Source organism: Echinicola vietnamensis DSM 17526 (assembly GCF_000325705.1).
GTDB classification, from domain to species: domain Bacteria; phylum Bacteroidota; class Bacteroidia; order Cytophagales; family Cyclobacteriaceae; genus Echinicola; species Echinicola vietnamensis.
Genome location: NC_019904.1, coordinates 471,527 through 702,212, shown reverse-complemented (window position 1 = coordinate 702,212; position 230,686 = coordinate 471,527). Strand labels below are relative to the sequence as shown.

Sequence of the window (230,686 nt, the reverse complement as noted above, 5' to 3'; positions counted from 1 at the left end):
TCTTTATGAAGCCCCGAAGTATTACTTGGCCCTCAGCAGCCGGCACATCAATGAGCCGACATTTGATTTTGGAGAAAATTCCTTCGATAACCAACTGGTCAACCACAGTTATTTGATGGTGGGGTATAAGATAAGGACTTTTGCACAAGTGACATTTGACCCAAGTATCTTGTTAAAAAGTGCGGGGTTCAATAATTTTTCCTATGATGTGAGCGTTATAGCGACATATGATGATCGTTTGAGTGGAGGGGTGGCCTACAGAGGGGAAGAGTCTTTATCTGTTTTGATGGGGTATAAATTGTTAAGAGATAAATCCCTAAGAATAGGGTATGCATTTGATTTGGTAATGGGTGGAAACGAAGCGAAAGCTCCGACCTCTCATGAGTTTATGTTAACGTATAATTTACCAGCCGTAACGAAAAAAATAGAAAGTATCATACAACGAACGCCAAGATTTCGGTTTTAAATAACCGTTAATTTTGTCCGATTTTTTGCAATGTTTTGGTATTTTCTCTTAAATTTCGATCTTGGTAAATACACGTTAATCGAAGAATTAAAGAATTGTCAACAAAATTGTCTTATATGTACAAGAAAATGAACTCACGATTTTTGACAGGGGTCGTGATGCTACTTTCCATGGCACTTTTGCAGGGTTGTGGCCTATTTGGTAGCAAGGGTTCTGCTAGCGAAAAGGCCAACAGGTCTGGAGAGGTTACCGGTGTACCTGATCGGTCAGGGTGGCAACAGACCCTTCCCCATGAAATGGTCCCTGTAAAGGCAGGGACATTCTGGATGGGCCAGGCAGATGAAGATATTGCTGTCAGTAAATCCTCCCTGAACAAACAGGTTACGATATCTGAATTTTATATGGACAAGTATGAAGTGTCCAATAACAAATACCGTCAATTTTTGGAGGCCGTCAGAATGGGAGAGTTGGCCCTGTCTACTCCTACCACGCTGAAAGACCCACCGCAATTTAATATTGATGAATTGGTACCGGATACTACTGTATGGTCACAGAGCTTTACCCATCACTATGGTGACCCTTTGATGGAGTACTATTTTGAGCACCCGGCTTTTGACGATTATCCTGTAGTGGGGATCAGCTGGGAGCAGGCCAAAAAATTCTGTGAGTGGAAGACTTATCATATGAATGCCAATGATAAATCTGAATATGACATGCCAAGGTTCCGGTTGCCATCTGAAGCAGAGTGGGAATATGCCGCTAAAGGAGGTAAGGAAATCGCCAAATATCCTTGGGGTGGACCATACTTAAAAAACAGAAGAGGTTGCTTAATGGCAAACTTCAAGCCCGGTAGGGGGAATTACATCGATGATGGTTTTGCGTATACCGCGCCGGTGGATGCTTATGCACCAAATAACTTCGGCATTTATAACATGGCAGGAAATGTGTCCGAGTGGGTGGAAGATGCTTATAACCCAGCAGGAAGTGCCCTGACCTGGGATTTGGATCCAAAATACGAGGATGAAAATGAATCAAGAAAAGTCGTTCGTGGAGGTTCTTGGAAGGATATCGCACACTATTTAGAGACCAGCACCCGTACTTACGAATACCAAGATGTCAAGACAGCCCATATTGGCTTCAGGACGGTAATGACCTTTATCGGTCGTTCAGGATCCATGGATGTCCGGGCCACCAGAAGACGCTAATCAAATAAACACATACACACACACTTAACACATTAATTTAACAAACCATACTTTTACTACCTATGGCTAAACACAAAGAAACTTCTTTTGCCCACAAATTTTATGGATCAATTATGCCAAAAATTTATGGGATCGGTGCCGCTGTCGTGATCTTGGGAGCGATGTTCAAGATTCTGGATTGGGAGGGTGCTTCTCTAATGATCGGCGTGGGATTATCCACGGAAGCTGCAATTTTCTTTCTATCTGCTTTCGAACCAAAAACCGAAGAAGTGGACTGGAGCAGGGTTTATCCTGAACTGGCAGATGAGTCGGCCCCAATAGCACCGCGCAAAGCAAGGGCTGCCGTTCAAACCTCCGGTGACCAGACCGCCCAAAAACTGGATAAAATGTTGGAAGATGCCAATATCGGCCCTGACCTTATCGATAACCTTGGAAAAGGCCTTAAAAACCTCGCAGATTCCACCCAAAAGATGGGAACCGTGGCAGATGCTGCTTTGGCTACCAATGAATATGCGGAGAATGTGAAAGTAGCCTCCAAAACATTGGTCGACATCAACCAGTCTTATAGCAAAACAGCTGCTGCCCTTTCAGAAATGTCCAATGCCTCCCAAGAAGCAAAGGATTACAGGGATCAGGTAGTATCTGTGACACAAAATTTATCCGCACTGAATGCAGTGTACGAGATGGAATTGCAAGATGCAAACAGTCATGTTAAAGTGCTCAATAAATTTTATTCTAACGTTACCGCAGCCATGGAGGGATTGAATGAAGCAGGCAAGGAAACTGAAACATTCAAGGCTGAACTGGCTAAGCTAAACAAAAACGTTAGCTCACTCAACAACATTTATGGTGGTATGCTTACCGCCATGAAAGGGTAATTAAATTTATTGTAGGACTAATAATTTAACTGGATATATATGGCCGGTGGAAAAGAGACGCCAAGGCAGAAGATGATCGGGATGATGTATCTCGTTCTGACCGCTCTTTTGGCGCTACAAGTAAGTAATCAGATATTGCAGAAGTTCATTCTTCTGAATGATGGTTTGGAAAGAACTTCCAAGAACTATATTGAAAAGAACGCGTCGATTGTCAGTAATATCGAAGGAACGGTAGAGCAGCAAGGCAACAATGAAAAGGACCTGCCCAAGGTAGAAGCTGCCAAGCAGATCAGGGAAAAGACTTCTGAAATCTTTTCTTATCTGGAGGGGCTTAAGCAGGAACTGATCACGCAGTCCAATGCAAAGAACGATGAAGGCCAGTATAAAAACAGTGCCTTGAAAAACACGGATATAGCAGGGAATATCTTCAATAATAACAAGAAAGGGTACGAGATGCAGGAGCGTCTTAACCGGTACCCAGAGGAGATTGGAGCATTATTGAGTGGAGTAGGAATTCCTTTGGAATTTGAAAAAATCGCTAAGGATGCCAACGAAATTGACATGTTTAAAAATGATCCTGATGTAAGGTACAAGGATTTTGTGAACCTGAATTTCGTTAAATCCCCTATTGGAGCGGTTTTGGCCATTATCAGCCAGTACCAAAATGAAGTCCTCAACATCGAGTCAGAATCGCTGGGGGCACTAACCCGTTCTTTGGGATCGTTTTATTATAAAGCGGATATCTTCGAGCCCATGGTCTCTGCCAATTCCAATATCGTGGCAGCCGGTACCAAGTTTGAAGGAAACCTATTTATTGCTTCCGCCTCCTCTTCGGCTCAGCCTAAGATGAGTGTAAACGGAAAAGAGATTCCGGTGGAAAATGGATTTGGTAAAATCAGCTTCCCTGTTGGTCCGGCAGATAGCTATGATGATAGAGGCTTGGCAAAGCGCACCTTGGAAGGTGAAGTAGTGGTGAACATTGATGGCAAGGATAGTCTTTTGAATGTGAACTATGAATACTTCGTGGCCAATCCGACCATCGAGGTGACAGCCGAAGCTATCCAGCAGCTATATGCACAGTGTGCTAACGAACTGAGCATTAAAGTTCCTGCATTGGGCAACAGTTACGCCCCGGAATTCGCGGTGACCAATGGTCAGGCGATCAAGGGCAGTAATCCCGGTGATGTGACCATTATCCCGGCCAATTCAGGAAAAGTCAATATTGGCGTAAGCAGTGGTGGCGCAAAAATCGGCACGGTTACGTATGATATCCGTCCAGTACCGGCACCGACCATTGCGGCATATAATGGAGATAAGGAGATCGATATGAGCGTTCCCTTTCCTGCTCCTGGGCCTTCTCAGCTTAAAATAAAAGCGGTACCGGAACCTACCTTTGGCAGGACCATGCCGAAGGACGCGAGGTTTCAGGTGTCTGGAGGTGTAGTAAAACTTCTGAGAAATGAAGTGCCTCGGGAACAGGTCAACATTAATGGTGAAGATGTAGCGATCAGGCAATTACTTGCCGCTGCCAGAAGCGGTGACAATTTGGTAATTCAAGTGACCGAAGTAACGCGTACAAACTTCCAAGGTCAAAAGATTAAAAGTAATGTGAACCATATTGAACGGATTGCTATCAAGTAATCGGAGTGTGGTTGACGGTATTTTCTTTGAGAAGAAAAACATATGGTTATGAAACGAATTGAAATGAAATACATAGCTCCATTCCTGATGGTGATATTGATGGCTGTCAGCCCTCGGGTTTTTGGCCAAACAGGATCTACAAGTGTGGATCCCTCGGTCACGGGAGATAGACAGTTTGAAGTGGATACCGTTTTTTCTGCCCATCCCATTCGGGAGGATGATAAAATGTATCAGATCGGGGTATGGAGAAGGGTAGACCTTCGTGAAAAGTACAACCACCCGCTGTACGGTACTGGAGATACCAAACGAAATGGCATCATGTACAGTATCTACAAGGCGGTGACAGAGGAAAACGCTTTTGAGTTGTTTGCCGATGAGGAATTTACCGAGCCACTGTCTATTGCAGATTTCCAGAACAACTTCTGGATGTCCGCTAATGGGGACAGTATTTTCGTGAAAAACCTGTATTACTTGGACTTTAAGGAAGACTTCTTGTTTGATAAGCACCATTCGCAGGTGAAATTTGATGTGAAGTACATTCATCTGGTGATGCCTTCTCAGACCAATGCCAATGCAGGCGAGAAGAGCATTGCATACATTCGTTTCAAGGACTTTTACGAATATTTTAAAAATCATCCAGAAGCAAAATGGATCAATTTCCAAAATACTTCTAAGGATTTGTCCTACAGTCAGGCGTTTGACCTAAGGCTGTTTAAGTCCGTGGTCAGGAAGTATTCCAATGCAGACGATGCCTTGATTGCAGACATGGTCAATCCAGAGAATCCCAATCCCGAACTGCAAGCGTATTTGGATGGGCTGAAGTTTGAGTATGATTTGCTGGAATTTGAAAATAGCCTTTGGGAATGGTAAAAGAACCTCAGCGGTTAGCCTAATCGAATGCAGTAAAAAAAAGAAAGCAGGTAATTAACGTTACCTGCTTTCTTGCTTTATAAAGTTGATGATCCGACTTGCTTTATCCTTGCCAATGATCTGAGCAAGGTCTTCTTCTGAAGCTTCCCGGATTTTTTTCAAGGATTTATAATGTTTTAGGAGTTTGTTAGAGGTAGAAGGACCGATTCCTTCGATGGTATCCAAGGCCGTTTTAAAGGAATCCTTACTTCTGATGTCCCTGTGAAAGGTAATGGCAAAACGGTGGGCTTCATCCCGAACCCGCTGAATCAGGCGAAGGGATTCCGATTTTTTATCGATGTGCAGCGGAAAAGAATCTCCAGGGAAATAGATTTCCTCCAGCTTTTTGGCAATGCCAATGATGGGAACCTGACCATAAATATCAAGGCTTTTTAGCGCTTCCACAGCAGCGGAGAGTTGTCCTTTTCCCCCATCAATGACAATCAGCTTGGGGAGTGGTTTGTTTTCCTTAAGGAGCCGTTTGTACCTTCTCCCTACGATCTCCGTCATGCTGGCAAAGTCATCAGGGCCTTCTACTGTTTTGACGTGGAAGTGACGGTATTCCTTTTTGGCTGGTTTCCCATCCATAAAGCAAACCATGCTGGCCACAGGGTAAGCTCCTTGGATATTGGAGTTGTCAAAACACTCGATATGGTCGGGAGCCTCTTTGAGGGATAGGTCCTTTTGGAGCTGAAGAATTACCCGGTTTTTCTTTTCTTTAGCTTTCCCGCTGAGCAATGCTTTTTCCTTTTTATAGTACATGGCATTTTTCAGCGCGAGCTCTACCAGCTTTCGTTTATCGCCGATTTTAGGCACTGTGAGGTGAAGTCCTTCGATGGGATCATCAAGGTCAATATTGCTGAGAATCTCCTTTGCATCACTTTGGAATTGGTCCTTTAGACGGAAGATCGCGGTCAGCAACAGCTCTTGCTCGGTTTCATCCAGCTTTTTCTTTAGCTCTACTGTTTTGGTAATGTTGATCGCTCCATTTTTGATGTTCAGGTAATTGACGAAGGCAAATTTGTCAGCAGAGACAATGGCAAATACGTCCAGATCGGTGACATGAGGATTGGTCACCAGTGACTTGGCCTGGTATTTCTCAAGGAGATCCAGTTTGTCCTTGAACCGTTGTGCCTTTTCAAAAGCAAGGTCTTCAGCAGCTTCTTGCATCTTGCTTTTGAAATAAGCCTTCGGGATGCCGAGATTGCCCTTCAGGATATGCTTTGCCTGATCGATGTCTTTTAGGTAGTCCGGTTCTCCTTGCAGCCCCTCACAGGGACCCAAGCAATTGCCAATGTGATATTCCAAACAAACTTTATATTTCTGCTCCGCAATTTTATAAGGATTGAGGTCCAATTTACAGGTCCTGATCGTAAACAAACTTCTGATCAGTTCCAGTATATTGTTCATGGCTTTTACACTGGCGAAGGGTCCAAAGTAGGTGCCACGGGAAGGAATGAGTTTCCGGGTGGGATATAATTGAGGGAAATGCTCTTTGGTAAGGAGTAAATAGGGATAGGTTTTGTCGTCTTTTAGCAGGATGTTATAGCGCGGTTGGTTTTTTTTGATCAAGTTGTTTTCTAACAGCAGCGCATCAAACTCTGAATTGACAATGGTAAATTCGATTCGCCTGATTTCCTTGACCATCCTACGGGTTTTTAGGTTGAGCCCGGTGCTTTTTACAAAATAGCTGGCCACCCTCTTTTTGAGGCTCTTGGCTTTACCTACATAAATGAGTTTATCTTCCTCATTGTAATATTTGTAGACCCCCGGAACATCAGGGAGTTTTTGGTATTCTTCAGGGCTGTATGAAGGACTTTGCATAAAACAAATATAAAAAAAACAGCTCCCTTGGCGAGCTGTTTTTATAACTTTCAAACGTTGCTTAGGACTGTAGCCCTTTAGAAATCGTTGCTACGTTGATCATAATCAAAGTCCGTATATTCATCGGTCTGGATTTGGTATTCTTCGCAGTCCAATTCCACACTCAGCGGTTGTTCAGGTTTTTCAAAAGTCCCTTTCGTAATACCCAAGGTAGGATCTTCATATACTTTGGTCATGTATTTCACCCAGATCGGCCGAGCAGTTCGTGCACCTTGGCCACTGATCCAGCTTCTGAAGTGGATAGCCCTGTCATCACCGCCTACCCAAACACCGGAAACCAAATCTTTACTGAGTCCAATATACCATCCATCAGAGGCGTTTTGCGTGGTGCCGGTTTTGCCACCAAGTTCATTGCCTTCGCGAAGGTGCATCGGCACGCCTTGGCTGGTCCCGCCCCGTTCTTCGAAACCACCTTGAAGCATGTGCAGCATCAGGTATGCGTCCTCTTCGTTCATGGCGGGGGTTTTTCGAGCAGGGAACTGATGAAGGACATTGCCATTTTTATCTTCTATGCGGTCGATATAATAAGGCTTGATATGTTCTCCTTTGTTGGCAAAGGTACTCATGGCTCCTACCATTTCCAGGATCGATACATCACTCGTCCCTAAGGCCAAAGCAGGCACAGGATCCAAGTCACTGGTGATGCCAAGTCTATGGGCTGTTTCAACGACCACTTCTGGGCTGATCTGTTTCATCATATAGGCCGTGATGGAATTGATGGATTGGGCCATGGCCTGTCGGATCGTCATTTTCTCGTAAGTGAATTTGCCGTCTGCATTATTGGGGCTCCAAGCAGGCTGTCCTGGGATGTTTACTTCCACAGGTTGGTCCACGACGGTGTAGCAAGGGCTATAGCCATTTTCAATAGCTGCAGCGTACACGAAAGGCTTAAAGGTTGAGCCGGGTTGACGCTTACCTTCACGGACATGGTCATACTTGAAGTATTTGTGGTTTAGCCCACCTACCCATGCCTTGATGTGCCCACTATGGGGATCCATGGAGACAAAGCCTGCTTGCAGAAAGGTTTTATAATAGCGAAGGGAGTCCATGGAGCTCATGACCGTGTCGATTTCCCCTTTTTCCCAGGAAAACACTTTCATATTTTTCTTTTCATTCAGTTTGATTTTAACCGAATCGGAATCTGCGCCATATTTATTGACCAATACACGGTAGGCCTCGGTCCTTTTGATCATGGTCTCCAAGAAGTTAGGGATGACTCGGTTGTCGCTGTCCACCCAAGGTTCCCTGCCCCGTAGCTCAGAGACAAATTTAGCTTGTAGTTCCCTCATGTGCTCATCAACAGATTCCTCCGCATATTTCTGCAGTCGGCTGTCAATGGTGGTGTAGATCCGCAGCCCGTCGCCATATAGGTCATAGGGCTTTCCATCTGCTTTTAGGTTTTCCTTGGTCCATTTGAGCAAGTCTGACTTCACAATTTCCCTAAAATAGGTGGCCAGTCCCCTGTTATGGCTCTCCACATTATAATCCAACTCGATAGGCAATTGGGAAATGCTATCGTATTGCGCCTGATTAAGGTAATCGTATTTGCGCATTTGGTTGAGTACGGTATTTCTTCTTCTGGTGGAGTTTTCGGGATTATAGACAGGGCTGTAATAGGTAGGGGCTTTGAAGAGTCCTACCAACACTGCGGACTCCTGAATATTAAGGTCCTTGGGGTCTTTGTTGAAGAAGGTCTTGGCAGCTGTTTTTATGCCGAAAGCATTACTGCCAAACTCTGATGTATTCAGGTACATGGTAAGGATTTCATCCTTAGTATAAGCTTTTTCGAGCTGGGTGGCCACGATCCACTCTTTGGTTTTGATGATGAGCATCCGCAGGCCTGGGACGCTGCTTAACGTGCCTTGAGAGGCTTCTCCCCTGGTTTTAAAGAGGTTTTTGGCGGTTTGCTGGCTGAGTGTACTGCCACCCCCTGCGCTCCTTTGTCCCATCAGTATGGTTTTGAAAAGCACCCTCGCCAAACCTTTTGGATCGATCCCGGAATGGTCTTCAAAGCGAATGTCTTCAGTGGCGACCAATGCATTGATCAGGTTTTTGGAGAGTTCGTTGTAGGAAACAGGAGACCTGTTCTCCCGGTAATATTTCCCCAATAGCACGCCATCGGCAGAATAGAGCTCAGATGCCAATTCATTGTCAGGGTTCTCTAAGGTCTTAAAGTCCGGCAGGTCCCCATAGAGACCTAAAAAGTCCACACTTACGGACCATACAAAGATAGCGAAGCCAAAAAGACCTGCGAAAAGGGCGATCCAAAGAACCTTGATGATCTTGCCTGCTATGGATCGGGATGTTGTGGTGTTTTTTTTATTACTCATGTTCGTATCAATAGGAGGACTTAAAGAAGGCCTCGTATTCAGCAATGTCTTTTCTTTTGTTTAGCTGTTGGAAGTTTTGGATTGAAATTACAAAACTACGCTTTTTTAATTCCTCAGGTAATCCTTGGTACTTAAATTCTGTTAAGAACTTCCTTCTGTAGTCCATGGCTTTTTCGGCATTGGAAAATGGGCTGACCAGCAATATCGATTGATTACGGGTAAAGGAAAGATTCCCTGTCCTTAGTCTTGAATCTTGGAAATTCTTATCGTGAAAGTTCTCTAATTCTGCACTTAAATTTTTGGTTTCGGTGATCACTTCTGGATCTATGGCCAAAATAAATATATGGGTTTGCGCTTTGTTTAACTTATATATTTGTTTTTCAACATCCAAACTATCCGAGGCAACGGCTTCCTTCGTTTTGGTTACACTTAAGGAATCACTGACGGCAGTGGTGTCGGAAGTGGTCATCTGCATTTCGGCTTTCTCCCCAGTCAATGCTTCTAGCATATTTCTTGCCATTTTTGTGAGTTCTGGGTTTTCCGAATTTTCAATATACTCTTCAAGTCGCTCCTGATAGCGCTCAGCAGCTGCCAGTTTTCCTGTCAACATGATGTCCAAGAGCATTAACTTGTCGCTTACAGAGGTTAATGGATAGTTGTCCAGCGTGGTTTGGGTGAGGCTTTTGGCCGTGTTGTAGTCTCCTGACTGGAATGCATGATAGGCCTTTTTATAGTTTGCCTCAGCCGTTTTATTGGCAGCAGTGCCTGAATTTTCACTGAGGGGATTGTTCACTGATTTTGTAAACGGAGAATCAGGGAATTCATTGTTCAGCCTGCTGACATAGTACGCGGTGCTTCCGCCCGTTTCTTTCTCGATTAAGTACAAAGTGTAATAGGCCTCGGATTTTTTCTCAGAATCAGGATGGAATTGGAGCAGGTCGGTAAGGTACTCCCTGGCCAAGTCCGGTTTATCAAGATCGAAAAACAGCACTTTGCCTAATTCAAGTCTGGCTCCTTCCATCTGGTCGTTTAGCTGCGCCAGCTTTTCCTGGTCTTTGGGGATATTGGCCAGTAGGGCTTCTTTATTCGGAAGAATACCTCGAATGCTGTCTTCTTGGCTGATTTGCTTTGTTGCGGTGGTGTCCGTTGTGGTGGGGACGGAGGAGACGGTGTTCCCAAAACTACTGGATTTACGGCGCCAATTGTCTTCCAAGGCTCGATTGCCCCAGTTCCTGAAAAATTCTATTTCCCCTTTTTGCACCGCCGTAGGGTTGTCAAAATAAAAGGTAGAAGCAGCAGTGTTGCCGCCAAAGGCCAAGAGGTTATCAAAAATTCCCGAGTTCTTTTGCTCGGTTTTGGCTTGGGCTTCGGCGATTAAGCGTTCCTCTTCGGCACGAATGTAGTTTTCGGCAACCTCTTCCTGCGCTTCTGGAGACATTTGGCTAAGCCTCAACAAACTGTCATTTTCCGTTAATAATTCATAATTGGCAGTGTACCTGTCCAATATTTCTTTTTTGGAAGACAAGGCCGAATAGCTGGCATCTGTCGGTTTGAAGTGCTGGAGCGCGCTATCCAGATAGTATTTGGAGGCCCGATAATCTTCCCTTTCATCAAAGAATATTTCTGCCAGTTTTTGGTAAATATAGCCTTTTTGTTTTTCGAGTTTCCCAGGCTCTTGGGCTGCCCGATGAAGGAGGTCGATCGCATCTTCCGTCTCGTGTTGTTTGAGTTCAAAAAGAGCTCTTTCATAAAGGACAACGTCCCTCAGGTCTGTGTTTTTACGGTCCTTATACAGGTCGTCGTAGTAGTCCCGCACCTTTTTAAGGTCTTTGCTTTTTTCGAGTTCTGCCACCTGCTGGGCGTATAACTGGCTGAAAAAGGCGAGTTCATAAGGAGGGTTGCCTTCTGAAGCATCGTTATAAAAATCATAGGCCAGTGCATCGAAGCCTGCCCGCTGGTAGAGCTGTCCCAGTATAAAATTGAGCCGGGATTTTTCGTGGTTGTCAGTGGTCAGTTCAATGCACTTTTCCAAGGCAGCAATCACCCCATCTTTTTCATGTCGTGCCTCATAATAGTATGCGAGCGTTTTGTAAAGTGTTTGTTTGTTTTCCTTTGAAATATCCGTTTCCTTGGAGAGAAAATCAATGACATAGGATGCATCGTCAAACTTTCGCTGCTCTACAAAGATCCTCAGCAATTGGATCAAGGCTTGATGGCGGACTTCATCGTCTTTGCTGTTTACATTGAGGTATTTGTAGGTGTTAATGGCGTCATCGGTGTTGGCCTCATAGTAGTCGATCAGCCCCAAGAGGAAGTAGCTGTCATCTACCCATTGGCTGATGCGGTGCCAGTCAATGGCCTTTCCGGCCAGCTCCCTGGCCTCGTTCAGTTTTTCTGCATTGGCATCCACGGCGGCACTATCGATGGGGAAGTACACCGGTAACACTTGGGTATAATCCTCTTGATAGGCGTCCTTAAAGCTTGCTTCCGCCTCCCCTATTTTCTCTTTTGCCAGGAAATAGGCGTTGAACCGGGCGGTGACATTATGGTAAAGCCGATTGGTAAAAGTGTTTCTTTCCGAAGAACACCCCAGCAAAAGGAAGAATAGAAAAATCAGAAAATTTGAGGTCTTTCTCACATCACACTGCTTAAATCGTTTTCGAGTTCCCAAATTAGTGTTTTTGAATCAATAATGTAAACGCTTACGTTTAATCTTGTAATTTTGTAATATTGGGCGATCAGGTAAACTTGACATATTTTGGGATTACAACAACGGATAAAAAACTGGATAGAAAATAAATACCTTTTCGTCATTAGGAGAGAGGAAGATTTCTCTGTCATCACTTCCTTAAGTATTAACAAAATCAAAGTGGGCCTTATTTTAGTGTTTACTTTGTTGGTTTTTTTCATGATTTCACTCATATTATCTCGGACGCTGCTGGCCAGTTGGTTTGACCCTGCTTATCAGGAATCCGAAAACATGAAGAAAATATATTCCCTGTCCCAGACCGTGGACAGTTTGTTGGTGGAAGTAGAAGCAAAAGATCGTTACTTGCATAATATTCAGCAGATAATTTCGGGAGAGGCTGCAACAGATTCTTCCAAGCAAGTCAATCCTGTGGCAGGAGGTGATGATCCAGTACGCATTCCGACGAGTGAAGACTTATACAAAAAGGGCGCCGCTACGCAAGAGATCATCGATGAATTTGAGGCGATGCCACCAGATGAAGGCAGTTTTCAGCAGCTTAACAGCAGTTCGTTTACGGAGACCTTTTTCTTCTCGCCCATAAAAGGTGTGGTATCGGCAAGGTTTGATTTGTCCAAGGACCATTTGGGGGTGGATTTGGTGTCAGCTGAAAACGAACCGGTGAAATCTGTCGCCGATGGATCAGTGATCTTGGCCAGTTGGACCTTGGAGACAGGGTATGTCATAGCAGTGCAGCACTCCAACGAGCTGATTTCTATTTACAAGCATAATTCTGTATTATTGAAATCCGTTGGAGAACCGGTGACTGGTGGCGAAGTCATATCGGTGGTAGGGAATACTGGTGAACAAACCACTGGTCAGCATCTTCACCTCGAATTATGGTATAAAGGGAATCCTCTGGACCCACAAGAATTTATAACCTTCGATTAGGAATTATGTTTAACAAGGGAGAAGAAAAAAAATCAGTAGCGGAGATGGTAAACTCCAGTAATGTCATTGCAAAAGAAACTTCTATCAAGGGTGATATCATCACGCAGGGAAATATCCGGATAGAAGGCAAAGTAGACGGAACCTTAAGTTCCAAGACGAAAATCGTTATCGGTGAGTCAGCAAAGTTGATCGGCAATATTGACACCAAAGAAGCCGAGATCGCTGGTAATGTAGAAGGAGAGGTGAGGTGTTCAGATATTCTTTTTCTCAAAAAGACCGCTGTCATTAACGGCAATATTTTCACCAAAAAGCTGGTGATCGAAAATGGTGCTGTTTTCAATGGAGCATGCAGCATGACCGATCATGCGGCAAAGCAGACTAAAAGTGAATCGAATACGGTCTCTCTAAAAAATGAAAAATCCAAATCCGAAAAAGAAGTCGCCGCAGGGTGAATATCCTGAATATGTAAAATACATAGGCCTGGCTTTTCAGATGTGTGCCATTATCGGGCTGGGAACTTGGCTGGGGTGGATCATCCAGGAAAGCAGCCAGATGAAATTCCCGGTATGGCTGCTTTTATGTTGCTTTGTGTCCATCGGTATTGCCTTTTATAGCTTGTTTGTGTCGATGAAGAAGTAGTTTTTCCCAAAACTTGCCTTCGAAAGTAACATAACAGGGCGTAGTGATCCTTTGGACAAAGATGTTTGTGCTGATTAAATGAGAATTTATACGTAATTTTGCAGCTCATTTTCATCAGAGACTTCATGAAATTTATCAAATCACATATTGGGTCATTGCTTTTGCTTACGGTTTTTGTGGTATTGTTGACGTTAATGGTACAATTCCTCAAGCCTGATTGGGTTCATTCCAGGATATGGCAGATCATCATTTTTTACTTTGGTGTAATGTTGGTAAGCGGACAGCTTATTCAATTTTTATTAAAACAATCGAAAGAAAATTCCGTTGCAATACTTATGGGCGCAACAATCATAAGGTTTTTGGCAAGCCTTATTTTTATTGCTATTTGTTTATTCACTCAAATAGACAATAAGATTTTGTTTTTTGCGGATTTTTTTATCATCTATTTGTTGTACTTGTTGTTTGATATATACAGCTTAATAGCTAACTTGCGCCCTCATTCTAAGTAGGTCTATAATAATTGAGTTGATGCTTCGTAAGATTCTGTGCTTAAGCACCTTGATGTCAGTGTTTTTACTGACGCTCTCGACTACAGCTTTTGCTTCATCTGATGCGGAAGGTGAAAGTGAAAACAAGACGGGATTCATCATGCACCACATAAAGGATTCGCATGAATGGCATTTCGCTACTTTTGGGCATACCCATGTGACCCTTCCGCTGCCGGTAATTATCTATTCCGGTGATAGAGGGTTGGAGTTTTATATGTCCAGCGATTTTCAAGATCACGAGACGCACGCTTTTGGTGTGGAGCACAACGGTTATTACATTAACGAGCACGATAAGCTTCACGCAGTAGATGAGTCCAGGTCATTTGTGGATCTTTCCATCACGAAGAACGTGGCGATGCTGATCCTTGTTTTATTGGTGATCTTTTGGGCAATACTTTCTACGGCCAAAAACTACAAACGAAATCCCCATGGAGCGCCTAAAGGTATCGCATCCATCATCGAGCCGCTGGTGTTGTTTGTGCGGGATGAGGTGGCCAAGCCAAACATTGGCCCGAAATACAGAAAATTTACACCTTATTTATTGACCATATTTTTCTTCATCTTGGTAGGTAACCTGATGGGGCTGGTTCCTGGTGCTGCTAACCTTACCGGTAATATTGCAGTGACGATGACGCTGGCCGTATTTACATGGTTTGCCACCAACCTTAACGGAAACAAAGACTACTGGAAGCACGTGGTGGCTACGCCAGGTGTGCCGCTTCCGTTACTTATTGTTATTGTGCCGGTAGAAATTATCGGTTTGTTTACTAAGCCATTTGCTTTGATGGTGCGACTATTTGTCGCCATTACGGCCGGTCACATTGTAATCCTCAGCTTTATCGGTTTGATTTTCGTATTTGAATCGTATGCTGTAGGGGTAGCCAGTACGGTAATGGTAGTGTTTATCAACTTGATTGAATTGTTGGTGGCTGCCATTCAAGCGTATGTATTTACGTTGTTCTCTGCGATGTACATTGGACAGGCAGTAGCAGAGCACGATCATCACTAGAATTTCTTTGTTCAATTTATAAATTATAACACGTATGTTAACTTCATTATTGTTGTCTGCTGGCCTAGCACTTTTGGGTGCAGGTATCGGTGCTGGTATTGTAGCGATAGGCGCAGGACTTGGTATCGGTAGAATCGGTGGTCAGGCTATGGAAGGTATCGCAAGACAACCTGAAGCAGCTGGTAAAATCCAAACTGCTATGTTGATCATTGCTGCCCTTATTGAAGTGGTATCTCTGTTTGCAGTGGTAGTATGTCTACTTATTGCGCTTAACGAGAACATCACTTTCTAAGAAGTACAAAGAATGGGGGCGGGCGCTAGGCTCGTCCCTACTTTATCATTTGAACAAAACAGTTTAAAATATTATATAGATGGATCTTATAATTCCTGGTTCTGGACTAATCATTTGGCAAATTATCGGTTTTGGGATTTTATTGATTATCCTGGGCAAATTTGCTTGGAAACCCATTCTTTCTGCACTTGACGAGCGTGAAACCGCTATCGAAGGTGCCCTAAAGGCTGCTGAGAATGCAAGAAACGAAATGGCTAACCTCAAGGCAGAAAATGAAAAGCTGCTTCAAGAGGCACGACTTGAGCGTGATCAGATTCTGAAATCAGCCAATGAGACATCAGCAAAGATGATCGAAGAGGCTAAAGCGGAAGCGTCCAAAGCGGGTGCCAAAATGATTGAAGATGCCAAAGCGGTAATTGAAACAGAGAAAAAGGCAGCATTGTCAGAGGTGAAAAACCAAGTGGGAATGCTTGCACTGGAAGTAACAGAGAAATTGTTGCGCAAGAACCTAGAGGGTGACGAAGCGCAGAAAGAATTGGTAGAGGAGTTTGTTAAGGATCTTAAGTTAAATTAATCGTAGCAAATGTCAGTTAAAAGAGTCGCTTCGAGGTATGCCAAGTCTTTAATGGAATTGGCAGATGAAAGAGGTATACTGAAGGAAGTACAGCAGGACATGCAGTCGTTGCTCGAGGTAGCAGGTTCCAATAGGGATTTTGCCTTGATGCTCAGAAGCCCTATTGTAAAGCCTGATGTGAAAGCCAAAGTGATCAAAAAGATATTTTCCGGAACAGCTCAGGAGCTGACCTTGTCTTTCTATGATATCATTTCACGCAAGCATCGGGAAGATATCATTGCTGATATTGCTAAAGCATTTCTAGAGCTTTATAACCAACGCCAAGGCATCCAAGTGGCCCAGGTGACCACTACGTTCCCGATGACTGAGGACCTCAGAAAGGTGTTTGCAGATGTCGTAAAGGATGTTTCTGGAAAACCTAAGGTGGAGTTGGTAGAAAAGGTAGATCAAAACATCATCGGTGGATTCGTCTTGAAAGTGAACGACCGCCAGCTGGACGAGTCGATGAACAGCAAGTTGAAGGCATTGAGATTACAGTTCTCGGATAATCATTACGAGAAACAGATTTAATTAAATACAGGAAAAACTATATAACTATATTCAAGAATGGCAGAAGTAAGACCTGATGAAGTTTCGGCGATCTTGAGAGAGCAGCTCTCAGGCGCTAAGACGGAAGCTGAACTGGAAGAAGTAGGCACCGTCCTACAAGTTGGTGATGGTGTGGCCCGTATCTACGGACTATCCCAAGCTCAATCTGGTGAATTGCTAGAGTTCGAAAACGGACTTAAAGCAATGGTACTTAACCTAGAAGAAGACAATGTAGGTGCGGTACTTTTCGGTGACTCCAAAGAAGTAAAAGAAGGAGACACCGTTAAAAGAACCAAGCAAATTGCGTCTATCAAAGCAGGTGAAGGTATGTTGGGCCGGGTAGTAGATACTCTTGGTCAACCAATTGACGGAAAAGGCCCTATCGAAGGAGACCTTTACGATATGCCATTGGAGCGTAAAGCACCAGGTGTAATCTATCGTCAGCCAGTAAATGAGCCACTTCAGACAGGTATCAAATCTATCGATGCGATGATTCCGATCGGTAGAGGACAGCGGGAATTGATCATTGGTGACCGTCAGACAGGTAAAACTGCCGTGGCCATCGATACCATTCTTAACCAAAAAGAATTTTATGATAAGGGAGAGCCGGTATTCTGTATCTACGTAGCGATTGGCCAGAAGGCCTCTACCGTGGCAGGTGTGGTAGCCGCTTTGGAAAAAGGTGGTGCTCTTCCGTATACCGTGGTGGTGTCTGCTGCCGCTTCAGAACCTGCTCCAATGCAGTTCTTTGCACCATTTACCGGTGCTGCCATTGGTGAGTTTTTCCGTGACACCGGTCGTCCTGCCTTGGTGGTTTATGATGACCTTTCCAAGCAGGCCGTAGCTTACCGTGAAGTATCCCTATTGTTGAGAAGACCTCCAGGACGTGAGGCATACCCAGGGGATGTATTCTATCTTCACTCAAGATTGTTGGAAAGAGCCGCTAAGATCAACTCTTCTGACACCATTGCCAAGGAAATGAATGATCTTCCTGAATCCCTTAAGCCCTTGGTGAAAGGCGGTGGATCCTTGACAGCACTTCCGATTATCGAAACCCAAGCAGGTGACGTATCTGCCTATATTCCTACAAATGTGATCTCCATTACGGATGGTCAGATTTTCTTGGAAACCAACCTCTTTAACTCGGGTATTCGTCCGGCGATTAACGTGGGTATTTCCGTATCAAGGGTAGGAGGTAGTGCCCAGATCAAATCCATGAAAAAGGTTTCCGGTACCTTGAAGCTTGATCAAGCACAGTTCCGTGAACTAGAAGCTTTTGCCAAGTTTGGTTCTGACCTTGATGCGACGACAAAGCGGACCATCGAGAGGGGTAGAAGAAACCAAGAAATCCTTAAGCAAGCACAATATTCTCCTGTAAAGGTAGAATTGCAAGCGGCGATTATCTATGCTTCTACCAAAGGGTTGATGGACAGCGTGCCCGTAGAAAGAGCAAGGGAATTTGAGAAAGAATTCTATACATTGCTTACCTCCCAATACCAAGAGGCCATCACTGCCTTGGCCAAGGGAGATTTGGATACAGCTGGTAAATTACTTGAAAAAGCAGCTAAAGAACTTACACCTAAGTACGCAAAATAATTAATTGCTCCGCCTCCTAATGGCGGAGCCCTTATTCTCTATTTGAAAATATGGCTAACTTAAAGGAAGTAAAAGAAAGGATCAATTCCGTAGTTTCTACACAGCAAATTACCAAGGCCATGAAAATGGTGGCTGCTGCGAAACTTAGGAGAGCTCAGGATAAGATCATCCAAATGCGTCCTTATTCTCAGAAATTAACTGCCATTCTTAACAACGTTTCTGCAGGAATTGAAGGAGGCAGCGATTTGGTATATGCTGAAAAGAGAGAGGTCAATAGCGTATTGATCGTTCCCGTTACTTCAGATAAGGGACTTTGTGGTGCCTTCAATACCAATATCATCAAGGCAGCATCTGCGGCCATCAGTACGGAGTATGCTGGAAAAGACATCACCGTACTTCCTTTGGGCAAAAAGGCATACGATATTTTCAAAAAGAGGGAAGTGAAATTGGTAGACGATTACTATCAAGTGTTTACCGATCTTTCTTTTGACAAAGTAAGAGAGGTGGCAGAATATGCCATGGACGAATTTGAAAAAGGCACTTATGATAAAGTCATTTTGGTGTACAATGAATTCAAAAACGTCGCTACCCAGGTGGTTAGGAACGAGCAGTTCTTGCCGATGGAGCAGGAAGAAACCGAAGCACCTTCTTCTGCTACTAATGTGGATTATATCATGGAGCCTTCCCGAGAGTACATCATGCAGGAATTGGTGCCTACTTCCCTGAAAATCCAGTTTTATAAAGCTGTATTGGAAAGTAACGCGTCTGAGCACGGTGCACGAATGACGGCCATGGATAAAGCCACTGAAAATGCAGGGGAATTGCTGAAGGATCTACGTTTGATGTACAATAGAACTCGTCAAGCTGCCATTACTAATGAAATTCTTGAAATTGTGGCCGGTGCAGAAGCACTTGGAGGCGAATAAGAAGTGATAAAAAGTAAAGCATAAAAAAACTCTTCGCTGAAAAGTGAAGAGTTTTTTATGTCTAAATATTAAGGAAATCGATGCGTTATACGTTTACATGACGTTCGGCATGATAGGAAGACCTTACCAAAGGTCCTGACTCGACATACTTAAGGCCTCTTTTTAATCCTTCTTCACGGTAATGGTCAAAAAGGTCAGGATGGATGAATTCAGCCACCTCGATGTGCATTTTTGTTGGTTGGAGGTATTGTCCAAGCGTCAGGATATCACAGCCATGCTCGACCAGGTCATCCATGGCCTTGTAGACTTGCTCTTTGGTTTCACCAAGACCCAGCATGATGCCTGTTTTGGTTCTTTTACCATATTCTTTTGTAAGCTTGATCTGCTCCAGTGATCGCCAGTATTTGGCTTGGGGGCGAACCCTTCTGTAAAGGCTTTCGACGGTTTCCATATTATGGGAAACCACTTCCTGACCGCCATCAATCATACGGTACAGCGCGTCCCAATTGGATTTTACGTCTGGAATAAGCGTTTCAATGGTCGTTTCTGGTGATAGCTTTTTGGTCTCGATGACCGTTTGGTACCAAATTTCTGCACCCCTATCTTTGAGCTCATCACGGTTGACAGAAGTAAGTACGGCGTGTTTTACCCCCATTAACTTAATGGCCTCTGCTACTCTTCGAGGCTCATCGGTATCGTATTCTGGAGGTCTTCCGGTGGCTACGGCACAGAATGAGCAGGAACGTGTACATACATTGCCTAGGATCATGAAAGTTGCTGTGCCGGCACCCCAGCATTCGCCCATGTTGGGACAGTTGCCGCTTTCACAAATGGTGTGGAGTTTATGTTCGTCGACTAATTTCCTGACTTTGGCATATTCTTTTCCAACGGGGAGCTTTACTCTTAACCAGTCGGGCTTTTTCCGCTTTTTGGATTCTTCGGATATTACGGGTAGTTCTATCATCTCACTATCTTAACTTATCGCAAAATTAAGGTTTTGTTACAGCAAAACCAATTAATGGTTTATTTCCTGAAGCCGTAGAACAGGGTAAAGTAAACCGACTGAAATAGTTGCCGGTTATCTGTTGTAGGCATCAAGGGAATCTCTTTAGTAAAACCTTCCAATTCATATCCTAGTTCCAATCCTGTAACATTAGATTTGAATACCCCAAATTCAAAGGACAAGGCCGCTTTTACATTTGCTCCAATGGCCAGCTGAGAATCTCCCAATCCTTCAAATAGGTGGCCAGGACCTAATATATAGGCGAGTGATTGGTGAACTTCCGGGTCATATTGCACCCGGGTGCTTTCTGAATTGGAAGTTGCATATTCAATATAATAAGGAGCTATGATGCCTAAAGAAGGACCTATGGCTGAAAGTACGGAAACTTGCACGCCTTTCTGGGGTGCTTTTTTGAAAAGAATGAGCTCTCGTCCATATTGCGGTCTGATGCTATAAAGGTAATTTGATTTACCATAAATAAAGCTATTGCCCAGGATGGTGCTATAGCGTGCTTCTTTTGGGTTTTTGACATTGGCCATTTCCAGGGAAAAGAACTGAAAAGTGTTTTCGGTGATCCGAGAGCCTATTTTTAGGTATAATCCTCCGATCAGTCCCCCGTTTGTGTTTTTGTTTACACCGAAGAGGACTTCTTTGTCGTATTCATAATCTCCGGCTTCTCTGCCCTGTGCCATTAAAAAGTGCGGAGCAGTCAGTAACAGTAGGAGGATGAGATATTTTGTTCCTTTTGTCATATGTTCTAAGGAATTATACGCTAATTTTGTTTTATATGTTAGATAACTTCAAATAAAAATAAAGGTTTATGCCTACTATTAAAAGCACCTACCTCGAAAATCTAAGAACCAGCTCCCAGCATTTGCAATCAGGCAAGGAGATCATTACCGATGCCCCGGTGGATAACAAGGGTAAAGGAGAAGCTTTTTCTCCTACTGACTTGGTAGCATCAGCATTGGGAAGCTGCATGGTGACCATTATGGGGATCGTAGCGCACCGTGAGGGGCACGAGCTTACAGGCCTGAACTGGGAAGTGACCAAGGTAATGGACAGTAATCCTAGAAAAATCAAGGAGATCATCATTGATTTTAACTGGGAACATCCATTGGAGGATCCGAAACTACTTCAAAAGTTGAAAAATGCTGCCAGGACCTGCCCTGTGGCCTTGAGCCTTTCCGATGAGGTGGTGCAGTCCGTAACGTTTAATTTTTAGTCAATCCTTTGGGATAAATAGGAACGTCCAATTTGAGGTGAGGAGGATAGGGAATTGCCTATGCTCCATCTTATTGGACGGGCCATTGCCCTCATTTATTCAGGTTTGACGAATAATGCACTTCTTTTAGGGAAGAAAATTAATTTTTTTTAAAGGCATGTGTAGCATTTTTTACCTAGCTGTCGTCTTGTAAATGAACATAGCACATAAAACCCAGTCGATTGGACCAATACCTCATTCAAGAAGCCAAAGATGGTAAGCCCAAAGCCCTGGAAATGCTCTATAAGCATTTTTACGGGTATGCTATGAGCGTTTCGCTGAGGTACTCCAATAGTCGCGAGGAGGCATGTGAAATCGTGAACGATAGCTTTATGAAGGCGTTTGACCGGATACATCAATATTCGGAAAACAGCTCTTTCAAAGCATGGTTCAGAAGGATCGTGATCAATACATCCATTGATTATTACCGGAAACATGTAAAGCACTATGCGGTAATGGAAATTGAAAAGGCATCTGCAAAAACGTATGATGCTTCCATTATCGATGAACTATCCAAAGCCGATATCCTGGATGCCCTGCGGGATTTGCCCGAGGTGATGCGTATCATCTTTAATATGTACGAAATTGAGGGATATAATCACAATGAGATTGGAGAGTCTTTGGATATTCCTGCCAGTACGAGCAGGACATATTTGGCCCGGGCCAAGCAACGATTAAGAGAAAAAATAACAGAGTTAAACCGAATAAAAGATGAAGGAGCAGTTCGATAAGCGGCTTGTGGAGAAGATCAAGAACTCCTTCGATCACCATGAAGAGGACTTTGATCAAGTAGAATGGGAGAAGTTTTCCCATGTCTATTTTAACAAACCAGCAAAGCGCAAAAAGTTGGTTTTGTGGCCATTCTTTTTGTCTGCTGTTGCTGCATCTTTGACCTTGCTGTTTGTGTTTTATCCCTATGAAAAGGAGATTGAGAAAGGGGTGACAGACCTAAAAGGAAGCATCGCAGAGAAAAGCAAAAAGCTGGATGAAATCCTGAAATCAGTCGAGGATTCTACCAATGAGCAAGGTAAGCTCAAGGAACCAACGATTGCTTCTGTACCCCAAACATCAGTGGACAGTCTTAAAGTGGAAACAACGGCCAAGTCAACTGTTCAGCGGGAAACTTCCGAACCGATTGCTATGCTAGGAGGAAGGGATTTCAAACCAGGAGATCCACACCTTCCACTTCCAGCCGGTTTTGCTAGCGGAGGAGGGGCGACAGAGGCTGTGTCTTCCCAAAAGAAGGCATTTAATTCACTCGCCAATACCGACCAAGCTGATCAGTCCAGTACCCCTTCTATGGATGAACAAGTAGCACAGCAGTTGGTAGATGAATGGAAGGAAGGCGATAATAGCGGGGAAGAACCGAAAAACACCCATACGATTATCCAGAACGATAAAGGTCTTGAAAGCCTTTTTAGGCTGGGGATTCAGGCGGGGCCTCAGGCGGCTTCAAATGCCATTTCAGGCATGCAGCTAGGAGCTGGCGTGGTTTCAGAATTTTCCATCAGTGACCGGATCAAGTTGGATGTAGGGGTAAACTATGCTCACCAGCAATTGGAGCCGGAGACGTTGAATAAACTCCCAGAATCCATGCAAATGCGTGCGGTGAGCAGTGCCCCTTCCAGTGATTATTCAAATGCCGTCACGAACGATTATTTAGGCTCAGATTATAGCATGAGTTATTATGGCCTGGATATTCCTATTAACCTTAAGTATAAGGTGATGGACAATGAAAGAGCCAATGTGTTTCTGATCACTGGGTTGTCAAGTATGGTGTATTTTGACCAGAAAGGAGTGGAAACCTTTTCTGTGGCATCCAAGTTTACCGAGGATTTTACAGGAGCATTGCAATTTAGTGAATCCATTCAGGAATACTCGCAGGAATATACCCCCGGTAGCGAGCAGTCAAATGTGGACCTTGGGAAAATGTTAAACCTGTCTTTTGGTTATGAATATAATCTTAACAATGGTACGTTCCTTTCCATAGAACCCTATTATAAACTCCCGCTTGGAAACATGACTTTTACCAATCAACAGTTTTCCATTGGAGGAGTGAATTTGAGGATGAATTTTCAGTTCAAAAAATAAAATTAAACTAACCAACACATGAAGAGAGTTTTCACAACCGCCATAGCGGTTTCTTTAGGAGTCTTGATGACTTCTTGCCTGCAGGACAAGGAATCAGCATATGAAAAGCAAGTCAAAAAGGAGGACCAAGAATTAGCCAATTACATTAGCCAAAATGGTATCGATGCGGAGAAGACCACTGCAGGATATTATTATGACTTGATTGAGGATGTCGAAGATGGGCAGAAGTTCAATGACGAGGACATCATCGGGATCTATTATGAGATGGAAACCCTTGAAGGGGCTTTTGTCGGTTCACATACGGAAGAGGATGGGGCACCGATCATGTTTAAGTATGATGTGGGAGGACAAACGCTGGCTCCTATTGCCATGAATTTGGCCGTGTCCATGGCTGAGGTTGGAGAGACGATGGAGCTTTATGTGCCTTCGTATTTGGCTTATTCGGATTACAATTATGGGCAATTGATCCCGAAATATTCCCATATGAAGATCAGGGTGCACTTTGAGAAAATATTTGCGCCCCAAGAAGTGGCTGTCCTGGAGGATGAGATGATTCAGCAATACCTGACGCAGGAGAATTTGGAGGGTTTTGAGAACGTGGAAGATGGCGTGTATGTGCGTGTGACAGATCCTGGAGACGAAACCTCCGATGCCAGTAAAAATGGCAATACCCTGAGGTTTTCGTTTGAGATGTTTGCCTTGGGTGAAGACGAGGCTTTTTCAAAGGTTACTGATAATACCGTCACCACAAAGCTTGGAGACGATGATAACTACGACTTCCTAAACATTGGGTTCAAGGACCTGCACGAAGAAGCAAAGGTCGAAATCATTTCACCGTCGGCAGCAGCATTTGGAAATACTGCCCAGGTGCTTCCTGATGCCATCAGAGAGGATTATTATGAAAAAGGTTACCTGAGTGTTATTGTAAGGCCATTTACACCGATATTGTTTAAGGCTGAGATAGAGAGCATTGATTAAAAGACTGTTTTAGCCGATATGACATTGGAGCCTCCTGCTGGATAAAGCAGGAGGCTTTTTTGTGGATGTGCAGTGAGCAAAGATTTAACCATTGGAATTTGTTTTGTAGGGAGCAATGTGGAAATTTGAATGTAGAATATAAACCCTAAGAAGATGAGTTATCTGTTTGAGACTTTCCAAGGATGGAAGGAGTACTGTGAAGCAAAAAATGTCCCGCTCTATGCCCCTGTGATGGAGTACGAAAAGGATCAGCGAGGCAAGTCAGAGGAACAAATATGGGAAGGCTTGCGAAGTGCCTATAAGGTAATGAAGGATGCGGTGGAAACAGGCCTTAAAGAAGAAATGGTTTCCCGGTCCGGTATGATCAACAATGGCGCCAAGAAGGTCTATCATCATCCCCTTTCTGTGCTGTCCCCTGAGTTCCAGCGACTGATTTCCAGGGCGCTCGCAGCCAAGGAGGTGAACAGTTGTATGGGACGGGTGGTAGCTGCTCCCACAGCAGGTGCATCAGGAATATTGCCTGGCACATTGTATACGTTACAGGAGATTCATGGATTATCGGACGATAAGGTCCTGGAGGGGCTTTTGATTGGGGCTGGCGTGGCGTTGATCATTGAGCAAAACGCAAGCTTGGCAGGAGCAGTAGGAGGCTGTCAAGCGGAAACTGGGTCTGCTGCGGCGATGGCCTCAGGAGCGATGGTGTACTGCCTGGGTGGAAATACGGATCAGGTCTTCAATGCCGTAGCCATTACCATCCAATGTATGTTAGGCTTGGTCTGTGATCCTGTAGCGGGGCTGGTGGAGATACCTTGCGTGGTAAGGAATGCCAGTGCTGCGGCCATAGCGAACAGTTCTGCCCAAATTGCCCTTGCCGATGTTAGCGGAGTCATCCCCGTGGATGAATGCGTAGAAGCAATGGGAGAGATAGGGGCCAGCATGGAAAATAAGTACAAAGAGACTGCTTTGGGCGGACTGGCGGCGACACTCACAGGAAAAGGAATTGCCAAGAAGGTCCTCATTCAGGATATTGAAATCCTTCCTGATGAAGAATCAACCGATTAGTTGTTTCAAAAAGGGGATTTTCATGAGCTGATTAATGGACATCCCCAAAATAAAGGACCAGCAGATAGCGGATAAGAGCATGTAGGAAAAGATCTTTCTTCTCCTTACCCCAAAAGACGTCAATAGAATGGTGCCTCCAATGGGTGTCAGCACCAACGGGGTGATGGCAGCCACGCCTGCTGCTCCAAATTTTTGCCACACTTGGATGATTTTTCGTGTTTTGGGGGTGAATTTCTTTCTGTTTTTACGGATTTTAATAGTCCAATTGGTCTTGATCCATTCTCCTAGAAAAGTAAACACTACCACACTGGTCATCATGCCCGATACCGTGACCAATATGATTTCGAAAATGCTATAATTAGCGGCATTGCCCAGTAAAGGGCCTCCGATAAATTTGAAAAGGCAAACGGCATAGATGGCCAGAAATTGGAGAATATATTCAAGCATTTGGCTCACAGGAGGAATATTAAGTATAATCCGTAAACGACAAGTAGGATACCGCCTTCTAAACGGCTGATTTTATAGCCCGACCGCATAATGGGAAACAGTAATACGGTAAAACCAATCATCCACAGAAAGTCAGTCGATAGAAACAGGTCACTTACTTCAATCGGCTTTATAATAGCAGTAACACCAATTATGGAAAGAATGTTCTGCATGTTGCTGCCTAAAATATTGCCTAAGGCGATATCGGTTTCTTTTTTTCGAGCAGCGATCACCGAGGTGGCCAGTTCGGGCAAGCTGGTGCCAATGGCAATGATGGTAACGCCAATGATGCGCTCGCTGATACCGAACTCCTGAGCCAATGTGACCGCATTATTGACCAGCATTTCCGCTCCAAAATACAGCCCCAAAATGCCCACAAGTATATAGCCTATGGATTTCAAAAGGGGCTCGTTTTTGGCTTTTTCCGCTTCAGTTGTAGAAAATTCCTCGGGAACGTGATCAGATTTTTTGAAATAGTACCAGTTGATGATGATCAGTAAGGCAAAAAGCATGATCCCGTCCCAAATGGAAATCCAATTGTTCAGGGCCAGCAGGTAGAACAAAACAGTGGCAAATAAGGTGAAGGAATAATCAAATTTAAGAATTTGAAAATTGAGCCTTATGGGGTAGATCAATGCAGAAATCCCCAACACCAAGGATATATTGGAAATGTTAGATCCTACGACGTTTCCTATGGCAATATCACTGGTGCCTTTCAAGGCGGCAGTGACGCTGACCAGTAATTCGGGAGCAGAAGTGCCGAAAGCTACTATGGTCATCCCGATCATTCCGGGACTCATGCCGAGTTTGGCGGCGATCGCCGAAGCACCATCCACCAAAGCTTTTCCGCCAGCTAACAGGATAAGAAAGCCAATGACAATTAATACGTAAATCAAGATTTGCTAAAGTTTTGGTCCAAAAGATAGATCGCCCGCGTCTCCAAGTCCAGGGACGATGTAAGCCTTTTCGTTAAGTTTTTCATCCACGGCACCTAGCCATAATTGATAAGGGAAGCCGAGGTGGGTCTTAAGGTATTCCAATCCTTCCGGAGCAGCAATGGCCGCCAAAATGTGGATGTTTTTTGGAGTCCCATTTTTTAAAAGTTGTTGGACACTGGTGACCAATGATTTTCCCGTGGCCAACATGGGATCTACCAAGATGATTTCCTTTCCTTCGATCGCTGGAGCTGCCAAGTAGCTGAAGTCGATTTCCACTTCACTTCCAGGTATTTCTTCTTTTCTAAAGGCTCCTATAAAACCACTATCTGCTTGGTCGAAATAGTTTAGGACACCGTTGTAAAATGGAATGGCAGCCCTGAGGATGGCGATGATCACAGGGGAGGATTTAAGCCTATTCGAAGGGGTGTTAGCTAAGGGAGTGGTGATCGTGTGGGGGCTATACTCCAATGATTTGGAGAGTTCGTACGCTAAAATCTCACCTAGTCTTTCCATATTTCTACGGAATTTTAGGCGGTCACTTTGTTGGGAGATATCCCTAAGGCCTTCCAGGTAATGGTTGGCAATGGAGTTTTGGTTGGTGAGTACAAACATATGCCTCAAAAATAAACAAAAAAAAACCGACCTGAAAAGGCCGGTTTTAAATATTGCTTTAAGCTTTGATTATTGAACTTCGAAAGAAGCTCTTCTTGCAAGCTGACGAGCGTCTGCAGATTGCTTGTCTACACTGGTGTCTTCACCGTATCCTTTGTAGGAGATTCTGGAAGCATCAATGCCAGCAGCTACTAACAGATCGTAAACCGCTTTAGCTCTTTTCTCAGATAATTTCATGTTGTAATCATCAGGACCGATTTCATCAGCATAACCTTTGATGGCTACATTTACACCTGGGTTTCTCTTCAGGAAGTTAGCTACATAGTTAACAGAAGAAGAAGAATAACCTAGTGGCTTAGCGCTGTCGAATGCATAGTAAACGTTTACATAGCCTTCGTTGATCGCTTTCTTGAAGAAATCAGTTTCGTCAACCTCTTCTACAGGACATCCGTTGTTAGATGCTGGACCTGGAACGAAAGCACAGTCGTCAGAGTGATCAGGGATACCGTCACCGTCAGAGTCTAATGTTCTACCGTGAGAATCAACTCTTGCACCGGCAGGAGTGTTAGGCTCTTTGTCAAGGTAATCAGGTACACCATCACCGTCAGAGTCTTTCAACATGTCCTTGATTTCACCGATTTGGCTTTCAAGCTCGTCTTTTGTAGCATACTGAGATTGTCTTACATACCAGTCAGCGTGAACGTCATGTCCACCTAGGTAGAAAGAAAGCCCCAAGGTACCAGTCCAGGATACAGCGTTAGCGCCATAGTAACCAGGATCAGTAGGAAGAACTGAGGTGTGTCCATCAAAAGCAACGTTTTGACGACCTGCCACTAACATGCTGATGTCACCATTAAGGGAAACTCTGTTGCCAAGTCTAACTTGAGGAGTGAAACCAAAGATGAAGTTATAAGTGTCATCTTTAAAATCAGCCCATTCGTTTTCTTGAGGAGTTACTCTACCGAAGCCAGCACCAAAGTGGGTCAATAAACCTACTGTCTTGGTCCAAGTTTCAAAGTTGAAAACTCTACCTAGGTTGGCAACACCTTGAAGGTTAACTCTGTAATAGTTTGTTTCGAAAGATGGCGTTTCATCTGCATTTTGGTATTTACCAAAACCATAATCCACTTTCGCACCGAACTTCTCGTTAAACATGTATCTGACACCTACGTCAGCATGTCCGAGATTCAAGGAGGGAGAATAATAACCAGGTGACATTGGAGCCATTGGCTTATTGAACCCACCATTAACATCGATTGACCACTTATTGAAGTCATTTTGGGCATTAGCTCCAACTGCTAACGCACCAGCCATTAATGTTGATAGTAATAATTTTTTCATGATTTAAAAAAAATTTTTTTTCAAAATTAAGTGTTTAATTAATTTAAATCCAAACTTAGTAACTAATAACTGTAATGCAAATGTAAATTTTTTATTCAATAACTATAAATTTTTCACTATTTGTTTTAGGAGAAATTATCCCAAATTTGCAGAAAATAATCATTCATAAACTATGCCAAACCTGAATTTTCTGTTTGAAATCCTCGAAAAAAGAGCTGTTTCTGGAGATGAACAAGCTTTTTCTACTTTTATAGTGGATTATGTGCTTAAACGTAGAAGTGAGTGGAAGGTTTTACCTGAAGTATATTTCGGAGGAGATTTCCATGATAATATTATTTTAAAATTCGGGAATCCGCGTACGGTCGTCTTTGCGCACATGGATACGATAGGGTTTACCAGTCGGTATGAAAACCAGCTGGTGCCTGTAGGAGGTCCAGATGTGGAGGATGGTGATGCGTTGGTGGGAGAAGATGCCATGGGGCCAATAGCCTGTAAGGTAAAAGTCCAGGACGGAATGCTGACACACGACTTTCCAAGGGGGATAATGCCAGGAACCAATTTGTCCTATGAACAAAACATCACGGTGGAGGATGGCTTTATCCAGGCGGCATATTTAGATAACCGTTTAGGGGTTTATAATGCACTGCGTTTATGTGAGGACTTGGAAGATGGTGTGGTGGTGTTTTCTACATACGAAGAACACGGTGGAGGAAGCGTTCCCTTTTTAATGAAGTATGTGTATGAAAAATGGGGAGTGAAGCAGGCATTGATATCCGATATTACTTGGGTGACAGAAGGTGTTCGGCACCATGAAGGAGTGGCCATTTCGCTCAGAGACAAGTTTATTCCCAGAAAAGTGTTTACCGACAAAATAGTCCGTCTGGCAGAAGAGAGTGGGATCCCGTACCAATTGGAAGTAGAAGGAGCAGGGGGGAGTGATGGTCGAGAGGTGCAGATGAGTCCCTATTTGGTAGATTGGTGTTTTATTGGCGCAGCAGAGGATAATGTCCATACACCATACGAAAAGGTGTCGCTTAAGGACCTGGAAGCCATGATTCAGTTATACAAGTACCTGATGACTCGCTTATAGTTAAGTCTTTGGCTTTCAAATTAGGAAGCACAAATGAAAATTATCTATATTTGTATCGCCCTGGAGTCGGGGCTTTTTTATTGTAATATGTTAAAGGTAAAAGACAAGGAGTTTGAGCTGTACCTGTCAGAGGAGCAGTTAGGTGTGCGGGTAAAGGCACTGGGAAAGGCATTGTCTAAGGATTACGATGGAAAGTGCCCGCTTGTTTTGGGGATTTTGAACGGAGCGTTCATGTTCTTGTCGGACTTGATGAAGGAGGTTTCCGTTCCGCTGGAAGTTTCATTTATAAAGATTGCTTCCTACGAAGCCATGCAGTCTACGGGAAGTATTCAGGAACTGGTTGGACTCAAGGAAGAGGTGAAGGAGCGACATATTATAATTGTAGAAGATATTGTCGACACCGGAAGGAGCATGGGGCATCTGATCGATAAGCTACGGGAGAAGTCACCGGCCAGTATCGCGGTCGCCAGTTTATTGCTGAAGCCGGAAGCCTTACTGACCGAAGTGGAGGTGGATTATGTGGGGTTTGAAATTCCGAATAAATTTGTGGTCGGCTATGGATTGGATTACGATGGCCATGGCCGTAACCTGAGAGAGATATATCAACTAAAATGAAGGGGATACCCTACAACACTGTATTAACCAAACTATAAATCATGCTAAACATCGTGTTATTTGGCCCTCCGGGTGCCGGTAAGGGGACGCAAAGTGAAAAGCTCATTGCAAAATATGAATTAGAGCACATTTCCACGGGAGATTTGTTCAGGAAGCACCTAGGAGAAGGAACAGATTTGGGTAAGCTGGCCAGAAAGTATATGGATGAGGGCCGGTTAGTCCCCGATGAGGTGGTGATAGGCATGGTGGATGATAAGATCAAAACTACCAAAGGCGCCAAGGGTTTTATTTTGGATGGCTTTCCGCGTACGGTGGCACAGGCTGAGGCGCTTGACAAGCTGTTAGAAGAGAAAGATATGCGTATTTCTGGGATGATTGCCCTGGAAGTGCCTGAAGAAGAGTTGAAAGAACGGATCCGGCACAGAGGGAAGACTTCTGGAAGGGTGGATGACCAGGATGAAGAAAAGATCAACACACGAATAAAAGTGTATAAAGAAGAAACGTTACCAGTGGCTTCCTATTATGAGAAGCAAGGGAAGCTTTCTACCGTTCACGGTGTCGGGGGAATCGATGAAATCTTCGGAAAGATCAGTGCTGTAATTGATCAGTATTAAAACCGAAAATAATCGTACCTTTGTGAAAATTTAACAATGGCTAAGAATTTTTCTTAGCCTCTTTTATTTCAGCGGATTAAGCAATACTACAGTGGCAGATTCGAATTTTATAGATTACGTGAAGTTTTGCTCCAGGTCAGGAGCGGGAGGAGCTGGCTCTGCCCACTTCCGAAGGGAAAAGCACGTCCCCAAAGGCGGTCCTGATGGAGGCGATGGGGGGAGAGGCGGTCATATTATCCTCAGGGGAAATGCCCAGCTTTGGACCTTGCTGCACCTAAAATACAGGAAGCACATCATTGCCCAGAACGGTAAAGGTGGCGAAGGGGGGCGTAGGAGTGGAAAGGACGGTGAAGATGTGGTGTTGGAAGTTCCACTGGGGACGGTGGCCAAGGATGCCGAAACCCAGGAGGTGCGATTCGAGATTACAGCCGATGGAGAAGAAGTGATCTTGACCAAAGGAGGTAGAGGCGGTCTGGGAAATGATCATTTTAAGTCTTCCACCAATCAGGCTCCCCACTATGCCCAGCCCGGGGAGGAAGGCATCGAAGAATGGATCATTCTGGAGCTGAAGTTATTGGCAGATGTGGGGCTGGTAGGTTTTCCCAATGCCGGTAAATCTACGTTACTGTCCAGTATTTCTGCTGCAAAGCCGGAGATTGGTGATTATCCCTTTACGACCTTGGTGCCTAACCTCGGAGTGGTGAGTTACCGTGATGACAGGTCATTTGTGATGGCCGATATCCCCGGAATTATTGAGGGGGCTTCTGATGGTAGAGGGCTTGGGCTGAGGTTTCTCCGTCATATTGAGCGGAACTCCATTTTATTGTTTTTGGTTCCTGCAGATGCCGATAGCATTAAAGAACAATATGCCATCCTCCTTCATGAGCTGCAGGAATACAATCCGGAATTATTGGATAAGCGAAGGATCTTGGCGGTCTCCAAGGCAGATATGCTGGATGAGGAGTTAATGGAGGAAATGAAGGACGACCTTCCGGATGGCGTGCCCAGCCTCTTTATTTCTTCCGTAAGCCAATATAACTTGGACAAGTTGAAGGATATGGTTTACGCTGCGATTGTCGAATAATGTCAGTTTGTCATGATGAGGAAAGTGGCAAACTAATTGATATTCGTTCAGGAGTATGAGTGAAATCTATATCATATGTTAGAGCAAGATAGTTATTCAAAAGGAGATATGAATAAGGAAAAATTAGCCGCAGAAGAGCAAGTAGAAGCGCAAAACCAAGAAGTAAAAAACGAAGAAGGTGCTGCGAACAATGAAGAAAAGACTACTGAGCAAGCGACAGAAGAGGAGCCTGCTGAAGAATTGTCAGTTGAAGAGCAACTAAAAGCGGAGAGTCAAGAGCTGAAAGAGAAATATTTAAGGCTTTATTCAGAATTTGAAAATTACAGGAGAAGGACTTCCAAGGAGCGGTTGGAATTGATCAAAACTGCTTCTGAGGATGTGTTAAAGGACTTGATTCCTGTGGTGGATGATTTTGAGCGAGCAATAAAAGCTGAGGAAAAAGATGCTGGTGGCGATCAAACATTGGAAGGAAGCTTATTGATTTATAATAAGTTACTGAAAGTGTTAGAGGCTAAAGGGTTGACCGCGATGGAAGATCTCATCGGAAAACCTTTTGATGCCGATAATCAAGAAGCCATTACCCAGATTCCTGCCCCCTCAGAAGATATGAAGGGTAAAGTAATAGATGTGGTGGAAAAAGGCTACAAGCTTGGCGACAAAGTAGTGAGGTTTGCCAAGGTAGTCATTGGATCTTAAGATATTATGGCAAAGAGAGACTATTATGAAGTATTAGGGCTTTCCAAAGGAGCCGGTGCAGATGAAATCAAAAAGGCCTATCGTAAGATGGCCTTGAAGTATCATCCTGATAAAAATCCCGGAGACCAGGAAGCTGAAGAGAAATTCAAAGAAGCAGCTGAAGCGTATGAAGTGCTCAGTAACCCTGAGAAGAAGCAGCGCTATGACCAATTTGGCCATCAAGGCGTAAGCGGTAACGGCGGCTTTGGCGGCGGTGGAGGTATGAACATGGATGATATCTTCTCGCAGTTCGGAGACATCTTCGGCGGTGGCGGCGGTTTCGAGTCCTTCTTTGGTGGAGGACGCGGTGGAGGCCGTCGTATGCGAAAAGGTACCAATCTCCGCGTCAAGCTGAAAGTCAATCTGAAAGAAGTCGCCAATGGCGTAGAGAAAAAGATCAAGGTCAAGCGTCATATGGTAGCGGATGGTGTGTCTTTTAAAACCTGTTCGACATGCCAAGGTTCTGGCCAAGTAAAAAAGGTCGTCAATACCATGCTCGGCCAGATGGTGTCGGCAAGTGCCTGTCCTAACTGTGGCGGTACTGGCCAAATCATCGACAAGAAACCAGATCATGCGGATGCAAGAGGACTGATCCTTAAAGAGGAAGTCATTCCAATAAACATCCCTGCAGGGGTGGCTGATGGAATGCAGCTGAGCTTGTCCGGTAAGGGAAATGAAATTCCCGGTGGCGTAGCAGGTGATTTACTTATCGTGATCGAAGAAATTGAACATGATATTCTTCAGCGCGATGGAAATAACGTGGTGTATGACCTTTATGTGAATTTCGTGGATGCCGCATTGGGAGCGCACATAGAAGTGCCTACCATCGAAAGCAAGGTGAAAATCAAGCTGGAGCCCGGTACCCAAAGCGGTAAGATCCTCCGCCTGAAAGGCAAAGGAATCAAAGACCTCAACGGTTTTGGGCGTGGAGACGAACTTATTCATGTAAATGTGTGGACGCCGCAGCAACTGACCAAAGAAGAGAAAGAAAAGCTGGAGTCGTTAAGGGAGTCTGAGAACTTTATTCCCGCTCCTGGGAAATCGGAGAAGACATTTTTCGATAAAATGAAAGAGTTCTTTTAGTCCCAGCACATGTAATCATATTTAAAGCCGGGAAAAAATCCGGCTTTTTTTATGCTTAAGCCAACCTTTTTGCCACCACGCCGTAGGTTATTCGTATGTTGAATAGATTGTGCTTAATCATCTTCTTTACATCGATCATCCAAGGTGTAGCGATGGCCCAAATTGTCAAAGAATTTGTGGTAGAGGAGGAAACAGGGTTTGATGCCGTGCAGCTTAATTTCTCCTCCTACAAGGGCGTTTCTGATGTCAACAAAATGTACATCAATGACCCCGTTGTCATCCATTCCCACCTGTCGAAGGTCAATATTCTGCCCGATTTTGCTTATTCCATAAATAATCGGATGCTGACAGTTGATCTTAACCATTCCGATGTGGAGCAGGAGAGTTTTGGCAGAAGCCTCTCTTCAAAGCTTTTTGCGACCAGTGAAGGGGATTTTGATCATACCTGGGAAGTAGGTTTGAGTGATAAATATGCTTATTTTTTAGATTTACATTACGGTATTGGCCTGGCCAATGTAGACCTGAGCAACTTAAAGATCAGGCGGTGTAAAATCACCACTGCTACAGCAGATGTATCCCTGAAATATGCGAAAAATGCGAAGAATTTGGCTGAAATGGATACCATGCAAGTTCGGGTGAATATGGGGACCGTGGATGGCGTGAACATGACCAATGCAAACGCCAGAAATATGATCTTTGAAGTGAATTATGGGAAGGTCAACCTGAATTTCGAAGAACACGTGGAAAATAAAAAACCTTGTCAAATCACGACCACCGTCGGAGCGGGAGCGGTATATATTTTGCTTCCTGCGCCCCAATATCCCTATTTGGTGAAAATTAATTCTACGGCGATGTGCCGAAAAAAACTCCCTAATTACCTTACTGAGCTTAGCGATAAGGTTTATGCCAGCAAGGGATACGATAAGGATGCAAAGAACCTGATGACTTTTGAAATTGATGTATCTGTCGGCTCCTTGATCTTAAAGTAACTGATTGCCTTGGTGATTAAGGATTAGCCCTTATTTTTGTTGTTTATATGATTCTTGGGGTTTAAATCACACACGATTGGATATTCTTAAAATTGACGGGTTAAATAAACGGTATGGCGAGCAGGCAGCCCTTACGGATGTGGATTTGGTCGTGCCCAAAGGAGGCGTTTTTGGGCTTTTGGGGCCTAATGGAGCCGGGAAAACCACCTTAATTCGGATCATTAACCAAATCATTGATGGAGATAGTGGTTCAGTTTTCTTAAAAGGTGAGCCCTTGAGCCCCAAGCATATCAAAAACATTGGCTACCTGCCAGAAGAGCGTGGGCTTTATAAAAGAATGAAGGTGGGAGACCAGCTCATCTATTTTGCCCGGCTAAAAGGGCTTAACGGGCATGATGCGCGGACCAAAGTAGCGGGCTGGCTGAAGAAACTTGATATTCAGGCCTGGTCAGAAAAAAAGATAGAAGACCTTTCGAAAGGCATGGCACAAAAAGTGCAATTCATCGCTACGGTGATCCATGATCCCGAGATCTTGATTTTGGATGAACCATTCTCAGGATTTGACCCTGTCAATGCAGAAGTTATTAAGAATGAAATGCTCGAATTAAAGGAAAAGGGCACTACGGTGATGCTGAGTACACACCGCATGGAGTCCGTAGACCTTCTTTGCGATCATATTGCCATGATCAATAAATCCCGAAAGGTGCTGGACGGGCCCCTTGCCCAGATCAAAGACCAATCCCGGTCAAATATTTATAAGGTAAAGCTTCAAGGAACCGATATTGCCTTGCCAGCCAAGTGTCATCATCCTAAAGAGGAATATGGTGTGACGTCCTTTGAGGTGACGCTGGAAAACGGCACCCCCAATGACTTGTTAAGGGAAGTGATGGGGCTAGGTGAAGTCGTCAGTTTCGAAGAGCGGATTCCCACCATTGAAGAAATTTTTATTCAAAAAGTAAAAGAGCATGCACAATGAGTAAAGTTTTTTTAGTGATCAAACGGGAATATTTGGCCAGGGTCAGAAAGAAATCATTCCTACTGGCTACCCTGATCACGCCGTTGATATTTCCGGCGATATTAGGGGTGTTTTTATGGATTTCATTTAGCAGTGAGGGAGGGGATGCCTTAAAAATCATAGAAGTAGTGGATGAGAGCGACCGCTTTTTCATTGAAAGCAATGGAGAGTATGCCTTCTCGTATTCATCACTTCCACAGGAAGAAGCAAAGAAACTGGTCCAAGATGGAGACCGTTTTGGGTTCCTATATATTCCAAAGGTGGATGTAGATGCTCCTGAGGGGATTCGCTTTTATTCCAAAAAGACCCCAAGTGTCGGATTGGTGGGGGACTTGGAAGAGCGGTTGAGTAATCGTATAGGAGAGATCAGGCTTTATGAGCTCGGGATTGATCCCAAGGTCATCCGAAATATCAAAACACCGGTTTCCATCAGTTCGATCACCTTGGAAGAAGGAGGGGATGAAAAGGTGGCCAATGCTGGGGTGAATTATGGGCTCGGTTTTTTTCTGGGGATTTTGATCTACACCTTCATCTTTGTGTATGGTACCCAGATCATGCAGGGTGTCATTGAAGAAAAGTCCAGTAGGATCATCGAGATTCTCGTTTCTTCGATCAAACCGTTTCAGTTGATGCTGGGAAAAATCATCGGTATCGGAGCGGTGGGACTGACCCAGTTTCTGATATGGATTGTGCTGATTTCAACAGTCTCTTCGGTGGTGATGGGGTATTTTGGCATGCAGATGCCCCAGCAGCAAGCGCTTGAAATGGCCAATCCGGAAGCCGCCCAAACGATGATGCAGTCCAGTGAAATGGCACAGGTGTTTCAAGTGATCCAAGGGATCGACTTTGTGGAGCTAGTGCTGACATTCTTGTTTTACTTTTTGGGTGGATATTTGCTGTATGGTGCTTTCTTCGCAGCCATTGGCGCTGCAGTGGATTCTCCGGGGGATGCACAGCAGTTTATGTTTCCGGTGACCATTCCCTTGATTGCAAGTTATTTTGGGCTGTTTATCTTTGTGCTTGATGACCCGGAAAGCAATGTGAGTTTTTGGTTGTCTGTGATTCCTTTTACTTCACCGATTTCCATGGTGGGCCGGGCTAGCTTTGGCATTCCACTTTTTGATTTAGCGGTGTCGATGATCCTGCTTATTCTTGGTTTTTTGTTTACCACTTGGGTAGCTGCCAAGATATATCGAATCGGTATTTTGGTCCATGGCACCAAGGTGAATTACAAGATGCTCTGGAAGTGGATCAAGCAAAACAATTAAAGTATTGATAGGAAAAGAAATCAAAAAAAAGGCTGCCGATCATTCGGCAGCCTTTTTTGTTACCTAAGGTATGCAGAGAGCATCCAAACCACTTTTTCTTTTGAAGTGATATAATCACTCATGAGGGTGACTGTTCCTTCATCTCCTTGAGCACTGGCGATTTCCAGTGTTTCCCGTTCCAGCGTAAGCAAGGTGTTCAGGTTGTCGCGGACATTTTCCACCATGCTTTTGGGATCGGTTACTTTTTTGGCCTCTTTGATGGCTGCTTCCTCGATGTATTCTGCAAAGGAGCTCAATGGCCTTTCGCCCAGTGTAAGGATTCTTTCGGCCGTTTCATCAATGGCCTCGTTGGCGGCGTTGTACAATTCCTCAAACTTTGCGTGCAGTTCAAAGAAATTCGGGCCAGAGACATTCCAGTGAAAATTCCTGAGGTTTTGGTAATAGATTTCATAGTTTGCCAGCAGTTTGTTGAGTTTGGCTGATAAAACTTTGCTATCTTTTACTTTTAATCCGATTTCGTTAGTTGCCATTGTATAGATGTTTTGTTTATTTAAATATTTATTCGAATTTACGGGAATCATCGATAGCAGTCAAAGTGATAATTACTATTCGCCATAGATAATATCTATACAGCTTGGGCAGTTATAAGTATGAGGGACTACCACTAATCGGAACAGTGACATAAATTAATGAGGAATAAATTTCAAGATCTGGCTACGCTGGACTTATATCAAAATAGGGGCAAGGTAAAATGGATCATCTTTATCGCTTCTTTGATCATTAGTATTGGCTCTATCTACTATACCAATACCTTGGTCAGTGAGCTTAAGGAGCGGGAAAAAAAGCAGATTACACTCTATGCCAATGCCATGGAGTATGTGGCCAATAATTCTGACAACCTTACTTTTATCCATCAAGGCATCATCCAGGAAAACCATAATATTCCCGTAATCGTAGCCGATGCTTTTGGGAAGCCATCAGGGGAGTACAGGAACATTACGTTTAAGAAAAATGCCACGGAAGCCGATATAGAGGAAAAGCTTCGGTCGGAGGTGCTGCGGATGAAGATGGACTATGAGCCTATTCAGATTCTGGACAATCAGTACCTGTATTACACCAATTCGGAATTGCTGACGCGGCTAAAGTACTACCCTTATGTGCAGCTTTCAGTGATTTTGGTCTTTGGCGTATTGGCCTTTGCGGTGTTTAACCAGTCCAAGATTGCCGAGCAAAACCGTGTCTGGGCAGGACTTACCAAGGAAACCGCCCACCAGTTAGGAACCCCCATTGCCTCGTTGATGGCATGGATCGATTATTTGAAAAATTCTCCTGTTTGGGACGAAAACAAAGAAGTCATCGTGGAACTGGATAAAGATGTGTCCAAGCTGCGGATGGTTACCGAGCGGTTTAGCAATATTGGCAGTGCTCCCGTGATCAAGCAGGAAAATGTCTATTCTGTCATTGAAGAGGCAGTGAATTACCTAAGGCCCAGGATATCCAGCAAAGTGAGCATCGACCTGAGCAGCCATGCCGAGGATGTGGATGCGATGATGAACAGGTCGCTTTTCGAATGGGTAGTGGAAAATATATGCAAAAATGCTGTGGATGCGATGAAGGGGCAAGGGCAGATAGCCATTAATATCGTAAAGGAAAGTGAGCAGTTTGTCCATGTGGACATAGCAGACACGGGTAAAGGCATTGACAAAAGTATGTTTAAGCGCGTGTTTAACCCCGGTTTTACCACCAGGCAACGTGGTTGGGGATTGGGATTGACGCTCGCCAAGCGGATCATCGAAGGATATCATAAGGGAAGGATTTTTGTTCATCAATCCGAGCTCGGAAAGGGCACGACTTTTCGGATAGTCCTGAGAGGGGCCAATGAAAGCTCTTCAGAGTTTAAAGTGGACCGTGATCCTTTTCTTGACTGACGTGCTGGGCATGGCGTCTCCAAAGGGTCATAAGCGGAGTGTTCGCTAAATTATCATCTTTCGATATAATCAACTACCTTTGCATCTTGCAATTAAAGGAGCAAGAAGAAAGATGAGTTTGACCAAGGAGATTCAGAGAAGAAAAACATTTGGAATCATTTCCCACCCTGATGCAGGGAAGACTACTTTGACCGAAAAGCTGCTGCTTTTTGGTGGTGCCATCAAGACTGCCGGGGCGGTAAAGTCCAATAAAATCGACACCCATGCCAAATCCGACTGGATGGAAATTGAGAAGCAACGGGGGATATCCGTGGCGACCTCGGTGATGGGGTTTGAATACAAAGGTAATAAGATCAATTTGCTGGATACCCCGGGGCACCAGGACTTTGCGGAAGATACTTACCGAACCTTGACTGCCGTGGACAGTGTGATCATGGTGATTGACTGTGTCAAGGGGGTGGAGATCCAAACAGAAAAGTTGATGGAAGTCTGCCGTATGCGGAATACTCCGGTGATCTGTTTTATAAACAAGCTTGACCGTGAAGGGCGCGACCCGTATGACCTTCTCGATGAAGTGGAGGACAAGCTCAATATTAAAGTTCGACCACTTTCTTGGCCGATCTCCATGGGGAAAACGTTTAAAGGCGTTTATAATCTTTACAATAAATCACTGAATCTTTTTCGTCCTTCCCAGCGGAAACTTGCCGACGATATCATGGCGATCGAAGACCTGTCAGATTCCAAGTTGGAAGACCTTGTTGGGGATAATAATGCCAATCAGCTGCGGGAAGATGTGGAATTGATCGAAGGTGTGTATCCCGAGTTTGATAAGGGTGCTTATCTGCGAGGGGAGATTGCCCCCGTGTTCTTTGGGTCGGCGGTCAATAACTTTGGTGTACAGGAAATGCTGGACACCTTTATTGATATCGCTCCTTCCCCCAAAAGCAGGCATGCAGAAGAGCGTGAGGTGAGCCCGGAGGAGGATAAGTTTAGCGGATTTGTGTTCAAGATCCACGCAAATATGGATCCCAATCACCGTAACAGGATTGCTTTCTTGAGAATCTGTTCCGGGAAGTTTGAACGGAACAAGCCCTATAAGAGTATGCGGGCTCCCAAGCCTTTGCGTTTTTCCAATGTGACCTCGTTTATGGCGCAGGATAAGGAAATCATCGAGGAGGCTTTCCCGGGTGATATCGTGGGCCTCTATGATACGGGTAACCTGAAGATCGGTGATTCCCTTTCTGATGGAGAAAGCCTGACCTTTAGGGGAATTCCCAGTTTTTCGCCGGAGATTTTCAGGGAGGTGATCAATAAGGATGCGATGAAGACCAAGCAGCTGGAGAAAGGCTTGAAGCAATTAATGGAAGAAGGGGTTGCCCAGCTGTTTACCTTTGACATGGGATCCCGAAAGGTCATTGGGACGGTTGGTCAGCTGCAGTTTGAAGTGATCCAGTTCCGCTTAAAAAATGAATACAATGCTACTGTGGAGTTTGCTCCAATGAACCTGTATAAGGCGTGTTGGATCAGCAGCAATGACAAGAAGCAGCTGGATGAGTTTGTCCGGTCTAAAAACCGTCACATTGCCTATGATAAAGAAGGTAAGTTGGTGTTTATGGCGGAGTCCAGGGCTTGGCTACAAATGGTGCAGGACAATTATCCTGACATTGAGTTCCATTTTACTTCTGAATTTTAAGTAAGTAGATTTGCAGCAGGGAATGCTGATCCAAATAGACTGGAAAAAGATTGTCCAGAATCTCAAATCTCAAATCAAACACCCCAAACTATGGCAAAGCAACCGTTCACAGTAGTATATGAAGATAATCACCTTTTGGTGGTGAATAAACATGCCGGTGTCCTCGTGCAGGGAGATCACACGGGAGATAAGACGCTTACGGACTACTGCAAAGCGTATATTGCCGAAAAGTACGATAAGCCTGGAGCAGTTTTTTTGCATCCTGTCCACCGAATAGACCGACCAGTCAGCGGGTTGGTGGTTTTTGCCCGTACCTCAAAGGCACTGGAGCGAATGATGGTGCTTTTTAAAAAGCGGGAGGTTCATAAGGTGTATTGGGCCATCGTGAAAAAGCGTCCGAAAGAAGAAATCGGTAAGCTGACCCATTACCTTAAAAAGGATGAGAGCCGCAATGTGACCACTGCTTATGATAAAGAAGTGGAGGGTTCTAAACGGGCCGAGTTGGATTACAAGCGCCTTGGCAAGTTGAATGACCATTGGCTGGTCGAAGTACGCCCCAAAACCGGTCGTCCGCACCAGATCAGGGTGCAGCTGGCGGCGATGGGCTGCCCTATCCGTGGCGACCTACGGTACGGCTTCTCCAAACCCAATCCAGATGCAAGCATTAATTTACATGCCTTTCACCTGATTTTTGTCCATCCTGTCAAGAAGGAAAAGCTTTACTTAAGGGCTGCTCTGCCGGAAGAGGCATTCTGGGAGCAATACTTGGATTTTGAAAAAGTAAAAGCGCAGGATCAGCACCTTGGAAATACATTTAGTGGGTAAACTTCTCAGCAAAGCTTGAATTCATCCAGTCCATAAATTAAATACATTCTTTTAAGGAAACTGCCTTCAGAAAAATTGTGGATCCCTGGTATTGTGTATGATGAAAACTCGAAAGCCAGCCCCGGAGGGACGGCACATTCTTAGGTTTTGATTTCTATTTGGCCACGGATGAACGCTGATAAACACCGATAGGGTGCTTAAGGCATTGCAAATCCGTGTTCATCTCTTTTATCGTGGGGGTACCATGACTTAAAAATATACGATGCACAGGGCTGTGGCTATTAAGAGGGCTTCTCAGCAAAGCTTGCATTCATCTAGTCCATAAATAAAATGCGTTCTTTTGAGGAAACTGCCCTCAGGAATATTGCGGATCCCTGGTATTGCGTGTGATGTAAATTCAAAAGCCAGCCCCTGAGGGGCGACATATTCTTAGCCATGGGTGAAGCCCATGGTAAATTAGCCCATCCAACGTTGTAGTTTGATCCGTTTTCTAATCGATCTAAAAAAATCGTATACCAACAAAAAAGGCTACCGTTACGGTAGCCTTTTGATTTCTGACAAACTATTTACCCTGTTAGTTTCGCTCCCAGGGTTTTTGATTTTTAGCTTTTGGTCCTTTTGGTCTGGAGATCGGTTGGAGTTCAGTGTTAAGCTCCACTTTTTCCAAATCTCTTTCCCATAACTTTTGGTTTTTTGCTTTAGGGCCTTTGGCTAGTTCACCATTGATGTCCACTACTAAAGTGCCCTTTCTAGCTTGATCTTTCCAGGGTTTGTAGTTTTTTGCTTTTGGCCCTTTCAGTTCTTTTCTTTCTTTTTCCTGCCCTAAAGCCTCTATTGATTCGAATCCAAAGAAACCGGCAGCTACCATAACAGCTAATTTAACCATCGTCGTATAATTTATTGTTGTTGTTTAATTTCTTATACTGTACTAATCGAATTTTAAAGAAAAAGGTTACGGTTAAATCAGTTTTTTATGCAAGTATTTTTTTAAAACCTAAAATTATGTGTTGTAATTATGTTTAATTGTTTATTTATGTTGTGTTTTTTACAGCCTTCCCGTCTTAAAAAAGTGAATTTTAGTGGCTTTGAGGTTTTTTATAGAACCTTAAAAGTGTGTTTTGGCATAGAAACAGAAAAACCACGGCTTTTTACAAAGCGCGTGGTTTTTTTTAGAAAAATTTCAGTTTGTCAGAAAAAAATTAGAAAGAGAATACGGCTGCTAGTAAGAATGAAGACAAGCTTTTAGAACCTGCAAGTTCATTGTTTACAAAGTAGTCTTCTTCTGACATGGAGTCCAGTCTTACTTCTGGAATAAGGGTAAAGTTTTCTACGATTTTATAGTTGCCTGAAAGGGTTACGGCAAAAACGCTGCCGTCTCCATCGGTGTCAACACCGACTACACCGTCCAGGCCATTGTTGAATACATTAAAATATTCACCACGTAGTCCTAGGGAGAATCTATCAGAAGTGGAGGCTTGTACATAGCCGGCAACACCATAGAATCCAGAACCATCACCGTCATCGTCCACGATATCGGTACCGTTAAAGCTTTCTCCGGCGGCAGTAGTGTTATATGTGGCGTTAAGGCCAAGATAAACCATTTCGGAAACGTCATAGCCCGTGGTCAAGTCAATTTGGAACGTGCTTCCTCCTGATGCTTGGCCCATGGTAAGTGGGTAATCTTCATCCAGTTTTCCGTCTTGGTCGCCATAGAGCAAGTTTAACCAAGTACCGCCATTGTCATTTTCATAACCCAACTGAAGGCCTCCAGTGTAAGTGCCTGCCCAGTTGAATTCTGTATAGTCCGTAGGGTTCATTACGGCAGCCATCAGTGACCAGTTATCGCTCAGGGCGATATCTGCTTTCAATCCAGTGTGGGAGAAAGGACCGTAGGAGAACATGTATGAAGTGGAATAGTTGAAGTTAGCTGCAGGTGAAATGACTTCATATCCAAGGAAGGTGTTGAAGTTACCGAAAGTAAAGGTAACGGCATCACTGACATTCCAATACATATACAATTGGTTTACGATATTGGAACTTCCCATGGAATTGAAGACTGCGTCTGTACCCCTAGGTCCGAAAACCAAATCGGCCACAAAACCTATTTTTTCGCCTTCATAAGCAGTGATGACATTGGCCATGCCCAATGCAAACCCAGGTCTATTGGCAAATGAAGTAGCCGGAGCAACAAAGGAGCCGTCAGGTAAAGCTTTGTTTGGGGCGTTGAAATTGGCCCTGTAATAAGCATCTACTGATCCGGAGATGCTGACTTTTGATAGGTCTTGTGCCATTACTGAGGTCAATGAACCTAGGCATAGCAATACAATTAGTAGTTGAAGTTTTTTCATTTTACTTGAAATTAAATTATCTGTTATTTGTTAGGATTGCGGATAAGATACCCTGCCCAAGCAGTTGATTGGCGGAAATGAATGGGCAGGGTAAATGGTTGTATAGTGGTTGGTTGTTTTTTTATTATTCGTCGTACACGATCGTGTAGCCTCTGATACCGTGTTCGTGGGAATCCAGTCCGGTTTTTTCGTGTTCTTCAGATACTCGGATACCAACGGTTACTTTCAGTACATAGAAGATGACAAAGGCACAGATGAAGGCGGTGATGCCGCAAATGATTACGCCGGTGAGCTGTGTCAAGAAGCTGTGGTCAGGGTTGGTGGAGAAGATGCCTACGGCAAGTGTTCCCCAGATACCACAAGTGAGGTGGACAGAAACGGCACCGACCACATCGTCAAGTCGCATTTTGTCAAGGATTACGGCTGACATGACGACGAGTATGCCGGCGATGAATCCTACTATCAAGGCAGGACCTGGGTTGATGACGTCAGCACCAGCTGTAATGCCTACCAGTCCGGCAAGGATACCGTTTAGGACCATGCCCAAATCAAGACGCTTAAATACAAAGTATCCGGCTAGGAATCCACCCAAGCCTCCGGCACACGCCGCCAGAGAAGTGGTTACCAGTACAAAGGAAACCAAAGCAGGGTCGGCAGAAAGTACGGATCCACCGTTAAAGCCAAACCAGCCTAACCAAAGCAAGAAGACACCGATTACGGCCAATGGTACACTGGCGCCAGGCTTGTCTACGGTTTTGCCGTTTACATATTTACCAATACGCGGTCCTACTAGGATAACACCTGCAAGGGCTCCCCAGCCGCCTACAGAGTGCACGAGCGTAGATCCTGCAAAATCGTAGAATCCCCAGCTGTCGAGCATGCCTCCGCCCCATTTCCAGCTACCGATGATAGGATATACGATTCCTACATAGATGACCGTAAAAAGCAGGTAGGCCCATAGTTTTACCCTTTCGGCAATGGCTCCTGATACGATTGTAGCTGCGGTGGCAGCAAACATGGCCTGGAACAGGAAGTCTGTCCAATAAGTATAGCCGCCGTCAGCATATCCGGCAGTAACATCTGCATTTTCAGGTGCAAACCAGAACATGCTCCAGCCGGCACCGTCAAAGCCGAACCATCCCGGAACGTCAAATCCAGGGTACATCAAGAAAAATCCGCAAATCGCGTAACTAACGATCCCGATAATGGGCGTTACTGTATTCTTGAAAAGAATGTTTACCGTGTTTTTGGCTTGTCCAAAACCGGCTTCCACACCTGCAAATCCCAGGTGCATGATAAATACGAGTGCTGTGGATAACATCATCCACACGTTGTTAGTAGTGAGTAAGTTTTGGGTGATGTCAGCTGATAAATCAGCGCCTTGTGCGAGCGCATCGGTACTTACTTGAGCTAGGTCATTAAAACTCCATTTCATACAGTTGAATGTTTAAGTAGACTTATTTTTCGAAATTTTTTATGGGTTAGTGATTATTTGATGGTCTAAAGGTAAATATTTTTTAGGTAAAAAAACAAACCAATAATTAACAAAATATCATGAAAAGTAAGTTTGTGGGGTCTTTTTGTAACCTAAAATACTTAAAAACTTGCAAAAAATGAAAATGAGGGTGTTTTTTATATTTAAATATTAAAATCAAAATATTATCCTATTCATCGTTTATGTTTGATTTATATTTTATGTTTTTCGTGTATAAAGTGTTTTTAAATTTTAAAAAATGAGGATTCAGCAATATTGGTGCGGTGTTTTTATTAAAATATGGAGGTTTCGTGGTTTACCGGAATATGTTTTGGTTTATAGTTTTGTGAGTGGCTGGTTAAAAAATTAACTGTTATTTGTGAAAAGTATGCTTAATATCTGTGGTGTGGGTAAAAAAAGAGGCTGTCTCACTTTTACCTGAGACAGCCTCTTTATATGAGGGGAAGAATGTGTTTAACCCTGCAGCTTGGCAAATTCCTTGGCGAAATAGCTCAGGATAATGTTTGCACCGGCCCTTTTGATGCTCAGTAGGGACTCGAGCATGGCCCTTTCTCCATCAAGCCAGCCTTTTTGGTGGGCGGCTTTGATCATGGAGTATTCGCCACTTACATTATAAGCAGCGATCGGCAGGTTGGTGTTTTCCTTTAGGAGTCTGATTACATCAAGGTAAGCCAGGGCCGGTTTGACCATCAGAAAGTCAGCGCCCTCTGCTTCGTCCAGTTCTGCTTCTATTAAGGCTTCATGGAGGTTTGCAGGATCCATTTGGTAAGTTTTCTTGTCTCCAGCTTTTGGTGCTGAGTCCAAGGCGTCTCGGAAGGGGTTGTAAAAGGCACTGGCGTATTTGGCGGTATAGGACATGATGGAGACTTCTGTATGGCCGACATTGTCCAATGCTTCACGGAGAAAGCCTACGCGACCGTCCATCATGTCGGAAGGTCCCAGGATATCGGCGCCTGCATTTGCTTGTGCGATGGCCATTTTGGCAAGGACCTCCAGGGTTTCGTCGTTTAGGATGTTGCCGTCTTTTACGATGCCGTCATGGCCATCGGAGCTATAGGGGTCCATGGCTACGTCGGTCATGATGCAGGCCTCGGGAAACGTGGTCTTTACTTTGTTGATGGCTTTGAGGTAAAAAGTGTCCGGGTTGTGGCTTTCTGTGGCCATCTTGTCCTTTTTGCTTTCCGGATATGCCGGGAATAGGTCAAAGGCTTTTATGCCAAGTGTTAGGCATTCTTCTACTTCTTTAAGCAAGAGATCGGTAGAATGGCGATAAATACCAGGCATGGAGGCGACTTCTTCCTTTTGGTTGGTTCCCTCGATGACGAAGAGTGGGAAGATGAAATCCTTCGTGGAGAGGCGGGTTTCTTCTATCATTCCTCGTATGACGGCGGACTTCCGGTTTCTGCGGGGTCTTATGTTCATGGGTATATGTTTTTCTTGTTGCTCGGTTGCAAAGTTAATAAAATCCTTGAGGCTCTTTCGGGGTCATGCCATTATATAATGGTGCTGCTAAGGCAGTGACTGACTGGATGGTGGGAGCCAGCAAATACTGGGTGGTCCTATGAAAGCAGTGTGTGATAGCGGTAGAAGATGGGCGCTTTTATTTGTGCAGGTTTATCAAAGTGTATGAAGCGGCTAAATTGTTCATGGAGGTGCTCTGATGGTGTTGGCTTTGCCAAAAAGGGGGGCAAAAAAAGCCCGGAAGATTAACCGGGCTTTAGGTTTGTTACTTTTTAAAGTTTTGAATGGTCTTTTCGATAATGTCGCAGCAGTCGTGCAGCTGTTCTTCGGTAATGACCAGGGGTGGAGCAAAACGGATAATATTGCCATGGGTAGGTTTGGCCAGTAGGCCATTTTCTTTCAGGGCCAGGCAGAGCCTCCAAGCAGTGTCGCTGTCCTCGGTGTCGTTGATGACAATGGCATTCAGCAGTCCCTTGCCGCGCACGAGTTCCACCAAGTCGGACTTGTCCACCAGTTGTTGTATGCGCTCCCGGAAGAGCTTGCCGAGTTTATCGGCATTTTCGGCCAGCTTTTCATCCTTGACCACGTTCAGGGCGGTCATGGCGACCTTGGCACCAAGTGGATTGCCTCCGAAAGTGGAGCCGTGCTGGCCGGGTTGGATAACTTCCATGATATGGTCGTCCGCCAAGACTGCCGAGACGGGATAGAATCCACCGGAGATGGCTTTTCCAAGAATGAGCATGTCTGGCTTCACCCCTTCGTGATCACAGGCGAGTAATTTGCCGGTTCGGGCGATCCCTGTTTGGATTTCGTCTGCCATGAAAAGTACTCCGTGATCTTTACAGACAGCAGCTACTTCCTTAAGGTAGCCTTCTTTGGGGACATATACGCCCGCTTCCCCTTGAATAGGCTCGACCAGATATCCGATGATGTTTTTGGACTGGCTTAGTACATCCTTAAGGGCATCGATGTCGTCGTGGGGAATGGTGACAAACCCTGGCGTGTACGGGCCAAAGTTCTTGCGTGCAGTCTCGTCATTAGAGAAAGAGATGACAGTAGTGGTCCTCCCGTGAAAATTGTTTTTGGCCACGATGATGGTGCCTTCGTTTTCAGGGATTCCCTTTTTTTCATAGCCCCATTTCCGGGCAATTTTGATCGCTGTTTCGACACCTTCTGCCCCGGTGTTCATGGGCAAGACCTTGTCATAGCCAAAATATTCGGTGAGGAATTTCTCGAATGGGCCGAGGACATCGTTATGAAAAGCCCTTGAGGTAAGGGTAAGGGTTCCGGCTTGGTCGATAAGGGTCTGAAGGATCCGCGGATGGCAGTGGCCTTGGTTTACGGCAGAATAAGATGAAAGAAAATCATAATATTTTTCACCTTCCACATCCCACATAAAAACGCCTTCTCCCCTGGACAGGACGACAGGCAGTGGATGATAGTTATGGGCACCATGCTTGTTTTCCAACTCAATGGCTTGTTGACTTGAGGTTATTGGTTGCATCATGAGCTTAGTCTTTTAAATTTTCGTATATTTGGGTTTCATATCTTATAACAAAGATAAAAAAAACACCAGCTTTACCATAAATGCAGCAAATATGTTGCCCGGTAAGCCTGTTTTGAAGAAAAGTTTGTGAGTCGGCATGGTCAGGTGGATGAATCCCAATAGTTTAGCCAATTATTTTTGGTTGCTCTTTTGGTAATTCCCAAAAACTTCCGATATTTGCAAACTCAATTAGAAAAACGTCTTAAAAATTACGATCATATATCATGGCAAAAGTTTGTGACATCACCGGTAAAAGACCTCGAGTAGGTAATAATGTATCGCACGCGAACAACAAGACCAAGCGTAAGTTTTATCCAAACCTGCACAAGAAGAGTTTCTATGTGCCAGAGGAAGATGCTTGGATCACGTTGAAGGTTTCTTCAAAAGCGTTGAGAACAATCAACAAAAAGGGCATCAGTGCTGTTTTGAAAGAGGCTCAAGCAGAAGGACACATTATCATTAAGTAATCATTTCCGAATCCAATAAATAAATAGAGCGATGGCTAAGAAAGGTAACAGAGTTCAAGTGATTTTGGAATGTACAGAGCACAAGAGCAGTGGTGTTCCAGGCACTTCAAGATATATCACGACTAAAAACCGTAAAAATACTACGGAGCGATTGGAGCTTAAAAAGTACAATCCAATCCTTAAGAAAGTAACGGTTCATAAAGAAATTAAATAATTTTAAGGAGCAGACGGTTTGCCACGGCAGGCTGTCATAAAACCTAAAAGATATGGCTAAGAAAGTAGTAGCAACCCTGAAAAAAGAAGGTGGTGTAACTTACGCTAAGGTGATCAAAGCGGTGAAATCCGAAAAGACCGGTGCGTACACTTTCAGAGAAGAAATGGTACCTACCACTGAGGTGAAGGATACCCTTGCAAAATAATTGCCTTGCTTAAATCGTAATGCAAAAAGGATAAATCCCTCTCGATTGGTTTCGGGAGGGATTTTATGATTATATTCGGGTCAAAGATGTGAATGACTATGGGAATTTTTGGATTTTTTTCTAAAGACAAAAAAGAAAGCCTCGACAAAGGGCTTGAAAAAACCAGCGAAAACCTCTTCTCCAAGCTTGGTAAGGCTGTCATTGGCAAGTCCAAGGTGGATGATGAAGTATTGGACGAGCTGGAGGAAATTTTGATTACTTCTGACGTGGGGGTGGACACGACGATCAAAGTGATCCAGCGCATCGAGGAGCGCGTGGCCCGAGATAAATATGTCAATACGACAGAATTGGATAAAATCCTTCGTCAGGAGATCGTCGGGCTCTTGGAAGAGAGCAACGAAGTGGACCTGTCCAATTTTGAGCTGCCCAAGGACAAAAAGCCCTATGTCATCATGGTGGTCGGCGTCAATGGCGTGGGCAAGACCACCACCATTGGTAAACTGGCCCATCAGTTTAAAAATGCCGGCAAATCGGTGGTCCTTGGAGCGGCGGATACTTTTCGAGCTGCTGCAGTGGATCAGCTGATCCTGTGGGGAGAGCGTGTGGACGTACCGGTGGTGTCCCATGGCATGAATGCAGACCCAGCATCTGTGGCCTTTGATACCGTAAAAAAAGGCGTGGACATGGGAGCCGATGTGGTGATCGTGGATACTGCTGGCCGACTGCATACCAAGGTCAACCTGATGAATGAGCTGAGCAAGATCAAGCGGGTGATGCAGAAGTTTATCGACGATGCACCGCATGAGATTTTGCTGGTTTTGGACGGCTCGACTGGCCAAAATGCCTTTATCCAAGCCAAAGAATTTACCAAAGCTACCGAAATCAATGCCTTGGCCATTACCAAACTGGACGGAACAGCAAAAGGTGGTGTGGTCATTGGAATTTCTGATCAGTTTAAGATTCCGGTGAAGTATATTGGCGTCGGCGAAAAAGTAACGGACCTGCAGATTTTTAACAGGACGGAGTTCGTAGATTCGCTGTTTAAGAAGAAGTTGTAGCCTGCAAATCCTTTAACAGGAGAGGCCGGATTTACTGTTTTTACCAGTTCATGAAGGGGTGAGTTTGGTTAGCGTGCTTTATCGTTTATTTGTATTATTACTTCAGATAACTGTTCTTGGCGCAGATACGTTATAGGGGCTTTGATTTTTGCCCTTCTTTTTGTATCATTTGAAAGTTTTTTTAATAATATTATTTGAGATGATAAAAACCAAGTTGCTTATTTTTATAGTACCTGTTTTGTGTTCTTTTTTTGGATGTTCAGGTGGGGATAAGGAAAATAAAGAGATTTCGGACAATCAGGCCTTTCACTTGGAAATTGTCGATTCTATTAGGGTTGACTATTTGGGAGATTTGGAAATCACTGATATTCATCAGGAAACCGGAGAGATTATTGGTTTTAACTTTAAAACCAATGATTTGGTGATTTTTGATCAGACGGGGAAAATCATCGAACAGTTTTCAAGAGGAGGGGATCGCCCCAACCCAATCAATTCGATGGTTTCATTAGGGTTTTATCAAGGAGATAAGCTTTTGGTGGCTAATAATAATGGCAAGCTTGCTGTTTTTAAAAAAAATGGTGAGCATATAGAAGACATTCCACTTCCTTTTCAAATTCAGTACTTTAATTGGTCGCAACGGAAAAAGATTTACAGCCTTTCGGATAGTTTGTTACTGGGACAGCTGGCAAAAATTAAAAATATTGAGGGATATGAAGAATATTACCTCAATTTTATTGATTTAAAAACGGGTAATTTGACTCCTGTGCTATCCATTCCTGATATCAGTAAGTACAGTAGTGGCGATCATTATGGCCCGCTCTACCCCTATATTACCAAATTTGATAATTTTTTATATATGACACTCTCCAACGAACCGTCTCTACACATCTATGAATTGGAAGGTTCGGATTTAAATTACCTTGAAACCGTAGCCTTTGGGAATGCTGATTTTGTAGAGGTGATTCCATCGACAGATCCCGATAGCTTTGACTTTGATAGAAACTATGGTCATATGGATGCTGGTGATGTACAGGGTTTTTTTGATGTTGGGAATTGGTTGGTAGCTTATTACAGGAATGGCATTAATGCGGTTAACTACTCAGCAGATATTTCAGAAGACCCGATATTAAATAGAAAGAAGAACCCTTGTTTTTTGGCTGTTTTTGATCAGAATCATAAATTACTACGTCGGGGAGTAGAGGTTCCCTTGAATGTTGCATCCATTCAAGGGACGATGCCAGACGGGAAGCTATTGGCAAAGAAAAACAAGATGCTGTTTGATAAAGAGGAGGATTTTGAAATATACTACTTGATGGAGCTAGTGCCTAATTGATTATTGACTAATAAACAATCTATATGAAATGCAGAAATGTTTTTTCTTTTGCAATACTAATTTGCTTTTCATCCTGTAGAAAGAAAACAGTTCAAGAGGCTACTGAAACGGGAGGGGAGAAGGCTTTCCTCTTGGGAATAGAGGATTCCGTATGTAAAGACTTTTGGTTTTTTAAGCCGATACTATTTTGTGATCATGAAGAATATACCTATCACGTTAGTAATGCTTCTCATGGGAGTTGGTTTAGGGTGCTCGCCAAAGGAGAATGAAAAGCAAAAATCGAGTAAGCAATCATTTCATTTAGAGGTGGTGGATTCTGTTTTGGTAGAGGATATTATTGCAAGACAGTTGATTTTTCAAACAGCCTCAGAGGAATTTCTTTTTTTTAGAGATGGTGTTCATCCAAGGGTCTTGGCCTTTACCCAAGACGGTGTGCCGGTGCATGACTGGACCAAAGAGGGGGATGATCCTGGAGCATTTATAATCACAACCGATAATTTGATTTGTACCCAAGAAGGAAATGTGGTGACCCATGATAGCATGAATGGGATCAGGGTTTTTCAGCCAAATGGTGATTTGGTTTTTTCAAAGCGATCCGAAGCGGGGATGCCCAGTAGTTTTCATAAATTGTTTAATATCTATCGGGACAATCAGGTCATTGAGAAAGAGGGCGTCGAGTATCTGCTGCATCACCGTGATGTTATGGAGGCTGGTGAGGGGTGGAACCATACCTTTTTTGCGCAACGAAAGAATCTCCTTGTCACGAACTTGGAAAATGGGGAGACCAAAAATATACTGCCTTTTCCTAAGGGGAGTAAGTTTCTCAATGGCAAGGCGTTCGCTTTTGAAGATTTTAGGCCTGTTTTCTATTTTGATGAGGATGCTGAAATACTGTATTTGGCTTTTCAGAATGAAGATATCCTGTACATGTATGATTTTTCCAGTGACCAGCCTGCTTTGGTACGTTCCCTTCCGTTAAATATTCCAGGCTTTGGAGGGAATAAAGGGAGGGCGTTTGAGGAAATTGATTTTGGGGAATTGGTGGTCGATAACTATCCCGCCAGAATCTTGAGCATGGAAATGGTTGATGACAAAATTCTGATCAGCTATACCAGGGCAGCAACCTCCGAGGAGTTGAGAGACCTACAAGGTGTAATGGTTAAGGAAACCCGACGCCATAAAATGAACGAATTGTGGAAAAAATTAAGTTCGGAGGTGATGGTTTTGAGAGATGAAGAAGTAGTCACTTACCAAATGGAAATGCCGGATATGGCCTTCAATAGCTTCAGGGTAATAGGAGAAGATATCTGGTTTATGAAGCCGTTGAGGGAAGAGGTGGAGCAGGAGGATTTTTTGGTATACAAAGCCAGGCTCGTGGAAAAGTGATTGGTGGTTTTTACTTAAATTAACATGTTAGGTTGGTAGAAATGGATTTGTTAGCGTAAGTTGGAATAAATAAACTTCCGCTATTTATGATAAGGTTACTTTTTGGCTTGCTGGTTGTGATGTTTTTAACTGGCTGTAATAACCCTTCCGAGAAGAAGCATTTCCAAAAAAGCTATTCCCTGGACATAGTGGATTCTGTCCGTGTAGATTATTTAGGAAATTTCTATCTGTCCGATTATTCGTCTGAGCGAGATGAATACCTAGCCAAAGGACATGGAGATAGAGAGTTTCTGTTTCTTGATGCTGAAGGGAATATTGTGGATAGCGTTCGCCTCAAAAAAGACGGGCCTGATGCCATTGCTGGGGTCCAGGTTGCTGGGTTCGTAGATGGGCATTTGAGCATCCTTGAAGGGGTGAAGGGGTTGCTGGTTTTGGGGGATGAAGGGAAATTGGACAAACGGCACGAAATTTCAGGTAATTATTATTACCTGAACGGATACAAGGGGAGACCATTTTTCAAGTTGCAAGAGGAGCTGGCCTATTATAGACCGGAAAGAGGTGATTTACCTGGGGAAGGCCTTGGGGAGATCATGAAGTCAGTTTATGAAAAGCCTATTCTTGAAGTGCTCAATCCCAGAACTGGTGATTTTCGGAGTACAATGGCTTTTCCATCGACCAGTAAATTTAAAGACGGAGAATACCATGGTTGGCCGTTCCCTACGGTAATAAAGCAAGGTGATGTTTGGTTATTGTATTTTGCCAGGGAATACCAATTTTACATTTACCGTGAAAAAGAAGGGGATTTGAAACTCCAGCAGACGGTGAAGATGAAAGTTCCTGATGCCATTAGTGCTGAAGGTGTGCCTTTTGACAAGGCTGATCAGTTTGAAAAGTCAATCGGTTTATCAGGAGTGGAGGGCTGAGTGAGGTGCTCTTTTATGGAGATAAAATCTTGGCAGTTTATTCGAAAGGAATGGGGGAAGAAGAAAAGTCACGGTATGATTTTGAAACCCTTGAAGGACGAATGGAAGCTTATAGGGCCACTGAACGGTTTGTTCAGGTGTTTGATTTGAAAGGCAATGTGCTGGCAGATATTCAATGTCCTAAGGGGATGCTTTTAGGGGATGTTGTTAATGGTAATGGTCAATGGGTGATGACAAAAGATCAAGCGTTTTTTGGGCAAGAACAGGATTGGCAAACCATCTATATGTTGGAACTGGTGAGTAAGTAAGGAGAAAGTCAAGGTTGTGTTAGTGGATCAAGCCATATTTCAGGGCATAGCATCCCTAAAAGGAGGGTTTTTCAACTACGGACTGGATGCATTCATGAGTACGGATTTGCCACTTTTTAAGCATCCTATCGGTACTTATCAGCGTTCAGAAAATTTCATGCCGATAAAACGATGGACTTCCTCCACAAGGGCAAACGCCTTTAAAAAAATATTCCAATTTGCATTTATATCTGCCGTTCCTACGGAACTTACCCTTTTGTGTGTTATCATTTTTGGTGCAGGTGGTCACCTGCACCTTCTATATGACCCTCCGCCAAGGGCGGATTAGGTAGGATGCTCAGTTACTAGCGCATATTCAGGGTTTAACCTCAACCAAGCCAACCACTATACCTGAGCAGATAGCTGCGACGGCTTGTACGATCCAAATCAGCAACTCATTCTTTCAGCCTACTCCGCCATTCGGCACCATAGGCTACTGCGGTTTCCAATGTACAAATCGGGGCAAAGTGCCAGCGGCACGATAAATTTTGTAACCTGCGGATTCATCCGCAGGAACTTAAGCGCTCCTCAACCTCCCGAAGGAGTGCCAGCGGCACGGATGATAGCTCCTCTACACGAAATTAGCATTAAATGCGTTTGCCACACTTGAAAACCATCAGGGGAATCGCTTTTAGTCCCTTGAAGTTCTTTAATTCAGGCTGAGATCTCTTTACTAACAGTTTAAAAGTGTTTATTCTGGGGGAACTGCCAATTTTCATTATGGAGTAAAATGCCCCCAACTTTTCGGCTTGATCCATTATTATCCAGAGGGGCTATTCTGGATCAAGCCATATTTCTGGGCATAGCTTCCCTAAAAGGAGGGCTTTTCAACTATGGACTGGATGCATCCAAGGAAATAAGGGATGAGTACGGATTTGCCACTTTTTAAGCATCCTATCGGTGCTTATCAGCCTTCACCTGTGGCCAAATAGCAACCAAAGGTGGCGAAGAATAGGTACAGCAAATAAAAAGACGCCAACTTTCATCAGCGTCTTTTTAAAAAGTAAAGCAAGGAGTTGAAAAAGTTATCGTTTGCTGTACGAGTATCAAAAGTAGTTATTTATTTACCTGCTCATAAGGATGTGTCATTATGAATAGTTTAAATCAAATCTTTACTTTTAATATTTAATTAATATAAAAAAGGAGCTGGCTTGTAGGGGAATTGCTAGTCATATTTATCGATAATATTGGATCGAAATGACCGCCTAGAAGCCAGCTCCAATTTGTTATGAGCAAAAGCTACTACGGATTAGTTATATCCTGGATTTTGCTTGAGCATCGGCTCTCCATCCTTTACGCTCAGGTCAATTTGACGCTGAGGGATAGGGTAGTAATTGTTTTTGGGAGCGCTGAAACTTCCATCTTTTACATCCTGGGTAATGCTTCCTTGGTAATCAAAATAAGCATTTAGCTCTTGCTCCGCGATTTCCCACCTTACCAGGTCAAAGAAGCGGTGACCTTCCATGGCCAGTTCCAGTTTCCGTTCGAAATAGATGGCCTTCAGGGCGTCTTCCTGGCTGCCAAACTGGGCTGCAGTGTACAGTTCGATGGTGTAATTGGCAGCAGGAGTATTGGTGAAGCCATCCATCGGAGCACTTTCATCTATGTACGTTTTGAGGTAGCCGTCAGGGTTCATCGCGCGTTCCCGGATTTGGTTTACCAGGTTCATGGCTTCCATCAAATTTCCAAGGTGGGCCTCTGTCTCGGCACACATCAAGATAATGTCCGCAAAGCGGATGATGTGAACATTAATGGCCGTGCCTGGAGCCCATGAGCTTTGGTCTGCATACAGGTTTTGGGTGGCTTGCCAGTAAATGGTTTTCTTGGGGGCATAGGGGCCGCCGTACGTTTGGTCCCTGACCCAGCTTTGTCCAGGGTGATGTCCCCAGTCATGGTAAGGTACCCCTCTTCTTCCGACAGTCCAGTCTAGCCTGGGATCCAATGATCCGGTATACGGGTCGAATGCCTGTGCGGAGGTGATGCCCATGTCTGATTTGACAGGATTTTGGTTGTAGTTTTCCAGATAAGGCAGTCCTGTGGCAGGATCTGTCTTAAATGAATTCACCAAATCTTGGGTAGGTTGGTAAAAGCCGCAACACCTGAAAGGGCTGTTGTACGGGAAATTGAGCATGTTGCCTGAGTTGGAGTTGGAAATGGTTCCGGTCCCTGAATTGGCTACCATCTGGATGTCAAATACCGTTTCCGCATTATTCTCCTTGGCAGCATCAAAGTTGTCGGAGAAATTATCCAATAATGCATATTTGGTCCCCGCTGGATTCACCCCTGAGGCAATGACCTCCTTGAAGATGGTATTGGCTTCTTGGTATTTTTTCTGGTACAAGTAAGTCTTTCCAAGGTAAGCTGCCGCGGCCCATTTGTTTGCGCGCGCAAACTCGGGCTGTGTAGGAGGCAGGTTTTCGTAGGCAAACTGAAAGTCTGCTTCGATCATTGGCCAGATGTCCTGGTCGTTGGGTTGGTTGGGGTCTTCGGTGGTTTCATCGATCCAAGGGACCATGTTGAACATTTTCTTCAGTTCAAAATAGAAATGGCCGCGAAGAAACCGGGCCTGCCCAGCAATGTCCTGCCGTTCACTGTCGGTGAGTTCAGGTACATTGGGAAGGAGCTTAAGAACATTGTTTGTCCTTTTTATGCCCTCGAAAGTGGCTTTCCATTTGGTGTTGAAGAACCCATTGGAAGGGCTGGAATAGAAGTTGACAATCGGGTCAATGGCGGGCTGGTCACCGGCAAAACTTCCCTTGGAAGCTTCGCCTCCAGCTACGGTTCCATAGATCCAGTTTTCAGGGGCAGCTTCCCAGCCATTTCCCCCGCCCAGCGCATCCGTACCGCCTTCACCCTGTCCGTCGAGGGCGGCGTAAGCACCGATCAGCAGTTTGTTTACCCCGTCTCGGGTGGCCAAGACGTCATCGCCCAATGCTCCCAAGGCCGGTTGGTCCAGGAATTCATCCGAGCATGATGGCAGCGTACCGATGAGTAGCATGCCCAGTATAAAATATTTGATAGTTGCGTATTTCATAACTGATAAAGTTTCAAGTTTTAGAACGTTAAGTTAAGGCCAAAGATAAATTGACGTTGATTGGGGTACTGTCCCTCGTCAATTCCAAAACTAGTGGTGCCACCGGAAATCTCAGGATCCAGTCCGGAGTAATTGGTGATCGTAAACAGGTTGGCTGCCTGTGCATAAAGCCGTAGCCCTCCGATATGGTAACGGTCTAGGAATGATTGGTTAAAGGTGTATCCAATTTGGGTTTGCCTGGCCCGGAGGTAGCTGCCGTTTTCCACGAAATAGGAATTGGGTACGCCAGCGGTACTGAATGAGCCTGTCGTTTCTTGGATAGGTGCCGTTGCGTTCATGTTTTCAGGTGTCCAAGAGTCGTAAAGGGCAGTGTGGCTTTTGGCTCCTTGGAAAGAACTGTAAAAATCCGTCCACCACTTGACGTTGTTCCAGATGTCATTCCCGCTGACACCATAAAGGAACATGCTGAAATCCCAATTGCGATACTCCAAACCAAGGTTTATCCCGTAAGTGAATTTCGGGTTTGGATTGCCCAGTGGAGTTCTGTCGTCCGGTGTGATGACGCCATCACCATTGGTGTCCTGATACTTAAACCTCCCTAAGCCAATGCCGTCTTGATAAACGGCTTCAGCATCACCAGTGGCTTCTGCTGCGGAGGCATTTGCATCGCTGATTTCTTGTTCCGAATTCCAGAATCCGACTACTTGATACCCGAAAAATTCACTCACCGGGTGTCCCACTTGGTTTCGGATGATGTTGCTTCCGTTAAACCTTCTTCCTTCTTGGTCAAAATAAGGAACACCGTCTGCAATTTTCACGATTTCATTGCTGTAGGTAGTAAATGAAAGGGTAGTCGTAAACGTCAGGTCTGGAGCCAAGATAAAGTACGTGCTGGCGTCCATGTCAAACCCTTTGTTGGTCATCTTGGCGATGTTGATGTAAGGAGGTTCAGCAGCACCTTGGGTGCCGATTACTTCTGGGTTGTAGAGCAAATCGTCCACTGTTTTATTATAGTAATCCAAGGTCAGTTGCACTTTGCCCTGCCAGAAGCTGGCGTCTATCCCGATGTTGGAGTTAATGTTTCGTTCCCACTTGGCATCAGGATTCCCGATTCGTTGTTCTTGAAAACCTTCTTGTATCGTCGAGTTGCTACCATCGATAGGATAGTAGGAGGCATTTCGATTGCCTTCATAGGTAGAGTAGGCGTTGCCAGGAGCCACATTTAGCTGATTTCCCATTTGACCATATCCACCGCGTAGTTTGAGATCATCGATCCACCCATTTTCTGGCATAAAGGACTCTTCCGATATTCTCCATCCAGCACTGACGGCTGGAAAGACACCATATTGTTCGTTTAGGAAACGGGAAGACCCGTCCCTTCTGACGGTGGCGCTGAGGATGTATTTATCGTTATAGGTGTAATCCACTCGGCCAAATAGGGAAAATAGGGCGTCTTTATACACAGAACTGGAATGTTGTTGGGTGCCGGAACCATTGGTGAGGGTCACATAATCCGGATCGAAGGAAAAATAACCCTGCGTAAATGCCTCCATGTTGCGGCCATTGTTTCGGTAGGCTTCAGTGCCCAGTAGGACTGTCAAGTCATGCTGCTCGTTGAATTCCCTTTTGTAGGTAAGGGTGTTGGTCCAGGTATAATTAAAGTTGAAATTTGACCCTTCCGTATATTGATTGACATTGAGGTTTTCGGAGTTTTCGTATTCCGGAAATTGGAAGCGGTTGTAGGTATTGCTGTAATACTGGCCACCAAAGCTGGTCCTGGCTGTAAAGTGCTCCAAGAAGTCCACTTCGGCAAATACATTTCCAAAAAGCCTTGAGGCCACACCCCGATTGTTTTTGGTTCTTTCCTGGATGGCTACCGGGTTTTTAGCGTTTCCTAAACCTGATCCGAAGGATCCGGCAAAATTCCCCATGATGTCATAGACAGGGATGATGGGCTGCTGCCTAAAGGCCATGCCGATAGCACTCCCCTCGGTAAGGTTGTCGATAGTGGGGTTTTCGGAAATGGAATAGGTCAGGTTTTCACCAATACGAATATTATCGGTCACATTATAAGAAGTGTTTGACCGAATGGTGTACCGTTTCAGGTAAGTATTGTTGAGCGTTCCTTGCTGATCAAAATAGCTCATGGAGAAGAAATAGTTGGCCCTATCACTTCCGCCGTTCACAGAGAGGTTGTGGCTTTGAATGCGTGCAGGAGAGAAGATTTCTTGAAACCAGTTGGTGCCGGTTTTGTTGGCTTCCACTATTCGGTAGAAATTATCCAGTGCTTGGGGATCCGTGTAATAAGGATTGACATTATACAAGGATTCATCGACCGTTTGTGCACCTACCGGTGCAATATAATTTGGCAGTACCGGATCAGGGCCACTGCCATACTGATCGTCATTGATGGTTCCGCCTGGATTGGTGTTTCTCAGTGCCATGAATTTGAGATCGGCCATTTCCTGTGACGAAAGAATGTCCCATGGATTGCCTCCTTGTACTTGCTGGGAGCCGATGTACATGTTGTAATTGACCTTGACGTCTCCCCTTCCTTTTTTGGTGGTCACGATAATGACTCCATTGGCAGCTCTGGACCCATAAATAGAGGCGGCGCCTGCATCTTTGAGGACTTGCATGGTCTCTACATCATTGGGATTGATGTCGTTGATGTTTGGCGTGGGGACACCATCGACGATAAAAAGCGGCGTATTGTTCCCGAAGGTGTTTACACCCCTGATTTTGATTTCAGGAGCTTGTCCAGGCTGGCCTGAGCCGGTGATGGTTACCCCGGAGACCCTTCCTTGGAGCTGACTGGTAAGCTGAGGGCTGGGCTGTTGGGTCATCTCCTCCATTTTCACAACGGAAACAGCACCGGTAAGGTCCTGCTTTTTTTGCGTTCCATAGCCCACTACGACCACTTCTTCCAATCCTTTGATGTCTGTTTTCATGGAGACGTCTATGGTGGATTGACCACTGACAGGGACTTCTTGTGTGGAGTAGCCAATAAAGGAAAAAACCAAGGTAGCGCCTTCGCTTACTTCAATGGAATAATTGCCATCAAGGTCGGTGATGGTGCCTTTTGTGGTGCCTTTTTGGGAAATACTTGCGCCGGGGATGGATTCCCCGTTGTCGGCATCGGTGACTTTTCCAGTCACTTGTATTGACTGCCCGAAAGCGAATGAAAGGGGAATTAATGTGCTTGCCATAAGGCATAGCAGTGCCACCCCCAATTTAAAATTGGATAATAATTTAGCCATAGGTTTAATGTTAATTATGAATAAATGTTGTGCGGATAATAAGATGAAGCGGGTAGGTTATCCCGAATCGATGTAATTTTCCATAAAAGTTATTTTAACATAGGGTTTTGATTGATCTGACTATTCGTACAAAATGAAAACGTTTGCATTTTAGGAGCGCGCGTTTACCAGCTTGACCTATCAAGCAGCGTTCAATGACTTTTAAAATTTACGTTCTAGTGGATTATGGCTTTTGGAGAAGGCTTAAGCCCTTATTGGCTCCTGTGGTTAAAAAAAGAGGAGACCGTAGGGCGCAAATTTAAAAATACTGAGCCCGGGTATTTGTTCATTAGGGGTTGGCGTTGGCATAGGTTTAGTTTTTTAGGGTTAATATTGTATCATGATTTGTTAAATTATGGAAATATTTTCGTAATGCGAAATTTTACACAAAGGTATTTGCGCATGTTTATTTTTTGCTAAAAGTCTTAAAAGGAAAATTATCCTGAAAGATGGTCGATAATCTGTTCGAATGATAGTGCAACAGAAATAAAAATGCCGTATTTTAGGTTGGTAATTCGATTAAGCAATCAATTCAATAATTTATATAACCCATGGAAAAACCTAAAAAATCCATCGATCAACACTCGAGAAGAAATTTCATTAAGAACGCTGCCTTGGCTTCTTCAGCCCTTATCGTGCCCCGTCACGTGTTAGGAGGTGTGGGCTTTACTGCACCCAGTGACCAGCTGAACATCGCTGCCATTGGTGCTGGAGGAAAAGGAGCCAGCGATATCAAGAATGCGTCTGTCAATGGCCGTGAAAGGGTCGTGGCACTTTGTGATGTAGACTTTTCCGGTTCGGCTTCCCAGTCGGTAAAGAATTTCCCCAATGCCAAGTTGTATGCTGACTTCAGGGAAATGTTGGAAAAGGAAAAGGACATCGATGCCGTCACGATTTCCACACCAGACCACGTACATGGTCCTGCGGCGGCCTTTGCAATGGAGCGGGGCAAGCACGTATATGTCCAAAAGCCCATGACCCACAATATTCGTGAGGCCAGGTTGCTTACCCAAATGGCCCGCGAACAAAAAGTCGTTACCCAAATGGGAAACCAAGGCGGCTCTAACCCGCTATTGAACTTGGTGCAACAATGGATTGACTCCGACAAGCTGGGCAAAATTTCCAAAGTGGAAATCTGGACCAACCGTCCTGTTTGGCCTCAGGGAAATGCTTTTCCTCAGCCAGATCCAAGTAAGAAACCTGATGATCTCGCTTGGGACCTATGGCTCGGACCATCTCCTAAAATACCTTACACGCCAAACTTACATCCCTTCAACTGGCGAGGTTGGTGGGATTACGGTACGGGTGCATTAGGAGATGTAGGATGTCACTTGGTGGACATACCTTACCGTACCTTGGGACTGCATTACCCTAAATCTGCTGAATGTAGCGTAGGAGCGGTGTATACCAAAATGTGGACACCGGATTATCACCCTGAAGGATGTCCTGCTTCCTCTTTTATTTCGTTGAAGTTTGATGCTACAGAGAAGAGTAAATCTCCTATTGAAATGACTTGGAGTGATGGTGGTATTCGTCCTGCACACCCTGATATTATCCCTGCAGACCATGATATCGGAGGAACAGACAGTGCCAATGGCGTTTTGATCATTGGTGAAAAGGGAATCATTTCTACCAATATCAACGATAGTAGTCCGCTAATGCCAAAACTATACCTCAACGACGGCACCACTGAGTTTGGTCCCCAGACGGAGGATTTTCCAGAGCCTGAATATGGCCATCAGCGCAAGTGGGTGGATGCCTGTAAAGCAGGATTCGGAAGCAAAGAGCATAATGAGCTGACATCTTCGTTTGACTATGCTGGCCCGATGACTGAAACGGTCCTAATGGGTAACCTGGCCATTCGAAGCTATATGCTCAGAAGGGAAAATAGTAATGGAGGAATGGAGTATTTTGGCAGAAAGAAACTGCTTTGGGATGGTGACAACATGCAAATCACCAATCTTGAAGAAGCCAACCAGTACGTAGGCCGAACCTATCGAGACGGCTGGAAAGTGTAAGGAAAGTATAGCATGTCCGGGGTCAGGTGAAAACGCCTTTGCCATCCATGACGCAGTCAATTGGCCAAGCGATATCCCTGATGCCGGACATTTTTTTATTTCCATTTCCTGTTTTTATTTCATTCTTTTTGCTGTGAGCTTACCAAGTAGCCTTACTGAAAAATATCCTACCGGCCTTTATATCTGCCCTTTGCTTTTATTTTTGTACTTTTGCAGCAAAGAAGAAATGATTTGAAGGCGAGAACATTAAAAAAAGACAAGGTAAACATTGTCACCATGGGGTGCTCCAAAAATTTGGTGGATTCGGAGGTGATGTTGACCCAGCTGAAAGGGAATGGGATAGAGGTGTCTCATGAATCCTTGCAGCAAGATAATAATGTCATTATCATCAATACCTGCGGGTTTATCGATAATGCCAAGCAGGAGTCCATAGATACGATTTTGCAGTATGTGGATGCCAAGGAGAAGGGCTTGGTGGAGAAGGTGTATGTGACAGGCTGCCTTTCTCAGCGGTACAAGGATGATTTGGAAAAGGAAATTCCGCAGGTGGATGCCTTTTTTGGCACGCGTGACCTGCCGGCGTTATTAAAGAAGTTTAAGGCAGATTATAAGCATGAGCTGGTCGGGGAGCGGTTGTTGACCCATCCTTCCCACTATGCATACATGAAAATCTCAGAAGGCTGTGATCGGCCATGTTCCTTTTGTGCCATTCCATTAATGCGCGGTGGTCATGTTTCTAAGCCCATAGAGGAGTTGGTGAAAGAGGCGGAGCACAAAGCTGCCAATGGCACCAAAGAGCTGTTGTTGATAGCCCAAGATTCCACGTATTATGGATTGGACCTGTATAAAAAGCGGCGGCTGGCAGACCTGATGAAAGCCCTGGCCGATGTGAACGGCATCGATTGGGTGCGGCTTCATTATGCTTACCCTACAGGCTTTCCAATGGATGTGATCGATGTGATGGCGGAGCATCCAAATATCTGTAATTACCTTGATATTCCGCTACAGCATGGCTCTTCCGATGTGCTCAAGGTCATGCGTCGTGGTACCAGCCGTGAGAAGCAAGAAGAACTTATTCATCGCATTCGGGAAAAGATCCCTGGTATTGGCATTAGGACTACATTGATTGCAGGCCATCCAGGGGAGGGAGAGAAGGAATTCCAAGAGATGGTGGATTTTGTGGAGCGGATGAAGTTTGAGCGCCTAGGGGTGTTTACCTATTCGCATGAGGAGGATACACATGCATTTACCATGAACGACGATGTGCCTGACGAGGAGAAACAAGCCCGTGCCAATCACCTGATGGAGGTTCAAGAGCAAATTTCATTTGACCTTAACCAAGAAAAGGTGGGACAGACGTTTAAGGTGCTGGTGGACAAAAAAGAGAATGGTTACTTTGTGGGAAGAACGGAATTTGACTCTGTAGAAGTGGACAATGAAGTGCTGATCGATGCATCAAAGCACTATTGCCGGGTAGGAGACTTTGTCCAAGTGAAGGTCAACGATGCGACAGAGTTTGACCTTTACGGTGATGTGGTAGACTGATTGTTTATTGAAAAATCGTTAATAAGAGACCGGTATTTTTGCCGGTCTTTTGTTTTTTAAGAATAAATATGCGTGTTTTTTGAGGAAAATCCTTATATTGAACGTAGTGTGTAAATGGTTTTTCCGAAATCGGAAGATATTGAAGACCCAAAATCGCCTCGTTTGATTACTTAGTGAGGAAAATAGTTTATCCTAAAAGATAGAGAAATGAGACAGCTGATTGCTTATCATTTGGCGACTATTTTACCCATGATGATTATCATGCAGCTATTTATGTTTGATTATATTGGATGGTATAATTTTACGGGTATGTTCATGCTCTACTTTTTCGTTTACCGCCCTATTATGGACTACAAAAGGTTGAAATCAAAAGGTTTGGTAGACCGCAAAGCATTTTTAAAATCCTGGGGATTTGTCCGCTTTAAGTTTGTCGATGAATTAATGTTCAAGAAATAGCGAAGCAAGCTATACTTTTTGGGAATAAATATTGACCTTTTACGGGGAATGATAATTCATGCCGTAAAGATGATCGGCTTTTACCATGTCCCTAATGCGAAAGGGCGCGATATAAGGTTCTGGCATCTTTTCTATTCCCCGAAAAACTCCCTATTTTTAGCCTTTCAAAATAACAAAGTAGCAGATGAATGTACTGGAAGTAACCAGTTCCGCTGATGCGCGGGAATTTTTGGACATGGCAGTTCGCTTGTACCAAAATGAAGAGCACTGGATCAGGCCGATAGATGAGGATATCGAGGGACTTTTTGATCCAAAGACGAACAAGTTATTTCGAAAAGGGGCCAAAGCCAAGCGCTGGCTGCTCTTGGACGATGCGGGCAAAACCATCGGGAGGATTGCTGCTTTTACCAACCCCAAATGGAAAGACAAACAACCTACTGGTGGGGTGGGTTTTTTTGAATGCATCGATAACCAAGCGGCTGCCTTCAAGCTTTTTGATACTGCCAAGGCTTGGCTCGAAGAACAAGGGATGGAGGCCATGGACGGCCCCGTAAACTTTGGTGAGCGCGATAAGTGGTGGGGGCTACTCGTGGATGGTTTTACACCACCAAACTATAACATGACTTGGAATTTTCCTTACTACCAGGCCTTCTTCGAGCAATATGGCTTCCAAGTTTATTTCAAGCAATACACCTATATGAGGCCCGTAAAAGGGGTGGATTTTGATCCTAAATTCCATAAGAGAGCTGCGATCACCATCGATGATCCGGATTATGAATTCCGTTATTTGAAAGGGAAAGAGCTGTACCAGAAATTTCCTGAATACTTCGTAGAAGTTTACAATAAGGCCTGGGCTCGTCACATGGGCAAAACCATGGCGCTTAAGGAAGCTCAGCTCATGCTGAAAAAACTGAAGCCCGTGGTGGATGAAAAGTTGATCTATTTTGGGTTTTATAAAGGCAAACCCATCAGCTTTTTTATCTCAATTCCAGAGTTGAACCAGATCTTTAAATATGTCGGAGGGAAAATGAACTGGTTAGGGAAGATAAAATTCCTCTACCATAAGTTATTCAATCCTCCCAATAAAATGCTGGGGTTGGTATTTGGCGTGGTGCCAGAGCAGCAAGGCAAGGGCGTGGAGAGCGCTATGGTGAAGAAATTTAACGATATGTCCTCCCAGAAGGCTTTTCCTTATGAGACTATTGAGATGAACTGGATAGGTGATTTTAGCCCGAAAATGATGCGGGTTTGTGAGCAGTTGTATGCAAAAATCTATAAAACCCATCATACCTATCGCTATCTCTTCGATCGGGAAAAGCCATTTGAGAGACATAAAATATTTGAATAAATCAGTCGAAAGTATTGATAACAAAAGCATGAAAAAGAAATATGATGTAGTGGGCATGGGAAATGCCCTTGTGGATATTGAGTTTAAAGTATCGGATCAGTTTTTAGCTGAAAACAACGTTGAGAAAGGCTTGATGACCTTGGTCGACGAAGCCCGCCAAGATGAACTCATGGCCGTGATCAACACCGCAGAAGCCAAAAAGCAATGTGGCGGATCTGCGGCCAATTCGGTGATCGCTGTGAGTCAGTTTGGAGGGAGTGCCTATTACAATTGCAAAGTAGCCAATGACTTGTTAGGGAAGTTTTTTGTAGAAGATCTCAAGGCATCTGGAGTGGCGCACAATCTGCAGGCAGATCAGTTGGAAGACGGTATTACGGGGAAGTGTTTGGTCATGGTGACCGAAGATGCTGAGCGTACCATGAATACTTTTCTTGGCATCACCGAGCGTTTTTCCAGCAAAGATCTTTATGAGGATGTTATCAATGATGCAGAGTACCTCTATATAGAAGGTTATCTGGTTACTTCTCCAAACGGCAAGGCTGCAATGATGCATGCCAAGAAACATGCCGAGGAGCAGGGGACCAATGTGGCCTTGACCTTTTCTGACCCGGCTATGGTAAAGTATTTTAAGGAAGGATTTGAAGAAGTTATCGGCGCAGGGGTAGACCTGTTGTTTGCCAATGAAGAAGAGGCGAGGTTGTTTACAGGGGAAGAGGATCTGAAGAAAGCCCGGGAGGCGTTGAAAAAAGTGGCCAAGCGATTTGTCATCACCATGGGGAAAAATGGTGCCATGATTTATGATGGCGATACCTTTATTGATATTGAGCCATATGAAACAGAGGCCATCGATACCAATGGTGCCGGGGATATGTTTGCAGGGGCTTTTCTTTTCGGAATTACCAATGGCCATTCGTATGCTTCCAGTGGAAAACTGGCCAGCCTGGCTTCTTCAAAAGTGGTGAGCCAGTTTGGGCCAAGGTTGGAATGGCATGAAGCCAAAAAAGTGTTAGAGCACTTGCGTCCGGAGTTGGGGTGAATATGCGTCACCTAAAGGCCACGATATTTCTCCTTCGGAGCGGTCAATATACCCGTGTACGGGGATTTAACGTAGAGCTGAAATTGCAGGATTAAGCTTGTTCATATTAGCAGAAATATTAGAGGAGGTCCGCTTGGGGTCTCCTCTAATATTTTACGCCAAGTTCAAATGCCAGCTTGATCAGTTCACTGGTTTTATTGCATTTTAATTTTTTGAAGATGTTTTGTTTGTGTTTTTTGACGGTTTCTTCAGAGATAAATAGCCTGGCCCCTATTTCATGTGGGGCGAGTCCTTCGGCTAGTTTCAGGAAGATTTCCATTTCACGCTTCGTCAGTGTTTCCAATAGCCTCATGGGGGCATCTTTACCGGGAGAAAGTTTGCTTTCAGGGATTAGTAAAGATAGGGCGTAATGTGGTCTGCTGGTGTTTGTCCGAGTGATGGTTTTGGTGGTGCCCTTCATGATTTGCCAGTTTCCTTCAGCATCTTTGAGCTTATAGGTAAGGTCTAAGTATTCTTCACTGTCCTCGTTGAAAAAGGTCAGGGAACGAAAGAGTGTGGGGTAATAGGAAGGGTGGATTGTTTTGAGGTAATAGATATAATCCATACCTGAAAGGAAGTTGTTCGTAAAGCCATAAAACTCCTTGCAGGCATTGTTGATATGGACTGGTCGGTAATTGCCAATGTCGTGCAGCGTAATCAGTGATGACTGTTGGTTGACGAATTCATCAAAACGCTCAAGGTCCAGCTGGTGGTCAGAAAGAATTTTTGCCGTGAGCAGTTCAGAAACTAGGGTGTCCAACTTTTGATGCAGCATTGTTTTTACAGAGGAGGTATAGCTTACCTAAATAAAGCATTATCTCCTAAAAATGCAAAAGCAGCCTTTGGCCAATAATGGTCAAAAGCTGTTTTAACATAAACGGCTATACATGTGGCATGGTAGGTTTTCGGTTCCTATTAGGCGTTCTGTTTCAAAATATGATGAATTTACATGAAAGAATGATTTCTGCTAAGCCATCTTCCAGGTATAATTCTAGTGCTAGCAGTAGATTAAACCGTTTGATCTTCATCCATACGTTTTTTCGTAGGAAACTTTTGGTAACCAAATAGCGCATCCTGATTTCATTTTTGAAGACCAAGAATGGACTTATGTTTTTGCTAACGCTTTCATTTGAAGCATCAGGAAGCTGCTCCAGAAGCAAACTGGCGATTTCCAAGTATGTTTTTCTGTTGAAGTTCTTACTTCCATTATCGCTGAATATTGTAGTGTTGGTTAGTTTTCTGAGATCTACCAACTGGGTATTTTCGTTGTTTTCAATAAAATCATCCACCATTTGATTCATGATTTCGTACCGCTGTTCATGGCCAGGTGGAGGGGTTGGAGCATTGATCAGAATCAATTTTTTATATGCAGGAATTAAAGTTCTTATAGTGCATAGGTTTTGGTAGAATTCCTCTGGGGAGATTAACCCGATATGGGTGAAGTTGATCGAAAAATTCACCAATGCTTTTGTCCCGAGATGAGCGGCGCCTCTTTCCTTAAAATAATGAACGAGGGATGGGTGGTTAGCCGCTTCGGTGAGTACTCCTTCCCTTTTTCCCAATGCCAGTTTTATGTCGGAATCCTTGTGCCGATAGAGGTGTTGATGGTAATCTGTTTCCAGTGCCATAACGATATATTCAGCATTGGTTTCCAGGGCAGAAGTATCATAGTAGTGTTTATCAAAAAATGGAATATCCTTAACGGCTAAGATGCGTTTTTTTTGTGCTGTAGTTAACCGAATGGCATCTATTAAAGTGTTTGTATGCGTTGGGTAAGACGGGATGTTTTCAGTGACATAATTCGTCTCCTGCATAATGTCAAAACCCGAGTTTTGGAGGTAGAATAAGGTTTGTTTGTAATCGCATGGCCCTCTAAATAACAATGGCAACTCTTTTTTTGCAGGAGTCTGAGCCGCCGACGGCATGCTTGGGTCTGACACATTGCGTTCATCGATCCAGTCGGGGGTTGATCGGTCCAGTTCTTCGGCGACGTCTGGCACCACTTTTAAGTCTGGAAATCCCAGTTTGGCGTAAATGAATTGGGGTATTCCGAGGTTTAAGATGCGGCAAGAAAAAACGAAATGGTCAAGGCTGTTTTTGATACTGTCCAAGCTGTAAAAGCCAATGATGCCATAGTCTCCAAAGTTATCCTTGACTTTCACCAAGGCGGACTTGTGCATAGGGCTGTTGATTAAGGCCTGTACTTCATCAAGGTCAAGGCGGATTTTGGTAAAGTTAAGCTGATTTGTTCTCTGGAGCAGTTCGTGTATCCTGTCTTTGTGGGATTCTAGCTTATGTATCAGTTCAATTTCGATCCCGGAAGATTTTAAGAAATCCAGATTGTCGTTAAAGCTCTTTTTGGCATCATGTTTTTTTTCCAGGATCTTGTATTGTTTTAGCCGGGAAAGATTGCTGTCAACTTTGCCTGCAAGGGCTTCATTGGCGAGCATCTGTGGGATAAAGTCCGGAAAATGAGCCTTTATTTTGGGATTGTAAAACCTGGCTTCTTCCAAGTTGGAGTGATTGTCATCCAGAAAAAGGACGTTTGGGCTTCTTAGCTGACAATTTTCAATGATATTCCTGATCAAAATGCCTTTTGGACTCCAGTCGATCGCAGGGAAGACGAAGTAGTCCCAAATACCGAGTTCTTGAAGCTTTTCTTTTGCAGTTTCAAAATTATTCTTAGAGACAATGCTGTTAATGATGCCTCTTTCTGACAATTGTTTAACGAGTTCAATGTTTTCTGGGATGGGAATGACACCTTCCTCACTCAGCGTTCCGTGCCAAAATGTTTCATCCAGATCCCAGATGACAAGCTTGATGCTTTCCACCCGTGGAAGTAGTGTTTCCATAGTAAGAGAGAGTAATAGTTTCTTTAATCTTTTCCGGTAATTAATTGCCGCATTAGCAGGTTTTAATCTAGGTAAAACTTACCATAGCTAGACAAGTGAACCTTTTGGGTTTTCATTACCACAAATAATATCGTTTATATCTATAAAAAAGCAAAATAAATACATAAAAATGTTTTAAACATTAATTTTCATGCGTTTTGTAAAAATGAATACTTTGTTGATAAACGGTTAGTGAAGAGTGTCTTCCTTTAAATGAACTGAATGGATTTGGGTATTTTATTAGTGATTCAATAAAATGTATTTTTTGGCCTGATAGATGATAGTGGTGAGGTTTTGAGAAGTTTATGCAGGATTTTAGCGGTGGGGCTTTTTTTGTTGGGTGATAAGACTTTTATAAATAAATCCAGAAATAGGTTCTTTCTGATAGGGTATAAAGTAAAAAACCATCCGCCTTTAGCGGATGGTTTTAACACATACATAAACCAACTAAACACTATACTAATTGTCAAGTTTGATTTCGAAGTATGATTTTTGGCCGTTTGGATAGAAGCCTAAAATCATTACTTCTTCACCTTTATTTCGTTGGAGCTTGTTTTTGAGGTCGTCTGCTCCGCTTACACGGTCTCTTCCCACATGGGTGATCACAAAACCTTCCCTGGCACCTGCCTCTTCCCATTTGTCGTTATCTATCTCATTTATGACAGCTCCGCCCTCGATTTCGAGGTGTTCTTGGAGGGAAACCTCCAAGTCCTTAAAGGTTACGGATTCAAATTCAGTTGCTTTCAGCTCTGCTTTTTTGACTACTTTGGTAGTGCCGGAAATGTTTTTCAAGGTGGCGGTAGTTTCTTGTGCTTTACCGTCTCGAAGGTACTTCAGCGCTACACGGTCTCCAGGTCGTTTTCGTGCTACCATTTCTTGTAACTTGGACACATTGGTGGTTTCGACACCGTCTACTTCGATGATGATATCACCTTTTTGTAGCCCGGCTTCTTCCGCTCCTGAATCTTCATTTACTTGGTCCACATATACACCTTGGTTTGCCTTGGTGTCTAGGTCAAGATATTGTTTGGCTACACTGACGTCTTGGATCTGGATGCCCAGCAGTCCTCGCTGAACGGTGCCGTATTTCAAAAGATCATCCATGACCTTTTTGACAATGGCGCTCGGTACTGCGAAAGCATAACCGCTAAAAGCACCGGTTTGGCTGGCGATGGCCGTATTGATCCCGACAAGTTCTCCCGCCAGGTTAACAAGTGCTCCACCTGAGTTTCCTCTGTTTACCACGGCGTCGGTCTGTAGGAATGATTCGATCTGCAGGTTATTGTTTTCGTTCCTCAGGATGCCGATGTTTCGTGCTTTAGCGCTGATGATACCGGCAGTGACAGTGGAGGTAAGGTCAAATGGATTTCCTACTGCCAATACCCATTCCCCTACTTTTGTTTTGTCTGAATCACCGAATGGTACGAACGGGAGGTCTGAAGCGTCGATCTTTAACAGTGCCAGATCGGTAGTAGGGTCTGTTCCGATTACTTTAGCATCGTAATTGGTGTTGTCATAAAGGGTGATTTGTATTTCCTTGGCATCGTCTATCACGTGATTGTTGGTGACGATGTAGCCATCATCGGATATGATCACTCCAGAGCCTGAGCTCATGCCTTCCCTAGGGGGTTGTTGGCCGCCATCAGGATATCTAAACTCAAAAAACTCTTCCAGTGGATTTCCGCTTCTTCCACGTCGCTGCATGGTGACTTTACTTTTGATGTGGACCACTGCAGGCAATACCTGGTCGGCAGAAGCGACAAAGTTAATGCCATCAGGTACATTGAACTTGTCGTCTTTTAGCCAGTTTACAAAACTGGTATTTTGCTTTTGTTCGAAAGTAGTTACTTTTTCTGATGGAGATAAAAGACCTACTCCTGCCACTGCGATCAATCCTCCTATGATGGAAGCCAGGATGATGCTGAGAAAGAATTGCTTTCTATTCATGTTTTTCTCCTTTTTAGTTTGGTTACTGTAACAAATACACGATTAAGCATAGGGTTTGTTCCCAAATATCGCGTAAAGATCATTATAAAATACCTTATTTAACACCTTTTAACAAAGGAAATTGCAATTTTAGCGAATGGCTGATGGGAGGGGAAAGCCTCTCTTATATTAAACTCAAAAAAAATAAGTGGGTTTCCCCACTTATCAATTATTTTACTTCAATGGATGATTTTAGCACCTTTTTCTCACTCTTAGGTAGCGTTACCTTCAAAATGCCATCTTCATATTTCGCTTCGATTTTGTCTGGAGAGACATCCTCTGGAAGGAAGAATGATCGGCTGAAGGATCCGTATTGCGTTTGGATGGTGTGATAGTTTTTGCCCTCTTGGGTTTCTTTGCTTTTTCGTTCACCAGAGATGGTCAATTTACCATCTACCAAGTCAATGTTGAAATCTTCTTTTTTAACGCCTGGGACAGAAAGTTCTACTTCATAACCCTTGTCATCTTCAGAAATGTCCACCGAAGGGATGAATTTCTGCGTATTGGTGTTGATGGAGTCGTTAAAGAACTTGTCCAATAGACCGCCAAAGGTAGAAGGATAATTTGGCTCTAAGTGATTATATCTTACAAGTTTCATAGTAGTATGATTTTTTAGTTTTTGAATTGTTTTATTTGATTCTGTTCATACTACAGTGAATTTTGTACCAATCGGATTTTTAACCATTTTACCTGACTTTTTGGCTGTTATTTTGTTTTTTCGCTGTGTTTTACTGTCAAAATGGCTTTGTTTGATGGAAAAATGGTCAGATAATGGGTTGGGTAAAGCCACAAAAAAAGAGTTTGCCCGATAGAGGGGCAATCTCTTTTGTGTCAATGGATGTAGAAGAAGGCTTATGGATGTTAGTTGCTTTCGATTACCTGGCCTTTTTCTCTGTAGAGGTCGACTTCTCCGTCCAGCAGTACGGCAATCACCGTAATGTCTTTGTCGTAAACACTTTCAGGAATATCGATGTATTTTAGGCCTGGAACAGCGCTCCAGTATTGCTTGCCCACTTCCCTGTGCTCGAGTTTGGTTCCGTTGCCTACTACCCAAATTCGGTTGATCTTGTTTTTTAGTCCCTTGATGACCAGAGATTCGTTTACCTTGTAATCCAGGTAGATATAAAGGGTTTTTCGGTCTTTGGACAAGGTGGTGGGAGCGTAAACGTGGCCCTCTGGAATTCCTGCTTGGGTGTCATAGATGGCTGCGGCGTGTTTGTCAGTCCATCTTCCGAAGGCTTCTAGGATATTGACCGCTTCACTCGGGATGGTTCCGTCAGGCTTGGGGCCGATGTCCAGCAGCAGATTGCCGCCCATGTGGAGGCAGTCGACAAATATCCTTAAAAGCTCATTAGGGCTTTTGTAATTGTGGTCGTTGTGCTGGAAGCCCCAGCTGTTGTTCATGGTGAGGCAGAGTTCCCAGTAGTTGCTGCTAGGGCGGGTGACTGGGACGCCTTGTTCAGGAGTGGCGTAATCACCGAGATCTCCTCCGATGCGGGAGTTGACGATGACGTTCGGGTTCCATTCGAGCAATTGGTCTTTAAGTTCTTGGCTTCTCCATTCTTCGGCTTTGTGTTCCCAATCACCATCAAACCAGTAAAGGTCGGGGTTAAAATTCAAGGAAAGCTCTTCCAATTGCTGGAAGTTAAAATCAACAAACTTTTGGAACCGCTCAGAATCATTTTTGTAGCGGTATTTCGTGCGGGTTTTTCGGTCATAATCTGGATGAGACCAATCCAAGACCGAATAATAGAGGCCTTTTTTGAGGCCTTCTTTTTCAAGGGCTTCCATGAAAGGTTGGATGAGGTCTCTTTTGGCGGGAGTCTTTTTGACGACCGTCAGATCGCTTGCCTTGCTGTCCCAAAGGGCAACTCCATCATGGTGTTTGGCGGTGATGACGGCATATTTTGCACCTGCGGATTTAATGAGCTTGGCCCATTTTTCAGGGTCATATTTGGCGGCAGTGAAACCATCGAGCTGTTTCATATAGTCATCATACGAAATGTAATCGTTAAAAAACGACCATGATTCATCGATGCCGTTTACGGAATAGATGCCCCAATGGATGAAAATCCCTAGTTTGGCATCTTTGAACCATTGCATTTTTTGGTCTTCTGGCGTTGATTGAGCCAGGAGTTTGCAGGTGGTCAGGCTGCATAGAAAAAGTGTGAATAGCAGTTTGCTCCAGTTTTTCATATCTTATTTGGTCTTGATTAGCGCGGATTGCCTAATGCATCCGTTCAAATTTAATGATATATGAAATATTAATCTAATGGCTGTTAAGTTTATTGAAATTTTAAGTTAATAAAATTTGCTAAAGGAAATTTTGCAGGATAGGATGGCAAGAATTCGTTAAAAGTGGGCAACTTTGCTTATAGGGGATAATTTTGCACTCGAAATTTCTTGTTACTTTTAGTTAAAATTACCTTGTCGATTTTATGAAACCATTTCTTTGTTTTCGCGTGTTTTTGATGTCTTTTTTAGCTTTAGGGCTGGTGTTCGAGGGACAGGCTTTCCAGACGGCAACAGAAATACTCACTAAAGGGGACTCATTGCTTAATTTGACCGAAGATTCGGTGGCCACTGCTGATAATGATACTGTCAAGGAGGAACGGAGCCTTAATTCGGTCATCCATACCATGGAGAAGTATATCGTAGCTACTAACCACATCAATAAAATACTGGGAAGGGTCATCGATACCACGGAAATTAGTACCCATCTACCAGGGGTGGAGGAGAATATCAATAAAGTCCGCGAGCGACTCGAGGTGAAAGACCGGGATATCAATTTACGTTATCTCAATGCACTAAGTAACTTCACCAATTATCAGGATAGGATTCTACAAAGATGGAAGGAAGATTTTGATAGTAGAAATGCCGAGGTGCTGAATGCGTACGACTCCCTCCGTGCCATTAAGAAGGATAAGGTACTGTTAGTAGAAATTGATGATCCAAAAATCCTTCCCGCCTTTCAGAGTCAACTTGAGGAGCTAAAAGGACGCATTAAAACAGGTGACAGCCTATACGTTGAGCGTCAGCTAAATTTAGCAAATTATCAAAGCCGTCTTTCAGGGGCACTGATTTCCCTACGGGATTTTGAAGAAGAGATTAGGGAGCGAGAACGAGTGCTGGAAAGGGCACTTTTTAATAAGGAAATTAACTATATATGGAAGCCTAGTTCGTATCGAAATACCAAGGAGATATCTAGGGTGATTAGGCATTCAGTGATCATCAATAGTATTATCTTTAATGGATATCTTGAGGCGAGTCGTCCCGTGATGCTGTGGATAGCTGTCATGGTGTTGGGTTTTTTCATTTGGTTCAGGTACCTGTTACGGCATATACGGTCAGAGAAGGAATTTGCTGATATCATCCTCCAGCGAACCAAGTTTGTTCCGCGAAATCCATTGTTGTCGGCAATGATCATCGTTTTGCCCTTGGCGACATTCTTTTTTAGGTCTCCACCTGTGGTGCTGATTATGGTAGTCTTATGGTTGCTGATGCTGGTGACTACTGTGCTGATTAAGCCTCATGTGAAGAAGAAGGTTTATGTGTATTGGTGGGTATTTCTGGTTATTTTCATCATTTACAGTGTAAGCAATTTATATATCGAGACGGCTTATGAGGAGCGTTGGGCACTGCTTGTACTCAGCTTGTTAGGGATAGGGCTTAGCTATAATATCATAGGTGCGGTCAAAAAGTCCAATATCACCTATCCCAAGTATATGATTTTGTTGATTCAATTGTTTTTGCTTATTCAGGGGCTTTCCGTAGTGTCCAATATTTTGGGGAGGTATAGCTTGGCGAAGATATTAGGGGTAGCAGCTACGACCAGCTTGATGCAAGCAGTGGGGCTTTATGTTTTTGTTCTGGTGATCATGGAGGCGATTTACCTACAAATCGAAATGAGCAAAAAGAGTTCTACAGAATATACAGCCTATTTTGATTTTCAGGATATTACCAGCAAAGTCCGAAATATTTTTGTGTTTTTGGCTACGGCAATATGGCTTTACTACCTGACTACCAACTTGACTATTTATGATTATTTATACGAAAATATCTCGGCTATTTTGGCCAAAGAAAGGAAAATAGGGGAAAGTGCCTTTACGTTTGGCAGTATATTGACGTTTGTGATCATCATCTGGATTGCAGGGATTATATCTAAGTATATTTCCTATTTTGCCGAAGCGAAAGACCAAAAAATGGCGGCTAACCGTAAACAGCGCCTTGGGTCTTCGATATTGCTGATAAAACTCGGAGTTTTTACGATAGGGTTTTTGCTGGCCATTGCGGCAGCAGGGATTCCATTGGATAATGTAGCTATAGTACTGGGGGCACTATCCGTGGGGATCGGTTTCGGCTTGCAGACAATTATCAACAATCTGGTGTCTGGAATTATCCTTGCCTTTGAGCGGCCTGTGCAAATCGGAGATGTCATTGAGGTAGGAGGAAGAAGTGGCGTGGTGAAGGAAGTAGGGATTCGGGCCAGTAAGATCTTAGGGTATGATGGCTCCGAACTCATCATGCCCAACGGGGACCTTCTCTCCCAGCAGCTGATCAACTGGACATTGTCCAACAAACGGCGGCGTGTGGAATTGTTCATTGGCGTGGCCTATGGCTCTGATTCCGAGCAGGTGGAAGGGGTGCTCAAAGGAGTGCTCGAACGGGAGGGGATTCTTAAAGTCCCAGGGCCAAGTGTTTTTTTACAGAATTTTGCAGATAGTGCGGTGGAGTATCGCTTACTCTTTTGGGTGGCCGATATCGATACCTGGGTGGACATGAGGAATGATGTGATGAAAGATATATACAAGCGCTTCACGGAGGAAGGAATCGAGATTCCATTCCCGCAGCGTGACCTTTATATTAAATCCATGCCTGAGGCTAAATCTCGTGTTCGGAGCAAACCAACGTCAGGTTCAGAAAAAGGTGATTCATCCACTAAAGGTGATGAAAAAGCTCCTCCTAGTGAAGAAACGGGTGAAAAATAAGCTGCTGAAATCGAGGTAGAAATAAATTTTGTTGTACTTTTTTTGATTCGGTGTTTGGAAAAAAACAAACAACCTGCTATGTTTGCATCACGTTAAACGAATGGGTTAACAAAACAACAAAATTCCTCCTTAGCTCAGTTGGTTAGAGCATCTGACTGTTAATCAGAGGGTCCTTGGTTCGAGCCCAAGAGGAGGAGCTGAAAATCAACCACTTACGATCAAAAATTGTAAGTGGTTTTTTTATTTGCATACGATTTGAACACAAAAAGGGGCCGTAAAATATTTTTAAATTTTGTTGAATCCTCTGTCCCGAAAAAGTCGATTCTCATGAATTCTCACTCCTCTTATTTTGGGATTGCTCCATTTTGAAGTAATCCAGTCCAGGATTTCATGGATCAAGCAATATTTCTGGGGGAGGATTTTTGATATGGTCTTATAAAAGAAAATTTCATACCGCTAAAACGATGCTTTTCCTCCATCCGCTAGAATGGGTTTTAGCGGGAAGTTGTGGAGAATAGGGCGGTCTATGCGGCTAAAACGGAAGACGTTGAATGGGTTGATTTACCATGGGCTTCACCCATGGCTATGAATGTGCCGCCCCTTTGGGGCTAACTGTCGAGTTTACATCATACACTATACCACGGATTTGCAACGCCTTATGCATCCTATCTGTGTTTATCAACGTTCAACCGTGGCCAAATAGCAACCAAAGGTGGCGAAGAACATATTTACCCATCGAAATAGGCTACCCCACATCTTTCCTGCTTGACCCTATTTCTGAAGGCAGCCTACTTAAAAGAATGGCATTTTATTTATGGACTAGATGAATTCAAGCTTTGCAGAGAAGCCTCTTGATAGCCAAAGGCATGTGCATAAATTATGTTAAGCCGCGGATAAAAGAGATGAACACGAATTTACAATGCCTAAGCATCCTATCTGTGTTTATCGGCGTTCATCCGTGGCCAAATAGCAACCAAAGGTGGCGTAGAACATATTTACCCGTCTAAATGGACTAGCTCCAACATATTGACCTGTTCCGATTCAAGCATAAAGTTCTCTCATTTCTTTTGGCTACTCCCTTTCTATTCCAGGAATATGACACTTATAATTGATTATCAGGTCACACTCGGGGTGTCTTGCGTTGAAAGATGCGATAGCCTCCTTGTTGATTATATCAGGTGTGATCAGCAGTGTTTTTAAGTGTGTCAGGCTAGATAACTGAGCCGCTCCTTCGCAGCTTATCTGAGTACCTCCCAAATGGAGTAGACGTAAGGTTTTTAAACGATTCAAGTCTGGGATTGCCGCATCACTCAGTGCCACGTCCTTTAATCTCAGTTCTTCTATGTGCGCTATTTGTGAGATGTGTTTGATGCCATCATCATCAATAAGGCAATGATCAAGATCTAACCGATTAACGGTTTTGATACGTCCACACAAAAAAGCTAAGCCCTCATTGTCTAAATCAGTTTCCCTTAAGTTTAAATGGTCATGATGTTCGGGATAATTCTCCAGCCTCATGTTAAACATAATTTTCCAAAATCTTCGCTCTTTTTTAGAAACAGCCATGTGATTATTTCAGTACTTTGATTTTTAAGAAACTGAAAGTTTACGAAAATTCTATAAAAAGGGAACATTGGGTGAAATATTTTAAAAAAATAAATGCTAGTCTTGAGCTTTGATGATAGAAAGTTTTTATTCTTTGGTCCCAGCACGGGATTCGGAGATACATATCACCTTGTAGACTTAATTGTACAGAAAAAGGTCTAAGGTGATTGCTTTTAAGGGTTTTCCTACTATCAATATCAGCGCAAATCTTCATAGCCTGCGTCATCTGATTACTATCCGTACCAACCCCAATCCCTAACTTTCCTATTGATGATATTATTGTTGGATTAACAAATTTCTCTTGGTTATTAACCCCATTTTAACCCGAAAATTAACCACTCTATATTTATTTTTCGCCTTTATCGGATTGCTGAATCGATTATGCATTTAGATCGATAAAAAAAATAAGTTAATTAAATAATAACCCTTAAAATTTAACCAAATGAGTAAAAAACTACGAGCGATTATTTACATCGCCTTGCTAAGTACGGTTTTGCTATCGGTGACCTCCTGTGTCGATGAGGATGAGCCCATGGCAGAACCTAGGGGAACCATCACAGGTACCGTTACGGATGCCGATGGCGAGCCAATTGCAGATGTAAACGTTACCCTAGCCGGAGTAGGGGAAGATGAAATTTCCGTCACCACTGCAAGTGACGGGAAGTATTTTTTTGAGGATGTCACGTTAAAGACACGTGCAGTAAAGTTTTCCAAGTCGGGATGGCTTACGGTCAGCCATACCATAAATCTTGATAAGTTCAATGATGATAACATCGCTACGGCGGATGTATCGTTGGTGTTTGCTTCAGCTAAGATTACCGGAACTATCAAGGACGGGAAAAACGGAGACGAACCACTTGAAGGAGTGACCATCAGTGTGGGGGTGGCCGGAACAACTACTACCGGTAGTGACGGTGTCTATACACTAGAAAACCTGATCGTAGATGAGTACACCATTACGTTCAGCAAAGCAAATTATGAATCCATTACCAAAACCGTTAGTCCGGAAGATTTTTTAGATGGAGAGGCGGGCATTGACATTACGATGGGCAGTAGTGAAATTCTCCGTGGACTTACCTATGCAGATCTCCTGACAGCTGAAAAATGGTATTACAATGAATACCGAGGTGGTCGTAATGCGGATGCCTATCCTCGATGGGACTGGGCTTGTAATTACATGTCGGTGTTGGATTTCCGTGGTGCCTGGCAAGAACAAAATGAAGGTACTACCCTCCAAATCAGAAATAATGAAGACGAGCGTAGTAATCCAGCAGATTTGAATGTGTTTGATTCTTATGTCTATGGTAGTAAGAGGATTACAGAGGATAATAAGATTTTGTCACTTAGGGTCAGCACCCACAATGCAGATGAAGCTAATCCGGCCTACTTTGGCGTACAGGTAGTGGATTTGTCGGCAGCCGAGCCTACTGCAATGAAGATTGGAGAAAACAGGACATATGCTTCTGGAAGCTATGGAGATGTAGCGTTTGATCTTAGTGACTATATAGGTAAGGAAGTAGTCATAGCGGTCGGTTTATATAGGCAATCCACAGGGGATTATTGGAAGCAACTCGTACTGCGGGCCATTCGTTTTGCCGACCGAAAAGTTGAGAATTGGGACTGGTTACCAGGCAACGAGGTGATCGAGGGCTGGAACCTGACTCAAGAAACCATACGCTCCACTATGCCACATACCAAACTGTCCTTTACAGGCATCAGCCCAATAGGTGGTAACCGTGATAATTACGTAGATGCATACCGCGCATGGCGGGAGGTGGATCATGTTGCTGCAAATTGGTTCTTTGTTCCATTGAAAAAAGATCCGGAAGTGTTCCCTTCAGAAGGCTACCTGATCAAAACCCGCAATACACCTGAAGAAAGTTCTACGGTGCCGGAAGCCTATTTATACTCAAAGTTTTCCATTGATGCTGGAAACAACCAGCTGACACTAAGTACACGCAATTTTGGTGATAATTTCACCTATTTCAAGCTTACCGCCATTGAAGACAACGGTACGGTTACCCATTTGGAACCTCAGTCCAATACAGCAGACGAAGCTAGTGCCGCAGCGGATGGCTGCTGGAAATTTAAGCATGGAGATGGAGGGGCCGGAAATCCTGAAGGTTACGCCGCTTTTTCATATGACTTGTCCCAATTTAATGGCAAAGATGTCACCTTGGCTCTAGGGGTATATAATGCTGAAGGCAATACAGGCGAAAATAAACTGGTAATCCACCGCATAGATCTTAACTAATTCAATAAACCTAAACATGATACAAAACCGAATGATGATCACAATTATGAGTTTCGTTATGCTACTATTCGTGGCATGTAGTGAAAGTTCATCTGACCCAGAACCAAATAGCCCTCCCGAGGAGGTTAGCCTTGCGGAACAGAATATCCTCAGGGCAATGGAATTGACCGATAACGCTGTGTCTGCCCATTTTACAGGGACAGGCATGGCCATGGCTAGGTATTATAATCCTTTTACGGGGGTCCGTTCTGATGAAACCGGTAGCGTGTGGATGTACACGGCAGCCATAGAAGCCGTTAATGCTGTCTTGCACGGACTCCAGGCTCATAAAGAACATGGAAATGCGGCACTCTATGACGAGCATTTTGAAAAGTACGCTGAGCTGTTGGGACAACTGTACGAAAACGCAGACTATTACTTGGGAACTTTTGAACTGGTATCCTATACCCAAACCAAAGAATGGTCAGTATATGGTGTAAACCGGGGCAATGCTAAGGGAACAGCCAATGTCGCCGGAATAGAGAATGTGTATGATGACCAGATGTGGCTTGTTCGGGAATTATTGGAATCCTACAAGATCACCGGGGAAGCTGCCTATTTGGAAAAAGCAGAATACCTGACAGCCTATGTTTTGGATGGATGGGACAGTACTCGAAATCCTGATGGAACTGAACGAGGCGGTATCACTTGGGGGCCAGGCTATGTGACCAAGCATGCATGCAGCAATGGTCCTATGGTAAGTCCACTGGTGTGGCTGCATGAAATCTATGAAGGTAAAAGTGATGAGATCACTTACCGGTACATCGATGCTGACGACAAGCAGACCAGGAAGACCATGCAGGTGAACAAAAGTGATTACTATGCAGATTTTGCGCAGAAAGTATACAATTGGCAAAAGGATCGTCTCCTGAGGTCTGATGGCGTCTATGATGATATGAGAGGTGGTTGTTCTCCTGGAAATCCACAAACGGAGACTGTCAACGGCACAGAGTACCGTAAGGGCATCACTTGCCAGGATCGGGTGGGGCCTGCCATTTCCTATAACTCCGGTACCATGCTGTCGGGAGCGGCAGACTTATACAGAACGACAAACGACGAAGTTTATCTTCAGGATGTTAAGGGGCTTTCTGACGATAGTTTCCAATATTTCGCAAAACCTGACCAATCCCATGAAGGGTATTACAGTTACGATATCAGCGGCTTTAATAACTGGTTCAATGGGGTATTGATGCGCGGCTATGTAGATGTTCACCCATTCTATGGAGCTGCCTCGGAGTACATCGGTACTTTCCAGCAAAACTTGGATTATGGCTACGATAATTTTCTCCATGAGGGATTTTTACCGACCAATTTACTGGTAGGCTGGAGCCTGACCGACAATAATAACAGGACAGAGGGGATGTTCAATTTCGCATTTGCAGCAGAATATGCCGTGTTGTCACGCTATGAGCTGACCAAGTGATAAAGATGGAAAGTATCTTTAACGACAATGATAAAAACAAAATAGCCTAAAATTTATGCAAAAGATATATAAGCAATTTTCCACAGGGCTGATGAAGTATTCCTTAATGGGAGCCGCTTTACTGTACTTTGGCAATGCTCCTGTTCATGCTTCAGTATTAGCTTCTGTTCATGCTCTTGTGGATGATCAGAAGGTACAGGAGGAAGATAAAACCGTTTCTGGAACGGTAGTAGCAGAAGACGGTACTCCTATGCCGGGAGTGAATGTATTGCTAAAGGGTACCTTATCAGGAACGACCACGGACCTTGATGGGAACTATACCTTGACTGTGCCTGATGATGATACAGTGTTGACATTTTCATTTATTGGATACGTTACCCAAAATGTCAAAGTGGGAACACGATCAGTGATCGAAGTAAAGATGATGCCGGATACCCAGCAATTGGGAGAGGTCGTCGTCGTGGGATATGGCATGCAGGAGAAAGTGACCATGACAGGCTCTGTGGCCAATATTAAAGGTGACGAAATGCTTCGAACCAAGAATGAAAACCCACAGAATATGCTTACCGGTAGGATAGCTGGGGTACGTGTCTGGCAAAAAAGTGCTGAACCGGGTACGTTTAATGCTTCATTTGATATTCGCGGGTTAGGGGCCCCGTTGATTGTGATCGATGGTATCCAACGAACCATGGCTGATTTTCAGCGTCTCAATCCGACAGATATCGACGAGGTGTCAGTGCTGAAGGATGCTTCGGCAGCCATATATGGTGCACGGGCCGCAAATGGCGTGGTGCTCGTCACCACCAAAAGAGGAAGTGACAGTGGAAAAGCTAAGGTTACCTATAATGGTTCTTATACCTTGCAGAGCCCATCTGGATTCCCCGCGCTTGCGGACCCCTACGAGACCATGACCCTTTACAACGAAATGGCCATGAACAATATCAATGGGGGAAACCTGATTTATCAGGATGATGATTTCGAAGCTTTCCGAACAGGACGCCGGCGCACGACGGATTGGAATGCCTTACTGGTCAGTGATTATGCTCCACAAAGCCAGCATGATATCAGTATCTCAGGAGGAACGGAGAAGACCCAGTACTATATCGCCGGAGGATACATGTATCAAGAGGGAATTTTCAAATCCGGTGATATGAATTACAACAAAATCAACCTTAGGTCTAATATCACTACGGAAATCACCAAGGGGTTGGACTTTAACCTGAACCTCAGCGGAGTCGCCGATCAGCGAAATTCACCGTATTCCAGTGCAGTGGATATCATTCGGAATTACTGGAGACAAGGGGTGCTCTTTCCTGCTTATGCAGATCCAGAAAATACCATGTTGAACTATGAAGGGCTGGACTTAGAGCAGAATACCATTGCCATGATGAGGGCTGATGTCTCCGGACATAGAAAATACAAGCAAAAGTACTTTCAGTCTTCAGCATCACTGGAATTTGATTTTGGTACGGTTTCCAGTGATCTGGAAGGATTGTCCGCAAAAGGACTCGTGAGTTTCGACTATCGTGGAGATGATAATGATATTTATCGGAGGGAATATTATCAGTACATGTATGATCCTGTAGAAGACTCCTATGTGTCAAAGCTCTATAATAATAGTTCCCCTAATCAGATAAGAAGAGAGTTATACAGCAGACAGCAGTTTTTGGGCCAGTTCCTGATCAATTATAAACGAACCTTCGATAAGGTTCATGCCGTTTCGGGACTTTTGGGCTTTGAAACCCAAAATCGGAAAGGAGATAACTTTTATGCCCAACGCGACCTGGCCTTTGCCATGGAATACCTCGTGGGTGGCATGAATGAAAACCAGCAAGGTGGCATGCAGGGCGGTTCCGGTGACCTGTATGAGATCTCTAACTCCGCCATGTTTGGTCGGGTTAATTATGCCTATGGTGAAAGGTACATTGCCGAAGTGCAGTTCCGCTATGATGGATCTTCCAAATTTGTCGAAACCAACCGTTGGGGCTGGTTCCCCTCTGGTTCGATAGGGTGGCGACTATCCGAGGAACCTTTCTTTAAATCCGTTTCAGCATTGTCTTTCGTGGACCAACTTAAATTCAGGGCCAGTTATGGAATGACAGCCGATGATGGTTCCCTTGCCTATGATTGGTATCCCGGATATATCTATCCTGCTACCAGTGGCAATGCCCAACAGGGATATTATAATCAGTATGCTCCTGGCTATATGCTAAACGGAGAGTTTGTGTACGGGGCATCTGTCGTAGTTCCAAATGAGAACATCACCTGGTGGACTGCTAAGACATTTAACGTAGGGGTGGATTTTGAAGCTTGGATGGGCAAATTCGGCTTTTCCCTTGATTATTTTGACCGTCGTAGAGAGGGCTTGTTTTCCACTAGATCGGGTGATGTGCCTTCTGTAGTGGGTACAGGCGCACCTAGGGAAAACACAAATAGTGACCGTCAGTTCGGAATAGACCTCGAACTGTCCCATCGAAATAAGATCGGTGAAGTATCCTATGGAGTGAAAGGAATTGCTACGATTACCCGTAGACAGCACTTGATTGCTGCTGAAAAAGGACCTTACGGAAATTCCTACGACCGTTGGCGAAATGATAACCTGACCAACCGCTATCAAGGTGTGCAGTTTGGCTATGTGTCAGCAGGACGATATACCGACTGGGAGGACATCTGGTCGTATGACATCTATAAGGATAGGGGAGTCTTGCCTGGTGATTACAAGTACGAGGATTGGAATGGCGATGGAGAGATCAATGGCCTAGACCAGCATCCCTTCGCCTATGACCAAACCCCTTGGTTAAATTATAGTTTGGCACTTGACGCTACGTATAAGGATTTTGATATGAGCGTCCTGCTGCAAGGTTCTGCATTGGGCTCTATGCAGTACCAAGAGCCATTGTACTCCATTTGGGGCAGTAATGGTGGGGGTGCTTTGGAGCAGTATCTGGATCGCTGGCATCCCGTGGATCCTTTGGCAGATCCTTACGATCCTGAAACAGAATGGATCAGTGGATATTACGGTTATACAGGAAATTATCCCTTTGGGAATTCTGAATTTAACCGGGTAAGTACAGATTACTTGCGGCTCAAAAGTATCGAGATTGGCTATACCCTAAGGCTAAGGAGGAGTGCTTCTACCAATATCCGATTCTATGCCAATGCCTATAACCTCTTGACATTTACAGGGGTGAAATTTGTGGACCCAGAGCATCCTGGGGATGCGCTGGGAAGATTGTATCCGTTGACTAAAACCTATACACTAGGAGTGACGGCATCATTTTAAAACAGCTAGATGAGATATTGGAACATTAAAATGAATTACATCATGAAATCGAGCATCACAAAGCATGTTAGACACAGCAATGATTATTTATCACGCGAGATTCCATATGGCCACAAGAATAATTATAATCATATGAAAATAAGAATCATATTAATACTGTTCAGCTTATTGTACATTTCTAGCTGTACAGACTTGGATGTGCCTCCTCCCAATGTCATCGGGGACGAGACACTCATGACCAGTGAATCCGGTATGGACGTGTACATCGCCGGAATGTACAGCAAGATGCCCTTTGAGGATTTTAAGTACATGGCTCAGTGGGGTGTAGAATACAACTCATGGCTGGGTTCTTTGGGGATTGAAGGAACAGGCGAAGCATTAAACCGAGACGGAATCTGTTCGGCTTATACGGGTGAAAGAACCCCATATTGGGGAATGGCGTTTGGTCTATTGAGAGAAGCCAATTACCTATTGGAAAAGTTACCAGAATATGCGGATGCCTTTCCAGAGGTAACCTATAACCATTATTTGGGTGAAGCCTATTTCGTCCGGGCCTTTGTGTTTTCGGCTATGGCAAAACGATTCGGCGGAGTGCCTTTGGTGACAGAGGTGTTACGTTATCCAGGTGATGGAGAATCATTGGAAATCCCACGTTCTTCGGAAGAAGAAACATGGGATCAGGTATTGGCAGATTATGACAGGGCCATCGAATTACTACAGCCGGCCAGTCCTAAGCCCGGTTATTCCAATAAATACGTAGCTCTTTCTTTTAAATCCCAGGACATGCTTTATGCAGGCTCTGTGGCAAAATACAATGAAACCGTACCGGGAAGACTTACCGGTACGGGGTTGAAAACAGGGGTCAGGGTTATCGGTTTTTCTGATGAAACCGCTCAAGCAGCATCTGTCAGGTATTTCAGTGAGGCTTATGCTGCCGCTAATGAGGTGATCAATAGTGGCCGTTATTCCCTATACAAAAGAAAATGGGCCGCAGATGATCCTGAGGCACAATACCAAAATATGGTGGACATGTTTAGTGATCCTACTAGCCCAGAGAATATCTATGTAAAAGAATATGATTTTCCTGTGGCGACCCATGGTTATGATGCTTACAGTGCACCTTTTATTTTCAAAGCTCCATTGGCATCAGGTACTTGTCCAACGTTGGATTTTATCGAGTTGTTTGAGGGCTTTGAACGGTATCCCGACGGAACGATCAAGGTGACCACCGGCTCCACCAATACGGAAGGAGATTACTTGATGTATGATTCACCTTTGGATTTCTTTAAAGATGCCGAACCACGTCTTCGTGCCTATGTCATTTTCCCTGGGGATGTTTTCAAAAATCAGGAAATCGAAATTCGGGCAGGAGTATACACAGGTTCTGAACCGGTGAAGCCATTGTTCAGCGATTATTCGTACGCTACAGCAGAAAGCCGCTATCAGCAATTGCCACTTTATACGCAGGCACCAAAAGAACTTTTCCTCAGTGCTAGGGAGGGCGGAAGTCAAGAACTGGTTACTTTTCAGGGGGAACAGATCACTGCAGCTGGTGCCAATGGTCCTTTTTATAACAATGGAGAAAGCTCCTTGACTGGATTATACGGTCGTAAGTGGCTGAATCCAGATCCTTCTTTTGAGGCAGGTGAAGGAAGGTCTGACCAACATTTCGTATTGATGAGGTATGCTGATGTGCTGCTAAATGCGGCGGAAGCGGCCGTGGAGTTGGGGCTTGCCGGGGAAGTATCTCCAGATGGATCGGATATGCTCCAAGTAGCCACTAATGGGATCAATGATATCCGTGAGCGTGCAGGAGCGAGTTTGCTTTCCGGGGTGCTTTCTTCAGATATTTCAAGCCGTAATATTGTCCGAAAAGAGCGCAGAAAGGAGCTTGCCTTGGAGCACAAGACCAAGTGGGACCTACGCCGATGGAGGGTTCAGCATTATGAGCAAAGGGACGGTTTCTGGGGTGAAACTCGCGATAAGGAGGACTTCAGCATGAATTCCCGCTATCGCTTTAGGGGAATCTATCCATTCCTGTCCACTGAGAGTGGCCAATATTTCTTTGACGCCCGTTTCCAGTGGGTGAGTTTGAAGACTTTCGAATACAATATCATCGACTACTATTTTGCGATTCCTGGTGGAGAGGTTTCCAAGAGTCCGGTAATCGATCAACAACCCAATAGATAAATTATTATCAATAACCTAGAATTTTAAACGATGAAAAAAATAGCATACCTAATCCTAGCTGGGCTGTTTTCACTTAGTTCTTGCAGCATGTTTGAGCTGGATAACTATGAACTGCCTGCAGAAACACTTCAGGGAGAAGTGGTGGATATAGAGACTGGAGAGCTAGTGCTAACTGATCAGGGAAGCGAAGGAATACGTGTCAGGCTGACCGAGTTGAGCTGGGGGGATAATGTCTCCCCAAATCCTGATTTCTTTTGCATGCCTGACGGGACATTCCAAAACACAAAGTTGTTTGCAGGGAATTATAATGTGCGCCTTGACGGGCCGTTTATTCCACTTATCCGTGAGGATGAGCGTGGGGTACCGCTTGCAGATGAAACACAGACTGTGGACATTAAGGGTGTAACCAATGTTACCTTTGAAGTACAGCCGTTTCTGAGAGTGGAATGGGTCAGTGAGCCAGAGGTGATCAACGGAAAGGTAAGGGCGCAGGTGCGCGTGACACGTGGAGTGTCTGAGGAAGAGTTTCGTGCTAAAATCGAACCCATGGGTGGATATAGTGCCAGTTTTCAGAATGTGACCGACATCCAGCTGTTTGTAAGCTACTCGTCTACAGTGGGCTACCGAGCCAGAGATGAACGTTGGTCTAGTCAATTGGAATTTTCGGGATCTTCCTTTAACTCCATGCTGGGTGAGACCATCACGATCGAATCAAATGGCACCATTCCCGAGGGCCGAATGGTCTTTGTCAGGGCTGCTGCCAGAATTAACTTTGATACCCCTAGGGGAAGCGGTACCAGACGATGGAACTATAACGAACCGCGCCAAGTGTTGATTTATTGAGTACATTGACTTTATTTATGGGGGCATGATTAGTGTCCCCATTTTTTAGCTTCACTTTAGAAACATTAAACCCATGCAAAAGACTGTTCTAATCTATGCGATACCTTTTCTACTCCTTTTGGCTTGTACCAAGCCTTCCCAAAGGGAGCACATTCAGGAAACACCAAAGGAAAAAACAGCATTTCAAACATCCAACCCTTGGAAGCCAGTGACGGATGTCCGTGCAGATGTGGCGATCGTTTACAGTGTGAAAGACCATCATGGAAAGGCTGATATGACGTTCGAGGAGCGTGTCCAGACTTGGCGGGATAAAGGATACACGACCCATTTTATGACTGGGATCGCTTGGGGCGAATATCAGGACTATTTTACAGGTGAATGGGACGGAGAGTGGCACTTGGATGAAGGGCAAGTCACCGAAAAGGGTGATACACTTTGGCATGGACATATGGTTCCGTACATTGTGCCAACTCAAAATTTTATCAAATATTTGAAGGAAAAGGTAATCAAACGGGTCATTGATGTAGGGATTGATGCCATTTACCTTGAAGAACCTGAGTTTTGGGCCAAGGCTGGTTATAGTGAGGCTTTCAAAAGAGAGTGGGAAGCTTATTACGGCTTTGACTGGAGGCCACAGCATGAATCTGCGGAAAATACCTATTTGGCCAATAAACTAAAATATCACTTGTATTACAGGGCAGTGGAGGAGTGTTTTTCCTTTGCAAAGGAATATGGCAAGAGCAAAGGTATGGAGGTGAGGTGTTACGTACCCACACATTCTTTAGTGAATTATTCCCAATGGATGATTGTCAGTCCTGAGGCTAGTCTCGCATCCTTGCCCAGTGTGGACGGTTATATTGCGCAGGTATGGACGGGCACCTCGCGAGAGCCCAATTATTATAATGGCTTGGCAAAGGAGCGTGTGTTCGAAACGGCTTTTCTGGAGTACGGCTCCATGGAGTCGATGACCGCTCCGACGGACAGGAAAATGTATTTTCTGACCGATCCGATAGAAGATTGGCCTAGGGACTGGGCTGATTATAAGAAAAATTACCAAGCCACTTTTGCGGCACAGTTGCTGTATCCCATGGTCGCAAACTATGAAGTGATGCCCTGGCCTGACCGGATCTATGAAGGACTTTACAGGACGAGTGCAGATAGTGAAGAGAAAGCGCTAATTCCACGTTTTTATTCCACTCAAATGCAGGTGATGGTCAATACACTGAATGATATGCCCCATTCAGACAATAAAGTGAGCGGGTCGCAAGGGATCGGGGTTTTGATGTCCAATTCCCTCATGTTTCAGTGTTTTCCTACTCATCAGGGGTATGATGATCCACAGTTGTCAAATTTTTATGGACAGACCATGCCACTGCTCAAGCGCGGTGTGCCAGTGAAGACCGTTCATATAGAAAATGTGTCCTTTAAGCGAACTTGGAAAGACCTGAAAATCCTTGTCATGTCCTATTCCAATATGAAGCCGATGAGTGAAGATGGCCATGGCCATATCGCCGAATGGGTCAAAAAGGGAGGCGTTTTGGTCTATTGTGGTAGGGATAAAGATGCATTTCAGGGGGTTCGGGAATGGTGGAACACAGATGGTAATACGTTCAACGCTCCCTCAGAGGATCTATTTTTGAAAATGGGACTAAAAGCACCTTTTGAAGCCGGGGAGTTTTCCTTTGGTAAGGGCAAAGTAGTCATCATGCGTACTGATCCGAAGGAATTTGTACTAGAAGAAAACAGCGATTTGGAGTTTGTGAACACCATCAAAACGCTTTATGGAGCAGCTCCCATCTCCGAAAAACTCATATTTAAAAACCACTTTTCCCTTTCAAGAGGGGCATACGAGATCATTTCTGTTGTCGATGAAAATGAAGACACTTCTCCTTATATCGTCAAGGGTAAATTCATTGACCTATTTGATCCAGAGATTCCTGTTTTGAAGGAAAAACGGGTGAAGCCTGGGGAGCAATCCTTCTTGTACAATATCGAAAGTGTCACGAATCCACAAGAGCCACAGGTTTTGGCCACCGCTGCCAGGGTTTATGATGAGGAAGTGACCAAAAACAGTTATTCATTCGTTGCCAAAAGCCCCCTGAACACCACCAATGTGATGAGGGTTCTTCTACCAGAAAAAGCGAATTCCATCGAGATTACGAGAGTAAATGGAGATGCGGTGATGGCAGAGAACTCTTGGGATGAAAGCAGCAAGACCTGTTTCCTGGGTTTTGAAAACAGCCCTGAAGGAGTCCACGTAAAGCTGAATTGGTGATTTAGGCTTTCATGTCACTAGCAACCTCCGTTCGATGAATGGAATTTGATCAATGGTGGGGGATTTTGTCATACAAGCCTAAAGGCGCCCAGCAGACCATATACCTCACCACACTGTTTAGCAGTGATACTTAAAATAGACCGCTGGTTAAGAAATAATGCTTTGATAAGAGCGATGAAAATCCTTGCCGGTGGCATGTTTGTATTCGATGCCAAAGGTCCTGTAAGCAAGTTTGGAGTCTTCTATCATATTGAGTTTCTGCATGGCCTTAAGTTGGTAAGCCAATGCTGTTTCATTTAAAGGGTCGATATTGAAAAGGGCTTCTGCCAGTGAAATCGTAGTAGTAAACGATTCGTGGGTGAAGCTCTTTTCCATTTCTAATATCAAGGCCGGCTCTAGTTTTGTCTCCGCTTCTTCTTTGAATAAGTCGAACAAGGGGTCATCCAAGAGATATAGGAATTTTCCCCTCGATACGATTCTGGCAAACTCATCTCTATGTTCATCCATTTTATGAGTAGCGATAAGTTGAAGACACCTTGCATAGTCACAATAAGCCTTTTCATGGAGGATAATTTTGTAGTGTCCCTTTTCATGGACCAATTCAATTCCATTCAGCTCGCCCAAGGTTTTGCGTAGGTTATTGATTGTTACACCACGAGAATTTTTGACCTTGTCCGCAGGTTTATCTGGCCAAAGTAAATTGCTGAGGTGCTGCGAAGTAATCCCGTCTTCCGATAGACTGTATTGGAGGATAAGACAAAACACCTGTTTAAGCTGTGTGCTGAACATGTAAGTGATGTCCTTTCCATTGACATCTCGCACCATAAAGTTGCCGAATAAGTGGATGGAATTGGGCGGTTCGGATTGGGGAGTCCTTGGAGTATGGATTATTTCCACTTCTTCCTTAGGACTTTTAATGGCATCCGTAGATTTTGATTTTAGCTTTTTGTACATCCACCATCCTAAGCAAATTGCTCCGATTCCAAATAGCAATATCCATAGAGGAATTTTGCCCTGTTGTTTTGTTGGGAAATCTGATAACTCCTCCCTAGTAATAGCAGGGAAAGCTAAGGAATATATTTTTAGATCTGAGGATATATCATCTTCAAATTCCTGCACTACGGCATATAGGTTATTGAGTCCTTTATCGAAATAGAGGTTAGCGTTGGTTGTGATTTTGTCAGATCGGATAGGGATGGAATCCCCAAGTATTTCAAAGCTGCCATCCTTTAGGGAGAAGCGATATAGGTGAAGAAAAGAATCGGAGAAATGTTCAGGGTAGCAAAGTGTGTAAAGACTGGAGTCGTTTAAAATTACCATGCCCCGTACAGGAACAACGTTGTCGTTTTTCCATGGTATTTCCCAAAGTTTGGTAACGTGCTTGGTATCCATGTCCACCTGATAGAGGTCATAGTAGTATTTTCTTCCCACGGATTGGTCCCCAGACTCGTTTCCCATGCCACCAAGAATATATAAATTATTTTTTTCAGGTTGGTATCCGACAGAAGAAAAGTAGCGCGGGGTGATGACATCTCCCGTAAACCCCTCATTAAGCTCCCATTCTTTTTTTTTCAAATCAAAGGAAAAGAAATTTTTACTGTACTTCATATTCCCAAAGCCTCCAAAGATGCTGTATCGGGAGGAATCGATAAACGATCCATGGTGATGGAGTTGGGTAGGGAGTTGTTGGTGGCTTTCTTCGGTCCATTGATAGGTGTCTAAGTTAAGACTGGCCACAGTAGGGCCTTGGTATGCGAAGTCATAATACACTTCGTAGGTGTATAATTTGTTTTGGACACTATCGATAAAATTAGTGCCCAAGATGAGTTCTACAGGACATTTTTGATCGAAAATTACGGTTCTTGTGCTACCTGAACGAACATTGTAGGTCCAGAGTGAATCTCGGTTGTAATAGTAAATTTCCTCCTTTTGGGGATTGTAATTTGCTCCGGCTACAGATGCTGATTTAAACGAAGTCAGATGTTTCCAATAATAGGCATAGTTTTTTAGCCAATCTGGATTGATTACGTTGCCATAAGGGGTCCCGTTGATATCGTGGACGATATTACCTTTGTTTTCATATAGTGGAAAATGATATGTTTCCTTTCCGATAATAGATAGGTTTTTGATTGAGAATGCAGGGACATCGATGATGTGATCACTTTTACCGAAAAGAATCTTGGGATGGTAGCTATCTTGAAGTTGTAGGTTTTTGGCGGTAAAAGTTTCATTACCAATGGTAAGCGTGATGGAATCACCGATGAGGTCAAACGAGACTTTCATGTCAAACCATTGCTGGTTAAACAATTGAGCCTTGTCCATTCTGGCTACGATAAGGTTGGTTTTTCCCTCTTCATTGAATTTAAAAACGATATGGTTCCCCTGATTGTCGTAAAATATATTGAATATCCGATTGTTCACTCCGGTTTTGATCCTGAGAATATACCCGATTTCTTCGACGGGACTTAGTGATAAACTGAAGTCGATGTCAAATTGATTTGAAAATTTCGTGTCATGCTCTCCAAAAACAGTATAGGATGTGCGCTGGTTTATTGCTTGTTCGTTTCCATGGAATTTAAGTCCTCCGTTAAATAAAGACTGTAGGAGAATAAAACCAGAAATCAAAGAAGCTAATAAGTACATTTTTGTAAATGCGAACATCGTGGTTTTTTATGGATCAATTGCTTTTAGGGGTAATGGACATAATGATACTAATTGAGCTGTTGCGGAGGTACCGGTGGGTTTCAATATCTTAATACAGTAGCGATTCGAACCTAAATTCAACCTACACCATTATGCTTATCAAAAGTAGAATTTTCGAAAATTTGATACAAATGCTTTACCAATTATGTTCTTTTTTATCCATGGCTCCTTCTTTGTAAGATGATTGAACGATAGTTTTTTTTAAAAATTTCTTATAAGGTTTTTGAATTATTTCAAGAGAAAGGAGGTTGTAAAGACAATCTCTTGCCAACCCCTATGTATTCATTTACGAGGGTAAAGTATGAATTTATTTGTCCGAGAGTGTGAGGTGAGAATGTTGGATACCATACTTTGATTACGCATTCTTCAAAAAGATTTAATACCTCTTCTCTTGACAAGGAGGATTCCTTTGTTTACTTTTGGCTCCAATCATGAAAATGTTGATCAGACTGATATTATCCTTTAGTATTCTGCTTTCGAGTGGGATTGCTCCGCTGTTTTCCACACAGCAGCAGGAGAAGTTTTCTGAGCCAACACCCTATCTTTCAAAAGCTGAAAGCCATTCATCCCTTCATTTGGAGGATATTGTTTTCAAGTCTTCTTTTTCAGGTTTTAAAAAAGGAACCTTTCCCGCGGAAGGAGAAAATATAGAGGAAGAGAGCGAAAGCGCTTCATCTAAAAAGCAAATTGAAAGCGGGAATACCCTAGCGGTACTCTTTTTTGACTATTTACTCGGTGAATCTTCTAGCACCAGCCTTAAAGGCTTTCCTTTTTGTAAGCACTTTTCCCATATTCTATCGAATCGTTGGCACCTATTTATTCAGGTGTTCTTGATATAATACCATACTTTTTATCCATTCGGTATGGCAATAGTCCTATTGCCTGAGATCCCATTTATTACCCTTAATTGCTAAGTACACAATTGCCCAAAATCCTCAGGCATTCTGGGATTCATACGTTCCAGAGTGTTTAGGCGTGACTGCTATTGTCACGCTAAGAACCAAGAAACCAAAACATTTAAAAAAGAAATTATGAGAACGAGTATCCTCATGTTAATGGGCTTGTGTGCGTTGCTTTTGCATACAAGCTGCAACTCCCATGGAGAGGAAAAAGAAGCCCATGTTTATGAGCTACAGGTCACTAGCCCCGTTCGGATGGACACCACCATCATGGAGGACTATGTCTGTCAAATCCACTCCATCAGCCACATTGAAGTACGTGCCCAAGAGCGTGGCTATTTGGAAAAAATCTATGTGGATGAAGGCCAGTTCGTAAAGAAGGGCCAATTATTATTCAAGATCATGCCCAAGCTGTACCAAGCCGAATTTCAACGGGCAAAAGCTGAAGTGAGTTTTGCAGAAATAGAATATCAAAACACCAAATCCCTGGCCGATAGGGATGTCGTTGCCCCTAATGAGCTGGCCATGGCCAAAGCTAAACTGGACAAGGCCAATGCGGAGCTTGCCTTGGCACAAACTCACCTTGATTTTACGGAAATTCGCGCGCCTTTTAATGGGATTATTGATCGGTTCCATGTTAGGGTTGGTAGTTTGATTGATGAGGGAGAATTGTTGACCAATTTATCTGATAACAGTCATATGTGGGTATACTACAATGTGCCGGAAGCGGAGTATTTGGACTATATGTCAAATCTAAAGAAAGACAGTTCGGCCACCATGGTAAACCTGCTGATGGCCAATAATAAAGTGTTTGGCCATCCTGGTAAAGTGGAGACTATCGAAGCGGATTTTAATCACGAGACGGGAAATATTCCTTTTAGGGCAACTTTTCCTAATCCTAACGGGCTGCTGAGACATGGCGAAACGGGCAATATCCAAATGTCCGTGCCCTTTAAAAACGCCATGATCATTCCTCAGAAGACCACCTTTGAGGTATTGGACAAACGTTATGTTTACGTGTTGGACGAAGATCATAAACTGCACGCTAGAGAGATTACGGTAGCGGCAGAAATGCCTCATCTATATGTGATTCAAGATGGATTGGAAGAGAATGATAAGGTGCTGCTGGAGGGCTTGCGACTCGTAAGGGAAAACGATGAAATCCATCCGGAATTCATCGCTCCTGAGGAAGCAATGTCTCAGCTTGGCCTTTACGCGGAATAATTGAGTCTCATCAAAAAAGAGCAGTAATGTTTCAAAAATTCATTCATAGGCCGGTATTCGCTATCGTGATTTCGGTCATCATCGTCTTTGTAGGGACATTGGCAATTAAGAAATTACCGATTTCTCAATTTCCCCAAATTGCACCTACTACCGTAAACGTATTTATCGCTTATCCAGGTGCCAGTGCAGACGTATTGGTAAAGTCAACCCTGATTACACTGGAAAACTCCATCAATGGTGCCCAAGGGATGCGCTATATGGCCACGGATGCTACCAGTGCCGGAGAGGCTACTCTCCGTGTGATCTTTGAGCCAGGCACTGATCCTAACCAGGCCGTAATTCGTGTGAAGACGCGTGTAGACCGCGTCATGCCGCTCTTGCCAGAGCTGGTGCAGCGGGAGGGGGTGATCATCACGCCCATCCAGCCCAGTATGTTGATGTATGTCAACTTATATGGTACGGGCAAGAACATGGACGAAAAATTCCTTTATAATTACGCCAATGTCCACATGATTCCGGAGATCAACAGGATCAAAGGGGTGGCAAAAGCTCAGATTCTGGGTAGCCGGCGGTATGCCATGCGGATATGGCTTAATCCTGACCGTATGAGGGCCTATGACATTTCCGTGGAAGAAGTGATGGAGGCGCTACAAGAGCAAAGTATTGTGGGACGTCCAGGTAGATTGGGACGTAGTTCTGGAATTGAGGCCCAATCGCTGGAATATGTATTGACCTATAAGGGCAGGTATAATGAGCCCGAACAATATGAAAATGTCATCATTCGAGCCAATGCTGAAGGGGAGAGCATCCACTTGAAGGATATTGGTAAGGTAGAGTTGGGTAGTGAGTTTTTTGATATTTATTCCAACTTGGACGGTCATCCTTCTGCGGCGATTGTGCTGAAACAAAACTACGGTAGTAACGCCAGTGACGTGATCGAGACGGTAAAGGAAAAGCTAACCGAGATGAAGGAAACGTTTCCCCCCGGGGTGGATTACAAAATCAGTTATGACGTTTCCAACTTCTTGGACGCTTCCATCGAGCAGGTGATCCATACCTTAAGGGATGCCTTTATTTTGGTGGCTTTGGTGGTGTTTATTTTCTTGGGCGATTGGCGATCGACCTTAATTCCTATTTTGGCGGTGCCGGTTTCATTGATCGGAGCCTTCTTTGTGATCCAGTTCTTTGGACTTTCGATTAACCTGGTGACACTCTTTGCGCTTGTTCTGGCCATTGGTATTGTGGTGGATGATGCCATCGTGGTGGTAGAAGCCGTGCACGCCAAGATGGAGGAGTTCCCCCGTCTCACTCCTTATCAGGCCGTGAAAAGAGTGCTAGGAGAAATCAGTGGAGCCATCATTGCCATTACCATGGTGATGGTGTCAGTATTCTTGCCGATTTCCTTTATGAGTGGGCCTGTCGGGACGTTCTATAGACAGTTTTCCATTACGATGGCCAGTTCCATTGTGATTTCTGCCCTGATTGCATTGACCCTTACACCGGTACTCTGTGCGATGCTGCTGAAAAATCACCATGGCAAAGCGAAAAAGGGCAACCTCCTCACCAAATCACTAGATAAGTTCAACAGTGGTTTTGATAAACTGACCGGGAGGTACGTGGTCTTGCTGAAGCGAATGGTGAGCAGAAGATGGTTGACCTTCGGGATTTTGATTGCGTTTTGTGCGGGGATTTATTTGGAAAATCAAGTGTTACCATCCGGCTTTATTCCTAGCGAAGACCAAGGCACTATTTACGCCATCATCCAGACACCTCCTGGTGCCACACTTGAGCGAACCAACAAGGTCTCCCAAGAGCTACAAAAGATCTGTGAGGAAATTGAAGGAGTGGAATCGGTGTCCTCCTTGGCAGGGTATGAGATCATGACAGAAGGCCGGGGGTCCAATGCCGGTACTTGTCTGATCAACCTGAAAAAATGGTCAGATAGGAAGCATACGGTGAAGGAGATCATGGAAGAACTGGAGGAAGAGTCTAAGGGGCTCGGAGCGGTAATCGAGTTTTTTGAGCCACCTGCAATACCAGGGTTTGGCTCATCGGGCGGTTTCTCCATGAGGCTATTGGACAAGACCACCGATACGGATTATCAGGATTTTGATAAAATCAACAAGCAGTTTATGGATGACCTTAGCAAGCGGAAAGAACTTACCGGGTTGTTTACCTTCTTTGCTGCCAATTACCCCCAATATGAATTGGTAATAGACAATGAGCTGGCGATGCAGAAAGGTGTTTCCATCGGGAAAGCCATGGAAAATCTCAATATTATGATTGGTAGTACTTATGAGCAAGGGTTTATCAAGTTTGGACGATTCTTTAAGGTATATGTCCAGTCCGATCCCAAGTTCAGAAGATTGCCTTCCGATGTATTGAACCTGTATGTGAAAAATGATGAAGGGGAAATGGTGCCTTATTCTGCCTTTATGACCTTGAAGAAAACACAAGGCCCGAATGAGGTGACCCGTTTCAATATGTACAATTCTGCGGCCATCAGGGGACTCCCGGCCAAAGGCTACACTACCGCAGACGCCATCGCTGCGATCAGGGAGGTGGCTGCCCAGACCTTACCTCAGGGATATGATATTGCGTGGGAAGGACTTTCTTATGATGAGTCCAACCGCGGAAATGAGTCCTTATATGTCTTCTTGGTGGTGCTGGTGTTCGTGTATTTTGTACTTGCCGCCCAATACGAGAGCTTTATCATTCCATTGGCTGTCGTGACGTCCCTTCCGGTAGGAGTGTTTGGTTCATTCCTGTTGCTGAAAATGATGGGCTTGGACAATGATATTTATGCCCAGATCGGTCTGATTATGTTGATCGGGCTGTTGGGTAAAAATGCGGTGTTGATTGTGGAGTTTGCCGTTCAGAAACGGCAACAAGGAGCGACGATCCTGGATGCGGCCATTGAAGGGGCTAAAGTCCGGTTCCGTCCGATTCTGATGACTTCCTTTGCCTTTATTGCTGGCTTGATTCCGCTGATCATAGCTACAGGCGCAGGTGCCATCGGTAACCGTACCATTGGTGCTTCTGCCTTGGGCGGGATGTTGTTCGGGACTGTTTTCGGTGTGATCATCGTGCCCGGACTGTATTACATATTCGGCAAACTGGCCGATGGGCGTCACCTGATCAAAGATGAAGACGAAGTTCCATTAACCGAAGAATACGATTATAATGATTAAGAGAATAATATATATATCGCTGGGAGCGGTCTTTATGACATTGGCCATTACGTCCTGTAAAACTCCCTCAGTAGTGGAAAAAACGCCCGATACAGCTGTTCCGGAGCACTTTGATAGTGCTTCGGATACAGCCAATACGGCTCGCGTAAAATGGCAGGATTTCTTTACAGACCCCTACTTGAGTGCCTTGATAGATACGGCGCTGAACAATAATCAGGAACTTAACATTATCCTGCAGGAAATTGCCGTGTCCAAAAATGAAATTCAGGCCAAAAAAGGAGAATACCTACCTTCTGTGGATATCAGGGCCGGCGCTGGTCTGGACAAGGTGGGGCGCTATACCAGTCGCGGTGCCAGTGAAGCCACTACAGATATCGAGCCCGGGAGAGAAATGCCTGAACCATTGCCTGATTTTATGGTGGGTGCTTTTGCTTCTTGGGAAGCGGATATTTGGGGCAAGCTGCACAATGCCAAACGGGCAGCAGTGGCACGGTATCTCTCTTCTGTGGAAGGAAAAAATTTCATGGTGACCAATCTGATTGCTGAAATTGCCAATGCTTATTATGAATTACTGGCATTGGACAATCAGCTGGCCATTGTGAAGAGGAATATCAAAATCCAGCACGATGCTTTGGAAATCGTCAAGCTTCAGAAAAGTGCTGCCAAGGCAACAGAGCTGGCGGTGAAGAAGTTTGAAGCAGAGGTATTCCATACCAAAAGCCTGCAATACGATATTCAGCAGAAGATTACGGAAACCGAGAATAAGATCAATTTTCTGGTGGGGAGATTTCCGCAGCCGGTGATTCGGGATTCTGAGGCTTTTATAGACTTGGTGCCGAAGCAGGTGCAAGCAGGACTTCCCGCTCAGCTGCTGGATAATAGGCCGGATATCCGCCAGGCAGAAATGGAGCTGGCAGCGGCTAAATTGGACGTGAAAGTAGCCAAAGCAAGGTTTTACCCTTCATTGGGCATTTCTGCCGGGATAGGTTTCCAAGCATTTAATCCCTCTTACCTGATCAAGACGCCAGAGTCGTTATTATATTCTCTGGCAGGGGACTTGGCTGCACCTTTGATCAATAGAAAAGAAATCAAAGCAACCTACAAAAGTGCCAATTCCAAGCAGATTCAAGCGGTTTACAATTATGAGAAGACCATTTTGAATGCCTATGTGGAGGTAGCCAACCAGCTGGCAAAAATCAAAAACCTGGAAAAGAGCTATGGGCTAAAAGCAAAGGAAGTGGAAGCCTTGACGACCTCCATTAACATCTCGGGAGATCTCTTCAAATCAGCAAGGGCAGATTATATGGAAGTGCTGATGACCCAGCGTGATGCTTTGGAGTCCAAGTTTGATCTGGTGGAAACCAAAATGCAACAAATGAACGCTTTTGTGAATATGTACCAAGCCCTCGGTGGAGGGTGGAATTAATGCATCATTATTGACCTACTAAAATCGGACAGGAGACGCCTGCCGTACACGAAAAACCTTCAGAGCGATGAACTTTGAAGGTTTTTTTATTTCGCTGCTTTGCGGGGGGTAATGGTAACATCGACACCTATTCGGAGTTACATCCTACAAAATACCCTCTCCCAGTGACGGTTTTACCATCAACCACAAGTTTCTGATCTGAAAAGCAGAAAATGAGAGCTAAAGTACATACTCCTTGAATAGGCGCGCTAAAGTATCGTCCAAGTTATGGCTAAATCCGCTATGGGGCCGGGAAGTCTGGATGACCGAGCTTCGTACGGCCGTGAGCCATCGAAAGCGTGAAGCCTTGTCCATAGTAGCGATAGGCCCTTTGGAGCCCTGGCATATTTTTTCAAAGGATGCCAGGTTTTCCTTGATCATGGATACATCTGCTTCTGGGTCTAAAGTTAGGAGCTTTGATTCATTTAAATGCAGCTTGGCCTGTAAGTAGCCGCTTTTTGTACCGCAGATGATTACGCCTACGTTGATGAATTCCTCTCGCTCTACCCTGGGTACGACCCGGATGATGGCGTAGTCATATAACAGCTGTCCTTGCATCTTTTGCTTCTTTGGTGAAATAATCTGCATGGGCATGCCTTAGGTTCAGAAATGATGAATAAACTCCTGCCAGTTCTTCGGCATCTTCGCTTTCCCCGCCTGCGAGCAACCAAGATTTGGGGATCAGGGATACGATTTGTTTGATCTTGTCAGGAGTTAATAGCGGCTTTAAAATTTCATTTGCCTCATCCAGCATGCTTGCTTCAGGCAAAAGTACGTGGTTTTGGATGATAGGGAAGGTGCCTTGGGCATTTCTTTCCCAATTGTTCCAACTGTGATGGAAAAGAAATGCCGCTCCATGGTCGATCAGCCAAAGTTCCCTGTTCCACATCAGCATATTGGTGTTGCGAAAAGTCCTGTCCACATTGGTGATCAGCATGTCCAGCCAAACGATTTTGGACGCCAGAAGAGGGTCTACTTTCATGGCCAGTGGATCGAAGTTGATCGCTTGGGATAAAAAGTGCAGGGCCAGGTTGAGTCCTTGGCTGCCTTTTAGCAGGTCCTGGATTTCTTCATCCCCCTCTGATCGCCCAAAGGCCACGTCCAATTCCGCAAATACCAGTTCGGGAACTTTAAAGCCCAGCAGTCTCGCGATCTCTCCCCCTAAGAGTTCCGCAATCAGGGCCTTTTCCCGCTGGCCTGCTCCCCTGAATTTCAGGGCGTACTTAAAGCCATCGTCCGCTTCGGCGAGGGCCGGTAGAGAGCCGCCTTCCCGGAGGGGCAAAATGTACCGCGTTACCGTAACGGTGCGGAGTGATGGAAGCGTTTTCATATACGGCTTATCTAAACTGAAAATAGGTTAACGGCACTATGAAAGATATATTCTTTTGCCAAGGATATTCCTGTATTCAGGCCTTCAACAAATATATGGCTTTAAGGAAAAATCAACTAATGGTCACGACTTCTTCTAATGCGGGGACTGGGATTATTTTCGATGAACAGGAGCTCATCCATGAAGTGTTGAAATATACGCTCGTGATTTCCGTATTTTCTTTCCATATTGGCCCACGAAGTATTAGTGAATACAAGCTTGTTTTCCCGACTATCCTCATAAATCCATCGGTCAAAAATATCCTTTTGCAAGGAAGCTTTTTGGCTGTTCGATTCATAGATAAGCCCGCCGTCTTTTTCTCTCGTAATGGCAATGCGATGTCCGTTAATGGATTCTTCGTGGGTGATGTTGCCGAAGATGTCTTCGCCTACTTCGAGTTTATAGCTTCTGTTGTCTTCGATGACCAAATTGTTAAAGATATCAATCTCATAGGTGGCTTTGTAGTGGGATTCCCGTCGGTATTGACGAACTAAGTCCATGAGGAACATGTGTTCTTCTCGTTCGTTTTTCAACAAATCGCCATACTCCCAATGAAGGTATTTTTCCTCAAAAGTGATTTTGTTATGCATGTTGTCGCTGAACACTAGATCGTTAAAGACGTTTTTTTCCAAAGTAGCTTTATATTCACCATTTCTGGAGTGGTATTCCAAGTCTCCAAAGAAGTTGCGTTCGATCAGTTGGCCAAAAGCCAATTGTTGCAGCAAGAAAGCGGTAAGTAGTAGGAGGTATCTTTTCATTTTTTGGGGAGTTAAAAATGGATCAATGTGATGCCTGTGTCAAATGTTGTGCCAATGGAACAGGGGGTTTTTCTTGTTCAGTTTTCCACAGCAAATAAGACCGTAAGCTGTGGACCGTCTATGATGTTGGTGCTTGCGTTATTTTCTATCGAAAAGTCTAAGTCCACCATTGAAATGTAATTTCCCGGAGGAATGACCGGGTTAGAGTCCGCTTTGCATAGTGGGTAGGTAGGCGTTATTTCGTCGTCCCAAAACCACGGTGCCCTCAGTGTAATGGATGTACCTTTAGCCAAGACCAATTCTTGTGGGTTTAAGCTAAATTGACACCAAACTCCAGTGATGGGAGTCCCGATACCAAAAATATCGTTTTGGCTGCGAACCGCAAAAGGGTGGTTGTGGAGAAAGGCTGGCTTGATAGTCAGCTGGTCCGAGGTGAGATTGTGAAGTGTCAAAGCAAAGATAATGTTTTCTCCTTGGCGGAAGGAGGTGGCAGGGACAGAATCAATCGAAAGCAGACAGAAATCAACGGCTAATTCATCAAAGGAAGTATTAGCGCAATTTTGAGTGGAAACATTGCTCTGTTCATTGTCCTTAAGGCAGGATGTAAATACCAGCAAAAAAGTGAAAAGGTAAACATAAGGTTTCATGGTAAGCGCGGTTGGTTATTTATCTATACGGTATATGGAGTTGGTTTGCTACATTTGGGGTTGGTGAGGAGGTGGAACTTGGCTATCATCACTCATTTTGAACGGATAAATTTATTTGATAAATGCATAAATAGAGAGGCTTCTTTAATTTCTTCAAATAATTAAATAACTTCTCATCCCATTTGCCAAAATTGGGCTTACAGATAAACACAAATTAGCTAAAACAAAAGGATCATGGCAGGCACATTTGACACAAAAACACTTCTTCAAGACCTCGGGCTGAACGAGGTAAATAAGGGAACTTGGACAGGGGTGGAGTTTATAGATATCAAAGGAGAATGGCTTAGCAGTTACTCTCCGGTGGACGGAAAGGAATTAGGGAAAGTTCAGATGACCACGCGAGAGTCCTATGAGAAAGTCTTGGATCAGGCAGAAAAGGCCTTTAAAGCTTGGCGGAAAGTTCCTGCTCCTCAGCGTGGGGAAGTAGTGCGCCAAATTGGGATTGAGCTCAGGAACAAAAAGTCCCTCCTTGGAAAGCTAGTGTCCTATGAGATGGGGAAATCCTATCAAGAGGGACTGGGTGAGGTACAGGAGATGATTGATATCTGTGATTTTGCCGTAGGCCTTTCCCGGCAGTTGTATGGGCTTACTATGCATTCAGAACGCCCGAGCCATCGTATGTATGAACAGTGGCATCCATTGGGGATTGTAGGAGTGATTTCAGCCTTTAACTTCCCGGTAGCTGTCTGGTCCTGGAACACGATGATCGCGTGGGTGTGTGGAGATGTTTGTGTGTGGAAGCCATCTGAAAAGACTCCTTTGACCTCTGTGGCGTGTCAACTAATCGCTGCTGATGTCTTTAATAGAAACGGTTTTCCTGAAGGGATCACTTCCCTGCTTATTGGGGGTGCCAATGTCGGGGCATTTCTTACCCAAGATCCTAGAGTAGCGCTCATTTCGGCTACCGGCTCTACCCAAATGGGGAAATCTGTTGGGGAGACGGTCGGAGGAAGATTAGGAAAAGTGCTTTTGGAGCTTGGCGGGAACAATGCTATTATCATTACTGAGCATGCTGATTTAGATATTGCTATCCGGGGGGCACTTTTCGGGGCAGTGGGAACCGCTGGCCAACGATGTACCAGTACCCGGAGATTGATCATTCATGAATCAGTGTTTGAAGAAGTAAAAGAAAGGATGGTTGCTGCGTATTCCAAGCTTACCATTGGGAATCCCCTCGATGAGGATAACATTGTCGGCCCGCTCATAGATAAAGATGCAGTGCAGAATTACCTTACCGCTATCGAAAGGGTCAAAGCGGAAGGCGGAAAGGAGGTAGTGGCCGGAGGACTTTTGGAAGGAGAGGAGTATGTTTCGGGTTGCTATGTGAGACCAAGTGTATTTGAAGCAGAAAATCATTTCCAGATCGTCCAGAAAGAGACGTTTGGGCCTATCTTGTATCTTATGAAATATAGTGAATTCGATGAGGCGATTGCCATGCAGAATAATGTGCCGCAAGGGTTGTCTTCTGCTATCATGACCACCAATATGCGGGAAGCAGAGCGCTACCTCTCCAGTGAAGGTTCTGACTGCGGTATTAGCAATGTTAACATTGGTACCTCGGGAGCTGAAATTGGCGGGGCCTTTGGTGGTGAGAAAGAAACTGGAGGTGGTAGAGAGTCTGGTTCGGATGCCTGGAAGGCTTATATGAGAAGACAAACCAACACCATTAACTATAGTACTGATCTTCCACTGGCACAAGGAATTAAATTTGATATTTAACCTGTTATTTCTAGTTAACTTTTTATTCAGAATATCAGCTAGTTACCATATAGCTGATATTTTTTTTATTATATTATTTGCTGCAATAAAAAAAACACCTACCTTTGCAATCCAATTCAACAACAAATGGTTGACGAGTAATGGGAATTTAGCTCAGTTGGTTCAGAGCATCCCGATTTATATCGGGAGCAGTCGGGGTGTCGAATCCCTCAATTCCCACAACGTTTCTTGGAAATGACCAGAAACAAAAAGTGGTTTAAAATATTCTTGGGAATTTAGCTCAGTTGGTTCAGAGCATCTGCCTTACAAGCAGAGGGTCGGGGGTTCGAATCCCTCAATTCCCACAACGTTTCTTGGAAATGACCAGAAACAAAAAGGTGGTTTAAAATATTCTTGGGAATTTAGCTCAGTTGGTTCAGAGCATCTGCCTTACAAGCAGAGGGTCGGGGGTTCGAATCCCTCAATTCCCACAGGAAATCCTTGGTATGTGCCAAGGATTTTTTTATTTTAAATCGATGGTATATTATTTTTATATCCTTTATTCCAGAGAGCTGGACAAGTATTACATAGGCCACACATCATGCCGCCTTGAGGAAAGGCTTCGGCGGCACAATACCAATCACAAAGGATTTACAGGTAGGGTCAATGACTGGCTGGTTCACTATTGTGAAACCAATCAATCAAAAACCGAAGCAGTGGAGCGGGAGCTACAGGTGAAATCCTGGAAGAGTAGGACAAAGCTGGTACAGCTCATCGAGCGCACGGGATAGTGTTGCGCTGGGGTTTAGCTCAGTTGGTTCAGAGCATCCCGATTCACATCGGGAGTGGTCGGGGGTTCGAATCCCTCAATTCCCACAGGAAATCCTTGGTATGTGCCAAGGATTTTTTTATTTTAAATCGATGGTATATTATTTTTATATCCTTTATTCCAGAGAGCTGGACAAGTATTACATAGGCCACACATCATGCCGCCTTGAGGAAAGGCTTCGGCGGCACAATACCAATCACAAAGGATTTACAGGTAGGGTCAATGACTGGCTGGTTCACTATTGTGAAACCAATCAATCAAAAACCGAAGCAGTGGAGCGGGAGCTACAGGTGAAATCCTGGAAGAGTAGGACAAAGCTGGTACAGCTCATCGAGCGCACGGGATAGTGTTGCGCTGGGGTTTAGCTCAGTTGGTTCAGAGCATCCCGATTCACATCGGGAGTGTTCGGGGGTTCGAATCCCTCAATTCCCACAGGAAATCCTTGGTATGTGCCAAGGATTTTTTTTATTTTAAATCGATGGTATATTATTTTTATATACTTTATTCCAGAGAGCTGGACAAGTATTACATAGGCCACACATCATGCCGCCTTGAGGAAAGGCTAAGAAGGCACAATACTAACCACAGCGGATTTACTGGCAGGGCTAATGATTGGGCCATTAGCTACCATGAGATTTATCTGTCAAAATCAGCAGTGAAAGAGCGCGAGTCACAGGTAAAATCATGGAAAAGCAGGAAAAAACTTCTCGAACTTATTAACGGTTAGTTCTAATGCATGTCGGTGGGAGGCGTCCTGAAAATGGTTTATACTTTTAAGTGCGGTATCCGCAATGCGGTTGACACCTAGTTTGGTATATTCTTACATACGGATAACCTCACGAACCGCTCGGATTAATTTTAGTTTTGTGTGTTTCTTGTTTCGGGATTCCCCTTCAGGGATTTTTCGGGTCATAAGTGTTGTAGTTTAGTGGATTAGCTAAAATACTGTTGTTAAATTTAACTATATACCTAAGTGGTGATAAGTTTTTGCGTATGTCATCGCTTAGGGATATTATAATAATTAAGTTTGGGAAGAATAAGAAAATAGGGTTTTGATATAATGGAAATGAAGAATTCAGCTACTTATCTAAATGCTTGGGTGTTTTTATGCCTAATGGTGGTTCTATGTTCTTGTGATAAGGAGGAGGAAGTTCCGGATTATCCGGTTACCATGACTTTTGACACAATTGCTGCGACATCTGACATGCGTGTATATGCAGGAGTGAAATTGCTGGACACTAGGACAGACAGTGCTGTTATTGCTGAGTTTTTGGATCGATATTATAGCATTGGTTCCACTTTTTATAATTCAAGGTTTGAAGAGCCTGGGATGAATTATGGAGCGGGTGCTCAAATTACATTTTTCGCTGATGGTAGGATAAGGTATGCCACAGAGATAACAGAGATGAAAAGGGAGTATGATGCCATTATCATGAAATCCACCGTAACCAATGAAGTGGAGGATTCACCACTGGTAGCAACTGAGTTTTATAAATTCCCCTATGATATCAGTAAAAATGGGCGCTATGATGTGCACCATATCATGTATGGGGATGAACGGTCCGCCTTGGATGTGACGCTGCTATATTATAAGCTCGTGCGTTATAATAAGGATAATAAATTGATGTCTGTTGACTTTGGGACAAGTCATAACGAGTTCAATGAGGATTTTTTGGATACCTTAACGGATCGGGATACCCTTGCTCTTAAATCCTACCGCCTAAAATATTCTGTAAAATAGGTAGTGGTTTTACTGCTGGTTTTCGAAGTTGCCAAGCAAATTAGAGAAGGGCGTTGGTTATGTTTCTGACCGTTGATTTTTTAATTCTTTAACCATTAAAATAAATACATTTTCTGTTCGTCAATCTTTATGTAAATTTGGCGAAATATTATAATCAACTCAAGATATGAAATATACTTTAGAGAAACTCTCATTCTTGTTTTTATGCTTGTTTGTAGTGCAGGTTACGGTAGCACAGCAAGTGGAAGAGAACAACCAAAGTGAATTTGGCGATTTTATTTACCGTAAAGGAAACATGTATCGATCTGCTTCCGGAAAGCCGGGGCCGATGTATTGGCAAAACCGGGCTGATTATGAAATCGATGTGACGTTGGACGATGAAGCGCATACCATTACCGGCAGCGTGACCATTCATTACACCAATAACAGCCCAGAGCCCTTGGATTTTGTATGGCTTTATCTGGAGCAAAACAGGTTTACCGAAGATTCTAGGGGAACCTTGACCACGCCAATCCAAGGAAACCGGTACAATGGCGATGTTGACGGAGGTTATCAGTTGTCCAATGTATCTGCAAAGGTCGGCAAAAGAGGTGATGCTTCTGACAAATATTTGGTGACTGACACAAGGATGCAGGTGTTTTTTGATGAGGCGATTCCCGCAAAAGGTGGGAAGGCAACTATTTCCATGGACTTTTCTTACAAAATTCCAGAAAAGGGAATGGATCGAATGGGCCGTCTAGAGGTAGAGGAAGGTACCATCTATGCCCTTGCGCAGTGGTATCCTCGTACAGCGGTTTTTGATGATGTGAAAGGTTGGAACACCGAACCTTATCTTGGTGCCGGTGAGTTTTATTTGGAGTACGGTGATTTTGAATATTCCGTGACGGCTCCATCTGACCATATTGTGGTAGGCTCCGGTAAATTGCTAAATCCTGGAGACGTGATGACCAGCACCATGCAGGACAGAATGGACAAGGCCATGAAAAGTGATAGCACGGTCTATATCCTTACTCCTGATGAAGTAGCTGATCCAGCCACCAGGTTAAAACAAGAAGGGAACTTGACCTGGAAGTTCAAAATCGAAAATTCTAGGGACATAGCCTTTGCTTCTTCACAGGCGTTTATTTGGGATGCCGCCAAAATAGACTTGCCTAGCGGTAAAACCATCTTGGCCCAATCTGTTTATCCTAAAGAAAGTGATGGACAGGAAGCTTGGTCCCGATCTACAGAGTACAGTAAGGCCTCTATCGAGCATTACTCAGAGAAGTGGTTTGAATTCCCTTATCCTACAGCTACGAACGTTGCCGCTGACATTGGGGGAATGGAATATCCTGGGCTTAACTTCTGCGGTTATGAGAGCAAAGGTGAATCACTTTGGGGGGTTACCGATCATGAGTTTGGTCACAACTGGTTCCCAATGATTGTGGGCAGTAACGAGCGGCTTTATCCTTGGATGGATGAAGGCTTCAATACTTTTATCAACCACTACAGCACCTTGGCCTTCAATGATGGTGAGTACCCTGCTGATCTAGACCATACCAGAAAATATGTTTCTTGGTTTAACAGGGAAACGCGTGAGGGAATTGATACTTATCCAGATGTGGTGAATACCAGCAATCTAGGAATGACAGCCTACATGAAGCCAGGTATGGGATTGATTATGCTGCGCGAATATATCCTGGACCATGAGCGGTTTGACAATGCTTTTACATCTTATATTGAAACATGGGCATTTAAACACCCGCAGCCTACGGACTTCTTCAATCATATCGAGAATGTAGCCGGTGAAAATTTGAATTGGTTCTGGCAGAACTGGTTCTATGGAACGGAAAATATCGACCTGTCCTTAGATGGTGTTTATCCATATGGCGGTAATTATGTATTGGCACTTTCGAACAGAGGTGGTGTGCCGATGCCAGTACTGGTAGAGGTTACCTTCAAGGACGGAACATCCGAGCGATTTAAATTACCGGTGGAAATCTGGCAACGAGGTGATCAGTGGAACCATCTTTATAAGACCGATAAGGAGGTAAAAAGTATAGAGATCGATCCGGATAAGGTGTTACCTGATGTTAATATAGGCAATGACAAGTGGCCTTCTGCGATTTATGAGGAGGAATAGTAGACCATTCTATTCATTGAGGATAAAATTGAGTAAAAAAGGCGGGGCTTCCCGCCTTTTTTTATGCAATCTTATTTCATGTATTATTGGTATTCATGATGACTCATATGAATGGGTTGCAGTTGATGTTGTTTTATCAATATGATTTTGAAGTAAGAAAATTTTTTCAATAAAATTATTTTTCCACTATTTGTAAACCAAGTCCTGTTTCGTTATTGATAATTGTGTAAAAAACACTTTTTTATTCTAAATCATTAAAATTTCTCAACTCAAACCCTTTTTATAAAATTCACCAGAGCCAGTTTCTGTAATTTATTAGTGTTAAAATCACATTTAATTTTTGCGAAAGCGTAGAATATTCTCTAATATTCGAAATAATTAATAAGTGGCTTTGGTACACTTATTTTTAATCTAGCTTGCTGAGCATGATGTGATTGCTCAAGGTACTCGCTGTTCGTGAGTTATTAAATGATTAATGAGTTTCTAATTTTCAATAAACCCCATTAATATGAAATGTAAAGCTTTACGTAAGCATTTTATGGTGGCGACTTTGCTAGGAGCATTTCTTTTACAGCAAGTCCCTCCACTTGGAGCCGCGCCGCTCTCTCACCCCCCTCTTTTAATATCGAATTTTCCTAAAAGTCAAACCATGGAAATCACTGTTTCAGGAACAGTGGTTGATGGAGAGGGAATACCCATTCCCGGTGTTTCCGTGTTGGTCAAGGGAACGAGCATCGGTGTAGCCACTGATTTGGATGGAAAGTATACGTTGGACGTGCCATCAGCAGAAAGCGTTTTGGTATTTTCTTATCTTGGCTATGAATCACAAGAAGTCACGGTCGGTAACCAGACCAACATAGACATCACCCTAGGTGAAAACCTAAGTGACTTGGGTGAAGTAGTCGTAGTAGGTTATGGTGTTCAGAAAAAAGGAACCATTACCGGCGCCGTAGGCGAAGTAGATTCGAATGACTTGATCAAAACCCCTTCCGTGACTACCTCAGAAGCACTCGTAGGAAAGATTCAAGGAGTAACCGCACGGCAGACCGATGCTCGACCAGGTTCCAGTGCATCCATTCAAATTAGAAACATGGGTACACCGCTGTATGTAATCGATGGAATCCCTTCTGATGCAGCCCAGTTTAACAACCTTGGTCAGAATGACATTGAGAGCATCTCGGTGCTGAAGGATGCATCCGCTGCGATTTACGGTATGCGTGCAGCAAACGGTGTGGTATTAGTTACTACCAAAAAAGGTAAGGCCAATCAGCCCGCAGAGATCAGTCTGAACGGTTATTATGGTTTGCAGAACTTTACCCGCTACCCTCAACCGGCCAATGCCTATCAATATGTGAGGGCGAATGCAGAGTCCAATGTTAATGCTGGTAGGGCTCCGGGAATATCCCCGGAAGAATTGGCCAAGTGGCAGCAAGGTACCGAAAAGGGCTATGTAAGCACAGATTATTACGATTTCGTGATTAAACCTAATGTGCCGCAATATTCCATTAATGGTAGTGCCGTGGGAGGATCTGAAAACACTAAGTATTATATCTCTTTGGGGCACCTTAAACAAGATGCTACCATTGAAGATTACCTTTTCGAAAGGACCAATTTCCAGTCAAATGTCGATGTTACCTTGGCAGATGGCTTTAAAGTAGGTATGCAGCTTAGTGGCCGTATCGAAAACAGGGAACAAGTAGGGGTACCAGGTTTGGACGATTACTTTAACCCATTCCTGAGTATCTTTACCATGTGGCCTACAGAGCGACCTTATGCCAATGACAATCCCAATTATGTCAATGGAGAGGTACACAATATCAACGTCAATCCTGCTACATATACCAAGGAGATCACAGGATATATCGAAGAAGTGCAGCGTGCGATTAAGGGGAATTTCTTTGCGCAATACGACTTCGATTTTGGCCTGTCCATGAAAGGTACATATTCCTACAATTATACCAATCTTGATTTTAATGGGTTTGAGTATACTTATGATGGCTATGGCTATGATGAAGCAACGGATACGTACTTCACCAACGATAATATGGGTAACCAAAACCCATGGAGAGAAAGAAGAAAAAGAAATACAGTAGACCGTGTGGGGCAGTTTCAACTCAATTATGCCAAGAATTTCGGGGTACATAACCTGTCTGCCATCTTAGGATACGAGCGATGGGATCAACAATCCCACTACATGGTCGTGCATACCGTACCACCGAATAATTATATCCCGTTGATGTCATTTGCCGATCAGGATTTGCTGATTGATGAAATCTATCAGGAAGCAAGGGACGGTTATTTGGGTAAAATCAACTATGACTATAAAGAAAAATACCTACTTGAATTTATTGCCAGATATGATGGCTCCTTCCTTTTCCCAAAAGAAGATCGATATGGATTCTTTCCTGGGATTTCAGCGGGTTGGAAAATCACGGACGAGTCCTTTATGGATAATATCAAGGGCAATGTACTTTCGGACATGAAAATCAGGGCTTCCTGGGGCCAAACCGGTAACGATAGATGGATCGGAAGCAATGAATTCATCGTGGCGCCATTTAGCTACTATGCTGGCTACGACTTCATCCCTAGCGCAGGAGGAAGTGCTGTATTGGACGGTGGTTTTGTGCCAGGCGTAGATCCTAGGGGACTGCCGGTGACCAACTTATCCTGGATTACCAATACAAATGTGAATATCGGTATAGATACTTATCTGTTCAACAGTAAGTTGTTTGTTCAAGCCGATGTGTTTCAGCGCAAGAGAACAGGGATTCCTGCAGGAAGGTATGACGTTTTGCTTCCGCTAGAGGTAGGCTATGGCCTACCGTCCGAAAACCTCGAGTCTGATGTCCATAGAGGCGTGGAAGGTATGGTGACCTATACAGGCAAGACAGGGGAAGTGGACTTTTCCATCAGTGCCAATGCTACAGTTTCAAGGCAAGAAGTACTGGAACGGTATAAGCCTCGCTTTGGTAATTCCTGGAATCAATACCGTTCGATGGAAGACGGTAGGTGGTCCAATATCAACTGGGGCTATAACGTGGTTGGTAGATTTGAAAGTGAGGAGCAAATCGAGAACTATCCAGTGGATATCGATGGAAACGGTAACCGAAATGTGCTACCGGGAGATTTTATCTACGAAGATGTCAATGGGGACGGTTTAATCAACAACCTCGATGAACGCCCTATTGGATATGCAGAAGGGGCCAATCCCTATATGAGTTTTGGCTTAAATGGATCAGCTAGTTATAAGGGATTTGAACTGTACTTCAGTTTTGCGGGGGCATCTATGCAGACCTTTACCAGAAATTGGGAACTTCGATATCCCTTCCAGAACAATGGAAACTCGCCTGATTTTATGTTTGAAGACAGGTGGCACCGCGAGGACTTATTTAACGCAGACAGTGAATGGGTACCAGGTACTTACCCAGCCATCAGAAGGGCGGGAGCCGATCACCTTTACAGACACAGTAATTTCTGGCTGACCAATGTGCGCTACCTAAGATTGAGAAACCTTGAGCTGGGCTATCGAGTGCCAAAAGCCTTCTTGGAAAAATATGGCATCGGTTCACTAAGGCTGTATGCCAACGGTACCAACTTGGTCTCTTTTGACAATGTGAAGAGCTTTGGTATCGACCCGGAAATTGGTTCTGCTAATGGCTTGGTGTATCCACAGCAGCGACTGTTCAATTTTGGATTTAGCCTAACCTTTTAAACCCCAAAATGATGAAATTATCAAAATTAACGATAACGCTTGCGGTAGTTGCAGGGCTGTTGATGAGCTCTTGTGAGTCTGATTGGCTAGACCGTGAGCCACCGAATATATTACTTGATGACCAAGTATGGAATGACGCTGGATCCATTACTGGCGTATTGTCCAATTTCTATGACCGTCTACCGGCGCACACCTCCCTCCAAGCAGGATGGGTGGACTTTGCCGCCTATGATGAAGCCACTTGGTCAGGATATACAGGAAATGATTACCTGAATAATCTCCTCACTTATGATTATGGAAGATGGGGGCTTTGGGATTATAATTTGATCCGGGACATTAACTTATCGATCGATAAATTAAATACGTTTTCCTCCTTGCCAGAGGATCAGCGAACGCAGTTTATCAGTGAGTTGCGGTTTATCAGAGCCTTCGTGTATTTTGAGCATGTGAAGCGAATGGGAGGGGTCCCGATCATCACGGAAGAATTAATTTATGACTTCAGTGGCGATCCTACGTACCTGCAGTATCCACGAAATACGGAGCAAGAGGTTTATGACTTTGTAATCAGTGAAATGGAGGCAATCATGCCTACACTGGGCAACGGAGAAAGCATCACCAGGGCCAATCGTTTTGTTGCATTGGCAGTGGTCAGTAGGGCTGCGCTTTATGCCGGTTCCATTGCCAAGTACAATAACCTGATGCCATCACCGATTTCTTTGCCTGGTGGAGAAGTGGGCATCCCTGCTTCCGCAGCGGATGGGTATTTTACCAAATCGTTGGAAGCTTCTCGAACCATTCTTCAGGAAGGTGGATATGCGTTATATAACAACAATCCGGACTTGGGAGAGAACTTCTACGAGGCGATCGTTTCCAAGTCCAGCAACACCGAAGTGATTTGGGTACAAGATTACTTGGCCTCGGCCGATAAGCGCCATTGGTTTACCTATGATAATGTGGCTCGATCTGCCCGTGAAGATAATCTGGCTTCTTCTGCCTTGACGCCGATTTTGAATTTGGTGGAAGATTATGAGTACTTGGATGGTAGCTCAGGGGAATTGAGAACCCGCACTGCCGATGGTTCAGATTACATTTATTATGACAATGTGGAGGATATCTTTGCCAATAAGGATGCGCGTCTATATGGTACGATTATCTATCCTGGAGCGCCATTTAGAGGACAGGAGATATTTATGCAAGCTGGCGTAATGGAATGGAATGGATCAGGTTATGATATGATCGAATTTGCTGATCAGCAGCCCGACCTTGGCTCGGTTTACACCGATGGGAGCATATTAAAATCAGAAGCTGGTCCGCACAGAAGCTTGCAAGATGTAAGTAACACAGGTTTTTACCTGCGTAAGTATGTAGACGATACCCCAGGATCCAGTACCAGAGGTAACCTTAGTGAAGTATGGTGGGTGAGGTTCCGCCTTGGAGAGATTTACCTGAATGCCGCCGAAGCTGCTTTCGAGCTTGGTGAATCAGGAGAAGCCCTTGGCTATGTGAATACCCTCAGAGAAAGAGCAGGTTTCGGAGCCAACAGTCTTTCTAGCGTGACATTAGAGCAGATTCGTCATGAAAGAAGAGTGGAACTGGCGTTTGAAGACCATGTGGTATGGGATTATAAGCGCTGGAGGGTAGCTCACCTGAAATGGTCAGGTAGTACGGATAATCCGGAAAGTATGGCCTATAGCCTGTATCCTTACAGGGTGATCAGGCCGGGTGATCCTAGAGATGGTAAGTATGTGTTCGTCAAAGAAGTGGTGCCACGCTTTAGGGCTCCCCGCTTCTTCAGGTTGGGGAACTACTATTCCCGTATCGGGCAGAATATCATCGATGCCAATCCGAAAATTGTAAGAAATCCATTCCACTAAAAGATGCCAATTATGAAACTAAATATCATTCAATCGTGCCTTTTGCTGGTGCTGGGTTTTATGGTGGCCAGCTGCGAGTACGATAATTTTGAAGAGCCAAAATCCACCTTGACCGGTAGGATTGTGTATGAAGGGGAACCGCTTGGGGTAAGAAACCAAGGGGTCCAACTGGAACTTTGGCAGCATGGCTATGACCTGTTCCAAAAGATTCCCGTTTATGTTTCGCAGGACGGAACCTTTTCTGCCAAATTATTTGACGGTGATTACAAGCTCACTTTGATCCGCGGCAATGGTCCGTGGATGGATCAGACGGATTCCTTGGACATTGCATTGAATGGCTCCCAAGAGATCAACGTTGAAGTGAATCCTTATTTCACACTCGATGAGCCTAGTTATGAGATCGTCAATGATACTATTGTCAGGGCAAGCTTTACGGTGAATCAGATTAATGCTGCCAGTACCTTGGAATTTACGGACGTGTACATGGGGAGAACCTCCCTCACGGACATCGTACGAAATGAAGGACTGGGAAGGTTCTTTGACGGACAGGTGACCCCGGGGACGCCTGCTACCGTGGACGTGACCGTTCCCAATCACTTAAGAGGCAGAAGTGACTTATTCGTTAGGGTAGGTGTAAAAACACTTGGTGTGGAAGAGTTGCTTTATTCCCAAGTGGACAACGTGTCCATCAATTAAGTCACCACTATTAACGCCTATTTAACTGTAGAATATTCAGCCATCTGAAGGGGTGGCTGAATTTCTCATTTATGAGAATAGCCATGAAAAAAACACTGATTACCTTATTTCTGATGTTGACATGCATTTTTTCAGGAATGGCTCAGACCATTTCGGTGCATGATCCTGTGATGATCAAGGAAAACGACACCTATTACCTGTTTTGTACGGGTAGGGGAATTGCGGTGTGGTCTTCTCCAGACATGGAAAATTGGGAGCGTGAAGCGCCGGTTTTTGCAGAGGCGCCCGCTTGGGCCAAAGAGGTTGTTCCTGAATTTGCTAACCACATTTGGGCACCAGATATTTTTTTCCATAACGGTCAGTATTACCTGTATTATTCTATCTCCACATTTGCCAAAAACACGTCTGCCATTGGCGTAGCCACCACTAAAACACTCGATTCTACTTCCCCTGATTTTGGCTGGACCGATCACGGGATCGTAATCGAAAGCGTGCCGGGCAGGGATATGTGGAATGCCATTGATCCCAATATCATTACTGACGATGAGGGAACTCATTGGATGTCTTTCGGCTCCTTTTGGGGTGGATTGAAGTTGGTGAAGCTGTCAGAGGATATGTTATCAGTAGAGAATGGGCCAGAAGACTGGTATACCTTGGTGAGAAGGAAACGCACCTTCGAACTGGATGAAAGGGATCCAGGAGATGCAGCTGTGGAGGCTCCGTTTATCTTTAAGAAAGATGGTTATTATTATCTTTTTGTGTCATTTGACCTTTGCTGTAGAGGGGAGCGTAGCACCTATAAAATGATGGTGGGCCGGTCTAAGCACCTTAAGGGCCCCTATGTAGACCGAGAAGGAAAGAGTATGTACAATGGCGGTGGTACCTTGGTGCTGGAGGGTGATGAAAACTGGTATGGAGTAGGACATAATTCCACTTATACATTTGACGGAAAAGATTATTTGATTTTTCATGGTTATGATGCACAAGAAAATGGTAGACCAAGGCTGTTTATAAGAGAAATTAGCTGGGATAATAAAGGCTGGCCACAGGTGAGCATAGAAGAGTAAATGAACCTTCCCCGATTATACCGAGCAGTTTGCCAGTTATTGGTGCTTGCTATGGGGTTAGCAGCGTGTGCTGTGGATCCGGAAGCTCCAGCTAACACTGGACAGCCCAAAGCGGAAGAGGCTTTCCAGTTGACCGATATCATGGATACTTATGGTGCTATTTCCTCTTTTGGCAATAGCGCCCAGTGGGGACCCTATAATGTCCACGATCCTTCCATAGTAAAAGTGGGGGAGTGGTTTTACAGTTATAGCACAGACGTGGCTTATGGTCATCCGATGCTTAAGGTGGGCGTTCAGATCCGTAAGTCCAAGGATTTGGTTCAATGGCAGTTTGTGGGATGGGCTTATGATGGTTTGCCGCCACAAGCGACAGGGTATATTTCTGCTCATGGCGGAGAGCCTTTCGAAAACACATGGGCTCCGTATATTTTGGCGACCGATGACGAGTTTAGGTTATATTACTCCCTGTCATCGGGGGTCCATAAGCTCAGTGCCATTGGCTTATTGACATCGGATACTCCCGAGGGGCCTTGGCAGCAGGCCGGTTTGGCGGTCACTTCAAATACGGATATTCCCATGACCAATGCCATCGATCCTTCCGTGATCATAGATGAGGATGGCAGGCATTGGATGTATTATGGCTCGGCTTACGATGGTATATATGTGCTGGAGCTGGATCCGGCCACAGGGCTGGCGAAAACACCGGATGACAAAGGAAAGCGGGTAGCCCAAAGAGGCTTTACCAATGGGATCATCAATGGCAACATCGAAGGGCCGGAGGTGATCTTTAACGGCTCCACGGGTTATTATTACCTTTTTTTATCGTATGATTGGCTGGAAAGCAAGTATAATATTCGCGTAGGGAGGTCGAAAAGCCCTGAAGGCCCATTTTTGGATTTCCACGGAAATGATATGAACAGGGAAGCGGATAACGGTCCCATGATCGTTGCCCCTTATCGTTTTGAGGGACATGCTGGATGGCAAGGCACTGCGCATAATGCGGCTTTTGAAGAAGATGGACGCTTTTTTATCGCCCATCAGGGAAGGCCGGTCGTGGATCGTTTTTATATGATCATGCATGTCCGGGAGCTCTTCTGGACAGACGAGGGATGGCCCGTCGCTTCTCCGCAGCGATTTGCGAACCTCGAAAGGACGACAGTGACGCGTGATGCCCTGGTGGGATCTTGGGAGCAAATAGTGTTGGGCTATCAGGTGGTTCCGGGTTTTGCAGCCGAACAAACTGACCCTAATTTGCAGGTATCGTATGAAATTCGACTTCACGCAGATGGCACCATCGGTGGGGAGTCAGCGAACAAGTGGTCTTATGATGCCCCGTGGCTGACATTAAACTATGGAAATGGTATATTTATAGACCAGGTCATCGTGCACAATGGATATGACTGGGAAAATCATCAAGAAACATTGTTGTTTACAGGGTTAAACAACGAAGGAACGGCCATTTGGGGCAAAAAAGAATTAGCGGATTAAGCAATGGAAAAACACATGAAAAAGATCATTTTCGGTTTATGGTTACTTTTGGGAGTCCAAGCAGCCATGGCCCAAACACCAGAAGTAGCCCTTTTTAGACTTGATCAAGTAAGATTGTCTCCAAGTCCATTTTTAAATGCCCAGCAAGTGGACATGACCTATATGAAGGCCATGGAAGTTGACCGACTATTGGCACCATACATGTTGGAAGCGGGGGTAGACTGGGCTGCTGATCGATACCCGAATTGGGAGAATACGGGCTTGGATGGACACATTGGCGGTCATTACCTCTCTGCCTTGGCCATGATGTATGCCAGTACAGGTGATGCAGAAATGAAGCGAAGGATGGATTATATGGTGGAGCAGTTGGCAATGGCCCAAGCCAAAAATGGAAATGGATACGTCGGTGGAATTCCTGGCGGTATGGCCATGTGGGAAGAAATTGGTCAGGGCGAAATCGATGCCGGTGGCTTTTCCCTAAACCAAAAATGGGTACCGCTTTATAATATCCATAAAATCTATGCAGGCCTTCGCGATGCATACCTGATCGGTGGGAATGCCCAGGCAAAGGAAGTATTGTTGGATTTGACCGATTGGTTTTACGAGTTGACCAAGGGGCTTACCGATGAGCAGTTCCAGCAAATGCTCGTCAGTGAGCATGGCGGGTTGAATGAAGTGTTTGCAGATGTCGCAGCGATCACGGGTGAGGCTAAATATTTGGAATTGGCCAAGAAAATGTCCCATGAATGGTTACTTGAACCGCTGGAGGAGCAAGAAGATAAGCTTACCGGAATGCATGCCAATACCCAAATTCCCAAGGTGATCGGATTTCAGCGGGTCGCCCAAGAGGGGGATTTAGCAGAATGGCAAGAGGCTGCAGATTTCTTCTGGCATACCGTTGTGGAAAACAGGACCGTGGCCATTGGCGGAAACAGTGTAAGGGAGCATTTTCACCCTGAAGATGATTTTTCCCCAATGGTCTCCTCCAATCAAGGTCCCGAAACCTGCAATACCTACAACATGCTCCGCCTAAGCGAGCAGCTCTTTATGTCTAATCCCCAAGCGGAATATGTGGACTTTTTCGAAAGAGGATTGTATAACCATATCCTTTCCAGCCAGCATCCGGAGAAAGGCGGTTTTGTTTATTTTACGCCCATGCGTCCCGAGCATTATCGGGTATATTCCCAGCCACAGCAGGGTTTTTGGTGCTGCGTAGGTTCCGGCCTGGAAAATCACGCGAAATATGGAGAATTTATCTATGCCCATTCCGAGGAGGAATTGTACATTAACTTGTTTATTCCATCGGAATTGAATTGGGAAGAAAAGGGAATGGTGCTTACCCAGACGAACAATTTCCCCGAGGAGCCGCAGAGTGTATTTACTTTTGAGATGGATAAGGCACGTAAAATGCCCGTTAAGTTGCGCTATCCCTCTTGGGTGGCAGAAGGCGCCCTACAGGTTTCGGTGAATGGTCGTCCCTTCGAGGTGAACGCATCACCTTCCTCATACATCACCATCAACCGTAAATGGAAAGATGGTGATCGGCTGGAGGTAAAGCTGCCCATGGAGATGCAGTGGGAGCAGCTGCCGGATGGGTCGGACTGGGGAGCATTTGTCTATGGGCCGATCGTGTTGGCCGCTATGGAGGGGAGCGATGATATGCCCGGGTTATTTGCGGATGACAGTAGAATGGGCCATGTGGCATCAGGGAGGATGATCCCGCTTTCCGAAACGCCTGTTTTACTCGCAGAAGGTACGCGGCCAGCGGATCTTGCGGTGCCCTCGTCCCATCCTTTGCAATTTGAGTTGGCAGCCGTAGATGCTAGGGAAAACAGCTTCACGCTAAGACCCTTCTATCAGGTACATGATGCACGCTATCAGATTTACTGGCCTGTGAGCAAGCCAGACCAAGTGGCCGCCAGAAGAAAGGCCATTGGAGCAAAAGATGAAGTGATGCTGGCCTTGGAAAGGGCTACGGTAGACCAGGTGGCCACGGGCGAACAGCAGCCAGAGTCGGACCACTTCTTCAAGGGGCAGCATACGCTGTCCGGGAATACGGACGGATATTTTTGGCGAAGTACCAGCGATTGGTTCAGCTATGAGCTGAAGAATCCAAATGGAGAAGGTAAAAAGTTAAGATTGGTCTTCCCTGCCCGTGTGGAAGGAAATCCTTTCGAAATTTTAATCAATGGCGCATTGTTTCAGGAAGTTGTCTTGAAGGATCAGGAAGGGGTCAGCCAGGAGGTGGATTATGTCCTGCCTGAAGCCCTGCAGGATGAGGAGAAGTTAGTGGTCGAATTCAGGGCAAAAGAAGGCCAATCTACAGAGCGGATTTATGACGTGCGCTTGATGAAGTAAAATAGCAGGAAACTGGTCGCTTGCCAGATTGATAATCCCCTTTACCGAGAATGTTAAAGAAATTTTAATTAAAGGCGTTAAACCCAAAAACCATAACAAATGACAAAAATAACCCTAACCATTTTCTTGCTTATAGGCTGCTGGGCCTGTTCACAGTCCCAAGAAGACATGACCTTGTCTTCCCCTGATGGGCAGTTGATGCTTGATGTGAAGGTGGAGGAAGGAAAGGTTCGTTACCACCTTAATCGCAATGAAAAGGAAGTCCTAGAGTGGTCCCAGCTTGGTGTGGTGATGGACCAAGCAGATTTATTTGAAGGGCTGACCTTGGAGGAAGTGACGGCAGTGGCGGCAGTGAGTGATCAATACACCCTTTTGCACGGCAAAAAGAAAGAAGTCACCTATCAGGGAAATGAAAAGCAATACCAGTTCTCCAATGCAGAAGGTGAAAAGCTAACCATCATTTTCAGGTTGTCCAATGATGGCTTGGCTTTCCAATACGAGTTTGACGGGGAAGGCGATGCAGTATATACGATTGAGGAGGAAAAAACGACGTTTAACTTTCCCGAAACCGCCAAAGCATGGATGCAGCCCATCGCCGAGGTAAATACGGGGTGGGAAAGCAGCAATCCTTCCTATGAAGAGGAGTATCAAATGGGGGTTTCCGTAGGGACAGCTTCTCCCATTCCTTCGGGCTGGGTCTATCCGGCACTTTTTCTGAGCAATGATACCTGGGTGCTGGTTTCGGAAGCTGGCTTGGGCGACGATTATTGTGCCACGAGGTTGGATGCGGAGTCTCCGGGAGGGGAATATGCGGTGGCCTTTCCAAGTGATGAAGAAGCGTTCCCGGGAGGTCCTGCCAAGCCGACCAGCAGCTTGCCATGGAAGTCTCCATGGAGAATTTTGGCTGTTGGTGATTTGGGTACGGTCGTGGAGTCCACACTGGGCACAGACATGGCCAAACCCCAAATTGACATGTCGGCTGATTTTGTTGCGCCAGGCCAAGCGGCTTGGAGCTGGGCACTGGGAAAAGACGAATCCATTACCTATGATATCCAGAAGGCCCATATTGACTTTGCTGCCAAGATGGATTACGAACATTGCTTGATCGATGTCAATTGGGATACGACCATCGGCTATGACAAGATAGCTGAACTCGTGGCCTATGCGGCTGAAAAGGGCGTGAACGTGCACCTTTGGTACAACTCCGCAGGGAGCTGGAACACGACTCCATATCACCCCCGAAACATGCTGGTGGCAGACGAGGACAGGATGAACGAGTTTATGCGGATCAAAGAAATGGGAGTGGCCGGTGTGAAAATCGACTTTTTTGGCGGTGACGGGCAATCCATGATTGGGTATTACCATGCTATATTGAAAGATGCTGCTGAAGTGGGGCTGATGGTGAATTTTCACGGCACCACCTTACCAAGAGGCTGGCAACGGACTTACCCTCACTTGATGACCATGGAGTCTGTAAAAGGCTTTGAAATGATCACGTTTGAGCAGGCATTTGCAGATCGGGTGCCGGCACATTGTGCGGTATTGCCCTTTACGCGAAATGTGTTTGACCCGATGGATTTTACGCCGATGTCCTTGGACGAAATTCCAAATATCGACAGAAGGACCAGCAAGGCCTTTGAACTGGCATTGACAGTAGTATATGAATCTGGTGTCCAGCACTTAGCCGAATCGCCAGCGGGAACCGCCAAACAGCCACAGGAAATCATCCAGTACCTTCAGGACCTACCAAAGACATGGTCAGATACCAAGTTTGTAGCGGGTTTTCCGGGTGAATTTGCCGTATTGGCCAGAAAAGGGGACGGAAGATGGTATGTCGGTGGCATCAATGGGGCCGATGAAAACAAGTCGATCCCGCTGGATCTGTCCTTTGCGAAAGGCGATAATAAGTGGCTGCTCATCAAGGATTCAGGTGATAAAGCTAGTTTTGATGTTGTGGAAGTGGCTGGTAATGGGGTTGGTAACATAGATTTGTTGCCAAATACGGGTTTTGTGCTTTTCCAATTGAAATAAAAAATGTAATTTAGACACTTAATAACGAATAAACCTAATTAAAATGATGAAAAAGACCTTACTTGGTGGCCTGATGATGGCAATAGCAATGCTGTCCGGAGTTACGGCCATGGCCCAAAACAAACTGGTCATCAATGCAGACCAGGGGAAGACCCAAATTAGCCGACATATTTATGGGCATTTTAGCGAACACCTTGGACGCTGTATATATGGCGGGATCTGGGTAGGCCCTGATTCAGAAATTGAAAATATCAATGGCTACAGGACTGATGTTTTTGAAGCCTTGAAAGCCTTGGATATTCCAAACCTCCGATGGCCAGGTGGTTGTTTTGCTGATGAATACCACTGGACAGATGGAATTGGTCCCAGAAGCGAACGTCCAAAGATGATCAACACTCACTGGGGTGGCGTGACGGAAGACAATTCCTTTGGCACACACGAATTTTTTGGATTCGTAGAGATGCTGGGTACAGAACCTTATATTACAGGCAATGTGGGCAGTGGTTCAGTAGAGGAAATGTCCAAGTGGGTAGAGTATATCAACTTTGATGGCGTAAGTCCTATGGCCGATCTGCGTAAGAAAAACGGCAGAGAGGAGCCATGGCAGATCAAATACTGGGGCGTAGGAAACGAAAGCTGGGGCTGTGGAGGAAACATGACTCCAGAATACTATGCCAACGAATACAGAAGGTATGCTACGTTTGCAAGGGATTATCCTGGAGCAAAACTGTATAAAATTGCCGGTGGTGCCAATTCTACCGATTACAATTGGACAGAAGTGTTGATGCAGAAGATACCGCTTCACATGATGGATGCGATGTCACTGCACTATTATACCATTCCAGGCAGCTGGGGCAACAAGGGATCTTCCACAGACTTTGACAAAGAGGAATACTTGACCACTTTACAGAAAGCGGCCTTTATGGACCAATTGCTGACCAACCATGAAACCAGAATGGACAAGTACGATCCCAACAAAAGGGTGAAGCTTATCGTGGACGAGTGGGGAACATGGTATGACGTGGAGCCAAATACCAACCCAGGTTTCTTGTACCAGCAAAACACCTTGAGGGATGCTTTTGTGGCGGCCATTACGTTAAACATCTTTAACCAACACGCCGACCGTGTGCACATGGCCAACTTGGCGCAGACGGTAAATGTGCTTCAGGCATTGATCCTGACCGAGGAGGATAAAATGCTTTTGACGCCTACATACCACGTGTTTGACCTTTACAAACCGCACATGGACGCGACATTGCTGCCGTCTTACTTGACCTCTGAGAAGGTAAAGGCGGGAGATGTGGAAATGGATGCCCTGAACGTATCGTCATCTCTTTCTGAAGATGGAACCGTCAATATCAGTATTGCGAACGTGGATCCGGATATGGCCATCGACTTGGAGGTATTCCTACACGGTACAGAAGCAAATGAGGTTTCAGGAAGGTACCTTACGGCTCCTGCGCTAAACAGCCACAATTCCTTTGAGGAAAATGATGTGGTAAGCATCGAGGCGTTTGATGATTTCAAGTGGAACAAAGAGGTGCTAAATGTAAAAGTACCAGCAAAGTCCGTGATAGTACTGCGCGTAAAGTAAGGTAGTTTTGTAGTGGTGAGGAGTGAGCTATGTGTATTGAGACATTGACCAAAGCAGCAGATTGTCCTTTGTGACCTGCCTCAATACTACTCAACTCGGCAAAAATTAACGAACAATCAACAACTAGAAAATGAACGACAAATTTGTCATCGGCTTAGATTACGGTTCTGACTCTGTCAGGGCTGTAATCGTCAATACGGGCAATGGAGAGGTAAAAGGCAGCCATGTCTTTTGGTACCCCAGATGGAAAGCGGGTAAGTACTGTGATCCCGTAAACAATCAATTTAGGCAACATCCATTGGATCATTTGGAAGGACTGGAGGAGACCATCCGGGAAGTGATCAAGGAGTCTGGGGTTCCTGCTGATCAGATCAAGGGAATCTGTGTCGATACGACGGGTTCTTCCCCTATGGCGGTGGACCAGCAAGGCAAGCCCTTGGCCCTGTCTCCCGAATTTGCCGAAAACCCAAATGCCATGATGGTGCTCTGGAAGGACCATACGGCAATCAAAGAAGCCGATGAGATCAATGAGTTGGCCAGAACTTGGGGAGGAGAAGATTATACCAAATATGAAGGTGGCATCTATTCTTCAGAGTGGTTTTGGGCAAAAATCTTACACGTGATCCGTGAAGATGATGCTGTCGCTCAAGCGGCGTATTCCTGGATGGAACATTGTGACGTGATTACCGCTGAATTGATCGGAGCAGACAACCCGCTGGACGTCAAGCGGAGCAGATGTGCAGCAGGCCATAAGGCGCTGTGGCATGAGAGTTGGGACGGTCTACCCCCGAAGGAATTCCTTTCTAAGCTGGATCCAAGATTGGCTGATTTGAGAGACAGGTTGTATACCGAAACCTTTACCTCTGATTTGCCAGCCGGCAATTTAAGTGCCGAATGGGCCAAAAAATTAGGGCTCAGTACGGATACGGTTATCGCCGTAGGAACTTTTGATGCCCATGCCGGAGCAGTAGGGGGAGAGGTTACTGAAAACACCTTGGTAAAGGTAATGGGGACATCCACCTGCGACATCATGGTGGCGACACATGAGGCGATCGGAGACAATTTGGTAAAGGGAATTTGTGGTCAAGTGGATGGCTCTGTCATTCCAGGGACAGTAGGCTTGGAAGCAGGCCAGTCTGGTTTTGGTGATGTATTGGCCTGGTTTAAGCACCTGGTGGTCAAGCCGACTGCAGCACTTATCCGAGCCAGCAATGTGCTGGATGAAGAAAAGAAAGAAGCCCTGATCCACGAAATCGACAGCCAGTTGCTGATCAAACTGTCAGAGGAGGCGATCCAAATCCCACTGTCAGAAACTGCGCCGGTAGCCCTCGATTGGGTAAACGGACGAAGAACTCCTGACGCCAATCAAGCGCTGAAAGGAGCGGTGATGGGACTCAACATGGGCACCGATGCCGCAAGGGTGTTCAAGGCCTTGGTGGAGTCCATTTGTTTTGGGTCCAAAAAGATAGTGGACCGCTTCAGGGAAGAAGGCGTAGCCATCGATACCGTGATTGGTATGGGGGGGGTTGCGAAGAAGTCCAAATTGGTCATGCAGACCATGGCGGATGTGTTGAACATGCCGATCAAAATTGCCACTTCTGACCAAGCACCTGCTTTGGGGGCGGCAATGTATGCATCCGTTGCAGCGGGCATTCATCCGACCACAGAAGCGGCCATAGCCGCAATGACGAATGGATTTGACAAAGTCTATGAGCCAATCCCGGAAAATGTGGAGGTTTATAAGGCTTTATATGCTAAATACGCTGAGTTTGGCGCCTTCGTGGAAGGGCAAACATCTCCGGTTTTAGCAGATCAATAAGATTTTACCACTAACAACCGTGGCCCTCTTGGGGTTCTTTGTCAATAGCAAAGGACGCTTTGAGGGCTTTTTTTATGCCTTAAGATGTCAGCAATTGCTCCAATACATCACCCACATAATAGGCTACTACCGCTGCGAAAGCACCCAGCAGCAGGGTTTCCAGGGCGCCTTTCCATATTTTGGTTTCCGTGACGTACGTCTTTAAGATCCCAATGATGATAAACCCCAATCCCGTGAGTATAGAAGTGGTCAGGAAGATATTGCCACTAATCGGATAAAAATAGTCCCAGACATAGGTCATGAGTGGAATTAAGCCAATGGATATGAAAGAGAGGTAGGTGAAGAGACCGATGAGCAGGGGCTTCTTCTTGTCCTTGATCATTTCCAGTTCCTCTTTCATCATCACGTCTACCCAACGATCCCGATCACTGATGATGGTTTGCACTACCTGCTCCAATAAGGTGCCTTCAAATCCCTTGGCCCGATAAATGGTCCTGATTTCCTCTTCTTCCTCGTGAGGAAGATGCTTGATTTCCCAATACTCACGATTCCGATGTTTGTAATAATTGTCCTTTTCGGATTTTGCAGATAAGTAGGCTCCTATGGACATGGAGAAGCCATCGGCCAATAAATTGGCAAAGCCCAAAATGATAATGATCGATGCATCCAGCCCGGCTCCCACAGATCCCGCGACTACCGCAAAAGTGGTGACACAGCCATCAATGCCACCATAAACAAATTCCCCAATGTATTTTTCAAATTTTCCTAATGGTAGCCCCTTAAAAAGGTTGTTCATAATGCTTTTCTTTTTGTCCAAGCGGTGACTTGACAACACGGATGATGGTGGTTTCTCATTGGCCATTCGGCGATTGCAATTTCACTGGAAGGTCCTTTTGGCTGCTGTAGAGTTTCAGCTCCACTATATCACTTGGCATGGAGAAGCCATTGGCCTCCAAGGCTTCTTTGACTTGCTTGATGACCTCTCCTTTGACCATGACTGCTTCCCGCCGAAATTCATAGGTGTCCACCCAGAAGAATACTTTCAGGTTTACCGTGCTGGTGGCCAGCTGATCCTCGGCAACATAGTTTTCGTGGACCGCATCTTGGATAATGGACGGATGACTGTTTACGGTCTCCAAGATTACTTTTTTGGCCTGCTCGATATTGTCCTCATAGGCAATGCCTACAATAAAGTCCCAGCGGAAAAAACCATCTTCGGTATAGTTTATCACCGGTTTTTTCAGGACATCACTGTTGGGGATATAGACATCCTTGCCATCAAAAGTCTTGAGCTTGGTGTAGCGAAACTCCAAGGATTTGATCTTGCCAAACAGGTCTCCTACTTCTACGGTGTCATTGACATTAAAGGGACGGTTAAAGGCCAAGATGATGCCACTGATAAAGTTCTCCCCAATGTCCTTAAACGCAAAACCAATGATGATGGCAGAAGCACCTATTGAACTGAGTAAGAAGGTCGTGATTTCCCCCAGTCCGGCGATGTTCATGGCGTAGATAATGGTCAGAAGGAAAAAGCAGATTTTTACGGTGTTCCCCAGAAACCGGCTCATGAGGGGATCACTGGACCGGTTTCTGATCTTAGATCGGGTGATTTCTCCAATCCGCCTGGCTATGATATAGCCGATGGTAATGACAAGGATCCCAAGGATAATACTGGGGACGCTTTCAAGAAAATTTTGCCATGATTCCCTGAGTGAGCTTAAGATGGTTTGGAGGTGGCCTTGTTCCATATTGTTTGTCGATGCTTTATCCAAAATACTGATTTTTTACATAAAATCCGTAAGGGATATGGCGGTAATATGCCACGGGCTTACATTTCTGGTTTGATCGGGGAAGTTTTGAGGGAGGAACTGGCCTCTTCTTCATGTATTTCTTTTTGCAGTAAGAAGACGATGATTTTCTCTTTCATGTCAATGGCCTTTTGTTCGTCTTTAATGGATTCACTCAGGTTGATGGCCAGCATCGTATTCTGCTTGATAATCAGCTGCTCGTAAAATCGGTTGAGCTGGGAGAGACTTTTCTTGTACATCACGAAGTACGCACCGCCAATAAACTGGACGATAATTCCCGATATTGAGCTGATCGCCGCAAGGGTGATGTTGTCATTGCCCACGTAAAAAAACATGATCCCTGCGATCAACACGGCAAGCCCGAGAATGATCGCGAGCAGGCTAAAGGTGAAACTATGACGGGCTTGATTGGTGTTTATGGTGTAGTATTCTTCCAGCTTGTTGAGGCTGAGTCGGATAGAATCGAATACGTCGATGTGGTTTTTGCCTTTGATTTCCCCTTCGATTGCCCGGCGTTCCAGCTGCAAGGTTTGGAGTTCTTCTTTGTTCCTTTTGCCTGACCGAGCCAGTTGGATATAGAACAGCCCTCCTGGAATCATCAATAAAATAAATCCCAGAATTTTGAAAAGAGTGGTGAGGTTATTCCCTTCTATCGCTTCAATGATGTACTTTGAAAGCAACCAGGCTCCTGCAATGAGGACTACGATCAGCCCTAAGCCAATAAGCATATGGATGGTGGTTGTCCGGTCGGATTTCTTGGGAGTGGGGTTGCCAAAGGATACACTTTTTTGTGCTTCCTTGGGAGGTGTTTGGGTTTCGATAACTGACATGTGTGGTAAACTATGGGTGAAAAATTAGCGCGTGTGTGAATCATCCTCTTACGGAGGGCCGGAATGCTACCATGATTGGTGAAATGGTAGAAAAATAGTGGCTGGAGGAAGTTGTCCTCCGGAATTGTCTAGTAAAATTTACTAAAAATTATTGAAAAATGAAAAAGCAGGTGTCAAGATGGTGCCGGAATCCGTGAAACGTGTTTGTTTCATATTGGGAAATAAAAAAAACACCTGACAGTCATCTTATCATTGATAACTGCCAGGTGAAAAGTGCAATGAAAGTGCGGCTGGAAACTTGCTGAGCCCACCCATTGCTTATGGATTACCTTCTGCCAGCGCCTCCTCGGTTCTTTTTGCGGTTAGCAAAAAACTCCTGTTTGCGCCGTTGTTTTTCCTTGTTAAATTCCTTTTTCTCCTGAGCCGTCATAGGCTTGTCCGTTTGGGGAAAGGGATGGTCGCTGATGACCGTGATGTTTTTATTGGCCAGTTTTTCGATGGCCTTGACATCTGCATTTTCCTCTGGCTCACAAAGGGAAATGGCGGTTCCTTCTTCTCCAGCCCTTCCCGACCGGCCAATCCGGTGGATATAGGTTTCAGGGGTGTCCGGAATGTCAAAGTTGATGACATATTTTAATTTGTCAATATCAATGCCTCGGGCAGCAATATCCGTTGCGACCAATACCCGCAATTTGTTGTCCTTAAAATCGCTAAGTACCCGTTGACGTTGGTTTTGGGCTTTGTCCCCGTGGATGGCTGCGGCTTTGATGTGTTTTTTCTTGAGGTCACGAACGATCCTGTCCGCCCCGTGTTTGGTGCGGGAAAACAGCAGCACCTGATCCATGCCCTCTTTTTCCAGAATATGGATCAAAAGGGACTTTTTACTGCTCTTATTGGTGTAGTAGATGTACTGCTGAATGGTCTCAGCGGTTGAAGATACCGGGGTGACCTCTACTTTTTGGGGATTGTCCAGGATCTCCTTGGAAAGTTGCAGGATATTGTCCGGCATGGTGGCCGAAAAGAAAAGCGACTGCCGTTTTTTCGGTAGGATCTTAAGGAGCTTTTTGATGTCATTGATAAAGCCCATGTCCAACATGCGGTCTGCCTCATCCAGCACAAACAGGTCGATGGCCTTAAGGCTGATATGGCCCTGGTCGATCAGGTCCAGCAATCGCCCCGGTGTGGCCACCAAGATGTGTACCCCTTTTTTAAGTTGGGCCACTTGGGCACCTTGCTTGACGCCACCAAAAATCACCGTATGGCTGACATTGGTGTTTTTGGCATACTCGTCGATGTTTTCCCCGATCTGAATGGCCAATTCCCGGGTAGGGGTAACGATCAGGGATCGAATCTTGGCCCAAGGTTCATTGGCATAGGGAGCCTCATGGATATGTTGGATGATTGGAATGGCAAATGCAGCCGTTTTTCCCGTGCCGGTCTGGGCACAGCCTAAGACATCTCTGCCTTCGAGAATGTGGGGGATAGCTTGCGCTTGGATAGAAGTGGGCTCATCATAACCCTTGTCTTCTAAGGCTTTTAATATTGGAGGAATGATCCTCAGGTCTTTAAATTTCATGTTGTTTTGATAAAGAATATCGCCGGGTAGGTTAACGATCGAGTGCGAGATACAGGTGCAAAAGATAAGTTCTGCAGCATTTATCAACAAAATCTCCGGGTATGGATGGTCATTACATTTAGCATTTCCGGCCGGTTGCACTCTGCCGGATGTCACTTGGTGAACAAAGGTACTAAAAAAAGCGCAAAGACCATGTAGCTTATTTTTTCGACCGCGAAGAGGATGCCCTGATGTACAGGGCGGTGTTCAGCACGATCTTTTTTTGGATGGCCTTTTCCTCCTTTATTTGCTCTAAGATCAACTTCGCAGCATTGCGGCCGATTTCATGGGTGGGGTGGGCGACTGAGGTGAGGTTGGGCTCCACCACGGTGGCATGAAATTCATCTGAAAAGCCGGCCAGCAAGATGTCATGGGGGATCTTAAGGCCAGCGGCCTTAATGGCTTTCATGGTGGCGAAAATGACGGTGTCGTTGACGCCAAGGATGGCGTCGGGACGCTGGGGAAGTTGAAGGAGCTTTTTGATCGCTTTTTCAGTGGATTGATGCGATAGATCGGTATGGGCCAGATATTTTTTTTCAAATGGCAAACCTACTTCCTGCAAGCCTTTGAGGTAGCCTTCAGCCCTTTCTTGCACGATATTCAAGTGCTTTGGTCCGGTGATATGGGCAATCCTGCGTGCTCCATTTTCGTAGAAATGAGTGGTAATGTCCTTGGCCATGGAGACATTGTCCACCACCACGGTGGATACTTCCTTTTCCAGGCACACCCGGTCAAAGAACACCAAGGGTACATCATGGTCAAGGACTTTTTTAAAGTGGTCGGTTTGATGGCTGTTTTGGGCCAAGCAAACAATCAGGCCATCGATTCTTAAGTTTAGCAAATTATGGACGCATTCGATTTCCTTTTCAAGCGACTCTTTTGATGAAGATATGACGATGTAATATCCGGCTTGTTGGAGTTCGTCCTCTATTCCGGAGATGATGGAGGAGAAAAAGTAAGTCACCAAATCAGGGACGATGACACCGATTACCCGGGTCTGCTGACGGAGCAGTCCCATGGCCAATGGGTTGGGAATATAGTTCCAGCGTTGGGCCAAGGCCTTGATTTTTTTGGTGAGGCCTTTGTCGATGTCAGGATGATCCTTTAGGGCCCTGCTGACCGTGGAAATGGATATGCCCAGCTCACTGGCGATGTCCTTTAGGGTAACTCTTTTTTTCTTCATCTGATAAAAAAAGTAAATTAATTTCAACCTGCAAAGGTTTTCGCAAAGCTTTGCAGGTTGAAATGTGTTTAGACTTGTGTAAAAAGGGCTTTTTTAGTTTGTTTTTATCCCTATCTTGGGATGTTTTTCCCAAAATGACAAAGGAATAAATATGAAGTTGAGACCTTTAGGTAACACTGGGATCAAAGTCCCACCAATTGTTTTTGGTACCAGCGCGCTGGGCAACCTGTTCACAGCGCTTGATCCCAAAGTAAAAGAAGCACTCGTCAAAGAGAGCATTCACTACACCCAACCCCAGACCTTCTTCGATTCTGCAGGAAAATACGGTGCCGGCTTGGCACTGGAATCCTTAGGCAATGCGTTGAATGCCCTCAATGTGCCCAAAGACGAAGTGGTCGTTAGCAACAAGCTGGGCTGGGTAAGAAGCCCCCTTGTCGGTAAGGAACCCCAATTTGAGAAAGGGGTTTGGCGGGACCTCAAGCACGATGCCGTCCAGAAAATCAGTTATGACGGTATCTTGGAGTGTTTTGAAGAAGGCAATGAATTGCTGCAAGGCTATTCCACCCAATTGGCATCCGTGCATGATCCGGATGAATACTTGGCCAAAGCTGCCAATCCCGCAGAGGAAGAGGCGCTGTTTGAAGATGTGCTGGAGGCTTACCGTGCCTTGGAAGACCTGAAGCGAAAAGGCCTGGTCAAAGGGATCGGCGTCGGGGCAAAAGATTGGAAAATCATTCCCCGTATCTATGAACACATCAAGTTGGACTGGGTGATGTTTGCGAACAGCATGACCATCATTTCCCACCCCAAGGAGCTGTTGGCTTTTATGCAGCAATTGAGTGATGATGGGGTGGGTATTTTAAATTCAGCCGTTTTCCAATCCGGTTTTTTAGTGGGTGGAGAATATTATGATTACCAACTGATCAAGCCCGATACCCCTGAAAACAAGGCCCGCTTTGAGTGGAGGTCAACGTTCTTTGCCGTTTGCAAGGCGTTTGGGGTAACACCTGCCCATGCGTGTGTGCAATTCGGATTGGCCGCTCCAGGGGTGGCCAGTGTCGCCTTGAGTACGTCGGAGCCCGAAAAGGTAAAAAGGAACGTTGCTGCCACGGAGGAGCGTTTGCCCGCAGAATTTTGGGCAGAAATGCACGAACGGGGATTGCTGCATGCGCATAGCCCGCTGTGATGGGGACGTTAGGAAATTACCATGTCAAAATGGTTTTGCTTTGATAGAAGCAACGTAAATTATCCCCGTTACCCAAAAACAACATTACGAAGAACCAAATAACCAATCCATGAATAATCCATCTAAATCGGCCTTGGTATCAAAAGCTACCCTTTGGCCATTTATACTCCTTACCAGCCTCTTCTTGCTTTGGGGACTGGCCAACAACATGACAGATACTTTGTTGGCAGCTTTCAAGAAAATCCTCAGCATGACCGATACACAGACCAGCTTTATCCAGCTGGCCTTTTACGGGGCTTATTTCTGTTTGGCTTTGCCGGCAGCCATTTACATCAAGAAATATACTTATAAATCCGGGGTGTTGCTCGGCTTGGGGCTGTTTGCAGTAGGGGGATTGTTGTTTTACCCAGCCAGCATCACGATGTCCTATGGCTTTTTCCTCTTTGCCCTGTATGTGCTTGCCGGAGGACTGTCCATTTTGGAGACATCTGCCAATCCATACATCATGGTGATGGGGCCAGAAGCCTCCGCTACCAGACGGCTAAACCTCGCCCAATCCTTCAACCCGGTAGGGTCGATCATCGGTGTGGTGCTGAGTAAGTTCTTTATCCTGTCCAAGCTGAATGTGGCCGAGGCAGATGAGCGAAGCCGCATGACGGCCGAACAGCTTCAGCAGGTACGACAAGAAGAATTGGACGCTGTGATGGGGACCTATGTCGGAGTGGCCCTGTTCTTGGTGGTCATGTGGGTGCTGATCAAATTTACCAAAATGCCCACTGCCTCGGAAGGAGGACTCCAAGATTCCTTGGGCAACGGCCTTAAGCGCCTTTTGGGCAATAAAAATTACGTTTTTGGTGTCTTGGCCCAGTTTTTCTATGTAGGAGCACAGATCGGAATATGGTCTTATACGATTCGTTATGTGATGATGGAGCTGGACATGAATGAAAGTGATGCCTCCAATTACTACCTGGCAGCGATCGTACTCTTTACGGTAAGCCGGTTTTTGTTTACGGCATTGATGAAGTTTGTGCGGCCTAGTCTGCTGATGGCCATTTCGGCGATTGGGGCCATTGGACTGACGATGGTGGTGATCTTTGGCCATGGTATGGTGGGCTCAATTGCCTTGGTTTGTATTTCTGGCTGTATGTCGCTTATGTTTCCGACCATTTATGGTCTGGCAGCCGAAGGGCTTGGCGATGATACTAAATTAGGCGGATCGGGCTTGATCATGGCGATATTGGGCGGTGCGATTTTCCCGTTTATCCAAGGGCTGGTGTCGGATAGCTTGGACAGTATCCACCTTTCGTTTTTCGTGCCGGCGGCGTGTTACTTGGTGGTCGTGGCCTATGGACTTTTCCATTACAAGCACAAAAAAGAAATTCCTGCCATGGCAGCAGGTGAATAAAGTAGACGTTGGGCAAGGCCATTTGGGAAGAGCACAGCATGTTTTTCCCAAATGGTTTAATGTGGCGTGTTGTCTTTTGTGGACTGATGTTTTTGATAGTCTAATCAATTTAAACATTGTCAATCCCCATAAGCCTGAAAGAGCAGGATGGCTGTTCATAAGGATTTAATGACCTTTGGGTATACTCTTGGCTTGGTCACGGCTAGGGACAGGTCAAACAAAGGCAGGTGCAAACGTTTTGTGTCTGCCATGAGGCTTCACCAGCTACCTTAATTTTCCAACTATCTAATTTTCCAACACAACTCATGAAAATATTAACCTGTACAGAACCTGGTAATTTTGAATATAGTGAAGGCGAAAAACCTACGCTGAGCCCAGGAAGGGCAATTATAAAGATCAAGCGTATTGGGATTTGTGGCACGGACCTTCATGCTTACGAGGGGACACAGCCCTTTTTTAACTATCCGCGCGTGTTAGGACATGAGCTATCCGGTGAACTGGTGGAGGTAGATGGAGCGGAGGGCTTTGTTCCGGGCGACCTGGTGACCATCATCCCGTATTTTAACTGCGGTGAATGTGTGGCTTGCAAGGCTGGAAAGCCCAATTGCTGTGCTACCATCAGCGTATTCGGCGTGCATGAGGATGGAGGGATGAAAGAATTCATCTCGGTGCCTTCCTCATCTTTGGTCAAGCAGGAAGGCCTGAGTTTAGAGCAGTTAGCCCTTGCCGAGCCCTTGGCGATCGGTGCACACGGGGTGAGAAGAGCAGGGGTGCAACCGGGAGAATTTGTGGTGGTGATGGGCGCTGGCCCGATAGGACTGGGAGTGATGGAATTTGCCCGCATCGCAGGAGGCAAGGTCATCGCCATGGACATCAATGAGGATCGTTTAGCCTTTTGTCGAGAGACCTTGGGCGTGGAATATACCGTCAATGCAAAGGGGGATTTCAAAGCAGCCATAGCGGACATTACCGGTGGAAGTTTTGCTGAATCCGTCATTGATGCCACGGGCAGTTCAGTGGCCATTCACCATGGTTTTGGGCTGATGGCGCATGGCGGAAGGTATGTGCTGGTAGGGCTTCAAAAAGGCCCGATTGAATTTAACCATCCGGAATTTCACAAGCGGGAGTCCACGCTCATGAGCAGCCGAAATGCCACTCGTGAGGATTTTGACACGGTGCTGAAAGCCCTGAAGGAGCAAAAGGTGAAAGCAGCCTCTTATATCACCCATGAGGTGGCCTTTGACCAGGTGAAAGCTGATTTCGCCTCTTGGCTGGACCCTGCCAACAAGGTGATTAAAGCCATGGTCCGGCTGCAGTAATAGCGTACAAGTCGCTGGTATCAAGTATCGAGAACAAAAGCATCGAGAATCAGGATAATAGTTCTTGCGCTAAAACCTCAGTTTGATGATAAAACCGCCATCGGTAGGTTTAGGGGAGATGGGAGGGTGTGGAAGCCGTGGCAGCTCGTCGCGGCTTCCCCCCCCCTTTTCCTACCCACATCCTCCTATAAAGGGTTCGCAATGACGTTTTTAATACTAAAACAAATCTAGTTCAGGTTAGATAGGTAAGCGAGTGGTGTTTTATGGGAAAGTTTGTTTTCTTTGTTACCATGACATTAAAGCTAATTGAAACAACATTCCGAATACCACGACTAGCTGTTGTGTTCGGAATGTTTTTGATCTTGGTTCTTCCGTCTTTTGGACAAGATCAGGTAAAGGTGATTACGGAAGAGTTTGTTTTTGACAATGCCCCATTCCGGGAGTGCCACGCTTCTACATTGGTAGGCCTGAAAGACGGCAGCATCATGGCCGCTTGGTTTGGTGGAGAATACGAGCGCCATCCCAACGTGGGCATTTGGATTGCTCGAAAGACCGGAACTGGATGGAGCCAACCACAAAAAGTCGCCGATGGACAAGTAAACGACACCCTGAGCTATCCCACTTGGAACCCTGTTCTTTTTAACATGACGCCTGATTCATTGGTGCTGTTTTATAAAGAAGGTCCTTCTCCTCAGGAGTGGTGGGGAATGTACAAGGTCAGCGTAGACGAGGGGAAAACCTGGTCTTCTGCCCAGAAATTACCGGAAGGTATCCTAGGTCCTATCAAAAACAAGCCGATAACCCTCCGGAATGGAGCGGTACTGGCTCCATCCAGCGTGGAGGACGAGGATGGCTGGCGGGCGCACGTAGAGATCACTGAGGACCATGGAAAAACCTGGAAAAAAGTGGCCATCGATCATGAAGGGGAATATGATGTGATCCAGCCCAGTATATTGCAGCACGCGGACGGACGGTTACAGGTGCTCTGCCGTAGCCAGCAAAACCGCATCATCACTGCTTGGTCGGAAGATCAGGGACGTAGCTGGGGACAGTTGTCGGCCACAGAAGTGTTAAACCCCAATAGCGGGACGGATGCCGTGACTTTGGCTGATGGGCGGTTTTTATTGGTCTATAATCCGGAAGTGAGCGGGAAGGACTGGTCCGATGGGCGTAACGAGCTGAGACTGGCGGTTTCTACTGATGGGGTGAGCTGGAATGATGTGATGACCTTGGAACATGAGCCATCAGGTGAATTCAGCTATCCGGCCATCATCCAGACCACCGATGGGAAAGTACATATCAGCTATACGTGGAAAAGAAAAAAGATCAAGTATGTGGTCCTTGAAATAGTAGGTCATGAATAGAGCAGCTTGATTACCTCTGAAGTATTGTTACAGCCGGTTTTGGCCAAGATGTTATTGCGGTGTTTGGCTGCAGTGGTAGGGCTGATGTAAAGTCGATCGGCAATTTCCGAGCTGGTTTTTCCTTCAGCGATCAGCGCGATGATTTCCCGTTCCCGCTGGGTAAGCTTTTGGTAGGTTTCATTTTCTTCCAGTTGGAGGCTGTTTTTGCTGAAATTGGCAACGGCCAGGTCAATGGCGATTTGAACGCTCCGCTCGTTATAGGGTTTGGTGAGAAAGGAGGAAGGGGAAGTGGCAATTGCCCGCTGGACTGTTTTTTGGTCAGAAAAAGCAGAAATGTAAATGATGGGCGTTTTTTTATATTGAAGGAGGACTTGGACGGTTTCGATGCCATCTTTATCCCCGTTGATATTGATGTCACACAGGACCAGGTCCACCTGATGGTTACAAAAAAGTTCAAGGGCCTTTTCACTGTTGTTGGCAATGCCTATGTGCCGGTATCCCATGTCTTCCAATAGGAAGGCCAGGTCTTCGGCAATCAGTATCTCGTCTTCTATGATCAATACGTTTTTGGTGTTTTCCATATCTTTATTTCTTAAAAATAAGCAGTATTTTGGTGTTTTGGCTCTCTTTTATATCCAGTTTCCCGTGCAGCTGTAAGACCAATGATCGGATCATGCTCCAGCCAAAAGAGTTGGATTCCCTAATGGTGTGGGAGGTGAGTCCGTCCCCATTGTCCCAAAAGGTAAAGTGAACCAATTGTTCTTCTAACTTCAGGGAAAGGTGAATTTCAATTTTTTCATCTTGTACGTGCTTAAATGAGTTGGTGATGAGCTCGTTTAAGATCAGTCCCAGAGGGATGGCTTTGTCCAGTCCCAGAGAAAAGTCATCTCCCTCAAAATTATACTGTAACGTTTTATAGCGGCTTTTGAATGCCGCCTCTATCTGGTCAAAAAGGTCGCTGATATAGGTTTTACAATTGACTTGGGAATCATTGTCACTGACATAGAGCTTTTGGTGGAGCAGGGAAAGTGCTTGCATCCGCATTCTGCCATCGATAAGGGCTACTTTGGCGTTTTTATCTTTGACGCTCCTGCTTTGGAGGTTGAGGATACTGGAGACCAGTTGGAGGTTGTTTTTTACGCGATGGTTCAGCTCTCGGAGGAGGCTTTCGATCCGCTGGTTTTTTTCTTGCAGACTGTCATGCTGTGTTTCGATCTGTTCCTTTTGCTGCTGGATTTCGGCCGTTCGCTGGACCACGAGGTTTTCCAGCCGTTCTTTGTTTTTTTCAATTCGCTGGTACTGATACAGAATTGTGCCCAGCAGGGCAATCGTGAAGAGCGTCTTGAACCACCACGTCAGGTACCAAGGTGGCAGGATGGTAAGGCCAATGCTGGCATGCTGTGTGGACCAAAAGCCATCGTTGTTGCAGGCTTTGACTTGGAAGGTATAGTGGCCTGGGGGCAGGTTGGTGTAGGTGGTGCTTCGCTGTGTGGTCAGCGGTCTCCAAGACTTATCATAGCCTTTTAGTTGGTACTGAAATTTATTTTTATGGCCATTGATCAGGTTAAGGGCAGTGAAATGGAAGGAGATGACAGACTGCTCGTGCGTGAGACTGATTTCATCCGTGTAGGGGATCGCCCTGTCCAATATTCCTGACGAATCTCCGGGGGTGATGCGGGTGTTAAACAAGTCGATGCCCGTGATTTGGACGCTTGGCGGCTTGGTATTTTCAGGGATTTTCAGCGGATCAAAGTACTCCAGCCCACTTGAAGAGCCAAAAAACAAATTTCCTTGAGAATCCTTATAAGCTGCCCGAAAAATGAAATAGTTGTCCATCAGGCCATCTTGCTGATTGTAATTTCTGAAATTGCCCTCTCGATCCAACACGGAAAGTCCCTCTGCTGTGGCGACCCAAATGTTGTGCCGGGCATCCTCCAGCGTGGAGCTGATGACGTTACTAGGGAGCCCATCATGCGTGTAAAAGTTGGTGAAACTACTGTCGGTAGGGTTGAATTTGCTTAAGCCCAACTCCGTGCTCACCCAGAGGTTTCCGGCATGATCTTCAGAAATGTGATTGACTTTGTTGTTACTAAGGCTGTTGGCATCACCATCTTTATGTGCAAATTTGGTAAAGGAATGGTCCGTTTCATTAAGCAGGTTCAATCCTCCCTGGCTACCTACCCACAAGCGTTGCTGACTGTCCTCAAAAATATAGGAAATGAATTCGTCGTGATTGTCCCCTTGGATGAGGGTGTCGCCGATAGGAAAGGGATCGGCCGTTTGGGTGGTGGGATTCCAGATAAATAGCCCCTTTTCCGAATTGCCTATCCAAGTCCGCTCTTGGCTGTCGTGTAAAATGGGAAGGTTAAACTCCGGAAGAAAATGGCCTTCAGGCGTTTGGTGGGAGAGGGGACGGAGGGATTTGGTTTGATGGTTCCATTCGTACACAAAATGTGCCCATGTCGAAATCCAGTAAATGTCTGGGGTGATTCTGGTGATCATGGCCAGCCTGTTTACACTGCTTTGATCGCCGGTAGAGATGGTGTATTTTGCTGTCTTTCCCGTTTTGATGTTTTGGACGAAAAGTCCTGAATAGGTAGTGAACAGGTATTCGTCTTCATCGTGTTGGATCATGCTGGAGACGCGTGAGTAATACTTGTCGGTAGCATCGGTGACCAAGTCCACGGAATTAAACTTATGGTAATGGGGATGGTACTGGAAAATACCTTCATTATAGACCGCGACCCATAAGCTCCCATCCCTGCCGGCGCTGACCTTGTAGATATTGTCTCCTTGCAGTTTATGAGGGTTTGCCTGGTCCGAGTGGATACGGCTGAAGGTATCCTTCCTCAGGTGCAAGACATTTAACCCGTCCAATGTCCCTACGAATAGCTTATCGGGATGATCTGGGTGATGTGCAATAGAGAAGATGACATCATGGCTGAGGGTAGTCGGATCTGCATCGGATTGGTAGTGGGTAATGTGGCCTGTTTTGAGGTTGAGTTTGTCCAGCCCACCGCCTGTTCCGACCCACAGGATGCCTTTGGGGTATTCGAGAATGTCGTAAATGTAAAAATGACTAAGACTTTGGGGTTGGTCGGGAAGGTGTTTGATGCCTGAAAACTCCATAGTGGCCAAGTTCAGGATGTTGAGCCCGTTTCCGGTAGCGATAAACAAACGGGAATGGTCAGCGGAAAGCTTTATTTGCCGAATGGTTTTGCTCAGCAGCCCATCTGCTGTGGTGTAGCGGGTGAAGTCGCCGGTGTCGGGGTTGAGTTGGCATAGCCCGTTGCTGGTGCCCAGCCAGATATTGCCTTTGGGATCTTCCGCAATTCCCCTTACTTGGTCGTCACTGAGGCTGTTAAGGTTGTTTTTTTGATAGGAATAGTTGGTGAACCGATCTGTTCTGGGATCGTACTTGCTGACCCCGCCACCATAGGTCCCCGCCCAGATATTATTTTTACTGTCTTCAAAAAGCACCCACACAAAATCAAATGCCAACGAGGTGCTGTCTTTCACTTCATGGGCATAGTGCTGAAAATCTTGCCCGTCAAATTTCCAGAGCCCATTTTCCCCGGCCACCCATACATAGCCACTTTGGCTGTGGAGAATGTCATAGGGGAAGGGTTGGTTGATCCCCTGGGCTGCACCATATTCCCTGAACACAGGCAATAGCTCCTGAGCGCGCACACCTTGGACTGAAAATAACAGGATAATGGAACAGTAAAAGAGGATGATTTTTTGCATGGGTAAAATTTGCAAACTGTAGCTTCTTAATCAATACTTAATTTAGTGTATTTATGGATGAAATTGGAGCGTTTGTTTCTTTTTGTATTGGATTTTTAACCAATTTATAGTTATATCCCATCAAAACTAGTGAGGTTTTAGGAATGTAAATTTAAGATAGACTTATGGCTGAGATTCACTTTCCGAACCAAACGATTATTTACCAAAACTCGAATGAGTCACTTCAGATATGATTTTAATAAGTGTAATAAATACAAATATTATTTATAACTTGTGCGCTATATAACAAAGAGACATTCATAACCCATAAATACTTAACCCATGAGTAAATTTCTTGAACTAAAGCGGGAATGTTACGAAGCAAATATGCAGCTTCCAGCACTTGATTTGGTCGTGTACACTTTTGGCAATGTCAGTGCCGTAGATCGAAAAGAAGGTGTCTTTGCCATCAAGCCAAGTGGTGTGGCTTATGAGGCATTAACGCCGGAAGATATCGTGATTTGTGATTTTGATGCCAAGATCGTCGAGGGCGAGATGCGTCCTTCTTCTGACACCAAAACCCACGCTTATTTGTACAAAGAGTGGGAAAATATCGGGGGGATTGTCCATACCCATTCCCTTTATGGAGTTTCTTGGGCCCAGGCCCAAATGGACGTTCCGATTTTTGGGACGACCCATGCCGATCACCTGACCAAAGATATTCCTTGTGCACCGCCGATGGCCGATGAACTGATCGAAGGCGATTATGAACACATGACCGGTAAGCAGATTTTGGATTGCTTTGCGGAGAAAGGCCTTGATTACGAAGAGGTAGAGATGATCTTGGTGGGTAGTCACGGACCATTCACTTGGGGGAAAACTGCGGCCAAGGCAGTTTATAATAGCAAAGTCTTGGAGGAAGTAGCAAAAATGGCTTATCTTACCCTTCAAATTAACCCCAATGCTCCCCGTCTAAAAGATGCATTGATCAAAAAGCACTATGAGCGGAAGCATGGGAAAGACGCTTACTATGGGCAAGGTTGCTAAGAAGTACGAGGTGTTCAGTGCCGAGTAGCAAGACCATAGATAAAAAATATTGACTAGTGATATAATCCAAATAACTAAATAAAATCTATGAACCTATTAAAGTTGAATGCTATTGGTGCCGTTGTGCTTGCGGGTGCCCTATCTTTTTACGCTTGTAACCCAAAATCCTCTGAGAAGTCATCCGAGGAAGCTGTAGCGCAGCCTGCAGATACGGGCCTGAGTATTTCCACGGCCACTGCTACGGTAGAAGGCAAAGAAGCCCAGGTCTATACCTTGAAAAATGCCAATGGTGTGGAGGTGGATATCTCTAACTATGGAGGGGTAATCACCAGACTGGTGGTGCCGGATAAAGCAGGAAAGCTGGAAAATGTGGTGCTGCATTACCAAGATCTGGAAGGCTACAGCACCAGTACCAACTACTTTGGCTCCACTGTAGGCCGATATGCTAATCGTATAGCCAAAGGGAAATTTGAATTGGACGGTGAGGCTTATACCTTGGCCACCAATGATGGCCCTAACCACCTGCATGGCGGGGATAAAGGCTTCAACAAGGTTTTCTGGGAAGCCAAAACCATCGAAAGTACCGATAAAGTGGGCCTTTCCCTTACCTATGTTAGTGCTGATGGGGAAGAAGGCTATCCAGGTGAACTGACCACGATCGTTACCTTTGGTTTGGATAATGATAACAACCTGAGTGTGGATTTTGAAGCGGTGACGGACAAGTCCACCATCGTAAACCTTACCCATCACGGATACTTTAACCTCAGTGGATTGAAGGAAACTATTCTTGGCCATGAGCTGACACTGTTTGCAGATCATTACACCCCGGTGGATGAAACCCTGATTCCTACGGGAGAAGTTTTGGCGGTGGAAGGTACACCGTTTGATTTTACGACACCGCACAAGATCGGGGAGCGCATCGATCAGGTAAAAGGCGGCTATGACCATAACTATGTCGTAAAGGCTGAAGCCGATGGCAAGATGACCAAGATGGCGGAGCTATATCATGAAGCTTCGGGCCGAGTGATGGAGCTTTACGCTGATTCACCTGCGGTTCAGTTTTATTCTGGCAATTTCTTGGATGGTAGCATTACGGTCGATGGCGTTACGTATGACCAGTATTATGGCCTTTGCTTGGAGCCGCAGACCTTCCCGAATTCTCCCAATGAAGAGAGCTTTCCTTCGGCAAGGCTAAATCCCGGAGAGACCTACAAGCATTCCATCAAGTACCACTTTGACGTGAAGTGATCCTAAGCCACTTGGCAGCGGTAAAAAATACCGTTGGTCAAGTAAGAACGATATACCCCCCAGCGAACGCTATCCAGTTTGCTGGGGGGTATTGTTTTAGGGGCCTTGAAGGCTAAAGTGGTTTGGTGAAGAAGGTGGATGGTTAAGGAGACAGCGTTTTTGATTGGAAGCAATGCTTCCAGCTGATCAGTGGATGGTGACTGCTGCCATGGGAAAAGGCCGAAGAATTCCTTAATGGCGATGGATCAGTATCAATCAGTGTTTAACTTTTTGCCCGTAATAAATCATTATCCTTAGCTTTGTAGAAAACCACTCAACATGCATTCAATCTATCCAGAACCAACCGTAGGAGCGATCATTTTTAATCCAAGAGGCGAAGTATTGCTCTGCAAATCGGCTAAGTGGAATGACCAATACGTCATTCCCGGTGGGCATATCGAAAAAGGAGAGCAGATGGAAACGGCGCTGGTCAGGGAGGTGAAGGAAGAGACCGGACTGGATGTTTATGACCTACAGCTGGTGAGTGTTCAGGAAAGTGTAAACAGTGACCATTTTAGCGAAAAGCGGCATTTTATTTTTATTGATTTCACCTGCCGGACAGATCAATACGATGTGGTGCTCAATGATGAGGCCGATGAATACGCTTGGGTGAAGCCTTCTGCAATTTTGGATTATGACCTCGGCGGGTTTTGCAGGTATTTTTTTGAAGAATGGCTTAAGGAAGCTTCGGATTATAAACGAGGCGTGTTTTATGGGTATGTAAAAAAATAAGTCTTCTGCTGTGTAGCACAACAGAAGACTGTATTTGACTTGGTCACATTGGACGTGCGATCATATCATTTCTTATTCTGCAGGATCGATACCTTCGGAAGTCATGATGATTTTTTTGATGGTACCATCCGGGTTGTAATAAAGGTAATCGATGCAGACGGATCTCCTGAAACTTCCACCGTGGGTAGGGATGCTACCATTGTGGTAGATGAAGTAGTCTTTGCCTTTGTATTCGATGATGGCTTGGTGGTTGGTGTTGCTGTTTCCGGCCACTTCATTTAGAATTCCCTGGTATTTCCAAGGCCCATCAATGCTTTCGCTCATGGCGTAGGCAGTCTTTTCAGGGAATTTATAGGCATATGACAGGTAATAGAAATCGCCTTTTTTGTGTATCCAAGGAGCCTCCGTGAAGTTAGGCAGATCGATGTACTGAATTTCGCTGTCCAGTTCGAGCATATTATCCTTTAACTTGGCATAATAACAAATGGTATTGCCCCAAAAAAGGTGGGCAGAGCCATCGTCATCGATAAAGACCGTCGGGTCAATATCGTCCCAGCTGATTTTGGTATCCGTGGTCATGTCGTTGGTGATCAAGGCATGGCCAAGGGCGTCTTTCCACGGACCTACAGGACTATCGGAAACCGCTATGCCAATGGCTTTTCCGTGGATTTCCTTGTGGCTGACGGTGACAAACCAGTAGAATTTACCATCTTTTTCAATTACCTCCGCTGCCCAGGCATCGCCTGCTGCCCAGTCAAAGGTCTCTTTGACATTGACGGCTGCTCTTTCTTCCCAGTTGACCATGTCCGTAGAGGAATAGATGAGCCATTCATGCATCTCATAAAAGTCCTTTTTAGGAGGAGCTTGGTCATGACCTACGTACAGGAAAACGGTGTCTTCGTGGACAATGGCTGCAGGGTCGGCCGTGTATTTTTCCGTAATCACGGGGTTACCTGGCGTGATGGGTGTTTTTTCAGTAATGGCTTGCTGGGAGTACCCAGGGATCGCTACAGTTAAAAGGGCTACAGCACATGAAAATGTTTTGATGTTCATTGGAGGGTCTATTTTGGTTAATGGATGCTAGATCTTAAATCCTTTCAAAAATAGCACAGCTTTGCTAGATATAAAATTTAAGTGTAAATAAAACACTAATTTTCATTTGGCTCAGCAGACAAACTATCTGTGCTGACGTGGATAAGAGAAGGAGAGTTTTCGTTCAATCAGCCCTCTGGCAGCTGTGTTTAACATTGGGGCACCCCCTTCTGGTTTCATGTAAAGAAAGTGCCCCTAAGTGACCAGAAGCCACGTTTAAGGCCCTTCAGGTAAGAGGATAGGTTATTGTTCGAAGGCTTCTTTAAGCGCCTTAAATTCCTCTTGGCTAACTTTAAAGGCCGTCCCATGGCGTGTCCCGGCTGGAAAGCTGATTTCATCAGAAATGTCTTCCCAATTTTCAAAATCGGTAGAGGCTACGGCCCCCATTTGGTGATTGATGTATTTATCAAAATAAAGGATACAGCGTCCATCCACCATTAACGGAGTGGGGCCTTCCGCCCAATAGTCACCTGTGATGGGAGTCCCTGCGACAGGATAGCCTTTGGTGAGCTTTCGGCTTTTGGTAACCCGGATGTTTTTGGCCGGTGGTGTCCGGGTCTCGTCCTTTACGAAAAGAACATATTCTCCATCATGGGGTATGATCGTGCCGTCGATGACATTAAAGCAAGGTTCGTAAAACAGTTTGGTCTTGGAGAATTTTTTAAAATCCTTGGTCGTCGTATAGTACATCCTATGGTTATAGGCACTCTCCAGCGTGTCTTGGGTTTCGGGGTAGCGTCCTTTGATAGTAGTGGACCAAAAAAGCATATAACGATCTTTTTTATCATCATAGAACACTTCCGGAGCCCAAGTGTTGCGAGCGCCTTCTTCATGGGCCATGACCGGAATGAACTGCTGCTCAGACCAGTGGATGAGGTCTTCGGAGGAGGCATATCCCAGGCCTTTTTCGTTCCAACTGACCGTCCATACCATGTGGAATTTACCGTCTCCACCACGAATGATACAGGGATCCCGCATCAATTTGTCGCCCCCAGCAGTGGGTGTGAGGATACTTTTATTGTCATTCAGGGCTTTCCAATGCAGGCCATCCTTGCTGTAGGCCAAGTGCAATCCGTCTTCTCCATTCCCCATAAAATAGGAGAACAGATAAACCTCCCCGCTCTGGGCAAAACCCAATGTGAAAAGTCCGAGTAGCAAGCAAAAGGTCAAAAGCGAATGTTTCATAGGTAAGGGATTTTATATTGATGCGCATCTAAAATAGTAGGTGCAGCAACATAAAACAAAGAACAATACAGTACAGCTGGCAATAAAATCTTTTTAATCAAGAAGGGTAAGGTTCCTTTTTCTACATGAACGGTTGTTAAATATGATTTTTAAATGTTAAATTGACAATTAATTTAAAACTCAAAATTTCCATGAATATCTCCCTAATGCGCCTTTTTTGGTTAGTGTGGTGTGTCATTACCTTATTCGGTACTTTTTCATGTTCTACTAAAGAGCAGGCGGGCCATGTAGTGAATTTGAAGTATTCCCCACGAGAGGCGGAGATGAAAGCTTACCTGATGGTTTATTTTAAAGATGACGACCACAGCCTGCACATGGCCCTCAGCAATGATGGTTATCGCTTCACGGATGTCAATGGAGGCACTGCGGTGATTGCGGGGGATACCATTGCAGAGCAAAAGGGGATCAGGGATCCTCATATTTATCGGGGGCCAGATGGGACCTTTTACTTGGCCATGACCGATTTACACATTTTTGCGAAGAGAGATGGATGGCGAGATACCGAATGGCAGCGGCCCGGAGAGGAATTCGGCTGGGGAAATAACCGTGGGTTTGTACTGATGAAATCTTCCGATCTTATTCATTGGGACAAAGCACAGGTACGATTGCCGGATGCATTTAGTGGCTATGATTCCATAGGATGCGCATGGGCACCAGAAACGACCTATGACAAAGAGGAGGAGAAGCTCATGCTTTACTATACCATGCGTTGGGGGAATGGCCAAAACAAGATGTATTATTCCTATGTCAATGATGGATATGACAGCTTGCTGACACCACCTAAGCCGCTATTCGAATACCCCAAGGAAGTTTCCTTTATCGATGCGGACATTACCAAGGTGGGCGATCAGTATCACATGTTTTACACGCCCCATGATGGAATTCCCGGAATCAAGCAGGCCGTCTCCCATGCCATTAACAAAGATTATCAATATGATTCCACTTGGTACGATTCCGAGCCTGAGGCCAGTGAAGCCCCCAACGTTTGGAAACGCATTGGCGAGGAAAGGTGGGTGCTGATGTACGATATTTATGGGATCCAGCCGCATAACTTTGGCTTTCGGGAGACAAGTGACTTTATACACTTTGATGATTTGGGACATTTTAATGATGGCATAATGAAAGCCACAAACTTTTCCTCTCCCAAGCACGGTGCAGTGGTGCATCTCACCGGTCCAGAGGCAGAAAATTTAGCCGCACACTGGGGATTGGAAATGGATTTTGATTGAAGAAATTTTATAATGCGGCTATACGCTTGAAACACGAAACTAAGATGTGGTATAAAAAGAAATTTCATATGGACCATTTATATAGCTCCATGAATAATAAGGCAATGGTGATCATCATGGCTTTAGTGGCCATTGTCGCCTGTACACCGAATGTTGAACCTTACGAAGGATACCTCTTTGCTTATTTTGAGGGGGGTGGAGAGGCCGATCAGCAGGAACAGATCCGTTTTGCAGTCAGTGCGGATGCGGTGAATTGGCAGGCGTTAAATGGCAATCAACCTGTTCTTGCTTCCTCAGCAATATCCCAAACTGGTGGCGTCCGCGATCCCCACATCCTCAGAGGCACTGATGACGGGAAATTTTACATGGTGGGAACAGACATGTTTACCAAAAAAGATGGCTGGGATCATAATCCAGGCATCGTCCTGTTGCATTCACCGGACTTGATCGATTGGGAGCATGCTTGGGTAGATTTGGAAGCTAGCTATCCGGAGCAGTTTAAGGATGTCAAATGGGTGTGGGCGCCCCAGGTGATTTTTGATAAGGCCGTCGGCAAATATTTGGTTTATTTTACAGTTCGTTTTTATTACGATGATCGCTTGGATTTTTATAGTGCCTATGCCAACGAGGATTTTACGGGCTTTGAGGCGGTGCCCCAGCTGATGTTCAAGACAAAGTATGGTGCGATTGACGGGGACATTGTGGAAAAAGACGGTGTTTATCATTTGTTTTACAAAGGGCATACCCGAAATAAGGAAGGGGAAGAAATAAAAAATGGCATCCAGCAAGCCACTAGCACCTCGCTCCAAGGGCCATGGAAAGAAGATTTTAAGTATTTGGATATTTATGCAGGAAAGCCCACAAGGGTGGAAGGATCCTCTGTGTTTAAGTTAAATGGAAAGGAATTGTATTTTCTCATGTATGATTTGTATTCGGACCATCGATATGAGTATCAGCGTAGTACTGACCTGAACCATTTTTCCGATACGACGGGGGGTTTTACCAAGGATTTCTATCCCCGACATGGTAGTGTGATCAGCATTACCAAAGCGGAAGCCCGGCGTCTACATGACAAATGGGGAGGAGTACCACCTGAATTGCTGGAAAAGTAGATGCGATGCACATTTCCTGTTTGATCTGTGGACACCGTGACAACAGAAGTATCTGACTCGAATGAGCTTTTCTGAGGCTTGTCCTAAGCGTGTCAAGTTGCTATTCAGGAGGTGATTGGTACTACTGCTTCCAACTTAAAAGGGATTTCACCCATGATGGAAACTTATAATATCCACCTGAAAGGGGCTTAAACAGTTATGAAAATAAACCTAAAAGACCGTATGAATTTATCCAAACGCCTATTGCTTAATTTACTGCTTCTATTTTTGGGAAGTGCTCTTTATGCCCAAGAAGGCGATTACTATCATCATCTGACCGCTAAGGGCAATCCCCTTTTTACGCACAAATACACGGCAGATCCAGCGGCATTGGTGGTGGGGGACACCCTGTGGCTCTACATCGGTCATGACTTTGAAGGAGGCCAAAAAGGCTATAAATTGAAGGACTGGCTGGTGTTTTCGACCAATGATATGGCGAATTGGACTGAGCATCCAGTGCCACTTAAAATCGAGGATTTTGCTTGGGCCAAAAGTGGGGATGCCTATGCAGGGCATGTCGCCGAGCGCAATGGTAAGTACTATTGGTATATCAGTACCAATTGGACGGGCATTGGCGTGGCGGTAGCCGATAATCCTGCGGGACCGTTTAAGGACGCATTGGGGAAGCCTTTGTTGACGAATGAGGATTGTTTTGCCTCGGATCATTCTTGGGCTTGCATTGACCCGGCCATCTTCACGGATGACGATGGGCAGCCCTGGATCTTTTGGGGCAACGGGGAGTGCTATTATGCCAAGCTTAAGGACAATATGGTGGAGATTGACGGGGAAATCAAACAAGTGAATTTTGATGGTTTTGTTTTTGAGGAGGCTCCGTGGATTCATAAAAAAGACGGGATATATTATTTAACCTACGCGTCTGGTTTTCCAGAAAAAATTGCCTACGCTACTGCGTCGACCATCGAAGGACCTTGGGAGTATCAGGGCATCCTAAACGAAATCGCTGGAAACAGCAATACCAATCACCAGTCCATTGTAGCATTTAAAGACCACTGGTATTTCATTTACCATAATGGCGGCATGCAGCGTGGAGGCACCAGCTTCAGTCGGTCGGTATGCATTGACCCGTTGTACTACAATTTTGACGGTACCCTTAAGCGAGTGCAGATGACGACTGAAGGAATAAAACCATTATACTGATCCATTAACTTTTGTAACATGATGAATCCAAATTTTCTAAAAGGAGTGGTCTTGGGGTTGTTCATGGTCATGGGCTGTAGTCAGGCGGCTAAGGCCCAATGGAAAGTCCGTGAGAATATCCCACTGGATTCCATTCGACTAAGCGATCCGTGTATACTGGCAGATCAAAAAACGAACATGTACTATATGACCGGTACGGGCGGGTGGCTTTGGAAGAGCGAAGACCTCAAGCGGTGGACTGGTCCTTTCCGAGTGGCAGAAGCCAGTGAAATTCCGTGGGCAGGAGAGCGCCCGGCCATCTGGGCAGCGGAGTTGCATGCTTATAAAGGGAAGTACTATTATTTTGCCACATTTACCAATCAAGAAACCATCATTGATACGGTGGATGGTACAGAAGTGCCTCGGCGAGCCAGTCATGTATTGGTTAGTGATCAGCCGGATGGACCCTATGAGCCGGTTGGAGAAGAAGATTACCTGCCTGAGGATTGGGCCACGCTGGACGGGACGTTTTGGGAGGAAGACGGGATTCCGTATATGGTCTTTTGTCACGAATGGCTCCAAGCGGGCGATGGGACGATGGAGATGATCCAGCTCAAGCCTGACCTGAGCGGATCGATCGGCGAGAGCAAATTATTATTCCTGGCCAGTGAATCCCCGTGGAGTCGCCGGCGTGTGGATGGAAAGGTGCTGCCCAATCAAGTGACCGATGGCCCTTACCTTTTCCGGACAGCGACTGGCCGACTGGGCATGATCTGGACAAGCTGGGTGTTTGAAGCGTATACTCAAGGAGTGGCCTATTCGGAAAGTGGCAAGCTGGAAGGACCGTGGGTTCAGGAAGAAGAACCGATTACTCCCCCTAATTTTGGCCATGGCATGTTGTTTCAGACTTTTGAAGGAAACTGGCTTATGGTAGCCCACAGTCATCGGGAAGAAAATGGCCGCTATATCCGAATCCCTAATTTGTTTGAAATAGACTTGAGTGGAGGTGAATTGGAGGTTTTAGGGCCGTATAGATAATATCATTGCTTTCTTCATTGCATAATGAACCCGAGTTCTCGGCTATATGCCCCTGCCACTGAAACGTTAAGTTTACTCCTCCAATATATCCCAAAGCAGCAGCTCTAACTCCATGCTGGTTCTGTCCTTGCCTTTGGCGAGAAAAATGGCTGTAAAGTGCTGGGAATCATTGAACAGTTTCTTAAAGTCGCTTTTTAGCCAAGCGGCATCCGTGAATTTTTCGGTAGTAGCCTTCACGCCAATATCATGATCGGAGAAAAAGACAAACTGTTCCGTCTCATTAGGGCCTTTGTACCGGGAAACCACGGCATGTTCATATATTTGGCCATCATCCACACTCAAGTTGATCAACGTGTCGATATTTCTGTCCGGATCTTGAAAGTCAAGAATGCCGCTATTGATGGAGACATGCGGATTGGCTTCATTAAAGAAGTCAATAAAAGCATTGCCATTTTTGATTGGGCCGATGTAGATGGAATTGTTTTCGGTAATATCCTTGATGGTTGTCTGAGAGCTAAAAAGGATATTGAAATCCCTGTCTTGCCGGTGAAAGAGCCTAGAAATGTTCATGGTGCCATTGGCGGCCATACCGGTGACATAAGGATAATTGGCAGGGTTTATTTCCCCCTTTTTTTCTGGGTGCTCTTCTAAGTACCGGTAATAATCTTCGATATTGTTGATATTGTAATCTCTGTTCCAGCCGTGCTCTCCTGTAGCAGTAGTGCCCATGATGCCAAAAAAATCACCAATGAAAAGCGTGGTTTCTTTTCCGTTTTCAAAATATGCCTGCCAAAGTGGTGTATAGGGCTTACTGCTGAACAGCCAAAAGCCAACAGCAAGCAATAGAATAAATCCAGCCAAAGCGATGCCGTATTTTGTCCTGTTCGTTGCGGGTTCATCTTCCCTGCTTTTGATAAAATCCACTTGATATTGGCCCTTCTTTATCTGGACTTGCCACTGGTCATCCGCACCTTCTCCCTGATAGTATTTTTCAAGCTTTTTTCTAAGGTGATAGACATTGACACGGATGTGGGCTGCACTCTTTTCGTCCTCGTAAGATTTACCATAAAGCTCCATCCCGATGGTCGTTTCTTTAAGGTCGCGACCAGCAGCTGTAGCCTCCGCCAGAAACCGTAAAAGGACACAACTCGAGGGGGCACGGCTGAAGGTTTTACTATCGGTGATTTGTGCGATGATCTCATCTTTTTCACGCTTGTCCATTGGGAGGGAAATGATCTAGGATTTAATAAAAGACTTCTGAATACTGTTATAAGTCGTTTTTGGATGATTGTTTAACGGTTAAGAATACCGTTAAATGAGTGTTAAATTTACATTTTTTGTTTCAAATTTCCATATTTCGAAACATTCATCGATACAAAAAGGTGGTTTAATGAACAATTTGTTCTTGACCCCAAAGGCTAGGAGCTTGTATTTCGATTAAGTAAATATTAACAGTTAACCTAAAAAAACTATGAAGCACATTTTATTAAAATTGGCGGGGACCTTGACGGTATTCTGCCTATGCATCAGTTTTTCATTTGCCCAATCAGGTGGCAAGACGGTGACGGGTGTCGTCACCAATGAAGAGACCGGAGAACCCATCCCCGGGGCAACGGTTTTGGAAAAAGGAACTTCCAATGGTACAGCAACAGACTTGGACGGAAATTTCAAACTTAACCTTACGACAGAGAGTCCCGTTTTGACGGTTTCATTTATCGGTTACAGCAGTAAAGAGGTGTCCGTAGGCAATGCTTCTGAACTGTCCGTTAGCCTTAGTGAGGACATGGGACAGTTGGAAGAGGTAGTCGTAGTAGGTTACGGTACCCAAAAGCGCTCGGATATAACCGGGTCGGTAGCATCCGTGCCCAAAGAGAGGCTTTCCAATTTGCCGGTGACAAACCTTACCCAAGCGATCCAAGGAACCACGGCAGGACTTACCGTTAATCAAGGTTCTTCCGTGCCGGGTAGTACAGGTGGAATGCAGATCAGGGGGGTGAATTCCATCAATGCCAATACCAGTCCTTTTATCGTGGTGGACGGATCACCATATTTCGGTACGCTCAATGATTTGAATGCAAATGACATCGAGTCCATTGAGATTTTGAAGGATGCTTCTGCGGTCGCCATTTACGGTACACGAGGTGCTAACGGTGTTATCCTGGTGACCACCAAAAGAGGAGATCAGACGGATGGTACACCAAAGATCAACTACAGCGGCTACATGGGTTTTGAAAGCATGTCGCATGTATTGGAGCCTATGGGACCGGACGCTTATGTTCAGAAATACGCGGATTACTTGACGGCAAATAACCAGCCGCAGACAAATATCCTTCCCAATGCTTCTGAAGTAGAAAATTACGAAGCAGGTATCACTACCGATTGGTTGGATCAAGCCACCCAGCCTGGTAGGATTTCGGAGCACAACCTCAGCATTTCAGGAGGTACCGAGAAAATTCAGTATTATGTATCGGGTAGCCACTTGAAACAAAAAGGGGTGGTTAAAGGCTATCAATATGCCCGGACAAACTTTAGAACCAATATCGATGCGACCATCACAAATTGGCTGAAAGTCGGAACATCTTCTTTCTTTACCGATAACAACTATGATGGTGGAAGGGTAAACTGGCTAGAAGCTACTGCGATGAGCCCTTATTCGGTTCCTTACGACGAAAATGGCGAATACATTACTTTCCCTATGGATCCTGAGCAATTGTTTAAAAACCCTCTTTTGGGCTTGACCACTGATCGCGTGGATCGAAGAAGGACCCTTTCTGGCTCTGGTTATGCAGACATTACCCCAGGGTTTATAGAGGGATTGAAATACCGGTTTAATGCCACCTATGTGTATAACTTTGACCGATTTGCAGGATATACAGGTAGACCGATTTATGATCTGAACGGAACGGCAGATGTACGCAATACTGAAAGGGCCAACTGGGTGATCGAAAATATCCTGACCTACTCCAAGGACATTGACAAGCACCATTTTGACATTACGGCACTGTACAGTGCGCAGAGTGTGGATTACTTTTATTCCAGTGGACAATCCCGAGGGTTTATTAATGACGCATTGTCTTTCAATGGTATGGAAGCAGGTACCACGCAGGCCACTTGGTCAGATGCAAATAATTACACCTTGCTCTCCCAGATGGGAAGGCTGAACTATGCCTATGACAGCAGGTACTTGGTGACCTTGACGGCGCGTCGAGATGGTTATTCCGCTTTTGGTGCCAACACCAATAAATACGGACTGTTCCCTTCCATGGCCTTGGGCTGGAATATCCACAACGAAGAATTTATGCAAGACCATGCTGGACTTGGGGAGCTAAAGCTGCGATTCTCTTACGGCCAGTCTGGTAACCAAGCTATATCGCCAAATCAGACGGTTTCAACCGCCAATACAGTGCTTCAGCCTTTTGGAGGTGCTGCGCAAGTGGGCGTACTTTACAATACCTTGGGGAATGCGGATTTGACTTGGGAGACGACGACTTCCGCTAACTTGGCATTGGACTTTGGTTTTGTGCAAAATAGGATCCGCGGTACCGTGGAAGTCTATAAGACCAAAACAGAAGATATTCTCTTGCGAAGAAATTTACCAACCATTACAGGGTACAATAGCGTATGGGCAAACCTTGGTGAGATGCAGAACAAAGGTTTCGAACTGACCTTGAATACCGTGAACATTGAAAAATCAGATTTCAGCTGGGAAACTTCCTTGAACTTTTCCACTTATAAGAATGAAATACTTGATCTCTACGGTGATGGCCGGGATGATATTGGTAACCGATGGTTTATCGGACAGCCTTTGCGGGTGATTTTTGATTATGAGAAGCTCGGTATCTGGCAGGAAGGTGAAGACATCGCCTCAGTGGATCCGGTATCCCAGCCTGGAGATCTTAAATTTAGGGATCAAAACGGTGACGGTCAGATTACGGCCGAAGATCGCGTGGTGTTGGGCCAAAGAGATCCCAAGTGGGTCGGTGGTTTGACCAATACCTTCCGCTACAAAAACTGGAACCTGAGTATTTTTCTCCAGACTTCACAAGGAGGATTGAAAAGCAACAGGGATTTGACTTATGCAGATGAAGCTTGGAGAAGAAACCTTCCGGCAGACTACGGCTATTGGACACCCGATAATCCGAGCGATTACTGGCCATCATTGGCGGCATACAATCGCTACAGGGGCTTCCAATTTGCTGAAGATTATAGTTATGTGCGGATCAAGGACGTGCGGTTAAGCTATGTGGTGCCGCCATCCTTCTTGGAGAGGTACAATATCGGAGGCCTCACGCTTTATGCAGCGGGAAGAAACCTGCACACCTTTACCAATTGGTTTGGCTGGGATCCGGAAAACACCCAAGTATCGCGTGGGTCTGACGGTTGGGAAAATAACTATCCTTTGGTCAGAACGATTTCCTTTGGTCTTAATCTAACCCTTTAATAACCCGTAGAATTATGAATATACCGATGAAAAAACATATAAAATTATTCTTCAGTGGCCTGTGTATGATGGGCGTCTTGTCCGGATGTGGGGAAGATTTTCTGGATGAAGAAGTACTGGACAGCTATGCTCCTGAGGTGCTTAAAGACGAACTTGGTTTTGAAGCGGCCATTATTGGCTTGCATTACCAATATGGTACCATGTTTACCACGACGGATGACCAGACAATCCGTGGAGTTTGGCAGTTGGGGACGGATATCGCTTGGGCACCTGCCGGTCGTTCCAACGGCGATGCAAGGCCACATTTTGATTATGCTGTCCTGAATTCAACCGATGGTGCCGCACGTAAGATATGGGGTTCTTATTACCGGCTGATCAATAACGCCAACATCCTTATCCAGAGTACTTCTGGAGGACCTGTAGCCGGCGTTACGGAAGAAGAAATGGCTGTTTTCAGAGCTGAAGGAAAATTTTTCCGAGCGATAGCCTACCATAATCTGGTTACGCACTTTGGCGATGTGCCCTTATTAACAGAACCGTTATCAGCTCCCAAAACTGACTTTGTTCGTACGCCAGTGGCTGAAGTGGACAATATCATCGAGGAGGACTTGCTGGAAGCAGTGGAGTTTTTGCCCAATATCGGTGATGCCCCAGCAGATGGCCGCGCCAACAAAGAAATGGCCCGGCAGCTGTTGGCAGAAGTATACCTGAGGATGGGAGAAGATGCCAAGGCAGAAGCCCAATGTACTGAAATCATTAACGGTGGCCGGCTGAGCTTGGTAAGAGAGCGATACGGTGTCCGTGCCAATGATCCCGGAGATGCTTTTTCGGATATGTTCCTGTATGGTAACCAACGCAGGAGCCAAGGCAACACCGAGGGCATCTGGGTATTGGAAGCAGAAAACCCTGCCGATGTAACGGGCGGAAGCTCAGGTGCTCCTCAGCAACGTCGGGTTTGGGTGGCGTCTTACCATGATCTGCCGGGAATGCATCCTTCTGACTCTACTGGGGGACGGGGAATTGCCCGAATGAGGCTTAATAACTGGGTGGTTTATGACCTCTATGAAGAGAGTGATATGCGAAATTCCAAATTCAGCCTTAAGCGTACCTTGTATTTTAACCATCCGGATGAGAGGTATGATGCCATTCGTGGCCAAGCAGTGCCTTATGGGGAAGATGCGGAATTTACACTGAGCGATGGCTCTTCCGTCAAAATATTTGCAGCGGATACCATATACAAATACGTGCCTTATACCCTCAAGTGGGGACAATATGATCCACGTGACAATTTTGGCTGGGGAATGTGGAAGGATTTTATCCTGATGCGTCTCGGTGAAACATACCTCCTGCGGGCAGAAGCGAGAATGAAGCAAGGCAACCTGGACGGTGCTGCAGCCGATATCAATGTGTTGCGGGACAGGGCCCATGCCAGCATGGTCAGTGCATCGGACATCGATCTTGATTTTATTTTGGACGAAAGGGTCAGAGAGCTTTTGGCGGAGGAAAACCGACGAAAGACACTCGTGCGTACCGGTACATTGGTGGAGCGGGCCAAAAGGCTTACCGGTGACCAGCCGCTCGCAGGTGGAGCATTGGAAACTACAAATGGACTTAATGGAGACCATCTGCTGATGCCGATCCCACAGACAGAAATCGATTTGAACAAGGATGCTGTGCTGACTCAAAACGAAGGTTACTAAAAATTTTGGGGTTTAAGTTGGTCGCTTGGGGTTAATTTTGACCGATAACCAAGCGGCCAATTTTTCTATTAACTCGTAATGGCCTATTTTAGACGGGATAACAAAACCGGAAACTCATGAAATCTAGCGTTTTGGCAGTGGTTACTGCCATTTTGATCTGCGGGATGGCCTGCTCTTCGTCCAAAGAAAAATCAGACAAAACAGCCGCCCCAGAGTGGCAGTCCCTTTTTAACGGGCAAAACCTTGACGGTTGGGTTCCCAAAATCCATCACCATGAAACCGGAGAAAATTATCGAAACACCTTCCGGGTGCAGGATGAAACCATATTGGTCAGTTATGATGGCTATGATGAGGGCTTTGATGAACGATATGGACACCTTTTTTACGAGAAATCCTTTTCCACTTTTCACTTAAAATGGGAATACCGCTTTACGGATGAGTGGTTGGAAGATGCGCCGAGTTATACGTATAGAAATAGCGGGATCATGTTTCATTCCCAATCACCCGAAAGCATTTTAAAAGAACAGGACTGGCCCATTTCGGTGGAGTATCAAATGCTGGCTGAAGCCGAAGCTGGTGTGGAAAGGCCCACCGGCAATATGTGCTCTCCCGGCACGGAGGTGTTTTTTGAGGGGGAAATGGATCCCCGGCATTGTATCAATTCCACCTCGGCCACTTATCTATGGGATGAATGGGTAAAGGCAGACTTGATCGTTTTTGAGGATTCGTTGGTGATCCACATGGTCAATGGCGATACCGTGCTGCGCTATACCAAACCCCAAATTGGAGGAGAGGTGGCTCATGGTTTTGACCCTGCGGTCAAAGTCGACGGGAAGCTATTGAAGGAGGGGTACATTGGTTTGCAGTCTGAAGGACAGGGGGTACTGTTCAGAAATATCCAAATCAAGGATTTGTCAGCGGACTAATGGGGGTTAGCTATCTCCAAAACCAATGTAAAGGCAACGGAACTCTGAAAGTAAACATGGATGGGCGATCATCATGTAGCAACCATCCTAAAAAGAAAAAGAAATGAAGCAAGATATATTCCTTTTAGCAGGGCTGTTTTTCATCGTCTTGAGCTGTATTGTGACCGTATCAAGTGCGCAGGATGTAGCGTGGGAAATTGCCAATAAATATCCCGGTTATACCTTGGTGTGGAGTGAGGAATTTAATGCGGAAGGGAAGGTGAATGAAGCTTTTTGGTCCTTTGAGCAAGGATTTGTCCGCAATCATGAAAAACAATATTATCAAAAAGCCAATGCTTCTGTAAAGCATGGACGCTTGGTCATCGAGGGAAGACGGGAGGAAATGCCGAATGAGCGGTATGAGGAAGGCAGTGGGGATTGGAGGCGGAGCCAAAAGGTGGCCGAATACACTTCTGCCAGCATCAATACCCGTGGCAAGAAAGCTTTTCAGTATGGCATCATTGAAGTCAAGGCCAAGATAGATACCGCCAAAGGGATGTGGCCAGCGATATGGACCTTGGGCACCGACCAGCCTTGGCCCTCTTGTGGAGAAGTAGATATTATGGAATTTTATCGGGTGGACGATCAGCCTACCATTTTGGCCAATGCCGCATGGAAAAGGGAAGGAGGCCAGTGGGAAGCCCAGTGGGATGAGCAAAAGGTGCCTTTTTCCGACTTCACCGCACAGCAGGCCTCTTGGCCGGACCAGTTTCATGTATGGAAAATGGAATGGACCGATGAGCACATCAAGCTCTACCTGGACGAGCAGCTTCTGAATGAAATTGATCTTGCCAAAACCACAAATCCAGACGGTTTCAACCCCTTCCATCAGCCCCATTATATTCTGTTGAATTTGGCGATAGGGGCTAATGGCGGAGATCCTTCTGGTACAGCTTTCCCGAGATCATATGAGGTGGATTATGTACGGGTATATCAGGAAAAGTGACCGCTGTTGGACTTCTAGCTATTAGCATCAGGAGGCAAGCGTAAAGAACAAAGAAAGGTATGGCGGAGAACCGAAGGGGCACGCAGTGAGAAAATGAAAAAAGTGTGTCAAGTAATTTGAGCGCCTGTCCCGATGCCTATCGGGGACGTGACTAAATGAAATGTGAATTTGAATTGATAAAAAAATGAAGTTTACTAACAAAATTGGTGTAGGGATATTGACGTTTATGCTACTTGCTTCCCAGGTTGCCTCCGCGCAAGGAAGTCATGAAGAGGTAACCGGGAAGGAGTCCCGGGCCTATTACGTAGAAGTATTGACCAAAATTGCCGATCCGGTATTGGTCGCCTTGAGCGAGAATAAGCTGAAGGCCACGATGCCTGTAGAAAAGACCACCGATGCCTATGGCGGCAGGGAAGAAGTAACTTATCTGGAAGCTTTTGGCCGGTTGCTTTCTGGCATGGCGCCATGGTTGGAGCTGGGGCCTGACGAGACTGCCGAGGGGCAGCTGCGTGAAAAGTATATCCTTTTGGCCAGAAAGGCGATCCATAACGCCACGGATCCGGAGAGTCCGGATTTTATGAATTTCACCCAGCACGGGCAGCCATTGGTGGATGCAGCGTTTTTTGCCCAAGGGCTTCTCAGGGCTCCAGAGCAGCTGTGGGAGCCTCTTTCAGCAGAGACCAAAGCCAATGTCATCGCCGCCTTGAAGTCCTCAAGGGTGATCTCACCCTATTACAGCAATTGGTTGTTGTTTACGGGCATGGTAGAAGCCGCCTTGCTGAAATTTGATGGCGAAGCCGATATGGTTCGCCTTGCTTATCCGCTGAATAAGCACAAGGAATGGTACTTGGGCGATGGCATGTATGGCGACGGTCCGGAATTCCACTTTGATTATTACAACAGCTTTGTGATTCAGCCGATGTTATTGGATATCACCAAAGTGCTCAAGGAGAAAGAAACTTTTATGGGCCGTGATTTTGACCTGTTCTTGAAAAGGGCCCAGCGATATGCGGCCATCCAAGAAAGGCTGATCGGACCGGAAGGTACCTACCCGATTATCGGAAGATCCATGGCGTATCGATTTGGAGCATTCCAAGCGCTCAGCCAGATCGCCCTTTGGCAAGCGCTTCCTGAGAAGGTAAATCCATCCCAAGTGAGAGGGGCTTTGGAAGCGGTGATCCGCAAGCACCTGGAAGCCGACGATATGTTTGACGAAAATGGGTGGTTGACATTGGGTTTTTATGGTCGCCAGCCGGAGGTAGCGGAACCTTATATTTCCACGGGAAGCCTTTACCTCTGTGCCGAAGTATTTCTTGTGCTAGGACTTCCCGAGGAAGCACCATTCTGGTCGGATGCCGCAGCACCGTGGACACAAAAGCGCATTTGGAGTGGCGGTGATGCTACCAGAGATAAGGCCGAGAAGTAATCTTGCGGATCAAGACTTGGGGTATGGAAATTACCCCAAGAAGTAAGGGCATGGCGGGACAAATGGTGGTTTGCCTTAGAGGCGTTTTGAATTCGCTCGGAAACCGAGCGTGGGCAGAGGCAAGCAATACAACTGTTAGTCCGGGCAGTCTTGGATATGCCATCCAGATAAGGATGGGTGAAATCCAATGAACAAAATTAATGAAACGACTAATTGTATATTAATATGAGGCTATCGAAAACCCTGATTGGGTTGCTTATGGGGGTGCTTTTCGCGGGTTGTGCAGGAACCAAACCGCTTGGCGAATCGGTCACGGTAAGCGAAGTGGGCGAAGGCTGGGCCAATAATTCCGTGAATGCCGTGATTTTCAGGCGAAATTCCGTAACCACCTTTAAGGATACCCAGTTTACGGCCTACTATGATCCCGAGAGCCGTTTGGTTTTGGCCAAGCGGAAATTGGGCGAGCAAGATTGGGAGGTTTACCAAACTCGCTATACCGGCAATACAGCAGATGCCCACAACACCATCAGTATCGCAGTGGATGGGGAAGGGTATCTTCATGTGAGTTGGGACCATCACAATAATCCACTTCGCTATGCCAAAAGTAAAGCGCCACTGGGACTGGAGCTGGGAGAGATGCAGCCCATGACAGGGCAATTGGAGCAGGATGTCACCTATCCGGAATTCCATAATTTGCCGAATGGCGATTTACTCTTTTTATACCGCTCTGGAGTGTCTGGCAGGGGAAACCTGGTCCTTAACCGCTATGATGCCAAGACTGGCAAATGGCAGCAAGTGCACCGCAATTTGATTGATGGAGAAGGAGCGCGGAATGCCTATTGGCAGGCGTGTGTAGACGCAAAAGGCACCGTGCATTTGTCCTGGGTATGGCGGGAGACCTATGATGTCAGCACCAATCATGACATGGCCTATGCCCGGTCCACTGATGGAGGAAAAACTTGGGAGAAATCCACAGGGGAAGCCTATACCCTTCCCATTAATTTGGCACGTGCAGAGTATGCCTGGAAAATCCCCCAAAACAGCAGCTTGATCAATCAAACGGCCATCACGGCCGATGAAAATGGCCTTCCCTATATTGCTACTTATTGGAATGACGGTGGAGTGACCCAATATCAGATCGTTTATCGAGCGAATGGAGCATGGAAGAAAAGCACGCCCGGTTTTCGAGAAAGTGCATTTGTACTGGGCGGTGGCGGAACGAAGCGAATCCCCATATCCCGACCACAGGTTCTGGTAAATGCAAAGGGAGGCAAAACAGCCCTTTACCTTATTTTTAACGACGAAGAACGCGACCATAAGGCTTCCATGGCCTATACACCTGATCTTGGCAACCAGCCTTGGGAGATCCAGGACCTGACCCAGCAAAGTGTAGGGCAGTGGGAACCGAGTTATGATATTGAACTATGGAAGGCCCAGCGGAAATTCCATTTGTTTGTCCAAAAAGTAGAACAAATCGACGGGGAAGGCCTGGCAGAGGGCAAGACCAGTCCGGTGAAGATTTTGGAAGTAAAGTAGTATTTAGTAGCAAGTAGTTAGTATCAAGATTAGCGTATAGCGCCAAGAATAAAGTGAAAAGATGTCGCTGTTCCGGATGTAAAATTAGGAACTAGAGATAAGTAGATTTTATAATTCCTCTGGAAAAATGACTGCTTGTGATGGGAGTATGCTGATTTGGACATTGAAGCAGCCATAACGCTTCCTTTGCCAAATTGGCCGTTTTAACTAATTGGAAAGAAATAAACATTAACCTATTAAACAGAACAAAATGAAAAAGCGATGGTATTTTCTTGCCTTGATGGCTGGATTAATGGCAACTGGCTGCGGTAATGGAAAAGCTGAAAATGAAGAGGCAAAAACGGCTGCCCCTGCAGAAAATGGTTTGGCTAAGCAAATCAGCAGTACCTTGGATCGGGCTGCCGAGCAGTATAAGTATATGATGACCCGATTACCAGAGGGCGAATTTCCAAAGACCTATCATCCGGACACGGATACCTTTGAAGGCAGCGGATCCGGGTGGTGGTGCAGCGGTTTTTACCCCGGAACATTACTTTACCTGGATGAATATCACCCTGACGAAACCCTGCACAACGAGGCCATGAGGTCGTTGGAATTGCTCAAAAAAGAGCAGCACAACACTTCGACGCACGATTTGGGTTTTATGATGTATTGTAGTTTTGGCAATGCCTTCCGAATGGACCCTGAGCCGGAATACAAAGAGGTGCTGATCCAAAGTGCCAAATCCCTGTCCACAAGGTTTAGTGAAAAAGTCGGAGCCATTAAATCCTGGGATTCCAGAAAAGGGGATTTTTTGGTGATCATTGACAATATGATGAATTTAGAATTGCTTTTTTGGGCCACTGCAGCCACAGGCGATTCCACTTACTATGACATCGCGATCAAGCATGCCGATACGACCATCGCCAATCACTTTCGGGAAGACAACAGCTCCTATCACGTCATCAACTATCACCCTGAGACCGGAGAAGTCCAGCGGAAACGTACCGCACAAGGCTATGCAGATGAGTCCGCTTGGGCTAGAGGACAAGCTTGGGGGCTTTATGGCTATACCGTCATGTACCGCGTGACCAAGGATCAGAAATACCTTGACCAAGCGGTTGCGATAGCGGAATTTGTGCTCAATCATCCGAATCTTCCTGAAGATAAAATCCCATATTGGGACTTTGATGCTCCCAATATCCCGAATGAGTTGAGGGATTCCTCCGCCGGAGCAATTATGGCTTCCGCACTTTTGGAGCTTTCGCAGTATGTGGATGCAGAAAAAGGAAAAAGCTATTATGAAGATGCAGCGACCATGTTGAAAACATTGACAACAGATGAATACATTGCTGAGAAGGGCACCAATGGTGGGTTCCTGCTCAAACATGGCGTCGGTCATATTCCTGAAAATTCTGAAGTAGATGTGCCGTTGACCTATGGTGATTATTATCTGGTTGAGGCGATGTTACGGTATCTGGACTGATAGCAGAGCTATTTGCCCGGATTTAGGAACTTTGCGCTTGCAGCTCGATTATTGAGCTGCAAGCAATTTTTCCTGAATATTGACGATAAATGGCAGGTAGCCTGTCCAAGTACGTGGTGACCATTCAATAAATTATAAGTGTTAAAAATACTTTTATATTTTTGTATGACCATATGGTTTTATTTACCTAAAAAACGACAATGAAATTCTTAAGTAACCTAACCAGTCTCATACTTAGTGTTGGGCTCCTCGCCGCTTGTGGCGGGCCTTCGCAAGTCCCTGAAGCCTATTTGTTTGCCTATTTTACCGGGAATGGTCCCGGTCAGGAAGCTGTTCATTTTGCCTTGAGCAAAGACGGCTTTGATTATCGCGCCTTGAACAATAACCGACCTGTTATCAGTGCAGATTCGATCAGTAAACGGGGCGGAGTAAGGGATCCACACATCCTTCGGGGAGAGGATGGGACTTTTTACATGGTACTCACTGACCTGTATGTGCCAGAAGACGGCTGGACCAATCAGGGAATGGTGTTTTTGAAATCCGATGATTTGGTCCACTGGACGCACCAAACGGTATTTATCCCTGAGCTATTTCCGGAAGAGTTTGGCGATGTGACCAGGGTGTGGGCGCCGCAGACTATCTATGATGCGGAGAAGGAAAAATACATGGTTTATTTCTCCATGAAGCAAGGCGATGCGCCAGACATTATTTATTATGCTTATGCCAATGATGATTTTACCAGTTTGGAAACCCTTCCACAGCAGCTTTTCTTCCATCCGGAAAACAAATCATGTATTGACGGGGACATTGTGGAAAAAGACGGTCAGTACCATTTGTTTTTCAAAACAGAAGGTCACGGCAATGGTCTTAAAAAGGCAGTAGCGAGCAGCCTGACCGGTGATTATGTGATGCAGGATGAGTACCTGCAACAAACCAAAGAAGCTGTAGAAGGCTCCGGCATCTTTAAGCTGAACGAAAGCGATAAGTACATCTTGATGTATGATGTTTATATGAAGGGTTCCTATCAGTTCACTGAAAGTACCGATCTGGAGCATTTTGAGGTGATTGATGACCAAGTGAACATGAACTTTCATCCCCGCCATGGTGTGGTCCTGCCCATTACCCTGGAAGAGGCCAAGCGGTTGGAAAATGCCTTTGGCCTGGATGAGCAAAACTGGATTGTCGGGACGAATGACGAGCAGGTTTATGCCCATAACGTGATGGTGGACGAACAAAAAGGGACCATCTACCTGCCGGTCAAAAAAGCAACAGACCTGAATGCATTGGATCCTGAGTTTTCACTGATGGTGGGGTATTCCCTTTCTCCTTCAGGAATGCAGGATTTTAGCCAAGGCCCGGTGACCTACACCCTTTCCAAACCTGATGGAAGCACCCAGGAATTTCAGGTGGAAGCCAGAAAGGACAATAATCCTGCACTGAAAGGATACTATGCCGATCCAGAAATTATCTATTCCCAACAAACAGGGAAGTTTCACCTTTATCCCACCAGTGATGGTTTTGATTCCTGGTCGGGAACTTATTTTAAATCTTTTTCTTCCGAAAACCTGACCGACTGGCAGGATGATGGGGTGATCCTTGACCTGCACAAGGACGTGGAATGGGCCAATCGCAACGCTTGGGCACCTTGTGCCATCGAGAAGAAAATTGATGGAAAATACCAATATTTCTACTACTTCACCGCGGCGCAAAAAATAGGAGTGGCCGTGGCAGATCATCCCGCGGGTCCTTTTAAGGATTCCGGAAAGGCCCTGGTGGATTTCAAGCCATCAGGAACCAATAGAGGGCAGGAAATCGATCCTGACGTCTTCCATGATCCTGTCAGCGGCAAGGATTTCTTTTATTGGGGAAATGGCTATCTGGCTGCGGTGCCCTTAAATGAGGATATGGTCAGCTTTGACCAGCGAAAGGTCAAGTTGCTGACACCTGAAGATGGTACCTTCCGCGAAGGCACAGAGGTTTTCTTTCGGGATGGTAAATACTATTTTCTATGGTCGGAAAATGATACGCGTGACGAGGACTATCGTGTAAGGTATGCCTTTGCCGATTCCCCCATGGGGCCATTGACCATTCCGGAGGATAATTTGGTGATTGCCAAGGCTCCCGAAAAGGGGATTTATGGGACAGGCCATAATTCCATCATTCAAATTCCCGGTAAAGATGAATGGTACATCGTGTATCACCGGTTTACGCGACCTCATGGCATCGCCATGGGAAGAGCGGCGGGCTTCCACAGGGAAGTTTGTATTGATCCTTTGACCTTTGATGAGGAAGGAAATATCATTCGTGTGGAGCCTACAGTGGAGGGGATCCAGGCTAGTGAGTAAGGAGTAGGGAGACATGAGATGTGAGTAGAGGGATGAGCTACTCTCCGTTAGATATTTCTACCATTTAAACACTTTAGCAATAATAAAAATATATGCAATTCAAAAAGCTATGGATGACTGGTGCTTTGGTGGCTGCCTTGGGAGGCTTGCTGCATGCCCAGTCCCAAAACGAATGGGAAGACCCTACGGCCGTTGACCGAAATAAGGAAGCTGCGAGGGCATATTTTATCACGTATCCTTCAGAGGAAAAAGCCCTCCTAGGAAATAGGACGACGAACGAATCTTTCAAGACCTTGGATGGTCTGTGGAAGTTTTCGTTGGTCAAGCGGCCACAGGATCGCCCAACGGACTTCTTTGAGCCGACTTTCAAGGATGAGGATTGGGATGATATCACGGTGCCCTCCAATTGGGAACTGGAAGGGTACGATATGCCCGTCTATACCAATGTGGCCTATCCTTTCCCCGCCGATCCTCCTTTAGTGGATAATCAGTACAATCCCGTAGGCACCTACAGAAGAACCTTTTCCATTCCTTCTCAATGGGATAATCAGGAGGTGATTTTGCACTTTGGATCCATTTCGGGCTATGCCACCGTTTATGTCAATGGGGAGGAAGTCGGAATGACCAAAGCCGCCAAAACTCCCGCGGAATTCGTCATTACGGACTATTTAAAGACCGGAGAAAATACGTTGGCGGTACAGGTTTTTCGTTGGCATGATGGGAGCTACCTGGAGGATCAGGATTTTTGGCGCTTGAGCGGTATTGAGCGGAGTGTGTTTTTGCAGGCCGTGCCGAAATTGACCATTTGGGATTTCTTTGTAAAAAGTGGTTTGGATGACAGGTATAAAAATGGCGTGCTGGAAGCAGCCATTCAGTTGAGGGCCTTTGAGGGAAGTGATGTGCAGGGAGGAGAGCTGTCTTTCGAGCTACAGGACGAGGATGGAAAGCAAGTGTACAGTGATACCAAGGCCGTCAGCAATGGTGATCAGGAAGTGAAGTTTTCCAAAACTATTGGAAACGTAAATAAGTGGAGCGCCGAGGAGCCATATCTTTACCAATATACCATCAGCCTAAAGGACTCAAGAGGCAGGACGTTGGCAGCGGTCAGTAAGAAAACCGGTTTCCGCAAGGTAGAAATCAAAGATGCCCAGCTCATGGTCAATGGCCAATCGGTTTTGGTAAAGGGCGTCAACCGCCACGAGCATCATGGGGTGAAAGGCCACGTGCCCGACGAGGAGATCATGCTCAGGGACATCCAGCTGATGAAGCAAAACAACATTAATGCCGTGCGGATGAGCCACTACCCTCATTCCCCACGATGGTATGAACTCTGTGATGAATATGGTCTTTATGTGGTGGATGAAGCCAATATTGAAACCCATGGGATGGGGGCCGAATGGCAAGGAAGGTTTAAAAAAGACCGGCATCCAGCGTACCTTGAAGCGTGGGCTCCTGCGCATTTGGATCGGATCCATCGGTTGGTGGAGCGCGATAAAAACCACCCGTCTATCATCATTTGGTCGATGGGGAACGAATGCGGTAACGGACCGGTATTCTACGAGGCGTACAATTGGATGAAGGAGCGTGATGATTCTCGTTTGGTGCAGTTTGAGCAGGCAGGAGAAAATGAAGACACGGATATCGTCTGCCCGATGTATCCTAGTATCAGACACATGCAGGAATACGCAGATGCCACGGACAAGACCCGTCCTTTTATCATGTGTGAGTATGCACATTCCATGGGCAATAGCACTGGGAATTTCCAAGAATACTGGGACATCATCTTGGACAGTCCTCACATGCAGGGAGGTTTTATCTGGGATTGGGTCGACCAAGGCCTGCTGGCCAAGGATGATAATGGAAAGGAATTTTGGGCTTACGGGGGAGACCTTGGCGGATATTTCTTCCAAAATGATGAAAACTTCTGTGCCAATGGGCTGGTGACCGCTGATCGGAAACCACACCCGGCGTTGCACGAAGTGAAAAAAGTATACCAAGATATCCTATTCGATTATTCTCCCGAGAAGGGATTGCACGTGCAAAACCTGTTTGACTTTACCAATTTGGATCAATATGCTTTCAAGTGGGAATGGGTCGAAGAGGGCGAAGTGGTCAAGACGGGAGATTTCGATGTCGATTTGTCGGCCGATGAAGAAAAATATGTGCAATTGAACTTGCCTTCAGTGGGAGATGCAGAAACCTTTTTAAATGTTTATGCCTACACCAAAAACACCGAAGCATTGGTGCCTGCTGGCCATGAGGTAGCCAGAGAGCAGTTTGCGTTGAATGAGGGCTACTATTTTGACCATTTGGAAGCGGTCACCGGAAACCTTCAGGTGGAGCAAACGGAAGATTTGCTGACGTTTGCTACGGACAAAGTAACCGGAGCATTTGATCTAAAACGGGGCAATTTTAGAAAATACACCTTAAAGGATGGAGAACCTTGGATGGTACGTTCATTGCCCTCTCCTTACTTTTGGAGAGCGCCGATCGACAATGATTTTGGTAACCATATGCCATCCCGGTTAGGGGTATGGCGTTCCGCACATTTAGGGCAGAAAGTGTTGGATGTGCAAGTGGGAGAAAAGAGCGATGAGGGCATACAGATTACGGTAAATTACGAATTGACCAATATCAACGTTCCGTACACTGTCACCTACCAGATCCAGTCTGATGGCGCTGTGAAAGTAACGGCAGCCATGGACTTGGAAGGCAGGGATTTACCTGAGCTTCCCCGCTACGGCATGCGCATGGAGTTGCCGGGGCAATATGGAAATCTTGCCTATTATGGCAGGGGACCTTGGGAAAATTACAGCGACAGAAAGCATTCTTCCTTTATCGGGCAGTACAACGACCAAGTGGAAAATCAATTTTACTGGGATTATGTCCGGCCACAGGAGTCCGGAAACAAAACCGATGTAAGGTGGCTTACGCTGCGAAACGATAAGGGCCAAGGTATCCAAATTCAGGGAATACAGCCCTTGAGCTTCAGTGCGCTGGATGTGTCGGTAGAGGACCTTGATCCGGGCTTGACCAAAAAGCAGCAGCATCCTACAGACATTAAGCCTAAAAACACCGTTTACCTCCATATCGATTGGAAGCAACGTGGATTAGGAGGCGATACAAGCTGGGGTGCTTATCCGCACAAGCCGTATCGATTGGAAGATGATCATTACGAATACAGTTATGTGATCCGGTTGGTGGAATAACGGAAATACTGATAGCATTTTAGAACAAAGACAGGTCCAAAAGACCTGTCTTTGTTGTTTAATGAGTAGCTGCTTCTGGGTCCTGTTTATAGCATGAAGGTTTATGTTTTTATTTGCGAATTAAATTGTTAATTATGCAATAACCTCAGTTCGATTTTAAAACCGTCCCTGCGAGGCTTAGGGGTGGGAGCCGTGGAAGCCTTAGTATTTGGGGATTGCCACACCCTTTTTCAGCTCGCATCCTCCTAATATGGGTCCGCAATGACGTTTTTAGTACTGAAAATAGGTTGAGATCAGGTTGGTGAAGTGGTGAATGTCAGGGTTTCCGTGTGTGGGGAGAGACCGCTTTGAAAATACATCGTACAGGGCTTTACAAACGGAATGCTTCTCATGTGGCATTTTTCGACATCTTCTTTTTTAATACGATATCGTCATGAGATTGTGGGTTTTGAATTATAATGTTATGAACAGCATTGGAAAGAAAATTGGTTTTTTAGGTGTTTTGGTTTTTCATGTCCTTCACTTTGCTGCAGCACAAGAAAAGAGCCGTATTTGGGATAATTTCACCTTCTCGGGCTACACTGAAGTGTATTATGCATCCTATTCCGATTCTTTGGAGGCAAATGCCCTCCAAAAATTTGCCACGACTGTACCGCGAAGCAAGCGGTTTGGCCTAAACATCGTCCAAATTGGAGTCCACTATCAGGACGAACGGCTGCGCGGTAATCTCACGTTACACTACGGGGACATTTCCAAGGCTATCTGGGATCCTGAATTTCCCGTGCTACAAGAGGCAAATGTAGGGGTGGAGGTCGTCAAGGATTGATGGGGGGATGCAGGTTTCTTCCGTACCCACATCGGTACCGAAAGTTTTCTGCCCAAGGACAATTTCACGACGACCACAACAGTGGCCAGCTATAATGAGCCATTTTACCAAAGTGGCGTGCGGGCTTCCTACGAGGGAAGTGATAGGCTTGACTTCCAGTTTTGGGTGGTGAATGGCTACAATTTCTTCCTGGACGCCAACAGTGCCAAGTCGGTGGGGATGTTGTTTTCTTATTCCCTCCGAGAGGATTTACAACTCACCTATACCAATCTTTTCGGTCGTGAATCGCTGGATGGTTCCTTTCCGAAGCAGTATCGAACGTACCATAATCTGTACGTTAACTATAATCCCACTCCAAAAATTCACCTTACCGTGGGCGGAGATGTAGGCACCCAAAGCCATTCGCAACTGGACCATCCCGAAAAAACGGCCATCATGTACAATGCCCTGACGACGATACGGTACCAGTTTACGGATGAGTACTCCGTTACAGGAAGAGTGGAAACATTTCAGGATCCTGATGGATTTATTTCCGGAACTTATGAAAATGATATGGGGGATTTAGCCGGAGTCCAGCTTATGGGATACACCTTGAGTACCGAATACAAGCCTAATGCTATCAGTTTTGTGCGTTTGGAAGGCAGGTGGATAAGCGCTAAGAAAGACCTTCCTATTTTTTACCAAAATGAGCCTACCAATGAAAGGATCGAAGGATCGCTAAGCATGGGAATTGTGTTTTGAGGACAGCTATTTTTATGAGAAGTGAGACCAAGTCCAATAGATGCAGGGGGAAATTAGAGCTGGCTTAATATAGATATTATACATCTTCCCCGTTTCTCACAGGCTCCAGATCGGCCAGTTCATCTTCTGTCAGCAATCTGCTGCGGATCAAGAAGCGTTTGCCATAGGGAATTTCCAATGAAAAGCTGGCTCCTCGGCCATCGGTGACATCCAGTGTCAGGTGGGTATGTTTCCAATATTCAAACTGGTCCTTGGACATGTAAAAGTCACAATCGTGGATTTGCCCCATCCAGACATCCGATGCACCCGTGCGGAATTCGCCTTTGGAATAGCACATGGGGCTGGAGCCGTCACAGCAGCCACCGCTTTGATGAAACATCAGCGGGCCGTGTTGGTCTCGGAGCTTGTCGATCAGGGCTTCGGCCTCTTTGGTTATGTCGATTCGTTTGTACGCCATGTCAATAGATTTTTTGTTAAAAGAGGAGCTATTTGGTTTAGCTCCTCTTTTCATGGTAATGGATTTATTAAAAGAACAGGGAAATTACTTTTAGACTATCAGCTAAGCGATGTCAGCCTGAGCCCTTCACTTCGACAAGCTCAGTACAGGCTAGCTCAGGATAAACTAAAGTCGAAGGCTAGACAATGGGACTGGACTCCCTGCCTGCCGGTCAGGCAAGCGCTCGGCCTGACACTATAATTACTTGAAATAAATAACATTATTGGTTAAGCTGATTAAAAGAACCCTAATTTGTTTTTGTCATAAGAGATCAGCATGTTTTTGTTTTGGCGGTAATGGTTGAGCATCATCAGGTGGGTTTCCCTGCCAAAGCCTGATTTTTTGTATCCCCCAAATGGTGCATGGGCCGGGTAGGCGTGGTAGCAGTTTACCCAGACACGACCTGCCTTGATGGCACGGGGCACTTGGTAGGCTTCATGGGCATCTCTGGTCCATACGCCTGCTCCTAGGCCGTACAAGGTGTCGTTGGAAATGGAAATGGCTTCTTCCACGTCCTTGAAAGTGGCCACCGAGCATACCGGTCCGAAGATCTCTTCTTGGAATACGCGCATTTTGTTATGGCCTTTCAGCAAAGTAGGCTTCACATAATAGCCATTTTCCAAACCGCTGTTGAGTTTGGCGACTTCTCCGCCTGTCAGGACTTCTGCTCCTTCTTGTTTTCCGATGTCGATATAGCTAAGGATTTTTTCAAATTGATCTTTGGAAGCTTGGGCGCCCATCATGGTGGTTTTGTCCAGCGGGTGCCCCATTTGGATGGCCTCCGCCCTAGCGATTACTTTTTCCATAAAGGCATCGTAGATTTTTTCATGGACCAAAATCCGGCTTGGGCAGGTGCAGACTTCACCTTGGTTAAGCGCAAACATCACTGCTCCTTCCAGGCATTTGTCCAAGAACTCATCGTCTGCATCCATGACGGATGGAAAAAAGACATTAGGAGACTTGCCGCCGAGTTCCATGGTGACGGGGTTGAGGTTTTCGGAGGCATACTGCATGATGAGGCGGCCAGTGGTGGTTTCACCGGTGAAGGCGACCTTGTCCAGCCTTGGAGATTGGGCGAGTGGTTTTCCCGCTTCTGGCCCAAAGCCGTTGACGACGTTGAGGACCCCGGCAGGGAGGAGGTCACCGATGACTTCCATCAGGATCATGATGGAGGCAGGGGTCTGTTCGGCAGGCTTGACGATGGTACAGCAGCCTGCAGCCAATGCGGGGGCCATTTTCCAAGTGGCCATGAGCATGGGGAAATTCCAGGGGATAATTTGGCCCACGATTCCGATGGGTTCTTTGACGTTCACGGAAACGGTATGTTGGTCGAGTTCAGCGATGCTGCCTTCTTCTGCCCTGATCACCCCAGCGAAGTACCTGAAATGATCGACCACCAATGCCAAGTCAGCATTGATGGTCTCTCTTACTGGTTTACCATTATCAATGGTTTCTACGGCTGCTAGGTATTCCAGTTTGTTTTCTATACGATCGGCGATTTTCAGCAGGATATTGCTTCTTTCGGTGGCGGAAGTCCGGCTCCAGGCGGGAAATGCCTTATGGGCTGCATCCAACGCCAGTTCGATGTCGGCAGCTTTTCCACGGGCCACTTTGGTAAATACTTGGCCATCCACCGGGCTGATGACATCGAAGTATTCTCCATCCACAGGAGGAACAAATTTCCCACCAATGAAATTGTCATAATGCGGTTTGAAATCTGGGCGATCCAGCATTGTCGCCGGTTTCTCTTGGGCTATTGTACTCATGTTATTTGGTTATTTTTGGTTGAGGGATGAAGGTGGTGATTTATGAGTCAATTTCTTTTCAGGATAATTTCATCCATTAGCACAATAGTCGCATTTTTCACTAAGCTTTGGACGCCAGTTGCTTTTTCGTTAATTTATATCGATGAATGATGATAAACCTGACCAATAGACCTGAACTTACCCATGCTGGATGCAATCAATATAAAGGAGAAATACAAGATTTTCAGTGCGCCAACAACAGAGGTGGAGCATCGAACGGCCCATCAGGCTGATCACGCCGTTTTAAACCTTTATGAGACCAGTAGGTATACCCGTCATTTTGACCTTCGCTTTGACAATCCCGTCATCGTGAGCATGATTCAGGGGAAAAAAATCATGCATTTGCCCTCCCAGCAACCGTTCGATTTTTTGCCAGGCCAATCCATCGTGATGCCCGCCTCGGAGCTCATGTATATCGATTTTCCGGATGCTAGCCAAGAGGTGCCTACGCAGTGTTTGGCGTTGGAAATCAGTGAGGGGTTTGTTCGGGAAACCATGGTCTGGCTGAATGAGTATTTTCCCAAGTCCGGTGACACGCATTGGGAGTGGTCCAAGGACAATTTTACCTTGCTGAACAATAAGCTGGTGCAGCAGAACCTGAATTCCCTGATCCGGGTGATGGTGGACAACGATTTTGGCAAACAGATGAAAGCATCCAATACCACCCGGGAATTGATTGCCAGCCTGATGCAGACCCAGGCGCGCCATTATTTGTTAAAGCACCTTGATCAGCTCAGCACGCGGAACAGGCTAGCCCATGTGATAAAATACATCCGCCAAAACCTCCACCTTCCCTTAGCAATAGACCAACTGGCTAACCAGGCCTGCTTGTCCAGGGCCCAATTTTTCAGGGCTTTTCAGCGGGAATTGGGAGAAACTCCCGTCCGTTTTATAAACAGAGAGCGACTGGAAAGGGCCAAAAAAGAATTGTTGTGGAAAGGGAGCAACATTACCCAGGCCTGTTATGAAACAGGCTTCAGCAGTGTCAATTATTTTTCAAGGGTCTTCCGACAGTTTGAAGGCATGTCTCCTACCGCTTGGATAGAGCAGGAGCAAAGTCGATGGATGGGGTGAGTTCCTACATTCCTTCGCCTCCGCTCCCTTCCGCAATGTTCCCTGAGCGGAGCCGAAGGGAACATTGCGAAAGGGGTTATTGAATCTCCACCATTTCACCAGTTTTGACGGATTCGTCGCAGGCAAAGGCCACTTTTAGGCTGTTGATGGCATCTTCCAGGTGCTGGCTAAGGTCAAGGTCACGATGGATGGCTTCCAGGAAATAGGCCTGTTCCCGCTGACAAAGTGCATTGTGATCGGGCTCATCTGCCGTTTCCACCCATTCATCGGGTTTGGTAAATTCATTTTGGCCGTTGATATCGGCATGGTGGATTTTGATGGATTCTGTTTTGGTATGGTCGTCGACGGAGTCCGACTTTCCGCTGCCCCCAGCCTCTTTGGCGACGATGGAAGCGGATCCTTTCGGTCCGAAGACATCTTTTACAAAGAAAGCAGTTTCACTGACCATAGGCCCCCATCCTGCTTCGTACCAGCCCACCGATCCGTCTTCAAAAGTGATTTGAAGCTGGCCATAATTATAGTTGTCCTGCGGGATATCATCTGTGAGCCGGACACCGATGGCACTTACCTTTTTGGGTTTGGACTGGGTCATTTGGCACATGACATCGATGTAGTGGACGCCACAATCGACGATGGGGCTGAGGCTTTTCATAAGGTTTCGGTGGACATCCCACATGCGTCCATGGCTTTGTTGGTTGAGGTTCATGCGCATGACCAGAGGTTTGCCCAAGCCTTGGGCGATTTCCGTAAACTTGATCCATGAAGGATGGTGTCGGAGGATATAGCCGACCACCACTTTTTTATGGAGTTTTTGGGCCGCTTGAGCGATACGTTCGGATCCTGCTATCGTATCTGCCAAGGGCTTTTCGATGAACACATGGCAGCCTGCATGAAGGGCCATCAGGGCATATTCCTCATGAGTGTCGGGATAGGTAGAAATGCAGACCGCATCTGGCTGGGTTTGGGCCAACGCTTCCTTATAATCCGAAAAAAGAGGATAATCGGCGCCCAGCTTTTGGTTCAATATTTCTTTGCTGTCACCACGAGCGACGAGGCCGCAGATTTGGAATCCGGCCATTTGGTGATAGGCCAGTGCGTGGGAAGCACCCATATTGCCACAGCCGACTACTAAAATTTTCAGGGGAGAGGTCATCATGAGGTTCTTTTTAGTGAAGTTCAAATATACTAAATCGATAAAGTTTTTTAGTTTTGATGCTCTGCAATCTGATGCTTGCTCGTTTTTTGGGAAGGATGATACGCCTAGAGGTGCTGTACCTAATGGCGAAAACCAGTTTGTGGGGGAGTGGAAGGCCAAGAGGGTGTTCACTGTAAATCCTATGCCATCCATTATTCGTAGGAGAATGGATCGAAATATGTTCAGGCTCTAAAAGAATGTCCAAAAGCTTCAACTTTAAAGTGACTTTGGTGCTACTATTTTTCAAATTATTCCATAAATTAAAGCATGATTATTTTATTGATGGGGGTTTCCGGAAGCGGAAAAACGACAATCGGCAGGATGCTCAGTGGCAAAGTGGGGCTTCCCTTTTACGATGCCGATGACTTTCATCCCAAAAACAATGTGGAAAAAATGAAGGCGGGCATTCCGCTCAATGATCAGGATCGGGTGCCTTGGCTGGAAACCCTTTCTGAGAAAATGGTCGCATGGGAAGAGAATGGCGGGGCGATATTGGCCTGCTCGGCACTGAAGGCGTCCTATCGCAAAATGCTTCGCAGCCATGCCGTGCAGATGCGTTGGTTTTTTTTGAAAGGAGATGAGGCGTTGATAGCCAAGCGTATGAAAGCCAGGGAGGGACATTATATGCCTGCATCCCTGCTAAGTTCGCAGTTGGAAACCCTGGAGCCCCCAAAGCATGCCACTATCATATCGATAGACCAAACACCTGAAAATATACTAGAAGACATTATGAGCGACCTTAAAAACAACAAAGCAGTATCATCCTTTGGAATCATCGGAATGGGCGTCATGGGCAGCAGTCTGGCGCTAAACTTGGCCGAAAAGGACGTAAAGATAAGCGTTTATAACCGCACGCTGCAAGGCGTAGAGGAGGATGTGGCCCAAAAGCTGGTGGATGCCCATCCAGAGGTCAAGGGGATATTGCCTTTTGATAAGTTGGATGAATTTGTGGAATCCCTGGAGCAGCCCAGAAAGATTTTGATGATGATCCCTGCAGGCCAGATTGTGGACCAGCAGATCGCCCGGCTATTGACCTTTGTGGACAAGGGCGATGTGATCATAGACGGCGGTAATTCCTTTTTTGAAGACAGTGCAAAGCGCCAGCAATACTTGCAAGGGTATGGGATTCATTTTGTCGGAATGGGGATTTCCGGAGGTCGTGACGGAGCCCTAAAAGGTCCGTCACTGATGCCTGGGGGCAGCGAGGAAGGGTTTGAGTTGATCAAGCCGTACTTGGAAAAGATTGCTGGAAAAGATAAGGGCGGTAAGCCCTGTATGCACTATGTGGGGCCTGATGGGGCGGGTCATTTTATCAAAATGGTCCATAACAGCATAGAATATGGTGAGATACAGGTGCTGGCAGAATTGTACGGTTTTATGCGAAAGGGGCTTGGCATGTCCATAGAGGAAATGGTGAAAACTTTCAAAACATGGAGCAAAGAAGGCGCTGACAGCTACCTGATGGATGCGACGCTGGCCATTTTGTCCCATGAAAAGGATGGAAAGCTGCTGCTGGACGGGATCTTGGATGTGGCTGGTCAAACCGGCACAGGAGGCTGGGCGGTAAGTACGGCTGCAAAATACGGCGTTCCCTATGCGCCCTTGACCGCAGCAGTGACGGCTCGATTGGTGTCTACCCATAAAGAGGCTCGCGTGTCCTTTGCCCAAACTTATCCCCGAAAGACAGATGAGATCGACCAGAAGGAGATCATCGATGCCTTAAAAGGTGCGTATGACATGGCCAGATTGGTCAACCACGAAATTGGTTTCAGCTTGATCAAGAAGGTCGGCGAGGCCGAAAAGTGGGGCCTCAATATGAGTGAAATAGCCCGCTGCTGGACCAATGGTTCCATTATCCAATCCAGTTTGATGGAAAAATTGGCCGGTGTATTCAAATCCACCGATTGCTTGATGGCCTCCGCAGCCTTGAAAGCGTCCTTTGAAAATGGCGCGAAGACACTGGCAGAGGTAGTTGGAGCTGGCTTGAAGGCAGGAATTGCGATGCCTGTCATGTCTGCCGCAATCAATTTCTTCTACGGCATGAGCTCAGGACAGTCCTCAGCCAATCTTGTACAAGCCTTGAGGGATTGCTTTGGGGAGCATGGGTACCGATTAGTAGACGACGTTTCCGGGAAGATTCACCGAAATAAATGGAGAAAAAGTAAGGAAGAAGCATGATGGCCGCCCGGTGCATTTTAGCTTCCTTCTTTAGGTAGGCATCCTGATTAATAATTATTAAGATTTTAAGCGTTTAATAACCCAAAACCTATAAATTCCCTATGAATTTAGCAGCCATAGATATCGGTACCAATTCCATTCACCTGGTCATTGCAGAAGTAACCAAAAGCCAAACCATTAAAGTACTTATCGATGAGAAGGAAATGGTCAAGTTGGGAGTGGGGGTCTTTTCGACCAATCGGCTTTCCAAGGAAGCCTATGATCGGGGAATAGAGGTGATCAAGCGGTATGTACAACTAGCTGACCAATATGGGGTGGAAGAGATCATTACGGCTGCCACCAGTGCCACCCGTGAAGCCAAGAATGGCGGAGAATTTCTTGGTAAGGTGGCGGAGGAAACAGGCCTGACGCCCAAGGTGATTTCTGGGAAAGAGGAAGCCAGGTTGATTTTTTTGGCCGTGAGAAGGGCGATCGCCTTTGGAGAGGAGAAAGTGCTGGTGCTTGATATCGGGGGAGGATCCACAGAAGCAACGGTGGGTGACCAAGAGGAAATCTTTTTCAAAAAAAGCATCAAATTGGGCGTGCTTCGACTACTGGACATGGCGGGAGGCCAAGAGGTTTTAGAGGAAAAGGACATTACTGCACTCGAAAAGCATATCAACTTGGCAGCGGAGGAAGTGATGAAAAAGGCCGTGGAGGCAGGATTTAGCAAGGTGATCGGTACGTCTGGGACGATCAGGACATTGGGAGAGGCGGCGCATCTGGCCGGGAATGGTGGCTCGATCACCACCGTAAATGCAGAAGTGGTCAGCACCAAGGAGTTGGAGAAGTTATCGAAAAAACTGCTGGGCATGTCTCCTGAAAAGCGGGAGAAAGTTCCGGGGATCAGTGCCAATAGGGTCGATGCCATTCACTTGGGCAGCTTGTTGTTGGTGCGCCTGCTGCAGATGGCCAATGCCAAAGAAATCATCCTATGTGATGCTTCCCTGCGAGAAGGATTGATATTGGGGTACCTGGACAGTATGGGGAAAAAGCAAACCGTTCTCTATCCCGAAGAAGATTTACGGTTTAGAAGTGTGATGAACTTGGCCGTAAAGTATAAAAGTGATGTAGAGCAGAAAAAGCACATTTCATCATTGGCACTTAGCCTGTTTGATCAGTTGAAACCACTGCATGGATTGGATGATTATGCACGTGATCTGTTGGATTTTTCAAGCTTTGTGTTTGAAGTGGGGCATTTTATCGGCTATCCAAAATACCACAAACATTCTCGCTACATCATCGAGCACAGTAGGCTGAGGGGATTCACCAATGAAGAGATTACCTTGCTCGGCGTCATTGTCCGGTATCATCGAAAATCCGGTCCACGGAAGCGGCACAAGCGATACAAGAAACTTTCCAAAAAGCAACGCAAGATGATCCATGTGGTTGCGGGAATTCTCCGCATTGCCATAGGCCTGGACAAGACCAAAAACCAATGGGTGGAGCGTTTGGACTGTGAGCTTGATGATGCGGAGGTGATCATCAAGGTGTATGGGGAGGAGAATCCCGATTTGGAGATATGGGATGCCATGCGCAACTGTTTTGTGCTGGAAGATGCGCTGGACCGGAAAATTACCATTACTGCGGCAAGTCCCGTTCATCTGTAGGGATGTTGATTTCTTCCAGAAAAAGGCCGTTTTCCTGTAATTTAAGGCCCGTCAGGCAAATGCCGCGATAAGCCCCGGTGTCTATGTTCCAGTGCTGGCTGGCAGTGGTGAAATTGGCACGGCCGTTTTGCTGCGGAGTGTGGCCGATCACTTGGATTTTGGGAAGCTTCTTGAGCCTTCCCCTGTTCCAAAGGATTCCGTCTTGGGCATGGAGGTCATAGGGATTCAGGGTCTTTTTGCCAATACCGGCGTGTGAAACCAGGAGGCTGGGGCTTTCCCATTTCAACGCGGTATTTCGAAGCCAGTGGAGCATGCTTTCTACAGGGATGTTCTTTTCTTTAAACTGTTGAAGGGTGTATTCTCCTCCATTGAAAAGCCAGCTACCACCGATTTTGCCATTCTCAAGGTGGTCGATCATCATTTGTTCGTGGTTTCCTCTCAGAAAAACGGCATCTCCGTGATATTTTTCACTCAAGCATTTTGCTTGCTGAAGTACTTCTACCGAATAATTGCCCCGGTCGATCAGGTCACCGACCTGGATCAGCCTTTCCTTTGATGGATCCCAATGTTCCAGCATTTGCTGGAATGTGTGGTAGCATCCATGAACGTCTCCTATGATAAAGAGCTGCATAATGAATAATTTAGTGCAAAAGTTGGTGTGAAGTAAGTTGAGGACAATAGCTTTTGCCCGTACAGTGCTTCTAAAACCTTAATTTAAGCAATTCGTCATAGGTTAAAATGATCTTAGGAAAATTATTTTTGGTAAACAAAACTTTTCAATGGTAAATAAGTCCATGTTTAGGGATTATTGGTTTATTCCCGGTGACCAATCACGACATTCCAAGGACGAATATCGTAGGAAGAAATAAGTTGATTTTGTACATAAGGGTCGCCATTTACAAACTCCCTGATCGGTGCTTCATCCGGACAATTAAAAATAATTACCGCCTTATCGGCCGGAGCATCCAAAGCTCCGGCCATGACGATCATTCCTTTTTGGTAATAGGCTTTCACATGGTTTAGGTGATCCTCCCGATAGGGGAGGCGAAGTTCCGTATAATCGTCAACCGTGTAATACGTAAGGATAAAATACATAGGGATTGGTGGTGTTGGGATGTGTTAGCAAACTAGGTTATTGTCGGATCATGGGCAAGTATTTGTGCCAATTTTCGGCAATGGCCCAGCCATCAATGGCCAATACGATCAGCGCGATGATCATGCCTTCTGGTGCATACATGGCATGATGGAGGTTGATGCCAAGGACAATGGGGAAGAGCATGATGGCTCCCAAGGCCCGGAATTTTGGTATAGCAAACAGAATTCCACCAAGGATTTCACCGATGGCAATCAACGGGAATAACCAGCCAATCTGCATAAAAGCCTCCATGACCCTAAGGATTTCTTCGGGCATTTCCTCCGGCATAGGAATGTAATTGAACAATTTGTTCAGGCCGGAATGGACCATTAGCAACGCGAATAAAACGGAGATGACGTTCAGGATTTTAGTTTTCATAGTGGTATTTGGGTTAATGGTTTTTTGGTAATGCGCGTTTAATTTTTTGGTTTGCGGTATTCGCTTTGTCGCTCGACCATCCAGCCGGGATAGCGGGATGATACGGGGCTGATGGTTTCAATGCTTGCCAAGTCCTCCTTGGTCAATGTAAAATTGGTAGATTCAATATTGGAAGCCAGTTGGGCCGGGTTTTTGGCACCGATGATGGTACTTGTGATGCCGGGTTGCTGGCGTACCCAGGCCAGTGCGACTTGCGCGATGCTGGCACCATGGGATTTTCCGATTTCTTTCATGGCATCCACTAGGTCATAGGCTTTTTCCTTGTCGATGGGCGGGAAATCAAAATCCGCTCTTCTGGCATCATCCGTGGAGTGGCCTTGACGGGTGAATTTTCCCGTAAGAAAACCACCGGAAAGCGGGCTCCAAGGGAATATCGCCAATTGATGGGCCTTTGCCATGGGTACCAATTCATGTTCAATGTCGCGGGTCGCAGCGGAGTAGTGGTATTGCAGGCCGATAAATTTATGCCACCCATTATACCGGGCAATGGCCTGTGCCTGGGCTACCATCCAAGCGGGCCAGTTACAAATGGCGATATAGCGGACCTTTCCGCTCTCTACAATGTCGTTTAGCGAACGGACGATTTCCTCTACGTCGGTCACAGGATCTACACCATGGACGTAAAGAATATCCACATGGTCCAGCTGCAAACGTTTCAAGCTGGCATTTACCGAATTGAAAATATGGTACCGAGAGAGCCCTACGTCGTTAGGGTGCTCGCTCATTACGCCCATCACTTTGGTAGCGATGACCACTTCGTCTCGTGGAATACCCAGGTCTTTTAGTCCCTGTCCCAGGAGTTGTTCTGACTGGCCAAAAGAGTAAACATTGGCGGTATCGATAAAGTTGATGCCGCCTTCAATGGCTCCCTTGAGCAGGTTGTTGACTTCTTTTTGCTGTAGCTGACCGATTTTGGACCACATTCCCGCATCCTGACCACCAAAGGTCATGGTGCCAAAGCATAGTTCTGAAACCATCAAGCCGGTGTTGCCCACATAATTGTATTGCATGTTGTTTAGGAATTTTAAAAGTGATGGAATGAATTTATTTCGGAGTAAAAGCATCCTGTCCACATAAAACAATCCCTTGAAGGCAGGCGTTCCAAGAAGCCCTGGTTAAATGGGAGTTTTTAAGCGGGTTCTTTTTCTCGGAGGTTGAACATCCATTGTACGCCGAATTTGTCAAAACAACTTCCGAAATGTAAAACAGTAAGGCTGCCTCGTTTTTTCTGTTATAGTTTAAGTAAGTGCTTACTGCTGCCATAGTGATGTTCGTTTTTTGTTAAATATAGCTGGTTTTAACCCGAAATATGCAATAGAAAATCTATTACGGCCTGAAACTACTTTAAAATCATTTGCTTCGCTTCTGTTTTGACTCCACCATAGCGGTGCTATGCCTCAGTCTCCAAACAGCCTGATTTTCTTGCAGTTTCAGTCCTCACTACAAATCCTATTACATAATCCGGGTTTAAGGGTGAAGAAGCGGTGCTATTGCGACGTTTTATGGGAGGTGTGCCTGGGTTGGATGAGATGGGACATGTATAAATAATGTGTTTTTATTTGCCTATCTATTAGTAGGTAGGTATATTTATATTATGCATACCAAGGATAAGATCGTACAACTAGCGGATGTGCTCATCAGGACGAAGGGGTGTAATGCCTTTAGTTTTGGGGATATTTCGAAGGCCCTACAGATCAAGAATGCCTCGATACATTATCATTTTTCTACCAAGACTGCTTTGGTGAGGGCCGTGATTCAGCAGCACGGAGCCCTTCTTTTGAAGTTCAAGGGAAGGGTGGCAGAGAAAGGACCCCTTGAGAAAGTAAAGCTATTTTTAAGTACTTATACGATGGCAAGGTCTGGAGGGAAGATCAGTATCTTAGGGGCTTTGGCCAGTGATTATTTGACCTTTGATGAAGCCATCCAGCTGGAATTGCGGATGTTGACGGATGGAACATTGCTTTGGCTGATGGAAACCTTACAAGAAGGCAAAGACGAGGGGGAGTTTAATTTCACCTCAGATGCCAAAACCAAAGCACAAATGGTCATCACCAACATCCTCGGAGCCGAGCAGCTTTCGAGGGTTACGGGCCAAGGTGATTTTAAAAAAGCCCAAGCGGCAATTATACGGGATTTAATCAATAGAAGCATATGAGAAGAGTAGTCATTACCGGAATGGGTGCCTTGACGCCCATCGGGAACAATGTAGAGGACTTCTGGGGATCCCTAAAGGAAGGGAAAAGTGGAGCAGCTCCCATCACCAAGTTCGACGCCACAAAATTTAAAACCAAGTTTGCTTGTGAGCTAAAAGATTTTGATCCACTTCAGCATATCCCAAGGGCAGAAGCAAGAAAATACGATTTGTTTACCCAGTATGCCTTGGTGGCAGTAGCCGAAGCGATTACCCACGGAAAGGTTGATTTTGATCAACTGGACAAGAACCGCATAGGCGTGATTTGGGGTTCGGGGAATGGCGGTTTGGCTACCTTTCACCAACAGGTGGCCGAATATGTCCAAGGGGATGGTACTCCCCGGTTCAATCCGTATTTTATCCCAAAGATGATCGTGGATATTGCCGCAGGGGTAATTTCTATCAAATATGGTTTGAGGGGAGTGAATTTTGCTCCGGTATCGGCTTGTGCAACCTCCAATACTGCCATCATCGATGCCTTTAACCATATCAAATGGAACAAGGCCGAGATGATCATTACGGGCGGCTCAGAGGCGGCCATTACCGAGAGTTCCATTGGGGGATTTGGTGCTGCAAAGGCCTTGTCGACGAACAATGAGCATCCCGAGACGGCCTCCAGGCCTTTCGATGTCACACGAGACGGTTTTGTGATGGGAGAAGGAGCCGGGGCATTGGTGTTGGAGGAACTGGAACACGCCAAGAGACGGGGAGCTCCGATCATTGCCGAGGTAGTGGGCGGTGGAATGGCTGCCGATGCGTATCATTTGACCGGAACCCATCCAGAGGGCGAGGGTGCTTACTTGGGCATGCTGGCGGCCATGGAAGAGGCCGGCATTGGTCCCGAAAGCCTTGATTATATCAATATGCATGCTACTTCCACTCCTTTGGGGGATGTCAGTGAGCTGAAAGCCATTGAACGTATTTTTGGTCGTGACAGTAAGTTGAGCATCAGCGCGACCAAGTCCATGACCGGCCATCTGCTGGGTGCAGCAGGAGCGATAGAGGCAATTGCAAGTATTAAAGCAATTCAGCATGGGATTGTTCCGCCAACCATTAATTGTACGGAAGTGGAGCCGGCCTATAAAGGAGTGTTTGACCTGACATTGGGCAAGGCCCAAGAACGACCAGTACGCTATGCGATGAGCAATACATTTGGCTTTGGCGGACATATTGCTACCGCCATTTTTAAGGCGTATGAAGGATAAGGTTTTTAAGTAGGCTGCGAAGAGAGGACTTTTCTTTGCGGGTTTGACCAACTTGTACCAATATGAGGGGCATTATTTTCCAAAATGATGTCCCTCTTTTTTATGGGCGATACCGGGATTTAGCATGTCAGGAAAGGAGACCTTACTTGGTTCGAGAATAGGTGAGCGATCCCTATTTTTTTAGATGCCGAAGGGGCGGTTTGTGGGTGGTTTTTGATGGGGGAAATTTTTAAGGTAGAATCAAAAAGGAGTAATAAATCGATTTTGCATGTAAATTAAGTTTGTATGACCAATTACTGGTGAAGAAGTTTTTCAAGGTGATGATAATTAATACAAGGCTAAAATATACTTAACAGCTGAGGGGTATATATCCTGTACTTTTGAAGGCAACTAAGAGGGGCAGCAAATAGCCGCTCGAGAACATTTTAATTTATCCAACACTTTAAACTTTATGCATTCAAATTTACGTTTTTCTAAGGCCATGTATGCCACGGCAGGTATGGTTTTTTTGGCGGGGATAGGGACTGCCTTTCACCCGTTAACAGCGAAAGGCATAGGGAATGATGTTGTTATGGAGAGAAATACTCCGCTGATGGACGTCATTGCCCAGGCTAAAAAAATCACTGGTAAGGTTACCGATGATCAAGGTGAGCCACTACCAGGGGCGACTGTGCGGGTCAAAGGGACGACCAACGGTACCGTAACCGACATAGATGGCAATTTTTCCATTGAAGTGGAAGAGGGAGCTGTGCTTCAGGTTTCCTTTGTTGGTTTTGTTGCACAAGAGGTTCCAATAGGGAATCAGGCTTCCTTAAGTATCCAATTGGTTTCAGATGCCACACAGCTGGATGAAATGGTGGTTGTGGGATATGGTACCCAAAAGCGCTCGGACATTACTGGAGCCATTGGTTCGGTAAAGGAAGGGGATTTTAACAAAGGGGTGATCTCTAATCCTGTGGACTTGCTACAGGGGAAGATGGCCGGGGTAAACATTACCTCCACCAGCGGGGAGCCCGGAGCTGCCCAAAATGTCATTATCCGCGGTGTGGGAAGTTTGCGTTCCGGGACACAACCGTTATATGTACTGGACGGTTTCTTGTTGGACAATGCGGATACTGGGATTGCTTCCAACCCACTTAACTTTCTGAATCCTGGTGATATCGAAAGTATCGAGGTGCTGAAGGATGCCAGTGCTACTGCGCTTTACGGATCCAGGGCCTCCAACGGGGTGGTCGTGATCACCACCAAAAAAGGTAAATCTGGCGCTACCCAAATGAACCTTTCTGCTTCTACTGCGTGGTCTTCCATGGCCAATAAAATAGATGTGTTCAGTGCAGATGAGTTCCGCGAGCAAGTGGTGGCTGTTGGGGGAGATTTGGAAGACTTTGGTGGAAATACTGATTGGCAGGATGAACTGACACAAGTGGGGCTTTCCAAGAATATCAACTTCTCCATGAGCGGTTCCAATACCAGTAATTTTTCCTACTTCGCTTCCTTAGGCTATCAAGATCAAGAAGGAATCTTGAAAAACAGTGAGCTGGAGCGTTTTTCCGGGAAATTGAACATGAACCAGAAGGCCTTTGACGGCAGGCTGAATGTCGATTATAACTTAACGGCCTCACATACCAAAAACCTGCGGCCAAGCATTGGCTCTACCATCAGTGACATGCTGAGCCTGAACCCTACGGTGCCGACGTATACAGACGGAGAGCCAACGCTTCTAAATACCAATGCGCTGAATCCATTAAAGCGGTATGAGCTCTACAGCGATGATGCTGCCAATAACCGGATTTTAGCGACCATATCTCCTTCTTTTGAGATTGTGGACGGGCTTACGTATAAGTTGAACTTGGGCGTAGATTATTCCAGCACCAACCGATATCAGCAGTACAGACCATACTCTGGCGTGATCAATGAATCCAATATTTCCGATGGAACCTTGGATGAAGGGATCAGCGAAAACACCAATAAGCTGGTGGAGAATACCCTTACCTACAACTGGCATAATTACCAGCATAACTTGACGGTACTGGCCGGGCATTCCTACCAGACCTTTCTGGATGAGTACAGGTTGACATCTGCTAGGGGATTTGCCGATAACAATATTGAGCCACGGTACCAAGACCACAACAGTACCAGCGAATACCCGACTACGGTCAGCTCTTCTGCCGTAAAGAATGAGTTGCAGTCGTTTTTTGCCCGGGTGAACTACACCTTTGACGAAAAGTATTTGTTTACCGGTACTTTCCGAGCTGATGGTTCCTCCAAGTTTGGAGAGAACAATAAATACGGCTATTTCCCTTCCTTTGCATTGGGCTGGAACATTACCAAGGAAGACTTCATGAGCAATTCCTTTTTTGATAACCTGAAGCTTCGTGCCAGCTGGGGACAGACGGGTAATCAGGAAATTCCTTCCAAAATCACCAAGGCAAGTTATTCGGAAGACCGGTTGTCTGAAGGCAATGGTAGTTTGAATACCTATCCGATTGACACTGATGCCACTACATTGGATGGCTATCCTTACGGAATTGTCTTTACCCGATTGGCCAATCCAGACCTGCAGTGGGAGGTGTCTACCCAAATTGATTTCGGGATTGACTTTGCCTTCTTTAACCACCGACTGACCGGTACCTTGGACTATTTTAACAAAGTGTCATCCAATATTCTATTGGAAGTGGTGCCTGCAGATCCCGTGGAACCGACCCCGACTTACTGGGACAATATCGAGAACATGAAGATCCACAACAGCGGGATTGAATTGGCTTTGGATTACGCGAGCGAGCAGCGAGGAGACTTTTCCTATGCCATTGGCGGTAACGTGACCTTTATAAATAATGAAGTAAAGGATTCTCCATATTCCGTATTGACCACCGGTGCTGCACAAGGTGCGGGCCAAACGGGCGCAACGATCAATGGCTACATTAACGGTGAGCCGATAGGGGCATTTTATATGCTGCAGTTTGATGGTATTTCTGAAGATGGCGTAAATCGCTTCAAGGATGTCAACGGGGACGGTGAGGTGCTGGATAATGACCGTGCTGTGGTCGGAAGTGCCATTCCAAAAGTGATCTATGGAGCCCATATGAACTTTAACTACAAGGCATTTGACTTGGGGCTAAACTTCAACGGTTCTGCTGGAAGTAAGGTGTACAACCACACTACCATGTCCCTTTTCACCAAAGCACAATTGTCCAGGTCCAATAACACGACGGACTTTGCCACACAATATCCAGAGGAGTCCTTTAACAATTCCAATACAGTGTCTACTCGCTTCCTGGAGAATGGTTCCTATTTCAGGCTGAACAATGCTACACTGGGCTATAACCTGAATTCGGCCTTGATTGGGTTGGGCGATGCCTTCCAAAACATTCGCATATCGGTAACAGGCCAGAACTTGTTTGTGATCACGGATTACTCCGGCTTCGACCCTGAAGTGAACACAGGTTCCACTTCCGGGGGGATCCAGACCTTCGGAATCGACCGCTTCACTTATCCTAGGGCCAGGACTTATTCCATCAACCTTAACTTGACATTTTAATCCAGGCAATAGGTGATAGGGGTTTGCCCGCGCTTTTGAAAAAGGTGGAGGGTAAAATCGATTTTCAATATTCGAAAGCAAATTGATGATTATCAAATCATAGAAAACATTAATGAAATGAAAAATATAACGTTTAACAAGACGCTTCTGGTCGCTGCAGGGATGATTGCATTCTCTAGTTGTACGACCTTGGAAGAAGAAGTGCTGGATGAGTCGTTGACCGGTACCGGTCAAGCAGAGGTAATCAGTGGTTCGATTGCCCCTGTTTATGGAAACCTCCGATATGTATGGAGGCATACCAATAACTTTGGACTGCAGGAAGTGGCCTCCGATGAAGGCATTCTTCCTTACCGTGGAGGAACAGACTGGTTTGATGGCGGGAAGTTTATCGCCGTTCACCAACACCTGATGACGCCTGGTAACGGCTTGGTGGGTGATACCTGGTCCAATATCACGCAGACATTGTCAAGAGCGATCTTGGCAGAGGAAAGGTTGCAGCTGGAGGTGGACAATGGCAATGCTGCCGCACAGGATCCCCTGTACGAAATGATTGCCATGAAAGCTTACCTCAACATGCTTGCGCTGGACAACTGGGGGCTGGTATTCAAGAAGGAAAGCTCAGATGATTTCTCTGAAATTCTCCGTGGTGAAGCGGCCGTAGACTATGTGGAAGGCGAGCTGTTGTCGGTAGTGGATGTGATTAACAGCGACAAAGGCCCCGGTAGGCTGAATAAGTATGCTGTGGAGGCATTGTTGGCGAGATTGTACCTGAATGCAGCGGTATACCGTGATCCTTATGGTACACCAGACTTCCGTCAGGAGGATATGGACAAGGTAATCCAATATACCAACAATATTATTGACGGGCCTTATGAGTTGTCCGCGGAGTATTTTGACTTGTTCAGTGATGACAATCACAACAATCCGGAAATCATTTTTTCGCTGGACCAACGGGGTGTGCTGCAGACAGAGCACAGTCGGTGGGCTTACTGGTCCATGTCCGGTGACCAAGTGCCCAGACCGGAATTTCCAAGCACGCGGGGTACCGATGCTGTTGCGGCCACGCCTGATTTTTATCAGTCTTGGGTGGATGCTTATGGGGAAGTAGATCCTGCAGACGCTGATGCTCGATTCTTCAAGGAGAATACGGTGATCCCCGAGGACCTGCGTGACCTGACCGGGGTCAATCCAAATAACGATGCAGACCATTACTACTGCGTGGAAGCCACGGAATTCGAGGTGGATCGAGGAATTCTTCGAAACATCATTTGGGGGCCTCGAAAGGATGAGAGTGGTAATATCATGACCTGCGATGATGGCAGCGTGCGGATCTATCCTGTGATCAATAGACGAAGCAGCGGTGCCGACCTGCGCTACGTGGACCATACGTTAAAGGTAGATTTCACCACTGAGGGCAGCTTGCACAATGCCGGTTACCGGTTTTCCAAGTACCAGTTCAGCCACACGGCGCCCAACTGCTGCTACTACAGTAGTGTGGATTTGGTCTTGATCCGTCTGGGCGAGATCTACCTGATGCGTGCTGAGGCCAAGCTTCGCAATGGAGACAATGCAGGTGCCCTAGCCGATGTGAATACCTTGAGGACCTCCAGGGATGCCCGTCCTGCGCAAACTCCTGCTCCTTTGGATGCCGTTGATCTGGATGTTTTGTTTAGGGAATCTGGCTTTGAGCTGTACTGGGAAGGCCACAGGAGAACCTACCAGATCCGCTACGGCAAATATGAGGACAGCTGGACCGAAAAGACCGATGCTGATGTAAACAAGCGACTGTTCCCGATTCCGCAACGGGCGATGGACGGTGCTTCCAGCCAGCCGGGCTTCTTGGAGCAAAATGCAGGGTACTAAAAACTACCAAACCTTTTAATGCAGTAAAGCCGATGGGGAAGACTCATCGGCTTTTTTTGTGGTCATCAGGAGGCCATCAACCTTATTTCTTTTTAACAGCCAATAGGGTGCTGCCGTTTTGTGGGTGATTTTTAATTGGCTAAAGACCGTTAGGTATTTATCCTAATTTGGCGAACGTGTGTATAGCAGGTGTAGGTAGAGGGCCCGTACCTTTAAGCTGTCATGCGTAAAGTGATGCCCTAGAGGAACGAACAATATAAAAACTGACCGTGTTTCTATCTGCGTTTGCTAAGGGGTATTCCCCTGAATTTTAACTAAAATGTAATTAGCGCTAATGGAAAAAAAGCGCATCACTTTGAATGGGGTGAATTGTCATTTCTGAAAAATTGGGCAACCAATTGTTGCTTAGGCCTGTTCTGGATTCTGGGGAGGTAGAGAGGATTCCTAAAAAGAAAAAGCGGAAAAATGGTAGGAGTATTTAGCCTAGTTTCGCTTTCTCAGCCACATTTTTTGAGTTCAAATAGTTTTTCTTACCTATTGCAGCTTTTTCAATAGTTATTCTTTGACGATCTCTTTCTTCATTAAATAAATAGGGAAGAATTGATTCTTTCAATGCCTTTGTCAAATGCCCTTGCTTCCTACTTTGAGGAACAATATACCAGTGAAGGTCACTATACATATCAAATACAGCTCCGACATATTGGTTTAGTTCATTTTTTATAAAGAAAAATCTATAAGAAGAAAAATTCACAATAATATTATCAGTCATTTTGGGTTGTTGGGGCCAAACTTTTGCGACATTAACGGTCTTACTAATCTGCCTGGTGAAAATCGATTCACACGCATTACCATTGTTAAGACGGTTAATATATTTTCTGATTTCTTTTTCTGTCATTTAACTTTCTTGTTGTTTTTTAAGATGTTAAATGAGTTTTGGTGCTTTTACCTATATAATTATTGAAAAAAACGTTTCATCCGATCTCTTTCACTGATATAGTTTGTCTATCTTAAATATGTTTTCTTAGCTCTTCTACGAGTTTAAAAATGGTAGTGCAGGATTCTGCCATTGCCGGATTGCCCGGATCATGATTATCCAGATTGCGTGTTGCTCTGGCAATTGCAATTTCGGCTCTATCCTTATTAACCTTTTCATCGATACCATCCAAAATTTCAAATATCTCCTCCGTTATGATCTTTGATCCTTTCCCATCATAGGATACACCAAATGGTTTAAGCAGTGCATTGATTTTTTCATCATAATCATCGCGGTGCATTCCTCCGCCCTGATGATCTTCCAAGTGAAGGATGATCCAATATTCAAATGCCTGATTGGAGTAAGCAACTTTAAAATTTTGAGCCTCTGCAATAGCAATGGCATTATTAAAGTCCGAAACGGGAAAATCATCCTTGTCAAATACACACCATATCTGATCGTAGTCTTTATTTTGGGCAAGTTGCCCCGCTCTTTCTACTAATGAGATCGTATTGTATCCTTCCCCGATCGCTTCAACAGTAATGGTTGATAACTTAAACTTCCGAAAATAGGAAGGCTCTGTATTTTTCCCTTCACAAACTATTAGTATTGTAGGTTTTTTATCTTTTTGAGGTTCCGGTCTTTCAAGTGTAGGTTCTTTCCGTCTATTCTTCTTCAGTTGTTCCCGATGCTTTTCCTTCGCTGCAATTTGTTCAGCTTTTTTATTCTTCATTTTCATCTTGCATCAATATTTTTTTAAAAGTAAGACTGTCAAAAAAACCAAGGTATGGAACAGAACCATACTTTCCTCTGATATAGTTTTCCTCGAAGGCTTCGTTTTTTCGTACACTATCTGTTTTAAAGTCTGCTAAAGAATATAGGCTTGCAGAACCAAATTTGTTCTTTTCTGTAAACCAGATTTGGTCTCTTCTAAAAAGCCCCGAACCTAATAGATTAGTATCGTGTGTATTAAAAATCAATTGGGCATTTCTAGGATTCAAGTCCTTGGAGTTAAACAAAGAAATCAATTTGCATACGAGATTGGGATGCAGTTTTGAATCCAATTCATCTACAACCAGGATATAGCCATTTTCAAGAACATCCAAGACCGGGCCGGTAAGTGCAAAGAACTTTCTGGTTCCCGAGGATTCATCGATATCCATGGAAAAATGAATATCATCAATATATTTGTTGTTCGAGTCATATTGTCTATGTGAGGTCAACACATCCGAAACAATTTCTGAATTTTCTTCTTTGGATTCCCTTATTAACCTTTCTCTGATCTCCTTTGGTAGATCTTTAGGCAACTTTTCAATATCCAGTAATTCCAATCTGATGTCTTGAATTCCTAGATCCGCCGCTTTCAATAATTCCAAAATTCTCAATTTTGTTTTAGGTTCCTTGGTTCTACTTATCGTATAACCATGGTAACCTTCTTCCCTTAAACCGGAAAAGGTTTTCAACGACTTGAACCAATTGATGACATTGATTGCGATACTATCGTTAAGTTGCGCCGTCAATGATAGTAGTAGGGCATTATCTCTTACCAGACCTTCTTTGACGGCAAGTGCCCCTTTTTTAAAAGTTTTTTGATGAATCTCAAAGCTTTGGAGATCCCTATAGAATAATTCGATCTCTTTCGTTTTAGGCTTTTGATACAACCATTCAGCAACAACCTTTTCTTTATTTACCTCAAAGCCATATCTATATTGAATGTCTTCATGAAGAAAAATCACTTCAAATTCACTGGGTGAACTAACAGACTCTGAATTTAACCTAAATGGTTCAATATCAATTTCATCACCTTGTTGACTGTCTTTTGAAGAATTAATGGCAAAATGTTTCATGAACATTAGTGCCTCCATGAATTTACTTTTACCACTTGCATTAGCACCGTATATGACCGCACTTTTTAGCGTTCTGAAATTGTATTTTGTATTGAAAATGATATTATCTGTTTCTCTTGTTTCCCTGTCATAATTAGAGGCAACCATATTCAATGTAACTCTGTCCTTAAATGTCCTGAAATTACCGACTGAAAATTGAATAATCATTTTGATTCTTATTTTTGCGAGTATTCTGCAATTATAACTTTTATTATTCAATTATTGTTCAAATATATTGTTTTTCTGTTTTATGTAAGGGCAAGCTTTAGCATTTGCTTAGGATCGGATCTTTAAGGTGAAAAGAGTCTCTTGGTAAATCTTGGTGATTTGTTTAAGCTTTGGGGAATAAGAATCCTAGGGTGTATTTGGAAAAGTTTGGACTTCATCTAAGAATTGGTTTTAATGAAGCCAATGATTTGTATTGGAGATTTTAAAACCTCTTTTATCATATTAACTTACAAATCTTAACTATAACTATTTCTAATTGTTATTAATAATATCATGTTTAACCAAGAAGTTATTTATACTCACCTGAAAAAAGAAGAATGGGATGAGCTTGTTAAGATATTTTACTATAAACAAGACCTTATCAGCAATGACCCGCTTTTAAAACAATCCTTAAGCGTTACATTGGAAGCTATTATCATAAAAGTTAAAGAAGGTAATGGACAGGATAATTTTGTTGAGGCCTTGGAAAGTTTCTTTCAGATAAAAGAAAAACTGGGGTTGACTGAAGAACAGGAGGTGCTTTTTGTTGAGGCAATTGTAAAAAGTAAAAAAGATAATCTTCCAGCGGCATATAATTATGCTCAATATTACCCGACGAATAAAGTATGTCAAGAGGTGGTTTTACTTTATAAAAAAGACATGCCTCAAGAAGTTAGTCATTCTCAAGGGCATTCCATTGGAGTGACAGAGAATGAGGTGCCTATAGAATATCCAAATTTAAGCAAACCACTTTTTAACTCGGTTCAAGAGGTGGACTTCTTTCTTGCATTAAAAAGGGTATTTGACACCTACCAGGTCTATCCCAATGTCGCATTGAGTAGTATTATCGATTTTGAGTCTATTTCGCCTAAGCTAGAAGGCAACGAAAAGTCTTTTTTCCTGAAAGCAACGGTAGACTTTGTTGTGTTCGAGCCATTCAGAAATTACTTTCCAATATGTTTTTTTGAAATTGATAGTATTTACCACGATACAGACCGGCAGCAAGTAAAAGACAAAATGAAGGATAGGATATTTTCGTTGGCAGGTTTAAAATTGATGAGGATACGTAAGGTCAATAATAACATTAATGAAGAAGGGTTTGAGCAATTGCTGAGGGAGATACGTAAACAGCTTGCAGGTAATTTGAATTAATGGGGGAATATTATAGCCAATATTCCCCCATAGGTTAAAGGTTACCTTTCTATTCTTAGTTTTTTCCTGATAATCCCGTTTTTGTGAATGATATGTACATAGTAAAACCCATTCCCCAGATTGCTGACATCAATGGTCGTCCTTGATTCATTTACGGTCTTGCTCATCAGTTCAGTTCCGGAGGGATCGAATAATTTGATGTTTACCTTCTCCTTATCGGAAACAGATTGTTTTATCAGGTCTTGATCCAGTTCGATATTTATACTTTCTGATGCAGGGTTGGGGTAAACCTTATAATTTAGCGCTGTACCATAGCAATCTTCTGATCTGAAAGCATAATCCTGATAGGAAGTGCCGCAATCGTTCTGCATGCTGACTCTAAAAATGACTTCCTGACCGTATTCCCAAAACTCAAAGTTAATGGACATGCTTTCAGCCCCTCCTGATCCCCAATAGGTAATGTTCGGGTCGGAAGTATAGATCATGGATACATTGGAGATCTCAGAACCTAATAATGGTACATCCAAGGTTACCGGGTATAACAGATCGCATACAATATTATTGATAACTGAGATATAAGGGTTGGCAGTTTGATTGGAACCATTGTAGGAATAGGTTGCATTGCCCTCATCAGGAGAACCTGCATGTACGTAAATTGCCTTTTGAATTTCCGTTTCACACGTGCCATTTCCCACAGTATACGTAATGGTTGCCTGACCTGAGCTGTAGGATGCAGCAGGTGTCAAATTGGCCGTTGCCCCTGAGCCGGAAGATGAGGTTACCAAATTGGAAGGACTGACTGACCAACTGATATTGGTGCCTGATGGTATATTACTTAAAGAAAATGAGGTGTTGGAACAGACAATATCTTCTCCGCTTATATTCATAATTCCACCACTAAAGGCACCTCCAACACCTACAGCGTACCATGCGTCGGTGACAGCGCGTACTTCAGGGGAGTTTTCACAATAAATATCTTCAGCAGCATTGATAGCGGCTATTCTGGCATCCGCATATTCGGAAGAACTGGTTAGGTAAATAAGTTCCATTCTGTAGGCTATCAGGGCAGCCTTTTCAAGCCCTATTCCATCGACAGTGTAGCTGTCATTATTATCATTGGTACCACTTCCGCCTTGAGACAATAAATAAAACCAGTGGCTCAAGACCGTTGAATTGAAATGAGGCTCTTCCTGAGCATGCCAATAATCTCCCTGGTATGTGTCTGGGTGTTGGCCTTCTGCCGTATTTGTACTTTTGGGGTTTTGCAAGTTTCTTAGACCATTAAATCCTCCGGAGAACACTTCTTCGCCCATTATCCATGTTGCCTTGTTTGAAGTCGCCCAGTCTTCTATGCATGCCGCCCATATGTCACTGAAACCTTCATTTAAGGCACCGGTCTCATGCCAGCCCGGGGTTAGGTTGGCTGTAAATTCATTAATGCCGTGTCCAAATTCGTGGGCACAGATATCCAAAGACGTCAATGGGTTCGGCTGACCTGAATCTCCATCTCCGTATAACATATATCTGGCATTAATACCCCCTTGCCAAAATGCATTGTTGATAGGGCTTCCGTCAAAATTAGGAGTATAATGGACATAACTTAATATCCTGATACCACTGTCATCTATGCTATTCCTTTGGTGTACTGTTTGCCAATAATCTGCGACCATTTCAGCTCCCCAATGAACGTCCAGGGCTTGTTGATCCTGATTGATCCCTGCCCAGTTCCCGCTTGTCCAATTGGTACCTGTATTGGAGAAATCAGCTGCTGTGCCGATATTATCGGAATTATTGAGATTTAAGGTAATGATGTCTACACCATCTCTTTCTTCCCTTAAACGAAATCCTCCCGCGAACGAATCACTGGTGATCGATAAGTTCCCGCTGTACATGGTTTCGGCCAAAGAAGGAGTGTTTACTTCCTCGATATTTCTCCCGGTTTCCAACCTTATTTCACAGGTTAAAGAATATGCCCTTACAATATCACCTGATCCTGCATCCACAAAAATCACCTGTTCATCATTAGGGACCATGGATGAGATGAGGAATTTCCATGCTAAAATCATTTCTTCTTCTTTCCCTTCTTTCATTTCATTTTTGGTAATGACCAGCTCGCCTTCAGGGTAATAGCTGGAAGTAGGGTCGCCCGAGTGTTCTCTAAGAAAGGATTGCATGCCCTCATCTTCCCATTTATAGATTTCTGCATCAATAAAACCCAAAGCGTTGGATAGAGCTGCATCTTCGGTTATTTGGGGCTGTACCGAACCGATATCTATAGTTCTAAAGTGTCCATTGAACTTGGTGATTTTACCGTTTTTTCCATGAACCCAATATTCTGAATTCTCGACTTTTATTCCTTTATAGTATTGTTGGAACTTTAAATGACTCATTCCAAATTTGTCATTGATTTCCTTAACCGGTTTAAAATCATCGTGTTCTCCGGCAAGAAGTAAAGCCAGGAGAGCCTTGGCATTTTCCATTTTTTGATTGGATTGGGCTTTGACTCTGACAAAGGATATATTTCCCGATCTATCATATTGTACATCTGCCGTATCACGGACTTGGGCATTGGAAAAAGTGGTACTTAAACAAAATAATACCACTACAAGTAACTTGGTAATAGTTCTCATGGTAAAGTAGTTATGGTTAAACAATTGTCTATGGTCTGAACTAAAATGGCCAATTACCAATGGTGCCTAAAACCAGTTCCTAGTCTCTGGAGTAGATTATAGAAGGTTTGATTTATTGCTGAAAATTGGTATTGACCGGTATTATAAAACTTATCGTCTCCGTTTTCTTTATGGCTTGATGGTGTAATAAAATGATAGATATCAATAGCCAATAAAAATTTTCCTTATTGTGGATCATCAGATACTTTTGTCAACCGATAAAAAACTGCATCTGAGGCATTGGTATGGATAATAAGGGTGTCACTATAAATTCCCTCTACCATAAAATCATTGGGATACCCCAGACTATCAAAGTATTTCATGACATAAGCAGAATCAGCATCAGGATACCCCCATTTGTCCTTATACCATATAAGAGTGGTATCCAGCTTTAATTCAGTACCGGAATAACTTCTGATCCTTTCATTATTGGTGAATTCCAAAAATTGGTTTCCATACTCATGATAACATGTTGCACAGATTCCACCTATTCCATAATGAAGCTCCCATTTACCCTCAAGGGTATCCTGTATGACAGATAAGGGTTGATTGTATAAAGTGATCGTTGATCGGGGCTTTTCTTTTTCTCCGCAATTACTAAATATAACTGTGAGTAGTACGAAAAAAAAATAACGTGGGACCGATAGTGGGAGTTTTCATAGTTATCGATGTTTGTGGCTGTTGGTATATTAAACTAGAGCAGTCTAAAAAACTGATTTTATTCGATACTAGGTTGCTAATATAGCTTAAACCCAATGCCCTTACATCACTGGTTTCAGTGATTTTTAGATTTAGGTAAAACTACCTGTTTTGGAGTACCGCCCGAACCTCTTTAAAGTAGGGATATGGTATTGGAGGGTAATGGTCGCCGTCTCCTGTGGACCGGGCTGTTTATTGCGATCTTTTCCGTGAAAAGGATCTCCATGTCCATCCCTGACGAGTTTGTTCAAGACTGTTTAAAAGAGACATTTTAAGGCGTTTTTCAATAGAAACGGAACAAAAGGCAGCTAATGTAGTGCGCCTCCTTCCGCATGATAAGTGCCCATACCGGGCGAAAAACTTTTGTGACATTGTCTTTGGCCAAAGGGATTCCGGCCGAAGTTGTGATGAAAATTACCGGGCATTCTGATTATAAGAGTTTTAAACGTTATATTGAAGTGGATGAACAGCGCAAAAGAGATGAAATGACGAAAGCTTGGAGCTAACTAATGTTTTTGATATGCATAATTTTAATAAAGGGATTGGGCTTAAAGGATACATTTTTGGAGAGTTATTTTTACATTATGATGGCCGACCCGGGGTGGAAAGAATTTGGATTTACAGATTTGGGTTTGATATCTTCCAAAAAGAGGATGTTCTACGATCCTGGTACCCAAAGTTGTGTGGATTTAGGCTGGTTTTTTTACCACTTCTTATTTTTTCCTTGCTTATAGGGGCTTTTGGATTGGTGTTTTATGCGTTGGCTCAATTGGATATACCAGCATGGTCCTATCTTTTTGTTTTCCTTGGTGTGTTTATATGCCCGGTAGCATTTTTAATGGTTTTAATGTTTGGAAGGTCTGCAAAGAATTTGGTAGAGACAGTCTCGTTTTTCAAGTATCTAAGAGCTGGAAATAACCTAAGTAGATTCTTGTTACTGGATTTAGACGATATGGAAGGATTTGAGGAGTTCTATGGTGAATTTTTGAGCCCCGTTTATAGGGGCGATTTCAAGAGGGATAAAGCAAATGAGAATACGCTTAGACAGAAATTAGTATACCTTTATTTGTTGACCTATGAATTCAATAATCTTCATGGTTTGGTTCAATATGTAGCAGACCACAGTGAGAATAAATGGGGTACCGAAAAAATATATCGAGTGTTGCAGGAGATACTGGGTGCCAATAAGGACAATATCAGAAAGGCCCAAGGAAGGATCCATCAGCACCTTGATGACTTTGGTGAGGGCGTTTTTAACAAAGATGGAGAGAAAACTAGAGAATGCCTGGAAATTGCTAAAGCCTTCTTCTCATGCACGGATAAAAATTATGCCAATGGTGTTAATATGCCTCTGATAATTGAAAGAATTGACAATATGCTGGAAAAATATGGAAATGAGTTATGAGTGAATATCTTATGCTGGGAAAGAATAGTTTAGAACTGTGTATTGGCCGAAAATCACGTTCTAAATTTTTCTTAAACATTACCTAAACAATTAAATGGAAAAGCAAATAGAAATTTATCAAGGAATCGACGGGGAAACTCAGATTGAAGTTAATTTTCAGGATGACACGGTGTGGTTAAACCAAAAACAAATGGGAGAGTTATTTGCCAAAGATACAGATACCATTGGTTTACATTTAAAAAATATTTTTAGTGAGAAGGAACTTGATGAAAACTCAACTACCGAGGATTTCTCGGTAGTTCGTCAAGAGGGAAAACGCAATGTAAGAAGAACCATAAAATTTTATAATCTTGATGCAATAATCTCTGTAGGATATAGGGTCAACTCCAAAAGAGGCGTCCAGTTTCGGCAATGGGCTACCACCAGATTGAAGGACTATCTAATTAAAGGGTATGCCATTAATGAAAAAAGACTAGCACAAAAGCAACAAGAGGTTCAGACCTTGAAAAATGGGATTCGGATATTAAGCAGGGCAATTGAAGAAAAAATAGATGATACCAACTTCCAATGGCTAGGCCAGTTTGCGAAAGGATTGGAGTTATTGGATGATTATGACCACGAGAATCTTGATCAAAAGGGGATAAGCAATGTTCAAGCTATTTATCCAACAATGTCCGAGTACCAAGAGGTTATTGAAATGATGAAAGCAGATTTTGATTCATCTGTTTTTGGAAAGGAAAAGGATGCTTCTTTCCAAAGTGCCGTTGCCCAGATTGCAAAAGGATTTGGAGATGAAGACTTCTATCCGACGCTAGAGGAAAAGGCTTCCACATTGTTATACTTGATTGTTAAAAATCATGGGTTTGTTGATGGGAATAAGAGAATTGCAGCAGCGTGTTTTTTACTGTTCTTGGAGAAAAATGGACTTCTACAAAACGAACAAGGACAATTAATCATCAGTAATGAAGCGATGGCCAGTTTGACTTTATTTATTGCGTCCAGTAAGCCAGAAGAGGTTGATGTAGTGAAAAGGCTTGTGGTGAGCGTATTAAATAGAAGTAGGTAGGGATGAGGTGTACTTAACTATAAAATTAAATGATTTAAACCTCCTTTTGGTTGATTGATGATTTGACGATTGAGCTTTTACTCAAAAATGCCAGTAAACAAGTTTTTCTGGCAAAAATGAGTGTTTTTAAAAAATGCCATTATATTTGCTTTATTGGCAAAATTGAGTAATTCAAAAAAATGCCAATAAATTTAAATACTGACAAATCTGAGCTATGTCTAAAATCATTGACCGTCAAATATTGAAGCAATTTAAAAGTAAAGGAAGTTTCGACCGAGATACCCTCAGTTCCTTTTTGACTGATTTGGATCCGGAAATCACCGAAAGTGCTTTAACCTGGAGAATACATGATTTGGTAAAACGAAAAGTAATTAATCAAGTGAAATTGGGGGTTTATGTCATTTCCGACAAAGAAATCTACAGGCCATTTGTATCTGATAAACTGGCTCGTCTATCCAAGATTGTAGCCAAGGAGTTTGATGATCTGGAGTATTGCCTTTGGAGTACCGAGTGGCTCAATGATTTTACCAGACACCAATTGGGAACCTTCTTTTACATACTGGAGGTGGAGAAGGATTTTGTAGAGGAAGTATTCAATGCCTATTCAGAATCTAGGCAATACAGAGTGTACTTGGATCCCAAAGAAGACATCATGGAACGCTATGTGGAAAGTGAAGTTTCCATCGTTATAAAGCCGCTTATAAGTCGTTCACCAAAGCAGAGAGTTGCTGTAAAGGAGAAGTCAAAGGATAAAATCTATGTACCCACCTTGGAGAAGATATTGATTGACGTGTATAGCGATGCAGTAACCTTTTATGCTATACAAGGAAGTGAAATGGACACGCTGTTTGAAACTGCTTTAAAACACTATCAGATAAACTTTACCAAGTTAATTACCTACGCTGGAAGAAGAAATAAAGAGAAACAAATTAAAAGCTACTTAGAGAACAACTTTAGTGACTTTGTAAAAGACATTTTAGAATGATAAAAGCACATTGTTTTACAAAAGAATGGATCAACAGCTTTAAGCAGCAAAAGCATTTAAAGCGAATCAATCCTCCGATAATGGAGAAAATGATACAAGCCCTTTCTTTGTTGCAGCAACTCAAAGCCCATGGTCTAGAGTTCACATTTAAAGGTGGTACAAGCCTTGTTTTGTTACTTGCCAAATCAAGACGGTTTTCGGTGGATATTGACATCATTACCACCCAAAGTGGTGAAGAAGTAGAAGCTATCCTGGACAAAGTGGTAGCAAACTCACATTTCAATAGTTGGGACTTACAGGATAGAAGGAGCTATAAAGAAGGTGTTCCCAAAGCTCATTACAAATTTGATTATGAATCCAGTCTCAACCAAAGTGCTCATTTTGTGTTGTTGGATATTTTGTTTGAGAAAACCGATTACCCAAAGCTGTTATCGGTCCCTATTCAGTCGGAATGGATAGAATCAGAGGAAGTATTGGAAGTGGCTGTGCCTTCCATTGAATCCATTTTAGGAGATAAACTAACGGCATTTGCACCGAATACGGTCGGGATATTGTACGGCAAGGATAAAGAGCAGGAAATCATCAAACAGCTTTTTGATATAGGTTGTCTGTTTGATGAAGCAGAAAACGTAGATGAAATAGCTTTGAGCTTTGAGAAAATTGGAACCAAGGAGATCAACTACCGTGAACTTGAAATTGGTTTAACGGATATTCTGGATGATATTTTTACCACTTCCTTACTCATCGCCAAGCGAACTAAAAATACCGTAGAACTAGACAAAACCCGATTTACTGAACTCACCACAGGTATACGGAGGTTTGAAGGCTTTTTGATAGCTGAAAACTTTAAAATTGAAGATGCCATACTAGCTGCAGGTAAAACAGCTTACCTAGCTAAACAATTAAAGAACAAAGACTATTCTGCCTTTGAAAAATTTAACGGTCAGGACATCAGTAAACTAGAAATCACCGGCGAGCTGAACTTCCTGAATAAGCTTAAAAAGTCGAGAGATAAGGCAGCATTTTTCTATTGGTACAAGGCGTTGAATTAAAATGAAAACCGGATTAAAAAATACTATCCTAGTTTGATTAATGGAAGGATGACCATATTGGTATTGTCCACAATCAAGCATTAGAAAACAGTTAGGGGCGAAAATTAAAATGAGCGATAGACCATGAGACCTTTTAACCAATGTTTGGGTAGCATGCTTTGTTGTCTGGATTACAAAAAATTCTATCTCTGGCCCAAGATTTTGCAATAAGAACGAAATGAGTATTTTTGACTTAAAATTGGAGCGTTTTAACATAGCTCTTTTAGGTGGTGAAATTAAAAATGACTGGATTTTTGAATATAAAAGTACTTTTTTATGCTATTATCATGTAAAAACTTATACCCTCTCATGCTACTTTTGTGTGTTCCAATCTATGGGGAGGCATGGGCACAGGAAACGGACGAATCGCAATATAACGAAATAACCCTGTCCGATACTTCCAATACTGTTGATTCATACAAGTCGGAAATATTAGATCGTATTGACAGCCTACGGAGCTATTATACAAAGGAGCATCCTCAGTACGATAGTTTGCTTTTTTCTATTTATGATGGGTATAAACAGCAATACGTTGACCTGGAATACCAAAATGATACAAAGAAGGCTCTCCAAATAGCACTGGCATGTGAAGCCATTTTTATTGGAGAGCTAGAGGATAAGGAACAGGCCGATCTTATTTACAATATTGCACACATTTACGATAAGGATGAACAATACCTGAAAGCCCTAAATTATTACCGTCGCTCCATTGAGCGCTATGAAGCCATACATGATGTCGAACGGCTGGACTTACGTAATGATTTGGCACTGGCTTATAACAATATCGGTGTGATACATGCCCATACGGGCTTTTTTACCAAGCGAAAGGAATGCTACTTAAAGGCCAAAGCGCTTTGGGAGTCCATGGACGAGGTGGACAAAAGTAACCTGATTTCGTTATATGGCAACTTGTTGGGGTTATATGCCAAATATGGGGATAGAGAGGCTTCCGAAGAGCTGATAACGATGATAAATGACAAATTTGACCAATGGATGGCTGAAGATTCATTTGGCAAGGGAAGGAAGGAGTTGCAGGCTGAACACCCTCCGCAGATTTATCAGGTACAAAAACACAGGTTAAACCTTCAATATTTGGGGTTTACAAACGATAGAACCAGTGGTTTGGCGCATTGGGACAGCCTTAGTACATATTTCCATAGCATGAGCCTAAAAGACCAGCAACGTTATTCCGAGTACCTCTTAAATGGCGTTTATCGTGTTGCCACCTTGATGGTAGATCAGGATAATGTCAGTGAGAGAGCGGAGGAAAGGAAGTTTATTGATCTTGGAATGAAGGAAAGCAATAAATTGGGAGATCGGTATTATGAAATGATTTTCCATACCCGGCTGGTGACCTTTTATGAATATGCTACTGAGGATTTCGCCAATGCACTCATCCATCTAGATAGCGCACTACAGATCGGAAAGGAAATGGATATCCGCGAGTTCAATTTGCTCAATATTTATCTCAAGAGAGGAGATATGCTACAAAAATTGGGACGTTTTGAAGAAGCGGAGGAAATGGCGTATCATGGTTTTTCCCTGTTGTTGGAGGAGCCTGTGAGTGATTTGTTTACAATACAACGAGAAGATTTTGCCCAACGCAATGATATATATTACGTCGATGCACTTCGGGAGGTGGCCAAAATTTACAAAAACCAGTTTCGTAAAGGCGGAAATACTGCACATGCCCAATTGGCCTATCACTTTTACACCATAGCCGCAGACCTTTTTCATGTTTATTACCAAAAGGGTGTTTACAATCCTTGGCTGGACATGACCAATAAGGATATCACCGAAGGGGTGTTGTCCATGCATCTCGCACTTGGGATCACCGATCATGACAAGCTGGTAAATACCTTGGAAAGAAACATGTCCCAACATCTATGGAAGGAGTTTGAGGCCAAATACCAGCAATTCTTATCCGTGCCTGACAGTTTGCTTATAAAACACAATATGCTTAAGGCCAGTCTGGCCAGGGCAAAAAATGATACGATTGTTTTGGCCGAGGAACTGGAAAGGTTGGATAGGGAGCTCTTGGCAAATGAAGCTGCCATCTCATCCTATGATAAGAAATATTTTTCCTTCTTTTCCGGACAATTGGATATTAATGAATTACGGACGCGTCTCTCCGGGGAGCAGGCGATCATTAGGTATATTGCAACGGATAAAAAGCTTTTTGCTATTGTGGTGAACTCTTCAAATGTCAGTGTAGTGGAAATTGGGGAAAAGAAGCCTGTTTTTGAGTTGGTCGAAAGCTATCATGATCAAGTACAATCCATACGGGATCAGGCTGTAGGATTGTCAAGAGAATTGTATGATCGGTTGATAAGGCCGTTAGGTCTGAACGAACAGACTATTAGGCACTTGGTCATTGTTCCGCAAAGTAATCTTAATTTACTGGCTTTTGAGAGTTTGGAGAATTCCAAAACTGGTCGTTTGATGGTGGAGGATTATGAACTAAGTTATGCGTATTCATTAAAGCTTTGGGAATTGCAACAAAATGCGGGAGCATATTCTTCCCATAAAAATAGTATCGCAGCTTTTGTGCCTGAATACCCCAAGTCCTATCTGGCCGCTATGGAAGAGGACCATGTAACCCGTGGCCGGTTGACGTATTTGGAAGGGGCTTTATCGGAAGCCCAATATATTGTAGATAAACTGGGAGGAGATGTTTTCCATAAAGATGCTGCCAATAAAAATCGTTTTATAGCTTCCATAGGTCATTACCAAATTTACCATTTTGCTACCCACGCCATGGTAGATCATACCAATTATGAAAAATCGGGTATTTATTTTCAGGATGGAGAGACCCTTTCCTATTCCGAATTATATCAAATGCGTTTCCCGGCTGAAATGGTGGTACTAAGTGCCTGCAACACGGGAATAGGTGAACTCCATGAAGGGGAAGGCTTGATGAGTCTTTCCCGTGCACTTACTTATGCCGGGGTAAGAACTTCTGTATATAGCTTATGGCAGGTTCCTGATGAAGAAACTTCCATATTGATGAAGTCTTTCTATAAGTATTTGGTAGAAGGATACGGTAAAGAAGAAGCTCTTGCTATGGCCAAAAGGACTTTTTTGGATGATTTTCCCATGAAACGGCATCCGTTTTATTGGGCGGGATTCGTTCTAAACGGGAATTTGGAAGCCCTATCACTTGAGGACCGTTCGGGAAAATTCTGGAAGTGGGGCGGTTATCTGATCATTTTGCTGCTTCTATTGGGGGTAATAGTTTATACTTATCGCAAGAAGAAAGGAACAAGGACAGGAAACTAAACCTACCGGAGACTTTTCAAGAGCTGGGCAGCTGGGTTGGCCAAGGGGTGACTGGTTTGTTCGACTTTTTGCAAATAGATTTTTGCCTTTGGTATTTGTTGATTGTCCAGGAAGGCGAGGGCCAAGTACCAATGGGCTACTTCGGTATAGCGCCCCTCTAGGGTCCAGTCTTGCTGTTCCAACAATGGAATGGCTTCTTGGGTCCTGTTGGAAGCCATCAGGGAAAGGGCTTGGTACAAAAGGGCATATTCTTTACCGCCATCCCGATACAACTGCTCAAATACAGGAACTGCTTTTTCGTATCGACCTTGGTCATATAGGTGAAATGCGTGTGATTTTAAGTCATTCTCTACATTGTCATCTCCACGGACTACAGGGGCCACCACATTAGGATAAGGCTCAAAATAGGTCGTATAAAGCTGGTTTGGTTGGGAATTGATTATAGTACTGGCCAACCAGGTCAGGCCAATCAATAATACCACCCCTGCAGCAACATACCACCAACGGAGACTGTAAGTCTTTGTGGGATTGTCCAGTGACTGTAAATCTGCCTTCAAATTGGCCCTTTCTTCACGGATAATGGCAGCTTTTAGCTGTTTTTGGAATTCAACCTCTGATGAAAACTCCTTGTCGATAGCCATCAGTTCCTCAAATTCGTGCAGTTGATGGGGGCTGAGACTGTTTTCAAAATATTTTTCGATCAATTCGTTTCTACTGCTTTTCATAAGCTCCCACAATCTCTTTTAATTGTTTTAAACACCTTGATTTTTGACTTTTTACCGTATCCTTTGAATCATAGCGGAGGGTTTGTTGGATTTCATCCAGTTTTTTGCCCTCGTAATAGAATAGGCGTAAAACCTCTCTGCACTTCTGGCCAAGTTTTCGATATGCTGTTTGAAGTAGGATTGCCTTTTCATCCTCCAAGTCCATTCCATACGGATCAATTTCCTCAAATAGGTTGATTTCCTCTATTGGAATGTTTACGTGAGGAGCCTTCCCCTTTTTTCTCGAATATTCCATGAGTTTATGCTTCCCAATAGCGAAAAGGTAGGTTTTGAGACTGCTTTGCAATGTTGCCAATTTTCCACTTAGGATATTTTCGTACAGTATTATGACACTGTCCTGGTAAATGTCCAGGATCATATCCTCTTCCTTAGTGTACTTTTTGGCAAAATCAACAAATTGGGGCTTGTGTATTGTATAAACCTTCCCCAGGTCCTTTTTATTACCGTTACGTATACGTTGAATGAGTCGCTCCTCTTTATTCATTTATGGTAAAATCAGGTAAAAAGTAAACACTTGGTGGCCAAAACTACAATTTTTTTTCATGTACATGTTTACTTTTTCCAACATTTCACATGAAGTATATAAAGGTTCATGTCGCAATCCCTTGAGCTTTAAAAATGTTTGAAGAGAATCAAGCATGGGCCGATCAATCAAGTTCTTTTTAAAGTAAATCACTTTTGTTATGAAAAAATTAATGATCATTTGCGTGTTTTTGAGCGCCTTTACCTTTAACGCCAATGCCCAAAAGGGAGACCTGGGCCTAAATACAGCGGCTATGGCAGGTTTGCCCACTGGTGATTTTGGCGATGCTTATGGTATGGGCTGGGGGGTATCCCTTAAAGGGCTGTACCGTTTGAATTCAGTCGGTCAAGTAACCCTTTCCACCGGCTATTCCCAGTTTGGGCTGAAAGATACCTACGACGAAAACCTAAAAGGATCTTTGGGTATTATACCCGTATTTGCAGGGTATCGCCATCAGCTGGGGGAACTGTACCTCGAGCCCCAATTGGGACTTTCTGTAAACCGCAGTAACCTGAAAGCAGACTTTGGAGATGCCGGGAACTTGTCAGGAAGCGCTTCGGATACTTCTTTCGGCTATGCCGCCTCCATTGGTTATCTATTGGGTGACGTGGATCTTTCACTGAGCTATCAGGGCTTTTCCCTTTCCAGTCAAGGGCTTGGATTCATTGGGTTCCGAGTCGGGTATCAATTTAAACTTAACTAAACCGTATTATGATGAAAATGCAGTATTTATCGGAGGCAAAAATTATTTGCGCCCTTGTGATGGGTTTGTTTTTAGTCCTGACCGCTTGTAGTGACAGCGAGGATGAACAACCTCAGGAGGAAATTCTACCCCCCATTGTGCTGGCCTGTGATTATTTTAATGAAGACCGGGTCTTGGAAAATGATCCTCGAAGACCAGTTGATTATGTCATTGAATGCTGGGCTAACGTTCAGGGAGCCCTTAGAATTAACCCAGGGGTAGTGGTTGCTTTTGAAAAGGACGCAGGGCTATATGTAAACCTTGACAATAATTTGTTCGAAGTAGTGGGGAGACAGGAAGAGCCGGTGGTTTTCACGGGTACGGTCCAACAGAAAGGGCATTGGAGAGGCCTGTTTTTTACCGAAGCCCACAATCTTAACAATACCATAGAGCACACCGTGATCGAATACGCTGGATCACAAAACCTCACGTCCTCTTCTCCGGTTTACGAAGGTTCCCTGGCCTTAAGGGGCGTTTCAGGCACCCCTCCGCAAGCCCTTTCCTTAAGCCATGTAGAAATCCGCAACGGGGGAAGCGTTGGTTTGGACTTTCACGGTGTCAAGACAAATGCCACTGTTTCAGCTTCCAATCTTGTCATTACTGGAAATGAGGGCGTACCCGTGAAGGTGTCCGCAGAGATGGCGCATATATTTGATAATACGTCGTCCTATGCAGGAAATGCATCAGACTTTCTGAACATTACCTCATCCAATTACGAGATTGAAGAAAAGACGGTCACTTGGCAACAATTGGATGTGCCGTACTTGGTGGACAGTAGGGTACAAATTACTACCAATGGCCACTTGACCATAGAGGCAGGAACGGAATTGCAGTTTAGAAGTGAGGCATACCTACAGGTTTCATCTGGCTGGGCAACCGACGCCCCGAGCCTGAAAATCCAGGGTACGGAAAGCGATCCTGTTCATTTGAAGGCCCATAATGGTACCGACTGGGGAGGGATTTACTATGGCTTTACCGAGGAGGACAATGTAATCGAACATGCCGTTATCGAACATGCCAAAGGAGACTTCCCTGTGGGCAATATCCAGAATACTGGAGCGGTCTATATGCATGCCGATCCCATGCTTACCGTTACCAATACCACATTCCAGGACTTGCCCAACTATGCTTTTTTTGCTTATACGGGAGCAAGTTCCTCGCAACCGGAGCTTCCTAACCTTAACAGATCCAGTAACACTTATATCAACGTGGCCAAAGGAGAAGCTGGTTTAGGTTACTTGGGCTGGAACAATAAACCATAATAATTCCAGAAAAAAAGACAAGATTTCTGCCCAATACGATATCTCAAGTATTGGGCAGATCTCTGGTTGCCAGGGATGAAAATATATTCTTCCATATTGATTTAAATAATTATGAAGTTCATGAAACAAAATTATGTAAAAGCAATTTTCCTGCTTGGACTGGGGTTGGCAATGGCCTGTTCAAATGATGATGTCGAGCCTGAAAAGCAAAATGCTTTGGAGGTGGGTGGTTCGATCAGTGGAGTGGTAAATGGAAAAGAGGTGAATTATCCTGAGGTAAAAGTGGTGCTCTATGGTGGCTCCAACACAGTTGGAATCATTGGGAGCGATCAGGTTCACGAAGATACTACCAATCAGGTACGGGTGGTTGTGCCCTTGGAGCCAACTACAGGAACATTTGACCACAGTGATAATGGATTTGATGTGAATTATGAAGTGATCACATTCAATAATGAAAACGGGTATGGATTTAACAGGGAGAAGACCTCCCAAATAAGGGTCACCGATTATAAAGAAATAGGGACCAAACTGGATACCACTTTTTATAGGGTAAAAGGCACTTTTGAGCGTTATGGCATGCGCAACATGAACAGCGAAACCATCAATATCCAAAATGGTGAATTTGACTTCGTCTATGGAATTTGGTTTTAATGTCTCATTTAAAATTGTACGGAAAGAACTTGTTAACCATAACAAAAATGATAAAAACGAAACAACTCATAATATGTCTGATGCTATTGGCCCTTTCCCCGCTGCACTTACTTGCTTGTGGTTATAGTAAGGAGCGGAACAAAACCGATAGCTTGGATACAGAGGAAGCGGTTGAAGAAATGATGGAGGGTTTATCGAGGATGGAGGATTTTGAACCCTCGAAAATTTCCGATATCGAAACCGAAGCACTGGCGCAGGGTATCGATATTGGCATTAAGTCCATTACGATACCCGAGTACCCACGTGGCGATTATATTCCCTTCTCCAATTGCCCACAAGATCAGGTTACGAAATTTGAATTTCGTGTGGAAAACAGGGGGGCAGATTTCGACAAAAAAGGCAAGGGCATCTTCGGAGCCGTCCAGGTCAAAAGACTGGAAGATGGAGCGGTTTTGCTCCAAGAAGAAGCAGTACTTGAATTCAGGGCTTTCACCCCCGGTTGGGTACGTTTTCGCTTTGACCCGATAGACCTGTCCCAACCAGGACTGTATGAAGTCACCGTCGAGTCTTACCTCATTGATCTGTCAGCTTATATCAAAGACAAGTCTTTGAAACCATTGGACACGGACGTGTCGGATAATAAAGTGGTGTACCTGAGCAAGGTCATTGCCCCCGCATCATTGTCGGAAAATTCCTTGCAGGTGTTTGATTTTGAAGGGGCGCAAAGCGGGGTGGATTTGGCAGCACAGGGCTGGAACTACAGCTATTTGCCTGATTCACTGCTAATTTCAAACAAAGGCCTCGGAGGTTCCAAAGCAATTGAAATGCATCTACATCAAGGCGACAAAAACAAGCGAAAACTATTTACGCCCTCGATGGCGATGCCCGAAGCTACGTACCTGGACTTTCAGTTTAAGCTACTGGATGCCCAGTCAGGGAAAAACGTGACTGAAGAATTAATGTCCTCGGAAGCCTTTCAGGCGGAGATTTCACTCCAGAAAATCTGTGCAACAGGAGTAGAGGTGACCGTTAAACACAAGGTCTCCGATGCCCTGGCCACCGCAGACGGCTTTTTTAAATTCCCCAAAGTGCCTGTTCATCGGGACCCGGGAAATTACAGGGAGCAAATAGCCTTCACGAACCTATCCGATTATCCGGAAATTCTATTGGTCATCGACGAGGTGCGCGTACAGCAATGAAAATAAAATGTAGGGATTATGCCTTGTACTTCCCTAAGTAGAAACAAAGACAAAGGATAGAAAAGCGAGATTCCCTACGGACTTTAAAAAAATAATTTATAAACACATGAAAAAGACAATGATTCAAACCCTAATTGGCATGATGGCTCTATGCCTGATGTCCGCCTGCTCGGGCAATGATGAGGACGGTGTCGACCCCATCAATAGCAATGGCGCGCACACTTATGACATTACCTTGGAAGGCGGGGGCAAATTCTCCGGAGAAGTACCCAAGGAAGTGATGGGGACTTATAATCCGGTGATGTTTGTCGAATTCAACGAGGAGGCCAATGGAGAGCTGCTGACGGGAATTCTGGTGGACGCGGGGAAGTTTCAGTTTGGGGCAGGACTTCTCCTGGATGGCAACAAGCGGCCCAGTATAGTGGGTACTGGTCCCGGCCTTGTTTTTGGCGAATGGGGTTCCGAGGACAAATATCGTCCCGTGGGGCCAATAAGTATCAGCCTGAAAGACTACGAGGAGCACCATGTTTCCGCATATGGAAGTGAGGCAACGGCAGCCTCGTACACTTTGACATTTCAGGGGGATTTTAAACTCGGAGATGACGGAGAGGAAGTATTTGTTACAGGAGAGGTTGTCATAGCCGCACCTTAGATTAAACTGTTGAAATGAAAAAGCTAATCGCAAATACATTACTGCTTACGGTTGTCTGGTTTTGTGCGTGTTCCGAAGAACAGAAGCCAGCTCCGCCAGTCGAGGAGGAAGATTTGACCTTGCAGCTTAGTGCCAGTGAAACAACTGTAATGGCATCATCAACGGTTACTTTTAAGGTGATTGCCATGGAAACACAGCAAACGGTCTCAGGAGCTGATATCTATATCGATGGAAATAAGATAAATGGATATCAGCATGTTTTTGATGAAGTGGGTACCCAATCAGTCGTAGCAAAGATACAGGGGTATAGGGATAGTGAGCCGGTGACTATCACGGTTCTGGACCAAATGGCCGAGGTGGATGTTTATGTGCTCGGGGGTGGATATGACGAAGGTTCAGGTGGTAGTAGACCTTTGTATTGGAAAAATGGCGAACCTGCTATTTATAGTCATGAGTCATCTGAAAACATGATTTACAACAAGATGGTGGTGGCAGATAATCAGGTGTATATCGCTGGTGAAAGACAATTTACAAGGGCTATCGCTTCAGCTTTCTATTGGGAAAACGATACCTATGTGGAGTTGTCAGATCCAAATGATTCCGATGATTATGCCATAGCTTACGATATCTGTGTCTCAGAAGGGGATGTGTATGTGGCGGGAATAAAAGCTAAGACAAACAATATGATGGATATTGTGTATTGGGAAAATAGTGGAGAGTCGCCTGTTCATGTAGCGAGTGGTACCTTAGGTCAAACAGGAAATAGTGTGGTTACGGTGTCCGGCGATGATGTGTACGTAGCAGGTGTATTGAATGCTGCGCCCACCTACTGGAAAAACGGTGAAGCGGTTTCACTGGAAGGAACAGGAACGGTGACCGATATTGCAGTGTCTGACCAAGGCGATGTGTATATTTCAGGTCATGGTTCGAATGGAAATGTAACCGTTGCCAAATATTGGAAAAATGGACAAGAGGTTATTTTGGGGACAGGCGAGGGAGATTCGGAAGCTCGTGCTGTTTTTGTGGAAAATGGCGATGTGTACGTGGCGGGGTATGAAAAGGTATTGCATAAGTCGGGTACGGGTACCGTAAATGTGGCAAGGTACTGGAAAAATGGGGAGGCGGTAGATTTGACAGATCGATTATACCGTGCAGAAGCAAACGCCATCTTTGTACTGGATGGAAAGGTATATGTTGCCGGTATTGATTTTGGGAGTTCCGGAAAACCTGTCGCTGCGATGTATTGGGAAAATGGGAAGGCAATACAGTTGTCGCATGACGACCACCGAGGGCATGCAGCGGATATCTTTGTGGTAAAGAGAACACAGGACTGATGATGGCTTGATAAACAAATTATAAGTACATGAAAACGAAATATTATAGTTTGCTTGGAGCATTGTGTCTCATGATAGTTGTTTCTTCCTGTATAGAGGGTGAACAGGGACCGGAAGGGCCGCAGGGTGAAAAAGGTGAACAGGGCGAGCAGGGTATTCCGGGTGTCGATGGGAATAGTTTGCTTTATGGAAATCAGCCACCGGAACCATCTGACGGAAAGGAAGGTGATTTTTATATCGATACCCATAATAGTGAACTGTACGGCCCGAAAACCGCTTTCGGTTGGGGTGATCCCACGGGGTTGCAGGGAGAGCCAGGGAAGGATGGTGAGGATGGTTCCAGGATTTATAGTGGTTCCATGTCACCTTCTCAGAACATCGGGGAATTGGGAGATTTTTACTTCCAAACCACAATAGGTGTACTTTATGGTCCCAAGAGAAGTACAGGATGGGGAAGTGGGGTCAGTCTGAAGGGGCCGCAGGGTGAGCCTGGAACTGCGAATGTGATAGCTTCCAATTGGACGGCCTATAATGTCGACCGCTTATCACCTACTAAGGCGGTGGTGTATGCGTACCTGCCCTCAGCGACCAGAACCCATTTGATAGGCGTCACCGGAGCGAGTTCTTTGTATGACTTTGTTAACAATGAGAATGGTACATTGCTTGTATATCATCGAAATCCAGTGGACGGTCTTTTCTCGTTGCCAAGTTTTCGCCCTATTGGGACATGGGATATAAAATCCAGTCTTTACTGGACCCTAGATGGAACTCAAGGTTGGCAAAACCGCATAATAATTGAGGTCGATAATATGTCCGAAGGGGCATATACCTTCGCCAGCAAAAACTTGGTTTTTGGTACCGATAAACCGGAATTCCGATTTATAATGATTCCCAAAGGGGCAGTAAGCACAGCATTACGTGACAGAAATGTTAGTGGTCTGTCCGAGCTTCCCTATAAAGACGTTAGAAAGCTATTTGGTTTGGGTGATTAATCCTTAATGGTTTTCTGCTAATTAAATAGTAGGCATTGCTCATTTTACCCTCATTGAGTATGGTCTCATTTTTTTTGAATTGGACTTCTTTATGAGCATTAATAATGCTTTCATAGTCTACTTTTTTAAACTGGGGTGGTTGTATATATTTTCAAAAAAGGATGCTTCCATCGTTTTAATTTTGTTTAAAAATAAGAAAAAAATATTCCTGTTGCTCCCTAGGTTTTGAGTAACCACAACCAGGTCAACTCCTGTCCCATTTGAGCCTACAATTACAAAATGTCTGGAGCTTCATAGAACATCGAGGATTTCAAGTTGTTTTGAAACAACTTTGTCAGTCTTCACTTTAACTGCCTTATGAATATGAATAACCATTCAGGGGGAGGTTGATATTCATGGCATTAAATAGGAAGAACAAAGTTAGTTATCAAGGTGCTAAAATGTAATAACGGTGTTCGGTAAATACCAGAGGCTTTTCAAGTCAGATTGTTTTTCAGCAAACAAGGATAAAACATCTCTTTAATTGAATAATCTATTCTTCTCCCGGATAGGATAGAAATCCATCCATTTCTTCCTTGCTGGTAAAACAGCGGGTTTATGGAGAAACACAGTACTTATAAAATCACAAAGGATGACCTTGTCGAAATTCAGCAAAATGTTGAGGCAAAGGCTCTTTTTTGGGTGGAACCAATCCCCTTTGAAGGGAAGACATTTCCGCCTCTTCTATTGGTAGCACTTCCCAATGGAGGAACGTTGTCCATCAAAAGGGCAAGGGAAAAAATCACTGCTACAGATTGTTTTCCTAAGAGGCTGGCCAACCTTGGTTTTTGCCATTTCCAGGGCATGAAGGCAGGAATGAAAAGAGGCGGCCTTTTTCATCTGCTTCACTTTTCCAAAAAGAGACTGGTATCTCCTGGTATTTCCCTTCCTTTTCAAGAAGTTTCCAAATCCCTCTTGGAAAATAAATATGCGGAGTTCTTACTGCCGTTCGATGTATTTGCCCATAAAGCCATAGCCTTCCAGCAAGGAGCCCTTGACTGTTGGGAAAAAAGGGATTTCACCACTGCTGCTTTTATGTTTCACCAAGCAATTGAACTGGGGTTCCACGCATCCGAGGTGTTTGCTTTGGGAAAGGCGAAACAAAGCCATAAGCTCTACAGCCATATCCTCTCTGCTGAGTATTATGCACCTGCCATTGCGGATATTTTTCTGGAGGTAAACCACCAAACCGTTTCTCCCATACCACTTTTGGAAAAAGCCTATCTGGGGGCCAGGTACCGCACCAATTTCAATATTTCCGAAGAAGATATTGCCGACTTACCGGACCTTGTAGAGGAGTTTCTCAGCCGGTTATTTCAGCTTCCCGATTCCTATAAAACTGCTATAACCGCTTTTACTCCTCAACCAGTCCAGTCTCCAACCAAAAAATCAACCGTTATGGAAAGTATCCAAAAGAATACAAGTACCCTGATCAAGTCAGGGCTCAATGAAAACCTTCAATCATTTTTGAAACATCTGGCCAGTAAATTTGACATCGAATATGTCTATTGTTTTGGTATTCAGGCCCGTGAAGCCCAAGGCTTCAGTCCCTTTATGTTTTTCAACTCTTCAGCGGAACCAAGATATGACCTTCTCATTATTTCAGCGGAACCTGACACTTCTCCCATCCAGGAATTCTGTATGGATGCACAGGCATCGGGGATAGGTGTCTTTGCCATTGTTCACCATAAAAAGGAAGTGGACGATGGCCTGAAAAAAGAATCCAGGTTCTTCAATACCATCGTCCAAAATGGGCAATTGTTTTACGGAAATCCTGATGGGTTGGATTTCAAAGTTATCACACCGGATTACAAGTACATCATTCAGGGCATCAGAACCCATTGGGATACAAGAAACAAGAGGGCCTCTCAATACTTTTATGCAGCAGAATGTTCGAAAAACGGATGCCCGGAAGTGGTCATGTTTCTTATCCACCTCGGTCTCGAACAGCTGGCTCTGGGCATCATTTACACTTACATGGGCTATATTCCAAAATTCAGATCGCTTTCCTACCTTTTTTCCCTATGTGGGAATTTTACATCTGGTTTTTCAGATCTTTTTCAAAGTAAAGAATTCCTCGAGAAAGAACTCCTGAAATCCCTGTGTTCCAGCTTCTCCGGTGCCCGGTTCAGATCAGGATACAGGGTTGATCCTTCACATGTTTCGGCAATTTTTGATCGGATCCCCAAACTGAACGATAGGCTTCGAAACCTGCATGAAGAAAAAATCAAACAGTTAGAATTAAATGGAGAAAAGGCAAATTCTGTATAACCAAATCACACCGAAAACCATCTTTCTCTCAATAATAACAAATGCTATGGACAAGGAACTTAAAAAAAGTAATCGCCACTTTGCAATTCCTCTGAAAAGGAAGAACCTGGATGTCGATCTAACAAAATTATTTGAAAAGGTATCCCGGAAAGAAAATATCCACAAAAGTGATATTTGGATCAAATTGGAAACAACCTTGGGTAAGGAAGGACTTTTGCTTAGGGCCGAAATCCATTACAAACAGGAGGCCTTCCTGGTGAAATTTATAGTTTACCCCGACCAACTGGTTATCCTCAGAAACCCAAGATCGGAAACCAAAGGCAACAAAAAGCTGTCCCTCATGGAATATTATGCCATTGAAAGGATTGTAACGGTCAACTATCTTGCTGACATCACCAAGTATTTTAAACATGAACTTTATGAGTTCATGATGAATTTCCCCAAGGACTACAGGATATCTTACGGAGATATTACTCCGACCAGTTATCTTGGTCACATTTATATGCCGAAAACCGGAGCGCATTTAAATGAGGCTATCCATAAAATGGATACCTGGGCAAGACGGGAATCCGATCTCATCATGGGTTTCTGCATCCCTACTTTTTGGTGGAACGAGGGGATACCCTTGCTCTTTCCTTTTCTTGGAAAGACTACCAAGGACAAGGCCAGTATAAAATCGTTCATTTCCATCGACCCGGAAAGACTTGCCCTCTATACCCACTTGCTATCGGAAAGGCAACTGGCACTTTTTGAAATCGCCAACCAACTGAGAAAACTGTCGGATGAGAGCAAGGGAGCCAGGCAGGGGATCTTTAAAATTCCCAATTGCGAGGACGAGCCCTTAATGTTGAAACTCTGGAAAAGGGCTTTTCCGCTTTTGAAAGATGAACCGTTCCTGTACATGTTCAGTAAATCCAAAATGCCAAAGGATAATATAAAACCCGGAAGGAGGGAAATGCATAAGGTCAGTTTCGATGAAACCCCGGTCCGAATTGCATTTCTATTGGAGGAGGAGGAAGACCGGTGGGTATTGAGCCGTAGGGGATATGAAAATGGGAAAATTACCAAGGCCAATGTCTCATTTCCCCGGTTTTGTCCTCTTTTTACCATGGACGATCCACGGGAACCAAAAACCATTAAGGCCATGGGAACTCTTAAGGACATAAGGGTAGGGACATTGCTTTCAAAAGAGCTGCAAATGACCATATACAAACATCCGAAATCCCAAGATTCCTTTTTGGAAAGGTTCCTGCCAACCTTGTGTACCTATTTTCCTGTAGAGGTCAAGATCCCCAAAAAGCTGGGACTGGAGGTGAAAATTGAAATGCTGACAGTAGAAAGTAGGTGGATGGAATTGTCCCAACACCACAGCAAGATCATGTTTGTTCCTTACCTAAAGTACCGTGAAGTGGAAGAGCCGGTGGATGCCCTTCAAGACGGAACCTTGTGGGCCAGGTTTGAAGGGGACGAACGGACTTTACAGATCAGGGACAATAAAGCGGAAAGGAAGCTTCAGGAGCTGTTGCTCGGTCTACATCCATCGTTCAAAGGACATTTCCTTAATGACCATCCAGAGCTGGATATGTCAGTATTTATGGAAGGTTATTGGTTCTTGGATGCATTTTCTAAGTTGAAGGAAGCCGGAGTGGAAATAAAGGGGCTGGAAAAACTCGATGGATTTGATTACCACCCTTACCGTCCGGATATCCAAATGGATGTGAGGGCTGAAAAAGGGTGGTTTGATATTGGTTTGCAGGTCAGGTTTGGAGACAAGCTGTTGGACATGGAACAATTGAGAAATGCGGTCGTCAAACAGGGCGGGAAGGTCAAGTTAAAGGATGGCAAGAAAGGGGTGATCCCAATGGACTGGCAGGACATGTTGAGCGGAATGCTGTCCATGGGACAGGAGAAGAATGGCAAGTTGAGCCTTTCAAAGGTCCATTTTCCCATGGTAGCAAAACTGTACGGAAAGAATGCCCCCAAGGATATCACTGAATGGGTCAAAACAAAAAGAAAGCGATTGGAAAAGCCTGCTGCCAAGGGAAATGTGAAACTTCCGTTGGTTAAGGCAACACTAAGGCCCTATCAGAAAGCCGGGTTTTATTGGATGAAAGCCCTTCAGGAGGAAGAATGGGGCGGGATACTGGCCGATGACATGGGGCTGGGTAAGACCTTACAGGTATTGACCTTGCTGCTCCATACCAAAGAAACGGGAGGAAAGCAGCCCAATTTGATAGTGGCTACTAAAACTTTGCTCTATAACTGGGAGGAACAGACGGCTAAATTCACCCCAAACTTGACCATTTGCAAGTACTATGGGCAATCAAGGAAAAAACTGCAGAAAGAACTGCGCCACCATGACCTGATTATCACTACTTACGATACAGTAAAATCCGATATCCGTTTCTTTGGTAATATGGAATTCCAATACCTCATCACCGATGAAGCCCAGGCCATTAAGAACACAGGCACCGACCGTTATAAAGCCATAAGCTTGCTTAATGCCCAATTCCGGCTGGCCCTTTCAGGTACTCCTATTGAAAACAGTGTAATGGATTTATATGCCCTGATGAATTTTGTCAATCCAGGGTTCTTCGGTACCGAGGCGAATTTCAGAAATATCTTTCTGGAGAAAGGAAGGGTGGACAAATCACCAAGAATGGAAGCATTACAAACGGCCATCAAGCCTTTTATCCTAAGAAGGACCAAGGAAAAAGTGGCCAAGGACCTGCCGAAAAAGACCGAAATGGTCCTGTACTGTGAAATGGAGCCAGAGCAGCGTAAGGCTTATGAAAGTTTACGGAACTATTTCAAGGGAGAACTGGAAGACAAAATCTCCAAAGAAGGACTTAACAAATCCAATCTTAAGGTCTTGGAAGGCCTGATGCGGTTAAGACAGGTTTGTGACCATCCCGTTTTGGTACCGGATCATTATAACTATAAGGGAAATTCGGCCAAGATGGATGCTTTGATGGAACAGATTCTGGAAAAGACCGGAAATCATAAACTGTTGGTTTTTTCCCAGTTTACGGGCATGTTGAAGCTTATCGCAAAGGCACTTGAAAAAGAAGGCATCCAGTATTCTTACCTCGACGGGCAGACCTCCGAGATTTCCAGAAGGAAAGCCGTACAGGATTTCCAGGAAGATGAGTCGGTCAGGGTCTTTCTCTTAAGCCTTAAGGCAGGCGGTTCCGGCTTGAACCTTACCGCTGGGGATTATGTGTTTTTGGTAGACCCCTGGTGGAACCCTGCTGTGGAATCACAGGCCATCGACCGCTGCTACCGCATTGGCCAGGACAAAAAAGTGATGGCCTACCGCATGATCTGCAAAGATACCGTTGAGGAAAAGATCTTGCAGATGCAGGTTGAGAAGAAAGAATTGGCCGCTGGGCTGATTCAAGCTGAGAAAGGATTATTCAAGTCACTGGATACTAGGGGGCTGTTAGAATTGTTTGGATGAGAAATCCAACTATAAATTTGATGAAATATCCATTTAATGGGTGGATTTGTAAAAGGAGGGAATGGATGGTGAGCTTTTGGCTTTTAGTACCAAACCTATTATTCCTTTATAGAAATAAAACACATGGGTCATCTTTAGGTGTCATTATTGTGGTGCGTATTTTTGCTCTTGTTACACTCACTCTTAAATTATATTTATATTTTGTCATATCAGAACTCTTCTTATTTCCAATTACTATTCTGTCTGGATTACTAACGATTTCACGACGCACCCATTTTGGCCAACCCTCAAAAACGATTACTTCATCAAATTGCTTTCCCTTTGCTTTATGCATATTCATTACTATTACACCTTTTTCTGGACTTTGAGATATTGAAAAATGTTCAGCTATAAAAGCTTGCCTCACTATATCAAGGGCATTCCTGTAAAAGCCACTATCCCTCCAATTTTGAGATAACGCTTCCCTGAGTTGTGTTCCTCTATTCAATAATCTAAGATTCTTTGCTTCTAAAGCAATACTTTTAAGTCTTTTACAGTTTGAAGATTCTAAAGTATCTCTAACAGTTAGCCAGTCTTCGTATGGATTACCTGTGAATTTTAATTTTCTGCAATTTTCATATCCTTCAACAATAGCGTTAATAATACTGTTCTTTGGGGTTTTTTCTTTTGCCTTGATTTTAGCATATAATTTGTCAAATGATTTCTGAATTGACGATGCTTCAGCAATATCAGTTTTGGTCGGTAAATCCCCCCCTTTACCATAAAAAAAATTACATATTAACTGAACAAACTGCTCTAAATCATTATCATTACACTTTGGTTGAATTAAAAAAGCTATGACATCAGCAGCTAAAATTGCTCCATGCATATCAATAACAGCATGATGATGAATTGCAGGTAATTTTTGAGTTTTTTGATTAAAAAAGTCTGATACTTGTCGCATTAATTTTTTAGTAGGTACAAGGATAGCCAAAGTCCAGTCCTTTACATCTTTTTCGATTAATCTTTTACGTGCTTTAATTGTTCGTATCTTAAGTTCTGAAAAGGCCTGATTATTATTTGATGGGAAAGTAAATAGTTTTATTCCTTTATAATCGTCTTGAAAATTGCCTTTCAAAATATCATTACCAAATTTAGTAATATCCGTACCCCTACTTCGATGGTTTTCATTTCTTAAATCAAATTCTTTTGGTGAAAAGTGCTTTTTAAAATGATTAATTCTTTGTGGGTCAGCTCCTATGAAATCAAAAATCCTTTGTTCTGAATCTGCCAAGGCAATAATGATACTTCTATTGCCTAAGGATTGTATTACTTTCCATTGTTCGAAGTTTGTATCTTGAAACTCATCCAATATTATTACAGGGTATGAATTAGCTAATAGGTTAAGTATTTTATTACAGTTGTCTAAAAGTGAAAAGGTTAGTTCTGCAAAAAGGCCGAAAGCAATTTCTCCTTTTTCAAATGCAAGTTTCCTAATAGCATCTTTTTCATCCTGTTTCTTCTCTTCTTTTTGTCTATCGCTTAAATTTTTTACTTTGCCATATGCATTTCTAATACTGGATAAGGTAATTGCTTCATTTGAAGGCGTTAAGATGGATACTTTTCTTGGTAGACCCAATAAATATCCATGTGTTTTGATAATTTTCCAAAAATAAGCGTGATAAGTATCAACATTAATTCTCTTCTTTATTTCTTTTGACAATAATGATTGCTCATCAATAGCCTCAATAACTCTTGAAACTGTAGCTCGTGCAAAACTTAAAAAAAGTACATTTTGGTTTTCTTTTAATTTTTCAACCCATTGCCCCGCTTTTAATATAGAAATAGTGGTTTTACCAGAACCAGGGCCACCAATGATAAGCTGATTATGGAAATCCTTAAGAATTCTGTGTTGCTCTTTTGTCAATATAAATTTTTCACTTGACATGGCTTTCTAAAATTCAGGTGATAATTCATACAAATCTTTAATTTCTATACAAACATCACAGAGCCAATCAGGTATTTCAGATTCCTTACATTGAGAAAGGAAATCAGCTATTCCCCAGTTACCCTTTGCCCATAAAAAATATTTCAATAAAGCATGTTCAATATCGTTCTTTGGTTCGGGGTGTTTTTCTATTATATGAGAAGGCCAATCAATTAATTCACAAAATCTTTCCATTGCTTCGATGGTTGTATTCTTTAAAACAAGATTCTCAAAACCCTTTTCCGAATGCATAAATAATTTCTCTACATTGTCTTCAATTAATTTCTTTGCTTCATTACTTTGTTTATCACATAGTGCAAAAACTCTTTTACCAAGACTTCCATACAATTTTGCCAAGGCCGTGATTTTAGACTCGCTACCAGCATCAATTATGCATACTCCCAATGCCTCGAGAGATGAATATTTATCTGGATTTAACTCTGATAGTCTGCGAGCAACTGCTGGTAACGAAGCAGTCTCTGTATGACCTTCTGCAATTATAATTCTTCGTGCTAAAAGTCCTTCACTAAATTTTTGACGGAATTCTTGTCTATACGTTTTTAATTTTATTCCATCTGGCAATTTTACTTCTGATTGCTTTAATATACCTCTATCATCCCTTGAAAGAATAATAGTTTGAGATAAGTGAAATTCCTCAATAACATATGGTGAATGAGTGGAGAATAAAGATTGTGATGAGAGTTTTTTTATTTCATGAATGATATGTTTCTGTGTATAAGGAGGAATTGCAATCTCAGGTTCTTCCATAGCAAATATTACATTTTGCTTTTCTTCTGCTATTTGAGACAACATTGCTAAAACGAGAATATTAATCGTACCTGTACCTTGTCTATAAAAAGGAGCTGCATGCTCTCCTGAACCTGTAGCAATAAATGCTGTAATTATCTTCCTGATATGTTCTCTTGTTAAATTTGATACTTTTAGATGTGGAGTAATGCCCCATTCCTTTGGTACAAATTTTTTAATTGCTGTTTCTATACTCTCTAAAATCCCTGAAATACCTAATTCAGGGTCTGTAGCAACATTAAACTCATTAAGTTCAGTAATTGTGTTTTCCCACATTTGTGGGCGTAAATCTTTTAATCTTAAAATAATATCTAATAGACTTCCCTTTTCTAAACTTAAAGCTCGGGAACCAGTTCTTAAAGTCCTTAGATAAAGAAAACCACATCTTTGTTTATCCTTTTTGGTGAAAGATAGAGGTCTATCATTTTCAGCAATTGTTCTTGAAAAGTAAGTTGAACCTATAAAATCATCTTCTTCCTCTTCATATTGTCCAACAAAAGATACTCTAAGCGCAGCAATAATATTTTCATTATCAATTGATTTTGGAGGTGGTGAAGTGTGTAATTTTTTTTCTTCAATATTCCACCATTCTACATAGTCTTTAAAATGGCTTTGTTGGTCTAAAGATAAATTGGTTATTAAGGATTCTATTTCTATCACTGGATTATCAGTTTCATCATCTGTAAGATATAAACCATTATAAAAATCATGTTCATCAACAACTGGTTTACGGTTCACTCTATCAGGTCCTAAAGTCAAATCAAGCGCTTCAAATATTGTTGACTTTCCAGTATTATTATCACCTATTAATACTACGTGGTCGGAAAAATAAATTTCTGCTGAACTTACTCCTCTGAAATTTTTAATGTTTAATTTTGCAACTCTCATAACAGGCTTACTTTATATGTTACATTTTTAAGTTGTTTCTCGATTGGGCTGGAAAAGAATGCAAGTGTGGAATCGAAGGAATGGTTGTGGGATGGAACTGGACCACTCTTGCTTTTTGTGTTGGCAATCAATATTTATTAGAGCATAGGCAAAACAAAAATCCCCTCAATTTATCGACATCGTTTTGGCTCTGACAGCTTTGTGCTTAATAAATGTATATCTGCAACTCTTTTACGTCTTTATCCATTTACAAACGACTATAAACGTAAGCCATTCCCACTTTTCAAAAAAGAACCTAACCAAGGTATTTTTCGGAATGTGAATGGGTATAAAATGGTGATTGAACTATGGAATAGACGAGGACTATCTGATCAGATAAATGGTTTGGATACTCCATGGCCATGGTGCGGTTAGTGTGTGGTTGCATCGTGAGTAGTAGTGTTATTTGTTAAAAAAACGGCTATTGCCAAATCAAATATATTGATTTTTGCCGTTAAGGGAAATTTAGATTGATGTTTATTGATTAGAAATAGGAAATAAATTACTGTTTTTTGGTGGTAAATAAAATCAATAGCTTTTAAAATAATTTCATAATTGTTCAGTCTTAATTTTATTCATTAATCAGATACAAAGTTAGCTTTCGGGCTGCTGTAGCGTGCCAAGAGCGTTCGGCATAAACACTGGGCTGCCCGCTAGGCCTTCATTTATTCCGTTGCCACTTGGCCTTGATTGCCCTCAAGCTGGGATGGTATCCAAATTAATTTCTAACCTTAAAATGAAATGTTATGGATACCCAAAGCAAAAACATCGTTTCCAACAAAGTAGCCGAAATCGTCCTTAGTTACCGGCCCAAAGTCAAGCTCTCCCAAGTCCCTAAAATCACCTCTTCCAAAGAAGCCTATGATGTCCTTTTGGAAAACTGGGATAAGTCAAAACTGCAGTTCGTAGAACAGTTTAAAGTGATGTTGCTTAATCGTTCCAATAGGGTTCTTGGAGTCGTTGATGTCTCGACGGGCGGAACCTCTGGAACTGTTGCTGATCCAAAAATCATCTTTGCAGCTGGGGTAAAATCGAATAGCTCAGGAATGATTTTGGTCCACAACCATCCTTCTGGAAATAGATTCCCAAGTAATGCCGATAACAATTTGACTGAAAGAATGGTCAACCTAGGTAAATTGATGGAATTGCCGGTTCTGGATCATATTATTGTTACCAGTGAATCCTATTATTCTTATGCTGATGAAGGAGGGCTTTAATGGCCCTTTTTTTGGTCGTGTTAAGAATTTCCTTTCCAAAATTTTAATACCATCTGTTCAAAAAACTTAAAGGGAACTTTCAAAGGATGATTAAGCATGAAATAGGGATTTAGGTAGAAGCCTAACTTTTTTTTTGAAAACTTGGGTATACCCGGATTAACTACCCAAAAGATAGTTTTGGCAAGTTTGGAGTGTAATCAAACAGTTATGCCATGAACGATGTAATCTTAACACAAATTGAAAAGGAGATATTGGTAGATGAAATCGCCGATGCGGTTGCCTCTCGGCTTTCGGAAGTTTTACCTGCCCAAGAGCAGGATGATGAATTGATCCAAATCCCTGAAGTTATGAAGCTTTTGGGTAGGTCCCGGACGACGATCAATAATTGGCGAAAGGAAGGGTTTTTAAAGGAGCATGTCTTTAATACCAGGGTTTATTTCAAAAAGTCGGAGGTCATGAATGCGGGCAGGCAAAAGAACGGATTTAAAAAATAGAAATTCAGGGTACTTCCTACTGCGAAGATTAAAGCTATTAGATAGGATGAGCAATTGAAAAGAAAATTAATAAAGCCTACCACTCCCGCACTAGTAGTACCCGTAGTAATCATGTTTTTACATTTTCACCATTTAACAACCTTACCATGAACATCAAACAAGCCAATGAGCTTTCCATTATTGGTTTTCTGGGAAAGCTTGGCATCAAACCATCAAAGATTTCAGGGGACAGTTACTTCTATCATTCCCCGTATAGAAAAGAAAATACACCTTCCTTTAAGGTCAGTGCCTCCAAGAACCTATGGGTTGATTTTGGAGATGACAATTATGGGGGAAAGGTGCTTGATCTGGTCATGAAATTGAAACCAGGGTTGTCCGTTTCCGATGCCATTCATTACATCGAAGATATTACTGGTAACTCTTTTTCTTTTCACCCACAGGTATCCATGGAAAAGGAGCAGGAACCAAAAATAACTATCCGATCGGTAAAAGCCATTGGAAGCAATCCGGCCTTAATGGATTACCTTCTCCATCGGAAGGTCAGCGCCGAGACGGCATCCAGGTTTTGCATGGAAGTGTATTACTCCATTGGGGACAAAAAGTATTTCGGGATCGGAAACAAGAATGAGAATGGCTGGGCCATTAGGAATGCCTATTGGAAAGGCAGCAGTGCCCAGGGTATCAGCTACTATCCTGGGGAAGGGGAAATACTGCATATGTTCGAAGGGATTTTTGACCTGCTTAGCTTCTATGATCGAAACAAAAAAGAGGTCGAATCCGATGACTTTCTGGTGCTGAACTCCCTGTCCAACATGGATGCGGCAAGAAAGATTATAGTAGATTTTCCACGGGTAAACCTTTACCTGGACAATGATATACAGGGCAAGGCGTGGACAAAAAGATTGCTTAAAGACTTCAGCCAATGCACCGATCAATCAGGCAAGTATTTGGGGTATAAAGATCTAAACGATTACCATCGAAAGTCAAAAAGCATTGGCATGCGAAGGTAGCAACGTTTTATAAGTCGTAGCGAAGCAAGCCATGTTTTGGTCAGACCAAAACGGCTTGCTTCGCTACGCTCAGGTTGAAACTCACTCCGTTCATTTCACTTATGGGAAGACCAAAGAAACCCGACAATCAGAAGAGAAATATAAAGTTTACTTTCCGGATGACCGAAGAAGAGGTCAGGGTACTGGGAAGTTTATGCGAGGTGGCATCGATGCCTGCCGCTGACGTGGTCAGGGCCTGCGTGTTCAAAAACAGGTTGCCCAAGGGCAAGGTTGCAAAACTGGATAGGCAGACCTATGTGGAGCTCAAAAGAATTGGTAATAATATCAACCAGATAGCCAAGCAACTCAATTCAAAATTTGAGGTGCCATCTGGCAGGATGAAAGCAATTGATGCTCTTTCCGAAAAACTGAATCAGATCATCATACTGCTACTCCATGATCGCTAAACAGTCCATCGGCAAAAACTTTATAGGAGCACTGGATTATAATCTTAAAAAATTGGTGGTCAAAGATGAAGGGAGACGTGCTGAAGTATTGGAAACCAACTTCACCAGTTTGGACAGGGAAATAATACAGAAAGAAGTAGAGCTGATGAAGAGTATGAATCCAAGACTCAAGCGGAATACCTACCACGTTAGTTTAAGTTTTCCTAAGGAGGAAAAAATACCAAATGAAAAAATGTTGTCCATTGCGGGTGAGTACCTGAAAGGCATGGGCTTCGATGACAATGCCTATTTCATTTTCAGACATCATGATGCTGACCATCCCCATTGCCATTTGTTGACACTGAGAAACCGGTTTGATGGAACCGTGGTCTCGGACAGCAACAATTACAGAAAAAGTGAAAGTCTGGTGCGCAAACTGGAAAAGAAATACGGCCTCCAGCAAGTGAAAAGCAGCAAGGAGGCCAAAGTCAAGGCGCCTAATAAGGATGAAATCGAAATGGTGATTAGAACCGGTAAACCCTCAAAGAAAATGGTGCTACAGCAAATAGTAGGAGAGGCCTTAAAGCAGACCAATACCATTGAGGATTTTATCCATCAAGTAGAGGCTTCAGGAGCCAACCTGTTGTTCAACCAGGCCAGTACCGGCAGGGTATCAGGAGTAGCCTATTGTTATGATGGTTTTAAGGCCAAAGGACAATCCCTGGGCAACCAATTCAAATGGAAGAACATCGCAAATACCTTACACTATGAGCAAACTAGAGATTGCCAAGCAATTGGCCAGGCAAACGCAAGAACAACATCAAAATACCCAGGAGGGCTATCAGGAAATGATAAAAAAACAACTCGAGTTCATGGGGTACATTCCCAAGATGCAGGACAGTCTGCTGTACATCAGCAGAAAACTGGACAGACAGAACGATCAGATCGAGACCAATTATCAGTGTTGGGTAAAAATGAATTCCAAAATGGAAGTGGTAAAAACGGAGCTTCAACAGCAGCAAGAACAGCAACAAAAGATCGAAAAGAAATTGACCTTAATCATAAAATTGTTAGTGGCACCATTGATATTCTTGATTTTCTGCTTAGGCCTGTTCCTGATTCTGGGGAGTTAGGAGAAGTTCCAAGGAAGAAAAGGAAGAAGCGTAAGAGGAGATTGGGGAATATTTAAATGAGGTGTAGATAATTCATGATTTAATTTGAATTATCTACCGTGATTAAATTTTCTTTTTCTTCTTCCGTTAAATCACTTTCACTCAGCTCGGTTTTATTAAAATATCTAAAATTTATATTGATAATTTCGGAACTAGGTATTACTAGATACCTGCTTTCAATAGAGTAATATTTGTTTTTATCATTAGCATCATTTTCTAAATATCTTCTTATTGGATATTTTAAATGTACTGCCTCAAGATCTCCATGATTGTCAATGTAATAATTAAAATATTCACCTGTATACAGTATGGTCTTCTCATTTACTTTACATAGAACATTTATTATTTTATCTGTTATTTCTTCGTAATCATCCGGTACATCGGGAAAGTCTAAGCATTCACCAGTAAAGATATAATGCCATTTATTTGAGAATCTTAAGTAGCGTAGCCTTCTATCGAATCCATATTTTCGAATAACCTTTTGCAATGAGTACCCCATTAAAATCGATGAAGAAAAAACTGAGAGATTGTAAAAAAATATAGGGTATAGGTATTGCTTTAATTGCCCAAAGTTCTTATTAATTGCATTTTTATCAGTAACGCCTAAAATTAGGTGTCCTAATTGATTAAAGTCGATCTCATAATTAGTGAAAAACTCTATTAAAGTAATTGCGATTATATGTATGGTCAAAGAAGGGATAATTGACCAAGTAAGTTCATTAATTAAGTTTTTATTACGGTCTCTTATACTAACCTTTGAGGAGAAGAAAGCAATTCTTGCTAAGAAACCTGGGGCTAAAAGTAAAAAAATCAGAATGGTGGTAAATGCTATATTCATTTATTACCCCAGTTCTTTAATTCTATAATACTTATCACCTATTTTAACTACTTGGCTTCCAGATCTTTTAGAAGAAAGTTTATGCGCGATTTTAACGATAGCACTACCTAATTCGGGTGAATTAGTCTTTTTAGACTTCTTCTTTTTAATAATTTTAGGGATTAATAAAGACATATTGCTAAAATGTTAACTGCTCAAATTTATAACAAATATAATTCCATGTCAAGGTATTAGTTTTCCTTCGTTAAACTACTATATGAATTTACGTTATGAATTGTAATAGGTTGTTAGCTAGATTAAAGCTCAGAGTCTTAAAGAGTTTCAATATTGATTTAATTAAATAGTTAAGTTTAAAGCCTCACATAAATCAAATGGCAAGCATCCAAAACCAGATGAAATACCATATCATAAAAATAATGATCGCTTTTGAGTTCATAAGAAGGCTTTAAATCCCCTAATGTGCAAAGACTCCAATCGTTCAAAACAGACAACAGCTTTTTAGGTTTGGGGTCGATAAAAAGCATCTTTAGGTTAAGGAGTGGATCCAAGGAATCTTTCGGGTCAGTAGAATAAGGCAAATAGGGCAGGATATGTGAAAGATTTCTGCTCTTTTCTAAAACTGCTTTGGGGACAAGGTTGGATTTCGAGATGGTTTTTACCTTCAAGTGTGGGTGGTTTTCCTGTGAAATCAAAAAGGCAGCCTCAATCAGCTTGGCGAAATCCTGCTTAAAAGTAAATGCATGGCTTACAGATTCCCAATAAGTAACCAGACCACCATGAATAATTTTGATGGATAAGGCACCCAAAGCGGCCCTGGCTTCTGGTAAGGTATATTGCTGTGTGAAAAAATGGGTAAAAAAGGCCGGCAAATCTTCTTTCTCGGATTTGGAGAGGAGCGAGGGGATATAAGTCTCCTCATCTGAGACAAAAACCTGATCCGCAATAATGGTCCGGCTATTATTTCCTGTATTAAAATTATTGATCATTAGCATAGCTTAAAAGTTTAGATGAAACATGGGGATAATTTCATCTATTTCAATAGGCTAGAAAATTCGCCAGAAGAATATTTTATGACATACCAATGGGATAGCGAAATTTTTTATGCGTATCCGTAATGTTGTGCGTAACCAAACAATTTAAGGTTATAGTTCTCTGTTCTTTTCCATTGATGAAAAGAACCAAAAATCTAGGCTATGGAGCATTCTTCAAATTGAGTGAATTCGTTTGGAACAACAATCAGTTTGTCTCAATTTGATTTTGTGCCATTTGCCGTAGGCTAAAAATGAGTGGATCTCGCTCGTCCACTTCGCGAGCTAACTCATTTTCTATACGCCTCCATCAACTGTCTCAAAACCGAATGCTCCAAAGGCCGAATAACCGGATTTCGATGGATATTTCGTGTCCCTACGGTTATGGAATGATATTTAAGAATCCATCGAGGATTGACGTTCTCTTATTTTATTAAATGATTTTGACATCCAACCCATGAGGGTTTTCATTTGGACAAAATCTATAAAAACCTCATCTAAATTTACCCTTTCTCCATATCGGAATGTTGTGCCTCCGGGATCAAATTTGTTGAAAGTATCGACTACATTACTGAACCAGTCAGGGCATGTTGTTCCATAATCTTCACTTAAAATTACTTTGAACTTTTCAAATAGTGGCTTAAGGTCGTGCGGGTTTCTTTTATTGTTATTTTCCTTATTAAAGTTTGTTATATCCTTTAAATACAATTCAGTAGCATGACGATAATTGTATATAGCGGGAGAAAAAAGATCCCATGACTCTTCGTTTTGAAGAGCTGTCTCAATTAATCTATCTCCCGCTAATTTGTAAGAATTGGCGAGATAAAATCTGTCTCCAATTTCCCCCAAACCACCAAATAGAACTCCATGTTTCCAGGTCTCATCCATTTTATCATTGGGTTCTATGACAAATGGGCTAATTTGCAATATTAGGTTGTCAATTAGCTCGTTATCATAATGGCTATTGGAGTTCAAGCCCATCTTGATATATTCAATATCAGGTTCATCCTCCCAGTAGGAAAATATATGAGCTAAAACCCGAATATCTTCTATTTCGAATGTCCTCTCGGTTCCTTTAGGAGGAACTGCACTAGAACTTAAATACTCATGAAAAATTTTAATCCACTTTTTAACAGTATCCGAACTGACTTCGAATATTTTTGCGACAGATGAAACAATTAACTTTTTATTAAAGTCAGACATTAGAATTCTTTATTAAGAACTGACAAACTTTAATTATTTAGAAATCAACCTCTCCAACCTCGCCATCATCTCATCCTTTTCCTTCAGCATCCTTTCATAAAGGGCTATTTTCTCTTCATGAATTTGCATGATTTTTTCAACAGGATCAAAGACTGGGTGAAAATTCATGACAGAAGCATTTCCTTTAAAATCAGTACATGTAAACGTATTCGAAATAACATTTACCGCCTGTTCCTCGTCAAAATTCTGGATGGCCTCTACCGGAATATGAAGAATTTCTGCGACCTGTTTTAGGATATTTTCCTCGATGCTTTCTCTTTGTTCTAGCAAGCTAATTTTCTTTTGGGACCAGTCTTCTCCCAGTTCGTGGGCCAAGGCATCTTGCTTGATGCCCAGCATTTCCCTAAAGCGTTTGATATTTCGTCCCTGATGGATATTTCGTGCAGCTGAATTGGTCATAAGTCTTGGCTATTAAAAAACTAAAAGACAAGTTAAGGAAATTGGAGGAATTTGGGAAATGTGTTTTTAAAAATGGTGATTAGGTGAATCAAGGAATAGTTTAGAAATGTGAGGGTGAGGAAATTGTATTTGTAGCAATGATCCTTTCCTAAATAATGTAGATATGAGTGATCCAAACCAATTTAAAGAAGCACTCCTTGATAATCAATCAACAGGACATAATATGATGACCTTTAGAAATCTGAGGAATCTTAAGGCCATGGAGCTCGCTTTTCAATTAGGAATCAGCGAGGCCGCTTATACCAAGTATGAACGTGGAGAAACCAAAATCACCGTGGAGTTGATTAAAAGATATGCTGATTATGTGTAGGTTGATCCCATTCATATTTTGACCATAAGGCCAGGGCAACTGATTGAGTATTTTGATGAACTCGAAAAAAGAAAATTTCAAATGGATAGCAAGCAGTTTGCTTTCTTACTCGAAATACTCCGGGAACTCAAAGGCAGTAATGAGACCTTAGAAAGCCTGATAAAGGAGGCT

General features: G+C 44.4%; 179 protein-coding genes, 3 tRNA genes and 1 pseudogene (1 of these 183 only partly in view). 123 read left to right on the top strand and 60 right to left on the bottom strand.

What is annotated here, in order from left to right; genetic code table 11:
* The 5 genes from ECHVI_RS03020 to porN form a co-directional block, all read left to right on the top strand.
* Window positions 1-466, top strand: the end of a protein-coding gene (locus tag ECHVI_RS03020; RefSeq protein ID WP_015264468.1) for a PorP/SprF family type IX secretion system membrane protein. The gene continues 512 nt to the left of window position 1, outside the view; 466 of the gene's 978 nt are visible here — the last part of the coding sequence; its start codon lies beyond the left edge, outside the window; the stop codon is at window positions 464-466.
* 116 nt (window positions 467-582) lie between these two features.
* A complete protein-coding gene (gene porK / locus ECHVI_RS03015; protein WP_015264467.1) occupies window positions 583-1,671 on the top strand; it encodes a T9SS ring complex lipoprotein PorK/GldK in 1,089 nt (362 codons plus the stop codon).
* A 62-nt stretch (window positions 1,672-1,733) separates the two neighbouring features.
* Entirely contained in the window at window positions 1,734-2,549 is an 816-nt protein-coding gene (porL, locus tag ECHVI_RS03010) for a type IX secretion system motor protein PorL/GldL (RefSeq protein WP_015264466.1), read from the top strand.
* A gap of 39 nt (window positions 2,550-2,588) precedes the next feature.
* A complete protein-coding gene (porM, locus tag ECHVI_RS03005; RefSeq protein WP_015264465.1) occupies window positions 2,589-4,190 on the top strand; it encodes a type IX secretion system motor protein PorM/GldM in 1,602 nt (533 codons plus the stop codon).
* A gap of 87 nt (window positions 4,191-4,277) precedes the next feature.
* Window positions 4,278-5,060 carry a type IX secretion system ring subunit PorN/GldN gene (porN, locus tag ECHVI_RS03000; RefSeq protein ID WP_245553499.1) on the top strand — a complete coding sequence of 261 codons (783 nt, stop codon included), beginning with the start codon at window positions 4,278-4,280 and terminating at the stop codon, window positions 5,058-5,060.
* 60 nt (window positions 5,061-5,120) lie between these two features.
* On the opposite strand, the gene uvrC is transcribed toward porN, so the two are convergent.
* The 3 genes from uvrC to porW form a co-directional block, all read right to left on the bottom strand.
* Window positions 5,121-6,923 (bottom strand): excinuclease ABC subunit UvrC, encoded by a 1,803-nt coding sequence (gene uvrC / locus ECHVI_RS02995; RefSeq protein WP_015264463.1) that lies wholly within the window; start codon window positions 6,921-6,923, stop codon window positions 5,121-5,123.
* 77 nt (window positions 6,924-7,000) lie between these two features.
* Complete coding sequence (locus ECHVI_RS02990; RefSeq protein ID WP_052331399.1) at window positions 7,001-9,313, bottom strand: penicillin-binding protein 1A; 2,313 nt, start codon at window positions 9,311-9,313, stop codon at window positions 7,001-7,003.
* Window positions 9,314-9,320: 7 nt separating this feature from the next.
* Window positions 9,321-11,951 (bottom strand): type IX secretion system periplasmic lipoprotein PorW/SprE, encoded by a 2,631-nt coding sequence (gene porW / locus ECHVI_RS02985; RefSeq protein WP_015264461.1) that lies wholly within the window; start codon window positions 11,949-11,951, stop codon window positions 9,321-9,323.
* Window positions 11,952-12,071: 120 nt separating this feature from the next.
* Here porW and ECHVI_RS02980 point away from each other — a divergent pair, with 120 nt between their 5' ends.
* The 9 genes from ECHVI_RS02980 (at window position 12,072) to atpG (ending at window position 19,122) form a co-directional block, all read left to right on the top strand.
* Window positions 12,072-12,950, top strand: a complete 879-nt coding sequence (locus ECHVI_RS02980) for a M23 family metallopeptidase (protein ID WP_015264460.1) — start codon at window positions 12,072-12,074, stop codon at window positions 12,948-12,950.
* A 5-nt stretch (window positions 12,951-12,955) separates the two neighbouring features.
* Complete coding sequence (locus tag ECHVI_RS02975; RefSeq protein WP_041738280.1) at window positions 12,956-13,402, top strand: bactofilin family protein; 447 nt, start codon at window positions 12,956-12,958, stop codon at window positions 13,400-13,402.
* Complete coding sequence (locus tag ECHVI_RS02970; RefSeq protein ID WP_015264458.1) at window positions 13,362-13,589, top strand: AtpZ/AtpI family protein; 228 nt, start codon at window positions 13,362-13,364, stop codon at window positions 13,587-13,589. Before ECHVI_RS02975 ends, ECHVI_RS02970 begins: the two co-directional genes overlap by 41 nt.
* A gap of 528 nt (window positions 13,590-14,117) precedes the next feature.
* Entirely contained in the window at window positions 14,118-15,146 is a 1,029-nt protein-coding gene (gene atpB / locus ECHVI_RS02960; RefSeq protein WP_015264456.1) for a F0F1 ATP synthase subunit A, read from the top strand.
* Window positions 15,147-15,180: 34 nt separating this feature from the next.
* Window positions 15,181-15,438, top strand: a complete 258-nt coding sequence (gene atpE / locus ECHVI_RS02955) for an ATP synthase F0 subunit C (RefSeq protein ID WP_015264455.1) — start codon at window positions 15,181-15,183, stop codon at window positions 15,436-15,438.
* A gap of 79 nt (window positions 15,439-15,517) precedes the next feature.
* Window positions 15,518-16,012, top strand: coding sequence for a F0F1 ATP synthase subunit B (locus ECHVI_RS02950; protein ID WP_015264454.1), 495 nt, complete (start codon window positions 15,518-15,520; stop codon window positions 16,010-16,012).
* A 9-nt stretch (window positions 16,013-16,021) separates the two neighbouring features.
* Complete coding sequence (gene atpH, locus ECHVI_RS02945) at window positions 16,022-16,582, top strand: ATP synthase F1 subunit delta (protein WP_015264453.1); 561 nt, start codon at window positions 16,022-16,024, stop codon at window positions 16,580-16,582.
* A 36-nt stretch (window positions 16,583-16,618) separates the two neighbouring features.
* Window positions 16,619-18,196 (top strand): F0F1 ATP synthase subunit alpha, encoded by a 1,578-nt coding sequence (atpA, locus tag ECHVI_RS02940; protein WP_015264452.1) that lies wholly within the window; start codon window positions 16,619-16,621, stop codon window positions 18,194-18,196.
* A gap of 50 nt (window positions 18,197-18,246) precedes the next feature.
* Window positions 18,247-19,122, top strand: a complete 876-nt coding sequence (atpG, locus tag ECHVI_RS02935; protein ID WP_015264451.1) for an ATP synthase F1 subunit gamma — start codon at window positions 18,247-18,249, stop codon at window positions 19,120-19,122.
* Window positions 19,123-19,207: 85 nt separating this feature from the next.
* On the opposite strand, the gene lipA is transcribed toward atpG, so the two are convergent.
* Window positions 19,208-20,086 carry a lipoyl synthase gene (gene lipA, locus ECHVI_RS02930; protein ID WP_015264450.1) on the bottom strand — a complete coding sequence of 293 codons (879 nt, stop codon included), beginning with the start codon at window positions 20,084-20,086 and terminating at the stop codon, window positions 19,208-19,210.
* Between the two features lie 59 nt (window positions 20,087-20,145).
* Window positions 20,146-20,877 (bottom strand): hypothetical protein, encoded by a 732-nt coding sequence (locus tag ECHVI_RS02925; RefSeq protein WP_015264449.1) that lies wholly within the window; start codon window positions 20,875-20,877, stop codon window positions 20,146-20,148.
* A gap of 68 nt (window positions 20,878-20,945) precedes the next feature.
* Here ECHVI_RS02925 and ECHVI_RS02920 point away from each other — a divergent pair, with 68 nt between their 5' ends.
* The 5 genes from ECHVI_RS02920 to sdaAA all read left to right on the top strand — a co-directional run bounded on the left by ECHVI_RS02920 (window position 20,946) and on the right by sdaAA (window position 25,520).
* The gene (locus ECHVI_RS02920) at window positions 20,946-21,350 is read left to right on the top strand and encodes an OsmC family protein (RefSeq protein ID WP_015264448.1); all 405 of its coding nucleotides are present in this window, start codon (window positions 20,946-20,948) and stop codon (window positions 21,348-21,350) included.
* 221 nt (window positions 21,351-21,571) lie between these two features.
* A complete protein-coding gene (locus ECHVI_RS02915) occupies window positions 21,572-22,120 on the top strand; it encodes an RNA polymerase sigma factor (protein ID WP_015264447.1) in 549 nt (182 codons plus the stop codon).
* The gene (locus ECHVI_RS02910; RefSeq protein ID WP_015264446.1) at window positions 22,101-23,480 is read left to right on the top strand and encodes a hypothetical protein; all 1,380 of its coding nucleotides are present in this window, start codon (window positions 22,101-22,103) and stop codon (window positions 23,478-23,480) included. Before ECHVI_RS02915 ends, ECHVI_RS02910 begins: the two co-directional genes overlap by 20 nt.
* An 18-nt stretch (window positions 23,481-23,498) precedes the next feature.
* Window positions 23,499-24,458, top strand: a complete 960-nt coding sequence (locus ECHVI_RS02905; protein ID WP_015264445.1) for an FKBP-type peptidyl-prolyl cis-trans isomerase — start codon at window positions 23,499-23,501, stop codon at window positions 24,456-24,458.
* Between the two features lie 153 nt (window positions 24,459-24,611).
* A complete protein-coding gene (sdaAA, locus tag ECHVI_RS02900; protein WP_015264444.1) occupies window positions 24,612-25,520 on the top strand; it encodes an L-serine ammonia-lyase, iron-sulfur-dependent, subunit alpha in 909 nt (302 codons plus the stop codon).
* Here sdaAA and ECHVI_RS02895 read toward each other — a convergent pair.
* From ECHVI_RS02895 to ECHVI_RS02880, 4 genes are all read right to left on the bottom strand, one after another.
* Complete coding sequence (locus tag ECHVI_RS02895; RefSeq protein WP_015264443.1) at window positions 25,509-25,967, bottom strand: hypothetical protein; 459 nt, start codon at window positions 25,965-25,967, stop codon at window positions 25,509-25,511. The two genes, sdaAA and ECHVI_RS02895, sit on opposite strands and share 12 nt — an antisense overlap.
* Before the next feature lie 5 nt (window positions 25,968-25,972).
* Window positions 25,973-26,902 carry a calcium/sodium antiporter gene (locus ECHVI_RS02890; RefSeq protein WP_015264442.1) on the bottom strand — a complete coding sequence of 310 codons (930 nt, stop codon included), beginning with the start codon at window positions 26,900-26,902 and terminating at the stop codon, window positions 25,973-25,975.
* A gap of 6 nt (window positions 26,903-26,908) precedes the next feature.
* Entirely contained in the window at window positions 26,909-27,556 is a 648-nt protein-coding gene (upp, locus tag ECHVI_RS02885; protein WP_015264441.1) for a uracil phosphoribosyltransferase, read from the bottom strand.
* Window positions 27,557-27,625: 69 nt separating this feature from the next.
* A complete protein-coding gene (locus ECHVI_RS02880) occupies window positions 27,626-28,897 on the bottom strand; it encodes an OmpA family protein (RefSeq protein WP_015264440.1) in 1,272 nt (423 codons plus the stop codon).
* A 172-nt stretch (window positions 28,898-29,069) separates the two neighbouring features.
* Here ECHVI_RS02880 and ECHVI_RS02875 point away from each other — a divergent pair, with 172 nt between their 5' ends.
* The 9 genes from ECHVI_RS02875 to ECHVI_RS02835 all read left to right on the top strand — a co-directional run bounded on the left by ECHVI_RS02875 (window position 29,070) and on the right by ECHVI_RS02835 (window position 37,390).
* Complete coding sequence (locus ECHVI_RS02875; protein ID WP_015264439.1) at window positions 29,070-29,987, top strand: M20/M25/M40 family metallo-hydrolase; 918 nt, start codon at window positions 29,070-29,072, stop codon at window positions 29,985-29,987.
* A gap of 33 nt (window positions 29,988-30,020) precedes the next feature.
* Entirely contained in the window at window positions 30,021-30,602 is a 582-nt protein-coding gene (gene hpt / locus ECHVI_RS02870) for a hypoxanthine phosphoribosyltransferase (protein ID WP_015264438.1), read from the top strand.
* Window positions 30,603-30,643: 41 nt separating this feature from the next.
* Complete coding sequence (locus ECHVI_RS02865) at window positions 30,644-31,216, top strand: adenylate kinase (RefSeq protein WP_015264437.1); 573 nt, start codon at window positions 30,644-30,646, stop codon at window positions 31,214-31,216.
* 91 nt (window positions 31,217-31,307) lie between these two features.
* Entirely contained in the window at window positions 31,308-32,300 is a 993-nt protein-coding gene (gene obgE / locus ECHVI_RS02860) for a GTPase ObgE (protein WP_015264436.1), read from the top strand.
* A gap of 75 nt (window positions 32,301-32,375) precedes the next feature.
* Entirely contained in the window at window positions 32,376-32,996 is a 621-nt protein-coding gene (locus ECHVI_RS02855) for a nucleotide exchange factor GrpE (RefSeq protein WP_015264435.1), read from the top strand.
* Window positions 32,997-33,002: 6 nt separating this feature from the next.
* A complete protein-coding gene (gene dnaJ, locus ECHVI_RS02850; protein ID WP_015264434.1) occupies window positions 33,003-34,118 on the top strand; it encodes a molecular chaperone DnaJ in 1,116 nt (371 codons plus the stop codon).
* A 95-nt stretch (window positions 34,119-34,213) separates the two neighbouring features.
* On the top strand, window positions 34,214-35,107 hold the full coding sequence (locus tag ECHVI_RS02845; RefSeq protein ID WP_041738279.1) for a hypothetical protein: 894 nt from the start codon (window positions 34,214-34,216) through the stop codon (window positions 35,105-35,107).
* A gap of 76 nt (window positions 35,108-35,183) precedes the next feature.
* Window positions 35,184-36,083 carry an ABC transporter ATP-binding protein gene (locus ECHVI_RS02840; protein WP_015264432.1) on the top strand — a complete coding sequence of 300 codons (900 nt, stop codon included), beginning with the start codon at window positions 35,184-35,186 and terminating at the stop codon, window positions 36,081-36,083.
* Window positions 36,080-37,390, top strand: a complete 1,311-nt coding sequence (locus ECHVI_RS02835; RefSeq protein WP_015264431.1) for an ABC transporter permease — start codon at window positions 36,080-36,082, stop codon at window positions 37,388-37,390. The genes ECHVI_RS02840 and ECHVI_RS02835 overlap by 4 nt, the downstream gene beginning before the upstream one ends.
* 59 nt (window positions 37,391-37,449) lie before the next feature.
* On the opposite strand, the gene ECHVI_RS02830 is transcribed toward ECHVI_RS02835, so the two are convergent.
* Window positions 37,450-37,920 (bottom strand): Dps family protein, encoded by a 471-nt coding sequence (locus tag ECHVI_RS02830; RefSeq protein WP_015264430.1) that lies wholly within the window; start codon window positions 37,918-37,920, stop codon window positions 37,450-37,452.
* Window positions 37,921-38,079: 159 nt separating this feature from the next.
* Between ECHVI_RS02830 and ECHVI_RS02825 the strand changes: the two genes are divergently transcribed.
* From ECHVI_RS02825 to ECHVI_RS02815, 3 genes are all read left to right on the top strand, one after another.
* Window positions 38,080-39,318, top strand: a complete 1,239-nt coding sequence (locus ECHVI_RS02825; protein ID WP_015264429.1) for a sensor histidine kinase — start codon at window positions 38,080-38,082, stop codon at window positions 39,316-39,318.
* A 112-nt stretch (window positions 39,319-39,430) separates the two neighbouring features.
* Complete coding sequence (locus tag ECHVI_RS02820; protein WP_041738278.1) at window positions 39,431-41,011, top strand: peptide chain release factor 3; 1,581 nt, start codon at window positions 39,431-39,433, stop codon at window positions 41,009-41,011.
* Window positions 41,012-41,101: 90 nt separating this feature from the next.
* Window positions 41,102-41,836 (top strand): RluA family pseudouridine synthase, encoded by a 735-nt coding sequence (locus ECHVI_RS02815; RefSeq protein ID WP_015264427.1) that lies wholly within the window; start codon window positions 41,102-41,104, stop codon window positions 41,834-41,836.
* Between the two features lie 574 nt (window positions 41,837-42,410).
* Here the strand turns inward: ECHVI_RS02815 and ECHVI_RS02810 are convergent.
* From ECHVI_RS02810 to rocD, 5 genes are all read right to left on the bottom strand, one after another.
* Entirely contained in the window at window positions 42,411-42,722 is a 312-nt protein-coding gene (locus tag ECHVI_RS02810) for a hypothetical protein (protein ID WP_015264426.1), read from the bottom strand.
* Between the two features lie 313 nt (window positions 42,723-43,035).
* On the bottom strand, window positions 43,036-44,184 hold the full coding sequence (locus ECHVI_RS02805) for a porin (RefSeq protein WP_015264424.1): 1,149 nt from the start codon (window positions 44,182-44,184) through the stop codon (window positions 43,036-43,038).
* A 124-nt stretch (window positions 44,185-44,308) separates the two neighbouring features.
* Entirely contained in the window at window positions 44,309-45,619 is a 1,311-nt protein-coding gene (locus ECHVI_RS02800) for an ammonium transporter (RefSeq protein ID WP_015264423.1), read from the bottom strand.
* 513 nt (window positions 45,620-46,132) lie between these two features.
* Window positions 46,133-47,101: a porphobilinogen synthase gene (gene hemB / locus ECHVI_RS02795; protein ID WP_015264422.1), complete on the bottom strand. Its 969-nt coding sequence runs from the start codon at window positions 47,099-47,101 to the stop codon at window positions 46,133-46,135.
* 304 nt (window positions 47,102-47,405) lie between these two features.
* Window positions 47,406-48,647: an ornithine--oxo-acid transaminase gene (rocD, locus tag ECHVI_RS02790; protein ID WP_015264421.1), complete on the bottom strand. Its 1,242-nt coding sequence runs from the start codon at window positions 48,645-48,647 to the stop codon at window positions 47,406-47,408.
* A 263-nt stretch (window positions 48,648-48,910) separates the two neighbouring features.
* Between rocD and rpmB the strand changes: the two genes are divergently transcribed.
* The 8 genes from rpmB (at window position 48,911) to ECHVI_RS02755 (ending at window position 54,580) form a co-directional block, all read left to right on the top strand.
* Window positions 48,911-49,153 (top strand): 50S ribosomal protein L28, encoded by a 243-nt coding sequence (rpmB, locus tag ECHVI_RS02785; protein WP_015264420.1) that lies wholly within the window; start codon window positions 48,911-48,913, stop codon window positions 49,151-49,153.
* A gap of 31 nt (window positions 49,154-49,184) precedes the next feature.
* Window positions 49,185-49,367, top strand: coding sequence for a 50S ribosomal protein L33 (rpmG, locus tag ECHVI_RS02780; protein ID WP_015264419.1), 183 nt, complete (start codon window positions 49,185-49,187; stop codon window positions 49,365-49,367).
* A gap of 52 nt (window positions 49,368-49,419) precedes the next feature.
* On the top strand, window positions 49,420-49,572 hold the full coding sequence (locus tag ECHVI_RS23225) for a DUF4295 domain-containing protein (RefSeq protein WP_015264418.1): 153 nt from the start codon (window positions 49,420-49,422) through the stop codon (window positions 49,570-49,572).
* 98 nt (window positions 49,573-49,670) lie between these two features.
* Window positions 49,671-50,630: a signal recognition particle-docking protein FtsY gene (gene ftsY, locus ECHVI_RS02775; RefSeq protein ID WP_041738277.1), complete on the top strand. Its 960-nt coding sequence runs from the start codon at window positions 49,671-49,673 to the stop codon at window positions 50,628-50,630.
* A gap of 160 nt (window positions 50,631-50,790) precedes the next feature.
* Window positions 50,791-51,963, top strand: coding sequence for a hypothetical protein (locus tag ECHVI_RS02770; protein WP_157501186.1), 1,173 nt, complete (start codon window positions 50,791-50,793; stop codon window positions 51,961-51,963).
* A gap of 195 nt (window positions 51,964-52,158) precedes the next feature.
* Entirely contained in the window at window positions 52,159-53,349 is a 1,191-nt protein-coding gene (locus ECHVI_RS02765) for an NHL repeat-containing protein (protein ID WP_041738276.1), read from the top strand.
* An 86-nt stretch (window positions 53,350-53,435) separates the two neighbouring features.
* Entirely contained in the window at window positions 53,436-54,272 is an 837-nt protein-coding gene (locus tag ECHVI_RS02760) for a hypothetical protein (RefSeq protein ID WP_015264413.1), read from the top strand.
* A 29-nt stretch (window positions 54,273-54,301) separates the two neighbouring features.
* Complete coding sequence (locus ECHVI_RS02755; RefSeq protein ID WP_157501184.1) at window positions 54,302-54,580, top strand: hypothetical protein; 279 nt, start codon at window positions 54,302-54,304, stop codon at window positions 54,578-54,580.
* A 1,288-nt stretch (window positions 54,581-55,868) separates the two neighbouring features.
* Here the strand turns inward: ECHVI_RS02755 and ECHVI_RS02745 are convergent.
* On the bottom strand, window positions 55,869-57,653 hold the full coding sequence (locus ECHVI_RS02745; RefSeq protein ID WP_015264411.1) for a RagB/SusD family nutrient uptake outer membrane protein: 1,785 nt from the start codon (window positions 57,651-57,653) through the stop codon (window positions 55,869-55,871).
* 20 nt (window positions 57,654-57,673) lie between these two features.
* Complete coding sequence (locus ECHVI_RS02740; protein WP_015264410.1) at window positions 57,674-60,913, bottom strand: SusC/RagA family TonB-linked outer membrane protein; 3,240 nt, start codon at window positions 60,911-60,913, stop codon at window positions 57,674-57,676.
* A gap of 590 nt (window positions 60,914-61,503) precedes the next feature.
* Here ECHVI_RS02740 and ECHVI_RS02730 point away from each other — a divergent pair.
* The 5 genes from ECHVI_RS02730 to ECHVI_RS02710 all read left to right on the top strand — a co-directional run bounded on the left by ECHVI_RS02730 (window position 61,504) and on the right by ECHVI_RS02710 (window position 67,355).
* On the top strand, window positions 61,504-62,970 hold the full coding sequence (locus tag ECHVI_RS02730) for a Gfo/Idh/MocA family protein (RefSeq protein WP_015264409.1): 1,467 nt from the start codon (window positions 61,504-61,506) through the stop codon (window positions 62,968-62,970).
* Between the two features lie 231 nt (window positions 62,971-63,201).
* Complete coding sequence (gene rimO, locus ECHVI_RS02725; protein ID WP_015264408.1) at window positions 63,202-64,515, top strand: 30S ribosomal protein S12 methylthiotransferase RimO; 1,314 nt, start codon at window positions 63,202-63,204, stop codon at window positions 64,513-64,515.
* A 207-nt stretch (window positions 64,516-64,722) separates the two neighbouring features.
* On the top strand, window positions 64,723-64,971 hold the full coding sequence (locus ECHVI_RS02720) for a hypothetical protein (RefSeq protein ID WP_015264407.1): 249 nt from the start codon (window positions 64,723-64,725) through the stop codon (window positions 64,969-64,971).
* 184 nt (window positions 64,972-65,155) lie between these two features.
* Window positions 65,156-66,319, top strand: a complete 1,164-nt coding sequence (locus tag ECHVI_RS02715; RefSeq protein WP_015264406.1) for a hypothetical protein — start codon at window positions 65,156-65,158, stop codon at window positions 66,317-66,319.
* Between the two features lie 28 nt (window positions 66,320-66,347).
* Window positions 66,348-67,355 carry an adenosine kinase gene (locus tag ECHVI_RS02710; protein WP_015264405.1) on the top strand — a complete coding sequence of 336 codons (1,008 nt, stop codon included), beginning with the start codon at window positions 66,348-66,350 and terminating at the stop codon, window positions 67,353-67,355.
* Window positions 67,356-67,500: 145 nt separating this feature from the next.
* On the opposite strand, the gene ECHVI_RS22880 is transcribed toward ECHVI_RS02710, so the two are convergent.
* The 5 genes from ECHVI_RS22880 to ECHVI_RS02685 all read right to left on the bottom strand — a co-directional run bounded on the left by ECHVI_RS22880 (window position 67,501) and on the right by ECHVI_RS02685 (window position 74,467).
* A complete protein-coding gene (locus ECHVI_RS22880; RefSeq protein WP_015264404.1) occupies window positions 67,501-68,169 on the bottom strand; it encodes a response regulator transcription factor in 669 nt (222 codons plus the stop codon).
* A 154-nt stretch (window positions 68,170-68,323) separates the two neighbouring features.
* On the bottom strand, window positions 68,324-70,246 hold the full coding sequence (locus tag ECHVI_RS02700; protein ID WP_015264403.1) for an HAD hydrolase-like protein: 1,923 nt from the start codon (window positions 70,244-70,246) through the stop codon (window positions 68,324-68,326).
* A gap of 498 nt (window positions 70,247-70,744) precedes the next feature.
* Window positions 70,745-72,232, bottom strand: coding sequence for a Do family serine endopeptidase (locus ECHVI_RS02695; RefSeq protein ID WP_015264402.1), 1,488 nt, complete (start codon window positions 72,230-72,232; stop codon window positions 70,745-70,747).
* 208 nt (window positions 72,233-72,440) lie between these two features.
* Window positions 72,441-72,869, bottom strand: coding sequence for an Hsp20/alpha crystallin family protein (locus ECHVI_RS02690; RefSeq protein WP_015264401.1), 429 nt, complete (start codon window positions 72,867-72,869; stop codon window positions 72,441-72,443).
* 263 nt (window positions 72,870-73,132) lie between these two features.
* Window positions 73,133-74,467, bottom strand: a complete 1,335-nt coding sequence (locus ECHVI_RS02685) for an alpha-L-fucosidase (RefSeq protein WP_015264400.1) — start codon at window positions 74,465-74,467, stop codon at window positions 73,133-73,135.
* A gap of 242 nt (window positions 74,468-74,709) precedes the next feature.
* Here ECHVI_RS02685 and ECHVI_RS02680 point away from each other — a divergent pair, with 242 nt between their 5' ends.
* Together ECHVI_RS02680 and ECHVI_RS02675 are read left to right on the top strand one after the other, a co-directional pair.
* Entirely contained in the window at window positions 74,710-77,259 is a 2,550-nt protein-coding gene (locus tag ECHVI_RS02680; RefSeq protein ID WP_015264399.1) for a mechanosensitive ion channel family protein, read from the top strand.
* A gap of 123 nt (window positions 77,260-77,382) precedes the next feature.
* Window positions 77,383-77,456 (top strand) — tRNA-Asn (locus ECHVI_RS02675).
* 874 nt (window positions 77,457-78,330) lie between these two features.
* Here the strand turns inward: ECHVI_RS02675 and ECHVI_RS02670 are convergent.
* Window positions 78,331-78,825 (bottom strand): leucine-rich repeat domain-containing protein, encoded by a 495-nt coding sequence (locus ECHVI_RS02670; RefSeq protein ID WP_015264398.1) that lies wholly within the window; start codon window positions 78,823-78,825, stop codon window positions 78,331-78,333.
* 481 nt (window positions 78,826-79,306) lie between these two features.
* On the opposite strand from ECHVI_RS02670, the gene ECHVI_RS02665 reads away from it, so the two are divergent.
* From ECHVI_RS02665 to ECHVI_RS02640, 6 genes are all read left to right on the top strand, one after another.
* Window positions 79,307-81,118 (top strand): MSCRAMM family protein, encoded by a 1,812-nt coding sequence (locus ECHVI_RS02665; protein ID WP_015264395.1) that lies wholly within the window; start codon window positions 79,307-79,309, stop codon window positions 81,116-81,118.
* A 31-nt stretch (window positions 81,119-81,149) separates the two neighbouring features.
* Complete coding sequence (locus ECHVI_RS02660; RefSeq protein WP_245553417.1) at window positions 81,150-82,580, top strand: glycoside hydrolase family 76 protein; 1,431 nt, start codon at window positions 81,150-81,152, stop codon at window positions 82,578-82,580.
* Between the two features lie 55 nt (window positions 82,581-82,635).
* Window positions 82,636-85,863, top strand: coding sequence for a SusC/RagA family TonB-linked outer membrane protein (locus ECHVI_RS02655; RefSeq protein ID WP_015264393.1), 3,228 nt, complete (start codon window positions 82,636-82,638; stop codon window positions 85,861-85,863).
* A 132-nt stretch (window positions 85,864-85,995) separates the two neighbouring features.
* On the top strand, window positions 85,996-88,053 hold the full coding sequence (locus tag ECHVI_RS02650) for a RagB/SusD family nutrient uptake outer membrane protein (RefSeq protein ID WP_041739327.1): 2,058 nt from the start codon (window positions 85,996-85,998) through the stop codon (window positions 88,051-88,053).
* Window positions 88,054-88,083: 30 nt separating this feature from the next.
* Window positions 88,084-88,896, top strand: a complete 813-nt coding sequence (locus tag ECHVI_RS02645) for a DUF3823 domain-containing protein (protein WP_015264391.1) — start codon at window positions 88,084-88,086, stop codon at window positions 88,894-88,896.
* 73 nt (window positions 88,897-88,969) lie between these two features.
* Window positions 88,970-91,171: a hypothetical protein gene (locus ECHVI_RS02640; RefSeq protein WP_015264390.1), complete on the top strand. Its 2,202-nt coding sequence runs from the start codon at window positions 88,970-88,972 to the stop codon at window positions 91,169-91,171.
* A 147-nt stretch (window positions 91,172-91,318) separates the two neighbouring features.
* On the opposite strand, the gene ECHVI_RS02635 is transcribed toward ECHVI_RS02640, so the two are convergent.
* Window positions 91,319-93,832 (bottom strand): Kelch repeat-containing protein, encoded by a 2,514-nt coding sequence (locus tag ECHVI_RS02635; protein ID WP_015264389.1) that lies wholly within the window; start codon window positions 93,830-93,832, stop codon window positions 91,319-91,321.
* 473 nt (window positions 93,833-94,305) lie between these two features.
* On the opposite strand from ECHVI_RS02635, the gene ECHVI_RS02630 reads away from it, so the two are divergent.
* The 4 genes from ECHVI_RS02630 (at window position 94,306) to ECHVI_RS02615 (ending at window position 100,614) form a co-directional block, all read left to right on the top strand.
* The gene (locus ECHVI_RS02630) at window positions 94,306-94,713 is read left to right on the top strand and encodes a hypothetical protein (protein ID WP_015264388.1); all 408 of its coding nucleotides are present in this window, start codon (window positions 94,306-94,308) and stop codon (window positions 94,711-94,713) included.
* Between the two features lie 192 nt (window positions 94,714-94,905).
* Window positions 94,906-95,997, top strand: a complete 1,092-nt coding sequence (locus ECHVI_RS02625) for an efflux RND transporter periplasmic adaptor subunit (protein WP_015264387.1) — start codon at window positions 94,906-94,908, stop codon at window positions 95,995-95,997.
* 26 nt (window positions 95,998-96,023) lie between these two features.
* Window positions 96,024-99,188 (top strand): efflux RND transporter permease subunit, encoded by a 3,165-nt coding sequence (locus tag ECHVI_RS02620; RefSeq protein ID WP_015264386.1) that lies wholly within the window; start codon window positions 96,024-96,026, stop codon window positions 99,186-99,188.
* Window positions 99,181-100,614: a TolC family protein gene (locus ECHVI_RS02615; RefSeq protein ID WP_015264385.1), complete on the top strand. Its 1,434-nt coding sequence runs from the start codon at window positions 99,181-99,183 to the stop codon at window positions 100,612-100,614. The genes ECHVI_RS02620 and ECHVI_RS02615 overlap by 8 nt, the downstream gene beginning before the upstream one ends.
* A gap of 219 nt (window positions 100,615-100,833) precedes the next feature.
* On the opposite strand, the gene ECHVI_RS02610 is transcribed toward ECHVI_RS02615, so the two are convergent.
* The 4 genes from ECHVI_RS02610 to ECHVI_RS02595 form a co-directional block, all read right to left on the bottom strand.
* The gene (locus tag ECHVI_RS02610) at window positions 100,834-101,211 is read right to left on the bottom strand and encodes a DUF3037 domain-containing protein (RefSeq protein WP_041738271.1); all 378 of its coding nucleotides are present in this window, start codon (window positions 101,209-101,211) and stop codon (window positions 100,834-100,836) included.
* Entirely contained in the window at window positions 101,189-101,983 is a 795-nt protein-coding gene (locus tag ECHVI_RS02605) for a HipA family kinase (RefSeq protein WP_015264383.1), read from the bottom strand. Before ECHVI_RS02605 ends, ECHVI_RS02610 begins: the two co-directional genes overlap by 23 nt.
* Window positions 101,984-102,099: 116 nt before the next feature.
* Entirely contained in the window at window positions 102,100-102,780 is a 681-nt protein-coding gene (locus ECHVI_RS02600) for a hypothetical protein (RefSeq protein WP_015264382.1), read from the bottom strand.
* Window positions 102,781-102,857: 77 nt separating this feature from the next.
* Window positions 102,858-103,427: a hypothetical protein gene (locus ECHVI_RS02595; protein ID WP_015264381.1), complete on the bottom strand. Its 570-nt coding sequence runs from the start codon at window positions 103,425-103,427 to the stop codon at window positions 102,858-102,860.
* A 234-nt stretch (window positions 103,428-103,661) separates the two neighbouring features.
* Here ECHVI_RS02595 and amaB point away from each other — a divergent pair, with 234 nt between their 5' ends.
* The 17 genes from amaB to ECHVI_RS02500 all read left to right on the top strand — a co-directional run bounded on the left by amaB (window position 103,662) and on the right by ECHVI_RS02500 (window position 126,516).
* Window positions 103,662-105,206: an L-piperidine-6-carboxylate dehydrogenase gene (gene amaB / locus ECHVI_RS02590; RefSeq protein WP_015264380.1), complete on the top strand. Its 1,545-nt coding sequence runs from the start codon at window positions 103,662-103,664 to the stop codon at window positions 105,204-105,206.
* Window positions 105,207-105,475: 269 nt separating this feature from the next.
* Window positions 105,476-105,550 (top strand) — tRNA-Val (locus tag ECHVI_RS02580).
* A 51-nt stretch (window positions 105,551-105,601) separates the two neighbouring features.
* Window positions 105,602-105,676: transfer RNA gene (locus tag ECHVI_RS02575), tRNA-Val, on the top strand.
* 45 nt (window positions 105,677-105,721) lie between these two features.
* Window positions 105,722-105,976, top strand: coding sequence for a GIY-YIG nuclease family protein (locus ECHVI_RS02570; protein ID WP_015264379.1), 255 nt, complete (start codon window positions 105,722-105,724; stop codon window positions 105,974-105,976).
* A 130-nt stretch (window positions 105,977-106,106) separates the two neighbouring features.
* The gene (locus ECHVI_RS02565) at window positions 106,107-106,361 is read left to right on the top strand and encodes a GIY-YIG nuclease family protein (RefSeq protein ID WP_015264379.1); all 255 of its coding nucleotides are present in this window, start codon (window positions 106,107-106,109) and stop codon (window positions 106,359-106,361) included.
* Window positions 106,362-106,492: 131 nt separating this feature from the next.
* Window positions 106,493-106,741, top strand: coding sequence for a GIY-YIG nuclease family protein (locus ECHVI_RS02555; RefSeq protein ID WP_015264378.1), 249 nt, complete (start codon window positions 106,493-106,495; stop codon window positions 106,739-106,741).
* 339 nt (window positions 106,742-107,080) lie between these two features.
* Window positions 107,081-107,755 carry a hypothetical protein gene (locus ECHVI_RS02550; RefSeq protein WP_015264376.1) on the top strand — a complete coding sequence of 225 codons (675 nt, stop codon included), beginning with the start codon at window positions 107,081-107,083 and terminating at the stop codon, window positions 107,753-107,755.
* A 166-nt stretch (window positions 107,756-107,921) separates the two neighbouring features.
* A complete protein-coding gene (locus ECHVI_RS02545; RefSeq protein WP_015264375.1) occupies window positions 107,922-109,877 on the top strand; it encodes a M1 family metallopeptidase in 1,956 nt (651 codons plus the stop codon).
* Between the two features lie 649 nt (window positions 109,878-110,526).
* A complete protein-coding gene (locus ECHVI_RS02540; RefSeq protein WP_245553415.1) occupies window positions 110,527-113,589 on the top strand; it encodes a SusC/RagA family TonB-linked outer membrane protein in 3,063 nt (1,020 codons plus the stop codon).
* An 11-nt stretch (window positions 113,590-113,600) separates the two neighbouring features.
* The gene (locus tag ECHVI_RS02535; protein ID WP_015264373.1) at window positions 113,601-115,463 is read left to right on the top strand and encodes a RagB/SusD family nutrient uptake outer membrane protein; all 1,863 of its coding nucleotides are present in this window, start codon (window positions 113,601-113,603) and stop codon (window positions 115,461-115,463) included.
* A gap of 12 nt (window positions 115,464-115,475) precedes the next feature.
* Window positions 115,476-116,159, top strand: a complete 684-nt coding sequence (locus ECHVI_RS02530; protein ID WP_015264372.1) for a DUF3823 domain-containing protein — start codon at window positions 115,476-115,478, stop codon at window positions 116,157-116,159.
* A gap of 83 nt (window positions 116,160-116,242) precedes the next feature.
* Entirely contained in the window at window positions 116,243-117,226 is a 984-nt protein-coding gene (locus ECHVI_RS02525; protein ID WP_015264371.1) for an arabinan endo-1,5-alpha-L-arabinosidase, read from the top strand.
* Between the two features lie 51 nt (window positions 117,227-117,277).
* Window positions 117,278-118,714, top strand: a complete 1,437-nt coding sequence (locus ECHVI_RS02520; RefSeq protein ID WP_217189915.1) for an arabinan endo-1,5-alpha-L-arabinosidase — start codon at window positions 117,278-117,280, stop codon at window positions 118,712-118,714.
* Window positions 118,715-118,729: 15 nt separating this feature from the next.
* The gene (locus ECHVI_RS02515; RefSeq protein WP_245553414.1) at window positions 118,730-121,072 is read left to right on the top strand and encodes a glycoside hydrolase family 127 protein; all 2,343 of its coding nucleotides are present in this window, start codon (window positions 118,730-118,732) and stop codon (window positions 121,070-121,072) included.
* 99 nt (window positions 121,073-121,171) lie between these two features.
* Window positions 121,172-123,103: a glycoside hydrolase family 97 protein gene (locus ECHVI_RS02510; protein WP_015264368.1), complete on the top strand. Its 1,932-nt coding sequence runs from the start codon at window positions 121,172-121,174 to the stop codon at window positions 123,101-123,103.
* 46 nt (window positions 123,104-123,149) lie between these two features.
* Entirely contained in the window at window positions 123,150-124,697 is a 1,548-nt protein-coding gene (locus ECHVI_RS02505; RefSeq protein ID WP_041739319.1) for an alpha-N-arabinofuranosidase, read from the top strand.
* Window positions 124,698-124,827: 130 nt separating this feature from the next.
* On the top strand, window positions 124,828-126,516 hold the full coding sequence (locus tag ECHVI_RS02500; protein WP_015264366.1) for a ribulokinase: 1,689 nt from the start codon (window positions 124,828-124,830) through the stop codon (window positions 126,514-126,516).
* A 79-nt stretch (window positions 126,517-126,595) separates the two neighbouring features.
* Here ECHVI_RS02500 and ECHVI_RS02495 read toward each other — a convergent pair whose 3' ends face one another.
* The 5 genes from ECHVI_RS02495 to ECHVI_RS02475 all read right to left on the bottom strand — a co-directional run bounded on the left by ECHVI_RS02495 (window position 126,596) and on the right by ECHVI_RS02475 (window position 131,952).
* A complete protein-coding gene (locus ECHVI_RS02495; RefSeq protein WP_015264365.1) occupies window positions 126,596-127,312 on the bottom strand; it encodes a VIT1/CCC1 transporter family protein in 717 nt (238 codons plus the stop codon).
* A 55-nt stretch (window positions 127,313-127,367) separates the two neighbouring features.
* Complete coding sequence (locus ECHVI_RS02490; protein WP_245553413.1) at window positions 127,368-128,288, bottom strand: mechanosensitive ion channel family protein; 921 nt, start codon at window positions 128,286-128,288, stop codon at window positions 127,368-127,370.
* Between the two features lie 56 nt (window positions 128,289-128,344).
* Window positions 128,345-129,154, bottom strand: a complete 810-nt coding sequence (locus ECHVI_RS22875) for a TRADD-N-associated membrane domain-containing protein (RefSeq protein ID WP_015264363.1) — start codon at window positions 129,152-129,154, stop codon at window positions 128,345-128,347.
* Between the two features lie 325 nt (window positions 129,155-129,479).
* Window positions 129,480-130,730, bottom strand: coding sequence for a DEAD/DEAH box helicase (locus ECHVI_RS02480; RefSeq protein WP_015264362.1), 1,251 nt, complete (start codon window positions 130,728-130,730; stop codon window positions 129,480-129,482).
* A 199-nt stretch (window positions 130,731-130,929) separates the two neighbouring features.
* Window positions 130,930-131,952, bottom strand: a complete 1,023-nt coding sequence (locus ECHVI_RS02475) for a LacI family DNA-binding transcriptional regulator (protein WP_015264361.1) — start codon at window positions 131,950-131,952, stop codon at window positions 130,930-130,932.
* Between the two features lie 151 nt (window positions 131,953-132,103).
* Between ECHVI_RS02475 and ECHVI_RS02470 the strand changes: the two genes are divergently transcribed.
* The 4 genes from ECHVI_RS02470 to ECHVI_RS02455 all read left to right on the top strand — a co-directional run bounded on the left by ECHVI_RS02470 (window position 132,104) and on the right by ECHVI_RS02455 (window position 137,226).
* Window positions 132,104-133,138: an aldo/keto reductase gene (locus ECHVI_RS02470; RefSeq protein ID WP_015264360.1), complete on the top strand. Its 1,035-nt coding sequence runs from the start codon at window positions 132,104-132,106 to the stop codon at window positions 133,136-133,138.
* A 109-nt stretch (window positions 133,139-133,247) separates the two neighbouring features.
* Window positions 133,248-134,543 (top strand): L-fucose:H+ symporter permease, encoded by a 1,296-nt coding sequence (fucP, locus tag ECHVI_RS02465; RefSeq protein WP_015264359.1) that lies wholly within the window; start codon window positions 133,248-133,250, stop codon window positions 134,541-134,543.
* Window positions 134,544-134,848: 305 nt separating this feature from the next.
* The gene (locus ECHVI_RS02460) at window positions 134,849-135,862 is read left to right on the top strand and encodes a zinc-binding alcohol dehydrogenase family protein (protein WP_015264358.1); all 1,014 of its coding nucleotides are present in this window, start codon (window positions 134,849-134,851) and stop codon (window positions 135,860-135,862) included.
* A gap of 350 nt (window positions 135,863-136,212) precedes the next feature.
* Window positions 136,213-137,226 carry a sialidase family protein gene (locus ECHVI_RS02455; protein WP_041738270.1) on the top strand — a complete coding sequence of 338 codons (1,014 nt, stop codon included), beginning with the start codon at window positions 136,213-136,215 and terminating at the stop codon, window positions 137,224-137,226.
* On the opposite strand, the gene ECHVI_RS02450 is transcribed toward ECHVI_RS02455, so the two are convergent.
* Together ECHVI_RS02450 and ECHVI_RS02445 are read right to left on the bottom strand one after the other, a co-directional pair.
* Window positions 137,217-137,807: a response regulator transcription factor gene (locus ECHVI_RS02450; protein WP_015264356.1), complete on the bottom strand. Its 591-nt coding sequence runs from the start codon at window positions 137,805-137,807 to the stop codon at window positions 137,217-137,219. The two genes, ECHVI_RS02455 and ECHVI_RS02450, sit on opposite strands and share 10 nt — an antisense overlap.
* 4 nt (window positions 137,808-137,811) lie before the next feature.
* Window positions 137,812-140,973, bottom strand: coding sequence for a ligand-binding sensor domain-containing protein (locus tag ECHVI_RS02445; protein ID WP_015264355.1), 3,162 nt, complete (start codon window positions 140,971-140,973; stop codon window positions 137,812-137,814).
* Window positions 140,974-141,294: 321 nt separating this feature from the next.
* Here ECHVI_RS02445 and ECHVI_RS02440 point away from each other — a divergent pair, with 321 nt between their 5' ends.
* The 3 genes from ECHVI_RS02440 (at window position 141,295) to ECHVI_RS02430 (ending at window position 144,018) form a co-directional block, all read left to right on the top strand.
* A complete protein-coding gene (locus ECHVI_RS02440; protein ID WP_015264354.1) occupies window positions 141,295-141,999 on the top strand; it encodes an L-ribulose-5-phosphate 4-epimerase in 705 nt (234 codons plus the stop codon).
* An 87-nt stretch (window positions 142,000-142,086) separates the two neighbouring features.
* The gene (locus ECHVI_RS02435) at window positions 142,087-143,247 is read left to right on the top strand and encodes an aldose epimerase family protein (protein WP_015264353.1); all 1,161 of its coding nucleotides are present in this window, start codon (window positions 142,087-142,089) and stop codon (window positions 143,245-143,247) included.
* Between the two features lie 318 nt (window positions 143,248-143,565).
* The gene (locus ECHVI_RS02430; RefSeq protein WP_015264352.1) at window positions 143,566-144,018 is read left to right on the top strand and encodes an NUDIX domain-containing protein; all 453 of its coding nucleotides are present in this window, start codon (window positions 143,566-143,568) and stop codon (window positions 144,016-144,018) included.
* Window positions 144,019-144,090: 72 nt separating this feature from the next.
* Here ECHVI_RS02430 and ECHVI_RS02425 read toward each other — a convergent pair whose 3' ends face one another.
* Both ECHVI_RS02425 and ECHVI_RS02420 read right to left on the bottom strand, forming a co-directional pair.
* Window positions 144,091-145,071 carry a glycoside hydrolase family 43 protein gene (locus tag ECHVI_RS02425; protein ID WP_015264351.1) on the bottom strand — a complete coding sequence of 327 codons (981 nt, stop codon included), beginning with the start codon at window positions 145,069-145,071 and terminating at the stop codon, window positions 144,091-144,093.
* 282 nt (window positions 145,072-145,353) lie between these two features.
* The gene (locus tag ECHVI_RS02420) at window positions 145,354-146,295 is read right to left on the bottom strand and encodes a glycoside hydrolase family 43 protein (protein WP_015264350.1); all 942 of its coding nucleotides are present in this window, start codon (window positions 146,293-146,295) and stop codon (window positions 145,354-145,356) included.
* Between the two features lie 191 nt (window positions 146,296-146,486).
* On the opposite strand from ECHVI_RS02420, the gene ECHVI_RS02415 reads away from it, so the two are divergent.
* From ECHVI_RS02415 to ECHVI_RS02400, 4 genes are all read left to right on the top strand, one after another.
* Window positions 146,487-147,584 carry a glycoside hydrolase family 43 protein gene (locus ECHVI_RS02415; protein WP_015264349.1) on the top strand — a complete coding sequence of 366 codons (1,098 nt, stop codon included), beginning with the start codon at window positions 146,487-146,489 and terminating at the stop codon, window positions 147,582-147,584.
* Between the two features lie 68 nt (window positions 147,585-147,652).
* Window positions 147,653-148,696, top strand: a complete 1,044-nt coding sequence (locus tag ECHVI_RS02410) for a glycoside hydrolase family 43 protein (protein WP_015264348.1) — start codon at window positions 147,653-147,655, stop codon at window positions 148,694-148,696.
* A gap of 198 nt (window positions 148,697-148,894) precedes the next feature.
* A complete protein-coding gene (locus tag ECHVI_RS02405) occupies window positions 148,895-149,893 on the top strand; it encodes a glycoside hydrolase family 43 protein (protein ID WP_015264347.1) in 999 nt (332 codons plus the stop codon).
* Window positions 149,894-149,911: 18 nt separating this feature from the next.
* On the top strand, window positions 149,912-150,910 hold the full coding sequence (locus ECHVI_RS02400; RefSeq protein ID WP_015264346.1) for a glycoside hydrolase family 43 protein: 999 nt from the start codon (window positions 149,912-149,914) through the stop codon (window positions 150,908-150,910).
* 72 nt (window positions 150,911-150,982) lie between these two features.
* Here ECHVI_RS02400 and ECHVI_RS02395 read toward each other — a convergent pair whose 3' ends face one another.
* The gene (locus ECHVI_RS02395) at window positions 150,983-152,131 is read right to left on the bottom strand and encodes a helix-turn-helix domain-containing protein (protein WP_015264345.1); all 1,149 of its coding nucleotides are present in this window, start codon (window positions 152,129-152,131) and stop codon (window positions 150,983-150,985) included.
* A gap of 250 nt (window positions 152,132-152,381) precedes the next feature.
* Between ECHVI_RS02395 and ECHVI_RS02390 the strand changes: the two genes are divergently transcribed.
* The 11 genes and pseudogenes from ECHVI_RS02390 to ECHVI_RS02340 all read left to right on the top strand — a co-directional run.
* Window positions 152,382-155,351, top strand: coding sequence for a SusC/RagA family TonB-linked outer membrane protein (locus tag ECHVI_RS02390; protein ID WP_015264344.1), 2,970 nt, complete (start codon window positions 152,382-152,384; stop codon window positions 155,349-155,351).
* Window positions 155,352-155,377: 26 nt separating this feature from the next.
* The gene (locus tag ECHVI_RS02385) at window positions 155,378-157,051 is read left to right on the top strand and encodes a RagB/SusD family nutrient uptake outer membrane protein (protein ID WP_041738268.1); all 1,674 of its coding nucleotides are present in this window, start codon (window positions 155,378-155,380) and stop codon (window positions 157,049-157,051) included.
* Window positions 157,052-157,167: 116 nt separating this feature from the next.
* Window positions 157,168-157,977: a 3-keto-disaccharide hydrolase gene (locus tag ECHVI_RS02380; protein ID WP_015264342.1), complete on the top strand. Its 810-nt coding sequence runs from the start codon at window positions 157,168-157,170 to the stop codon at window positions 157,975-157,977.
* A gap of 103 nt (window positions 157,978-158,080) precedes the next feature.
* Complete coding sequence (locus ECHVI_RS02375; RefSeq protein WP_015264341.1) at window positions 158,081-158,962, top strand: glycoside hydrolase family 16 protein; 882 nt, start codon at window positions 158,081-158,083, stop codon at window positions 158,960-158,962.
* Between the two features lie 184 nt (window positions 158,963-159,146).
* Window positions 159,147-160,388 (top strand): DUF2264 domain-containing protein, encoded by a 1,242-nt coding sequence (locus ECHVI_RS02370; protein WP_015264340.1) that lies wholly within the window; start codon window positions 159,147-159,149, stop codon window positions 160,386-160,388.
* Window positions 160,389-160,613: 225 nt separating this feature from the next.
* Window positions 160,614-161,924: a BNR repeat-containing protein gene (locus ECHVI_RS02365; protein ID WP_015264339.1), complete on the top strand. Its 1,311-nt coding sequence runs from the start codon at window positions 160,614-160,616 to the stop codon at window positions 161,922-161,924.
* 250 nt (window positions 161,925-162,174) lie between these two features.
* Entirely contained in the window at window positions 162,175-163,389 is a 1,215-nt protein-coding gene (locus tag ECHVI_RS02360) for a glycoside hydrolase family 88 protein (RefSeq protein ID WP_015264338.1), read from the top strand.
* Between the two features lie 200 nt (window positions 163,390-163,589).
* Window positions 163,590-165,734, top strand: a complete 2,145-nt coding sequence (locus tag ECHVI_RS02355; protein WP_015264337.1) for a glycoside hydrolase family 43 protein — start codon at window positions 163,590-163,592, stop codon at window positions 165,732-165,734.
* Between the two features lie 92 nt (window positions 165,735-165,826).
* The gene (gene lacZ / locus ECHVI_RS02350) at window positions 165,827-168,943 is read left to right on the top strand and encodes a beta-galactosidase, LacZ type (RefSeq protein ID WP_015264336.1); all 3,117 of its coding nucleotides are present in this window, start codon (window positions 165,827-165,829) and stop codon (window positions 168,941-168,943) included.
* Between the two features lie 433 nt (window positions 168,944-169,376).
* On the top strand, window positions 169,377-169,769 hold the full coding sequence (locus ECHVI_RS02345) for an outer membrane beta-barrel protein (RefSeq protein WP_041738267.1): 393 nt from the start codon (window positions 169,377-169,379) through the stop codon (window positions 169,767-169,769).
* An 18-nt stretch (window positions 169,770-169,787) separates the two neighbouring features.
* A pseudogene (locus ECHVI_RS02340) lies at window positions 169,788-170,510 on the top strand (outer membrane beta-barrel protein); the annotation flags it as partial.
* Between the two features lie 76 nt (window positions 170,511-170,586).
* On the opposite strand, the gene ECHVI_RS02335 reads toward ECHVI_RS02340, so the two are convergent.
* Together ECHVI_RS02335 and ECHVI_RS02330 are read right to left on the bottom strand one after the other, a co-directional pair.
* On the bottom strand, window positions 170,587-170,967 hold the full coding sequence (locus ECHVI_RS02335; RefSeq protein WP_041738265.1) for a DUF779 domain-containing protein: 381 nt from the start codon (window positions 170,965-170,967) through the stop codon (window positions 170,587-170,589).
* 275 nt (window positions 170,968-171,242) lie between these two features.
* Complete coding sequence (locus ECHVI_RS02330; RefSeq protein ID WP_015264333.1) at window positions 171,243-172,772, bottom strand: aldehyde dehydrogenase family protein; 1,530 nt, start codon at window positions 172,770-172,772, stop codon at window positions 171,243-171,245.
* A 183-nt stretch (window positions 172,773-172,955) separates the two neighbouring features.
* On the opposite strand from ECHVI_RS02330, the gene ECHVI_RS02325 reads away from it, so the two are divergent.
* On the top strand, window positions 172,956-173,885 hold the full coding sequence (locus tag ECHVI_RS02325; protein ID WP_015264332.1) for an AraC family transcriptional regulator: 930 nt from the start codon (window positions 172,956-172,958) through the stop codon (window positions 173,883-173,885).
* 76 nt (window positions 173,886-173,961) lie between these two features.
* Here ECHVI_RS02325 and ECHVI_RS02320 read toward each other — a convergent pair whose 3' ends face one another.
* Window positions 173,962-175,038: a Gfo/Idh/MocA family protein gene (locus tag ECHVI_RS02320; protein WP_015264331.1), complete on the bottom strand. Its 1,077-nt coding sequence runs from the start codon at window positions 175,036-175,038 to the stop codon at window positions 173,962-173,964.
* 309 nt (window positions 175,039-175,347) lie between these two features.
* On the opposite strand from ECHVI_RS02320, the gene gndA reads away from it, so the two are divergent.
* Window positions 175,348-177,258, top strand: a complete 1,911-nt coding sequence (gene gndA, locus ECHVI_RS02310; protein WP_015264330.1) for an NADP-dependent phosphogluconate dehydrogenase — start codon at window positions 175,348-175,350, stop codon at window positions 177,256-177,258.
* A gap of 101 nt (window positions 177,259-177,359) precedes the next feature.
* On the top strand, window positions 177,360-178,907 hold the full coding sequence (locus ECHVI_RS02305) for a Ppx/GppA phosphatase family protein (protein ID WP_015264329.1): 1,548 nt from the start codon (window positions 177,360-177,362) through the stop codon (window positions 178,905-178,907).
* Here ECHVI_RS02305 and ECHVI_RS02300 read toward each other — a convergent pair.
* From ECHVI_RS02300 to ECHVI_RS02285, 4 genes are all read right to left on the bottom strand, one after another.
* Window positions 178,879-179,538 (bottom strand): metallophosphoesterase, encoded by a 660-nt coding sequence (locus ECHVI_RS02300; protein ID WP_015264328.1) that lies wholly within the window; start codon window positions 179,536-179,538, stop codon window positions 178,879-178,881. The two genes, ECHVI_RS02305 and ECHVI_RS02300, sit on opposite strands and share 29 nt — an antisense overlap.
* Before the next feature lie 182 nt (window positions 179,539-179,720).
* Window positions 179,721-180,002: a YciI family protein gene (locus ECHVI_RS02295; RefSeq protein ID WP_015264327.1), complete on the bottom strand. Its 282-nt coding sequence runs from the start codon at window positions 180,000-180,002 to the stop codon at window positions 179,721-179,723.
* A gap of 37 nt (window positions 180,003-180,039) precedes the next feature.
* Window positions 180,040-180,420 (bottom strand): DoxX family membrane protein, encoded by a 381-nt coding sequence (locus ECHVI_RS02290; protein WP_015264326.1) that lies wholly within the window; start codon window positions 180,418-180,420, stop codon window positions 180,040-180,042.
* 38 nt (window positions 180,421-180,458) lie between these two features.
* On the bottom strand, window positions 180,459-181,490 hold the full coding sequence (locus ECHVI_RS02285) for an aldo/keto reductase (RefSeq protein ID WP_015264325.1): 1,032 nt from the start codon (window positions 181,488-181,490) through the stop codon (window positions 180,459-180,461).
* Between the two features lie 584 nt (window positions 181,491-182,074).
* Here ECHVI_RS02285 and ECHVI_RS02280 point away from each other — a divergent pair.
* From ECHVI_RS02280 to ECHVI_RS02265, 4 genes are all read left to right on the top strand, one after another.
* Window positions 182,075-182,635, top strand: a complete 561-nt coding sequence (locus tag ECHVI_RS02280) for a TetR/AcrR family transcriptional regulator (RefSeq protein ID WP_015264323.1) — start codon at window positions 182,075-182,077, stop codon at window positions 182,633-182,635.
* Window positions 182,632-183,876, top strand: coding sequence for a beta-ketoacyl-ACP synthase II (gene fabF, locus ECHVI_RS02275; protein ID WP_015264322.1), 1,245 nt, complete (start codon window positions 182,632-182,634; stop codon window positions 183,874-183,876). Before ECHVI_RS02280 ends, fabF begins: the two co-directional genes overlap by 4 nt.
* 451 nt (window positions 183,877-184,327) lie before the next feature.
* Window positions 184,328-187,414: a SusC/RagA family TonB-linked outer membrane protein gene (locus ECHVI_RS02270; RefSeq protein WP_015264321.1), complete on the top strand. Its 3,087-nt coding sequence runs from the start codon at window positions 184,328-184,330 to the stop codon at window positions 187,412-187,414.
* Window positions 187,415-187,531: 117 nt separating this feature from the next.
* Window positions 187,532-189,277 carry a RagB/SusD family nutrient uptake outer membrane protein gene (locus tag ECHVI_RS02265; protein ID WP_015264320.1) on the top strand — a complete coding sequence of 582 codons (1,746 nt, stop codon included), beginning with the start codon at window positions 187,532-187,534 and terminating at the stop codon, window positions 189,275-189,277.
* A gap of 478 nt (window positions 189,278-189,755) precedes the next feature.
* Here the strand turns inward: ECHVI_RS02265 and ECHVI_RS02260 are convergent, their stop codons facing one another.
* From ECHVI_RS02260 to ECHVI_RS02250, 3 genes are all read right to left on the bottom strand, one after another.
* The gene (locus ECHVI_RS02260) at window positions 189,756-190,172 is read right to left on the bottom strand and encodes a hypothetical protein (RefSeq protein WP_015264319.1); all 417 of its coding nucleotides are present in this window, start codon (window positions 190,170-190,172) and stop codon (window positions 189,756-189,758) included.
* A 112-nt stretch (window positions 190,173-190,284) separates the two neighbouring features.
* A complete protein-coding gene (locus tag ECHVI_RS02255; RefSeq protein ID WP_015264318.1) occupies window positions 190,285-190,989 on the bottom strand; it encodes an RloB family protein in 705 nt (234 codons plus the stop codon).
* The gene (locus ECHVI_RS02250; RefSeq protein ID WP_015264317.1) at window positions 190,973-192,304 is read right to left on the bottom strand and encodes an AAA family ATPase; all 1,332 of its coding nucleotides are present in this window, start codon (window positions 192,302-192,304) and stop codon (window positions 190,973-190,975) included. Before ECHVI_RS02250 ends, ECHVI_RS02255 begins: the two co-directional genes overlap by 17 nt.
* Before the next feature lie 333 nt (window positions 192,305-192,637).
* Here ECHVI_RS02250 and ECHVI_RS02245 point away from each other — a divergent pair, with 333 nt between their 5' ends.
* Window positions 192,638-193,495, top strand: a complete 858-nt coding sequence (locus tag ECHVI_RS02245; RefSeq protein WP_015264316.1) for a DUF2726 domain-containing protein — start codon at window positions 192,638-192,640, stop codon at window positions 193,493-193,495.
* Between the two features lie 41 nt (window positions 193,496-193,536).
* Here ECHVI_RS02245 and ECHVI_RS02240 read toward each other — a convergent pair whose 3' ends face one another.
* From ECHVI_RS02240 to ECHVI_RS23585, 3 genes are all read right to left on the bottom strand, one after another.
* Window positions 193,537-196,125: a M4 family metallopeptidase gene (locus tag ECHVI_RS02240; protein WP_015264315.1), complete on the bottom strand. Its 2,589-nt coding sequence runs from the start codon at window positions 196,123-196,125 to the stop codon at window positions 193,537-193,539.
* A 224-nt stretch (window positions 196,126-196,349) separates the two neighbouring features.
* A complete protein-coding gene (locus tag ECHVI_RS02235) occupies window positions 196,350-196,607 on the bottom strand; it encodes a hypothetical protein (RefSeq protein ID WP_015264314.1) in 258 nt (85 codons plus the stop codon).
* Between the two features lie 348 nt (window positions 196,608-196,955).
* Window positions 196,956-197,114: a hypothetical protein gene (locus ECHVI_RS23585; protein ID WP_157501175.1), complete on the bottom strand. Its 159-nt coding sequence runs from the start codon at window positions 197,112-197,114 to the stop codon at window positions 196,956-196,958.
* Between the two features lie 269 nt (window positions 197,115-197,383).
* On the opposite strand from ECHVI_RS23585, the gene ECHVI_RS02230 reads away from it, so the two are divergent.
* The 5 genes from ECHVI_RS02230 to ECHVI_RS02210 all read left to right on the top strand — a co-directional run bounded on the left by ECHVI_RS02230 (window position 197,384) and on the right by ECHVI_RS02210 (window position 204,689).
* Entirely contained in the window at window positions 197,384-198,268 is an 885-nt protein-coding gene (locus ECHVI_RS02230; RefSeq protein ID WP_015264313.1) for a hypothetical protein, read from the top strand.
* Between the two features lie 94 nt (window positions 198,269-198,362).
* Window positions 198,363-199,334, top strand: a complete 972-nt coding sequence (locus ECHVI_RS02225; protein ID WP_015264312.1) for a virulence RhuM family protein/type II toxin-antitoxin system death-on-curing family toxin — start codon at window positions 198,363-198,365, stop codon at window positions 199,332-199,334.
* A 214-nt stretch (window positions 199,335-199,548) separates the two neighbouring features.
* Window positions 199,549-200,319: a DUF6577 family protein gene (locus ECHVI_RS02220; protein WP_015264311.1), complete on the top strand. Its 771-nt coding sequence runs from the start codon at window positions 199,549-199,551 to the stop codon at window positions 200,317-200,319.
* 80 nt (window positions 200,320-200,399) lie between these two features.
* Complete coding sequence (locus ECHVI_RS02215; RefSeq protein WP_157501172.1) at window positions 200,400-201,371, top strand: nucleotidyl transferase AbiEii/AbiGii toxin family protein; 972 nt, start codon at window positions 200,400-200,402, stop codon at window positions 201,369-201,371.
* 348 nt (window positions 201,372-201,719) lie between these two features.
* The gene (locus tag ECHVI_RS02210) at window positions 201,720-204,689 is read left to right on the top strand and encodes a CHAT domain-containing protein (protein WP_041738263.1); all 2,970 of its coding nucleotides are present in this window, start codon (window positions 201,720-201,722) and stop codon (window positions 204,687-204,689) included.
* A gap of 2 nt (window positions 204,690-204,691) precedes the next feature.
* Here ECHVI_RS02210 and ECHVI_RS02205 read toward each other — a convergent pair whose 3' ends face one another.
* Both ECHVI_RS02205 and ECHVI_RS02200 read right to left on the bottom strand, forming a co-directional pair.
* Window positions 204,692-205,414 (bottom strand): tetratricopeptide repeat protein, encoded by a 723-nt coding sequence (locus ECHVI_RS02205; protein ID WP_015264307.1) that lies wholly within the window; start codon window positions 205,412-205,414, stop codon window positions 204,692-204,694.
* A complete protein-coding gene (locus ECHVI_RS02200; protein ID WP_015264306.1) occupies window positions 205,401-205,958 on the bottom strand; it encodes an RNA polymerase sigma factor in 558 nt (185 codons plus the stop codon). The genes ECHVI_RS02205 and ECHVI_RS02200 overlap by 14 nt, the downstream gene beginning before the upstream one ends.
* 199 nt (window positions 205,959-206,157) lie before the next feature.
* Between ECHVI_RS02200 and ECHVI_RS02190 the strand changes: the two genes are divergently transcribed.
* The 9 genes from ECHVI_RS02190 (at window position 206,158) to ECHVI_RS22865 (ending at window position 218,599) form a co-directional block, all read left to right on the top strand.
* Window positions 206,158-206,700, top strand: a complete 543-nt coding sequence (locus ECHVI_RS02190; RefSeq protein ID WP_015264305.1) for an outer membrane beta-barrel protein — start codon at window positions 206,158-206,160, stop codon at window positions 206,698-206,700.
* A 17-nt stretch (window positions 206,701-206,717) separates the two neighbouring features.
* Window positions 206,718-208,001, top strand: a complete 1,284-nt coding sequence (locus ECHVI_RS02185; RefSeq protein WP_217189913.1) for a hypothetical protein — start codon at window positions 206,718-206,720, stop codon at window positions 207,999-208,001.
* Window positions 208,002-208,121: 120 nt separating this feature from the next.
* Entirely contained in the window at window positions 208,122-208,652 is a 531-nt protein-coding gene (locus ECHVI_RS02180; RefSeq protein ID WP_015264303.1) for a hypothetical protein, read from the top strand.
* A gap of 47 nt (window positions 208,653-208,699) precedes the next feature.
* Complete coding sequence (locus ECHVI_RS02175) at window positions 208,700-209,851, top strand: hypothetical protein (protein ID WP_157501169.1); 1,152 nt, start codon at window positions 208,700-208,702, stop codon at window positions 209,849-209,851.
* A gap of 106 nt (window positions 209,852-209,957) precedes the next feature.
* Window positions 209,958-210,503 carry a hypothetical protein gene (locus ECHVI_RS02170; RefSeq protein WP_015264301.1) on the top strand — a complete coding sequence of 182 codons (546 nt, stop codon included), beginning with the start codon at window positions 209,958-209,960 and terminating at the stop codon, window positions 210,501-210,503.
* A gap of 14 nt (window positions 210,504-210,517) precedes the next feature.
* Window positions 210,518-211,837, top strand: coding sequence for a hypothetical protein (locus ECHVI_RS02165; protein WP_015264300.1), 1,320 nt, complete (start codon window positions 210,518-210,520; stop codon window positions 211,835-211,837).
* 29 nt (window positions 211,838-211,866) lie between these two features.
* Window positions 211,867-212,829, top strand: coding sequence for a collagen-like domain-containing protein (locus tag ECHVI_RS22870; protein WP_015264299.1), 963 nt, complete (start codon window positions 211,867-211,869; stop codon window positions 212,827-212,829).
* Between the two features lie 597 nt (window positions 212,830-213,426).
* The gene (locus ECHVI_RS02155; protein ID WP_015264298.1) at window positions 213,427-215,139 is read left to right on the top strand and encodes a HEPN domain-containing protein; all 1,713 of its coding nucleotides are present in this window, start codon (window positions 213,427-213,429) and stop codon (window positions 215,137-215,139) included.
* 46 nt (window positions 215,140-215,185) lie between these two features.
* Window positions 215,186-218,599 (top strand): DEAD/DEAH box helicase, encoded by a 3,414-nt coding sequence (locus ECHVI_RS22865; protein WP_015264297.1) that lies wholly within the window; start codon window positions 215,186-215,188, stop codon window positions 218,597-218,599.
* A gap of 106 nt (window positions 218,600-218,705) precedes the next feature.
* Here the strand turns inward: ECHVI_RS22865 and ECHVI_RS02145 are convergent, their stop codons facing one another.
* Together ECHVI_RS02145 and ECHVI_RS02140 are read right to left on the bottom strand one after the other, a co-directional pair.
* Window positions 218,706-220,526, bottom strand: coding sequence for a UvrD-helicase domain-containing protein (locus tag ECHVI_RS02145; RefSeq protein WP_015264295.1), 1,821 nt, complete (start codon window positions 220,524-220,526; stop codon window positions 218,706-218,708).
* Window positions 220,527-220,532: 6 nt separating this feature from the next.
* On the bottom strand, window positions 220,533-222,260 hold the full coding sequence (locus ECHVI_RS02140) for an ATP-dependent nuclease (RefSeq protein WP_015264294.1): 1,728 nt from the start codon (window positions 222,258-222,260) through the stop codon (window positions 220,533-220,535).
* Window positions 222,261-223,045: 785 nt separating this feature from the next.
* Here ECHVI_RS02140 and ECHVI_RS02135 point away from each other — a divergent pair.
* The 5 genes from ECHVI_RS02135 (at window position 223,046) to ECHVI_RS02115 (ending at window position 226,634) form a co-directional block, all read left to right on the top strand.
* On the top strand, window positions 223,046-223,516 hold the full coding sequence (locus ECHVI_RS02135) for a JAB domain-containing protein (protein ID WP_015264293.1): 471 nt from the start codon (window positions 223,046-223,048) through the stop codon (window positions 223,514-223,516).
* A 212-nt stretch (window positions 223,517-223,728) separates the two neighbouring features.
* Window positions 223,729-224,010 (top strand): helix-turn-helix transcriptional regulator, encoded by a 282-nt coding sequence (locus ECHVI_RS02130; RefSeq protein ID WP_015264292.1) that lies wholly within the window; start codon window positions 223,729-223,731, stop codon window positions 224,008-224,010.
* 146 nt (window positions 224,011-224,156) lie between these two features.
* Entirely contained in the window at window positions 224,157-225,020 is an 864-nt protein-coding gene (locus ECHVI_RS02125) for a toprim domain-containing protein (RefSeq protein WP_015264290.1), read from the top strand.
* 101 nt (window positions 225,021-225,121) lie between these two features.
* Entirely contained in the window at window positions 225,122-225,466 is a 345-nt protein-coding gene (mobC, locus tag ECHVI_RS02120) for a plasmid mobilization relaxosome protein MobC (RefSeq protein ID WP_015264289.1), read from the top strand.
* The gene (locus tag ECHVI_RS02115; protein ID WP_015264288.1) at window positions 225,456-226,634 is read left to right on the top strand and encodes a relaxase/mobilization nuclease domain-containing protein; all 1,179 of its coding nucleotides are present in this window, start codon (window positions 225,456-225,458) and stop codon (window positions 226,632-226,634) included. The genes mobC and ECHVI_RS02115 overlap by 11 nt, the downstream gene beginning before the upstream one ends.
* A gap of 23 nt (window positions 226,635-226,657) precedes the next feature.
* On the opposite strand, the gene ECHVI_RS02110 is transcribed toward ECHVI_RS02115, so the two are convergent.
* From ECHVI_RS02110 to ECHVI_RS02095, 5 genes are all read right to left on the bottom strand, one after another.
* Window positions 226,658-227,455 carry a hypothetical protein gene (locus ECHVI_RS02110; RefSeq protein ID WP_015264287.1) on the bottom strand — a complete coding sequence of 266 codons (798 nt, stop codon included), beginning with the start codon at window positions 227,453-227,455 and terminating at the stop codon, window positions 226,658-226,660.
* A 3-nt stretch (window positions 227,456-227,458) separates the two neighbouring features.
* Window positions 227,459-227,629, bottom strand: coding sequence for a hypothetical protein (locus ECHVI_RS23580; protein ID WP_015264286.1), 171 nt, complete (start codon window positions 227,627-227,629; stop codon window positions 227,459-227,461).
* A 176-nt stretch (window positions 227,630-227,805) separates the two neighbouring features.
* A complete protein-coding gene (locus tag ECHVI_RS02105; protein WP_015264285.1) occupies window positions 227,806-228,447 on the bottom strand; it encodes a hypothetical protein in 642 nt (213 codons plus the stop codon).
* A gap of 432 nt (window positions 228,448-228,879) precedes the next feature.
* Entirely contained in the window at window positions 228,880-229,686 is an 807-nt protein-coding gene (locus ECHVI_RS02100; RefSeq protein WP_015264283.1) for a hypothetical protein, read from the bottom strand.
* Between the two features lie 33 nt (window positions 229,687-229,719).
* Window positions 229,720-230,145 carry a helix-turn-helix transcriptional regulator gene (locus ECHVI_RS02095; protein WP_015264282.1) on the bottom strand — a complete coding sequence of 142 codons (426 nt, stop codon included), beginning with the start codon at window positions 230,143-230,145 and terminating at the stop codon, window positions 229,720-229,722.
* Between the two features lie 163 nt (window positions 230,146-230,308).
* Here ECHVI_RS02095 and ECHVI_RS24010 point away from each other — a divergent pair, with 163 nt between their 5' ends.
* Window positions 230,309-230,515 (top strand): helix-turn-helix domain-containing protein, encoded by a 207-nt coding sequence (locus tag ECHVI_RS24010; protein ID WP_015264281.1) that lies wholly within the window; start codon window positions 230,309-230,311, stop codon window positions 230,513-230,515.
* The last annotated feature ends 171 nt before the right edge of the window (window positions 230,516-230,686 follow it).

What these genes read in the sequence shown, in the direction of transcription:
- porK (WP_015264467.1), top strand. Translation starts at nt 583, where the DNA reads ATGTACAAGAAAATGAACTCACGATTTTTGACAGGGGTCGTGATGCTA.
- porL (WP_015264466.1), top strand. Translation starts at nt 1,734, where the DNA reads ATGGCTAAACACAAAGAAACTTCTTTTGCCCACAAATTTTATGGATCA.
- porM (WP_015264465.1), top strand. Translation starts at nt 2,589, where the DNA reads ATGGCCGGTGGAAAAGAGACGCCAAGGCAGAAGATGATCGGGATGATG.
- porN (WP_245553499.1), top strand. Translation starts at nt 4,278, where the DNA reads ATGGTGATATTGATGGCTGTCAGCCCTCGGGTTTTTGGCCAAACAGGA.
- uvrC (WP_015264463.1), bottom strand. Translation starts at nt 6,923, where the DNA reads ATGCAAAGTCCTTCATACAGCCCTGAAGAATACCAAAAACTCCCTGAT.
- ECHVI_RS02990 (WP_052331399.1), bottom strand. Translation starts at nt 9,313, where the DNA reads ATGAGTAATAAAAAAAACACCACAACATCCCGATCCATAGCAGGCAAG.
- ECHVI_RS02975 (WP_041738280.1), top strand. Translation starts at nt 12,956, where the DNA reads ATGTTTAACAAGGGAGAAGAAAAAAAATCAGTAGCGGAGATGGTAAAC.
- ECHVI_RS02970 (WP_015264458.1), top strand. Translation starts at nt 13,362, where the DNA reads ATGAAAAATCCAAATCCGAAAAAGAAGTCGCCGCAGGGTGAATATCCT.
- atpB (WP_015264456.1), top strand. Translation starts at nt 14,118, where the DNA reads ATGCTTCGTAAGATTCTGTGCTTAAGCACCTTGATGTCAGTGTTTTTA.
- atpE (WP_015264455.1), top strand. Translation starts at nt 15,181, where the DNA reads ATGTTAACTTCATTATTGTTGTCTGCTGGCCTAGCACTTTTGGGTGCA.
- ECHVI_RS02950 (WP_015264454.1), top strand. Translation starts at nt 15,518, where the DNA reads ATGGATCTTATAATTCCTGGTTCTGGACTAATCATTTGGCAAATTATC.
- atpH (WP_015264453.1), top strand. Translation starts at nt 16,022, where the DNA reads ATGTCAGTTAAAAGAGTCGCTTCGAGGTATGCCAAGTCTTTAATGGAA.
- atpA (WP_015264452.1), top strand. Translation starts at nt 16,619, where the DNA reads ATGGCAGAAGTAAGACCTGATGAAGTTTCGGCGATCTTGAGAGAGCAG.
- atpG (WP_015264451.1), top strand. Translation starts at nt 18,247, where the DNA reads ATGGCTAACTTAAAGGAAGTAAAAGAAAGGATCAATTCCGTAGTTTCT.
- lipA (WP_015264450.1), bottom strand. Translation starts at nt 20,086, where the DNA reads ATGATAGAACTACCCGTAATATCCGAAGAATCCAAAAAGCGGAAAAAG.
- ECHVI_RS02925 (WP_015264449.1), bottom strand. Translation starts at nt 20,877, where the DNA reads ATGACAAAAGGAACAAAATATCTCATCCTCCTACTGTTACTGACTGCT.
- ECHVI_RS02920 (WP_015264448.1), top strand. Translation starts at nt 20,946, where the DNA reads ATGCCTACTATTAAAAGCACCTACCTCGAAAATCTAAGAACCAGCTCC.
- ECHVI_RS02910 (WP_015264446.1), top strand. Translation starts at nt 22,101, where the DNA reads ATGAAGGAGCAGTTCGATAAGCGGCTTGTGGAGAAGATCAAGAACTCC.
- ECHVI_RS02905 (WP_015264445.1), top strand. Translation starts at nt 23,499, where the DNA reads ATGAAGAGAGTTTTCACAACCGCCATAGCGGTTTCTTTAGGAGTCTTG.
- sdaAA (WP_015264444.1), top strand. Translation starts at nt 24,612, where the DNA reads ATGAGTTATCTGTTTGAGACTTTCCAAGGATGGAAGGAGTACTGTGAA.
- ECHVI_RS02895 (WP_015264443.1), bottom strand. Translation starts at nt 25,967, where the DNA reads ATGCTTGAATATATTCTCCAATTTCTGGCCATCTATGCCGTTTGCCTT.
- upp (WP_015264441.1), bottom strand. Translation starts at nt 27,556, where the DNA reads ATGTTTGTACTCACCAACCAAAACTCCATTGCCAACCATTACCTGGAA.
- ECHVI_RS02880 (WP_015264440.1), bottom strand. Translation starts at nt 28,897, where the DNA reads ATGAAAAAATTATTACTATCAACATTAATGGCTGGTGCGTTAGCAGTT.
- ECHVI_RS02875 (WP_015264439.1), top strand. Translation starts at nt 29,070, where the DNA reads ATGCCAAACCTGAATTTTCTGTTTGAAATCCTCGAAAAAAGAGCTGTT.
- hpt (WP_015264438.1), top strand. Translation starts at nt 30,021, where the DNA reads ATGAAAATTATCTATATTTGTATCGCCCTGGAGTCGGGGCTTTTTTAT.
- ECHVI_RS02865 (WP_015264437.1), top strand. Translation starts at nt 30,644, where the DNA reads ATGCTAAACATCGTGTTATTTGGCCCTCCGGGTGCCGGTAAGGGGACG.
- ECHVI_RS02855 (WP_015264435.1), top strand. Translation starts at nt 32,376, where the DNA reads ATGTTAGAGCAAGATAGTTATTCAAAAGGAGATATGAATAAGGAAAAA.
- dnaJ (WP_015264434.1), top strand. Translation starts at nt 33,003, where the DNA reads ATGGCAAAGAGAGACTATTATGAAGTATTAGGGCTTTCCAAAGGAGCC.
- ECHVI_RS02845 (WP_041738279.1), top strand. Translation starts at nt 34,214, where the DNA reads ATGTTGAATAGATTGTGCTTAATCATCTTCTTTACATCGATCATCCAA.
- ECHVI_RS02835 (WP_015264431.1), top strand. Translation starts at nt 36,080, where the DNA reads ATGAGTAAAGTTTTTTTAGTGATCAAACGGGAATATTTGGCCAGGGTC.
- ECHVI_RS02830 (WP_015264430.1), bottom strand. Translation starts at nt 37,920, where the DNA reads ATGGCAACTAACGAAATCGGATTAAAAGTAAAAGATAGCAAAGTTTTA.
- ECHVI_RS02825 (WP_015264429.1), top strand. Translation starts at nt 38,080, where the DNA reads ATGAGGAATAAATTTCAAGATCTGGCTACGCTGGACTTATATCAAAAT.
- ECHVI_RS02820 (WP_041738278.1), top strand. Translation starts at nt 39,431, where the DNA reads ATGAGTTTGACCAAGGAGATTCAGAGAAGAAAAACATTTGGAATCATT.
- ECHVI_RS02815 (WP_015264427.1), top strand. Translation starts at nt 41,102, where the DNA reads ATGGCAAAGCAACCGTTCACAGTAGTATATGAAGATAATCACCTTTTG.
- ECHVI_RS02810 (WP_015264426.1), bottom strand. Translation starts at nt 42,722, where the DNA reads ATGGTTAAATTAGCTGTTATGGTAGCTGCCGGTTTCTTTGGATTCGAA.
- ECHVI_RS02805 (WP_015264424.1), bottom strand. Translation starts at nt 44,184, where the DNA reads ATGAAAAAACTTCAACTACTAATTGTATTGCTATGCCTAGGTTCATTG.
- ECHVI_RS02800 (WP_015264423.1), bottom strand. Translation starts at nt 45,619, where the DNA reads ATGAAATGGAGTTTTAATGACCTAGCTCAAGTAAGTACCGATGCGCTC.
- hemB (WP_015264422.1), bottom strand. Translation starts at nt 47,101, where the DNA reads ATGAACATAAGACCCCGCAGAAACCGGAAGTCCGCCGTCATACGAGGA.
- rocD (WP_015264421.1), bottom strand. Translation starts at nt 48,647, where the DNA reads ATGATGCAACCAATAACCTCAAGTCAACAAGCCATTGAGTTGGAAAAC.
- rpmB (WP_015264420.1), top strand. Translation starts at nt 48,911, where the DNA reads ATGGCAAAAGTTTGTGACATCACCGGTAAAAGACCTCGAGTAGGTAAT.
- rpmG (WP_015264419.1), top strand. Translation starts at nt 49,185, where the DNA reads ATGGCTAAGAAAGGTAACAGAGTTCAAGTGATTTTGGAATGTACAGAG.
- ECHVI_RS23225 (WP_015264418.1), top strand. Translation starts at nt 49,420, where the DNA reads ATGGCTAAGAAAGTAGTAGCAACCCTGAAAAAAGAAGGTGGTGTAACT.
- ftsY (WP_041738277.1), top strand. Translation starts at nt 49,671, where the DNA reads ATGGGAATTTTTGGATTTTTTTCTAAAGACAAAAAAGAAAGCCTCGAC.
- ECHVI_RS02765 (WP_041738276.1), top strand. Translation starts at nt 52,159, where the DNA reads ATGAAGAATATACCTATCACGTTAGTAATGCTTCTCATGGGAGTTGGT.
- ECHVI_RS02760 (WP_015264413.1), top strand. Translation starts at nt 53,436, where the DNA reads ATGATAAGGTTACTTTTTGGCTTGCTGGTTGTGATGTTTTTAACTGGC.
- ECHVI_RS02745 (WP_015264411.1), bottom strand. Translation starts at nt 57,653, where the DNA reads ATGAAATACGCAACTATCAAATATTTTATACTGGGCATGCTACTCATC.
- ECHVI_RS02740 (WP_015264410.1), bottom strand. Translation starts at nt 60,913, where the DNA reads ATGGCTAAATTATTATCCAATTTTAAATTGGGGGTGGCACTGCTATGC.
- ECHVI_RS02730 (WP_015264409.1), top strand. Translation starts at nt 61,504, where the DNA reads ATGGAAAAACCTAAAAAATCCATCGATCAACACTCGAGAAGAAATTTC.
- ECHVI_RS02720 (WP_015264407.1), top strand. Translation starts at nt 64,723, where the DNA reads ATGAGACAGCTGATTGCTTATCATTTGGCGACTATTTTACCCATGATG.
- ECHVI_RS02715 (WP_015264406.1), top strand. Translation starts at nt 65,156, where the DNA reads ATGAATGTACTGGAAGTAACCAGTTCCGCTGATGCGCGGGAATTTTTG.
- ECHVI_RS02710 (WP_015264405.1), top strand. Translation starts at nt 66,348, where the DNA reads ATGAAAAAGAAATATGATGTAGTGGGCATGGGAAATGCCCTTGTGGAT.
- ECHVI_RS22880 (WP_015264404.1), bottom strand. Translation starts at nt 68,169, where the DNA reads ATGCTGCATCAAAAGTTGGACACCCTAGTTTCTGAACTGCTCACGGCA.
- ECHVI_RS02700 (WP_015264403.1), bottom strand. Translation starts at nt 70,246, where the DNA reads ATGGAAACACTACTTCCACGGGTGGAAAGCATCAAGCTTGTCATCTGG.
- ECHVI_RS02695 (WP_015264402.1), bottom strand. Translation starts at nt 72,232, where the DNA reads ATGAATAGAAAGCAATTCTTTCTCAGCATCATCCTGGCTTCCATCATA.
- ECHVI_RS02690 (WP_015264401.1), bottom strand. Translation starts at nt 72,869, where the DNA reads ATGAAACTTGTAAGATATAATCACTTAGAGCCAAATTATCCTTCTACC.
- ECHVI_RS02685 (WP_015264400.1), bottom strand. Translation starts at nt 74,467, where the DNA reads ATGAAAAACTGGAGCAAACTGCTATTCACACTTTTTCTATGCAGCCTG.
- ECHVI_RS02680 (WP_015264399.1), top strand. Translation starts at nt 74,710, where the DNA reads ATGAAACCATTTCTTTGTTTTCGCGTGTTTTTGATGTCTTTTTTAGCT.
- ECHVI_RS02670 (WP_015264398.1), bottom strand. Translation starts at nt 78,825, where the DNA reads ATGGCTGTTTCTAAAAAAGAGCGAAGATTTTGGAAAATTATGTTTAAC.
- ECHVI_RS02665 (WP_015264395.1), top strand. Translation starts at nt 79,307, where the DNA reads ATGAGTAAAAAACTACGAGCGATTATTTACATCGCCTTGCTAAGTACG.
- ECHVI_RS02660 (WP_245553417.1), top strand. Translation starts at nt 81,150, where the DNA reads ATGATGATCACAATTATGAGTTTCGTTATGCTACTATTCGTGGCATGT.
- ECHVI_RS02655 (WP_015264393.1), top strand. Translation starts at nt 82,636, where the DNA reads ATGCAAAAGATATATAAGCAATTTTCCACAGGGCTGATGAAGTATTCC.
- ECHVI_RS02650 (WP_041739327.1), top strand. Translation starts at nt 85,996, where the DNA reads ATGAAAATAAGAATCATATTAATACTGTTCAGCTTATTGTACATTTCT.
- ECHVI_RS02645 (WP_015264391.1), top strand. Translation starts at nt 88,084, where the DNA reads ATGAAAAAAATAGCATACCTAATCCTAGCTGGGCTGTTTTCACTTAGT.
- ECHVI_RS02640 (WP_015264390.1), top strand. Translation starts at nt 88,970, where the DNA reads ATGCAAAAGACTGTTCTAATCTATGCGATACCTTTTCTACTCCTTTTG.
- ECHVI_RS02635 (WP_015264389.1), bottom strand. Translation starts at nt 93,832, where the DNA reads ATGTTCGCATTTACAAAAATGTACTTATTAGCTTCTTTGATTTCTGGT.
- ECHVI_RS02630 (WP_015264388.1), top strand. Translation starts at nt 94,306, where the DNA reads ATGAAAATGTTGATCAGACTGATATTATCCTTTAGTATTCTGCTTTCG.
- ECHVI_RS02625 (WP_015264387.1), top strand. Translation starts at nt 94,906, where the DNA reads ATGAGAACGAGTATCCTCATGTTAATGGGCTTGTGTGCGTTGCTTTTG.
- ECHVI_RS02620 (WP_015264386.1), top strand. Translation starts at nt 96,024, where the DNA reads ATGTTTCAAAAATTCATTCATAGGCCGGTATTCGCTATCGTGATTTCG.
- ECHVI_RS02615 (WP_015264385.1), top strand. Translation starts at nt 99,181, where the DNA reads ATGATTAAGAGAATAATATATATATCGCTGGGAGCGGTCTTTATGACA.
- ECHVI_RS02610 (WP_041738271.1), bottom strand. Translation starts at nt 101,211, where the DNA reads ATGCAAGGACAGCTGTTATATGACTACGCCATCATCCGGGTCGTACCC.
- ECHVI_RS02605 (WP_015264383.1), bottom strand. Translation starts at nt 101,983, where the DNA reads ATGAAAACGCTTCCATCACTCCGCACCGTTACGGTAACGCGGTACATT.
- ECHVI_RS02600 (WP_015264382.1), bottom strand. Translation starts at nt 102,780, where the DNA reads ATGAAAAGATACCTCCTACTACTTACCGCTTTCTTGCTGCAACAATTG.
- ECHVI_RS02595 (WP_015264381.1), bottom strand. Translation starts at nt 103,427, where the DNA reads ATGAAACCTTATGTTTACCTTTTCACTTTTTTGCTGGTATTTACATCC.
- amaB (WP_015264380.1), top strand. Translation starts at nt 103,662, where the DNA reads ATGGCAGGCACATTTGACACAAAAACACTTCTTCAAGACCTCGGGCTG.
- ECHVI_RS02570 (WP_015264379.1), top strand. Translation starts at nt 105,722, where the DNA reads ATGGTATATTATTTTTATATCCTTTATTCCAGAGAGCTGGACAAGTAT.
- ECHVI_RS02565 (WP_015264379.1), top strand. Translation starts at nt 106,107, where the DNA reads ATGGTATATTATTTTTATATCCTTTATTCCAGAGAGCTGGACAAGTAT.
- ECHVI_RS02555 (WP_015264378.1), top strand. Translation starts at nt 106,493, where the DNA reads ATGGTATATTATTTTTATATACTTTATTCCAGAGAGCTGGACAAGTAT.
- ECHVI_RS02550 (WP_015264376.1), top strand. Translation starts at nt 107,081, where the DNA reads ATGAAGAATTCAGCTACTTATCTAAATGCTTGGGTGTTTTTATGCCTA.
- ECHVI_RS02545 (WP_015264375.1), top strand. Translation starts at nt 107,922, where the DNA reads ATGAAATATACTTTAGAGAAACTCTCATTCTTGTTTTTATGCTTGTTT.
- ECHVI_RS02540 (WP_245553415.1), top strand. Translation starts at nt 110,527, where the DNA reads ATGGAAATCACTGTTTCAGGAACAGTGGTTGATGGAGAGGGAATACCC.
- ECHVI_RS02535 (WP_015264373.1), top strand. Translation starts at nt 113,601, where the DNA reads ATGAAATTATCAAAATTAACGATAACGCTTGCGGTAGTTGCAGGGCTG.
- ECHVI_RS02530 (WP_015264372.1), top strand. Translation starts at nt 115,476, where the DNA reads ATGAAACTAAATATCATTCAATCGTGCCTTTTGCTGGTGCTGGGTTTT.
- ECHVI_RS02525 (WP_015264371.1), top strand. Translation starts at nt 116,243, where the DNA reads ATGAAAAAAACACTGATTACCTTATTTCTGATGTTGACATGCATTTTT.
- ECHVI_RS02520 (WP_217189915.1), top strand. Translation starts at nt 117,278, where the DNA reads ATGGGGTTAGCAGCGTGTGCTGTGGATCCGGAAGCTCCAGCTAACACT.
- ECHVI_RS02515 (WP_245553414.1), top strand. Translation starts at nt 118,730, where the DNA reads ATGAAAAAGATCATTTTCGGTTTATGGTTACTTTTGGGAGTCCAAGCA.
- ECHVI_RS02510 (WP_015264368.1), top strand. Translation starts at nt 121,172, where the DNA reads ATGACAAAAATAACCCTAACCATTTTCTTGCTTATAGGCTGCTGGGCC.
- ECHVI_RS02505 (WP_041739319.1), top strand. Translation starts at nt 123,150, where the DNA reads ATGAAAAAGACCTTACTTGGTGGCCTGATGATGGCAATAGCAATGCTG.
- ECHVI_RS02500 (WP_015264366.1), top strand. Translation starts at nt 124,828, where the DNA reads ATGAACGACAAATTTGTCATCGGCTTAGATTACGGTTCTGACTCTGTC.
- ECHVI_RS02495 (WP_015264365.1), bottom strand. Translation starts at nt 127,312, where the DNA reads ATGAACAACCTTTTTAAGGGGCTACCATTAGGAAAATTTGAAAAATAC.
- ECHVI_RS22875 (WP_015264363.1), bottom strand. Translation starts at nt 129,154, where the DNA reads ATGTCAGTTATCGAAACCCAAACACCTCCCAAGGAAGCACAAAAAAGT.
- ECHVI_RS02480 (WP_015264362.1), bottom strand. Translation starts at nt 130,730, where the DNA reads ATGAAATTTAAAGACCTGAGGATCATTCCTCCAATATTAAAAGCCTTA.
- ECHVI_RS02475 (WP_015264361.1), bottom strand. Translation starts at nt 131,952, where the DNA reads ATGAAGAAAAAAAGAGTTACCCTAAAGGACATCGCCAGTGAGCTGGGC.
- ECHVI_RS02470 (WP_015264360.1), top strand. Translation starts at nt 132,104, where the DNA reads ATGAAGTTGAGACCTTTAGGTAACACTGGGATCAAAGTCCCACCAATT.
- fucP (WP_015264359.1), top strand. Translation starts at nt 133,248, where the DNA reads ATGAATAATCCATCTAAATCGGCCTTGGTATCAAAAGCTACCCTTTGG.
- ECHVI_RS02460 (WP_015264358.1), top strand. Translation starts at nt 134,849, where the DNA reads ATGAAAATATTAACCTGTACAGAACCTGGTAATTTTGAATATAGTGAA.
- ECHVI_RS02455 (WP_041738270.1), top strand. Translation starts at nt 136,213, where the DNA reads ATGTTTTTGATCTTGGTTCTTCCGTCTTTTGGACAAGATCAGGTAAAG.
- ECHVI_RS02450 (WP_015264356.1), bottom strand. Translation starts at nt 137,807, where the DNA reads ATGGAAAACACCAAAAACGTATTGATCATAGAAGACGAGATACTGATT.
- ECHVI_RS02445 (WP_015264355.1), bottom strand. Translation starts at nt 140,973, where the DNA reads ATGCAAAAAATCATCCTCTTTTACTGTTCCATTATCCTGTTATTTTCA.
- ECHVI_RS02440 (WP_015264354.1), top strand. Translation starts at nt 141,295, where the DNA reads ATGAGTAAATTTCTTGAACTAAAGCGGGAATGTTACGAAGCAAATATG.
- ECHVI_RS02435 (WP_015264353.1), top strand. Translation starts at nt 142,087, where the DNA reads ATGAACCTATTAAAGTTGAATGCTATTGGTGCCGTTGTGCTTGCGGGT.
- ECHVI_RS02430 (WP_015264352.1), top strand. Translation starts at nt 143,566, where the DNA reads ATGCATTCAATCTATCCAGAACCAACCGTAGGAGCGATCATTTTTAAT.
- ECHVI_RS02425 (WP_015264351.1), bottom strand. Translation starts at nt 145,071, where the DNA reads ATGAACATCAAAACATTTTCATGTGCTGTAGCCCTTTTAACTGTAGCG.
- ECHVI_RS02420 (WP_015264350.1), bottom strand. Translation starts at nt 146,295, where the DNA reads ATGAAACATTCGCTTTTGACCTTTTGCTTGCTACTCGGACTTTTCACA.
- ECHVI_RS02415 (WP_015264349.1), top strand. Translation starts at nt 146,487, where the DNA reads ATGAATATCTCCCTAATGCGCCTTTTTTGGTTAGTGTGGTGTGTCATT.
- ECHVI_RS02410 (WP_015264348.1), top strand. Translation starts at nt 147,653, where the DNA reads ATGGACCATTTATATAGCTCCATGAATAATAAGGCAATGGTGATCATC.
- ECHVI_RS02405 (WP_015264347.1), top strand. Translation starts at nt 148,895, where the DNA reads ATGAAAATAAACCTAAAAGACCGTATGAATTTATCCAAACGCCTATTG.
- ECHVI_RS02400 (WP_015264346.1), top strand. Translation starts at nt 149,912, where the DNA reads ATGATGAATCCAAATTTTCTAAAAGGAGTGGTCTTGGGGTTGTTCATG.
- ECHVI_RS02395 (WP_015264345.1), bottom strand. Translation starts at nt 152,131, where the DNA reads ATGGACAAGCGTGAAAAAGATGAGATCATCGCACAAATCACCGATAGT.
- ECHVI_RS02390 (WP_015264344.1), top strand. Translation starts at nt 152,382, where the DNA reads ATGAAGCACATTTTATTAAAATTGGCGGGGACCTTGACGGTATTCTGC.
- ECHVI_RS02385 (WP_041738268.1), top strand. Translation starts at nt 155,378, where the DNA reads ATGAAAAAACATATAAAATTATTCTTCAGTGGCCTGTGTATGATGGGC.
- ECHVI_RS02380 (WP_015264342.1), top strand. Translation starts at nt 157,168, where the DNA reads ATGAAATCTAGCGTTTTGGCAGTGGTTACTGCCATTTTGATCTGCGGG.
- ECHVI_RS02375 (WP_015264341.1), top strand. Translation starts at nt 158,081, where the DNA reads ATGAAGCAAGATATATTCCTTTTAGCAGGGCTGTTTTTCATCGTCTTG.
- ECHVI_RS02370 (WP_015264340.1), top strand. Translation starts at nt 159,147, where the DNA reads ATGAAGTTTACTAACAAAATTGGTGTAGGGATATTGACGTTTATGCTA.
- ECHVI_RS02365 (WP_015264339.1), top strand. Translation starts at nt 160,614, where the DNA reads ATGAGGCTATCGAAAACCCTGATTGGGTTGCTTATGGGGGTGCTTTTC.
- ECHVI_RS02360 (WP_015264338.1), top strand. Translation starts at nt 162,175, where the DNA reads ATGAAAAAGCGATGGTATTTTCTTGCCTTGATGGCTGGATTAATGGCA.
- ECHVI_RS02355 (WP_015264337.1), top strand. Translation starts at nt 163,590, where the DNA reads ATGAAATTCTTAAGTAACCTAACCAGTCTCATACTTAGTGTTGGGCTC.
- lacZ (WP_015264336.1), top strand. Translation starts at nt 165,827, where the DNA reads ATGCAATTCAAAAAGCTATGGATGACTGGTGCTTTGGTGGCTGCCTTG.
- ECHVI_RS02345 (WP_041738267.1), top strand. Translation starts at nt 169,377, where the DNA reads ATGAGATTGTGGGTTTTGAATTATAATGTTATGAACAGCATTGGAAAG.
- ECHVI_RS02335 (WP_041738265.1), bottom strand. Translation starts at nt 170,967, where the DNA reads ATGGCGTACAAACGAATCGACATAACCAAAGAGGCCGAAGCCCTGATC.
- ECHVI_RS02330 (WP_015264333.1), bottom strand. Translation starts at nt 172,772, where the DNA reads ATGAGTACAATAGCCCAAGAGAAACCGGCGACAATGCTGGATCGCCCA.
- ECHVI_RS02325 (WP_015264332.1), top strand. Translation starts at nt 172,956, where the DNA reads ATGCTGGATGCAATCAATATAAAGGAGAAATACAAGATTTTCAGTGCG.
- ECHVI_RS02320 (WP_015264331.1), bottom strand. Translation starts at nt 175,038, where the DNA reads ATGACCTCTCCCCTGAAAATTTTAGTAGTCGGCTGTGGCAATATGGGT.
- gndA (WP_015264330.1), top strand. Translation starts at nt 175,348, where the DNA reads ATGATTATTTTATTGATGGGGGTTTCCGGAAGCGGAAAAACGACAATC.
- ECHVI_RS02305 (WP_015264329.1), top strand. Translation starts at nt 177,360, where the DNA reads ATGAATTTAGCAGCCATAGATATCGGTACCAATTCCATTCACCTGGTC.
- ECHVI_RS02300 (WP_015264328.1), bottom strand. Translation starts at nt 179,538, where the DNA reads ATGCAGCTCTTTATCATAGGAGACGTTCATGGATGCTACCACACATTC.
- ECHVI_RS02295 (WP_015264327.1), bottom strand. Translation starts at nt 180,002, where the DNA reads ATGTATTTTATCCTTACGTATTACACGGTTGACGATTATACGGAACTT.
- ECHVI_RS02290 (WP_015264326.1), bottom strand. Translation starts at nt 180,420, where the DNA reads ATGAAAACTAAAATCCTGAACGTCATCTCCGTTTTATTCGCGTTGCTA.
- ECHVI_RS02285 (WP_015264325.1), bottom strand. Translation starts at nt 181,490, where the DNA reads ATGCAATACAATTATGTGGGCAACACCGGCTTGATGGTTTCAGAACTA.
- ECHVI_RS02280 (WP_015264323.1), top strand. Translation starts at nt 182,075, where the DNA reads ATGCATACCAAGGATAAGATCGTACAACTAGCGGATGTGCTCATCAGG.
- fabF (WP_015264322.1), top strand. Translation starts at nt 182,632, where the DNA reads ATGAGAAGAGTAGTCATTACCGGAATGGGTGCCTTGACGCCCATCGGG.
- ECHVI_RS02270 (WP_015264321.1), top strand. Translation starts at nt 184,328, where the DNA reads ATGCATTCAAATTTACGTTTTTCTAAGGCCATGTATGCCACGGCAGGT.
- ECHVI_RS02265 (WP_015264320.1), top strand. Translation starts at nt 187,532, where the DNA reads ATGAAAAATATAACGTTTAACAAGACGCTTCTGGTCGCTGCAGGGATG.
- ECHVI_RS02260 (WP_015264319.1), bottom strand. Translation starts at nt 190,172, where the DNA reads ATGACAGAAAAAGAAATCAGAAAATATATTAACCGTCTTAACAATGGT.
- ECHVI_RS02255 (WP_015264318.1), bottom strand. Translation starts at nt 190,989, where the DNA reads ATGAAAATGAAGAATAAAAAAGCTGAACAAATTGCAGCGAAGGAAAAG.
- ECHVI_RS02250 (WP_015264317.1), bottom strand. Translation starts at nt 192,304, where the DNA reads ATGATTATTCAATTTTCAGTCGGTAATTTCAGGACATTTAAGGACAGA.
- ECHVI_RS02245 (WP_015264316.1), top strand. Translation starts at nt 192,638, where the DNA reads ATGTTTAACCAAGAAGTTATTTATACTCACCTGAAAAAAGAAGAATGG.
- ECHVI_RS02240 (WP_015264315.1), bottom strand. Translation starts at nt 196,125, where the DNA reads ATGAGAACTATTACCAAGTTACTTGTAGTGGTATTATTTTGTTTAAGT.
- ECHVI_RS02230 (WP_015264313.1), top strand. Translation starts at nt 197,384, where the DNA reads ATGCATAATTTTAATAAAGGGATTGGGCTTAAAGGATACATTTTTGGA.
- ECHVI_RS02225 (WP_015264312.1), top strand. Translation starts at nt 198,363, where the DNA reads ATGGAAAAGCAAATAGAAATTTATCAAGGAATCGACGGGGAAACTCAG.
- ECHVI_RS02220 (WP_015264311.1), top strand. Translation starts at nt 199,549, where the DNA reads ATGTCTAAAATCATTGACCGTCAAATATTGAAGCAATTTAAAAGTAAA.
- ECHVI_RS02215 (WP_157501172.1), top strand. Translation starts at nt 200,400, where the DNA reads ATGGAGAAAATGATACAAGCCCTTTCTTTGTTGCAGCAACTCAAAGCC.
- ECHVI_RS02210 (WP_041738263.1), top strand. Translation starts at nt 201,720, where the DNA reads ATGCTACTTTTGTGTGTTCCAATCTATGGGGAGGCATGGGCACAGGAA.
- ECHVI_RS02205 (WP_015264307.1), bottom strand. Translation starts at nt 205,414, where the DNA reads ATGAAAAGCAGTAGAAACGAATTGATCGAAAAATATTTTGAAAACAGT.
- ECHVI_RS02200 (WP_015264306.1), bottom strand. Translation starts at nt 205,958, where the DNA reads ATGAATAAAGAGGAGCGACTCATTCAACGTATACGTAACGGTAATAAA.
- ECHVI_RS02190 (WP_015264305.1), top strand. Translation starts at nt 206,158, where the DNA reads ATGAAAAAATTAATGATCATTTGCGTGTTTTTGAGCGCCTTTACCTTT.
- ECHVI_RS02185 (WP_217189913.1), top strand. Translation starts at nt 206,718, where the DNA reads ATGCAGTATTTATCGGAGGCAAAAATTATTTGCGCCCTTGTGATGGGT.
- ECHVI_RS02180 (WP_015264303.1), top strand. Translation starts at nt 208,122, where the DNA reads ATGAAACAAAATTATGTAAAAGCAATTTTCCTGCTTGGACTGGGGTTG.
- ECHVI_RS02175 (WP_157501169.1), top strand. Translation starts at nt 208,700, where the DNA reads ATGATAAAAACGAAACAACTCATAATATGTCTGATGCTATTGGCCCTT.
- ECHVI_RS02170 (WP_015264301.1), top strand. Translation starts at nt 209,958, where the DNA reads ATGAAAAAGACAATGATTCAAACCCTAATTGGCATGATGGCTCTATGC.
- ECHVI_RS02165 (WP_015264300.1), top strand. Translation starts at nt 210,518, where the DNA reads ATGAAAAAGCTAATCGCAAATACATTACTGCTTACGGTTGTCTGGTTT.
- ECHVI_RS22870 (WP_015264299.1), top strand. Translation starts at nt 211,867, where the DNA reads ATGAAAACGAAATATTATAGTTTGCTTGGAGCATTGTGTCTCATGATA.
- ECHVI_RS02155 (WP_015264298.1), top strand. Translation starts at nt 213,427, where the DNA reads ATGGAGAAACACAGTACTTATAAAATCACAAAGGATGACCTTGTCGAA.
- ECHVI_RS22865 (WP_015264297.1), top strand. Translation starts at nt 215,186, where the DNA reads ATGGACAAGGAACTTAAAAAAAGTAATCGCCACTTTGCAATTCCTCTG.
- ECHVI_RS02145 (WP_015264295.1), bottom strand. Translation starts at nt 220,526, where the DNA reads ATGTCAAGTGAAAAATTTATATTGACAAAAGAGCAACACAGAATTCTT.
- ECHVI_RS02140 (WP_015264294.1), bottom strand. Translation starts at nt 222,260, where the DNA reads ATGAGAGTTGCAAAATTAAACATTAAAAATTTCAGAGGAGTAAGTTCA.
- ECHVI_RS02135 (WP_015264293.1), top strand. Translation starts at nt 223,046, where the DNA reads ATGGATACCCAAAGCAAAAACATCGTTTCCAACAAAGTAGCCGAAATC.
- ECHVI_RS02130 (WP_015264292.1), top strand. Translation starts at nt 223,729, where the DNA reads ATGAACGATGTAATCTTAACACAAATTGAAAAGGAGATATTGGTAGAT.
- ECHVI_RS02125 (WP_015264290.1), top strand. Translation starts at nt 224,157, where the DNA reads ATGAACATCAAACAAGCCAATGAGCTTTCCATTATTGGTTTTCTGGGA.
- mobC (WP_015264289.1), top strand. Translation starts at nt 225,122, where the DNA reads ATGGGAAGACCAAAGAAACCCGACAATCAGAAGAGAAATATAAAGTTT.
- ECHVI_RS02115 (WP_015264288.1), top strand. Translation starts at nt 225,456, where the DNA reads ATGATCGCTAAACAGTCCATCGGCAAAAACTTTATAGGAGCACTGGAT.
- ECHVI_RS02110 (WP_015264287.1), bottom strand. Translation starts at nt 227,455, where the DNA reads ATGAATATAGCATTTACCACCATTCTGATTTTTTTACTTTTAGCCCCA.
- ECHVI_RS23580 (WP_015264286.1), bottom strand. Translation starts at nt 227,629, where the DNA reads ATGTCTTTATTAATCCCTAAAATTATTAAAAAGAAGAAGTCTAAAAAG.
- ECHVI_RS02105 (WP_015264285.1), bottom strand. Translation starts at nt 228,447, where the DNA reads ATGCTAATGATCAATAATTTTAATACAGGAAATAATAGCCGGACCATT.
- ECHVI_RS02100 (WP_015264283.1), bottom strand. Translation starts at nt 229,686, where the DNA reads ATGTCTGACTTTAATAAAAAGTTAATTGTTTCATCTGTCGCAAAAATA.
- ECHVI_RS02095 (WP_015264282.1), bottom strand. Translation starts at nt 230,145, where the DNA reads ATGACCAATTCAGCTGCACGAAATATCCATCAGGGACGAAATATCAAA.
- ECHVI_RS24010 (WP_015264281.1), top strand. Translation starts at nt 230,309, where the DNA reads ATGAGTGATCCAAACCAATTTAAAGAAGCACTCCTTGATAATCAATCA.